Genomic DNA, 224,501 nt, shown 5'->3' on the forward strand with positions numbered 1-224,501 from the left:
AGCCGCGGGGAGATTGCATCATCACAAACACTTCAACTTCGCTGAGTCTCGGGAGGAGACAGTGTGGCCATCGTTACGCCATTCGTGCAGGTCGGAACTTACCCGACAAGGAATTTCGCTACCTTAGGACCGTTATAGTTACGGCCGCCGTTTACCGGGACTTCAATCAAGAGCTTGCACCCCATCATTTAATCTTCCGGCACCGGGCAGGCGTCACACCCTATACGTCCACTTTCGTGTTTGCAGAGTGCTGTGTTTTTATTAAACAGTCGCAGCCACCAGTTTATTGCAACCCTTTCACCCTCCTGGCGCAGGCCAGTCAAGCTACAAGGGCGTACCTTATCCCGAAGTTACGGTACCAATTTGCCGAGTTCCTTCTCCCGAGTTCTCTCAAGCGCCTTAGAATACTCATCTCGCCCACCTGTGTCGGTTTGCGGTACGGTCATCATTAGACTGAAGCTTAGAGGCTTTTCTTGGAACCACTTCCAATTGCTTCGCTTCCGAAGAAGCTCGCGCCACACCCTTGAATTACGTGCCCGGATTTGCCTAAGCACCTTCTCCAATGCAGCGACCGGGACGTCCAACACCCGGACAACCTTCCGCGATCCGTCCCCCCATCGCATCTAACAATGGTGCAGGAATATTGACCTGCTTCCCATCAGCTACGCATTTCTGCCTCGCCTTAGGGGCCGACTCACCCTACGCCGATGAACGTTGCGTAGGAAACCTTGGGCTTACGGCGAGGGGGCTTTTCACCCCCTTTATCGCTACTCATGTCAGCATTCGCACTTCCGATACCTCCAGCATGCCTTTCGACACACCTTCGCAGGCTTACGGAACGCTCTCCTACCACACACGTATCTTTCAACGTGTATCCGCAGCTTCGGTGACTGGCTTGAGCCCCGTTACATCTTCCGCGCAGGACGACTCGATCAGTGAGCTATTACGCTTTCTTTAAAGGGTGGCTGCTTCTAAGCCAACCTCCTGACTGTTTTAGCCTTCCCACTTCGTTTCCCACTTAGCCAATCTTTGGGACCTTAGCTGGCGGTCTGGGTTGTTTCCCTCTTGACACCGGACGTTAGCACCCGATGTCTGTCTCCCGTGATTGCACTCTTCGGTATTCGGAGTTTGCTATGGCGTAGTAATCCGCAATGGACCCCACAACCATGACAGTGCTCTACCCCCGAAGGTGATACACGAGGCACTACCTAAATAGTTTTCGGAGAGAACCAGCTATTTCCAAGTTTGTTTAGCCTTTCACCCCTATCCACAGCTCATCCCCTAACTTTTCAACGTTAGTGGGTTCGGTCCTCCAGTACGTGTTACCGCACCTTCAACCTGGCCATGGATAGATCACTTGGTTTCGGGTCTACGCCCAGCAACTGATCGCCCTATTCGGACTCGCTTTCGCTACGCCTGCCTTAATCAGTTAAGCTCGCTACTGAACGTAAGTCGCTGACCCATTATACAAAAGGTACGCCGTCACCCCTTACGAGGCTCCGACTGTTTGTATGCATGCGGTTTCAGGATCTATTTCACTCCCCTCCCGGGGTTCTTTTCGCCTTTCCCTCACGGTACTGGTTCACTATCGGTCGATCACGAGTATTTAGCCTTGGAGGATGGTCCCCCCATCTTCAGACAGGATTTCACGTGTCCCGCCCTACTTGTCGTACCCCTAGTTCTTTCATACTGTTTTCGCTTACAGGGCTATCACCTGCTATGGCCGCACTTTCCAGAGCGTTCAGCTAACAATACAAATAAAGAGTACAGGCTGCTCCCATTTCGCTCGCCACTACTTTGGGAATCTCGGTTGATTTCTGTTCCTGCGGTTACTTAGATGTTTCAGTTCACCGCGTTCGCTTCACATAGCCTATGTATTCAGCTATGGATACTCCATTAGGAGTGGGTTTCCCCATTCGGACATTTGTGGATCAAAGCTCGTTTGCCAGCTCCCCACAACTTTTCGCAGGCTACCGCGTCCTTCATCGCCTGTGATCGCCAAGGCATCCACCACATGCACTTGTTCGCTTGACCCTATAACGAGTGTGTCTGCTTGCGCGTCTTCACCACGTCATAGGCTGAGTATTCGCGTTGTGCCGTATTCCAAGTCATCATTAAGATCACTTTTCATACTTGATACAATCACTACCCTGAATCGTTAATCACGCCCATCTCTAAGCGCTTTCGCGATTCTCTTTACTACTTCTTCCAGATTGTTAAAGAACGTTTAGCCGATAGGTGCACTTCTATACCTACAGCATCAACTGGCTTCAATCGCCAATGCACAGGATTCAATGATTTGAACACTGTGCATTGAGGATTGGTGGAGGATGACGGGATCGAACCGACGACCCCCTGCTTGCAAAGCAGGTGCTCTCCCAGCTGAGCTAATCCCCCGTGTATGCCTGACTTCGACTCCGTCTCTCATCAGCACGCCCCGGGTGGTGGGTCTGGTTGGATTCGAACCAACGACCCCCGCCTTATCAAGACGGTGCTCTAACCGACTGAGCTACAGACCCTTAGCCTGTCTTAACCACAGCCGATAAGCGTGAGCACTTGATAGTGTCGTGCGAAGCTCGAGAAAGGAGGTGATCCAGCCGCACCTTCCGATACGGCTACCTTGTTACGACTTCACCCCAGTCATGAATCCCACCGTGGTAAGCGCCCTCCTTGCGGTTAGGCTACCTACTTCTGGTGAAACCCACTCCCATGGTGTGACGGGCGGTGTGTACAAGACCCGGGAACGTATTCACCGCGGCATGCTGATCCGCGATTACTAGCGATTCCAGCTTCACGCAGTCGAGTTGCAGACTGCGATCCGGACTACGATCGGTTTTCTGGGATTGGCTCCACCTCGCGGCTTGGCAACCCTCTGTTCCGACCATTGTATGACGTGTGAAGCCCTACCCATAAGGGCCATGAGGACTTGACGTCATCCCCACCTTCCTCCGGTTTGTCACCGGCAGTCTCCTTAGAGTGCTCTTGCGTAGCAACTAAGGACAAGGGTTGCGCTCGTTGCGGGACTTAACCCAACATCTCACGACACGAGCTGACGACAGCCATGCAGCACCTGTGCGCCGGTTCTCTTTCGAGCACGTCCACCTCTCAGCAGACTTCCGGCCATGTCAAGGGTAGGTAAGGTTTTTCGCGTTGCATCGAATTAATCCACATCATCCACCGCTTGTGCGGGTCCCCGTCAATTCCTTTGAGTTTTAATCTTGCGACCGTACTCCCCAGGCGGTCAACTTCACGCGTTAGCTACGTTACTAAGGAAATGAATCCCCAACAACTAGTTGACATCGTTTAGGGCGTGGACTACCAGGGTATCTAATCCTGTTTGCTCCCCACGCTTTCGTGCATGAGCGTCAGTATTGGCCCAGGGGGCTGCCTTCGCCATCGGTATTCCTCCACATCTCTACGCATTTCACTGCTACACGTGGAATTCTACCCCCCTCTGCCATACTCAAAGCCTGCCAGTCACCAATGCAGTTCCCAGGTTAAGCCCGGGGATTTCACATCGGTCTTAACAGACCGCCTGCGCACGCTTTACGCCCAGTAATTCCGATTAACGCTCGCACCCTACGTATTACCGCGGCTGCTGGCACGTAGTTAGCCGGTGCTTATTCTTCCGGTACCGTCATCCTCCACCGATATTAGCGGCGAAGTTTTCTTTCCGGACAAAAGTGCTTTACAACCCGAAGGCCTTCTTCACACACGCGGCATTGCTGGATCAGGGTTGCCCCCATTGTCCAAAATTCCCCACTGCTGCCTCCCGTAGGAGTCTGGGCCGTGTCTCAGTCCCAGTGTGGCTGGTCGTCCTCTCAGACCAGCTACAGATCGTCGCCTTGGTAGGCCTTTACCCCACCAACTAGCTAATCTGCCATCGGCCGCCCCTATAGCGCGAGGTCCGAAGATCCCCCGCTTTCTCCCTTAGGTCGTATGCGGTATTAATCCGGCTTTCGCCGGGCTATCCCCCACTACAGGACACGTTCCGATGTATTACTCACCCGTTCGCCACTCGCCACCAGGGTTGCCCCCGTGCTGCCGTTCGACTTGCATGTGTAAGGCATGCCGCCAGCGTTCAATCTGAGCCAGGATCAAACTCTTCAGTTCAAACCTGTTACTGTTTTCGGGTTCCATGAACCCGGTCGCTCACTCAACGTACTGACGATGATTAATCTGTCAAAAGACAGAAAAACCTTCCTCTGATACTTCGTGTGAGACTCTTGATTACTTTTGCTATCGCCGAAATTCCGAAGAACCCCAGCCGCACTCGCCATCAAGCGCCCACACTTATCGGCTGTTAGTTTTTAAAGAGCACATCGCAAGGGCTTTGCTACCTGCCGTCTTGCGTCGCTGCGTTATCAGCAGCAGAGAAACGAGATTATGAAGAACGTTTCCAGATCTGTCAACAAGAATTTGAAGCTTTCGTTTCTTGTCGACCGACTCACTTAAAGCAAACGGCTCGTGCGAATGTCGCACGAGCCGTCGACGTAAGTCTTGGTGCCGGCTGCAGGACTCGAACCCGCCACCTGATGATTACAAATCAACTGCTCTACCAGATGAGCTAAGCCGGCGAAGGACGAGATTCTACTTCATTTAACGACTTTGAGGTGGGATCGCGCGGGCGATTTCGAAGCGTCGTCATCGGCGCCTGTCTGTGGCTCGTGCTGCGACGATGCCGCCGTCGAATCCGCACGCTCGCGCGCCGACTCCTCGATCTGCCGCGTTTCACGCTCGACCGGTCGCGAAGCGATGGAAGCGCCCGACGAATCCGCGCCGGAATGCGAAGGCTCGACCGGAAACGCCATGCCCTGCCCGTTCTCGCGCGCGTAGATGGCCAGCACGTTGGCAACCTGCACTTCGATCTTGTGCGATTTGCCTGAGAACCGCGCGCTGAATTCGATCCACTCGTTGCCCATCTGCAGCTGGCTCGTCGCCTCGAAACTGATGTTCAACACGATCTCGTCGTTGCGCACGAACTGACGCGGCACGCGCGTGGCGGCATCGACCCGCACGGCGATGTGAGGCGTGAAACCATTGTCCGTGCACCACTCGTACAGCGCACGCAACAAATAAGGCTTGGTGGAAATCTCTTGCATCAACTTTCCTCTGCTGGAATGCGGCCGCGCGAAATCCGCACCACCGCGTCCCAACGCACTCAAACTATCGACGCATCACCTTTTCGGAAGGCGTCAGCGCTTCAATATAAGCCGGACGGCTGAAAATCCGCTCGGCGTACTTCATCAACGGTGCGGCGTTCTTCGACAGTTCGATCCCGTAGTGATCCAGACGCCACAGCAGCGGCGCGATCGCAACGTCGAGCATCGAGAACTCTTCGCCCAGCATGTACTTGTTCTTCAGGAAGATCGGTGCGAGCTGCGTGAGGCGATCGCGGATCGCGCCGCGCGCCCTTTCGTGGTTCTTCTCGGCCGCCTTGCCCTTCTCGTTCTCGAGCGTGCCGACATGAACGAACAGTTCCTTCTCGAAATTCAGCAGGAAGAGTCGCGCGCGGGCGCGCTGCACCGGATCCGCCGGCATGAGTTGCGGGTGCGGGAAACGCTCGTCGATATATTCGTTGATGATATTCGACTCGTACAGAATCAGGTCGCGCTCGACGAGAATCGGAACCTGTCCGTAAGGGTTCATCACCGCGATGTCTTCCGGCTTGTTGAACAGATCGACGTCGCGGATCTCGAAATCCATGCCCTTTTCGAACAACACCAGCCGGCAGCGCTGGGAGAACGGGCAAGTAGTGCCGGAATACAGAACCATCATGTTTTTAAAGTTCCTTCAGTAAACTCGAAGGGCCGGCCGCGGCGTTCCCCTTCCGGAAAACGCCGTCGCGCCGACCCACGCCTTCGAAGGCGCGCTATTTGATATCTTTCCAGTATGCCGCGTTCAGGCGCCACGCGAGGAAACTCAAGAACGCCAGGAACAGCAGAACCCAGACGCCAAGCCGCTTGCGCGTCTGCTGCGCGGGTTCCGACATCCACGACATGTACGAAACGAGATCGGCCACAGTTGAATCATAATCCACGGACGACATGGCACCAGGTGTAACCTGAGTGTAACCCACGAATCTTCTTACCTTTTCGCCGGTCTTTTCGTCCGTATCGGTCTCGAATTTCGCATCCCGGATGCCCTGCAGCGTCCACAGCACGTGCGGCATACCGACATTCTCGTACACGCGATTATTCCACCCGGTGGGCCGCGTCGGATCTCGGTAGAAACTCCGCAAGTACGTATAGAGCCAGTCCTTGCCGCGCGCCCGCGCCTCCACCGACAAATCCGGCGGCGACGCCCCGAACCACGCTTTCGCGTCTTCCGGGCGCATCGCGATGGACATCGTGTTGCCAACCTTGTCGGTCGAGAAAAGCAGATTTTCCTGAATCTGCTTTTCGCTGATGCCGAGATCGGTCAGCCGGTTGTAACGCATCAGGTTCGCGCTGTGGCAGTTCAGGCAGTAGTTTACAAAAACTTGGGCGCCGTGCTGCAAGGATGCGAGATTGTCCGAGCTATCCGGGGCGCGGTCCAGCACCGCTTCTTCCTCGGCATGCACGGGCGCCGCGGCAAACGCGAACAGCATCGCGCCGATCATCGATATTGCAGAGAGCCATTTTTTCATCGTATTCGTCTCCGGACGGGCGCTCAGTGAGGTTTGTAGTGCACTCGCTCAGGCGGCGCCTTGAACCTGCCGCGCGGCGTCCAGAAAGGCATGCCGAGGAAGAAGGCGAAGTAGATCAGCGCGCAGATCTGCGCGATCAGCGTCGCGGCCGGCGATGGCGGTCGCGTGCCCAAAAAGCCCAGCATCAAGAACGCAAAGACGAAGATCGCGTAGAAGACCTTGTGGAACAGCGGCCGGTAGCGGATCGACTTCACCGGGCTGCGGTCCAGCCACGGCAGGAAGAAGAGCGAAACGACCGCCGTGCCCATCACGACCACGCCCCAGAACTTCGATTCCGTCAGCGCCATGAAGATGAGCACGAGCACCGCCAGCACCGGCAGCCCGATACGCCACTTGCCGCGCGCGCGGACAAGCGCGAGCAGAGCGAGCGCGGCGATCACGATCATCAGCACGATCTTGAACGGGTCCGTGGTGGCGCGAAGCATGGCGTAGAACGCGGTGAAGTACCACACCGGCGCAATTTCCGGCGGCGTCTGCAGCGGATTGGCGGGCACGAAGTTGTTCGCTTCGAGGAAGTAACCGCCCATTTCCGGCGCGAAGAAGATGATCGCGGCGAAAATCAGCAAAAACACGCACACGCCCATGAAGTCGTGCACCGAGTAGTACGGATGGAACGGAATGCCGTCGAGCGGGATGCCGTTCGCGTCCTTCTTCGCCTTGATCTCGATGCCATCCGGATTGTTCGATCCGACTTCATGCAGCGCGACCAGGTGCGCGATCACGAGCCCGATCAGCACCAGCGGAATCGCGATCACGTGAAACGCGAAGAAGCGGTTCAGCGTGACATCGGACACGACGTAATCGCCGCGAATCCAGAGCGACAGGTCCGGCCCGATAAACGGAATCGCCGAGAACAGGTTCACGATCACCTGCGCGCCCCAGAACGACATCTGCCCCCACGGCAGCAGATAGCCGAAGAACGCCTCGGCCATGAGGCACAGGAAGATCGCGCAGCCGAAGATCCACACGAGTTCGCGCGGCTTTCGATACGACCCGTACATCAGGCCGCGGAACATGTGCAGATACACGACGACGAAGAACATCGACGCGCCGGTGGAATGCATGTAGCGGATCAGCCAGCCCCAAGGCACCTCCCGCATGATGTACTCGACCGATGCGAACGCAAGTGTCGCGTCGGGCTTGTAGTTCATCGTGAGGAAAATGCCGGTGACGATCTGGTTAACCAGCACCAGCAAAGCGAGCGAACCGAAGAAGTACCAGAAGTTGAAGTTCTTCGGCGCGTAGTACTCGGAAACGTGCTTCTTCCAGGTCGAGGTCATCGGGAACCGGCGGTCGATCCAGCCGGTCAGGCCCGTGGTCTCCACTTCCTTGTCTGCGGTCGCCATTTACGCCTCTCCCTTTTCGTCCTTGCCGATCACGAGTTGCGTCGCGGATGTGAACATGAACGGTGGAATGTCCAGGTTCTGCGGCGCGGGCTTGTTCTTGAAGACGCGGCCGGCCATGTCGTAGGTCGAGCCGTGGCACGGGCAAAGGAAGCCGCCCGGCCAGTTATCGGGGAGATTGGGTTGCGGTCCTTCAGTGAAACGTGGCGTCGGCGTGCAGCCCAGATGCGTGCACACGGCAACCGCCACGAAGATGTTCCTGTGATCGGCGCGCGAACGATACTCGTTGTTGCAGTACTCCGGCAACGGCATCGAGAACTCCATCTTGGACGTCGGGTCGGCCACTTCGTTGTCGGCCTTCTTGACGTCCGCGAGCATTTCATCGGTGCGGTTCACGATCCACACCGGCTTGCCGCGCCAGGCGACGGTCATCATCTCGCCCGGCTTGAGTCCGCTGATATCGACCTCGACGGGCGCGCCCGCCGCCTTGGCCTTCTCCGACGGAGCAAACGAACCTACGAAAGGAACTACGGTTGCCACAGCTCCGAAACCACCTGCTGCGGTCGTCGCAATCAGCCAGGTACGGCGGCCGCCGTCGACGCGTTTTTCATCCTTGTCTCGCATCACACGCCCCACTTCTGAGTTGGATTTATACCGTCACATCAGTTGTTCCGCCGTTAGTGTGCGCGAATGGAGTTAGCATTTACAAGGGCTGACTAGCAAAAATCACTCGAAGTGATTGATGCTTCAGGGTTTTCCCCACGTTTTTCGCGCAATCTAGTGAAGCATCCATTTAAGGCCGCCGCATGTCCCGATAATGGGCTCACCGGCTTAATGGCGTATTAAACCGGATTATCGATATCGATAAAAAGATGTTCGATGTCGAACTGTTCCGAAAGGTGCGCGCCAACTGCCTGCACGCCGTAGCGCTCGGTCGCGTGATGGCCGGCGCCGATGTAGGCCACGCCCGATTCTGCCGCGATATGCATGGTCTGCTCGGAGACTTCGCCGCTCAGATACACGTCCGCGCCGGCCGCGATGGCCTCCTCGAAATAACCTTGCGCGCCGCCCGTGCACCACGCCACGCGCCGCAGTTCCTTGTCCGTGTCGCCGAACACGAGCGGCTTCCTGCCGAGCGCATTCTCGACCATCGCGCTGAAGTGCTCGAGCGAAAGCGGCATCGCGAGCGTCGCGATCCAGCCGAGATCCTGATCGGCGAAACGGCTATCGGCGATCAACCCGAGCCGCGCACCGATCTGCGCATTGTTGCCGAGCTCGGGATGCGAATCGAGCGGGAGATGGTAGGCGAAGAGATTGATGTCGTTGGCAATCAGCGTGTGCAGCCGGCGGTACTTGCGCCCCGTGATCTGCGGCGCCTCGTTGCGCCAGAAGTAGCCGTGATGGACGAGCACGGTGTCCGCGCCCCACTCCAGCGCGGATTCGAGAAAGGCCTGCGAGGCAGTCACGCCGGTCGCGATCTTCCGCACGCGGCGCGCGCCTTCAACCTGCAGACCGTTCGGGCAATAGTCCTTGAAGCGGCCGATTTCCAGCAGATTGTTCAGATACAATTCGAGTTCGATCCGATCCATGAAATCCTCTATCCCTTCAAATGCTTAGACGCTTCTGGCTATTTTTTGCCCAAGCGGTCACCGTGCTTTTGGCCCTGATGTTCATCATCGCGACCTTGAAACCGCAGTGGCTTCAACGTCAAGGCCAATTCGGCAAGCAGCTTGCCGAGCCGATCGTCGCGTTGCGAGAGGTCGCGCCGAGCATCGGCTCGCGCCCGATCCAGTCGTCCTTTTCGGACGGCGCGCAAAAGGCGATGCCGGCCGTCGTGAACGTGTTCTCCAGCAAGGACGGCAACCTGCCGCCCGACCCGCGTGCGAAAGACCCGCTGTTCCGCTACTTCTTCGGTGACAAGAACAAGCGCAAGAGCGACGAGCCGCCTGCGTCGAATCTCGGCTCCGGCGTCATCGTCAGCTCGGAAGGTTACATTCTAACGAACCAGCATGTCGTCGACGGGGCGGATCAAATCGAAGTCGCGCTCGCCGATGGTCGCACGTCGAGCGCGAAAGTGATCGGCGTCGATCCGGAAACCGACCTCGCCGTACTGAAGATCAACATGACCAACCTGCCGACCATCACGCTCGGCCGGATGGATCAGACGCGCGTCGGCGATGTCGTGCTCGCGATCGGCAATCCGTTCGGCGTCGGACAAACGGTCACGATGGGCATCGTGAGCGCGCTCGGGCGCAATCACCTCGGCATCAACACGTTCGAGAACTTCATCCAGACCGACGCCGCGATCAACCCGGGCAATTCGGGCGGTGCGCTGGTGGATGTGAACGGCAATCTGCTCGGCATCAACACGGCAATCTATTCGCGCAGTGGCGGCTCGCTGGGCATCGGCTTCGCCATTCCGGTGTCGACGGCGCGCAGCGTGCTGGAAAGCATCATCACCACGGGCAGCGTGACGCGTGGCTGGATCGGCGTCGAGCCGCAGGACGTGACGCCGGAGATCGCCGAATCGTTCGGGCTGGATCAGAAATCCGGCGCGATCGTTGCGGGCGTGCTGCAGGGCGGCCCCGCGGACAAAGCGGGCATCAAGCCGGGCGATATCCTCGTGTCGATCAACGACGACACCATCACCGACACGACGCGCCTGCTGAACGTCGTCGCGCAGATCAAGCCGGGCACGTCGGTGAAGGTTCATCTGATGCGCAAGAACAGGCAGCTGGACGTCAACGTGATGATCGGCAAGCGCCCCGCGCCGCCGCGCGCACCGCAGATGCCGGACGACGAAGGCGATCAGGGCGACCAGGGCGACGAATAAATCGGCCTGGCCGTAAAAGTAAAAAGGCAGCTTCAACGAAGCGAAGCTGCCTTTTTTGTTGGTCCCGCGACGCGACAATAAGCCGCACCCCTGCGACTACTCCGCCGCCGCTTCCTCGCTCTTGACCTGTTCCTTGCCGACCACAAGCCGCGCCGCGATGATGCCCGCCTCATAAAGAATGACGAGCGGAATCGCGAGAATCAGCTGCGAGAAGACATCGGGCGGCGTGACGACCGCCGAGATGACGAACGCGCCGACGATCACATAAGGTCGAATCTGCTTGAGCTTCTGGATCGACACGACGCCCATGCGCGCGAGCAGCACGACGACGATCGGCACCTCGAACGTCACGCCGAACGCGATGAACATTGTGAGCACGAAGCTCAGGTAATTGTCGATATCTGTCGTCATTTCCGCGCCTAGCGGCGCGTTGTAGTGCGCCATCACGCGGAAGATCGTCGGGAACACGACGAAGTACGCGAACGCCATGCCGCACAGAAAGAGCGCGTAGCTGCTGAACACGAGCGGCGCGACGAGCTTCTTCTCGTGCTGATACAAGCCGGGCGCGACGAACGCCCAGATCTGATACAGCACGAACGGCAGCGCGATGACGAAGGCGACGAGCATCGTCACCTTCATCGGCACGAAGAACGAGCCGGTGACGTCGGTGACGATCATCTTGCCGTCGGCCGGCAGGTTCTGCATCAGCGGACGCGCCAGCAGCTTGAAGATGTCCGGCGCCCAGTACACCAGCGCGATGAACACGACGATGACCGAAGCACCCGCGCGGATGATACGGTCGCGCAATTCGACCAGATGCGAAATGAACGTCTCTTCGACGGGCTCTTCTTTAGTGTGTTGCGGGTCGCTCACGCCGGCCCTCGGTAGAAATCATCGATAGAAGGGAATCGCGGCTCGCTCAGAAGAACTTTGTCTGCCGGCGCAGGGTGGCGGGCGTATGCCGAGCGACGCGCGCGGCGCCTGATTGGACTCGCGTGCGGCGCGCGGTCGTGCGCTTGTACCAGTTGGGAATCGCGCTTTGCTTGACGCGCCAGTTCTTGCGTTTGGCCGACGTCGATGACGACGTGCTGGCCCACGGCTTGTCCGACGCGGCGCTGTCCGCCGCTTCCGTCGCGCCGCCCGCGATGCTCGGCGCGACCGACGTACCCTCTTTCCATGCGTCGTTCAACTCGGATTCATGGCGCTTCAGCGTGTCGTGAATCGTCGATTCGACGTTCGACGCCGCGGTCTCGAACTCGGTGCGCATTTTCTTCAGCTCATCGAGTTCCATCTCGCGCGCGACTTCCGACTTGACGTCGTTGATGTAGCGCTGCGCGCGGCCGAACAGCGCGCCCGCGGTGCGCGCGACACCGGGCAGGCGCTCCGGTCCGAGGACCACCAGCGCCACGACGCCGATGACCGCCATTTTGGTCAGACCGAGATCGAGCATTGAACGAAAAGTGGATGGTTGCGGACTGCGGCGGGATTAGCGGTAGTCGCCCGAGCGGGATTTGTCCTTCGCTTCGACGTCCACGGCGCCGTTGCGCGGCAGTTCACGCTGGTCGGCAGAATTGGCCGGCGCATCGCCTTCGCGCATGCCTTCCTTGAACCCCTTCACCGCGCCGCCCAGATCGCCGCCGATATTGCGCAGCTTCTTCGTGCCGAAAACGAGCGCCACGATCAGCAGAACGATCAACCAATGCCAAATGCTTAACGAACCCATGAATGAAAACTCTCCTTGATTCCGCCCGATTTGGATACCGGCACGGAAAAGCGGCCTTTCGGCCCGCGCCGAGGCAAGTCGCCTCAGCTTCAACTATTGATTTTGCTCGCCCAATATTTCATTGGAAAGGAGAATGCCGACAAAGATTGCGGCCTTATCCCATTCGGCGCCACGGGCGCTCGCCGGCTAACAAATGCGCGTGGATGTGATACACCTCCTGCCCGCCGCCCGGCCCGGTATTAATTACCGTGCGAAAGCCGGTGTTCCCTCCCGTGTATGAGACACCCAGATCTTTCGCCAGCCTTCCAACGAGACTCACCATTCTACCAAGGAGCGGACTGTCACTTTCTGTGCAATGGGAAAGTGTTTCAATGTGCTTGCGTGGGATGACCAGCACATGCACCGGGGCGGCCGGATTGATGTCGTTGAAGGCCACGAATTCATCGTCCTCATAGACTTTCGTGCTCGGAAGCTGCCCAGAGGCGATCTTGCAAAAAATGCAGTTGTCTTGACTCATGGAGTTGCCGGATTTCGTTATCGGTTGTGTCAGAACCACGCGCGCGGTTCGAGCCTTTTGTTCTCGTACAGGAAGAGCCAGCCCTTGATGATGCGATAAAGCGTCCAGATCCAGGCCGCGCCGATGATCAGGAAGCCAAGCCCCAGAACCCAGATCAGGGCGAAGCCGACAATGTGCCCCAGCAGCGACCACCAGAATGTGCGGATCTGCCAGGTGAAGTGATCCTCGTACGGCGTTCCGACAGCATCGCTGCGCTTGACGTAGTTGAGGATGATCGCGACCAGCCCTGTCAAGCCGCCGGACAGCCAATACAACGCATAGAGCGCGTACAGGATATGCGTGAACGTGCGCATGTTGCGCAGACGCTCCGGATCGGTTGAATCGTGAACGACAGGCGGATACGGTTCGTACGGCCGGTTCATACATGCCCTCCTTCGCTCGAAGCGAGACGCTCGTCAGCCGCCGTTTTCTTCGCGCTCGCGCGACTTGCGCAGCGCCTTCTCCTCGATCCCCGACAGGCCTTCGCGCCGCTCCAGTTCCGCGACGACGTCGGCGGGGCTCAAGTCGAAATGCGACAGCATCACGAGACAGTGAAACCACAAATCGGCGACTTCGCTGACGAGCGCCTTCGGGGCGCCGCCGTGGCGCGCGTCCTTCGCGGCGAGCACGACTTCCGTCGCTTCCTCGCCGATCTTCTTCAGGACCGCGTCGTCACCTTTGTGAAAGAGTCGGGAAACGTAGGATTGTTCCGGATCGCCGCCCTTGCGGCTGTCGATGACGGAGGCGAGGCGCAACAGCGTGTCCAGCGTGGTGGCTTGCGTCATTTGTAGATGCTTTCTGGGTCTTTCAGGACCGGCTCGACGGCGACCCACTCGCCGTTCTCCGCCGTGCCTTCGAATTTCTGGAAAAAACAGGAATGGCGGCCGGTGTGGCACGCAATGCCCGACACCTGCTCGACCTTGAGCAGCACGACGTCTTCGTCGCAGTCGAGGCGCACGTCATGAACGTGCTGCACGTGACCCGATTCCTCGCCCTTGAACCACAGGCGCTGACGCGAGCGCGAAAAGTACACCGCGCGCTTCAGTTCGATGGTCTTCGCGAGCGCCTCGCGATTCATCCACGCGAACATGAGGACGTCGTTGGTCGAGGCTTCCTGCGCGATCACCGGCACAAGGCCGTTCGCGTCCCAGTTCACCTTGTCGAGCCAGGTCATTTGATCGGTCATGGCTCAGGTCCTCACCGAAATGCCGTGGTCCGCCATGAAGCGCTTCGCTTCGCCGACCGTGTGCTCGCCGTAATGGAAGATGCTCGCGGCGAGCACCGCGTCCGCGTGACCTTCGACGATGCCATCGGCCAGATGCTGAAGTGAGCCGACGCCGCCCGACGCGATCACCGGCACCGGCACCGCGTCCGACACGGCGCGCGTCAACGCGAGATCGAAGCCGGCCTTGGTGCCGTCGCGATCCATGCTGGTGAGCAGGATTTCGCCTGCGCCGTACTCGGCCATCTTGCGCGCCCATTCGATCGCGTCGATGCCCGTCGCCTTGCGGCCGCCGTGCGTGAACACTTCCCAGCGTGGCGTTTCGCCCTCGGCCGACACGCGCTTCGCGTCGATCGCGACGACGATGCACTGCGAGCCGTGCTTGTCCGATGCGTCGCGCACGAGCTGCGGATTCGCCACCGCCGACGAGTTCATGCTGATCTTGTCCGCGCCCGCATTGAGCAGACGCCGCACGTCTTCCACCGCGCGCACGCCGCCGCCGACCGTCAGCGGAATGAAGACCTGCGACGCCACCGATTCGATGATCGGCAGGATCAGGTCGCGTTGGTCGGAGGTCGCGGTGATGTCGAGGAACGTGAGTTCGTCGGCGCCCTGATCGTCGTAGCGCCGCGCGATCTCGACGGGGTCGCCGGCGTCGCGCAGCTCGACGAAGTTGACGCCCTTCACGACGCGGCCCGCGGTCACGTCGAGACAGGGAATGATGCGTTTTGCGAGAGCCATGTTCTTGCCACTTACGAAATAAGGGCGGCGTCGTGGCCGCCCGGAGTGCTGCTCAGATGTGCTCGCGCTCAGGCGTTTTCAAGCGCCGTCGGCTTCGCGCAGCGCGTCGGCGCGCGTTTGGGCAGCCGTGAAATCGAGGTCGCCGGAGTAAATCGCGCGGCCGCAGATCACGCCTTCGATGCCTTCGCCCTCGACCTCGCAGAGCGATTCGATGTCCGCGATGCTTGACAGCCCGCCGCTCGCGATCACCGGAATCTTCACCGCCCGCGCGAGACGCACGGTCGCGTCGATGTTCACGCCCTGAAGCATGCCGTCGCGGCCGATGTCCGTGTAGATGATGGATTCGCAGCCGTAATCCTCGAACTTGAGGGCGAGGTCGACGACTTCGTGGCCCGTGAGCTTGCTCCAGCCATCGGTGGCGACCTTGCCGTCCTTCGCGTCCAGCCCGACGATGATGTGCCCCCCGAACGCGCTGCACGCGTCCTGCAGGAAGCCCGGATTCTTCACCGCGGCGGTGCCGATGATGATGTACGACAGGCCGTCGTCCAGATAGCGCTCGATGGTTTCGAGATCGCGGACGCCACCGCCCAACTGCACGGGAATCTCGCTGCCGACTTCGTCGAGGATCGCGCGTATCGCGTCGCCGTTTCGAGGCTTGCCGGCGAACGCTCCGTTCAGGTCGACCAGATGAAGCCGTCGCGCGCCGCGATCGACCCAATGTCGGGCCATTGCAGCTGGATCTTCTGAAAAAATGGTCGCCTGGTCCATATCGCCCTGCTTGAGGCGCACGCACTGACCGTCCTTAAGATCGATGGCCGGAATGAGCAGCATAGGTATCGCGTATTTTCTGGGTGGAGTTGATCAAAACGGCGCGCGTGCGGTCTTTCGTGCCTGCGCCGCGGCCGTTTCGCTAGTGTAGTACAAGTCTTGCAACGGTCACGCGCCCGTAGTAATAGGCGAAAACGCTAGCGGGCGCGCCATCTCAGGGGTTCCAGTGCACGAAATTGCGGTAGAGCCGCAATCCGGCGTCCGCGCTTTTTTCGGGGTGAAATTGGGTCGCGAAGATATTGTCCCGCGCCACCGCCGATGTAAATGCGCTGCCGTACACCGTTTCGCCCGATGTGTGCGCCGGGTTCTCCGGCACCACGTAATAGCTGTGGACGAAGTAGAAGAACGCGCCGTCCGCGACGCCGTCCCAGATCGGATGCGCTTGCGTCTGACGCACGCGGTTCCAGCCCATCTGCGGGACCTTGAAGCGCGAGCCGTCGTCCTGCAGAAGGCCGTCGAGCTGGAAGCGCACCACTTTACCCGGCAACAGGCCGAGCCCGTTGGTGTCGCCCTCCTCGCTCCAGTCGAAGAGCATCTGCTCGCCGACGCACACGCCGAGCATCGGCTTTTGGCGCGCCGCCTGCATCACCGCGTCCTGCAGACCGGACTCGGCCAGATGCCCCATGCAATCGCGCATCGCGCCCTGTCCGGGCAAGACCACGCGATCCGCCGTGCGGATGCCTTCGGGCTGATCGACGATCGCCACGTTCGCCTCGGGCGCAGCCTTTTTCAGCGCCTGGTAGACAGAGCGCAGGTTGCCCATTCCGTAATCAACAATCGCAATCGAAGTATTCATTTCAAAGATGGCATCAAGGCCTTCAATCCGTCGACGATGAACTCCACCGCCAACGCGGACAACATCAAACCCATGAGACGCGTGCCGATATTGATTCCCGTGCGCCCGACCACGCGCGCGATAGGCTCGGCGAGATTCAGCGCGCCGAAGCACAGACCCGCGATGATTGCGCCCAGCACGACCAGCCCGAAACGGTCATACCAGTGCTGCGCATTGGCAGCATAGACGATCACCGTGCTGATCGAGCCGGGGCCGGTGAGCAGCGGAATCGCGAGCGGCACGACCGCGATGCTGTGCCGCTCCTCAGCTTCCATGCGTTCTTCCGGCGTCGAGCGCGCGTTGCCGACTTGCGCGTTCAGCATGCTGATCGCCATGAGCAGCATGATGATGCCGCCGCCCACTTCGAACGATCCGACCGAAATGCCGAAGAACGCGATGATCTGCTGGCCGAGCAGCGCCGTCACCGCGATCACGCAGAACACCGAAATCGACGCGACGCGAATCGTGTTGCGTCGTTCGGTATCGGACTGCTGCGAGGTCAGGCTCAGAAAAAACGGTATCGCGCCGATCGGATTGATCAGCGCGAGCAACGATATGAACGACTTGAACAGATCCATCGTGTTCTCGACACACGAGCGCCGAAGCGGCGTGAGTCGATCAGAGACTGCCCTTGGTCGACGGAATCTGCCCCGCCGCGCGTTCATCCACCTCGACGGCCATGCGCAACGCGCGGCCGAACGCCTTGAATACGGTCTCGACCTGATGATGCGCGTTGATGCCGCGCAGGTTGTCGATATGCAGCGTGACGCCCGCGTGATTCACGAATCCGCGGAAGAATTCGATGGTGAGATCGACGTCGAACGTGCCGATGCGCGCGCGCGTGAACGGCACATGGAATTCGAGCCCCGGACGGCCGGAAAAATCGATCACGACCCGCGACAGCGCTTCGTCGAGCGGCACATACGAATGTCCGTAGCGGCGAATGCCCTTGCGCTCGCCGATGGCCTTCGCCACCGCCTGCCCGAGCGTGATGCCCGTATCTTCGACGGTATGGTGATCGTCGATATGGAGGTCGCCATGCGCTTCGATTTCGAGATCGATGAGTCCGTGACGGGCGATCTGGTCGAGCATGTGATCGAGGAACGGGACGCCGGTGGCGAGCTTCTGCTTGCCGGTGCCGTCCAGATCGAGCTTCACACGGATCTGCGTTTCGCTGGTGTTGCGAACGACTTCCGCAATGCGCATGGTAATTCCTTGAGACTTTCGAAAAGTGGGATTCAGTTCGGCGCGAGCTTTCTGAGCGCCGCGACCATCTGCGCGTTCTCATCGGCCGTTCCGACCGTCAAACGCACACAATTAGCCAGCAATGGATGCATTTTACTCACGTTTTTTATCAAAACCCGCGAAGTCAAAAGGGTTTCGAAAGCAACGGCGGCGTCCGGCACGCGCACGAGCAGGAAATTGCCCGCGCTCGGAAACACGGTCACGCCGGGCAGCGCGGCCACTTCGCGCGCGAGTTTCGTGCGCTGAGCGCGCAGATCGGAGGCCTGCGCGTCGAGCACGTCGAGGTGATCGAGCAGGAAATCGGCGGTCGCTTGCGTCAGTACGTTGATGTTGTACGGCGGGCGCACCTTGTCGAACTGCATGATCCACGAAGGCCGGCCCGCCATGTAGCCGAGGCGGATGCCCGCGAGCCCGAGCTTCGAGACGGTGCGCATCACGACGACATTGTCGAACTCCGCCGCGCGCGGCATCCAGCTCTTCTCGGCGAACGGCTGATAGGCCTCGTCGATCACGACGAGGCTCTTCGCCGCCGCCGCGATCACGCGCTCCATGTCGGCGTCGCCGTAGAGCGTGCCGGTCGGGTTGTTCGGATACGCAAGGTAGACGAGCGCGGGCGCATGTTCGTCGATGGCCGCGATCAGCGCATCGGCGTCGAGCGTGAAGTCCGCCTTCAGCGGCACGCCGATGAACTCCAGATGCGCGAACTTCGCCGACATTTCGTACATCACGAATCCCGGCACCGGCGCCAGGACCTTCGCGCCCGGCTTCGAGCACGCGACCGACATCATGCTGATCAATTCGTCCGAGCCGTTGCCGAGCAGCACGTCGCAGGCTGCGGGCACGTGCATCGCGCGCTTGAGCTTCGCGAGCAGTTCGGCGGGACGCGGCGCCGGATAGCGGTTCAGCGCGACACCCGCGAGATGCGCGCCGAGACGTTCGGCGAGTTCGGCAGGCAGTGTGTGGGGATTTTCCATCGCGTCGAGCTTGATCAGGCCCGTTGCGTCGGGCACGGGATAACTCGTCATCGCGAGGATGTCGGGACGAATGATGTCTTGTGCTGTGGTCATGATTTCCCGGCGTCTCTCTCGCCGGACAAGCGGCGGCTCTGAGGCCGCCTCGTTCATTCGGGCCGGCTCGATTCAGCCGACGTTTTTCATTCGATACTCAGCGCTGCGCGCGTGCGCCTGCAAGCCTTCGCCGTACGCCAGTTCCGCCGCGATCTCGCCGAGCGTCTGCGCGCCGTCCGCGCTCACTTCGATCACGCTCGAACGCTTCATGAAGTCGTACACGCCGAGCGGCGACGAGAAGCGCGCCGTACGGGAAGTCGGCAACACGTGATTCGGACCGGCGCAGTAGTCGCCGAGACTTTCGCTCGTATAGCGGCCGAGGAACATCGCGCCCGCGTTGTGGATCTGCGCGGCCCACTGATGCGGATCGAGCGCGGAAATTTCGAGGTGCTCCGGCGCGATATCGTTCGCGATCGCGCACGCTTCGGCCATGTCCTTCACTTTGATGAGCGCGCCGCGATCTTCGAGCGAGCGTTGAATGACATCACGGCGCGGCATTGCGGGCAGCAACTCGACGATTGCATCTTCCACGCGCTGGATGAAGTCATCGTCCGGGCACAGCAGGATGGACTGCGCGAGCTCGTCGTGCTCGGCTTGCGAGAAGAGGTCCATCGCGACCCAGCGCGGGTCCGTGGTGGCATCGCAGATGACGAGGATTTCCGACGGCCCCGCGATCATGTCGATGCCCACTGTGCCGAACACGCGGCGCTTCGCGGAGGCGACATACGCATTGCCCGGGCCGCAGATCTTGTCGACGGCCGGCACCGTTTGAGTGCCGTACGCGAGCGCGCCGACCGCCTGCGCGCCGCCGATCGTGAACACGCGGTCCACACCGCCGAGCAGCGCCGCCGCGAGCACGAGCGGATTCTTCACGCCGTCGGGCGTCGGCACGACCATCACGATTTCCTTCACGCCCGCGACGCGCGCCGGAATTGCGTTCATCAGCACCGAAGACGGATACGCCGCCTTGCCGCCCGGCACATAGATGCCCGCGCGATCGAGCGGCGTGACCTTCTGGCCGAGCACGGTGCCGTCGGCTTCGGTGTACTGCCAGCTATGGCTGCCGCATTCGATGCGCTGCTTCTCGTGATAGCCGCGCACGCGCGCGGCCGCCGCTTCGAGCGCCGCGCGGCGCTTCGGCTCGAGCCCTTCGAGCGCAGCCTCCATTTCCGACAGCGGCAGTTCGAGGGCCGCGACGCGCTCCGCCTTCAGGCGATCGAACCTGTTGGTGTATTCGAGCACGGCTTCATCGCCGCGCGCCTTCACATCCGCGAGAATCTGCGCGACCGAGCGCTCGATCGCTTCATCCTCGCTCGCTTCGAAGGCGAGGACCGCGCGCAGCGCCTTTTGAAAACCATCGGTGCTGGAATCGAGTTTGCGAATCTTGATAGACATGCTGGTTTTCCGTTGTGCTTGTGGCGCGCCGCCGCGTGCGGCTCGCCTAATTTCCTGTACTCGTCGTGGCGCGCTCGAAAGCATCGAGGTACGGCTTGAGCGCCGCGCGCTTCAGCTTGAGCGCCGCCTGATTGACCACGAGGCGCGATGAAATCTGCATGATCTCTTCGACTTCGACGAGGTTGTTCGCCCGCAGCGTGCCGCCCGAGCTGACCAGATCGACGATCGCGTCCGCGAGGCCGACGAGCGGCGCGAGCTCCATCGAGCCGTACAGCTTGATCAGATCGACGTGCACGCCCTTCGACGCGAAATGCTCGCGCGCCGTTTCCGTGTACTTCGTCGCGACGCGCAGGCGCGCGCCCTGGCGCACCGCGTTCGCGTAATCGAAGCCCGCCTTGACGGCCACCGACATGCGGCAACGCGCGATATCGAGATCGACCGGCTGATATAGGCCGCTGCCGCCATGCTCGATCAGCACGTCCTTGCCCGCGACGCCGAAGTCCGCCGCGCCGTATTCGACATACGTCGGCACATCCGTTGCGCGGACGATGATCACGCGCAGGTTCGGGTTCGTGGTCGGCAGAATCAGCTTGCGCGAGCTTTCCGGATCTTCCGCCACCTGCACGCCCGCAGCGGCGAGCAGCGGCAGCGTTTCCTCGAAGATACGCCCTTTCGACAGCGCGAGCGTGAGGGGCGCGCTCGGCTCGACCGACGACGACGTCTGCGGCAGCGAACTCATTGCTCGCTCCCGCTGCCCTTGATGCGGCGAACGTTCGCGCCCACGGCCGTGAGCTTCGATTCCATGCGGTCGTAGCCGCGGTCCAGATGATAGATGCGGTCGATCAGCGTCTCGTCGTCCGCGCACATCGCCGCGATCACGAGGCTGGCCGACGCGCGCAGGTCGGTAGCCATGACCTTCGCGCCGGAGAGCTTCTCGACGCCGGCGACGAGCGCCGTGTTGCCGTCGATGGTGATGTGCGCGCCGAGACGGTTCAGCTCCTGCACGTGCATGAAGCGGTTCTCGAAGATCGTCTCGACGACTTGCGACGTGCCGTTCGCGATCGTGTTGAGCGCCATGAATTGCGCCTGCATGTCCGTCGGGAACGCGGGATATTCGGATGTGCGGATGTTCACTGCGTCCGGGCGCTTCGCCATGCGCACGCGCATCCAGTCGTCGCCTTCCTCGATGCTCACGCCGGCTTCGCGCAGCTTGGCCGTCACGGCGTCGAGCAGATGCGCGCTCACGCGACGCAGCGTGACGTCGCCGCCCGCGGCCGCGACGGCGCACAGGAACGTGCCCGCTTCGATACGATCCGGCACGACGGCATGCTTCGCGCCGTGCAGCTTCTCGACGCCCTGAATGACGAGCCGATCGGTGCCGATGCCATCGATCTTCGCGCCCATCTTCACGAGCAGATGAGCGAGATCGCTTACTTCCGGCTCGCGCGCCGCGTTCTCGATGACGGTCTCGCCTTCGGCCAGCACCGCCGCCATCAGCAGGTTTTCCGTGCCGGTGACGGTGATCATGTCGGTGATGATGCGCGCGCCCTTCAGACGTTTCGCGCGCGCCTCGATGAAGCCGTGCTCGATGTTGATCTCGGCGCCCATCGCCTGCAGGCCCTTGATGTGCTGATCGACCGGACGCGCGCCGATCGCGCAGCCGCCGGGCAACGACACCTTCGCCTCGCCGAAGCGCGCGACGAGCGGGCCGAGCACGAGAATCGACGCGCGCATGGTCTTGACCATTTCGTACGGCGCGATCAGCTTGTCGACCTTCGATGCATTGAGGCTCACGTGCCCGTCGCCGGACACTTCGGACTGCACGCCCATCTGGCGCAGCAGCTTGACCATCGTGCGCACGTCCTGAAGATTCGGCACGTTCGACAGATGGACGTCGTCGGCGGTGAGAAGGCTCGCGCACAGAATCGGCAAAGCCGCGTTCTTCGCGCCCGAGACGGTGATTTCGCCGGAGAGCTTCGTGCCCCCCGTGATGACCAGTTTATCCATGCTTGCTTGTCCTTCGACCGAGCTTCCTGCTGCGGAGCCGTTTTCGGCGCCGCGGTTGTCTTGAATGAATCGCACTCTCTACTGCCTTAGTCTTTCCGGTGATGCCGGTGTTGCTTGGGTTAAGTCTTGTGACCTGATTGGCTTCGCCGGGTGGACTCAGGCCGCTTTCCACTCGTCGGGGGTGAGGGTCTTCATGCTGAGCGCATGAATCTCCTCGCGCATGCGCTCGCCGAGCGCCGCATAAACCAGTTGATGACGCGCGATCAGCCGCTTGCCGACGAACGCATCGCTCACGATGGTCGCGAAAAAGTGCTGGCCGTCGCCTTCCACTTCGAGATGCTGGCAAGGCAGGCCGCCAGCGATGTAATCCTTCACCTGCTCCGGAGTCGGCAACATGGAAGTCTCCTTGAATTAGTGACGCAGCTTGTAGCCGCTCGCAAGCAGTCGCACGGCGATCAACGCCAGCACGGCCAGAAACCCGCCGACGATGCCGAGGCTCATCAGCGGATCGACGTCGGACAGGCCGAAAAAGCCATAGCGGAAACCGTCGATCATGTAGAAAAACGGATTCAGATGCGACACCGCGCGCCACACGGGCGGCAGCGTATGAGTCGAGTAGAACACGCCGGAAAGAAACGTGAGCGGCATGATCAGGAAGTTCTGGAACGCGGCCAACTGATCGAACTTGTCGGCCCAGATGCCTGCGATCAAACCGAGCGTGCCGAGGATGCCCGAACCCAGAATCGCGAACGCAATGATGTAAAACGGCGCCGAAAAAGACATCGGGATGAACCATATCGTCACGATGAACACGCCGAGCCCGACGCACAAGCCGCGCACGACCGATGCCAGCACATACGCGAAGAACATCTCCCAATGCGCGATCGGCGGCAACAGCACGAACACCAGATTACCGGTGATCTTCGACTGGATCAGTGACGACGAACTGTTCGCGAACGCGTTCTGCAGCACGCTCATCATCACGAGGCCGGGCACGAGAAAGCTCGTATAACCGACGCCCGGATACACCTGCACGTGCCCCGACAGCGCGTGACCGAAGATGGTCAGGTACAGCAGCGCCGTGACGACGGGCGCGAGCACGGTTTGAAACGAGACCTTCCAGAAGCGCAGCAGCTCCTTGTAGAACAACGTCTGGAAACCGCTCATGAAAGTCCCTCGACCACTTCCGGCTCGTTCATCACCTGCACGAACACGTCTTCCAGATCCGCCTTGCGCACTTCGATCTCATCGAACGTGCAGCCGGCCGCGCGGCATTTCGCGAGAATCGGCTCGACATCGTCGTAGCTCGACAGGCGCAGCAAGTGCTGCGTGCCCGACACCGCGTGCGGATCGACTTCGAGCGCGCGCAGATCGGCGGGCAGCGGGCCGTTCGCGAGCCGCAGAAACAGTTGCATGCCCGAGAAACGCTGCAGCAGCGCGCTCGTGCGCTCAAGCGCGACGACTTCCCCGCGACGAAGCATCGCGAGCCGGTCGCACAGCGATTCGGCTTCTTCGAGATAGTGCGTCGTCAGCACGATGGTGTGGCCCTCGCGATTCAGGCGCGAGATGAACTTCCACAGCGTCTGACGCAGTTCGACATCGACGCCGGCGGTGGGCTCGTCGAGCACGATCACCGGCGGCCGGTGCACCAGCGCCTGCGCGACGAGCACGCGGCGCTTCATCCCGCCGGAGAGCGCGCGCGTGTTGACGTCGGCTTTCTCGGTGAGATCGAGATTGGCCATCACCTCGTCGATCCAGTCGTCGTTGTTGCGCAAGCCGAAATAGCCCGACTGAATCCGGAGCGATTCGCGCACGGTGAAGAACGGATCGAACACCAGTTCCTGCGGCACGACGCCGAGCGCGCGGCGCGCCGCCCGGAAGTCGCTGACGACATCGTGACCGCGCACGGAGATCGTGCCGCTATCGGCGCGCGCCAGGCCGGCCAGAATGCTGATCAAAGTGGTTTTGCCCGCGCCGTTCGGGCCGAGCAAGCCGAAGAACTCGCCCTCTTCCACCGTAAGGCTCACGCCTTTGAGCGCCTGGAGCTCCTTGTAGCGCTTCCTGACGTTTCGGATTTCTATGGCTGACATGGACAGTGCGCGCGCCTCGCGCGGCCGCGCCTCGATTGTGCGGATTTCGCCTTGACGGACCCGTGCTCAGACAAAAAGGGCCGGGTGCAGGGCCGAAAAAAACGTTTGATTATAGGGCAAAGCGGCGGGGGCCGACTTCAGAGCGATCCTGATTGCGGCAGCGAAGCACGCCGCCGCCTTCTGCGCGGAGTCAGAACAGGATCAATGTCGGAACGAGAGGAGCGTATCGACGCCGTAGGCTCGCGCGAGACTCACGAGGCCGGAAGGAAGGTTGACGACGCCCAATGCGGCGCCGCGCGCGGACGCGGCGCGCTGCCATGCGAGCAGCACGGCGAGCGCGGAGGAATCGAATTGCGTGAGCGGCGCGCAATCGACTTCGGTCGCGCCTGCTGCAATGCGCGACAGACCCGCGTCGAGCGCGGCCTTCGCGCTCGCGTGGGTCAGAGTTGCGGCCGTCTGGAAACGGCCGCCCGTGGCTTGCGTGCTCACGATGCCTTGCCGCTCGCGAGCTGCTGGTTGCGCTGCGTCAGGAACTGCAGCAGACCGCTCACGCCGTTCTGCGAGATCTGCTCGTTGAACTGCTGCTGGTAGGCCTGGATCAGCCATGCGCCGAGCACGTTGATGTCGTACACGCGCCAGCCTTGCGCCGTCTTGTACAGGCGATAGTCGAGTTCGACCGGCGAGCCGTTGTTCATCACGACGGAGCGGACCACGACATCGGTGTCATCCGGATTCGCGCGGAACGGCTTGTACTGGACCGTCTGGTTGCGCACCTGCGCGAGCGCGCCCGAGTACGTGCGGATCAGCAGCATCTTGAACTGCTCGACGATCTGCTTCTGCTGCTCAGGCGTCGCCGAGTTCCAGTTGCGGCCCATCACGAGGCGCGTCGTGCGCGTGAAGTCCGTGTACGGGAGGATCTTCTGGTTGACGAGCTCGGTGATCTTGTTGATGTCGCCCGACTGGAGCTTCGAATCCGATTTGATCTCGTCGAGGACTTGCTGCGTGACCGTCTTGATCATCACGTCAGGCGCGCTCGTGTCGACGCCCTGCGCCGACGCCACGCCGCACAACGCCATGAACGCCGCAAAAAGGGGAAGAAGCAAAAGTTTTTTCATCACAGACCCTGCAAAAGTAGAGGCTTCGGTTTGAGCGCACCGCCTGAACCGAGTTCAGGCCGTGCCGCTGTCAAAACGTAATAAATGTCGTTAGATATGTTACCGCGCGTTAGCGAAGGCCCGCTCAACGCAAGCGGAATGAAGGGAAGCCCGGCGGCGGAACGTACTGGTTGCCCGGCACCGTTGTGCCGGTTCCGCTCGCAGGCGCTGGCGCGGCAGCACCGGACGCAGGCTCGCCCGCGGTCGCCGACGCAGCCGCGGCGGGAGCCGCTACATCCGCGCCCTCGTCGCCATAGTTCGGCAGCGGCGCCTCGCCGTAGTCCGGCATGCCGCCATCGCCGCCCGAGATCAGGTACTGACGGCGCTGCAGATACGCGTTGCGCACGAACGAATATTTGTCGAGCGCGGCGTCGGCGAGCACGTCGGTTGCGCCAAGCAGATTCGCACGCACATTGACGAGATTCACGCCGTAGAGCGCCCAGCTCACCGAATCCGGGCTCACATACGTAAGCGGGTTGCCGAAATAATCGACGACGAGGCCAGTGGAATCCCGCACTGTGCTCGGCCCGAGCAGCGGCAGCACGACATACGGGCCGGGCGGCACGCCATAGTGGCCGAGCGTCAGGCCGAAATCCCCGGCGTGCTTCGGCAGCTTCGCGATGGTCGCGACATCGAACAGGCCGCCGACGCCGAACACCGTGTTGATCGCGACGCGCATGATGTCCGACACGCCGTCCGCGACCTTCAACTGCAGCAGATTGTTCGCGGCGATGTACACGTCGCCGATATTCGAGAAGAAGTTGGTCACGCTGTTGCGCACCGGTTCCGGCACGGCCCACACATAACCCTTCGCTATCGGCTTCAACGCGTACTGATCGACCTGGTCGTTGATCGTGAACATCGTCCGGTTGTAGCTCTCGAGCGGGTCCCCTTTGGTCGGCGTCGTCACCGTCGCGCAACCGGCGAGCGCCATGACGCCCGCCAGGACGATCGCGCGCCGCATCCCCATCGCCTGCATGCCCTTCTCCTTATTGAGACGCGCCCGAGGCGGCGTTCGCGCCCGCCGCACCCGAAGCGCCCATTGCGCTCGCCGCGCCCGGGAACGCGGGTGCGGGCGCGGCCGGCGCTGCCTGCGATTTCGAGGCGCCGGAATCCGCCGCCTTGTTATAGAGGAACTGGCCGATCAGGTTCTCGAGCACCACGGCGGACTGCGTCATCGTGATGGTGTCGCCGTTCTTCAGCATCTGATCGTCGCCGCCCGGCTCGAGGCCGATGTACTGCTCGCCGAGCAGACCCGACGTCAGGATCTTCGCGGACGAATCCTTCGGAAACTGATATTGCTTGTCGATATCGATCGTCACGACGGCCTGATACGTGTTCGGATCGAAGCCGATGCCGCCGACGCGCCCGACCGTCACGCCCGCGCTCTTGACGGGCGCGCGCGCCTTCAAACCGCCGATGTTGTCGAACTTGAGTTTCACCGCGTAGGTTTGCTGAAACGACAGGGAGCTCATGTTGCCCGCCTTCAGCGCGAGGAACAGCAGCGCCACGAAACCGAGCACCACGAAGAGGCCGACCCAAAAGTCGAGAGCAGTCTTTTTCATCGTCTTCCCAAAGAGAATCTTTTCGCAGATGGCGCGTGAGGGTCTGTGCCCTTCACAACGCCTGCGCCTTTTTGCCGGGCGCCTGCGCTTGGTCCATTAGCTGAACATCAGTGCGGTCAGCAGAAAATCGAGCCCGAGCACGGCGAGCGACGCGTACACGACGGTTTTCGTCGTCGCGCGCGACACGCCTTCCGGCGTCGGTCTCGCCTCGTAGCCCTGGAACAGCGCGATGAACGTCACCGCGAAGCCGAACACGATGCTCTTGATGACGCCGTTGCCGACATCGCGCCACACGTCCACGCCGCCTTGCATCTGCGACCAGAACGCGCCCGGATCGACGCCGATCAGCATCACGCCGACGACATAGCCGCCGATGATGCCGACCGCGCTGAAGATGGCGGCCAGCACCGGCATCGCGACGATACCCGCCCACATGCGCGGCGCGACGACTACCTTGAGCGGATCGACGGCCATCATTTCCATCGCCGTGAGCTGCTCGCCGGCCTTCATCAGGCCGATTTCGGCGGTCAGCGACGTGCCCGCGCGCCCCGCGAAGAGCAGCGCGGTCACCACCGGGCCGAGCTCGCGCACGAGCGACAGCGCGACCAGCAGGCCGAGCGCCTGTTCCGAGCCGTAGCGGCTCAGCGTGTAATAGCCCTGCAAGCCGAGCACGAAGCCGACGAACAAACCCGACACCGCGATGATCACGAGCGAATAATTGCCGACGAAGTGGATCTGTTTCGTGACGAGGCGCGGGCGGCGCAACAGCGAAAAGAATTCGAACACGAGGCGCAGGAACATGCGCGTCGCGTAGCCCGCGGTGCCGAAACCGTCGAGCACCCATCGTCCGAGCGCGCTGATCATGCCTGCCCTCCGATGCCGAAATCCGCCGCGAGCGGCGTGCTCGCATAGTGGAACTTGAAGGGACCGTCCGGCGTGCCGTCGATGAACTGGCGCACGGTCGGGTCCTGCGACGCGCGCAGTTCGGCCGGCGTGCCCTCGGCGTGAATGCCGCCGTTCGCGATGAAGTACACGTAGTCCGCGATCGCGAACGATTCGGGCACGTCATGCGTGACGAGGATGGAGGTCGCGCCGAGCGCGTCGTTGATCGTGCGGATGAGCTGCGCGGTGATGCCGAGCGAGATCGGATCGAGGCCGGCGAAAGGCTCGTCGTACATCATCAGTTGCGGATCGAGCGCGATGGCGCGGGCAAGCGCGACGCGGCGCGCCATGCCGCCCGAAATCTCGGACGGCGCGAGATCGCGCGCGCCGCGCAATCCGACCGCGTTCAGCTTCATCAGCACGAGGTCGCGGATCAGGTCTTCCGGCAGATCCGTGTGCTCGCGCAGCGGAAACGCCACGTTCTCGAACACGGTCTGGTCGGTGAACAGCGCGCCGAACTGGAACAGCATGCCCATCTTGCGGCGCAGCGCGTACAGGCCCTCGCGCGTCTGCGCGCCGATGTCCTGTCCATCGAACAGCACCTGGCCGCGGTTCGCCTTGACGAGTCCGCCGACGAGGCGCAGGGTCGTGGTCTTGCCGCAGCCGGAGCCGCCCATGACCGCGACCACCTGCCCGCGCGTGAAGCGCATGTTCAGGTTCGACAGAATGAGTCGGTCGCCGTAGCCGAAATCGACGTCGCGTAGCTCCAGCAGAGTCTCGGAGGAAGCAGGCACTGGGTAAGAGATTCCGTTGACGCAAAACGCCGAATTATAGGGCCTGCGTGCAATCGGTGCTTTGCCTAGTCCCGCCCCCTTTTATTTTTGGGATTCTTTACCGTTGACTTGCAAACATCTGTTGCAACGACGAGACCGCGGCCGGCGTGTCCGGCGCCTCGGTCACCGCGCGCACGACCGCCGCGCTGCCGACGCCCCTTGCGAGGACCTCGGGCATGACCTTGGCGTCGATCCCGCCGATCGCGACGAGCGGCACGCGCCCCGACAGCAATTGCACGTAGCGGCCGAGCCGCGCGAGTCCTTGCGGCTTGGTCGGCATGACTTTCGTCGTCGTCGGGAAAACGGCGCCGAGGGCGAGATAGCTGGGCCTGAAATGCAGCGCGCGCAGCATCTCGTAGTACCCGTGCGTCGACAATCCGAGGCGCAGGCCGGCTTTCGCGATCGCGTTCAGATCGGCGGTCTGCACGTCTTCCTGACCGAGATGCACGCCGTACGCGCCTGCCGCGATCGCCTCGCGCCAGTGATCGTTGATGAAAAGCTGCGCGTCATGGCGGCGCCCCGCTTCGACTGAGCGCGCGATTTCGCGCCGCAGATCGGCGGCGTCCGTCGACTTGCGGCGCAATTGCGCGGTGCGAACGCCGAGATCGAGCACGCGCTCGACCCATTCGGCGCCCGGCAGCACCGGATAAAGGCCGAGCCGGTCCGGGCACGGAGCAAAGCCGCCTTCGGGCGCGGCGGGCAAATCGGCGACGCGGGGAAAAGTCGCGAAATCGACGGGCCACGCGTCGTCCTTGTTCTCGTCGCCGGCGCGCCAGGCGAGCGCGAGCGTGAGCGCATCGTGCGGCTCGAAATTGCAGTCGAGGAAGGCGGCGAGCGCGGCCAGCCAGTCATCCGACCATTCGCCTTCCAGCGCGAAACGCTCCTCGCCGCGACGCAGCGCGACGCGGCCACCATGCGCTTCGACGAGCGCCGCGCCGCTTTTCGCGAGCCGGTCGATGTCCGCGTCATGCGGCTCGGTGAATACGATCAGATCGTCCGCTTTCGGCAATTCAGGCGCGGTCAGGCAGATGCGCCAGCGCGTTTCAGCCGCGGGCCAATCGCCCAGACGCGCGCGAATCCGCTCGGCGACTTCGATCAGCTCGTCCGCCGGGGGCCAGAAGACTTCGTGATTCAGCAAGCTCATGCCGCGCCTCCGTCCTGATGCCAGAACGGCATGCCGACGACCGGCGTGCTCGCCTGCGCGCTGTCGCGCTCGGCCATCGGGCCGGCGAGGAATGCGGTGCGCCCCGCTTCGACGCCGAGCGCGAACGCGCGCGCCATCTGCGGCGGAAACGTCGCCTGCGAGACGGCGGTATTGAGCAGCACGCCGTCGAAGCCCCATTCCATCACCTGGCACGCGTGCGACGGCACGCCGAGACCCGCATCGACGATCAGCGGCGTGTCCGGCAGGCGTTCGCGCAGCGTGCGCAGCCCGTACGGATTGGTCACGCCCTTGCCGGTGCCGATCGGCGCGCCCCATGGCATCAGCGCTTCGCAACCGGCATCGAGCAGGCGCCGCCCGATCACGAGATCTTCCGTGCAGTAGGGCAGCACCTTGAAGCCTTCGCGGATGAGCTTCGCCGCCGCTTCGACGAGCCCGATCGGGTCGGGCTGCAGCGTGTAGTCGTCGCCGATCAGCTCGAGCTTGATCCACGGCGTGTCGAACACTTCGCGCGCCATGTGCGCGGTCGTCAGCACTTCGTCGACGCTCTGGCACCCGGCCGTGTTCGGCAAGAGCGCGACGCCGTGGCGCTTCAATACGTCGAAGAAGCCGGCTTCGCCCGTCTCCGACTGGCGGCGCAGCGCGACCGTGACCATGCCCGGCCGCGCGGCGTCGATGGAGTCGGAAAGCGATTGCAGCGACGGATAACGCGACGTGCCGAGCAGCACGCGGCTCGGAAACGCCTCGCCGTAGAGCATGAGGACGTCGGCGGTCTGTGTGGTCATGGTTCGATCCTTCGGTTCGGAATTCAGCCGCCCGCGACGGGCGACACGACGTCGAGCTTGTCGCCTGCTGCGAGCGTCTTCGTCGCGTGCTCGCCGCGCGCGACGAACTGGCCGTTCAGCGCGACCGCGAATGGCGGCTTCGCGCCGAATGCGGTGAGCGCTTCGGTGACGGTCGCGGCATCGTGCAAGTCGAAGACGCGTTGATTGATGTGGATGTTCATGCTTTTTCCTGTTGACTAGAGCGCGGCGACCGCGGTTTCGTCGTGGAGCAGTTCGGGCCAGCGCGCGGCTTCGCGGAACTGCGCGAATGCATCGTGATCGGCGATCTCGCCCGACACGAGCGCTTCGGCCAGGCGGCACGCGGTATCGGCGACTTCCGGCGCGATCATGAAGCCGTGCCGGTACAGGCCGTTCACGCGCAAGGTCCGCGCCCCGTCCCAGACGATGGCCGGGCGATGATCCGGCAAGGTCGGCCGGCAATGCGAATTCAGTTCGAGGATGCGCGCCTCGCCGAAGCCCGGATGCACCGCGAACGCGGCGCTCAGCAGTTCGAGCGCCGAGCGCACGCTCACGGGCGACATGTCCTCGCCTTCCACTTCCGTTGCGCCGATCACGTACAGATCGTTTTCCTTCGGTGCGATGTAGAGCGGATAGCGCGGATGCAGCAGCCGCACCGGCCGCGAAAGCCCGATGCCCGGCGCATGCACGCGCGCGACTTCGCCGCGAATGCCGCGCAGCGCGGGCCACGCGGGCTTGCCGCCCAGCCCGCGGCAATCGATGATCCAGCGCGCATCCGGCATCGCATCGACGGGCGTGTTCCAGTGCGTGCGCACGCCGCGCGCGGCGAGTCCGGCCGCGAGCGCGCTCAGCGCCTGGCGGTTGTCGAGCTGTCCCTCGTTCGGCAGCAGCCAGCCCTGCGCGAAGCGCGTCCCGAGCGCGGGTTCGGCTTGTGCGACCTGCGCGCCCGCGAGCTTGACGAATCCGCCATCGAGCAGATCGGCGGGCGAATTGGCGCGCAAGCGGCGCTCGAAGAGCGGCGCCTCGGCGCGATCGGCGCCATGCCAGACGACCAGCGTGCCGTGGCGCTGGAAGAACACCGGTTCGGGCAGTTGCGCGATGAGGCGCGGCCAGCGCTCGAGCGACGCCGCCCCGAGCCCGACGACGAGCGGCTCTGCGCTCGCCGCCTCCGCGAGCGGCGCGAGCATCGCCGCGGCGACCCATGCCGCCGATTGCGTGCCCGCTGCGTCGCCGCGTTCGTAGAGCGCGACGTCATGACCCGCGCCCGCGAGCTGCCACGCGACGAGCCGCCCGACGAGCCCGCCGCCGACGACGGCGAAATCGGGCCGGCGCGCGGCGCCCTGTTCGATCCTGTTCAATTCGATGTCTCCCATAGCCGTGGCAAGGCACTGCACGAGGAGACGAAGTACGCGATCTCGACCGTGCCGGCGCGGCGCCACATCACAAGGACGAAATCAGCGGAGAGACCGGCCCGGCTTCAATGAAACGCGCCGGGCGGAATGAAGATACGGAAGAGACTGGAGGGGCGCCAGGTGTCGCGCGATCTCCGGAAACTTCCCTCGCCGGTATTACCCGGATCGGGTGCAAAGGGTCTCTCTCAGCCTCGCCGCGCTGATGGCCGTTCCGGCCGCCGATGCGCGCGAAGCACCCCTGTTTCGTCGAGGATCATTAAAGCATGAAAGCGGAACCCGCTGCAAACGGGGATTGCCCGGCTTTTATCGCGCCCGGCGGCACTCTGGCACAATGCCGCGAACATGGTTCAGCGAACGATCGCGCGAAATTAAGTGAGCGTTAAGAGAACCCCGGAAGAATTTACGGACCGAAAAGGCCGCGCGCAGCCTGGCCGCGGACGTCGCCTTCGGGCGCCTCGAGGCGCTTCAGCAGGAAGCTCATGACCAACACTCGCATCGAAAATACGCAGCAGAAGGCCGACCAAGTTTCGGCGTGGAGCCTCATCAAGCCCTACTGGGTGTCGGAGGAGCGCGGCGTCGCGTGGGGGCTGCTCGTCGCGATCATCGCGATCAACATGACGGTCGTGTGGATCAACGTCCGCCTCAACAGCTGGAACGCCGACTTCTACAACGCGCTGCAGAACAAGAACGTCAAGGACTTTCCACATCTGCTGCTGATCTTCACCGGCCTCGCGTTCGCGTACATCCTGCTCGCGGTGTACGGACGCTATCTGCGGCAGATGCTCGCGTTCCGCTGGCGGCAGTGGCTCACCAACAGGTTTCTGGAGCAATGGCTCGGCGACAAGGCGTTCTACCGCATCGAGCGCGACCGCCTCGCCGACAACCCCGACCAGCGTATCTCGGACGACCTCCAGTCCTTCGCGACGACGACCCTTTCGCTGTCTCTCGATCTGCTCTCGACGCTCGTCACGCTCGTCACCTTCATCACGATTCTGTGGACCATCGCGGGCGCGCTGACGCTCACGCTCGGCGGCACGCCGATCACCATTCCGGGCTATATGGTGTGGGCCGCCGCGCTGTATGCGATTCTCGGCTCGCTCATCATCCAGAAGGTCGGGCATCCGCTCGTGTCGATCAACTATCAGCAGCAGAAGGTGGAGGCCGATTTCCGCTTCGGCCTGATCCGCGTGCGTGAGAACGCCGAGCAGATCGCGTTCTATGACGGCATCGCCACCGAAACGGCGAATGCGAAGACCATCTTCCAGCGCATCCGCGACAACTGGTGGATGATCATGAAGTACACGAAGCGCATGACCTTCGTGCTGAGCTTCTATGGGCAGATCGCGATCATCTTTCCGATCATGGTCGCGGCGCCGCGCTACTTTGCCGGCGCGTTTTCATTCGGCGTGCTGATGCAGATTTCATCGGCCTTCGGCACGGTCAGCGATTCGTTTTCCTGGTTCATCAACAGTTATTCGACCCTGGTCGAATGGCGCGCCACCGTCAACCGTCTGCGCGAATTCAAGCGCGTGATGCGCTCGACGCATATCCGCGAGGAAACGTCGCCGGCGACGGAGCGCGGCGGCATCAACCTGCATTACACGAGCACGCCTTCGCTCACGACCAAAGGGTTGATGCTCGCGCTGCCGAACGGCACGCCGCTTTCGCGCGTGACGGATGTTTCCATCGAGGCGGGATCGCGCTGGCTCGTCGTCGGACCGTCGGGATCGGGCAAGAGCACGCTGATGCGCGCGCTCGCGGGCTTGTGGCCGTTCGGTGACGGCACCATCGATGCGCCCGTCGATGCGAAGATGATGTTCATCCCGCAGATGAGCTATCTGCCGATCGGCACGTTGCGCGCGGCGCTTTCGTATCCGTCGCCGGGCGGCACGTTCAGCGATGACGAATCGCGCGAGGTGCTGCGTCTGTGCAATCTCGAAACTTATGCGGACCGGCTGGACGAGAGCGCGCATTGGGCGCGGAGTCTGTCGCCAGGCGAGCAGCAGCGGCTGGCCGCGGCGCGTGTGCTCCTGCACAAGCCGGACTTCCTCTTCCTCGATGAAGCCACCAGCGCGCTCGACGCCGAGAACGAACTGCACATCTACAACACGCTCACCGAGCGTTTGCCGAAGGCGGCGATTTTGAGTGTGGCGCATCGCGAATCGGTGGCGATGTTCCATGACTACAAGATCGAGATCGAGAGGGCGATGGCTGAAGCTTGAACGCGCTCGCGCAGCCAAAGCAAAAAGGCCACGCAATCGCGTGGCCTTTTTACATCGAGCGTCGAAGCCTGCTTATCGCGGCAACTCGCTGGAGCCCATCAAATACGCATCCACCGAACGCGCGCACTGACGTCCTTCGCGAATCGCCCACACGACCAGCGACTGCCCGCGACGCATATCGCCCGCCGTGAACACCTTGTCCACCGACGTGTAATACGCCTTGTCGCCTTCGGTCGCGGCACGCACGTTGCCGCGCGCATCCTTCTCGACGCCGAACGCATCCAGCACCGGCGAAACCGGCTGCGTGAAGCCCATGGCGAGCAGCACGAGATCGGCCTTCAGTTCGAACTCGGAGTTCGGCACTTCCTGCATCTTGCCGCCCTTCCACTCGACGCGCACCGCGATCAGCTTCTCGACCTTGCCGTTCTTGCCTTCGAAACGCTTCGTCGCCACCGACCAGTCGCGATCGCAGCCTTCCTCGTGCGAAGAAGACGTGCGCAGCTTGATCGGCCAGTACGGCCACACGAGCGGCTTGTTCTCTTCCTCGGGCGGCTGCGCGAGCAGTTCGAACTGCGTCACGCCCTTCGCGCCATGACGGTTCGACGTGCCGACGCAATCCGAACCCGTATCGCCGCCGCCGATCACGACGACATGCTTGCCCTTGGCGAGCAGTTGGTCCGTGAGCTTGTCGCCCGCGTTGACCTTGTTCTGCTGCGGCAGGAATTCCATCGCGTAATAGATGCCTTCGAGCTCGCGCCCCGGCACCGGCAGATCGCGCGGCGTTTCCGAGCCGCCCGCGATCACGACCGCGTCGAACTGTTCCTTCAGTTCGTCCGGCGTGATGGTTTCCTTCGCCGTATTGGCGATGTACTCCGGCAGCGCATCCTTGCCGATGAACACGTTCGTGCGGAACGACACGCCTTCCGCTTCCATCTGGCGCATGCGGCGGTCGATCAGCCACTTCTCCAGCTTGAAGTCGGGGATGCCATAACGCAGCAGACCGCCGATGCGATCGTTCTTCTCGAACACCACGACATCATGCCCGGCGCGCGCCAGTTGCTGCGCAGCCGCCAGACCCGCAGGGCCCGAACCGACCACGGCAACCTTCTTGCCCGTCTTGTGCTTCGGCGGCTGCGGCACGACCCAGCCTTCGGCGAAAGCCTTGTCGATGATCGCGTGCTCGATCGACTTGATGCCCACGGGATCGTCGTTGATGCCGAGCGTGCACGCCGCTTCGCACGGCGCCGGGCAGATGCGGCCCGTGAACTCCGGAAAGTTGTTGGTCGAATGCAGCACGTTGATCGCGCTCTTCCAGTCCTGCTGGAATACGAGATCGTTGAAGTCCGGAATGATGTTGTTGACCGGGCAGCCGTTGTTGCAGAACGGGATGCCGCAATCCATGCAGCGCGCGCCTTGAACCTTCGCGTCTTCATCGGTCAGCGCGGCGACGAATTCCTTGTAGTGCTTGACGCGGGTCAGCGGTGCTTCGTACGCCTCGTGGCGGCGTTCGAACTCGAGAAAACCGGTTGCCTTGCCCATTTCTTTCTCTGTATTTGGTGAGGATCGCGCTCTCCGATGCACTCGCACCGGAGAGCCTTTCTATGACTTGTGAGACCGGGCTTTAAGCCGCGACCGCTTCCTTGCCCTTCTTCGCGCCGAGCTCGGTGAGCGCGCGCTTGTACTCGGTCGGGAACACCTTCACGAACTGACGGCGCGCCGAGTCCCAGTTCTCGAGCAGCGACTTCGCGCGCGGCGAGCCGGTGAACTGGAAGTGACGCTCGATCAGGCCCTTGAGCAGCGCTTCGTCGGTCTTGCCGGTGTGCCACAGCGCGCGATCAATCGTGCGCTCCTGTTCCGCCTGTTGCAGAACCGGATCGAGCGCGACCATCGACTTGTTGCACTTGCCCGCGAACGTGCCGTCCGGGTCGTACACGAACGCGATACCGCCCGACATGCCCGCCGCGAAGTTGCGGCCCGTCTCGCCGAGCACGACCACCGTGCCGCCCGTCATGTATTCGCAGCCGTGATCGCCCGTGCCTTCGACGACCGCCGTCGCGCCCGAGTTGCGCACGCAGAAGCGCTCGCCCGCTACGCCGCGGAAATACGATTCGCCTTCGATCGCGCCGTACATCACCGTGTTGCCGCAGATGATGTTTTCCTCGGACTTGCCGCGGAAGTCGTTGGTCGGGCGAATGATGATGCGCCCGCCCGACAGACCCTTGCCGACGTAGTCGTTGCCGTCGCCGACGAGATCGAGCGTCACGCCCTTCGCGAGGAACGCGCCGAAGCTCTGGCCCGCCGTGCCCTTCAGCTGAATATGAATCGCGTCATCCGGCAAACCGTCGTGGCCGTGCTTCTTCGCGATCAGGCCCGACAGCATCGCGCCGACCGTGCGGTTCACGTTGCGCACCGGCTGGATGAACGACACATGCTCGCCCTTCTCGATCGCCGCCTTCGACTTCTCGATCAGCGTGTGATCGAGCGCGCGGTCGAGACCGTGATCCTGCACATCGACATGCTTGCGCGCGACGCCTTCCGCATCCGGCACCTGATAGAAGATGCGCGAGAAGTCGAGACCCTTCGCCTTCCAGTGCTCGATGCCCTTCTTCATGTCGAGCAGGTCGACGCGGCCGATCAGGTCATCGAACTTGCGGATGCCGAACTGCGCCATGATTTCGCGCACTTCCTCCGCGACGAAGAAGAAGTAGTTGACGACGTGTTCCGGCTGGCCCGTGAACTTCGCGCGCAGCACCGGGTCCTGCGTCGCGACGCCGACCGGGCACGTGTTCAGATGGCACTTGCGCATCATGATGCAGCCTTCGACGACGAGCGGCGCCGTCGCGAAACCGAACTCGTCCGCGCCGAGCAGCGCGCCGATCACGACGTCGCGGCCGGTCTTCATCTGGCCGTCGGCCTGCACGCGGATACGGCCGCGCAGGCGGTTCAGCACGAGCGTCTGCTGCGTTTCGGCGAGACCGAGTTCCCACGGCGTGCCGGCGTGCTTGAGCGACGACAGCGGCGATGCGCCCGTGCCGCCGTCATGACCGGCGATCACGACGTGATCCGCCTTCGCCTTCGCGACACCCGCGGCGACCGTGCCGACACCCACTTCCGACACCAGCTTCACCGAAATGCTCGACGACGAATTCACGTTCTTCAGGTCGTGAATGAGCTGCGCCAGGTCTTCGATCGAATAGATGTCGTGGTGCGGCGGCGGCGAGATGAGGCCGACGCCCGGCACCGAGTAACGCAGCTTGCCGATGTAATCCGAAACCTTGTGGCCCGGCAGCTGACCGCCTTCGCCCGGCTTCGCGCCCTGCGCCATCTTGATCTGGATCTGGTCCGCCGACGACAAATACTCCGCCGTCACGCCGAAACGGCCCGACGCGACCTGCTTGATCTTCGAGCGCAGCGAATCGCCGTCCTTGAGCGGGATGTCGGCGATGACTTCCTTGCCGATGATCGATTGGAGCGAATCGCCGTTCTTGATCGGAATGCCGCGCAGTTCGTTGCGATAACGCGTTTCGTCCTCGCCGCCTTCGCCGGTGTTCGACTTGCCGCCGATGCGGTTCATCGCGACAGCGAGCGTGGCGTGCGCTTCCGTGCTGATCGAGCCGAGCGACATCGCGCCGGTCGCGAAGCGCTTGACGATGTCCTTCGCCGATTCCACTTCGTCGAGCGGGATCGCCTTCGTCGGTTCGACCTTGAACTCGAACAGACCACGGAACGTCATATGACGCTTCGTCTGGTCGTTGATGATGTGCGCGTATTCCTTGTACGTCTGGTACGAGTTGCTGCGCGCCGAGTGCTGCAGCTTGGCGATCGCGTCCGGCGTCCACATGTGCTCTTCGCCGCGCACGCGATACGCGTATTCGCCGCCCGCGTCGAGCATGTTCGCGAGGACCGGGTTGTCGCCGAATGCATCGCGATGCAGGCGAATCGCTTCTTCCGCCACTTCGAAGATGCCGATGCCGCCGACCTTCGACGCCGTGCCCTTGAAGTACTTCTCGACGAGTTCCGCCGACAGGCCGACGCCTTCGAAAATCTGCGCGCCGGTGTAGGACATGTACGTCGAAATGCCCATCTTCGACATGACCTTCAGGAGGCCCTTGCCGACTGCCTTCGTGAAGTTGTAGATCACCTTCTCGGCCGAAAGATCGCCCTTCAGGCCTTCGGCCATGTTGGCGAGCGTTTCCAGCGCGAGATACGGGTGAACGGCTTCCGCGCCGTAACCCGCGAGCAGCGCGAAGTGGTGCGTTTCACGCGCCGAGCCCGTTTCCACGACGAGACCCGTGCTCGTGCGCAGACCGTGCGCGACGAGATGCGAGTGAATCGCGGATGTGGCGAGCAGCGCGGGAATCGCGACGTTGTCGCGGTCCATCTTGCGATCGGACACGATCAGGATGTTGTAGCCGGAACGCACGGCATCGACCGCTTCCGCGCACAACGATGCGATGCGCGCCTCGATGCCTTCCTTGCCCCACGCCGCCGGATAGCAGATGTTCAGTTCGTACGAGCCGAACTTTCCGCCGGTGTACTTGTCGATCGCGCGGATCTTCGCGATGTCCTTGAAGTCGAGCACGGGCTGCGACACTTCGAGACGCATCGTCGGGTTGATGTTGGTCGTGTCGAGCAGGTTCGGCTTCGGACCGATGAACGAGACGAGCGACATCACCAGGTTTTCGCGGATCGGGTCGATCGGCGGGTTCGTCACCTGGGCGAACAACTGCTTGAAATAGTTGTAGAGCGTCTTGTTCTTGTTGGACATGACCGCGAGCGGCGAGTCGTTGCCCATCGAGCCAACGGCTTCCTCGCCCGCCTGCGCCATCGGCGCCATCAGGAACTTGAGGTCTTCCTGCGTGTAGCCGAACGCCTGCTGACGATCGAGCAGCGCGGCGGCTTCGCGGCGTTGCGTTTCGACGTCTTCCGCCTTCGGCTCGATTTCGTCGAGCTTGATGCGCACGGCTTCGATCCAGCTCTTGTACGGCTTGGCGTTGGACAGGTTGTCCTTCAGTTCCTTGTCCTGGATGATGCGGCCCTGCTCCATGTCGATCAGGAACATCTTGCCCGGCTGCAGACGCCACTTCTGGACGATCTTCGATTCGGGAATGGGCAGCACGCCGGATTCCGACGCGAGGATCACCAGGTCGTCGTCGGTGACGAGATAGCGCGCCGGACGCAGCCCGTTACGGTCGAGCGTGGCGCCGATCTGGCGGCCGTCCGTGAACGCGATCGCGGCGGGGCCGTCCCACGGCTCCATCATCGCGGCGTGGTATTCGTAGAACGCGCGGCGGTTGTCGTCCATCAGCGTGTGCTGTTCCCACGCTTCCGGGATCATCATCATCATCGCGTGGACGAGCGGATAGCCGGCCATCACGAGCAGCTCGAGGCAGTTGTCGAACGATGCAGTGTCCGACTGGCCCGGATAGATCAGCGGCCAGAGCTTCGGCAGATCGTCGCCGAGCACGTAGGACGCGATCGCGCCGGTGCGCGCGTTCAGCCAGTTGACGTTGCCCTTCACGGTGTTGATTTCACCGTTGTGGGCGATCATGCGGTACGGGTGAGCGAGTTCCCACGCCGGGAACGTGTTCGTCGAGAAGCGCTGGTGCACGAGCGCGAGCGCCGACACGACGCGCTCGTCCTGCAGATCGCGGTAATACACGCCGACCTGACCCGCGAGCAGCAGACCTTTATAGACGACCGTGCGCGACGACATCGACGGCACGAAGTATTCCTTGCCGTGCTTGAGCTTCAGCGCCTGAATGCGGTGGCTCGCCGTCTTGCGGATGATGTACAGCTTGCGCTCGAGCGCGTCCGTCACGACGATGTCCTTGCCGCGGCCGATGAAGATCTGGCGGATCAGCGGCTCGCTCGCCTTCACGGTAGGCGAAATGGGCATGTTGGAATCCACCGGCACATCGCGCCAGCCGAGCACGACCTGGCCTTCGGCCTTCACCGTGCGCTCCAACTCCTGCTCGCACGCGAGACGCGATGCGTGCTCCTTCGGCAGGAAGATCATGCCGACGCCGTACTCGCCAGCCGGCGGCAACGTCACGCCCTGCTTGGCCATTTCCTCGCGATAGAAGCCGTCCGGCACCTGGATCAGGATGCCCGCGCCGTCGCCCATCAGCGGATCGGCGCCAACCGCGCCGCGGTGATCGAGATTTTCGAGAATCTTGAGACCCTGCTGAATGATCTCGTGGCTCTTTTTCCCTTTGATATGGGCGACGAAGCCGACGCCGCAGGCGTCGTGTTCGTTCGCAGGGTCGTACATGCCCTGCGCGGCGGGAAGCGAACCGACTGCCGGTTGCTGATGATCGTTCATGGGGACACCGTCTCTACTGTGAGGGGCCGACTCGGCCGTTGAACCATTTTCTTGTTGCTTGCGACGGTCTTTTTTCAACTTGATGTGTCACGAAGCACGGTCGTGCGCGGCACGCTGCACCGCGGCAATCGCCGGAAAACGAAATATACGCGACGAATCAAAAAGATGGCAAATAAAACTTGATGATATGGCACCAATTATCAATATGGTGCAAACGCGCCCCAATATATTAGGGACATAGCAATGATCATAAAAAAGAAACGGCGAACCTCGAAAATTCGAGACGCCGTTTCATTTTTGCTTCAGGTTTGACGCTCCGGGCCGTTATTGGGGCTGCGGGGTTTCGCGGACCTTACGCGGTCGCCCGCGCGGCAGCGGCGAGACCCGGCGGTTGGCCGCATGCGACGCCCATTCGCGATAAGCATCGCTGCCGAGCACCCAGCCCTTGAGCGTCGCTTGCAGGAGACGGTTGGCCTCGCGCTCGTCGAGCGGCTGTTCGCACAGTTCCTTGTAGGCGTGCTGGCGCTCGAACGGCGTGTTGCCGAGCGACCAGAAGAGCGGATGGTCGGTGATGAGGCCATCGAGCGTGAGTCCGGTGTGATGACGGTAACTGGACCACTTGTAGTCTTGTGGCGCCGCGACGAGTTGCGCGCGCACGGGCGCCATCTCGACGACGCGTGTGGCAAGCAAAAAGTAGCGCTCGCCCTCGATGACCGTGGCACGATAGCGGCCTTCCCAGAGCGTGCCGCGTCGCATGTAACGTCGATTGAAGTGCGCCACGTAGCGGCGTCCCACGGCCTGCATCGCTTTGGGCAGGCTGGACTCGTCGCGAGGCGTGACGAGCAGATGCACCGCTTGCGGCATCAGCGCATAGGCGTGGATGGAGAGGTGATGATCACGTGAAGCAGTCCTCAAGCAGTCGATGAAGAGCTCGTAGTCCTGGTCGTCGACGAAGGCGGGTTGCTGGTCGAGACCACGCAGGATGACATGCTGCGGCTGTTCGGGAACGTAGAGTCGTGCAAGCCGTGCCATTCTGGATATTCCGTTGGTCGCGTTTGTGTTACCCCGTTCGGGGGCCATCAGGAGCCGATGCGGCAGCGTGGACGATCACATGCAAGTGCCGTGCAACGAGGCCCCAAAGCCGCTCTTTGCCCTAGGGAAAATGCTCTACGGCACCGCTATGGTTAATGTGAAATGTTGTGTTCATAATGAGCGTGCTTTTTCGGAGGAGCACAAATTGAAAATAAAACAAGTCATCACGGTGATCGCGGCATTAGCGTGCGTGTCCACCGCGGCACATGCGCAATCTGCCGGATCCATCTATGTAACCGGAGGCTGGTTTCACTTTGCCCCGCAAGACAGCAGCGGTCCGCTCAAAGAAACAAGTGTAGGCGGATCTCCGGTCAATATCGATGTTCCCGGCACAGGCGCAGGCATCTCGAGCGCTGACACCGCCGGCTTCACAGTCGGCTACTTCGCCACCGACCATATCGCGGCCGAACTCGAAATGGGCGTGCCGCCGACCTTCGACCTGAAAGGCACCGGCACCCTCTCGCCGTACGGCACGCTCGGCACCGCGAAGCAATGGAGCCCGACACTGCTGTTCAAATACTTCTTCAATGCTCCCAACGCGAAGTTCCGTCCGTATGTTGGTCTTGGCGTGACCTATACCTGGTACAGCGACGCGCAAATCACAAACCAGCAATTCGAGGGCTCGGTTCTGCATGGTCCGACCACGGTCGACACGGATAGTTCGTGGGCGCCCGTCTTTAATGTCGGCGCGACTTACAATTTCACAGAACACTGGTTCGCCGGATTTTCCGTGTCGTTCATTCCTTTGAAGGCCACGGCGAAGCTGAACACACAGGCGCAAACGCCTGTCGGCACGCTCAATGTTCAGTCGCAGGCGAAAATCACGATCAACCCGATCGTCACGTATTTGCGCGTAGGCTATCGCTTTTAAAGACAAACTGCACAGAAGCATGTAACGACGAAATAAGCATCATCGAAAAAGAAAGAAAACGCCGGCATGATTCACGCATGCCGGCGTTTTCTTTTTCAGCGGCGCTTGTAAATGTGACCTTCGCGGGAAGGAATCGCTTGCAGTTCTTACGTGGGTGCGCGCGTGGAAAATGTGTCGCGGTCGCGCTTACCGAAGTTTGCGCATGATCGCGGCGGCGGCACCGAATTTGCTGCATGATGAGTTTCCCGCCACTTCGGCGGATCATATCCACGACTCATCCATCGACGGAGCGATCTATGAACGCACTGCCTAATACGCGAGACGCCATCGGAGATTCATGGACCACGACGAGCCGCCGCGCGCGACGCATGGCGCGGCATGGCCGTGAAGCAGCCGAGGATATCGGCGCCGAACTGCGCACGCTGCTGAGCGAACTCGAAAGCGCGCTGGCCGAAGGCACTTCAGCCGATGCCGCGGCGCTGCGCGCCCAGATTAGCGAGCGCCTCGATAGCGCTCGCGCACGTCTGAACGATACGCACACCGCGTTTCGGGAGCGCGCCGGCGCCGTGTTCGAAGACGCCGACGCCTACATTCACGAAAAGCCCTGGCAGACCATTGTGCTCGTCGGCGGGCTGGCGCTCGTCGCGGGTGTGCTGCTCGCCCGCGTGCGCTGACATCTTCAGCCGGAAGAGCCTTCCAGAAAATCCGCGCCGATGAGGTCGATGCGATCCGTGCAGATCGCATCGACGCCCCATTGCGCGAGCAGACGCGCGCGCGCCGGATCATTCACGGTATAGGCGAGGATGCGCAAGCCGGAATCCTTGATCTGCGCGACGAGCGCTTCATCGAGCGCGCGATGATTCGCGTGCAACGAAACGCACGATAGCGCCGCACTCTGCGCACGCCAGTTCTCCGGGATGCGCTCGTACAGGATGCCGCGCGGAAGATTCGGCGCGACATCGCGCGCGGCCGCAAGCGCCGCATATGAAAACGATGACAACAGCGGCGCGGGTTCGGCGTCCGCCCACAAGTGCGCCGCCTCGCGCGCGACGAGCACGCCCGTTTCCACGTCGCGCCCCTGGCTCGGCTTGATCTCGATGTTCGCCGCAAGCCCGTGCTTCATGCATCGCTCGTACACTTGCGCGAGCGTTGGCATGCGCGCGTTCGCGAATTCGGCGCTGAACCACGTGCCCGCGTCGAGCGCGCTCAACTGGGCGTAGCTCATCACTTTCGCCGCACCGCGCGCATTCGACGTGCGATCCACCGCGTCGTCGTGCAGCAGGAAGACGATGTCGTCGGCGGAGAGCTTCGCGTCGAACTCGATCATCTTGTGGCCGAAGCGCGCGCCCACGTCGATGGCCTCGAGCGTGTTCTCCGGCGCGAGCTTGCCGCCGCCGCGATGCGCGACGATCGCGGGATAAGGCCAGGTTCTCATCGCATGTGCTCCATTCAGTTCGCGCGCCGTCCTGTCGCCGGATCGAAGAAATGCAGATGCTTCGCGGGCAACGAAACGGCGAGCCGCTCGCCGCGCTGCGGCCGATGCTCATGCGGCAGGCGCGCCGCCACATCGTGCTTGCCCCACTTGCCGTGCGCGAGATTGTCCGCGCCGAGCAGTTCGGCCGAATCGACGTCGAGCGTCGCGCCCGGCGCGTTGCCATTGCCCGGCGTCATGTGCTCGGGACGGATGCCGACGATCCACTCGCGCCCGTGCATCGCGCTCGTCAAGCCGTTTGCGCCCGCGACCGGCAACTTCGGTCCATCGCCCGCGACGTTGAAAGTCGATCCGTCTTCGGACAGGCGCCCTTCGAGCAGATTCATCGCCGGCGAACCGATGAAGCTCGCGACGAACACCGTCGCCGGACGTTCGTACACTTCGGTCGGCGCGCCGATCTGTTCCGCGTGGCCCTTGTTCATCACGATGACGCGCTGCGCCAGCGTCATCGCCTCGATCTGATCGTGCGTGACGTAAAGGCTCGTCGTGGCCAGACGCGCATGCAGACGCTGAATTTCGAGGCGCATCTGCACGCGCAGCTTCGCATCGAGATTCGACAGCGGTTCATCGAACAGGAACACCGCCGGCTCGCGCACGATCGCGCGGCCCATTGCGACGCGCTGCCGCTGCCCGCCCGACAGTTCGCGGGGCTTGCGCGCGAGCAGATGCTCGAGTTCAAGGATACGCGCGGCGTTCGCCACGCGCGCGTCGATGGTCGCGCGGTCCGCGCCGCCGATCTTCAGCGCATACGCCATGTTCTGCGCGACGCTCATGTGCGGATAGAGCGCGTAGTTTTGAAACACCATCGCGATGTCGCGATCCTTCGGCTCCAGCTTGTTCACGACCTTGCCGCCGATTTCGATCGCGCCTTCAGACACGCTTTCGAGTCCCGCGACCATGCGCAGCAACGTGGACTTGCCGCAGCCCGAAGGCCCGACCATGACGACGAACTCGCCGTCCTCGATCGCCACATCGATGCCGTGAAGCACGTACTGCGAGCCGTCGTAGGTTTTCTTCACGCCTTTGAGATTCAGCGCAGCCATCTATTCAAGGTCTCCGTTATTTTTCGGCATCGACGAGTCCGCGCACGAACCAGCGCTGCATCGTCAGGACGACGGCGAGCGGCGGCAGCATCGCGAGCAGCGTCGCCGCCATCACGTAGTGCCATTCGGTCGCGGTATCGCCCGACGCGATCATGCTCTTGATGCCGACCACCGCCGTCTGCAGCGACACCTGATTGGTGATGAGAATCGGCCAGAGATACTGATTCCAGCCGTAGATGAACGTGATGACGAAGAGCGCCGCGATGTTCGTCTTCGAGAGCGGCAGCACGACGTCCCAGAAAAAGCGCAACGGGCCCGCGCCGTCGATGCGCGCCGCTTCCATCAGTTCGTCGGGCAGCGTCATGAAGAACTGGCGAAAGAGGAACGTGGCCGTTGCCGATGCGATCAGCGGCAGCGTCAGGCCGGCATACGTGTTCGACAGATGCATCGACGAGACAACCTGCACCGTCGGAAAAATACGCACTTCCACGGGCAGCATCAGCGTGATGAAGATGAGCCAGAACGCGAGATTTTTCAATGGAAAGCGGAAGAACACGATCGCGTACGCGGAGACGATCGACACGGCGATCTTGCCGATCGAAATCACGAGCGCCATCACGAGACTGTTGAGCAGCATCAGCCCGAAGGGCGCCGCCGCATTGCCGCTGCCATACGTCCAGATATGCGCGATGTTCTCGAAGAGATGCGAGCTCGGCACGAGCGAGAGCGGCACACTGAACACTTCCTTCGAGTTCATCGAGGCCGCGCAGAACGCGACATACACCGGAAACACGATCAGCGCGACGCCGAATATCAGCACCGCGTGACAGAAAAAATCGGAGCCGCGACGGTTCTCGATCATGAATATTGCACCCTGCGTTCGACGAAGCGGAACTGGATCACGGTCAGCGCGACGACGATCATCATCAGCACGACCGACTGCGCGCCCGAACTGCCGATATCGAGCCCCTGAAAGCCTTCCGCGAAGATCTTGTAGATGAGCGTCTTGGTCGACTGCGCGGGACCGCCGCCGGTGGCGGCATCGATGACGGGGAAAGTATCGAAGAACGCGTAGACCAGATTCACGACGAGCAGGAAGAAGCTCGTTGGCGACAGGAGCGGCAGCGCGATGCCGAAGAAGCGTCGCACGGGACCGGCGCCATCGATGGCGGCCGCTTCGATCAGCGATTGCGGAATGGCTTGCAAACCTGCGTAGAAGAACAGGAAGTTGTAGCTGACCTGCTTCCACACCGACGCGAGCACGACGAGGAACATCGCCTGCGTGCCGTTGAGCGCGTGATTCCAGACGATGCCCTGCTTCGCGAGCGCATACGTCACGAGCCCGATGCTCGGATTGAACAGGAACGACCACAGCACGGCGGCGATCGCGGGCGCGACCGCATACGGCCAGATGAGCAGCGTCTGATACGCCGCAGCTCCACGCGTGACGCGATCGGCGCATGCGGCGAGCAGCAGCGAGATCACGAGGCCAGACACGGTGACGAGCGCGCAGAAGATCATCGTCGTGCTGAACGACGAGAGATAGAGCGGATCGGCGAACAACTGTTTGAAGTTCGCCAGCCCGACGAATTCGCTCGACGTGCCGAACGCGTCCTGACTTTGCGTGGCCTGCCAGAGCGCCTCGCCCGCGGGCCAGAGAAAGAACAGCGCGGTGATCGCGAGTTGCGGCGCGACGAGCAGATACGGCAGGACGCTCGTATCGAAACGAGACCGTTTTTCCATTCGGAGTATCCTGAACGGCGCCCGCGCCAGAGGAACAAGAACGCGCGGGCGCGGGCCTTTAATTGCCGGTCTTTTCGAAGCGGCGCAGCAGTTCGTCGCCGCGTTGCACCGATGCGTCGAGCGCCTGTTGCGGCGTCTTCTTGTCGGCCCAGACCTGCTCCAGTTCTTCATCGACGATCGTGCGGATCTGCGGCATGTTGCCGAGACGCAGGCCCTTCGTGTACGGCAGCGGCGGCTTGTTCATCATCTGCTTGATCGCGATGTCCGCGCCGGGGTTCTTCTCGTAGAAGCCCTGCTTTTGCGTGAGCTCGTAGGCGGCCTGCGTGACCGGCAGATAGCCCGTGTCCTGATGCCACTTCGCCGCGACTTCCGGCGTCGACAGATACGCGAGGAACTTCGCGACGCCCTTGTACACGGCCGCATCCTTGCCCGACAGCACCCACAGACTCGCGCCGCCGATGATCGCGTTCTGCGGCGCGCCCTTCACGCTCGCGTCGTAGGGCATCATGCCGACGCCGTAATCGAACTTCGCATACTTCGCGATGGTCGCGCGCGAGCCAGACGAGTTGGTGATGATGCCGCAATCGCCGCTATAGAACTTCGACACCGGCTCGTCCTTGCGCCCGACGTACGTGAACGTGCCTTCCTTCGCCATCTTCTGCAGGAACTGGATGTGCGCGACCTGCAGCGGCTTGTTGAATTCGAGCTTGGCGTCGAGTCCGTCGAAGCCGTTGTTCTTCGTCGCGAACGGCGCGGCATGCCACGCGCTGTAGTTCTCCAGCTGAATCCAGCTCTGCCAGCCCGACGAATAACCGCACGAGTAGCCCGCGGCCTTCAGCTTCTTCGCGTCGGCTTCGACATCGGCCCAGGTCTTCGGCGGCTGGTTCGGGTCGAGACCGGCCTTCTTGAACGCGTCCTTGTTGTAGTAGAGAACGGGCGTCGAACTGTTGAACGGCATCGAGATCAGATGGCCGGTCTTCGCGTCGCTGTAGTAGCCGGAAATGGTCGGCACGAAGGCCTTTTCATCGAGCGGCACGCCCGCCTGCTTGAAGACATCGTAGACCGGGACGACAGCCTTCTTCGCCTGCATCATCGTCGCGGTGCCGACTTCGTAGACTTGCAGGATCGCGGGCGCATTGCCGCTGCGATACGCCGCGATGCCCGCCGCGAGCGTCTGGTCATAGGTGCCCTTGAACACCGGGACGATCTTGTAATCGCTCTGTGTCTTGTTGAAGTCGTTGGCGATGTCGTTCACGCGCTCGCCGAGCGCGGCTTCCATCGCGTGCCAGAACTGGATTTCCGTCGCGGCGTGGGCCGCGGTGCTGGCGCCGAAGGCCAGAACGGCCGCGGCCGAGATCGAACGGAACAAGGGCTTGCAGCTCATCGATGAGTCTCCTTTTTCGAGGGTTTCGCGCTTGAAACGCGCGATATTAGTTGTTGTCGATGACAAACAGGCGTTGATACTCTTTCAATGCATAGCGATCGGTCATGCCGGCGATGTAATGCGCGATGAGCCGCGCCTGCGAGCTGCCGCGGCTCGACGCAGGCGCATCGTTCGCGGATTCCTCCGCCACCGGCAGGCGCGCCTGATACGCGGGCGGCAAGAGACGCGGATCGTCGGTGAAGGCTTCGAAAAGGCCCGTCACCACGCGCTTCGCCTTGTTCGCCATGCGCATCACGCGATAGTGCCGGTACAGGTTCTTGAACAGAAAGCGCTTGAGCTGCGCCGCCTGGGCCGCGACTTCATCGCTGTGCGCGACGAGCGGCGGCGCATTGCGCACATCGTCGAGCGATTGCGGCGCGGCGCGTTCGAGATTGCGGCTCGTCGCCTCGATCAGATCGACGATCAGCGTATTGATGATGCGGCGGATCGTCTCGTGAATCAGCCTGCGCCCTTCGATGTTCGGATACTCGGCGCGCGCCGCATCGAAGTGCGTGTGCCAGAGGCTCACTTCGGAAAGCTGTTCGAGCGTGATGAGGCCGGAGCGCAGGCCGTCATCGACATCGTGATTGTTGTACGCGATTTCATCGGCGACATTCGCGATCTGCGCTTCGAGCGATGGCTGCTTGCCCGTGAGAAAGCGCTCGCCGAGATCGCCGAGCTTGCGCGCATTCTCGCGCGAGCAATGCTTCAGAATACCCTCGCGCGTCTCGAAGCACAGGTTCAGCCCGTTGAACGCGCCGTAGTGCTCTTCAAGTTGGTCGACGACCGCGAGACTTTGCAGATTGTGTTCGAAGCCGCCGTGATCGCGCATGCACTCGTGCAGCGCGTCCTGCCCGGCGTGACCGAAGGGCGTGTGGCCGAGATCGTGCGCGAGCGAGATGGCCTCGACGAGATCTTCGTTCAGCCGCAGATTGCGCGCGACCGATCGCGCGATCTGCGCCACTTCCAGACTGTGCGTGAGGCGTGTACGAAAGAGATCGCCTTCGTGATTGACGAAGACCTGCGTCTTGTATTCGAGCCGGCGAAACGCCGTCGAATGGACGATGCGATCCCGGTCACGCTGGAACTCGGTGCGCGCGGCGGGCGGTGCTTCGGCATAGCGGCGGCCGCGCGATTGCGACGAGCGCGCGGCGTACGGCGCGAGATGCGCTTCGAGCGCAAGCGTCGACGGCGCGCCCGGCGGAAGTTGCTGTTCTTTTTCGCTCACCGGCTGCTCCGAATCGTCGTGGTTCTCGCCGCCGCTCGCGTGGATCAGACGCTGGCTGCGAGGGTCGCGCGCACTGCGTGATCAGGCGCGCTCGTGATCTCGGTCGCGCCGAAGCGGGTCAGCAGAATGAACTTGATCTCGCCGGCTTCGGCCTTCTTGTCGACCTTCATCAGGTCGACGTAGCGGTCGTCGCCGAGTTTGGGCGCGACGACCGGCAGCTTCGCCGCCTCGATCACGCTCACGAGGCGTTGGCGCGCGGCTTCGTCGAGCCTGCCGAGGCGCACGGACAAGTCCGCCGCCATCACCATGCCGCAGCCGACCGCCTCGCCGTGCAGCCATTCGCCGTAGCCGAGCCCGGCTTCGATCGCATGGCCGAAGGTGTGGCCGAAATTCAGAATCGCGCGCTGCCCGCCTTCGCGCTCGTCCGACGCGACGACCGACGCCTTGATCTCGCACGAACGCTTCACCGCGTGCGCGAGGGCGGCGTCGTCACGGCTGTTGAGCGCGTCGATATTGGATTCGATCCAGTCGAAGAATTCGGCGTCCTTGATCGCCGCCGTCTTGATGACTTCCGCGATGCCCGCCGCCAGCTCGCGCTCCGGCAGCGTATGCAGCGCGCCGATATCCGCGATGACCGCCTGCGGCTGATAAAACGCGCCGATCATGTTCTTTCCGAGCGGATGATTGATGCCCGTCTTGCCGCCGACCGATGAATCGACTTGCGAGAGAAGCGTCGTCGGAACCTGGATGAAAGGCACCCCGCGCATGTAGCACGCCGCCGCAAAACCGGTCATGTCGCCGACGACGCCGCCGCCGAGCGCGATCAGCGTGGTCTTGCGATCCGCGCGTCCTGTGAGGAGCGCATCGAAGATCTCGTTGAGCGTTTCCCAGTTCTTGTGCGCTTCGCCATCGGGCAGCACGACGGTGGTCACCTTCTTGCCGAGCGGCTCCAGTGCCGCGCGCAATTGATCGCCGTAGAGCGGATCGACGGTGGCATTCGTGACGATCGCCACCGACGCGCCCTTGATATGCGGCGCGAACAGCTCGGTGCGGCCGATCAGGCCAGCGCCGATATGAATGGGATAGGCGCGCTCGCCGAGTTCGACATTGACGGTGATCGTTGGGGTAGTCATTGCGATTCAGGCCGAACGACGCCGGCCACCTCTAGTTGCATTAAGACCATATTGACGAGCGCGTTCACGGTCGGCCGCCCGGTCTCGACGACGAAATGCGCGGTCTCGTGATAGAGCGGATCGCGTGCCTGAAACAGGGCTTCGAGCTTGCCGCGCGGATCTTCGGTCTGCAGGAGCGGGCGGTTCTTGTCGCGCCGCGTGCGTTGCCAGAGATCGTGCGGATTCGCGCGCAGATAGATGACGATGCCGCGATTCCTCAGATGTTCGCGGTTTTCCGGCCGCAGCACCGCGCCGCCGCCCGTTGCGAGCACGATGCCGCTACGCTGCGACAGCTCGTCGATGATGTTCGCCTCGCGCTGGCGAAAACCCGCCTCGCCTTCCATCTCCCAGATCACGGGGATGCGAGCGCCCGTGCGCGCCTCGATCTCGTGATCCGAATCGATGAACGAGCGCTGCAGACGGCGCGCAACCGCACGGCCCACGGTGGTTTTACCCGCCCCCATGAGTCCGACGAAAAATATGTTCGCGTTCGCGTGCCCTTCCTGCAACTCGGTTTCCTTCCAGTTCGATGCAATTTGTTCGTGCGGCAGCTTAAGGGCAAACCGCCCGCTTTGTCGAGTCGCGCCGCCCTTCCGGCGGCGCTCAGCCGCACGGCGCGATCACATGCGGCGTAATCAATATGACGAGCTCGCTCTTCGAGCTGCGCCGCGCGTCATGACGGAACAGCCAGCCGATCAGCGGCAGCTTCGACAATCCCGGTACGCCCGTGGTGTCTTGCCGCTCGTCGTCCGAATAGATTCCACCAATGGCGACCGTCCCGCCGTTCTCCACTTCCACGCGCGTCTGAACGTGCTTGGTGTGGATGGCCGGGCCGTTCGCCGTCTGCTCGCCGAGACTGTCCTTCGTGATGTCGAGATCGAGAATGACGTGCCCGTGCGGCGTGATCTGCGGCTCAACCTCCAGTTTGAGCGTTGCGCGCCGAAACTGCACGCCCGACATGCCATTGCCGACCTTCGCCTGATACGGCACCTCCATGCCCTGCTCGACGACGGACTTCACGCGGTCCGCCGTCACCACGCGCGGACGCGAGACGATCTGCCCTCGCCCTTCGGCCTCCAGCGCGCTCAGTTCGATGTTGAGCAGACGCGTCGCCTGCGCGACGAACAGCGTGAGTCCGGCCGTCGCGGCGTCGAAACCGTTGATCGGCCCCGCCGACAGATCGTATACCACACCGTCCTTGCCGCCCGTGAACCCGGTCGCCGGATCGTTTTGCGCCGCGACGCCCAGCTTGACGCCGAGATTGCGCGACAGCCCCGCCTCGCCTTCGACGATCCTCGCCTCGATCATCACCTGTGGCGTCGGCTTGTCGATCAGTGCGACCAGCTCCGCGATCTGCTGGACGCGCGCATCGAGATCGGTGACGAAGAGCAGGTTCGTGCGCGCATCGGCCATGGCCGAGCCGCGTTTCGACAGCACGCGCTGGCTGCCCGAGCCGGTGAGCGTCTTGCGAAGCTCTTCGGCGCGCGAATAACGCAGCACGAACGTACGGCTCGCGAGCGGCTCGAGATCCGCGGCGCGCGCGTGCGCTTCGAAACGAAGCTTCTCGCGCGCGGCGAGCTCGGCGAGCGGCGCAACCCAGATCACGTTGCCATGCTGCTCCATCGCGAGGCCGTTCACTTCGAGCAAAGTGTCGAAGGCGCGCCGCCACGGCACGGCGACGAGGTTCATCGACACCTGCCCGCGCACCTTGTCACTCGCGACGATGTTCAGACCGCTGAAGCGCGCGAAGGCCTGCAGTGCTGCGCCCAGGTCGGCGTTTTTCAGGTCGAGGGTGATCGGCTTGCCGCTGTCCCTTGCGTGCACTGCGCTGCTCAGCCGTTCGAGCTTCGGCAAGGGCACCGGCGGGCCCTCCAGCGTCTCGGTCACCTCGGGCGCCTCGGCTACGGGCTTTGCAGCGGGCGTGGCGTCCGCGTTTTGAGCGACGGACGGCGGTGCCGTGTCGAGTGGGAGCCGGTCCGCCGGTTGTCCGTCGAACGACGCCGGCAACGGAGGCAGTGGCGCGATGATCGCATCGGCATTTTCGGCTGCAAGCGCCGCATGCGCCAACAGCAGAAACGCCGCGCCCGGACCCGCGAATCTGCGTGAAAGCTGCGCGATGAAGCTCATGGGCGATCCTCCGCGAACGTGAGCTTGCGCGAATAGCCGTCGTTGCGAGCGAGCTCGACCACGCGCGGCATGACGCGTCCGAGCCGCTCGTCGCCGACCTTCTGTCCCGGCGCGAAGCCGTCGACATCGCGGCCGCTCTGCAGGAGCGCCATCGCACGGCGGCGGCCCACGAAGGTGCCGACGAGCAGCATGTCGCCGCCCTGCGCAGCGGCGTCGGGACTGCCGAACGGATCGACGATGAACGCGTTCGCACGCGGCGGCGCGGCGGGCGCGACCGCCGGCAGCGTTTCGAAGATTCGCAGTGTCGCTTCGATGGCGAGCCCACCCGCCTGCCGTTTGATCTGCACGTTTTCGGGCACGACGAGCCGCGGCAGACCGGCGAGCGCCGCGAGGAAGCGTCGCATCTCCGCGAACGTGCCGTCCGCGCGCAGCTTGAGGGCGCGCTCGGGCATCGGTTCGCTCGTTTTCCGGTCGCCGCCTTTGGCCGCGACAGGCTCGATGCCCGCGACGCGCAGCCCGTTCTGAGCGGCGAGGTCCGCGACAGCGCGCAACGCGTCGGCGGCGCTCCAGTGCTCGGGCGCGAGGCGGCCCGACGCGGCCCGCGCCCGCAGATCGGGCAGTTCGGCAACCATGCGGCCGGCCTCTTTCGATTTCGCCTGTGTCGCCGCCCATGCCGCGCGGCTGGCATCGAGCTGGCTCGCATCCGACATCCGCCAGCCGCGCAAACCGGCCGTGAACACGAGCAGACCCAATGCAAGCGCGGCGCAAACGGTTCGACGCCGCGACCATTCATCGAGCGGCCGCCAGACGAATGGCACACCGCGTGCGTGCCGCTTCGCGGCGAAGTTCATCGGAAGCGTGCTCATGGGCGTTTCCCCCGCGCTGCCGGGCGATTGGCCGTCGATATCGGATGCGGCTGGCGCGACGCCGTTTCATCGCGCGCATGATCCGGCGCATAACGCACGAGCGCGACGAACTCGAAACGCGCCGGACGCTCTCCCGCTAGCACCGATGCGCCGCGCTTGCCGGGCGTGGCGACATCCGCGCGCCGCTTCATTTCGATCACTTCCACCGCCTGCACGCCAGGCAAGCGCTCCAGCCGCTTCAGCCATTGCGCGGCCGTCTGCGAATCGGGCGCGAGCGCCGCGAGCTCGACCTCGCCCGTCCGCTGCGAAACGCGTTGAAGCGCGACGCCGGGTTGCATCGGCGCATCCGCGAGCGCCTCGAGAAGGGCGACGAAGCGCTCGCGCGGCAAGGCCAGCGGCTGCGCGAGCTCACGCGCGCGCCGCCGCTCGGTTTCCGCGCGAACGAGCCGCGCATGTTCGTCGATCCGCGCGCCCGACGCGCGCAGCGACACTTCCAGCGCCGTGCGCCGCTCGTCCAGCCGGGCGCGCTCGAACGCATCCCAGCCGGCCACGGCGCCCACGGCCGCGCAGCCGGCAAGCCCCACCGCGCCGATCAGCGCGAGCCTCTGCCGCCGCACTTCGCGGCGTCTTCGCGCGCGATACGGAAGCAGGTTGAATCCCTCGAGCATGGCGGCGTTCATTGCATCACCTCGCGCAATGCGAGTCCGAATGCGGGGGCGAAACGCGGCGAATGCCTGTGCGCGGCCTGGATATCGGAAGCGCCGTTGCAGTAAGGCGCGGCCTCGAACGGCAGCGCCGCGCAGCCGAAGGTCTTGCCGAGCACAGGAAGCGGAAGGCACGCGTGCGCCAGCAGTTCGATCTGGCCGCCCACGTAGATGCAATCGAGCGGCGCATCCCGCCCCGCGAGATCGTGCAGCGCGTCCGCGATGCTCCGATGCTCCGGCGCGGGATATCGCACCTCGTTCTCGATGCCGCGCGAACCGACGAGCCAGCCGTGCAGGCCGGTGCTCTCCAGCCAGCAGACCAGATAGCGCGCGTCGGCATCGAGTTCGACCGAGCCGGCATGACGCATCGCGCGCAACGCCGCAGCCGGCTCCCCGTCGATGGCCGAAAGCGCGATGCCTGCTTCCGCCGCCGTCTCGACGCGCGCCTCGACATGCCGCCGCGCCGTGGCCGCGATCGCGACCCGCGCCTGACCGTCCTCGCGCGCGTGCACGGACCAGTCCACCGCCAGCGCGCCGCGCTCGATGCCCGACGCGCGCTCGGCTTCCGCCAGCACGGCAGGTTCGAGCATGCCGCGCGGATCGCCGCCGATGTCGGCCGCGAGGCGCTCATTCGATTCCATCAGACGCGAAAGCGGAATCTCCATCGTGAGCGTCGCCGATGCGGGCAAGCCCATCGCGCAGCGCAGCGCCCGCCATGCGCCGCTTTCGGGCAAGCTCCCGAACGCTTCGCGCAACGCCGCGACGATGGCCGCGCGGTCGACGAAATCGCCATCGATCACCGCCCCCGACGGCAGCGCCACCGACTCCAGATGTTCGACGCACACCGCCGCATTCGCCCTCGATCGTCTGCTTACGACTGCCAGCCGCACGGCGTCCTCGCCCACGTCGATGCCCGCCGCGTAGCGCCGCGTGACCGTCAGCATCGTGCCGCGCAACGCGTTTTCCTTACTCATGACCCACTCCTTCCATTCGATCGCGCACCGAACCATTCGGGCGCCTGATATGGAAGGATTTTCGCGAGCGCGGACGGCGCCGAAAACTCGGCCGAATGGCCAACGCGCGCGATGGAAGGATGCTTCCGCGCCCGATCGCGCGTATCTTGAAGACAGCAGAAAGCGCACGTGACGGCCACGCGCGCTGTAAGCATCCAGAAAAGTCCTAAACCTCGGGCGGCTATAATCGCGAGACTGTTTTTGGTGGTGCTATGCAATCCTCTTCCCCGAACAACCCGCCGTCCACGCCGCCCGAAGGGCAAAAGAAAGCCAAGCGCCCATGGTGGGCGCGGTTGATGCTCGGCTTTTTCGTCAGCATGTTTGCGCTCGTCGTGTGCGCGGGCCTCGTGCTCGGCTACGCGCTCGTCGTCGCGATGCCCAACCTGCCTTCGCTCGAGGCGTTGACCGACTACAAGCCGAAGGTGCCGCTGCGAATCTACACGGCCGATCACGTGCTGATCGGCGAGTTCGGCGAAGAGCGCCGCAGCGTCGTGCGCATTCAGGACGTGCCCGATCATCTGAAAAAAGCCGTGCTCGCAATTGAGGACGCGCGCTTCTACGATCACGGCGGCGTCGATCTCACCGGCATCCTGCGCGCGGGCTCGGTCGCGCTGACCAACGGGCATGCGTCGCAGGGCGCGAGCACGATCACGATGCAGGTCGCGCGCAATTTCTTCCTGTCGAGCGAGAAGACCTACACGCGCAAGATCTACGAGATGCTGCTCGCCTACAAGATCGAGCGCGCGCTCACGAAGGATCAGATTCTCGAGGTGTATATGAATCAGATCTATCTCGGGCAGCGCGCGTATGGCTTCGCGAGCGCGGCGCGCGTTTATTTCGGCAAGGATCTGAAGGATGTCTCGCTCGCCGAGGCCGCCATGCTCGCGGGCCTGCCGAAAGCGCCGTCCGCGTATAACCCGGTCGTCAATCCCAAGCGCGCGAAGGTGCGGCAGGAGTACATCCTGCAACGCATGCGCGAACTGAACTTCATCACGCAGGATCAGTATGAGCAGGCGGTGAAGCAGCCGCTCGTCGTGAAGGGACAAGGGCGCGAATTCAGCGTGCACGCCGAATATGTCGCGGAAATGGTGCGCCAGATGATGTACGCACAGTACCGCGAGGAAGCGTACACGCGCGGCCTGAACGTCGTGACGACGATCGATTCAGCCGACCAGGACGCCGCCTATCGAGCGGTGCGAAAGGGCCTGATGGATTACGAGCATCGGCATGGATATCGTGGGCCGGAAGGTTATATCGACCTGCCGTCGAATCCGGATGATCGCGAGCAGGCCATCGACGATGCGCTCGCCGAGCATCCCGACAACGGCGAGATCGTCGCGGCGGTCGTGACGTCCGCGAGCCCGAAGGAAGTGAAGGCGAGCTTCATCGACGGCAACACGGCGACGATCAGCGGCAACGATCTGCGTTTCGTCCAGTTCGCGCTGAGCGCGAAGGCGCAGCCGAACGCGCGCATTCGTCCGGGCGCGATCGTGCGCCTCACGAAGAGCGACGATGGCGACTGGATCATCACGCAACTCCCGCAAGTGGAAGGCGCGCTGGTATCGATGGTGCCGCAGGATGGCGCGATCCGCGCGCTCGTCGGCGGCTTCGACTTCAACAAGAACAAGTTCAATCACGTGACGCAGGCCTGGCGTCAGCCGGGTTCGAGCTTCAAGCCATTCATCTACTCGGCATCGCTTGAGAAGGGTCTTTCGCCCGCGACGATCATCAACGACGGCCCGCTCTTCTTCAGCGCAGCGGAGACCGGCGGCCAGGCGTGGGAGCCGAAGAACTACGGCGGCGGCTTCGACGGCCCGATGACCATGCGCTCGGCGCTGCAGAAGTCGAAGAACATGGTGTCGATCCGCATCCTGAGCCATATCGGCACGAAGTACGCGCAGCAGTACATCACGCACTTCGGCTTCGACGCGGACCGTCATCCCGCCTACTTGCCGATGGCGCTCGGCGCGGGTCTCGTCACGCCGCTGCAGATGGCGGCGGGCTATGCAGTGTTCGCGAACGGCGGGTATCGCGTGAATCCGTATCTGATCGCCGACATCACCGATCCGTACGGCCGCGTCGTCTCGCATCCGCAGCCGCTCGTCGCGCAGCAAAGCGCGCCGCTCGCGATCACGCCGCGCAATGCGTTCGTGATGAACAGCCTGTTGCAGAGCGTCGCGCAGCACGGCACGGGCGCGAAGACGAATCAGCTGAAGCGCGGCGATCTCGCCGGCAAGACGGGCACGACGAACGATTCGCGCGATGCATGGTTCGCCGGCTATCAGCGCTCGCTCGTGGCGATCGCGTGGATCGGCTACGACAATCCGCGCAGTCTCGGCGACAAGGAAACCGGCGGCGGTCTCGCGCTGCCTGTCTGGATGGATTACATGGGCCGCGCGCTCAAGGGCGTGCCCGAGTACAAGCCATTGATGCCGCCCGATATCACATCGCTCGGCAACGAGCTCTATTTCGACGACATGACGCCGGGTCACGGCTTCGTCGCGACGATCGGCGTAAGTCAGGCGGCGCCGCAGGAAGGCGTGTCCGGTGTGACCGCGCCCGCGCCTCAAGTCGGCGAGCAGGAAAAGCAGGACATCATGAATCTGTTCAAGGGCCAATAGCAGTCGAGCCCTTGCGATGCCCGAAGCGGGCGGACCACGCGGTCCGCCCGCTTTTTTTACGCCTTGAAACTGATCGGCTCGCCGGCTTGCTCAGTCGAATATTTGCTCAACGTCGCAAAGAATTCGCTGTTGTCGCGCGTATCGCGCCACGCGCCGTCGACGTACTTGTAGTGGAATCCGCCGGCCTTCGCCGCGAGCCAGATTTCATGCTTCGGCGGCTGCAGGTTCACGATCACCTTCGTGCGGTTCTCGAATTCCAGCGTCAGCACATTGCCGCTGCGCTCGAATTCGATATCGGCGTCGGCCTGGTCCACCGAGCGCTCGATGGCTGTCAGCGCGGCCTCCGCCAGCGTCAGGTATTCCTGGTCTGTCATGCTAAACTCCATCGATTAAACGTTTAGGGACGGTCATGCGAGTCGTTTTCAGGATGAGCGCGATTGTAGCGGCTTTGAGCATCGGCGCCGCGGCAACACTCTCGCTCGGCGGTTGTGGTCAACGCGGTCCGCTTTATCTGCCTAAGGTGCCGCCGCTTCCGCAACGTCCCAACGATCTCCAGAATACGCCGCCTTCGAATGTCGCTGCGGACAGCGTTCCGAACACATCGGGCCAGCCGCTGACGCTTTCGCCGGAGACCAATCTGAACTCGGCGCCCAAGCCCGCTTCGTCCGCCGACTGACCTTCCGCCTCGCGCGCTCAAACGCGCATTTTCGATTCCACGCATGAGTGATTCCGCATTCCACTATGTCGACGGCGTGCTGCACGCCGAAGGCGTCTCAGCCGCGTCGCTCGCGGAGCAGTTCGGCACGCCGCTCTACGTCTATTCGCGCGAAGCGCTGACGCGCGCCTATCACGCCTACGCCGATGCCTGCGCGGGCCGCCGCGCGACCGTGCACGTCGCGGTGAAGGCGAACAGCAATCTCGCGGTGCTCAACGTGTTCGCGCGCATGGGCGCGGGCTTCGACATCGTGTCGTCGGGTGAGCTCGCGCGCGTGCTCGCGGCCGGCGGCAAGGCGGAAAACACCGTGTTCTCGGGCGTCGGCAAATCGGCGGCGGAAATGCGCGAGGCGCTCGAAGCCGGCGTGAAGTGCTTCAACGTCGAATCGATTCCCGAGCTGCACGCGTTGAACGAAGTCGCGAAGTCGCTCGGCAAGAAGGCGCCCGTTTCGCTGCGCGTGAATCCGGATGTCGATGCGAAGACGCATCCGTATATTTCCACCGGCCTCAAGTCGAACAAGTTCGGCGTCGCTTTCAGCGATGCGCGCGCGACCTACGCGCAAGCGCATGCGATGCCGAACCTCGATATCGTCGGCATCGATTGCCATATCGGCTCGCAGATCACCGAGATCAGCCCGTATCTCGATGCGGTCGACAAGCTGCTCGAGCTCGTCGCGCAGATCGAAGCGGACGGCATGAGCATTCGTCACGTCGATGTCGGCGGCGGCCTCGGCATCACGTACGACGACGAAACGCCGCCCGATATCGGCGTGTTCGTGAAGACGGTCCTCGATCACATCGAGAAGAGCGGCCACGGTCAGCGCGAAGTGTATTTCGAGCCGGGGCGCTCGCTGGTGGGCAATGCGGGCGTGTTGCTCACGCGCGTCGAGTTTCTGAAGCCGGGCGAGGAAAAGAACTTCGCCATCGTCGATGCCGCGATGAACGACCTCGCGCGCCCGGCGATGTACGAGGCCTTCCATCGCATCGTGCCGGTCGTGAAGCGTGACGCGAAAGCGCACAAGTACGATGTCGTCGGTCCGGTTTGCGAAAGCGGCGATTGGCTCGGACGCGATCGCGAACTCGCCGTCGAACCTGGCGATCTGCTCGCGATCTGCTCGGCGGGCGCATATGGCTTCGTGATGAGCTCGAACTACAACACGCGTCCGCGCGCCGCCGAAATCATGGTCGATGGCGAACGCGCGCGTCTCGTGCGCGAGCGCGAAGAAGTGAAGCAGTTGTTCGCCGGGGAATCGATTCTGCCGGACTGAGGCTTCCGCGTCTCAAAAAAAAAGCGATGCCGAGGCATCGTTTTTTTATGCGCGCCGCCGTGCCGCGTATGTTCGAATCCACGCGATCACGCGCCAGCCGAGCAACGCGATCACGATCGAGCCGTAGATCTTTGGCTGCTCGAAGTCGTGCTTGCCCGCCTTCATCCACCAGAAATGCAGGATCGCGAGCGCGGCGATCAGATAGATCGCGCGATGCAAGGTCTGCCAGCGGCGGCCGAGCTTGCGCACCATCGCTTTCGGCGAAGTCACGGCGAGCGGAATCAGCAGCACGAACGCCGCGAAACCCACCGTGATGAACGGCCGCTTGCCGATGTCCTTCAGCATCTCGGCGATATCGAACCATTTGTCGAACCAGATGTAGGTGGTGAAGTGCAGCACGGCGAAGAAGAACGCGTATAGGCCCGTCATCCGCCGAAAGCGCGCGAGCGCCGTAATGCCGGTCATGCGGCGCACCGGCGTGATGGCCAGCGTGATGCACAAATAGACGAGCGTCCAGCGGCCGGTCGAGCGCGTGATGAACTCGATCGGATTCGCGCTCAGGCCACCATTCACGCCAGTCATGCCGAGCACGACGAGACGCGCGAGCGGATACAGCATCAGGACGAACACAGCCACCTTCGCCGGAACGACCCAGCGCGGCCCCGGCTGAACACTGGCCCTCGCGCGCGTACCTTTGATTTGAGAAGCGGACGGCATCGTTCAGAAATTCTTCTTCAGGTCCATGCCCTGATACAGCGACGCGACCTGATCTCCATAACCGTTGAACATGAGCGTCTTGCGCTTCGGCTGAAAGAACCCGTCCTCACCGATACGCCGTTCCGTGGCCTGGCTCCAGCGCGGATGATCGACGTTCGGGTTCACGTTCGAATAGAAGCCGTATTCGTTCGGCGCGTAGAGATTCCAGCTCGTCGGCGGCTGCTTTTCGACGAAGCGGATCTTCACGAGCGATTTCGCGCTCTTGAAGCCGTACTTCCACGGCACCACGACGCGCACCGGCGCGCCGTTCTGGTTCGGCAGCACTTCGCCATACAGACCGACGGTCAGGAGCGTGAGCGGATTCATCGCCTCGTCCATGCGCAGGCCTTCGGAGTACGGCCATTCGAGGATCGGCGTCGAGAGACCGGGCATCTGCGACGGATCCGCGAGCGTGATGAACTGCACGTACTTCGCGTTGCCTTGCGGCTCGGCGCGCTTGATCAACTCGGAAAGCGAGACGCCGATCCACGGAATCACCATCGACCAGCCTTCGACACAGCGCAGCCGGTACACGCGTTCCTCGAGCGGCGCGAGCTTCAGGATATCGTCGATGTCGTAGACCTTCGGATTCTTGATCGCACCTTCGACCGACACTTTCCACGGCCGCGGACGCAGCGTGCCCGCGTGCTCGGCCGGATCGCCCTTGTCGGTGCCAAACTCGTAGAAGTTGTTGTAGGACGTGATGTCCTTGAGCGGCGTCGGCTTGTCGAGCGCGACGAATTTGGCGTTGGTCGTCGCGGCGAGCTTCTGGCCTTTCGCATCGGTCGAAGTCAGCGTCGCATTGGCGAGGCCGCTCGCGCCCGCGAGCCCGGTTGCGGCGAGCGCGCCGATTGAGCGCAACGCGCGGCGACGGTTCTCGAACACGTCGCGCGGCGTGATCTCATGACTCGCGATATCGCCACCGTAGAGATGACGGTTTCTTCCGATCCACATTTCCATTCCTTCCATTGCGACGCCGAACGCGTCGCGGCTCTATGCCGATACGGTGGAGAACAGCAGTTCGGATGCCAGTATTCCACCGCAAAACGAAAAAAAACCGCCAGCGGGGCGCATGGCGGTTTTTTTCTGAATCGATGCGGCCCGATCAGAGCTTGCCGTAACTATGCAAGCCCGACAGGAACATGTTGACGCCGAGGAACGCAAAGGTCGTCACGATCAGGCCCGTGAGCGCCCACCAGGCCGCCGCCGCGCCGCGCAGACCTTTCATCAGGCGCATGTGCAGCCACGCCGCGTAGTTCAGCCACACGATCAGCGCCCACGTTTCCTTCGGGTCCCAGCTCCAGTAGCCGCCCCACGCTTCCGCGGCCCACAGCGCGCCGAGAATCGTCGCGATGGTGAAGAACGCGAAGCCGACTGCGATCGACTTGTACATGACGTCGTCGAGCACTTCGAGCGAGGGCAGGCGGTCCGCCATGAAACCGCGCTGCTTCCCGAGATACGCCACCGAGACCATCGCGGAGAGCGCGAAACTGCCGTAACCGATGAAGTTCGCCGGCACGTGGATTTTCATCCACCAGCTTTGCAGCGCGGGCACGAGCGGTTGAATCTGCTGCGCGTCGCGGGCGATCGAGTACCACATCAGGAAGCCGACGGCCGCGCTGATCACGAGGAGCACGAACGCGCCCATCTGCCGCGTCGAGTAATGCTGCTCGTAGTAGAGATAGAACAGCGCCGTGATCAGGCAGAACAGCACGAACACTTCATACAGATTCGAGATCGGAATATGGCCGACGTCCGAGCCGATCATGTACGACTCGTACCAGCGCACCATCAGGCCGGTGAAGCCCATCAGCACCGCGACCCACGTCATGCGCGAGCCGATCGCGCCGCCGGTCTGCGAGCGCGTCACGAGGCCGATCCAGTAGAAGAGCGTGGCGAGGATGAAAAGCGCGCTCATCCACAAAATCGCGGATTGGCTCGACAGGAAGTATTTGAGGAAGAAATTGGTCTCGGCGCGCGCCAGGTCGTGCTGATACAACTGGATCGACGACAGCGCCAGCACCGCGATCAGCGCGATCAAAAGGCGCACCGGTTTCCAGCGCCAGCCGAGCACGACGAACGTGGGCACCGCGCCGATCAGCACGGCCGTGTCGTACACGTCCATGTACGCGTGATAGCGGTTCAGCGCGAAGCCCGCGCCGGCGACCATCGCGAGCGCGAACAGCCAGTCGATGACGCCGAGCCTGCGCAAGAAAGGACGATCGTCGAACACGGCGACATCGGGAAGATCCGATGCCGGACGCTCCGTCTGGACAGGTGCGCGGGAGGAGGATTGTGTGAGGTCCATGATCTTACCGTGTTGAAACTTCCGAGCTCGGAGTCTCGGATTGCGAGTGCCGGGGCGCACCGGATGCCGGGGACGGATCGGCCGGGCCTTCCGGCTTCACGCCGAGCGCCGCCGCGATTTGCGCGCGCGTGCGCACGAATTCTTTCTCGAAATCGAACGTGCGGCGGGCCGTGGACATCGCCATCAGCACGCTCGCGCCGCCCTGCCCTGTATCTTTGAGCCAGAACCAGAGCCGGCGTTCGCGCACGTAGAACATCGCGAAAATGCCGACCACCAGCAGAAGGCTGCCAAGATACACCAGATTTTTACCCGGTGCGCGCGTCAACTGGAATACCGAAGCTTGCACCTGCTTGAAGTTGTCCAGCTGCAGGAAGACAGGCGAACCGTACAGAAAGCTGTCGGAAAGCGCGTTGATGGACGACTGCACGAACGCGGAGTTCTTTTCATCCACTTTAGCGTCAGGCAGGCCGTTTTGCTCTCGGGAAATCTGCCATACGTCCCACATCGCGCCTTCAAGCATGCGCATCAGCAGGCCAGCGGCTTTTTCCTGCTCGCCCTTCGGCACCGATTTGTCGATGAACATCGCGATGCTCTGGAAACCGCCAATCATCTGGGGATTCGCGCTCGTCTTGCCCGTTTCATCGGCGCCGGCGAAGAGGTTCAGCACGCGAATCGCGCTTTCCTCCAGATGTTTCTGAAGCTCGCCGTTCTCCTGCGGCACCGAGCGCAGCGCGAAACGATGTGCGGCTTCGGCGCGCGTCGCGGGCGTGGCGAGCGCCGCGCGCAAGTCCATCCATTGCTTGACGGTGCTCTGCTCGTCGGCGGGAATGCGCAGATAGCGGAACGGATCGTTCGGGCTTACGCGCATGCCCGCGAGGAACATGCGCTGGCCGCTCACATCCACCGGCAGCATGTAGTTGCTGTACTCGCGCGCCTGGCCGTCCGTGCCGCGCACCTTGTATTGCACCGACGGCCCGACGTTGCGCAGATCGGTGGGCTTCGACGTTTTCGCGCCGGAGCCGAGGCGCTCGTCGAACGCATCGCGCAGCGTTTCCTTCTTGCCGACGCCGCGCGCGTCCGGCGCACCGCTGCCATCCGTCATGTTCTCGACGTTGATCGCGCGGAAATCCGTGAATTCGACGGTTTCGCCCTGCGCGCCCGTGAACTGCGTGCCGATGGGCGCCGTGCCGCCGATCGTGCCGCTGAAGGGCGCGGTTTTGGCGCTGCCGCCGGTCATCGGCCAGGCGGTCATTTCGAGCTTCGAGCCGCCGTCCTGGAAACTCGATTGATAGATCGAGACGCCGTCGTAGGTGAACGGCTTGTTCACCTCGACGCGCGCCGGAATGCGCTTGCCCGTCTTGTGATCGATCACGACGATATCGCTCGCAAAGAGCTTCGGCATGCCGGTCGAGTAGTAATCGACGATGAACTTGTTCAGCTGAATCGAGAACGGCAGATCCTGAATGATCGAGCCGTCCTGCTGGTTCAGGATCGCCGTGCCGACGAACTGGCCCTCGGGCACCCACGCGTAACCGCGGAACGTCGGGTTCGATGTCGACAGACGATGCTCGGCGGGAATGTCGTTGATGACGGCGTTGCTGTTGACCGGCGTCTTGTTGAACATCCACATCTGCAATTTGATGGGCAGATTGCTGTCCAGCAGCCCGCCGATGCAGATCACCACGATCGCCAGATGCGCCGAGATATAGCCGATCTTGGTCATCGCGCCGCGCTTGCCCGCGATCAGCGTCGCGCCGTTGTCGGTCTGACGCGTGACGGTGCGATAGCCCATCTTCGCGGCGAGGCGCTCGAGGGTCGCCGCGGTTTGCGCGCGGTTAGTCGCTACCGTGAATTCTCCCTTGTGATGGAACGCGCGCAGACCGCCTTCATGCACGCGGTCTTTCCAGCTCTTGATATCCGCGATCATCTTCGGGCTGTTACGGATGACGCACAGCGACACCGAGATCACGAGGAAGATCAGGATCAGCATGAACCACCACGCGCTGTACACGTTGTAGAGGCTCAGGCCGCGGAAGATGTCCGCCCAGAACGGGCCGAACTGGTTCACATAGTTGGGATACGGGTCCTCTTGCGTGAGCACCGTGCCGATGATGCTCGCGATCGCCAGAATGACCAGCAACGCGATGGCGAAGCGCATCGAACTGACTAGTTCGACGAAATGCCTGAAGGCCCGGCGGCCCGACTTCGACTGCATACCCGATGTGGTGACGCTCATTCAAACTCCGACTGGACAGCAAAAAAGGGTGGAGACGCTGGCGGTCTCATCGACCGACGTCCCACCCTTTTCTTGTTTTCGCGCCGGTCTTCTCGGATGCTCCCGGGACCGGCTTCGTAGTATGGGCGATTCCCGTTCTCGACGCAGGGAACCGCTGGACGCTGACTGCTGCGTTTAATGCAAACCGGCGATGTAGTCGGCAACCGCCTTCATCTCCGTTTCATTCATGCGCGAGGAAATCTGATGCATTGGCTCGCTGTTGCCGCGTTGTCCCGTTGCGAAGGCGTTCAACTGCGCAACGGTGTAATCGCCCCATTGCCACGACAGCCGCGGATACTGCACCGGGATGCCCATGCCCGTCGCGCCATGGCAGGCGGCGCACGCCGGCACGCCCTTATCCGCGATGCCGCCGCGGTAGATCTTCTGCCCGAGCGCCACGTCGTTCTTGTCGCGCGCGTAGTTGGGCTTGGCCTTCTGCGACGCGAAGTACGCCGCGACATTCACCATGTCCTGCTCAGACAGCGCGCCCGCGATGCCCGCCATGATCGGATTGTTGCGCGCCGGCGCTTTTGCGCCCGGCTGCGTCTTGTAATCCTTCAACTGCTTGACGATGTATTCGGCGTGCTGCCCGGCGAGCTTTGGAAACGCCGCGCCGGCGCTGTTGCCGTCAGCCGCGTGACACGCCGCGCACACCTGGGTCGCAATGGCCTGGCCCCTCGCTGCATCCGGCTTTGCCGATTGCGCGGGCTCCGCCGCATTCACTGACGCCGATACCGCTAGTCCACTCAAACCTGCACCGAAAGCCGCCGCTGCCCGAATCACCACCAGAGACCTGTACAGTCGGTTCATTCGCGTACCCTGTTTTTCGTCTTGTGAGAATGTGAGGTTCTGCAAAAAACGACGGCGACAGAACATCGCCGCAAGATACCCGAACTCGCTGAACGAAGAGGCTCAAAAAGTGCCCCAAAAACTGTCTCGCTCCTCTATGGGTGCCGCCTGCGGCTTGGGTCTTGCGTGCCCGTGCTGATCTTTAAAAATCCGTCGTATTGTACAATAACCCGCTACACGCAAAGACGCCAGTCGGGGCATGCCCAGTATTCGCCGGGTTCTCAAGGCTTCTGGTATTCACCGCTCATTCGATTGGGTCCGCCAATGTCATTTCTGCTTCACCAATCCCGTTTCTTTACCACCGTCAATCACCTGCGCGATCTGCCGCCCACGCCGCAGCCGGAAGTCGCATTCGCGGGACGCTCGAACGCGGGTAAGTCGACCGCGATCAACATTCTGTGCAACCAGAAGCGGCTCGCGTTCGCGAGTAAGACGCCGGGGCGCACGCAGCACATCAATTACTTCTCGGTCGGGCCGAAGGACGCGCCGGTCGGTTATCTCGTCGATCTTCCCGGCTACGGTTACGCCGAAGTGCCGGGCGCCGCGAAGGAGCATTGGCAGCGTCTGCTTTCCACCTATCTGCAGAGCCGCGCGCAACTGTGCGGCATGATCCTGATGATGGATTCGCGCCGCCCGCTCACGGAACTGGATCGCATCATGATCGACTGGTTCGCGCCGACCGGAAAACCGATTCACGCGCTGCTCACCAAATGCGACAAATTGACGCGACAGGAGATGACCAACGCCCTCCGCGCGACGAAGAAATCCTTGGTGGAATATAAAGACGCGGGTTATCGCGGCGAACTGACCGTGCAGCTTTTCTCCGCGCTCAAGCGCACTGGTCTCGATGAAGCGCACGAACAGATCGAAAGCTGGCTGATGCCCGAAGAAGCGGGCGAGAACGTGCCGGAAGACGCGGCCGAGTGAGCCGTCGCGCGCGCTCGCGCATAAACGCTCGCGCATAAAAAAACCCGCCGCATGACGGCGGGTTAATAGCCTAATCGAATATCGACAGGCACCCGCTCAGGGAGGAGAAGCGGGGAGTCCGGCGGCAAGCGCCTCGCTCGATCGGTATGATATACCATTGTCTCAAAACGGTTTCAGACGCGCCCAAGTCCTTGTTCGGCAAGGATTTGCGCGTGTTCTGCGACACGTTTTCGACCTCCCCTGAAGATCACCAATTCGAGTCGAAATATGAGCTTCTATCCGCACCATCGTCCGCGCCGCATGCGCCACGATGACTTCTCGCGTCGTCTGATGCGCGAAAACCTCCTCACCACGAACGACCTCATTTATCCGGTGTTCATCGTCGAAGGGACGAATGCGCGGCAAGCCGTGCCGTCGATGCCCGGCGTCGAGCGCACTTCCGTCGACCTGCTGATGAAAGTCGCCGAGCAGTGCGTGGAACTGGGTGTGCCGGTGATTTCGCTGTTTCCGGCGATCGAGCCGTCGCTCAAGACGCCCGATGGCCGCGAGGCCACGAATCCCGAAGGTCTGATTCCGCGCGCCGTGCGCGAGCTGAAGAAGAACTTCCCGATGCTCGGCGTGCTGACCGACGTCGCGCTGGATCCGTACACGAGCCACGGCCAGGACGGCGTGCTCGACGAAGAAGGCTACGTGAAGAACGACGAAACCAGCGAAATTCTCGTCGAGCAGGCGCGCACGCAGGCCGAGGCGGGTGTGGATATCGTCGCGCCGTCGGACATGATGGACGGCCGCATCGGCGCGATCCGCGAGATGCTCGAAAGCGAAAGCTACATTCATACGCGCATCATGGCGTACGCGGCGAAGTACGCGTCGGCGTTCTATGGCCCGTTCCGCGATGCAGTCGGCTCGGCCGCGAATCTCGGCAAGGGCAACAAGATGACGTACCAAATGGACCCGGCCAACTCCGATGAAGCGATGCGCGAAGTGCGCATGGACATCGAAGAAGGCGCGGACATGGTGATGGTCAAGCCGGGCATGCCGTATCTCGACATCGTGCGCCGCGTGAAGGACGAGTTCCGCTTCCCGACTTACGCGTATCAGGTGAGCGGCGAGTACGCGATGATCAAGGCCGCCGCGCAGAACGGCTGGATCGACCACGACAAGGTGATGATGGAAGCGTTGCTCGCGTTCAAGCGCGCGGGCGCCGATGGCGTGCTGACGTACTTCGCGCTGGATGCGGCGCGGATTCTGCGGGCGTCGAAGTAAGCTTTCCTGCGTCAGATGTGAGAAGGGCGATGCTTCACGGCATCGCCCTTCTTTTTTACCCGTTCGAAGGACCGACCTTGTCGAGGCTCTTCAGGAACGTATCCGCCGATTCGTAGCCGACCACGCGCGCGACTTCGTTACCCTGCGCATCGAAGAAGATGATGCCCGGCGGCCCGAACAGCCGGAAGCGCTTCAGAAGCGCCTGGTCGTCGGCGTTGTTGGCGGTCACGTCCGCGCGCAGCAGATTGAGTTGCGCGAGGCGCGCCTGCACGCGGGCGTCGGAGAAGGTCAGCTTCTCCATTTCCTTGCAGGACACGCACCAGTCGGCGTAGAAATCGAGCATCGCGGGGCGCGCGGCCGATTTGACCGCCGAGTCCAGTTCCGCCGACGAGCGCACCGGTGCGAACGCTGGCCCCGGCGTTTGCGCGGACGCGGACGAGTCGCCCCTCGAAGCTAGCACGGCGAGAGGACGCAACGGATCCGTCGAACCCGCCGCCAGCCCGACGAGCAGCGTCGCGGCCCAGATGGCGAATGCGGCGCCGAGGCCGCGTCCGAGCCGCTTCCATACGCCGACAGGCACCGCCGCGCCCGACGAGAACAGCCCGAGCGATGCCGCCGCGATCAACAACCACAGCGCCGCGAGCAACATCTGCGCGACGCCGCCGATGACAGGCCACACGATCCACAACGCCGCCGCGAGCAGCACGACGCCAAAGAACACCTTCACGCCATCCATCCACACGCCGGCGCGGGGCAGGATCGAGCCAGCGCCCAACCCGATGATCAGCAGCGGCACGCCGAGCCCGATGCCCATCGCGAAGAGCGCCGCGCCGCCGAGCACTGCGTTGCCGGTATGCGCGATGAATGCGAGCACCGCGAAAAGCGGCGCGGTCATGCACGCGCCAACGACGAGCGCGGAAAGCGCGCCCATCACCGCGACGGCCGCAAACTTGCCGCCGCTGTGTTGCCGCGACGCCTCGTTCACGCCGCTCTGCCAGCGCTCGGGCAACGCGATGTCGACGCCCGAAATCAGTGCGACGGCGAACGCCGCGAGCAGCACGCCGAATGCACCGAGCACCCACGGGTTCTGCAACCACGCGCCGAGACTCTGACCGATCAGCGCGGCCGCGATGCCGAGCACGGTGTAGACGAGCGCCATGCCGATCACATACGACACGGACAACGCGAATCCGCGGGTGCGCGTCACGCGTGCACCTTCACCGACGATGATCGCGGAGAGAATCGGGATCATCGGATAAGAGCATGGCAACAGACTCAACACGATGCCAGCGAGGAAATACAGTCCGACAACAGCGAAAAATCCGCCGCCTTCGAGCATCGATTGCGCGTAATCGGCGTTCGTCACGCGCTCGAACCATGAAGTGCTGCTGTCCCCGACTGTGACGGGCGGAGACGGCGACGCGCCCGCCGGTTGCAGTGCGTCGCCCTTGACGCGATACGTCTTCTCCATCGGCGGATAACAGATGCCCTGATCCGCACATCCTTGCGATGTCACGGCGAGCACGAACGGGCCTTTCGCCTGCGTCACCGGAATACGGATAATCAACTCGCCACGATACGTCTCAACGTCCTTATTGAACGTCTGATCGAAATGGACCTTGCCGGCCGGCAGTTGCGCCGCACCAATCATTGCATCACCGCTTTTCACTGCGAACGCAAAGCGCTCGCGGTACATGTAATAACCGTCCGCGATCTTGTAGCGCACATCCACTTCACCGGGCTTCTCGGATGCGCTGAATTTGAACGCGACGTCGGGATCGAGAAAATCGTCGGCTGCACGGGCAACGCCCGACAGCAGTGCGAACGCCGCTAGGAACAGGAACGCGCCGAAGAATCGCCGCGCGATAAGACGAGAAAGCTCAAACATGAAGAGGACGCTGCGTTTCTACGTTGATCCACTGTCCGTATGCAGGTGAAGCGTCCACCTGCCAGACCAGGATTTCGGGTGTTTCATACGGATGCCGAGCCTCGACAAAGCGCTGCAACTCCTCGCTGCGCGCGACGCTCGTCTTGAACAACAACTGCACTTCCTGCGACGACTCCAGCGCGCCCTTCCAGTGATACCGCGATGACACCCCGCCAAGATTCGTCACGCAGGCGGCGAGCCGCGCTTCCAGCACCGCTTGCGCGAGCGCATCGGCAGCAGCGGCATCGGGCAGCGTGGAAAGCATCAAAACGACGGGGACGTTCACTCGGGGCTCCGTGGAAAAGCGTGACAGGCCAGTTGCATATCGTAGCATCGGCGACGGCCGCGCATCTTTACCGCCTGTCGCGCTGAAATGCCGCAGCCAGAATGCAAAAAGGCCAAGCTGAGCTTGGCCTTTTCACTAACAACCCGAACCGGAACTTATTCCGCTTCTTGCACTTCTTCCGTCTCTTCGACTTCCGGGCGATCCATCAACTGGACCAGCGCCATCGGCGCGTTGTCGCCGACGCGGAAACCGAACTTCAGGATGCTGAGGTAGCCGCCCGGACGGTTTGCGTAGCGCGGGCCGAGAACGTCGAACAGCTTCGCGACGGAATCACGATCGCGCAGACGGTTGAACGCCAGACGGCGGTTCGCGAGCGACGGCTTCTTGCCCAGCGTGATGAGGGGCTCGACGACCTTGCGCAGTTCCTTGGCCTTCGGCAGCGTCGTCTTGATGACTTCGTGCTCGATGAGCGAATTCGACATATTGCGGAGCATTGCCAGACGATGGCTGCTCGTGCGGTTCAGTTTCCGCAGACCATGCTTATGACGCATTTTCAGTTCCTTTAACGAGTTTTGATCCAGCTCTTCTATTGCGCCCTATTTCGGGAGCACGGGCCGGTCAGAGAAAAGCAAGACGCGGATTTTAAAGCAAAATCCGCGTCGTTGCCAAGTTACGCGATTGCGTTCGCTATTACTTGCCGACTTACTTGTCCAAACCGGCCGGCGGCCAGTTTTCGAGCTTCATACCGAGCGTCAGACCGCGCGAAGCCAGCACTTCCTTGATTTCGTTCAGCGACTTGCGGCCCAGATTCGGCGTCTTCAGCAGTTCGTTTTCCGTACGCTGGATCAGATCGCCGATGTAGTAGATGTTCTCGGCCTTCAGACAATTCGCGGAGCGAACCGTGAGTTCGAGATCGTCCACCGGACGCAGCAGGATCGGATCGATCTGCGGCGCGCGCGACGGTGCTTCCGCTGCCGCTTCGGTGCCTTCCAGCGCTGCGAACACCGACAACTGATCGACCAGAATGCGAGCCGACTGGCGGATCGCTTCTTCCGGCGAGATCACGCCGTTGGTCTCGATGTTCATCACGAGCTTGTCGAGGTCGGTACGCTGTTCGACACGCGCGCTTTCGACGGCGTAGCTCACACGGCGAACGGGCGAGAACGAAGCGTCCAGCACGATGCGGCCGATGATCTTCGCCGACTCTTCACCGTAGCGGCGCACGTTGCCCGGCACGTAGCCGCGGCCCTTTTCGATCTTGATCTGAACGTCGAGCTTGCCGCCCTTCGACAGATGAGCGATCACGTGTTCCGGGTTGATGACTTCGCAGTCGTGCGCGAGTTCGATATCGCCGGCCGTGACAACGCCTTCGCCTTCCTTGCGCAGCGTCACCGTGACTTCGTCGCGGTTGTGCAGCTTGAAGACGACGCCCTTCAGGTTCAACAGCAGGTTGACCACATCCTCTTGCACACCATCGAGCGTCGAGTATTCGTGCACGACGCCTGCGATCGTCACTTCGGTCGGCGCGTAGCCGATCATCGACGACAGCAGCACGCGCCGGAGCGCGTTACCCAAGGTGTGGCCATAGCCGCGTTCGAACGGCTCCATAACCACCTTCGCATGGTTTTCACCAAGCGATTCAACTGCAATGATCTTGGGCTTCAACAAACTGGTTTGCATAGGTTTTCCTTTTCAATACCCTCGGCTCGTTACACCGATAAGGCTGACCGGTAACAACCTGAAAATAAACAGCCGAGGCCACCCCTTGCCACGAGCAATCAGGCTCCCCGGCTGTCAATCCATTACCGCCGCGATTAACGCGAATACAATTCGACGATCAGGCTTTCGTTGATGTCGCCGGCGATATCGCTACGCTCGGGCATCGACTTGAACGTGCCTTCGAACTTCTTCTCGTCGACCGACACCCAGCTCGGCATACCGCCTTGCTGCGCCAGCGACAGAGCTTCGACGATACGAGCCTGCTTGCGCGATTGTTCACGCACCGACACGACGTCGCCCGACTTCACTTGCAGCGACGGGATGTTCGCGACTTGGCCGTTGACCATGATCGACTTGTGGCTCACGAGCTGACGCGCTTCGGCGCGCGTCGAGCCGAAGCCCATGCGATAGACGACGTTGTCGAGACGCGACTCGAGCAACTGCAGCAGGTTTTCGCCCGTCGGGCCCTTGCGGCGGTCGGCTTCAGCGAAGTAGCGGCGGAACTGACGCTCCAGCACGCCGTAGATACGCTTCACTTTCTGCTTTTCGCGCAACTGGGTGCCGTAGTCGGACGTACGCGCGCCCGAGGTGCGGCCATGTTGGCCGGGCTTGCTGTCGAGCTTGCACTTGTCGGCGAGCGAACGGCGTGCGCTCTTCAGGAACAGATCGGTGCCTTCACGGCGGGACAGCTTGGCTTTGGGACCGGTATAGCGTGCCACTTTGCATCCTTAAATATTGATCACGCGAAGTTTCCTCCGCGCTAGTCCGAACCCTTTGGGCCGAACGGTGGGCTTAGTTAAAACTTACTAACGCACGAAACCCGCCGATACTTGCGCATCGACAGGAAACATGCGGTCGCATCGTCGTATTAGATACGACGGCGCTTCGGCGGACGGCAGCCGTTGTGCGGGACCGGCGTCACGTCGGAGATCGCGGTGATCTTGATGCCAAGACCATGCAGCGCGCGCACCGCCGATTCACGGCCAGGACCGGGGCCCTTGATCCGCACTTCGAGGTTCTTCACGCCGTATTCCATTGCCACGCGGCCAGCCGACTCGGCTGCGACCTGAGCTGCGAAGGGCGTCGACTTACGCGAACCCTTGAAGCCCTGACCACCCGAGGTCGCCCATGCGAGCGCGTTACCTTGACGGTCCGTGATCGTGATAATGGTGTTGTTGAACGACGCGTGAACGTGAACCACGCCCTCGGCGACGTTCTTCTTGACCTTCTTGCGAACGCGTTGCGCCGCGGAGTTGTTCGAAGCCTTAGCCATTACGTTTTCCTGTAACTGTCAGTTCCGCTTACTTCTTCAGCGATTGCGCTGCACGACGCGGACCCTTACGCGTACGGGCATTCGTGCGCGTACGCTGGCCACGCAGGGGCAGACCCTTGCGATGGCGCATGCCGCGGTAGCAACCCAAGTCCATCAGGCGCTTGATGTTCATCGTGACTTCACGGCGCAGGTCGCCTTCAACGATGAATTTGCCCACTTCGTCACGCAGCTTTTCGAGGTCTGCGTCGGTGAGGTCCTTGACCTTCTTCGAAAATTCCACACCAGCAGCGGTGCAAATGCCGCGCGAACGCGTGCGGCCGATGCCGAAGATTGCCGTCAGGCCGATCTCGGTATGCTGGTGATTCGGGATGTTAACCCCTGCGATACGAGCCATTGTTTTTCCTCAAACAAAAAGCGCAAGCAAAAGCGCGGCGTTCAGCCTTGACGCTGTTTGTGGCGCGGATCAGAGCTGCAAATCACGCGCACAACGCCCTTGCGCTTGATGATCTTGCAATTGCGGCAAATGCGCTTAACCGATGCCATCACTTTCATGATATTACCCTTTTTTCAAATCACTTCGCCCGGAACACGATCCGTGCACGAGACAGATCGTAAGGCGTCAATTCAACCGTAACCTTGTCGCCCGGCAGAATACGGATGTAGTGCATCCGCATCTTCCCGGAAATATGCCCCAGGACGACATGGCCATTTTCCAATTTCACCCGGAAAGTAGCGTTGGGCAGGTTTTCGATGACCTCGCCCTGCATCTGGATTACATCGTCTTTGGCCATGGTCCTAATTAACGCATCGGGACGTTGCCGCCCTTGAAGTTTGCCTTCTTGAGCAGCGACTCATACTGTTGCGACATAACGTACGACTGCACCTGAGCCATGAAGTCCATCGTGACGACGACAATGATCAGCAGCGACGTTCCACCAAAATAAAACGGCACGTTCCAGCGCAACACCAGAAACTCAGGCAGCAGGCACACGAATACGATGTAGATCGCACCGGCCAGCGTCAGACGCGTGAGGATGCGGTCGATATACCGTGCAGTCTGATCGCCCGGACGGATACCCGGAACGAAAGCACCGCTCTTCTTCAAGTTGTCGGCGGTCTCCCGGCTGTTGAACACCAGTGCGGTGTAGAAGAAGCAGAAGAAGACGATCGCCAACGCATACAGCAGCACGTACACGGGCTGACCGGGCTTCAGTGCCTCGGCCACGTTGTGCAGCGTGTTCGCGAACCAGTTGGTGCGCGTACCCGAACTGAACCAGTTCAGGATGGTTGCCGGGAAGAGAATGATCGACGACGCGAAGATCGGCGGAATCACACCCGACATGTTCAACTTCAGCGGCAGATGAGACGACTGTCCGCCGTAAATCTTGTTACCGACCTGGCGCTTCGCGTAGTTCACGAGGATCTTGCGCTGACCGCGTTCAATGAACACGACCAGATACGTGACCGCCGCGATCAGCACGACGATGATGATCGCCGAGATGATGCTCATCGAACCGGTGCGAACCAGCTCGAACAGACCACCGATTGCGTTCGGGAAACCCGCCGCGATACCACCGAAGATGATGATCGAGATACCGTTGCCGAGACCGCGTTCCGTGATCTGCTCACCCAGCCACATCAGGAACATCGTGCCCGTCACCAGCGTCACGACCGTCGTCAGCCGGAACACCATGCCGGGGTCCAGCACCAGAGCCGGCTGGTTTTCCAGCGCGACTGCGATACCGAACGCCTGGAAGGTCGCCAGAACCACGGTAAAGATACGCGTGTATTGCGTGATCTTCCGTTGCCCCGCCTGCCCTTCCTTCTTCAACGCCTCCATTTGCGGCGACACGATCGACAGCAACTGCATGATGATCGACGCCGAAATGTAGGGCATGATGCCCAGCGCAAAGATCGTGAATCGCGACAGCGCGCCACCCGAGAACATGTTGAACATGCCCAGGATGCCGCCCGACTGGCTTTGGAACAGCTTCGCCAGTTGATCCGGATCGATGCCGGGTACCGGAATATGCGCACCAATGCGGTAGACGATCAACGCCAGCAGCAGGAATACTGCACGCCGACGCAGATCGCCGAATTTCGCCGCGCTTCGACCGGTTTTTGCGAGACTCGGGCTGTTAGCCAAGTACCTTCTCCGATGCTAGTGCTAGTAACGGCGAAAGCGCGTTACTCGGCGAACGAGCCGCCAGCGGCTTCGATTGCCTCGCGGGCGCCCTTCGTTGCCGTCAGGCCCTTCACCGTCACCTTGCGCGTGATCTCGCCGGTCTTGATGATCTTCGCGCTCTTGATGAGCTCGCCGACCAGACCCGCTTGCTTCAGCGCCAGAAGATCGATTTCGTCGACCGGCAGCTTCTCGAGATCAGCCAGGCGCACTTCACCGACGAATTCCTTCGTCAGCGACGTGAAGCCACGCTTCGGCAGACGACGCTGCAGAGGCATCTGACCGCCTTCGAAGCCGACCTTGTGAAAGCCGCCCGAACGCGATTTCTGACCCTTGTGGCCGCGGCCAGCGGTCTTGCCGAGGCCCGAACCGATACCGCGCCCGACGCGACGCTTTGCGTGCTTCGCGCCTTCTGCCGGCTTAAGGTTATTCAATTCCATGTTCAACTCCTTGGATCCTAGGGTCAACCGCTCAGCCGATGACCTTAACGAGGTACGAGACCTTGTTGATCATCCCGCGCACTGCCGGCGTGTCCTGCAACTCGGAAACCGAGTTGAGGCGGCGCAGGCCGAGGCCACGCACCGTCGCACGGTGCGTTTCGCGGGTCCCGATCAGGCTCTTGACGAGCTGAACCTTGACAGTTTTTTCAGACATGGTGACCACCTTAGCCCAGAATGTCTTCGACGGACTTACCACGCTTCGCCGCGATGTCTGCCGGAGTCGACTGCTTGCGCAGGCCGTCCAGCGTCGCACGAACGAGGTTGTACGGGTTCGTCGAACCGTGGCTCTTGGCCACAACGTTTTGCACGCCCATCACGTCGAACACTGCGCGCATCGGGCCGCCAGCGATCACGCCGGTACCGTCCTTCGCCGGAGCGAGGAGTACCGCCGATGCGCCGTGCTTGCCGTGCACTTCGTGTTGCAGCGTGCCGTTCTTCAGGGGCACCTTGAACATGTTGCGGCGGGCCTGTTCCATTGCCTTTTGAACGGCAACCGGAACTTCCTTGGCCTTGCCCTTGCCCATGCCGATCCGGCCATCACCGTCGCCAACCACGGTCAGTGCGGCGAAGCCGAGAATACGGCCACCCTTCACGACCTTGGTCACGCGGTTGACCGAAATCATCTTTTCGCGCAGGCCGTCGTCGCGTTCGTCAGCCTGAACTTTCGCTTGCATCTTTGCCATGACGAATTCTTCCCTTAGAACTTGAGCCCGGCTTCACGCGCCGCATCAGCCAGCGCCTTCACGCGGCCGTGGTAGCGGAAACCCGAGCGGTCAAAGGCGACGGATTCGATGCCGGCAGCCTTGGCCTTTTCGGCGATACGCTTGCCGATCAAGGTCGCAGCATTGACGTTGCCGCCCTTGCCCGACTTGTCGGCCAGTTCAGCGCGCACTTCAGCTTCCAGCGTCGAGGCGCTTGCCACGACCTTCGTGCCACATGCCGAGAACACTTGCGCGTAGATATGCGTATTCGTGCGATGCACGGCCAGACGCGGAACCTGCAGCTCAGCGATCTTGATACGCGTCTGACGAGCGCGGCGCAGGCGAGATTGAGTCTTATCCATGATTGCGCACCCTTACTTCTTCTTCGTTTCTTTGAGGATCACGACCTCGTCGGAATAGCGCACGCCCTTGCCCTTGTACGGCTCAGGCGGACGATAGCCGCGCACTTCTGCTGCGGTCTGTCCGACTTTCTGCTTGTCGATCCCCTTGATCACGATTTCGGTCTGCGACGGGGTTTCAGCCTTGACGCCTTCCGGCATCTGGTGCACCACGGGGTGCGAGAAACCCAGCGACAGGTTCAGCTTGTCGCCTTGCGCTTGCGCACGATAGCCAACGCCAACCAGCGTCAGCTTGCGCTCGAAACCCTTGGTGACGCCGTGCACCATGTTCGCCAGCAAGGCGCGCATCGTGCCGGACATCGCGTTCGCTTCGCGGCTTTCGTCGGCCGGAGCGAGCTTCAGCGTACCGTTGTCGTTCGTCACGCTCACCAGCTTGTTGGCCGGTTGAGAGATCGTGCCGAGCGGACCTTTCACGGTGATGACGTCGCTCTTGATGGCCACTTCCGCGCCTTGCGGCAGCGCGATCGGGCTTTTACCTACTCGAGACATGTTTCTTCTCCTTAGGCGTTAAGCGACGTAGCAGATGACTTCGCCACCGACGCCGTTCTGGCGCGCCTTGCGGTCGGTCATCACACCCTTCGGCGTCGACACGATGGCAACGCCCAGGCCGTTCATCACCTGAGGGATATCGTTGCGACCGCGGTACACGCGCAGACCAGGCTTCGAGACGCGCTCGAGGCGCTCGATAACCGGACGGCCAGCGTAGTACTTCAACGCAATGTTCAATTCCGTCTTCGCGCCTTCAGCCTTCACCGCGAAGTCGTCGATATAACCTTCGTCCTTCAAAACCTGCGCAATCGCAACCTTGACTTTCGACGAGGGCATAGTCACCGAAACCTTCTCGACCATCTGCGCATTGCGGATGCGAGTCAGCATATCGGCGATAGGATCACTCATGCTCATTTATGTTTCTCCTATTACCAGCTCGCCTTGGTCAGGCCAGGGATTTCGCCGCGGAAAGCGATTTCACGAATCTTGCCGCGTGCGAGTCCGAACTTGCGGAACGTGCCACGCGGACGACCCGTGATCGCGCAGCGATTACGCTTGCGAGTGGGGTTCGAGTTACGCGGCAGTTGTTGCAGCGCCAGACGCGCGAGGTAACGCTCTTCGTCCGACTTGCTTGTGTCGTCGATCACAGCCTTCAGCTCAGCACGCTTCGGTGCGTACTTGGCTGCCAGGCGCGCGCGCTTCTTTTCACGTTCGATCAGTGCCAGTTTAGCCACGGTAACCTCAGTTTCTGAACGGGAACTTGAAGCCGGCGAGCAATGCCTTTGCTTCTTCGTCGGTCTTCGCAGTCGTCGTGATGCTGATGTTCAGCCCACGCAGCGCGTCGATCTTGTCGTAGTCGATTTCGGGGAAAATGATCTGCTCTTTCACACCGATGTTGTAGTTACCACGGCCGTCGAACGCCTTGCCCGACACGCCACGGAAGTCGCGGACGCGAGGCAGCGCAACCGTCACGAAACGGTCCAGGAATTCGTACATGGCATTACCACGCAGGGTAACCATCGTGCCGATCGGGTAGCCTTCGCGGATCTTGAAACCAGCGATTGCCTTACGCGACTTGGTGATGACGGGCTTCTGGCCGGCGATCTTCGTGAGGTCGCCAACGGCGTGCTCGAGGACCTTCTTGTCAGCGACGGCTTCGCCAAGGCCCATGTTCAGGGTAATCTTGGTGAGGCGCGGCACTTCCATAACCGACTTGTAGCCGAACTTTTCAACCAGTTGCGGCACAACCTTTTCTTTGTAAATCTCTTGCAGACGAGCCATTTTTTAACTCCGCGTCAGGCGTTCAACGTGGCGCCGGTCGACTTCAAGAAGCGAACCTTCTTGCCGTCTTCGACCTTAATGCCGACACGCGATGCCTTGCCGTTCGCGTCGACGAGCGCGACGTTCGAAATATGCAGAGGCATCGACTTGGCTTCCACACCGCCCGTCGTACCCTTCATCGGGTTCGGCTTCACGTGCTTCTTGACGAGGTTGATACCCTCGACGGTCACACGGTCTTCCGCAACGGCCAGCACGGTACCGCGCTTGCCCTTGTCCTTGCCGGTGGTGACGATGACTTCGTCACCCTTGCGAATCTTGTTCATCGCGACTCCTTACAGCACTTCCGGCGCGAGCGAAACGATCTTCATGAATCGTTCGCTACGCAGTTCACGCGTAACCGGCCCAAAAATACGCGTGCCGATCGGCTCGAGCTTGGTGTTCAGCAGAACGGCGGCATTGCCGTCGAACTTGATGAGCGAGCCATCCTGGCGACGCACGCCCTTGGCCGTACGAACGACCACGGCGTTGTAGATTTCGCCCTTTTTCACGCGTCCGCGCGGCGTCGCTTCCTTGACGGTCACCTTGATGATGTCGCCAATGCTTGCGTAACGACGCTTCGAGCCGCCGAGCACCTTGATGCACATGACTTCACGCGCACCCGTGTTGTCGGCCACTTCAAGCCGAGTTTCGGTCTGGATCATGGTTTATCTTTCCCAACTTAATCCGATTGCACCACCATGGCACAGCCGGTCAGTCTTGGTCCCGTCAGCCATTCGGCTGCTTGGGTTAGAACAGGCAGCGAGGGCAGACGAAACCCGCCATCGCAATCCGGTGAATCTGTCGACTCAGGCTGGCGCCCAAGCCGGCTTCCCCCACCAATTTCGCCCGCGACGGGGCTCCCACAAAGAGGGAAGACCGAGATTATAACAAATAATCTCGGTCTTGCAAGCGAAACTTACTGCGACACTACTTACTGCATCGCGGTACTACTGCTTCAGCTTTAGATCACGCGAGCCGCTTCAACCAGCTTCGACACAACCCAAGCCTTCGTCTTCGAAATCGGACGGGTTTCCTGGATTTCGACGAGATCGCCTTCGTTGTACGTGTTCGCGTCGTCATGCGCGTGGTACTTCTTCGAGCGCACGACATACTTGCCGTAGATCGGATGCTTCACGCGGTGCTCGACCAGAACGGTGACCGTCTTGTCCATCTTGTTGCTGACGACCTTGCCGACCAGCGTCCGCTTGAGCGAGGTTTTTACGCTATCGTTCATTTCTGGTTCGCCTTCTCGGTCATGACGGTGCGCACGCGTGCGATGTCGCGACGGACCTTCTTCAGCTGGCTCGTGTTCGTGAGCTGCTGGGTCGCGAGTTGCATACGCAAGCCAAATTGCGCCTTGAGCAGATCCGACAGCTCCTTGTTGAGCGCGGCCTGGTCTTTCTGGCGAAGTTCAGTTGCCTTCATCATTTACTCCTTAGGCGCCGAGCTGACGGACCACGAAGTTCGTCTTGAGCGGCAGCTTGGCTGCAGCCAGACGGAACGCTTCGCGCGCCAGTTCTTCGGAGACACCGTCCATTTCGTACAGCATCTTGCCCGGTTGAATTTCAGCGACGTAGTACTCCGGGTTACCCTTACCGTTACCCATACGCACTTCGGCCGGCTTTTGCGAAATCGGCTTGTCCGGGAAGATACGGATCCAGATCCGGCCGCCACGCTTGATGTGACGCGTCATTGCACGACGCGCCGCTTCGATTTGACGCGCGGTCAAACGGCCGCGACCGATAGCCTTCAGACCGTATTCACCGAACGACACCGCGTTGCCGCGCGTCGCCTTGCCGGTGTTACGACCTTTCTGCTCTTTGCGATACTTTCTGCGTTTCGGTTGCAGCATCGTTATTCTCCAGTCTTCGCGTCACCGCCAGCGCGACGGGGACCGCCACGACGTGCGCCAGCCGGAGCGCCTTCACCGTCACGGCGCGGACGGCGATCGCCACCCGGACGTGCGTTGCGGCGCGGACGCTTTTCTTCCGCCACTTCTTCCACGACCGGCGCTTCGTTGCGGCCGAGGGTGTCGCCCTTGTAGACCCACACCTTCACGCCGATGATGCCGTAGGTGGTCTTCGCTTCCGACGTCGCGTAGTCGATATCCGCACGCAGCGTATGGAGGGGCACGCGACCTTCGCGATACCACTCGGTACGAGCGATTTCGATACCGTTCAGACGGCCCGCGCTCATGATCTTGATGCCTTGGGCGCCAAGACGCATCGCGTTCTGCATCGCACGCTTCATCGCGCGGCGGAACATGATGCGGCGCTCGAGCTGCTGCGTGATCGAATCAGCGATGAGCTGAGCATCCGTTTCCGGCTTGCGGATCTCTTCGATGTTGACGTGAACCGGAACGCCCATGCGCTTCTGCAGTTCAGCCTTCAGCGATTCGATGTCCTCGCCCTTCTTGCCGATGACAACGCCCGGACGCGAGCTGTAAATCGTGATGCGCGCGTTCTTGGCCGGACGCTCGATGACGACGCGGCCAACCGAAGCGTTCTTCAGCTTCTTCTTCAGATATTCACGAACACCGATGTCTTCCTGCAACATCGCCGCGAAATTGTTGTTGTTCGCGTACCAGCGCGAAGCCCAATTGCGGCTGACGGCCAAACGGAAGCCAGTCGGATGAATTTTCTGTCCCATCGTATGGCTCCTTAATTCCCGACCGTCACAGTGATGTGACAGGATTGCTTCTCGATGCGGTTACCGCGACCCTTTGCGCGTGCGGTGAAACGCTTCAGCGAAGCAGCCTTGTCGACGTAGATGCTCGTGATCTTGAGCTCGTCGATATCGGCGCCTTCGTTGTGTTCCGCATTCGCGATCGCAGACAGCACGACCTTCTTGACGATACCCGCCGCCTTCTTCGGCGAGAACGTCAGAACGTTCAGCGCCTTGTCGACCGGCAAACCACGAATCTGGTCAGCCACAAGGCGCGTCTTCTGCGCCGAGATGCGGGCACCGCGATGAATTGCTTTCACTTCCATCTTGATAGCCCCTTATTTCTTGGCCTTCTTGTCGGCCGCGTGACCCTTGAACGTACGGGTCAGTGCGAACTCGCCAAGCTTGTGGCCGACCATGTTTTCCGTGACGTACACCGGAACGTGTTGACGGCCGTTGTGAACAGCGATCGTCAGACCGATGAAGTCCGGCAGAATCGTCGAACGACGCGACCAGGTCTTGATCGGCTTCTTGTCACGCGTCGATGCAGCCGCCTCAACCTTCTTCAGCAAATGAGCGTCGCAGAACGGACCTTTTTTAGCAGAACGTGTCATTGCCTACTCCTTAACGCTTGTGACGGCGCTGGACGATCATAGTCGTCGTGCGCTTATTGCTGCGGGTGCGATAGCCCTTCGTCGGCGTGCCCCACGGGCTCACCGGATCGCGACCTGCTGCCGTCTTGCCTTCACCACCGCCATGCGGGTGATCAACCGGGTTCATTGCAACGCCGCGCACCGTCGGACGGATACCGCGCCAGCGGTTTGCACCAGCCTTGCCGATTTGACGGAGGCTGTGCTCTTCGTTACCCACTTCGCCGATCGTCGCGCGGCACTCGACGTGCACGCGGCGAATTTCGCCCGAACGCAGACGCACCTGAGCGTAGACGCCTTCGCGAGCCAGCAGCATCGCCGACGTACCAGCCGAACGCGCCATTTGCGCGCCCTTGCCCGGCAGCATTTCGATGCAGTGGATCGTCGTGCCGACCGGGATGTTGCGGATCGGCAGGGCGTTACCTGCGCGGATCGGCGCTTCCGAACCGGACATCAGCTGCGCGCCGACCGCCACGCCCTTCGGCGCGATGATGTAGCGACGCTCGCCGTCCGCGTACAGAACCAGCGCGATGTTCGCGCTACGGTTCGGGTCGTACTCGAGACGCTCGACTTTTGCCGGAATGCCGTCCTTGTTGCGACGGAAATCGACGATACGATAGTGTTGCTTGTGACCACCACCCTGGTGACGCGTGGTGATACGGCCGTTGTTGTTACGGCCCGCCGACTTGGATTGCGTGTCGAGCAGCGCTGCGTGCGGCTTGCCCTTGTGCAGATCCTTGTTGACGATCTTGACCATCGCGCGGCGACCCGGCGAGGTCGGCTTAACTTTCACGATTGCCATGATTACTTGGCCTCCGCTTCAAAGTTGATTTCCTGGCCGGGCTTCAGGCAGACGTACGCCTTCTTCACGTCCTTGCGCTTACCGTTGAAGCGGCCAAAGCGCTTTGCCTTGCCCTTCGTGACGAGCACGTTGACGGAATTGACTTCGACCTTGAACAGCAGCTCGACAGCAGCCTTCACTTCCTGCTTCGTGGCGTCCGGCGCGACTTCGAACACGACTTGTTCGTTCTTGTCGGCAACCAGCGTCGCCTTTTCGGAGATCACCGGCGCGAGCAGAACTTGCATCAAACGATGATCGTTTTTGCGAACTTCGCTCATGACAGCAACTCCTCGATCTGAGCGACCGCAGCCTTCGTGATCAGCACTTTCTTGAAGTAGATCAGCGAGAGCGGGTCGGCGTAACGCGGCTCGACAACCGCCACGTGGGCCAGGTTGCGCGACGCGAGGTACAGGTTTTCGTCGACCGTATCGGTGATGACCAACACGGAATCGAGACCCATCGCCTTGAATTTTTCGGCCAGCAGCTTGGTCTTCGGGGCTTCGAGCACGAAGTCTTCGACCACTGCGATACGGCCTTCGCGAGCCAACTGCGAGAAGATCGAGCGGAGACCCGCGCGATGCATCTTCTTGTTGACCTTGTGCGAGAAGTTCTCTTCCGGCGAATTCGGGAAGATGCGACCACCGCCACGCCACAACGGGCTCGACGACATACCGGCACGAGCGCGGCCCGTACCCTTCTGACGCCACGGCTTCTTGGTGGTGTGCTTGACCTGCTCACGATCCTTCTGAGCGCGGTTGCCGCTACGTGCGTTCGCCTGATAAGCGACGACGACCTGGTGAATCAGGGCTTCGTTGTAATCGCGACCGAACACGACGTCCGATGCGTTCACGCCAGCGCCTTCCTGACCATTGGCATTCAGGAGCTTAAGTTCCATTATTTCGCTCCTTTCACAGCACGCGTCTTGACGGCCGGGGTCACGAAGACCTTGCCGCCCTTCGCACCCGGAACAGCACCGCGAACCAGCAGCAGATTGCGCTCTGCGTCGATGCGGGCGATTTCGAGGTTTTGAACCGTAACGGTTTCGTCGCCGAGGTGACCCGTCATGCGCTTACCCGGGAACACACGACCCGGATCCTGCGCCATACCGATCGAACCCGGAACGTTGTGCGAACGCGAGTTACCGTGCGATGCGCGGCCCGAACTGAAGTTGTAGCGCTTGATCGTACCGGCGTAGCCCTTACCGATCGACGTGCCTTGCACATCAACCTTCTGGCCGACTTCGAAAATGTCCGTACCGATCACAGCGCCGTTCGACAGTTCGCCTGCCTTGGCCGTATCGATATGGAATTCCTTGAGGATTTCACCGGCTTGAACGCCGGCTTTGGCGAGGTGACCCGCCAACGGCTTCGTCACGCGCGATGCGCGGCGAGCACCGAATGCAACCTGAACGGCGGTATAACCATCCGTTTCAACGGTCTTGATCTGCGTCACGCGGTTGTCCGACACGTCCAGCACGGTGACGGGGATCGAATCCCCCTCAGGCGTGAAGATACGGGTCATGCCAACCTTGCGACCTACGAGTCCAAGGCTCATCGTTTTCTCCATTCCCAACTGCGATTGGTCGGGGCTGATTTACAAATGCCGCTTTCGTCACGGAAGACTGGAGCAGCTTACTTGCGTCTTTTTCGTGCGCATAGGCGCGAAAAGCCTTGGAGTATAACAAGGCTTTTCGAATCCTGCAAGCAATCAAAGACTTAGCTCCGTCTGCCCTGTTAGTACCGGCCAGCGGAGCTTTGTGGACTTACTGCAGCTTGATTTCGACGTCGACGCCTGCCGGCAGGTCGAGCTTCATCAACGCGTCGACGGTCTTGTCCGTCGGGTCGACGATGTCCATCAGGCGCTGGTGGGTGCGGATTTCGAGCTGGTCGCGCGACGTCTTGTTAACGTGCGGCGAACGCAGGATGTCAAAACGCTGAATACGCGTCGGCAGCGGCACCGGGCCACGAACGATCGCGCCAGTCCGCTTCGCCGTGTCGACGATCTCGGCTGCCGATTGATCGATCAGGCGATAGTCGAAAGCTTTCAGACGAATACGGATTTTCTGGTTCTGCATGATGATTCCTTGAAAAGAGCGAGGCGGTATTGCACCGCACCTAGGCAAAAGAGCGTAGGACCGGATACCCGCTGAGGACAGGCATCCGGCCCCGGTTTTACTGCGCTACTGCAACTTCAAATCGAGCAAGCCCGATATCTTACTCGATAATCTTCGCCACGACACCGGCGCCGACGGTACGGCCACCTTCGCGGATTGCGAAGCGCAGACCTTCTTCCATGGCGATCGGAGCGATCAGCTTGACCGTGATCGACACGTTGTCGCCCGGCATCACCATTTCCTTGTCCTTCGGCAGCTCGATCGAGCCCGTCACGTCCGTCGTACGGAAGTAGAACTGCGGACGGTAGTTGTTGAAGAACGGCGTGTGACGGCCGCCTTCGTCCTTGCTCAGCACGTACACTTCAGCCGTGAAGTGCGTGTGCGGCGTGATCGAACCCGGCTTGGCCAGAACCTGGCCGCGCTCCACGTCTTCACGCTTCGTGCCGCGCAGCAGGATACCGACGTTGTCGCCTGCCTGACCTTGGTCGAGCAGCTTGCGGAACATTTCCACGCCCGTGCAGGTGGTCTTCACCGTCGGCTTGATACCGACGATTTCGATTTCCTCGCCGACCTTGACGACACCGCGCTCAACGCGGCCCGTCACCACCGTGCCACGACCCGAGATCGAGAACACGTCTTCCACCGGCATCAGGAACGAACCGTCAACTGCGCGCTCCGGCGTCGGGATGTACGAATCCAGCGCGTCGGCCAGGTTCATGATCGCCACTTCGCCCAGCTCGCCCTTGTCGCCTTCCAGCGCCAGCTTGGCCGAACCCTTGATGATCGGGGTGTCGTCGCCCGGGAAGTCGTACTTCGAGAGCAGTTCGCGCACTTCCATTTCGACGAGCTCGAGCAGTTCGGCGTCGTCCACCATGTCGCACTTGTTCAGGAACACGATGATGTACGGCACGCCGACCTGACGCGCCAACAGGATGTGCTCACGCGTTTGCGGCATCGGGCCGTCAGCGGCCGAACACACCAGGATTGCGCCGTCCATCTGCGCCGCGCCCGTGATCATGTTCTTCACGTAGTCGGCGTGGCCTGGGCAATCGACGTGTGCGTAGTGGCGGTTAGCCGTTTCGTACTCGACGTGCGCGGTGTTGATGGTAATACCACGTGCCTTTTCTTCCGGCGCTGCGTCGATCTGGTCGTACGCCTTCGCTTCGCCGCCGAACTTCTGCGTGAGAACCGTCGTGATCGCTGCCGTCAGCGTGGTCTTGCCGTGGTCAACGTGACCGATCGTGCCCACGTTCACGTGCGGCTTGGTCCGCTCGAATTTACCTTTTGCCATGATTACCTTCTTTCAAAGTTTGGTTATCGGTTAAAGCTTGTGGCTTGCGCCGAATTACTTGCCCTTCGCGTTGATGATCGCGTCGGCGACGTTACGCGGAGCTTCAGCATAGTGCTTGAATTCCATCGTGTACGTAGCGCGGCCTTGCGTCAGCGAGCGCAGCGACGTCGAATAGCCGAACATTTCCGACAGCGGCACTTCGGCGCGGACGATCTTGCCGCCGCCAACCATGTCTTCCATGCCCTGGACGATACCGCGACGGCCCGACAGGTCGCCCATCACGTTGCCCATGTAGTCTTCCGGCGTTTCGACTTCCACAGCCATCATCGGTTCGAGGATGACCGGGCTTGCCTTGCGCATTGCTTCCTTGAAGGCCATCGAGCCGGCCATGCGGAACGCGTTTTCGTTCGAGTCCACGTCGTGGTACGAACCGAACGTCAGGTGAACCTTCACGTCCACAACCGGGAAGCCTGCCAGCACGCCCGACTTCAGCGTTTCCTGGATACCCTTGTCCACTGCCGGAATGTATTCGCGCGGAATCACACCGCCCTTGATCTCGTCCAGGAACTCGTAGCCCTTGCCTTGCTCGTTCGGCTCGAGCGTGATGACCGCGTGACCGTACTGGCCGCGACCGCCCGACTGCTTGACGAACTTGCCGTCGACGTCTGCCGCCGTCGTGCGGATCGTTTCGCGGTATGCAACCTGCGGCTTGCCGACGGTCGCTTCCACGTTGAATTCGCGCTTCATGCGGTCGACCAGAATTTCGAGGTGGAGCTCGCCCATGCCCGAAATGATGGTCTGGCCCGATTCCTCGTCCGTCTGGACGCGGAACGACGGATCTTCCTGAGCGAGACGGTTCAGCGCCAGGCCCATCTTTTCCTGGTCAGCCTTCGTCTTCGGCTCGACTGCCTGCGAAATCACCGGCTCCGGGAAAATCATGCGTTCCAGGACGATCGGGCTTTGCGGATCGCACAGCGTGTCGCCGGTCGTCGCTTCCTTCAGGCCGACGGCCGCAGCGATGTCGCCTGCGCGCACTTCCTTGATTTCTTCGCGCTGGTTCGCGTGCATCTGCAGAATACGACCGAGACGTTCCTTCTTGTCCTTGGTCGCGTTCAGGATGGTGTCACCCGAATTCACGATGCCCGAGTACACGCGGAAGAAGATCAGCTGGCCGACGAACGGATCCGTCATGATCTTGAACGCCAGCGCCGAGAACTTCTCGTCGTCGGCTGCGCGGCGCTCGGCCTTCTCGCCGCTTTCGAGTTCGCCCGTGACCGGCGGAATGTCGACCGGCGACGGCAGGAAGTCGATCACCGCGTCGAGCATGCGCTGCACGCCCTTGTTCTTGAACGCGGTGCCGCACAGCATCGGCTGAATTTCGCACGCGATGGTCCGGTCACGGATCGCCTTGACGATTTCCGCTTCGCTCAGCTCTTCGCCGCCGAGGTACTTTTCCATCAGCTCTTCGCTGGCTTCGGCAGCCGACTCGATCATCTTTTCGCGCCACTCGTTGCACGTGTCAACGAGTTCAGCGGGGATGTCGACGTAGTCGAACTTCGTGCCTTGCGAGGCTTCGTCCCAAATGATCGCCTTCATCTTCAGGAGGTCGACGACGCCCTTGAAGTTCTCTTCCGAACCGATCGGCACCACGACCGGAACCGGGTTTGCCTTCAGGCGGGTCTTCAGCTGGTCATAGACCTTGAAGAAGTTCGCGCCGGTACGGTCCATCTTGTTGACGAACGCGAGACGGGGAACCTTGTACTTGTTCGCCTGACGCCACACGGTTTCCGACTGCGGCTGCACGCCGCCCACCGCGCAGTAGACCATGCACGCGCCGTCGAGGACGCGCATCGAGCGCTCCACTTCGATCGTGAAGTCCACGTGTCCCGGCGTGTCGATGATGTTGATGCGGTGCTCGGGATAGTTGCCGCCCATGCCCTTCCAGAAGGCAGTGGTAGCAGCCGACGTGATGGTGATGCCGCGCTCCTGCTCCTGCTCCATCCAGTCCATCGTTGCTGCGCCGTCGTGAACTTCACCGATCTTGTGGTTCACGCCCGTGTAGAACAGGATGCGCTCGGTCGTCGTCGTTTTGCCGGCGTCGATGTGAGCGCTGATACCGATATTGCGGTAGCGCTCGATAGGTGTCTTGCGAGCCACTTTGGATCCTTTTTTCGGTCGACGCGCCGGCGAATTGCCGGCCGCGCCCTAACACAAACGGGCGAGGCGCCAAAACTAGCGCACCCGCCCTGATTTTCCGTTTGCCCGGTGAGCGGGAGCTTAGAAACGGAAGTGCGAGAATGCCTTGTTGGCTTCTGCCATGCGGTGAACTTCGTCGCGCTTCTTCATTGCGCCACCGCGGCCTTCCGCCGCTTCCTGCAGTTCACCTGCGAGACGCAGGGCCATCGACTTTTCGCTGCGCTTCTTCGCGGCTTCACGCAACCAACGCATCGCCAATGCCATACGACGCGAGGGACGCACTTCGACCGGAACTTGATAGTTGGCACCACCAACGCGACGGCTCTTCACTTCGACCACCGGCTTCACGTTGTTGAGCGCAACCGTGAACACTTCCAGCGGGTCCTTGCCACCCTTGGTCTGGATCTGCTCAAAAGCGCCGTACACGATACGCTCGGCAACCGACTTCTTGCCGGAGAGCATCAGCACGTTCATGAACTTGGCTACATCTACGTTGCCGAATTTCGGATCCGGCAACACTTCCCGCTTGGGGACTTCGCGACGACGCGGCATGATTCTTCCTTTACTTTTTCAGTTGGAGCGACTTTCCGCTCCGCGGCCACCAACTAACCCGATCCATCTCTTCGACTAAACCAGCTTGGCCGGGTGACCACTTACTCGATAGCACCGGCACTTCCGGCACCACCGCCTTAACCGCCTTGCGGCGACCTGATTCTTTTACTGCAGACGGGCAGCTTACTTGCCAGCCTTCGCGCGCTTCGCACCGTACTTCGAGCGAGCTTGCTTACGGTCCTTGACGCCCTGGGTATCCAGCGAGCCGCGAACCATGTGGTAACGCACACCCGGCAAGTCCTTCACACGGCCGCCGCGGATCAGCACGACCGAGTGCTCTTGCAGGTTGTGGCCTTCACCGCCGATGTACGAAATGACTTCGAAGCCGTTCGTCAGACGAACCTTGGCGACCTTACGGAGTGCCGAGTTCGGCTTCTTCGGCGTCGTGGTGTACACGCGGGTGCACACGCCGCGACGCTGCGGGCAGTCCTGCAGGGCCGGAGACTTGCTCTTCGTCGTTTCCGACGTGCGGCCTTTGCGAACCAGTTGATTGATGGTTGGCATTGTCTAATCCTAAAAATTAACAAAATCCACGCAAAACTCTCGGGCAAAGCGAAAAGAATTGCGCGTTTAGCGATCCCGATGATGAATTCCGCACGCCACACCCAGCGTTAAGCCGGATCCGAAGGCGGACCAAGAACGAGAACCAAGCATGATATTCTGAAAATCGCAATTGGGTCAATACGTTGCGGGTATTTCGGCGCTTTTTGGTACCGGACGTCAATCGGTGCCGACGACGTCGAGCAGTTCGTCGCCGAAGCGCTCGAGTTTGCGCACGCCGATGCCCGGAATATGTCGCAAATCGTCGATCGTATCGGGATCGCTGCGGGCGATTTCCGCGAGCGTAGCGTCGTGGAAGATGACGTAGGCCGGCACGCCGTCGCTCTTCGCGGTTTCCGCGCGCCAGGCACGCAGCCGCTCCCAACGCGCCTTCTCCCGCGGCGACATGCCCGCGGTCGGATCGGCGCGCTCGCCCGTGCGGCTGGATGACTGCCGGGCCCGCGCGGGCTTCACATATTTGCGCAGGGTGACGCGTTCCTCGCCTTTCAGGACGGGCTTGCTGGCGTCGGTCAGGACCAGCGCGCCGAAGCCGTCGTGATCGACCGCGAGATAACCGAACGCGACGAGTTGCCGGAACACGGCGCGCCATTCGGGTTCGGACAGCGCAGCGCCGACGCCGAACGTCGAGATTTTCTCGTGTCCGCGTTGCAGCACCTTTTCGCTACGTGTGCCGCGCAGGATGTCGATCAGATGCCCAGCGCCGAAACGGAACCCGCTCGCCTTTTGCGCCCGGTACACACAGGACAGCGCCATCTGTGCCTCACGCGTGGCATCGAACGAGGCAGGCGGCTCCAGACACGTATCGCAGTTGCCGCACGGCTTGCTCGTCTCGCCAAAATACGCGAGCAGACGCACGCGGCGGCAGGACGCCACTTCGCACAGGCCGAGCAGCGCATCGAGCTTGCCAGTCTGCACGCGTTTGTGAGCGTCGTCGGCTTCGGATTCGTCGATCATCTTGCGTTGCTGCACGACGTCGCCGAGACCGTACGCCATCCACGCGTTCGCAGGCATGCCGTCGCGGCCCGCGCGCCCGGTCTCCTGATAGTAGCCCTCGACGCTCTTCGGCAGATCCAGATGCGCGACGAAACGCACGTCCGGTTTGTCGATGCCCATACCGAACGCGATCGTCGCGCACATGACGATGCCCTCTTCGCGCTGGAACATTTCCTGATGCCGCTGGCGCGTCTCGAACTCCATGCCCGCGTGATACGGCAACGCGCGGATGCCCTGGCCTTTCAGCCAGTCCGCGGTTTCCTCGACCTTGCGCCGCGACAGGCAATAGACGACGCCGGCGTCCGTCGTGCCGTCCTTGTTCGTGTGCTCCGCGCGGATGAAGTCGAGCAGTTGCGATCGCGCGTTGTCCTTCTCGACGATCCGGTAACGAATGTTCGGCCGATCGAAACTGGAAACGAAAATGCGCGCATCGTCGAGCGCGAGGCGATGCACGATTTCGTCGCGCGTGATGGCGTCCGCGGTTGCGGTCAGCGCGATTCGCGGCACATCCGGAAACCGCTCGTGCAGCACGGAGAGCTGAATGTACTCCGGGCGGAAATCGTGGCCCCATTGCGACACGCAATGCGCTTCGTCGATTGCGAACAGGCCAACGCGCGTGCGTTCGAGCAATTCGAGGAAGCGCAGGGTCATCAGGCGTTCGGGCGCGACGTAGAGCAGGTCGATGTCACCCTCGCGGAGCGCCCGTTCGGTGGCCGCGGCCTCGGCGCCCGACAGCGTCGAGTTCAAGTAAGCGGCGCGCACGCCGACTTCTGTCAGCGCGGCGACCTGATCCTGCATCAGCGCGATGAGCGGCGAAACCACGATGCCTGCGCCGAGTCCCGCCTCGCTGCGCACGAGGGACGGAATCTGATAACAGAGAGACTTGCCGCCGCCCGTCGGCATGAGCACGAGCGAATCGCCGCCGTTCGCGACATGCTCGACGATCTCCGCCTGTTGTCCGCGAAATGCGGGATAGCCGAAGATTTCGTTGAGTATTTCGAGCGGACGGGACATGGACGAGAAGCGCGCACTGCGACGTGAGAGATAACGAATTCTACCAACGCATGGTCACGCGCCGACGAGGCGGAACGCATCGTTAGCCGAACGGCAGAGCCATCGAAGTGAAAATCGGCAGACGAAAAAAAACCGCCCAGCCGAAGCTGGGCGGTTCGATGCTGCTATGAACGAAAGACGCTTACTCGTTGGTATGCGGCTGCTGCTGCTCCGCTGCCGGGGTTTCCGGCGCACCAAACTCGAATGCCTCTTCGGCAGCAATCTGGTCGAAACGCTCGCGATCCGACGATTCCTTCGCCTTGCGCGCCTTGTGGAACGCGAGACCGGTACCGGCCGGAATCAGACGGCCGACGATCACGTTTTCCTTCAGGCCACGCAGATCGTCGCGCTTGCCCATGATCGCCGCTTCGGTCAGCACGCGGGTCGTTTCCTGGAACGACGCCGCCGAGATGAACGAATCCGTCGACAGCGAAGCCTTCGTGATACCGAGCAGCACGTTGTCGTACGTCGCCGGACGCTTGTCCTCCGCGATCATCTTGTCGTTTTCGTCCAGCATGTCCGAACGCTCGACCTGCTCGCCCGGGATGAAGCGCGTATCGCCGTTGTCGACGATCTGCACACGACGCAGCATCTGACGCACGATCACTTCGATGTGCTTGTCGTTGATCTTCACGCCCTGCAGACGGTACACGTCCTGCACTTCGTCCACGATGTAGCGCGACAACGCCTCGATACCCTGCAAACGCAGGATGTCGTGCGGATCGGCAGGACCGTCAACGATCATTTCGCCCTTGTTGACGACCTGACCATCGTGCACCAGCACCTGCTTTTCCTTCGCGATCAGGAACTCGTGCTGATTGCCCTCGAGGTCCGTGATGACGAGACGCTGCTTGCCCTTCGTGTCCTTACCGAACGACGTCGTGCCCGTGACTTCCGCCAGAATGCCAGCGTCCTTCGGCGAGCGCGCTTCGAACAGTTCGGCCACGCGCGGCAGACCACCGGTAATGTCACGCGTCTTCTGCGCTTCAACCGGGATACGTGCCAGCACTTCACCGACCTGCACTTGCTGACCATCCTTCACGGTGATCAGTGCGCCGACCTGGAAGCCGATCTGCACCGAATGCTCGGTGTTCGGGATCTTCACTTCCTCGCCGTTCGCGTCGAGCAGTTTCACCTGCGGACGCACGCTCTTCGTCTGCGAGCCGCGGCGCTTCGCGTCGATCACGACGAGGGTCGAAAGACCGGTCACGTCGTCGATCTGCTTCGCGACCGTCACGCCTTCCTCGACGTTTTCGAACTTCACCGTACCGCCCCACTCGGTGATGATCGGACGCGTCAGCGGATCCCATTGAGCCAGTTGCGCACCGGCCTTGATCGTCGCGCCGTCGAGTTGCAGCAGCGTCGCGCCGTACGGAACCTTGTGACGCTCACGCTCGCGACCGAAGTCGTCCGCGATGATCGCTTCGCCCGAACGCGAGATGACGACCTGCTCGCCCTTCGCGTTGGTGACGTAACGCATCGTGGCCGTGAAGCGCACCGTACCGTTGCTCTTCGCTTCGACCGTCGAAGCAACCGCCGCGCGCGATGCCGCACCACCGATGTGGAACGTACGCATCGTCAGCTGCGTGCCCGGCTCACCGATCGACTGAGCAGCGATCACACCGACTGCCTCACCGACATTCACGCGCGAACCGCGGCCCAGGTCGCGGCCGTAGCACGCGGCGCACAGGCCATAACGCGTTTCGCACGTGAGCGGCGTGCGCACGCGCACTTCGTCGATGCCGAGGCTCTCGATCTTTTCCACCGCGTCTTCGTCGAGCAGATCGCCCGAAGCGTAGATCGTCTCCTGCGTTTCCGGATTGACGACGTCCGCCACCGCGACGCGGCCGAGAATACGGTCACGCAGCGCTTCGACGACTTCACCGCCTTCGACCAACGCCTTCATCGCCACGCCGTTCGACGTGCCGCAATCATCTTCGACGACGACGAGATCCTGCGTCACGTCGACGAGACGACGCGTCAGGTAACCCGAGTTCGCGGTCTTCAGTGCCGTATCAGCCAGACCCTTACGTGCACCGTGGGTCGAGATGAAGTACTGCAACACGTTCAGACCTTCGCGGAAGTTCGCGGTAATCGGCGTTTCGATGATCGAGCCGTCCGGCTTCGCCATCAGGCCGCGCATACCGGCGAGCTGACGAATCTGCACCGCGGAACCACGAGCGCCCGAGTCGGCCATCATGTAGATGGAGTTGAACGACTCCTGCTTCGTTTCGTTACCGTCACGATCCGTAACCGGCTCCGTCGCGAGCTGCTCCATCATCGCCTTGCCGACCGCTTCCGACGTCGCCGACCAGATGTCGACCACGTTGTTGTAGCGCTCTTGCGCGGTGACGAGACCCGACATGTACTGGCGGTCGTACTCCTTCACCTTCTTCGCGGCGTCGCCGACGATCGTCTCTTTCTGCGGCGGCACGAGCATGTCGTCCACGCAAATCGAGATGCCGGCGCGCGTCGCGAGACGGAAGCCCATCTGCATCAGCTGGTCGGCGAAGATCACCGTTTCGCGCAGACCGCACTTGCGGAACGCCGTGTTGATCAGCTGCGAAATCTGCTTCTTTTTCAGCGGCTTGTTCAGCACCGTGAACGGCAGACCCGGCGGCAGAATCTCCGACAGAATCGACCGGCCGACGGTCGTCGCGTACAGCGTGATCTTCGGCACGAACTTCGGCGCGCCTTCGCTCGTGTCCTCGTTCGCCACCATTTCGGTGATACGCACGTTGACGCGCGAAGCCAGCTCGACTTCCTTGTTCTCGTACGCGCGGATCACTTCCGACACGCCCGTGAACGTCATGCCTTCGCCCTTGCCGTTCACCGCTTCACGCGATGCGTAGTAAAGGCCCAGCACGATATCCTGCGACGGCACGATCGACGGATCGCCGTTCGCCGGGAACAGGACGTTGTTCGACGCCAGCATCAGCGTGCGCGCTTCCATCTGCGCTTCGAGCGACAGCGGCACGTGAACGGCCATCTGGTCACCGTCGAAGTCGGCGTTGAACGCCGCGCAGACGAGCGGGTGCAGCTGAATTGCCTTACCTTCGATCAGCACCGGCTCGAAAGCCTGAATGCCGAGACGGTGCAGCGTAGGCGCACGGTTCAGCATGACCGGATGCTCGCGGATCACCTCTTCGAGGATGTCCCACACCACCGGCGTCTGGTTCTCGACTTCCTTCTTCGCAGCCTTGATGGTCGTAGCCACGCCCATCACTTCCAGCTTGTTGAAGATGAACGGCTTGAACAGTTCGAGCGCCATCAGCTTCGGCAGACCGCACTGATGCAGCTTGAGCGTCGGGCCGACCACGATCACCGAACGGCCCGAGTAGTCCACACGCTTACCGAGCAGGTTCTGACGGAAACGACCGCCCTTACCCTTGATCATGTCAGCGAGCGACTTCAGCGGACGCTTGTTCGCGCCGGTCATCGCCTTGCCGCGACGGCCGTTGTCGAGCAGCGAATCGACGGCTTCCTGCAGCATCCGCTTTTCGTTGCGGACGATGATCTCAGGCGCCTTCAGTTCGAGCAGACGCTTCAACCGGTTGTTACGGTTGATCACGCGGCGATACAGGTCGTTCAGGTCCGACGTCGCGAAGCGGCCGCCGTCCAGCGGCACGAGCGGACGCAGTTCCGGCGGCAGCACCGGCAGCACTTCGAGCACCATCCAGTCGGGCTTGATACCCGAGCGCTGGAATGCTTCGAGCACTTTCAGGCGCTTCGCGTACTTCTTGATCTTCGCTTCCGAACCCGTGTTTTTGAGTTCGGTGCGCAGCATCTCGACCTGCTCGTCGATGTTGATCGCGCGCAGCAGTTCGCGCACGCCTTCCGCGCCCATTTCGGCACGGAATTCGTCACCGTACTCTTCGACCTTGTTGTAGTAATCCTCTTCCGTCATGATCTGCCGCGCTTTCAGCGGCGTCATGCCCGGATCGATCACCACATATGCTTCGAAGTACAGCACGCGCTCGATGTCGCGCAGCGTCATGTCGAGCACCATGCCCAGACGCGACGGCAGCGACTTCAGGAACCAGATGTGCGCGACCGGCGAGGCCAGCTCGATGTGGCCCATCCGCTCACGACGCACCTTCGCCAGCGTCACTTCGACGCCGCACTTCTCGCAGATCACGCCACGATGCTTCAGGCGCTTGTACTTGCCGCAAAGGCATTCGTAGTCCTTGATCGGACCAAAAATCTTCGCGCAGAACAGGCCATCCCGCTCCGGCTTGAACGTGCGGTAGTTGATGGTCTCCGGCTTCTTCACTTCGCCGAACGACCAAGAACGAATCTTGTCGGGCGACGCGAGGCCGATCTTGATCGCATCAAAAACTTCTTCTTGTTGGACTTGCTTGAATAGATCGAGCAGAGCTTTCATTGCTTTCTCTCCGTAGTCCGATTAGTTGCGGTCCAGATCGATATCAATACCGAGCGAGCGGATTTCCTTCACCAACACGTTGAAGGATTCCGGCATGCCCGCGTCGATCACGTGGTCGCCCTTGACCAGATTCTCATAAACCTTGGTCCGGCCCGTCACGTCGTCCGACTTGACCGTCAGCATTTCCTGCAGCACATACGACGCGCCATACGCCTCGAGCGCCCACACTTCCATCTCACCGAAGCGCTGGCCACCGAACTGCGCCTTACCACCCAGCGGCTGCTGCGTGACGAGCGAGTACGGACCGGTCGAACGCGCGTGCATCTTGTCGTCGACCAGGTGGTGCAGCTTCAGGTAGTGCATGTAGCCGACCGTGACCGTGCGCTCGAATGCTTCGCCGGTGCGGCCGTCGTACAGCGTGACCTGGTTTTTCGACGGCGTCATGCCGAGGTTGTCCGCGATCTGATCCGGGAACGCCAGATCGAGCGCGCGCGTCATTTCGCCTTCCGTCGCGCCGTCGAACACCGGCGTCGCGAACGGCACGCCTTCGCGCAGGTTCTTCGCCAGTTCGACGATCTCGTCATCCGAGAAGGTTTCCAGCTCTTCCTTGCGGCCCGACTCGTTGTAGATCTGCGTGAGGAACTGACGCAGCTCTTCGATCTTCGCCTGACGCTGCATCATTTCGCCGATGCGCCAGCCGAGACCCTTCGCGGCCCAGCCCAGATGCACTTCGAGAATCTGACCCACGTTCATCCGCGACGGCACGCCGAGCGGGTTCAGCACGACGTCGGCCGGACGGCCATCGGCCATGTACGGCATGTCTTCGATCGGCACGATCTTCGACACGACACCCTTGTTACCGTGACGGCCCGCCATCTTGTCGCCCGGCTGCAGACGACGCTTGACCGCGAGATACACCTTGACCATCTTCAGCACGCCCGGCGGCAGTTCGTCGCCTTGCGTGAGCTTCTTGCGCTTCTCTTCGAACGCGAGATCGAACTGGTGACGCTTCTGCTCGATCGAGTCCTTGATCGCTTCCAGCTGTGCCGCTGCTTCTTCGTCCGCGAGGCGGATGTCGAACCAGTGGTAGTGGTCGAGATCTTCGAGGTACGCGAGGTCGATCTTCGTGCCCTTCGCGAGCTTCTTCGGACCACCGTTCGCGACCTTGCCGTTCAGCATGCGTGCGAGACGCTGGAACGCGTCGCCTTCCACGATGCGCAGCTGGTCGTTCAAATCGAGGCGATAGCGCTTCAGTTCGTCGTCGATAATCTGTTGCGCGCGCTTGTCGCGCGTGATGCCTTCACGCGTGAACACCTGCACGTCGATCACCGTGCCGCTCATGCCCGACGGCACGCGCAGCGACGTGTCCTTCACGTCGGACGCCTTCTCGCCGAAGATCGCGCGCAGCAGCTTTTCTTCCGGCGTCAGCTGGGTTTCGCCCTTCGGCGTGACCTTGCCGACCAGCACGTCGCCTGCTTCGACTTCCGCGCCGATGTACACGATGCCCGACTCGTCGAGACGGCCAAGCTGCACTTCAGCGAGGTTCGAAATATCGCGCGTGATTTCTTCCGGTCCGAGCTTCGTGTCGCGAGCAACGACATTCAACTCTTCGATGTGGATCGACGTGTAGCGATCGTCCGCAACGACCTTCTCCGAGATCAGGATCGAGTCTTCGAAGTTGTAGCCATTCCACGGCATGAACGCGACCAGCATGTTCTGGCCGAGCGCGAGCTCGCCCAGATCCGTCGAGGCGCCGTCGGCCAGCACGTCGCCGCGCGAGACCTTGTCGCCGACCTTCGCGATCGGACGCTGGTTGATGTTCGTGTTCTGGTTCGAACGCGTGTACTTGATCAGGTTGTAGATGTCCACGCCGACGTCGCCTGCAACGGCTTCATCGTCGTTCACGCGAATCACGATACGGCCCGCGTCGACGTAATCCACCACGCCGCCACGCAGCGCCTGCACGGTCGTACCCGAGTCGACAGCCACCGTACGCTCGATACCCGTACCGACGACCGGCTTTTCCGGACGCAGACACGGCACGGCCTGACGCTGCATGTTCGAGCCCATCAACGCGCGGTTCGCGTCGTCGTGCTCGAGGAACGGAATCAGCGATGCAGCCACCGACACGATCTGCGACGGTGCCACGTCCATGTACTGGATGCGGTCCGGCGTGACCATCAGCGTTTCGCCCGCTTCACGCGACGACACGAGTTCGTCGGTCAGCGTGCCGTCTTCGGCCACCGCCGCGTTCGCCTGAGCGATCACGTAGCGGCCTTCTTCGATTGCCGACAGATAGTCGATCTGGTCGGTCACCTTGCTGTCCACGACCTTGCGGTACGGCGTTTCGAGGAAGCCGTACTCGTTCAGGTGCGCGTACAGCGCGAGCGAGTTGATCAGACCGATGTTCGGACCTTCCGGCGTTTCGATCGGGCACACGCGGCCGTAGTGCGTCGGATGCACGTCGCGGACTTCGAAGCCCGCGCGCTCGCGCGTCAGACCGCCCGGTCCCAGTGCGGAGACGCGGCGCTTGTGCGTGATTTCCGACAGCGGGTTGGTCTGGTCCATGAACTGCGAAAGCTGCGACGAACCGAAGAACTCGCGAATCGCCGACGAAATCGGCTTCGAGTTGATCAGGTCGTGCGGCATCAGGTTTTCGCTTTCGGCCTGGCCGAGGCGTTCCTTCACCGCGCGCTCGACGCGCACGAGACCCGCGCGGAACTGGTTCTCCGCGAGTTCGCCGACGCAACGCACACGGCGATTGCCGAGGTGGTCGATGTCGTCCACTTCGCCCTTGCCGTTACGCAGCTCGACGAGGATCTTGATGGTCGCGAGGATGTCGTCGTCCTGCAGCGTCATCGGGCCGATGATTTCGTCGCGGCCGACGCGACGGTTGAACTTCATACGGCCGACCTTCGACAGGTCGTACGCGTCTTCGCTGTAAAACAGACGATTGAACAGCGCCTCGACCGCTTCTTCGGTCGGCGGCTCGCCCGGACGCATCATGCGATAGATCGCGATGCGCGCGGCCATCTTGTCGGCGGTCTCGTCGATCCGCAGCGTCGACGAGATGTACGGACCCTGATCCAGATCGTTCGTGTAGAGCGTCTGAATATCCTTGACCTTCGCTTCACGCAGCTTTTCGAGGACCGATTCCGTGATTTCCTCGTTGGCGTTCGCGATCACTTCGCCCGTTTCGGGGTCGATCACGTTCTTCGCCAGCACACGGCCGAGCAGGTACTCCTCGGGCACCGAGATGAACTTCGTCTTGGCGTTTTCGAGGTCGCGGATGTGCTTCGCGTTGATCCGCTTGTCCTTCGTGACGATGACGTTGCCGTCGCGATCCTGGATGTCGAAACGCGCGACTTCACCGCGCAGACGCTCCGGAACGAATTCCATCTGCGCGCCTTCGCTCATCAGGCCGAAGTTATCGAACACGAAGAAGTTGGCAAGGATCTGCTCCGGCGACATGCCGATAGCCTTCAGCAGGATCGTGACCGGCATCTTGCGGCGACGGTCGACGCGGAAGTACAGCACGTCCTTCGGGTCGAATTCGAAATCGAGCCACGACCCGCGGTAAGGAATGATCCGCGCCGAAAACAGCAGCTTGCCGGAGCTGTGCGTCTTGCCCTTGTCGTGCTCGAAGAACACGCCAGGCGAACGGTGGAGCTGCGACACGATCACGCGCTCAGTGCCGTTGATGACGAACGAACCCGTCGGCGTCATGAGCGGAATTTCGCCCATGTACACTTCCTGTTCCTTCACTTCCTTGACGACCGGCTTGCTCGGCGATTCTTTATCGAGCAAAACCAGGCGCACTTTCGCGCGCAGTGCCGAGCAGTACGTCAGGCCGCGCTGCTGACATTCCTTGATGTTGAATGCGGGCGGCGACAGCATGTAGCTGACGAACTCGAGCCGCGCGAAGCCGTTGTGCGAGACAATCGGAAAAACAGAGGTGAACGCAGCTTGCAAGCCTTCTGACTTGCGTTGCGAAGACGACGTGTCTGCTTGCAGAAACGTCTGGAATGATTCAAGCTGGGTCGCCAGCAAAAAGGGAACTTGGTGAACGATGGGGCGCTTCGCGAAACTCTTGCGAATACGCTTCTTCTCGGTGAAGGAATATTGCATACGATCTCCGAATCACGGCGGGCGTTACCGAGGCGGGATACCTCGATGTCACAGCCCGGTGTTCACCGACTGAGACCCGCGCACGTGTCCGGGGAGGACGCGCGAGTCTAGAAGCTTGGTGGTTGGCCGCTACCAACCGCTGGCTGACGGCAGCGGATGCCTGTGTTTCCCGCTACCCGACCAAACTTGCCTTCTGCAGTCGCTTCAGAAGACAAAGAGAACGACCGGGAATTTATTCCGATACGAGCGTTCTCTTTGGCTTCTGCGAGGACATTTATGCTTGCTGACAAGCATAAAAACTGCGTCCCCACAAAGCACAAAAAGGCCGGCGGTGAAAAACCGCCAGCCTTCGCATAGCGCAATGAAACTTACTTGATTTCAGCCTTCGCGCCTGCGTCTTCCAGCTTCTTCTTCGCTTCTTCAGCAGCAGCCTTGGGCACCGCTTCCTTGATGGGCTTCGGTGCGCCGTCGACCAGGTCCTTCGCTTCCTTCAGGCCGAGACCCGTCAGTTCACGAACTGCCTTGATGACGGAAACCTTGTTCGCGCCTGCTTCGAGCAGGTTCACGGTGAACTCGGTCTGCTCTTCAGCAGCAGCAGCGGCGCCACCAGCGCCTGCCGGGCCAGCAACTGCAACAGCAGCAGCCGACACGCCAAACTTCTCTTCGAACGCCTTGACCAGCTCGTTCAGTTCCAGCACCGACATCGCGCCAACGGCTTCCAGGATGTCTTCTTTTGCGATTGCCATTTGAAATACTCCTAAATTGAATTCGGATCGAGCTAGCGATCTAGCTTTGCCTTAAGCGACTAGCGCCCAAGCGCGATCGTTAAGCAGCTTCGCCCTGCTTCTTCTCAGCCAGCGCGGCCATAGCGCGCGCAAAGCCGGAAACAGGTGCCTGCATAACGAACAGCAGCTTGGAGAGCAGTTCTTCGCGGCTGGGGATGTTGGCCAGCGCTTGCACGCCAGCCTTGTCCATCACCTTGCCTTCGTAGGAACCAGCCTTGATGATCAACTTGTCATTGCCCTTACCGAAGTCGTTCACGACCTTGGCAGCGGCAATGGCATCTTCCGAGATGCCGTAGATCAGAGGACCGGTCATCTGCTCAGCCAGCGGAGCGAACGGCGTACCTTCGACGGCGCGACGCGCCAGCGTGTTTTTCAACACGCGCAGATACACCTGTTGCTCACGCGCTTTCGCGCGCAGCTTGGTCAGATCGCCAACCGTGATCCCACGATACTCAGCGAGCACCATCGTCTGAGCCTTCGCGACTTGCGCGGCGACTTCAGCGACGACTGCCTGCTTATCTTCTTTGTTCAGTGGCACGGTTAAACCTCCAGATTCGATGCACTCGGGCTACCAACCCTCATGCACCACGTTCGACAACGGCGTCCGACTGTTAGGAGTATTTCGGCCGATTGGTGAACCGTCTCACGACGCTCGACAACCGACTTCAACCACTGCAAAACTGTTTCGGGTTCGCCATCTGCGTTGGTTTGAATTAAGGCGATGCCTACCTGCAGCATCTCCACCAACGGTCTTTGACAACCGGCTGCCCGATTTGGAACTTCCATCCGGCAGCCGCCCAAAGCCCTTTTTGAAGCGCGGCCACTCGACCGCGCTCGTGATTCTTACTGCTGCGCCAGCGTGCCTTGATCCACGCGAACGCCGACACCCATCGTGCTCGACACGGCGATCTTGCGCAGGTACACGCCCTTGCTCGTCGCCGGCTTCGCCTTTTGCAGCGCGTCAATCAGCGCAGCCAGATTCTGGCGGAGCGAGGCCGACTCGAACGATGCGCGACCGATCGTGCCGTGGATGATACCGGCCTTGTCGACGCGGAATTGCACCTGACCCGCCTTCGCATTCTTGACCGCTTGGGCAACGTCCGGCGTAACCGTACCGACCTTCGGGTTCGGCATCAGGCCGCGCGGGCCGAGGATCTGACCGAGCGTACCGACCACGCGCATCGTGTCCGGCGAAGCGATCACGACGTCGAAGTTCAGATTGCCAGCCTTGACTTGCTCGGCCAGGTCTTCCATGCCGACCACGTCCGCGCCAGCTGCGCGAGCTTGTTCAGCTTTGTCGCCTTGGGCGAACACTGCCACGCGAACCGACTTGCCGGTACCAGCCGGCAGAACCACGGAACCGCGAACAACCTGGTCCGACTTCTTCGCGTCGATGCCGAGTTGCACTGCCACGTCGATCGACTCGTCGAACTTGGCGCTCGCGCATTCCTTTACGAGAGCCAGTGCGTCGTCGATCGGATACAGCTTCTGACGATCAACCTTGTTCGCGAATGCCTGAAGGCGCTTCGAAAGCTTAGCCATTTACACGCCCTCCACAGTGATACCCATCGAACGCGCGCTGCCGGCGATCGTGCGCACGGCTGCGTCCAGATCAGCTGCCGTAAGATCCGGCATCTTGGTCTTCGCGATTTCTTCCGCTTGAGCGCGGGTGATGTTGCCGACCTTGTCGGTATGCGGCTTGCTCGAACCCTTCTGCACGCTGGCTGCCTTCTTGATCAGAACGGTGGCCGGCGGCGTCTTCATGATGAAGGTGAAACTCTTGTCCGCGAATGCCGTAATGACGACCGGCACCGGCAGACCCGGCTCCATGCCCTGAGTCTGCGCGTTGAACGCCTTGCAGAACTCCATGATGTTCAGGCCGCGTTGGCCCAGTGCCGGACCGACCGGCGGCGACGGGTTGGCTTTACCTGCAGGAATCTGCAGCTTGATAAAGCCGACGATTTTCTTTGCCATATTGGAAAACCTCTGCTGAACGCGCGAGCGTTCGGTGAGTGATAGCGCGTGTTCGACGTTGCCGGCTACTGACGCTCCTCAACGGCCATGACGCGGACCGTAAGCGCGAATCGCGCGATGACTCGAGAGCCACGCGCGATATTTTCGATTAGAGCTTTTCGACCTGGCCGAACTCGAGTTCGACCGGTGTCGATCGCCCGAAGATCGTGACGGAGACACGCACTCGGGACTTTTCGTAATTCACTTCTTCGACGTTGCCGTTGAAGTCGGTGAACGGACCTTCCTTCACGCGGACCATCTCGCCCACTTCGAAAAGCGTCTTGGGCCGCGGCTTTTCAACGCCTTCCTGCATCTGCGACATGATCTTTTCGACCTCACGCGCAGAAATGGGACTCGGACGATTGCGTGCGCCGCCCACGAAACCAGTGACTTTGGCCGTGTTCTTGACCAGGTGCCACGTTTCGTCCGTCATTTCCATTTCGACCAGGACGTAGCCCGGGAAGAAACGACGCTCAGTGACCGACTTGTGACCGCCCTTTACTTCAACAACTTCTTCGGTCGGGACGAGAATCTGACCGAATTGATCTTGCATGCCTGCACGTTCGATGCGCTCCTGAAGCGCACGTTGCACGCTCTTCTCCATGCCGGAGTAGGCGTGCACCACATACCAACGCTTTCCACTCGGGGATGTCGGAGTATCGCTCATATCATTTCCAACCCAGAATCGCCGAGAATATCACCCATTCGATCGACTTATCGCTAAGCCAAAGGAAAATGGCCATGATCAGAACAAACGCGAAGACCACCAGGGTCGTTTGCGTGGCCTCTTTGCGGGTCGGCCAGACGACCTTGCGGACTTCCTTGTACGAGTCTTTGGCGAAGGCGATGAAACCTTTGCCCGGCGCAGAGAGAAGACCGACTGCGACACCCGCGATGACACCGACAGCAAGCGCTGCGCCGCGGACGTACCATTCTTGGCCCGAGAGCCAGAAGAATCCAACGAACCCGGCCAAGACCAACAATACGCCCGCCACCAACATCAACTTGTCGCCGGAAGTATTTACAGTTTCGACGGAAGGATTCGCCATAACACCTTAAACAGCGCCACTTGGCGCGAGAATTTGGCAGGGGCAGAGGGAATCGAACCCCCAACCTTCGGTTTTGGAGACCGACGCTCTGCCAGTTGAGCTATACCCCTAAACCATTGGGGTCGACGGATTTCGCCGACCCCGAAACCACTAAACTACCGAGAAGATCTCTGGCTCTTACTCGATAATCTTCGCCACGACACCGGCGCCGACGGTACGGCCACCTTCGCGGATTGCGAAGCGCAGACCTTCTTCCATGGCGATCGGAGCGATCAGCTTGACCGTGATCGACACGTTGTCGCCCGGCATCACCATTTCCTTGTCCTTCGGCAGCTCGATCGAGCCCGTCACGTCCGTCGTACGGAAGTAGAACTGCGGACGGTAGTTGTTGAAGAACGGCGTATGACGGCCGCCTTCGTCCTTGCTCAGCACGTACACTTCAGCCGTGAAGTGCGTGTGCGGCGTGATCGAACCCGGCTTGGCCAGAACCTGGCCGCGCTCCACGTCTTCACGCTTCGTGCCGCGCAGCAGGATACCGACGTTGTCGCCTGCCTGACCTTGGTCGAGCAGCTTGCGGAACATTTCCACGCCCGTGCAGGTGGTCTTCACCGTCGGCTTGATACCGACGATTTCGATTTCCTCGCCGACCTTGACGACACCGCGCTCAACGCGGCCTGTCACCACCGTGCCACGACCCGAGATCGAGAACACGTCTTCCACCGGCATCAGGAACGAACCGTCAACTGCGCGCTCCGGCGTCGGGATGTACGAATCCAGCGCGTCGGCCAGGTTCATGATCGCCACTTCGCCCAGCTCGCCCTTGTCGCCTTCCAGCGCCAGCTTGGCCGAACCCTTGATGATCGGGGTGTCGTCGCCCGGGAAGTCGTACTTCGAGAGCAGTTCACGCACTTCCATTTCGACGAGCTCGAGCAGCTCGGCGTCGTCCACCATGTCGCACTTGTTCAGGAACACGATGATGTACGGCACGCCAACCTGACGCGCCAGCAGGATGTGCTCACGCGTTTGCGGCATCGGGCCGTCAGCGGCCGAACACACCAGGATTGCGCCGTCCATCTGCGCCGCGCCCGTGATCATGTTCTTCACGTAGTCGGCGTGGCCCGGGCAATCGACGTGTGCGTAGTGGCGGTTAGCCGTTTCGTACTCGACGTGCGCGGTGTTGATGGTAATACCACGTGCCTTTTCTTCCGGCGCTGCGTCGATCTGGTCGTACGCCTTCGCTTCGCCGCCGAACTTCTGCGTGAGAACCGTCGTGATCGCTGCCGTCAGCGTGGTCTTGCCGTGGTCAACGTGACCGATCGTGCCCACGTTCACGTGCGGCTTGGTCCGCTCGAATTTACCTTTGGCCATTTTCGACTCCTAACAGGATTTTCGCACCTTGCGCCGCGCGCAACTTACTAGACTGATACAGCTGGTGCCCATGGGCAGGATCGAACTGCCGACCTCTCCCTTACCAAGGGAGTGCTCTACCACTGAGCCACATGGGCACTACAAAACCGTCACTGGAGCGGGTGAAGGGAATCGAACCCTCGTCGTAAGCTTGGAAGGCTTCTGCTCTACCATTGAGCTACACCCGCGAGGGTTGGATTCCCTTACCGCTTGAATTCTGGTGGAGGAGGTTGGATTCGAACCAACGTAGGCGTAAGCCAACAGATTTACAGTCTGCCCCCTTTAGCCACTCGGGCACCCCTCCGCAGAGAACTATCGATTATGGGGTAACAACACGCCGTTGTCAAGCGTTTCTTACGACCCGAAACAATCGAGGCTCTCACTTATAGGTGAGACGAAATGCAAAAAGCCCCAACTCCGGGAGTTGGGGCTTTTTGTTTGCATCAAAGCATGAGGAGCCTGACGATTACCTACTTTCACACGGGTGATCCGCACTATCATCGGCGTGGAGTCGTTTCACGGTCCTGTTCGGGATGGGAAGGGGTGGTACCGACTCGCTATGGTCATCAGGCATGACTTGTTGCTGTGTCGCGGGTTCGCGCTACAGCCAATCTGGGAAGAAGTAGAAGTGTTTGGGCAGTGACTGCGGGCACAGGCGTCACTCAACCAGCGTTCCCCTGCGGGGACTTGTCCCAGTCAGCGCTAAAGCGCTAACTTGAGACTGACGCAAACACACTGGTTATAGGATCAAGCCTTACGGGCAATTAGTATCAGTTAGCTCAATGCATTACTGCACTTACACACCTGACCTATCAACGTCCTGGTCTGGAACGACCCTTCAAGGGGCTCGAAGCCCCGGGGATATCTCATCTTAAGGCGAGTTTCCCGCTTAGATGCTTTCAGCGGTTATCTCTTCCGAACATAGCTACCCGGCGATGCGACTGGCGTCACAACCGGTACACCAGAGGTTCGTCCACTCCGGTCCTCTCGTACTAGGAGCAGCCCCCTTCAAATATCCAACGCCCACGGCAGATAGGGACCAAACTGTCTCACGACGTTTTAAACCCAGCTCACGTACCTCTTTAAATGGCGAACAGCCATACCCTTGGGACCGGCTACAGCCCCAGGATGAGATGAGCCGACATCGAGGTGCCAAACACCGCCGTCGATATGAACTCTTGGGCGGTATCAGCCTGTTATCCCCAGAGTACCTTTTATCCGTTGAGCGATGGCCCTTCCATACAGAACCACCGGATCACTATGACCTGCTTTCGCACCTGCTCGACTTGTCGGTCTCGCAGTTAAGCACGCTTATGCCATTGCACTATCAGCACGATTTCCGACCGTACCTAGCGTACCTTCGTACTCCTCCGTTACGCTTTGGGAGGAGACCGCCCCAGTCAAACTGCCTACCATGCACTGTCCCCGACCCGGATCACGGGCCAAGGTTAGAACCTCAAACAAACCAGGGTGGTATTTCAAGGACGGCTCCACCAAGACTAGCGTCCTGGCTTCATAGCCTCCCACCTATCCTACACAGATCGGTTCAAAGTCCAATGCAAAGCTACAGTAAAGGTTCATGGGGTCTTTCCGTCTAGCCGCGGGGAGATTGCATCATCACAAACACTTCAACTTCGCTGAGTCTCGGGAGGAGACAGTGTGGCCATCGTTACGCCATTCGTGCAGGTCGGAACTTACCCGACAAGGAATTTCGCTACCTTAGGACCGTTATAGTTACGGCCGCCGTTTACCGGGACTTCAATCAAGAGCTTGCACCCCATCATTTAATCTTCCGGCACCGGGCAGGCGTCACACCCTATACGTCCACTTTCGTGTTTGCAGAGTGCTGTGTTTTTATTAAACAGTCGCAGCCACCAGTTTATTGCAACCCTTTCACCCTCCTGGCGCAGGCCAGTCAAGCTACAAGGGCGTACCTTATCCCGAAGTTACGGTACCAATTTGCCGAGTTCCTTCTCCCGAGTTCTCTCAAGCGCCTTAGAATACTCATCTCGCCCACCTGTGTCGGTTTGCGGTACGGTCATTATTAGACTGAAGCTTAGAGGCTTTTCTTGGAACCACTTCCAATTGCTTCGCTTCCGAAGAAGCTCGCGCCACACCCTTGAATTACGTGCCCGGATTTGCCTAAGCACCTTCTCCAATGCAGCGACCGGGACGTCCAACACCCGGACAACCTTCCGCGATCCGTCCCCCCATCGCATCTAACAATGGTGCAGGAATATTGACCTGCTTCCCATCAGCTACGCATTTCTGCCTCGCCTTAGGGGCCGACTCACCCTACGCCGATGAACGTTGCGTAGGAAACCTTGGGCTTACGGCGAGGGGGCTTTTCACCCCCTTTATCGCTACTCATGTCAGCATTCGCACTTCCGATACCTCCAGCATGCCTTTCGACACACCTTCGCAGGCTTACGGAACGCTCTCCTACCACACACGTATCTTTCAACGTGTATCCGCAGCTTCGGTGACTGGCTTGAGCCCCGTTACATCTTCCGCGCAGGACGACTCGATCAGTGAGCTATTACGCTTTCTTTAAAGGGTGGCTGCTTCTAAGCCAACCTCCTGACTGTTTTAGCCTTCCCACTTCGTTTCCCACTTAGCCAATCTTTGGGACCTTAGCTGGCGGTCTGGGTTGTTTCCCTCTTGACACCGGACGTTAGCACCCGATGTCTGTCTCCCGTGATTGCACTCTTCGGTATTCGGAGTTTGCTATGGCGTAGTAATCCGCAATGGACCCCACAACCATGACAGTGCTCTACCCCCGAAGGTGATACACGAGGCACTACCTAAATAGTTTTCGGAGAGAACCAGCTATTTCCAAGTTTGTTTAGCCTTTCACCCCTATCCACAGCTCATCCCCTAACTTTTCAACGTTAGTGGGTTCGGTCCTCCAGTACGTGTTACCGCACCTTCAACCTGGCCATGGATAGATCACTTGGTTTCGGGTCTACGCCCAGCAACTGATCGCCCTATTCGGACTCGCTTTCGCTACGCCTGCCTTAATCAGTTAAGCTCGCTACTGAACGTAAGTCGCTGACCCATTATACAAAAGGTACGCCGTCACCCCTTACGAGGCTCCGACTGTTTGTATGCATGCGGTTTCAGGATCTATTTCACTCCCCTCCCGGGGTTCTTTTCGCCTTTCCCTCACGGTACTGGTTCACTATCGGTCGATCACGAGTATTTAGCCTTGGAGGATGGTCCCCCCATCTTCAGACAGGATTTCACGTGTCCCGCCCTACTTGTCGTACCCCTAGTTCTTTCATACTGTTTTCGCTTACAGGGCTATCACCTGCTATGGCCGCACTTTCCAGAGCGTTCAGCTAACAATACAAATAAAGAGTACAGGCTGCTCCCATTTCGCTCGCCACTACTTTGGGAATCTCGGTTGATTTCTGTTCCTGCGGTTACTTAGATGTTTCAGTTCACCGCGTTCGCTTCACATAGCCTATGTATTCAGCTATGGATACTCCATTAGGAGTGGGTTTCCCCATTCGGACATTTGTGGATCAAAGCTCGTTTGCCAGCTCCCCACAACTTTTCGCAGGCTACCGCGTCCTTCATCGCCTGTGATCGCCAAGGCATCCACCACATGCACTTGTTCGCTTGACCCTATAACGAGTGTGTCTGCTTGCGCGTCTTCACCACGTCATAGGCTGAGTATTCGCGTTGTGCCGTATTCCAAGTCATCATTAAGATCACTTTTCATACTTGATACAATCACTACCCTGAATCGTTAATCACGCCCATCTCTAAGCGCTTTCGCGATTCTCTTTACTACTTCTTCCAGATTGTTAAAGAACGTTTAGCCGATAGGTGCACTTCTATACCTACAGCATCAACTGGCTTCAATCGCCAATGCACAGGATTCAATGATTTGAACACTGTGCATTGAGGATTGGTGGAGGATGACGGGATCGAACCGACGACCCCCTGCTTGCAAAGCAGGTGCTCTCCCAGCTGAGCTAATCCCCCGTGTATGCCTGACTTCGACTCCGTCTCTCATCAGCACGCCCCGGGTGGTGGGTCTGGTTGGATTCGAACCAACGACCCCCGCCTTATCAAGACGGTGCTCTAACCGACTGAGCTACAGACCCTTAGCCTGTCTTAACCACAGCCGATAAGCGTGAGCACTTGATAGTGTCGTGCGAAGCTCGAGAAAGGAGGTGATCCAGCCGCACCTTCCGATACGGCTACCTTGTTACGACTTCACCCCAGTCATGAATCCCACCGTGGTAAGCGCCCTCCTTGCGGTTAGGCTACCTACTTCTGGTGAAACCCACTCCCATGGTGTGACGGGCGGTGTGTACAAGACCCGGGAACGTATTCACCGCGGCATGCTGATCCGCGATTACTAGCGATTCCAGCTTCACGCAGTCGAGTTGCAGACTGCGATCCGGACTACGATCGGTTTTCTGGGATTGGCTCCACCTCGCGGCTTGGCAACCCTCTGTTCCGACCATTGTATGACGTGTGAAGCCCTACCCATAAGGGCCATGAGGACTTGACGTCATCCCCACCTTCCTCCGGTTTGTCACCGGCAGTCTCCTTAGAGTGCTCTTGCGTAGCAACTAAGGACAAGGGTTGCGCTCGTTGCGGGACTTAACCCAACATCTCACGACACGAGCTGACGACAGCCATGCAGCACCTGTGCGCCGGTTCTCTTTCGAGCACGTCCACCTCTCAGCAGACTTCCGGCCATGTCAAGGGTAGGTAAGGTTTTTCGCGTTGCATCGAATTAATCCACATCATCCACCGCTTGTGCGGGTCCCCGTCAATTCCTTTGAGTTTTAATCTTGCGACCGTACTCCCCAGGCGGTCAACTTCACGCGTTAGCTACGTTACTAAGGAAATGAATCCCCAACAACTAGTTGACATCGTTTAGGGCGTGGACTACCAGGGTATCTAATCCTGTTTGCTCCCCACGCTTTCGTGCATGAGCGTCAGTATTGGCCCAGGGGGCTGCCTTCGCCATCGGTATTCCTCCACATCTCTACGCATTTCACTGCTACACGTGGAATTCTACCCCCCTCTGCCATACTCAAAGCCTGCCAGTCACCAATGCAGTTCCCAGGTTAAGCCCGGGGATTTCACATCGGTCTTAACAGACCGCCTGCGCACGCTTTACGCCCAGTAATTCCGATTAACGCTCGCACCCTACGTATTACCGCGGCTGCTGGCACGTAGTTAGCCGGTGCTTATTCTTCCGGTACCGTCATCCTCCACCGATATTAGCGGCGAAGTTTTCTTTCCGGACAAAAGTGCTTTACAACCCGAAGGCCTTCTTCACACACGCGGCATTGCTGGATCAGGGTTGCCCCCATTGTCCAAAATTCCCCACTGCTGCCTCCCGTAGGAGTCTGGGCCGTGTCTCAGTCCCAGTGTGGCTGGTCGTCCTCTCAGACCAGCTACAGATCGTCGCCTTGGTAGGCCTTTACCCCACCAACTAGCTAATCTGCCATCGGCCGCCCCTATAGCGCGAGGTCCGAAGATCCCCCGCTTTCTCCCTTAGGTCGTATGCGGTATTAATCCGGCTTTCGCCGGGCTATCCCCCACTACAGGACACGTTCCGATGTATTACTCACCCGTTCGCCACTCGCCACCAGGGTTGCCCCCGTGCTGCCGTTCGACTTGCATGTGTAAGGCATGCCGCCAGCGTTCAATCTGAGCCAGGATCAAACTCTTCAGTTCAAACCTGTTACTGTTTTCGGGTTCCATGAACCCGGTCGCTCACTCAACGTACTGACGATGATTAATCTGTCCGAAGACAGAAAAACCTTCCTCTGATACTTCGTGTGAGACTCTTGATTACTTTTGCTATTGCCGAGATTCCGAAGAACCCCAGCCGCACTCGCCATCAAGCGCCCACACTTATCGGCTGTTAGTTTTTAAAGAGCACATCGCAAGGGCTTTGCTACCTGCCGTCTTGCGTCGCTGCGTTATCAGCAGCAGAGAGACGAGATTATGAAGAATCTTTTTCTCCTTGTCAACAGTCTTTTTCGCTTTCGCTTCAAAATCTGCCGACTTTGGAGACCGCCCGTTTCGTTGGCGGCCCTCGTCTTGCGACGAGGGGCTGAATATTAGGCGAAGCAAACGCGAATGACAAGGTGATGAAGCAAACTTTTTTCGCGCCGCTTCAATGCGTCGCTTTCGCCGCCGCGGAAACGAATTCCATCGGCACTGCCGCCGCCATCGCCGCATAGCCAGCGTCGCTCGGGTGGATGTGATCGCCGCTGTCGTATCGGCGCTGCAGCACGCTCGGGTGCGACGGATCCCGCAACGCCTGATCGAAATCGATCACCCCGTCGAACGCGCGGCTCGAGCGGATCGAATCGTTGACCGCCGTGCGGATCGCCTCGCGCTCCGGCGGCAGCGAAGCCGGCGTCAGCGTCGCGCCATATATCTTGATGCCCCGCTGATGCGCCTGCGCGATCAGCCGCTGGTAGCCGCGCACCAGCGCGTCGGCGTTGACCTCGGTGTGCGGCGCGTCGCAATCGAGCCCGGCGTGCGCGGGCATCGCCATGAAATTGATGTCGTTGATGCCGATCAGCACGATCACCGCGCGCACACCCGGCTGGCGCAGCGCGTCGCGTTCGAAGCGGCTCACCAGCGCCTCGCCATAGCACGGCGAATTGCTGAGCAGGCGATTGCCGCTGATCCCCGAATTCACGACGACCGTCCTCCCGCCGCTCTTGCGCGCGACCTGCTTCGCGAGTTCGTCGGGCCAGCGCCGGTTTGCGTTGATCGACGAACGCATGCCGTCGGTGATCGAATCGCCGATCGCGACCACGACTTGCGCGGACGGGCTCTCCACCGCGACGTTCGTCAGCCACGCATACTGGGTGAAGCGCGTGCGGAACGCGCCCGCCGACGCATCGCCAGTGTGGTCGCCCGGCGTCGAGACGTAATTCACCTGACTCGCCACGCGATGCCACGCCGCGAGCTTTTGCTCCGCCCCCATGAACATGCTGACCGCCACCGGCTGGAGCGCGTCGACGTCGAAGCTGACTGCATCGCTCGTGGCTTGCGCGCCCGGTGCGATCGTCACGCTCTTGTGGCCGCCGAACAGCACGGGCCGCGCGGTGCCGGCGCGAATCGCAGCGCTGCTGCCGCCCACGGCCCGCGCGACGCTCATCGACTCGACGACGAGCGGCACAGTCCCATACAGATTGCTGATCCGCAGACGCATGCGCTTGCCGTCCAGTTGCGGATAAATCAGTTGGCGGACGGTGCGCCCCGCGACATCCGGCGCACGATACAGCGGCGGCAGGTTCGCGAGTTGCGGAATCGATTGCAGCGCGGTGCCCCACGCGCTGACCCATTGTTCGTTGGCGGGCGCGTCGGTGGTTTCGGCTGCCAACGCGTGCGGCGCGAAATTGAACTGCGCGACAAACGCGGCCGCGCAGATCGCGGCAAAAACTCGGAGTTTCATTCGGCGATGGCGTTGGGAAAAGGCTCGATTGTGCCTGAAGTGTCATAGGCGCCGCGCCGCTCGTCGCCCGAAACGCGAACAAGCCGCAGCGGCGCGCTCGAAATGGGCTCACAATGCAGCCAATTTCATTTCTCGCCGGCCGCGACGGCCCGCGTGTCGAGCCTTCATATAGATATGCAACCGAAAAGCACCGCACCGCAACGACTGACCTGGGACGAAGACGGCGAGAGCCGCTCCGCCCGCTGGCGATCGGAAAGCGGCAATCCGGCACCGAAGCGCGTCGTCATCGGTCACGATCAGATGACAGCCGATCACGCCTACCGGCTCGCGTGCGAAGGCACGGCGATCCTCTGGCGCGGCGATTTCCAGAACGCCCGGCAGCTTCTGCAGGCGATGGCGCGCCGCATCGACAACAAGCCGCGCAAATCGAAGAAGCCCGCGACGGAGACATCGCCCATCGACGCCTTCAATCTCCACCGGCTCGCGCAATCGCAGCGTGCGCGCACCCTCGCGATGCTGGTGCTTCCGCTCGGCGAACACTATGCGATCCCGCTGCGCCGCGCGCCGAATGTGCGCCAGGCCTGCGAGGAAGCGTACGGGCCGCCGGACGAAGCGTCGGTCGTATCCTTGCGCGAGGTGCTGGGTCTGATCGGCGCGCACGAGTGGCGCAAGAAGGGTGTCGAAATCGGCGCGGTCGGCGGAAAGATCCATCCTTATTACGGCGTGTTCTCGCCGGTTCGGGGCGAATACATCGATCTCATCGCGAATCAGCCGCTGCCGTCGCGCGAGCTGGCGTTCGATATCGGCACCGGAACCGGCGTGCTCGCGGCCGTGCTCGCGCGGCGCGGCGTCGAGCGGATCGTTGCGACGGATGTCGACGTCCGCGCGCTCGCCTGCGCGCGGGAGAACATCGGGCGGCTCGGGCTCGGGCGGCAAGTCGAGATCGTCGAAGCGGATATGTTTCCGGAAGGCCGCGCGCCCCTGATTATCTGCAATCCGCCGTGGCTGCCGGCGCGGCCAAGCGCGGCGATCGAGCACGCCATCTACGATCCGGACAGCCGCATGCTGCGTGGTTTTCTCGATGGCCTCGCCGCTCATCTGACGCCGGGCGGCGAAGGCTGGCTCATTCTGTCGGACTTCGCGGAACATCTCGGCCTGCGCACGCGCGCGCAGTTGCAGGAATGGATCGACAAGGCCGGTCTGAAGGTGGATGGGCGAATCGACATCAGGCCGCATCATCCGCGCGCAGCCGACAAGACCGATCCGCTGCACGCCGCGCGCTCGGCGGAAGTGACGTCGCTGTGGCGGCTCGTCGCCGCGTAAATCTTTCTCAGGCGCGTTTGGCGAGCCACGCGAGCGCGCCCTCGCCGGCGACGAGGCCGCTCGCGAAGCACGCCGTCAGCAAATAACCGCCGGTCGGCGCTTCCCAGTCGAGCATTTCGCCCGCGCAGAACACGCCGGGAAGCGCGTTCAACATCGAATGCGCGTCGAGCGCCTCGAATTCGATGCCGCCCGCGCTGCTGATGACCTCCGCGATCGGCCGCGGACGCAGCAAGCGTAGCGGCAGCGCCTTGATGCGCGCGGCGAGCGTGTCGAGATCGGCGAATTCTTCCTTGCTCAGGCACTCGCGCAACAGGCCCGCTTTCACGCCCGTCAGATGCAGACGGCTCTGCAGATGACTCGAAAGCGATCGCGCCCCGCGCGGATGCAGCACCTCGTCGCGCACGCGCTCGGTGGAAAGTTGCGGCGCGAGGTCCAACAGGATCGTCGCGCCAGCGCCGCCGCTTTCGATGATCCGATCGCGAATCGGTGCGGACAGCGCATAGATCAGACTGCCTTCGATACCCTGATCGGTGATCAGACATTCGCCGATGCGCCATTCGAGCGCGCCGTCCGTGCGCGGCACGCCGATCGCCACGGATTTGAGCGGCTCGCCGGCGAAGCGGCTGCTGAAATGCTCGCTCCAGCCGACATCGAAGCCGCAATTGGACGGCACGAATGGCCGCACGGCCACGCCTCGCGCCGCGAGAATCGGGAGCGCGCCGCCGTCCGAGCCGAGCTGCGGCCAGCTCGCGCCGCCGAGCGCGAGCACGAGCGCGTCGTGCCGGACGCGCTTTTCCCCCGATGGCGTCGCGAAACGCGATATCGACGTGTCTTCATCCGCCCAGCCCAGCCAGCGATGCCGCATATGGAACGTCACGCCCGACGCGCGCAGCCGATGCAGCCACGCCCGCAACATCGGCGCGGCTTTCATGTCGGTGGGAAACACGCGGCCCGAGCTGCCGACGAACGTTTCAACGCCCAGCCCGTGCACCCAGTTTCGCAACGCGTTCGAATCGAAGCGCGCGAGCAGCGGCGCGATGTTCGCGCTCCGTGCGCCATAGCGTGCGAGAAAGGCGTCCGCGGGTTCGGAATGCGTGAGATTCATGCCGCCCTTGCCGGCCATCAGGAATTTGCGGCCGACGGAAGGCATCGCGTCGAAGACATCGACGCGCGCACCGCCCGCCGCGATGGCTTCCGCGGCCATGAGCCCGGCCGGCCCTCCGCCGACGACCGCAATTCTCACCGATTCGATGTTTTCAACTGACGACATGCCTGAATACCAGCAACAGAACGGAGCGACATTGTCGCATCGCCCGTCGCCGCGCCGGTCGCATAGGGCGCGAGGCCGATGAAAAGCCTTGCAGACGCGTCGTAGGTCATTAAATAACAAAAAAGAATTTGGTCGGCCGCGCTCGGGCCAGTACGATCCCGCGATTCGTTGCCTCAACAACTTTTTACCGAACTCGTCCGATCATGTCCGTTTCTCTCGCGCCCGACCGTGCTTCCACCCGGGCCGCCGCCAGCGATCCGCGTCCCGTCATCAAGAGCGCCGCCGATGTCTCCAGTCTCGTCAATCGCGGCGCGGCGATCGGCAGCGATGCGCGCGTCGTCGTCGCCATCGCGCTCGGCGGGATCTTCCTCGATGCCTACGATCTCGGCGCGCTCGCGTTCGGCATGAAGGACATTGCCCGCGAGTTTTCGCTGACGCCGACGGGCACAGGCTTCGTCGCGGCGGCAATCACGTTCGGCGCGATCATCGGCGCGTTTCTCGGCGGCTATCTCACCGACAAGGTCGGCCGCTACCGCGTGTTCATGGCCGACATGTTCTTCTTCGTCGTCGCGGCGATCGCCTGCGCGCTCGCGCCCAATGCGTGGGTGCTCGGCGGTGCGCGCTTCGTGATGGGTCTCGGTGTCGGCATCGACCTGCCCGTCGCGATGGCCTTTCTCGCCGAGTTTTCGCGTCTGCAAGGGCGCGGCAACAAAGCGGCGCGCGTCGCGATGTGGTGTCCGGTCTGGTACGCGGCGATCAGCGTTTCATATTTGCTCGTGCTCGGTCTGTACGCGGTCTTGCCCGAGCACAACGCCGGCTGGCTCTGGCGGCTGATTCTCGGCTTCGGCGCCGTTCCGGCGATCGCGATCATCGCGATCCGCAGCCGCTACATGAGCGAATCGCCGGTCTGGGCGGCGAATCAGGGCGATCTCAAGGGCGCGGCGGCGATTCTCAAGCGCTCCTATGGCATCGATGCCCGCGTCGATGAAACCGCCGTCGCCGCACCGAAGACGCGTCGCGCGACGTGGGGCAACTATGGCGCGCTGCTGCGCGGCGTGTATCTGCGGCGGACCGTGCTCGCGACCGTCATCGCGATCGCGTCGTCGTTCGCGTATAACGCCGTCGCGTTCGGTCTGCCGGTGATCATCTCGAGCTTTCTCGCGCAGTCGATGCTCACCACGATTCTCGCGTCGCTCGCGCTGAACCTCTGCTTCGCGTTCGCGGGCGGGCTGTTCTCCGTGCGCACGGTGCCCAAATACGGCGCGTGGAAGCTGTCGGTCGTCGGCTACGCGTTTCAGCTGGCCGCGCTGATCGGGCTCGCGATCGTCGGGAAACCGTCGACGGGCGCCGAAGTCGTCATCGCGATTGCATTTCTCGCCGCGTTCCTGCTCGGTCAGGGCGTCGGGCCCGGCTCGCACAGCATGACGTTCGCGTCGCTTAGCTATCCGACTTCGCTGCGCGGCGTGGGCGTCGGCTTCAATCAGACGCTGATGCGCGCAAGCTCGACCGTTTCGCTGTTCCTGTTCCCCGTTCTGTCGGCGGCGCTCGGCACGAAAGTGTTCTGGATCATCGCCGTCGCGCCGCTCGCCGGGCTCGTCGCGCTGCTCGCGGTGCGCTGGGAACCGTCGGGCTACGATGTCGATGCGGAAGATTTCGCTGTCCAGCAAAAGGGCTGAACGCCCGCTGTTTCCCTGACACCCTCCCTTTCGGAGCGGCGGCGGTCGATCGCCGCTCCTTCGCTGTCCTCTCGCCGTCCGGCACATCTCCCTCGTCTGCACTAGATTAAAGAGCGCGCGACGCGATCCGCCTTTCGCGCCGCATGCGTAATTACCCGAGTGCATCTCGAAAATCTATTTACCGACCGTCCGGTCGGTTTATAATCGCCGGACAGCGACCATCCAAGAGCGAGTGCCGCCATGTACACCCAATCCCTCGACCTCCCGAGCCCCACGCAAGCAGCCGACGCTTCCGCACCGGCGTCCACTCCCGAGCAAACCCGCTTCGACGCGGTGATGCAGGCCGACGGCAAGATCGAGCCGCAGGACTGGATGCCCGAGGCGTATCGCAAGACGCTGGTGCGCCAGATCTCGCAGCACGCGCATTCGGAGATCATCGGCATGCAGCCCGAAGGCAACTGGATCAGCCGCGCCCCGAGCCTGAAGCGCAAGGCGATTCTGCTCGCCAAAGTGCAGGACGAAGGCGGCCACGGTTTGTATCTCTACAGCGCCGCCGAAACGCTCGGCGTCTCGCGCGATCAACTGGTCGCGGCGCTGCACGCCGGCAAGGCCAAGTATTCGAGCATCTTCAACTACCCGACGCCCACCTGGGCCGATGTCGGCGTGATCGGCTGGCTGGTCGATGGCGCCGCGATCATGAATCAGATCCCGCTGTGCCGCTGCACCTACGGGCCGTATGCCCGCGCGATGATCCGCATCTGCAAGGAAGAGTCATTCCATCAGCGCCAGGGTTTCGATGCACTGCTCGCGATGATGAAGGGCACGCAGGCGCAGAAGGATCTCGTGCAACAGGCGGTGAACCGCTGGTGGTGGCCGGTGCTGATGATGTTCGGCCCGAGCGACAAGGATTCGATCCACAGCGGCCAGTCGTTCGCGTGGGGCATCAAGCGCATTTCCAACGATGACCTGCGCCAGAAGTTCGTCGATGCCACGGTCGAGCAGGCGAAGATTCTGGGCGTCACGCTGCCCGATGCGGACCTGAAGTGGAACGACGAGCGCAAGGCCCACGACTACGGCCAGATCGATTGGGACGAGTTCTGGCGCGTGGTCAACGGCGACGGCCCGTGCAACAAGGAGCGCCTCGCCACGCGCGTGAAGGCGCACGACGAGGGCGCATGGGTGCGCGAAGCGGCGCTGGCGCATGCGGAAAAACAGAAGGCGCGCTTGCACAAGCAAGCGGCGTGAAGGGATCAAGGAGATATCGACGATGAACAAGGAATGGCCGATCTGGGAAGTGTTCGTGCGCAGCAAGCAGGGACTCGATCACAAGCACTGCGGCAGCTTGCACGCGCCGGACGCGAGCGGCGCATTGCGCATGGCGCGCGACGTGTACACGCGGCGTCAGGAAGGCGTGAGCATCTGGGTGGTGCCGTCGGCGGCGATCACTGCATCGGACCCGGCGGACAAGGGTGAATTGTTCGAGCCGGCGGGCGACAAGATCTATCGGCATCCGACGTTCTTCGTGCTGCCCGACGAAATCAATCACATGTAAGGGGCAGGCGATATGACGAAGGAACATCTCGCCTACGTGCTGCGTCTTGCCGATAACGCCTTGATCCTCGGTCAGCGCAATGCCGAATGGTGCAGCCACGGCCCGGCGCTGGAAGAAGACATCGCGCTGGCGAACATCAGTCTCGATCTGATCGGTCAGGCGCGACTGCTGTATACGCACGCGGCGACGCTCGACGCGGCGCTCAACGGCACGAAGAAGACCGAAGACGATTACGCGTACTTCCGCAGCGAGCGCGAATTCGCCAACTACACGATGGCGGAGCTGCCGCACTTCGGCCCGCTCGCGGGCACGACGCGCGCCGAGCGCGATTACGCGGTGACGATCGTGCGCAACTTCCTGTATTCGGCGCTGATGGTCGAAGTGTGGACCGCGCTGCAAGCCTCGAGCGATGCGCAACTCGCGGCGATCGCGGCGAAGTCGATCAAGGAGACGAGCTATCACCTGCATCACGCGCGCGACTGGCTGGTGCGTTTCGGCGATGGCACCGAGGAGTCGCACCGGCGTGCGCAAGCCGCGCTCGATTACCTGATGCCGTACACGCGCGAGTTCTTCGCGACCGATGCGATCGAACAGGCGGTCGCCGATGCGGGCATCGCGCCGCTCGCGAGCACGTTCGAAGCGGCGTGGCGTGAGCACGTGCAATCCGCGCTCGATGAAGCCACGCTCGTGGCGCCCGCCGAAGTGAAGCACATCACCACCGGCAAGCTGGGCGAGCACTCGGAGCACATGGGTTATCTGCTCGCCGAGATGCAGAGCCTGGCACGTCAACATCCGGGCGCGAGCTGGTAAATGCACACCATGCAAACGATGAACACGACGATCGAACGCGCGTGGCACGTGCTCGAAGCGGTGCCCGATCCGGAGATTCCGGTGGTATCGATTCGCGAGCTGGGCATTCTGCGCGATGTGCGCCACGGCGACGATGGCGTGCTCGAAGTGGTGATCACGCCGACGTACTCGGGATGTCCGGCGATGTCGCAGATCGCGGAGGACATCGCACAGGCGATCGACGGCGCGAAACTCGGCGCGCATCGCATCGAGACGGTCCTGGCGCCCGCATGGACGACCGACTGGATCACCGACGAAGCGCGCGAGAAGCTGCGCCGCTACGGCATCGCGCCGCCGACGGGCGCATGCGGCAGCGCGAGCGTCACGGCGCAAAAGCCGATCCGTTTCGTGCCCTACAAGAAAGAAGTCATCGCGTGCCCGCGCTGCGGCTCGACGCACACCGAGAAGCTGGCGCAGTTCGGCTCGACGGCGTGCAAGGCGCTGTATCGCTGCATCGATTGCCGCGAGCCGTTCGATTACTTCAAGCCGTACTGAACCGATTCAACCGAATCAACTGAAAGCGAGCCGAAAAACATGGCGACTCCGCAATTCCACCCGCTGCGCATCCGCGACGTGCGACCCGAAACCGCCGATGCGGTCACCGTATCGTTCGAGGTGCCGCCCGCATTGCGCGAGGCGTTTCGCTTCACGCAAGGCCAGTTCGTGACGCTCAAGACGCATATCGATGGTGAAGAGACGCGACGTTCCTATTCGATCTGCGTGGGCGTGACCGACTACGATCGCGACGGCGAATTGCGCATCGGCATCAAGCGCGTGCGCGGCGGGCGCTTCTCGAACTTCGCGTTCGACACCTTGCAGCCCGGCCATGAAATCGACGTGATGACACCCGATGGGCGCTTCTTCACGCACCTGAACGCGGATCACGCGAAGCATTACGTGGCGTTCTCGGGCGGCTCGGGCATTACGCCGGTGCTGGCGATCATCAAGACGACGCTGGACATGGAGCCGACGAGCCGCTTCACGCTCGTGTACGGCAATCGCAGCGTGGACGCGATCATGTTCGCCGAGGAGCTCGAGGATCTGAAGAATCGGTATATGGACCGGTTCTCGCTGTATCACGTGCTCTCCGATGATCTGCAGGATGTCGAGTTGTTCAACGGCGTGCTGGATCAGGAGAAATGCAAGGCGTTTCTGGAAACCTTGCTCTCGCCCGAAGAGATCGACGAAGCGTTCATCTGCGGCCCCGGCCCGATGATGGATGCAGCCGAAGCGGCATTGAAGGATTCGGGCGTTGCACCGAAGCAGATTCACGTCGAGCGCTTCGGCTCACCGCTGCCGCAAGCGGGCGTGCCGCCGATCGAGATCACGGAGAACACGCCGGCGGCGGATCTGGAGCTGATCATCGATGGCAAGAAGCGCAAGCTGCGCCTGCCGTATGAAGGCATGAGCGTGCTCGATGTCGGCCTGAAGGCCGGACTTGCGCTGCCGTATGCCTGCAAGGGCGGTGTCTGCTGCACGTGCCGCGCGAAAGTGCTCGAAGGCGAAGTGAAGATGGAAAAGAACTACACGCTCGAACAACACGAGATCGATGACGGTTTCGTGCTGACCTGCCAGTGCCATCCGGTCAGCGAGCGCGTGGTCGTGAGTTACGACGAGCGCTAGGCCACAGCCCGCCGCCTTTCGATTCGCGTAAACTAGGACCGCTCACCCGAGCGGTCCTTTCGTCTTTCCGGCATGCCGACACCGATGAACACGATTTACGTCACGAATGGCGATTGCGCGGCCCAATCTCTCACCGAAGCGTTGCGGCGCGCCGAACGCAACGAGCGCGTCGTCGCACTGCGCGACGATCTCGCCGTCGGCCCGATCCGGGACATCGACGAATCGTCGCTCGCGCGCGCCGGGTTCTGGCGTCAGGTGCTGAACAGCGCCATCGACTTCGAAGACGAGCTGGAAGAACAGCAGGCGCTATTCGGCCAGCTCGCGCGCGGCGATGCGCAAATCGTCGTGTGGCACGGCCAGAGCGCGGCCGATCAGCTCACCTTGCGGCGCGTGGCCTATCACTTGCGCAACGCGCCGCAGCGGCTGAACGAGGCGAAGCTGTCCCACGACGACCTGACGATCGCGACCGACGGCAAGGACCCGGCTCACATCGGCCGGGCGGATCGCGCGACGGCCGTCGGCATGTTTTCGCCGAAGCAGCTTCTCGCGAAGCTGCCGACCGCTGCGCCGATTTCCGTGCTGCGCATCAGCCGGCTCGCGCTCGAATGGCAGGAGGCGAAGCACGCCAACGCCGAAACGCGGCGCCTGCGCGACAACATGCTCGTGTCGGGAACGTGGGTCGATGTCGACGAAGCACTGCTCGATCTCGCCAGCCCCGAATGGCAGCCGGCGCGCCAGATCGCCGGCGCCGCGATGGGTCAACGCTTCGATTTCATGCTCTCCGATTCCGTTGCTTTCTGGCGCTGTCGTGAACTGGTCACCGCGGGACGGCTTAAAATCCGTGGCACGCCGTCCGAGATCAGTCAGGCCGAGCTACGCCGCTAAATCTATAAGAACGTACTTTCGAACCCATGGCCCGTACCAAAGCGCCCGATCACGAGACGCAACGCGAACAGATCCTCGAACTCGCTGCCGCGAAATTCGCCCAGACGAGCTACCCCAGCACTTCGATGGCCGATCTCGCCGCCGCTAGCGGCACGTCGAAAGCCCGCCTCTATCACTATTACGAGAGCAAGGAAGCGATCCTCTTCGATCTGCTCGACCGCTACACCAAGCGGCTCATGCTGATCATCGCGGAAGTGGAAGGCGCGAGTCAGCGGCGCGGACTCGGCGAGCGCGAATCGTTCGCCGACCTCGTGCGTGCGTTTCTCGTCGAATACGAGACATCGCACAGCCGGCACGTCGCGCTGCTGAATGATGTGAAGTATCTCGAAGAGGCGCAGCGCGAGATCATCCTCGACCGTCAGCGCGATATCGTCGCGGCGTTCGCCCGTCAGCTCGCGCGGGCATACCCGAAGCGCGCGACGAAGGACAACCAGACCGCGCTCACGATGATGGTGTTCGGCATGATCAACTGGACCTTCACCTGGCTCAAGCCGGGCGGTCAGCTCGGCTACCGCGAGTTTGCTGAGCAGGTCGTCGACATGATCGAGAACGGCCTCAACCGCGACTAGTTCGATGCTGCAGAACAACAAGCCGTCCGGTCGGTGAATTGTTGTGTTTGCACAAATTCTTTAAGCTATTGATTTTTATAGAATTTAATCGTTTTCAATAGCTATTTAGAACGTCTCCCCTAGTGCATTTTAAGGGTTTTCCCGTACTCGCTTCTCCCGAATCGGCTAGAATTCGTTTTGCTTTGCAGCATGCTGCATGACGAATGAAGGAGGAACAACCGTGGAACTGACCATCAACCGCACTGCCGAGCAGATCATCGCGAGCGATCAGCCGCTCAAGGACGCGCGTATGCCGGCTCTAGTCCGCGAACTGTCCTCGGCAGATCGCGAACGTCTCCTCGCGCACTTTCTCGCGCTCGACGCAGACGACCGCCTCTTGCGCTTCGGGCAAGTGGTGCCGGACCACGTCATCGAGAACTACGTGCGCAACATCAACTTCTCGAACGACAAGGTTTTCGGCGTATTCGGCAGCGCGCTGGAACTGGTCGGCGTCGGCCACCTGGCCTATCTGCCCGCGGAAGGCGACAAGCGCACCGCCGAATTCGGCGTCTCCGTGCTCGAAAGCGCGCGTGGCCGTGGCGTCGGCACGAAGTTGTTCGAGCGCGCCGCCATCCGCAGCCGCAACACGCACGTGTCCGTCCTCTACATGCACTGCCTGTCGCGTAACGCGACGATGATGCACATCGCGAGGAAGTCGGGCATGAAGATCGAATACGCGTACGGCGAAGCGGACGCGTACCTTTCACTGGAACCGGCGGACCAGAGCAGCATCATGGCAGAAATGCTCCAGGAGCAAGCCGCCGTGTTCGACTACGCGATCAAGCGCCAGGCGCATCGCGCGTCGCAAGTTTTCCAGGCGTTCATGCCGACGGCGGACGCCGCATAGATTTCTCAGGACAGCGCGGGGTTTGCGCTGCGAGCGGGACCAGCACAATAAGGGCGGCTTCGACCGCCCTTTCTCTTTTTCGGGCTTCTCAGCGCGTCTCAGCGCAGCGGCAGAACCGTCGTCTCCTTGATGCGTTCCAGCGAAAAACTCGAGCGCACGTCGATTACCGACGGATGATGCAGCAGTTGATCCTGCACGAAGCGCGAGAAGTCATCCATGTCGCGCACCTGCACGCGCAGCAGAAAATCCATCTCGCCGGTCATCGCGTCGCAGGCGACCACTTCCGGCCACGAGCGGACCGCTTCGCGGAACAGATCGCCGTGCGTCGGCGCTTTCGGCGTGCCCGCCGCGGCCAGCATGCCGCCGCGCTTCTCCAGACGCACGTTGATGTAGGCAAGCAGGCCGAGCCCGAGTTTTTTCGCGTCAAGCAACGCGACATAGCCGCGAATCACGCCGGTCTCTTCCAGCCGCCGAATGCGCCGCAGACACGGACTCGGCGACAAATTCACCCGTTCCGCGATCTCCTGATTCGAAAGCCGTCCATTTTCCTGAAGAATGGCGAGAATTCTGCGGTCTATCGTGTCCAGTTCTGGCTCAGCCATTTTCTAACTCCAAATTGCTCGGTGTTGGCAACATCTTGCGCAATATTATGAATCCGCGATTTGTTTCGCAAGTTTTTGCCAGCACTGCCTGACTAAACTGTCTCCACGTCGCGCAAACGCGCCGCACCTAATCAGGAGACATGCATGACCGCAACGACCTGGGAGAATCCCGTCGGCACAGACGGCTTCGAATTCATCGAATACACCGCGCCGGACCCCGTCGCGCTCGGCAAGCTGTTCGAGCAAATGGGCTTCACCGCGATCGCGAAGCATCGCCACAAGGACGTGACGCTCTATCGCCAGGGCGAGATCAACTTCATCGTCAACGCCGAGCCGGATTCGTTCGCGCAGCGCTTCGCGCGCCTGCACGGGCCGTCGATTTGCGCGATCGCTTTCCGCGTCGCCGACGCCGCGAAGGCGTACAAGCGCGCCCTCGAACTCGGCGCGTGGGGCTTCGACAACAAGACCGGCCCGATGGAGCTGAACATTCCGGCGATCAAGGGCATCGGCGATTCGCTGATCTACTTCGTCGACCGCTGGCGCGGCAAGAACGGCGCGCAGCCTGGCAGCATCGGCGATATCAGTATCTATGACGTCGACTTCGAGCCGATTCCCGGTGCGGAGCAAAATCCGGTCGGCCACGGGCTCACCTACATCGATCATCTGACGCACAACGTGCACCGCGGCCGCATGGTCGAATGGGCGGAGTTTTATGAGCGTCTGTTCAACTTCCGCGAGATCCGCTACTTCGACATCGAAGGCAAGGTGACGGCGGTGAAATCGAAGGCGATGACGTCGCCGTGCGGCAAGATCCGCATCCCGATCAACGAGGAAGGCTCGGAAAACGCGGGCCAGATTCAGGAGTATCTGGACGCGTATCACGGCGAAGGCATCCAGCACATCGCACTCGGCTCGAGCGATATCTACAGCACGGTCGACGGCCTGCGCGGCGCGAAGATCGCGCTCCTGGACACCATCGACACGTATTACGAGCTCGTGGATCGCCGCGTGCCGGGGCATGTCGAATCAGTCGCGGAACTCAAAAAGCGCAAGATTTTGATCGACGGCACCAAGGACGAGATCCTGCTGCAGATCTTCACCGAAAACCAGATCGGCCCGATCTTCTTCGAGATCATCCAGCGCAAGGGCAATCAGGGCTTCGGCGAAGGCAACTTCAAGGCGCTGTTCGAATCGATCGAACTGGATCAGATGCGTCGCGGTGTCCTCAAGGACACGACCGCAAGCTAAAGCACCGCAATAAAGCACCGCAAACGCGGACGTTAAAAAGGGACATGGACCGCTAAGGTCCATGTCCCTTTGTTCATTCCGGCTGCCCGTTTCGTCGACGCGGACCGTGATGAGCGGGTCAGCCCGCCTTCTCGTCGTCGCTGCGATCCGATTCGCGGCGCTTCGCTGCGCCAGCCTGGACGGATTGAACGCGCACTTGCGCGACCTGTGCAACCGACGACGCCCCGAACTGCGACCCATTATTAGCCCGCGCACCGCCAACCGGCGCGCTGATGGCCAAAAAGGCCGCCGAAACCATCAAGAAATTCTGGATGTGGCGTTGTTTCATCGTTATCTCCTTCTAACTGCATGTGTACGGCTTGCTTTCGGAACCCAAAACGTGCACAAAAAGTTGGCACGGGAATTCCGGAAGCGCCATTTTAGACAGAGTTGAGCCGCAGGGTTCCCCGAATCGGTCGTATTTACACGCTGTAACAAAACCCTCTTGATGGCGGTCAAAATCGTCAAGGATCGGACGCAAAGCGGTATTAAGTGAGCAATTTTTAACGGGTTTGTACCAGTGCCTGAACCACGGTCGCCCCGGCAAACTGGACGTCCCGGCCTACGTGTTCACAAGACATCGCGGTCCGAAACATGCTTTGGTGATCCCAAACCTCGGGTGGAGGAAGACACATAATGAACGCCCCGCTAGATGCAGAACAAAGAGCTTCCCTAGAAGCCGCATTGAAATCCGTCACGCTGGACGACAAATACACGCTCGAACGCGGCCGCGCCTATATGAGCGGCATCCAGGCGCTGGTGCGCCTGCCGATGCTCCAGCAAGAGCGCGACAAGGCCGCCGGTCTCAATACGGCCGGATTCATCTCCGGCTATCGCGGTTCTCCCCTCGGCGGTCTCGACCAGTCACTCTGGAAGGCGAAAAAGCACCTCGCCGCGCATCAGGTCGTGTTTCAGCCGGGCGTGAACGAAGATCTCGCCGCGACCGCCGTGTGGGGCTCGCAGCAAGTCAACCTGTACCCGAGCGCCAAATACGACGGCGTGTTCTCCATGTGGTACGGCAAAGGCCCGGGCGTCGACCGTTCGGGCGATGTCTTCAAGCACGGCAATTCCGCCGGATCGGCGAAGCACGGCGGCGTTCTGGTGCTCGCGGGCGATGACCACGCCGCGAAATCATCGACGCTCGCGCATCAGTCGGAGCACATCTTCAAGGCGTGCGGCCTGCCGGTGCTGTTTCCGTCGAACGTGCAGGAATATCTCGATTTTGGCCTGCACGGCTGGGCGATGTCGCGCTACTCCGGCCTCTGGGTCGCGATGAAATGCGTGACGGATGTCGTGGAATCATCGGCTTCCGTGGATATCGATCCGCATCGCACGAAGATCGTGCTTCCCACCGATTTCACGATGCCCGATGGCGGCCTGAATATCCGCTGGCCGGATCCGCCGCTCGTGCAGGAAGCGCGTCTGCTCGACTACAAGTGGTATGCCGCGCTCGCCTACGTGCGCGCAAACAAGCTGGACCGCGTGGAAATCGATTCGCCGCACGCGCGCTTCGGCATCATGACCGGCGGCAAGGCCTACCTCGACGTGCGTCAGGCGCTGACCGATCTCGGTCTCGATGACGCGACGTGCTCGCAGATCGGCATCCGTCTCTACAAGGTCGGCTGCGTGTGGCCGCTCGAAGCGCAGGGCGCGCACGAATTCGCGCGCGGGCTCGAAGAGATTCTGGTCGTCGAGGAAAAGCGCCAGATTCTCGAATACGCGATCAAGGAAGAGTTGTACAACTGGCCCGATGCGCAGCGCCCGCGCGTCTACGGCAAGTTCGACGAAAAGGACGGCGCGGGCGGCGAATGGTCCGTGCCGATGGGCAACTGGCTCCTGCCCGCGCACTATGAGCTTTCGCCGGCGATCATCGCGAAGGCGATCGCCACGCGCCTCGAAAAATTCGATCTGCCCGCCGACGTGCGCGCGCGCATCGCCGCGCGGCTCGCGGTGATCGACGCGAAGGAGAAGTCGCTCGCGCGGCCGCGCGTCGAAGCGGAGCGCAAGCCGTGGTTCTGCTCGGGCTGCCCGCACAACACATCGACGAACGTGCCGGAAGGCTCGCGCGCGATGGCCGGCATCGGCTGTCACTACATGACGGTCTGGATGGACCGGAACACGAGCACGTTCAGCCAGATGGGCGGCGAAGGCGTCGCATGGGTCGGCCAGTCGCCGTTCTCGAACGACAAGCACGTGTTCGCCAATCTCGGCGACGGCACCTACTTCCACTCCGGCCTGCTCGCGATCCGCGCGGCGATCGCGGCGAAGGTGAACATCACCTACAAGATTCTCTACAACGATGCGGTCGCGATGACGGGCGGCCAGCCCGTCGACGGCGTGCTGACCGTGCCGCAGATCACGCATCAGCTGGCGGCGGAAGGCGCGGCTAAGATCGTCATCGTCACGGATCAGCCGGAGAAGTACGACGCGAACGTTGGCTTGGCGCCAGGAATCGAAGTTCATCATCGCGATGAACTCGACGACATTCAGCGCCAGTTGCGCGAAGTTGCGGGCACGTCGATCCTGATCTACGACCAGACTTGCGCCACCGAGAAGCGCCGTCGTCGCAAACGCGGCGCGTATCCCGATCCGGCGAAGCGCGTCGTGATCAACGAGGCGGTGTGCGAAGGCTGCGGCGATTGCTCGGTGAAGTCGAATTGCCTGTCGGTCGAGCCGCTTGAGACCGAGTTCGGCACGAAGCGGCAGATCAATCAGTCGACGTGCAACAAGGATTACTCGTGCCTGAATGGCTTCTGCCCGAGCTTCGTCACGGTGGAAGGCGGCCAGTTGAAGAAGCCGAAAGCGACGAGCGTCGAGAGCGATGCGATGCCGCCTGTGCCCGCGCCGGAGCTTCCGGACATCGGGCGGCCGTATGGCGTGCTGGTGACGGGGGTCGGCGGAACGGGCGTCGTGACGATCGGCGCGCTGCTCGGCATGGCGGCGCATCTGGAGCAGAAAGGCGTCACGGTGCTCGATGTCACCGGCCTCGCGCAAAAGGGCGGCGCCGTGATGAGCCACGTGCAGATCGCGAACCGCCCGGCCGATATCCACGCGACGCGCATCGCGATGGGTGAGGCGGATCTCGTCATCGGCTGCGATGCGATCGTTACCGCGAGCAATGAATGCGGCTCGCGGATGCAGCCGGATCATACGCGCGTCGTCGTGAACAGTGCGCAGACGCCCACCGCCGAGTTCATCAAGAACCCGAACTGGAGTTTTCCGGGCGCAAGCGCGGAGGCGGACATTCGCGCGGCGGCAGGCCAGCATGTCGCGCTCGTCGATGCGAACCGCTTCGCCGTCGCGCTAATGGGCGATGCGATCTATACGAATCCGTTCGTGCTCGGGTTCGCGTGGCAGAAGGGATGGGTGCCGTTGCTGCATGAATCGCTGGTGCGCGCGATCGAGCTGAATGGCGTGCAGGTCGAGAAGAATCTGGCGGCGTTCGAATGGGGACGGCGTGCGGCGCACGATCTTTCCGCCGTGACGCGGCTCGCTCACGGGACGCAGACACAAGAGGCGCCGAACAAGGTCATCGCGTTGCATACGCCGAAGGCCCTCGATGCGCTGATCGACAAGCGCCTCGACTATCTCGCGAAGTATCAGAACGCGGCTTACGCGGCGCGATATGGGCGGCAGGTTGCGGAAGTGCGCGCTGCCGAAGCGGGCCTCGGCATCGGCGACGGGCAATACGCGCTGACCGAAGCCGTTGCGAAGAATCTGCACAAACTGATGGCGTACAAGGACGAGTATGAAGTCGCGCGTCTTTATGCGGATCCGGTCTTCCTCGACAAGGTGAAGAACAGCTTCGAAGGGGACTGGAAGATCAAGCTGCATCTCGCGCCACCTTCTCTGTCACGGAAGGACGCGCACGGGCATCTGGTGAAGAAGCAGTACGGCCCGTGGATGATGTCGGCGATGCGCGTTTTGGCCCGGTTCAAATTCCTGCGCGGAACTGCGCTCGATCCGTTCGGGCGCACGGAAGAACGCAGGATGGAACGCGCGTTGATTTCCGAGTACGAGGCGCTGGTGAAGGAACTGATTGCCGGACTGACGGCGCAGAAGCTGCCGCTCGCGATCGAACTGGCGAGTCTGCCGGATTCGATGCGCGGTTACGGGCACGTCAAGGAAAACAACGTGAAGGCGGCGAAGATCAAGTGGAACGCGTTGCTTGCGCGGTGGAGAAGTAACGAGGGCGGGGAGAAGCGGCAAGTCGCCTGATTAACTTCGATCGACGTTGAAAGGCGGTTCGCGAAAGCGAACCGCTTTTTTATCAGCAGCGGAGAACTGCGTGGGTCACCTCTTGCCGTACATGGCGGCAATGAACCGCTGCGCCTCTTCGAGGCTCACCCGCTCGTAGTGCGCGGCGTAGTGCGCATATAGCAGCGGTGTTCCCTCGCGGTGAATTAACTTGACGACCAGCCGAAACAGCGTGCCGACCGGGTATTGCTGACGCATGCTCTTGCTGCACTCTACGCGAAGCGTGGTGCTAAAGCCTTGGCCCGGCAATGGGCGCACGCGGACGGATGAGGACGAGGTTTCTCCGTGCGCCCGGAATGTTTGAACGATTATCTCCACAGCAGCCGCTTGCTCATTTGATTCGGAATCCATATTAGAACACGACAGCGGCAGAAGAGATTTGACTCGCCAGGATAAAAAGCCCTTTCGCACCAACGGTCGTCCTGACATCGACGGGAACACTTGAATCCCTCGATACCTCAAAAATCGCCCTTCGTCGGCCCGAAAAAAAACGGCGACCCGGTCTCCCGAATCGCCGTTTCTCATCAGCGGGACTGCGCCTTACTTCGCCTTCACCCCCGCCCCCGCGCTCGCCAGCGCCGTCATATTGATGATCCGCCGCACGGTCGCAGCCGGCGTCAGAATATGCACCGGCTTCGACGCGCCCAGCAGGAACGGCCCGACGGTCACGCCTTCGCCGCTCACCATCTTGAGCAGGTTATAGGTGATGTTCGCCGCTTCCACGTTCGGCATAATGAGCAGATTCGCCTCGCCATGCAGCGTGGTGCCGGGGAATGCAGCCTTGCGGACAGTTTCGGAAAGCGCCGCATCGCCATGCATTTCACCGTCGATTTCCAGATGCGGCGCACGCTCCGCGATCAGCTTGCGCGCTTCCGCCATGCGCTTGCTCGACGAACTCGGCACGCTGCCAAAGTTCGAATTCGACACCAGCGCGACCTTCGGCTGGATGCCGAACCGCTCGATCTCCCGCGCCGCGAGAATCGTCATGTCGGCGAGCTGCTCGGGCGTCGGCGTTTCGTTCACGTACGTGTCGCTGATGAACAGGTTGCGCCCTTGCAGCATCAACAGGTTCATCGCCGCGAAGTTATTCGCGCCTTCGGCCTTGCCGAGCACCTGCTCGACGAACTTCAGATGATCCTGATACGTGTCGATGAGACCGCAGATCATGCCGTCCGCATCGCCCGTATGAACGAGGATCGCGCCGATCAGCGTGTTGAACTTGCGCAGCGCGGCCTTCGCGCCTTCGGGCGTCACGCCCTGACGCGCGGCGATCTCGTGGTACGCCTGCCAGCTCTTTTGATAACGCGGATCGTCTTCCGGATTCACGATCTCGAAATCGACGCCCGGCTTCAGCTTCGAGCCCATCTTCTGCAGACGCATCTCGACCACAGCCGGACGGCCGATGATGATCGGCTTCGCGATCTTCTCCAGCAGCACGAACTGCGCGGCGCGCAGCACGCGCTCGTCCTCGCCTTCCGCGAACGCGATGCGCGCGGGCGCCGCCTTCGCCGCCGCGAACACCGGGCGCATCACCATGCCCGTGCGATACACCGTAGCGCCTAGCGTCTCGCGATACGCGTCCATGTCCTTGATCGGACGCGTCGCCACGCCCGAATCCATCGCGGCTTGCGCGACAGCCGGCGCGATCTTGATGATCAGACGCGGATCGAACGGCTTCGGAATCAGATATTCCGGACCGAATTCCAGCGAATGGCCTTCGTAAGCCTTCGCGACTTCATCGCCCTGATCGGTTTCTTCCGCGAGCTCGGCGATCGCGCGCACGCACGCGAGTTTCATCTCTTCGGTGATCGTCGTCGCGCCCACATCCAGCGCGCCGCGGAAGATGAACGGGAAGCACAGCACGTTGTTGACCTGGTTCGGATAGTCCGAACGGCCCGTCGCGACGATGCAGTCCGGACGCACGCGCTTCGCTTCTTCCGGGCGGATTTCCGGTTCCGGATTCGCCAGCGCGAGAATCAGCGGCGTGTCGGCCATCGTCTCGACCATTTCGGCCTTGAGCACGCCCGCGCTCGAGCAGCCGAGGAACACGTCGCAGCCGTGCATGGCGTCGGCGAGCGTGCGCGCGTCGGTCGTCGCCTGATAGCGCTCCTTCGACGCATCCAGATTGCCGCGGCCTTCGTAGATCACGCCCTTCGAATCGATCACGAGCGTGTTCGACTTCTTCAAGCCGAGGTGGACGAGCAGATCCAGACCCGCGATCGCCGCCGCGCCCGCGCCGGAGCAGACGAGCTTCACTTCGTCCAGCTTCTTGCCAACCACTTTCAGGCCGTTGAGAATCGCCGCCGACGCGATGATCGCCGTACCGTGCTGATCGTCATGGAAAACGGGAATCTTCATGCGCTCGCGCAGCTTCTTCTCGATGTAGAAGCATTCCGGCGCCTTGATGTCTTCGAGGTTGATGCCGCCGAGCGTGGGTTCGAGCATCGCGATCGCATCGACGAGCTTGTCCGGGTCGGTTTCATCCAACTCGATATCGAACACGTCGATGCCCGCGAACTTCTTGAACAGACACCCCTTGCCTTCCATCACCGGCTTCGCGGCGAGCGGCCCGATGTTGCCGAGGCCCAGCACGGCCGTGCCGTTCGTCACGACGCCCACGAGGTTCGCGCGCGACGTGTACTTCTGCGCGTCGAGCGGCTCGTCGTAGATCGCCATGCACGCGGCCGCGACGCCCGGCGAATACGCGAGCGAGAGGTCGAGCTGGTTCGAAAGGGGTTTGGTCGGCGTGACCGAAATCTTGCCGGGACGGGGATTCTGGTGATACGCGAGGGCGCTTTGCTTCAGTTGTTCGTCCATGATTGACCTGAGACGTTTGGGAATTATTTGAACAGGGTTCACACTGCCGTCGACCGTGCTGCAATGAATACGGAAATGTGAATCGATGGACCAAGTTCCAATTGCTCGACGCGTCGGATGGACGCAACGTGCCGCTCGCACGGATGACGCGAGCGGACGGAGCTGTTGTTCTTTTTTGGGACAGTCAGTGTACACCGCGCGCCTGAAATGACGCGATGCAACGTTTCAGCGCGCCCCGGCGGGTTTCATCGGACCAAAGCGCGCGATGTCACTCGAGTTTGGCGCCGCGCTTCTCGGGAATCAGAAAGAGCGTCGCGATCACGTCGAGCAGATAGATCGACGCGAGGAAGGCAAGCGCCAACGCGAACGAATACCGCGCCGCGAGCGCCCCGACGACAACCGGCCCGAGTCCGCCGACCGCACGCCCGATGTTGAACAGCACGTTCTGCGCGGTTGCGCGCGCTTCGGTCGGGTAGATCTCCGAAATCAGCGCGCCGTAGCCGCCGAGCATGCCGTTGACGAACACGCCCATCACCGCGCCGCCGATCAAGAGCGCCACCGGGCTCGTCAGATTCGAATAGACGAACACCATCGCGACCGCGCCAAACTGATAGGCGAGGAACGCCGGCTTGCGCCCGAAGCGGTCTGCCGCGAGGCCGAACAGCCAGATGCCGAGCGCCATGCCGAGCACGGTGGCCGCGGTCCAGAGTCCGGACTTCGTGAGCGAGTAGCCGAAAGTCTTCGAGAGATAGCTGGGCAGCCAGATCATCAGCCCGTAGTAGCCGAAGTTCTGCACCGAGCACAGGACGATCACGCCGAGGCTCGCGCGCGCGGTGCGGGCGTCGTCGAAGAGACGTCGCAGCGGCAGCTTGCGCGCGGCAGCCGACGCGGCGGCCGCGCGGCGCTCGACAAAAATCTCCGGCTCGGCCACGCGCCGCCGCACGAAAAACGACACGACGGCGGGAACGAGGCCGACCGCGAACATGCCGCGCCAGCCGATCACGGGCAGGAGCATCGGCGTGATGAGCGCGGCGGCGAGCACGCCGAGTTGCCAGCCGATGCCCACGTACGACGACACGCGCGCCCGCAGCCGCGCGGGCCACGCCTCCGCGACGAGCGCCATGCCGATGCCGAACTCGCCGCCCAGCCCGATGCCCGCGATCGTGCGATAGATCAGCAGATCGCCGTAGCCCTGCGCGAGCGCGCACAAGCCGGTGAAGACGGCGAAGACGAGGATCGTCCAGGTCAGCATGCGCACGCGGCCGAAGTAGTCGGACAGCATGCCGAACACGACACCGCCCGCGACCGCGCCGGCGAGCGTCCAGGTGACGAGCGCGCCGGATTGCGCGGGCGTGAGATGCAGATCGGCGGCGATCACCGGCAGCATGAAGCCGAGGATCAGCAGATCGAAGCCGTCCATCGCGTAGCCGAGAATGGACGCGACGAGCGCATGGAGCGCGTGCCGGGTGGGTGCGTCGGACGAGCCGGCCGCGGGCGTGGAACGGGAAACGGATGTCATCGGGGCAAGGAAGGAGTACGCGCAGCGCCGCGAGTTTACGTGCGGCCGCCGCGTCTTCACAACCGTCAATCAAATCGACATGCGCATCCGCCCGCCGCAGCCCTCGCCCCCGCGGGCCGGCTCGGGTAAAATGGCGGGCTACGCGCGCAGGAAACGTCTAAAAACCCGTCGAAAGACGGCTCTTTTCGCGTCACATCCATGCGCCAGGTCCCTCGCGGCCGCCTCCCGCTTCTTCAAGCGCCACACAAGTCCAAGGATTCGCCCATGACAGGCTTCGATCGCCAGACGATCTCCGACACCACCGCCAAGATGCTGCTCGAAGTGCAGGCGGTGCACTTCAACGCGGAAAAACCGTACATCTTCACGTCCGGCTGGGCGAGCCCGGTGTATATCGACTGCCGCAAGCTGATCTCTTACCCGCGCGTGCGCCGCGGCCTGATGGAGATGGCCGAGGCAACCATTCTGCGCGACGTCGGCTACGAGCAGATCGACGCCGTCGCCGGCGGCGAGACGGCGGGCATTCCGTTCGCGGCGTGGATCGCCGACCGCCTGATGGTCCCGATGCAGTACGTCCGCAAGAAGCCGAAGGGTTTCGGCCGCAATGCGCAAATCGAAGGCTTGCTGACCGAAGGCCAGCGCGTGCTGCTCGTGGAAGACCTGACCACCGACAGCCGCAGCAAGATCAACTTCATCAACGCGCTGCGCACCGCGGGCGCCACGGTGAACCACTGCTTTGTGCTCTTCCACTACAACATCTTCAAGGAAAGCGTGTCGGTGCTGAAAGACATCGACGTCGATCTGCACGCGCTCGCCACCTGGTGGGACGTGCTGCGCGTCGCGAAGGAGCAAGGTTATTTCGAGACGAAGACGCTCGATGAAGTGGAGAAATTCCTGCACGCGCCGGCGGAATGGTCGGCCGCGCATGGCGGTGCAACTGCTGCTCCGCAATAAGCAATAGCGTTCTAAAAGCCGTAAATAGAAAAAATCCGCTGACTTAAATCAGCGGATTTTTATTTGGCATGAAAATCGGTCACAGCGAATTAGGATTCGAAAGCGGAGAATCGTCGAGCGAGCCGTCGCCGGAATACGCCGAGAGATTCATTAAGCCATTGCTTTGCGCGTATTGAAATAGTTCGGAATCGCGCTCGATGCCGAGTTTTCGCATTGCGGTGTTCTTTTGCGTGCTGATGGTCTTGATACTGCGGCGCAATTGCGCGGCAATTTCAGTGATGGTCATGCCCGACACGAAGAGGCGCACCACTTCGAGTTCCCGCTTGGACAGGATCACGCTGCGCTGCTGTCCGTTCGAGCCGAGGCCCATGCTGTCGAGCGCAGCCTTCACCGAGGGGCCGAGATATTCCTGTCCGCGCATGACGTGCTGGATCGCCCAGCCGATATGGTTCATGTCGTCGGCCTTGTTGATGATCGACATCACGCCCACTTCGCGCAAACGTTTGAGGAGAGCCGGATTTTCGAGCATCGTCAGCACGACGAGCTTCACGCGCGGAAACTGCCGTCCGATATAGCCGAGCAGCGGCATGCCGTCGCCGTAGGAGCCGCCTGGCATGGCGAGATCGGTGACGAGGACATCGCAGGCCGACTTCTGAAGCAACTGGATGAGTTCGGTCGACTGGCGCGCCTGACCGATGACGTCCACCTCCGGAAATTTGTTGAGTGCCTGTGTCGCACCAAACAGAATCACTGGGTGGTCATCCGCAATGATGACTTTTATTCGCTGGCTCATTTAATTCTCCAAGGTATCGGTCGATTAGTTGCCGCGCGAATCTGCGTCGAAGTGCTCATTTCTACGTTCAATAGAGTCAGAAGTCATCGCCGTCAAGGAGCTGCACGCTACGTCCAAACCGGCGCACGCGCGATGCGCCATCGGTTAAATCTCAAGGAATCGAGGTTTTAATGCTTTGTTGCAATGTTAAACTGCAACCTGTCACGAAGCGCATCCCTGAGACAAAAAACATCGTTGCAGCCAGCGAAACGCTGCTATAACGCGCGACGATACTGAGAGGAGTTCAGCCCATGCGCCTCACCGGTCGACGCGTGAGTTCGAGTGGCCCTGTGGCAACAGCACTGTTCATCGCCTTTGCGGCGGCCCTTCTCCCGAATTCGCGCGAGGCCGCGGCCGACCCCGCCTTCAGTGTATCGAGCAGCGACCTCGCGCCGGGCAAGACCATCGGGCGCGATCTGCTCTTCGACCTGTCCGAGTGCAAGGGCGGCAACCGCTCGCCGCAGATTTCCTGGCGCGGCGCGCCGGCAAACACCCGCAGCTTCGCCGTGACGATCTTCGACCCCGACGCGCCGGGGCGCGGCTGGTGGCATTGGGCGGTCGCCGGCATCCCGGCCGGCACCGATCGCCTGCCGGGCAACGCGAGCGCTTCGGGCGTGTTGCGCAAGATGGGCGCGATCGAGGCGCGCAACGACTGGGACACGGACGGCTACGGCGGCCCGTGCCCGCCGCCCGGCAAGCCGCACCGCTACATCGTAACCGTGTACGCGCTCGACGGCGCCGATTTCCGCCTGCGCCAGGGCACGCCCGCGCTGATGTTCGAGCACGAAATCCGCACAATGACCATCGCCAGCGCGCAGCTGACGTTCACCTACAGCCGCTAGGACATTACCGGCGAAATGCGTGCGGTCGCGCCGGTCGGTCACAAATTGACTTTGCTAGACTGACCCGATCCGTCCGCAAGGCATGCCTCGAGCGTGTGTCGCTGAGCGGCGCGGGCAAAGACTCGGGGACACCATGCCGAACATCATCATCGTTTATCACAGCGGCTACGGCCACACGAAGAAGGTTGCGGAAGCCGTGCTCGGCGGCGCAACCGACGCGGGCGCGAGCGTCAGGCTGATGGCCGTGAGCGAAATCGACGACGACGCCTGGGCGCAGCTCGACGCCGCCGACGCCATCGTCTTCGGCGCGCCGACGTATATGGGCGGCCCGTCCGCCGACTTCAAGAAATTCGCCGATGCGAGCTCGAAACCGTGGTTCGCGCAGAAATGGAAGGACAAGATCGCGGCCGGATTCACCAATTCCGCGCACATGAACGGCGACAAATTCCTGACGATTTCGTATTTCGTCACGCTCGCCATGCAGCACGGCATGATCTGGGTCGGCACAGGCATGATGCCGTCGAACACGAAGGCGGCCACGCGCAACGATCTGAACTTCGTCGGCGGCTTCACGGGCCTGCTCACGCAATCGCCCGCGGATGCTTCGCCGGAAGAAGCGCCGCCGCCCGGCGATCTGGAAACGGCGAAGGTCTTCGGCGCGCGCTTAGCCGAGGTGTCGGCGCGCTGGATTCGCGCTCGGGCGGGCGTCGAAAACGGCGGACATCAGCCCGCCTCGGAATCGCCTTAGAATGTCGGTTTTGCGGCGAGCGCCCGCACGAACCAGCGAGATCGAGATGACCACGAAAGTATTTGTCGACGGACAGGAAGGCACCACCGGCCTGAAGATTTTCGAATATCTGTCGCAGCGCCGTGACATCGAGGTGTTGCGCATCGACGAAGCGAAGCGCAAGGACGTCGAGGAGCGGCGCCGGCTCATCAACGCGTCGGACGTGACGTTCCTGTGTCTGCCGGATGTCGCGTCGCGCGAGTCGGTTTCGCTCGTCGACCGCGACAACACGCGCACCGTGATGATCGACGCCAGCACCGCGTTCCGTACGCAGGACGACTGGGCGTACGGTCTGCCCGAACTCTCTCGCGCGCAGCGCGAGCGCCTGCGCACGTCGAAGCGCATCGCGGTGCCGGGCTGCCACGCGTCGGCATTCGTGCTGTCGGTGCAGCCGCTCGTCGCGGGCGGTCTCGTTCCCGCCGATTTCCACGCGCACGCCTATTCGATCACCGGCTACAGCGGCGGCGGCAAGAAGATGATCGCGGAGTACGAAGCGGGCGGCAACGAGAGGCTCTTGAGCCCGCGCCCTTACGCGCTCGGCCTCACGCACAAGCACCTGCCGGAGATGTCGGTGCGCACGGGCCTTTCCCGCGCGCCGATCTTTACGCCGATCGTCGGCCCCTTCCTGAAGGGCCTCGCCGTGACGACGTACTTCTCGCCAGACCAGCTCAAGCGCCCGGCCAAGCCGCAGGACGTGCGCGACATGCTGGCCGAGTACTACAACAACGAGCCGTTCGTGCGCGTGATGCCGTTCGACGCCGAAAGCAATCTCGACGCCGGCTTCTTCGACGTCCAGGCGTGCAATGAAACGAATCGTATGGATATCTTCGTGTTTGGCAACGACGAGCGCTTCGTGACGGTCGCGCGCCTCGACAATCTCGGCAAGGGCGCGTCCGGCGCGGCGATTCAGTGTATGAATCTGGCTATCGGCGCGGATGAGGGGACGGGTCTCGCGCGCTGATCCCGCTTTGCCTGGAACCCGGAAGGGCCGGTTCGCTTCATCGCGGATCGGCCTTTTTTGCGTCTGGCGGTGCAGTGCAGCATGAGAATGCACGGACGAAAAAAAAGCCCGCCAAGACTGGCGGGCTGAATCCATATCAGTGGAGACATGGAGGAGACAGGAGTAAATATACCAATAATTTTGGTGCGACGCAACATCGGGCGTTGCGGCGGCCTGACGCAGCTCGGGCCGACGACGCTCACGGTTGCATCATCGACAGAATGAACTGGAGCTGGTCCGCCGAGATCGGCTTGACGAGATGCACGTCGAAACCGGCGTCCTGCGTCATTTCCCGATGCTGCGGCTGGCCCCAGCCCGTCAGCGCGACGAGCATCATCGCCGGACCGTTCGGCAAGCCGCGCAGCGCGCGCGCCGCCGCGAGGCCATCCACGAGCGGCATGCCGAGATCGAGAATCACGACTTCGGGATCGAACTGGGCCGCGACCTCCACGGCCTGCGCGCCGTTCGCCGCAAGCGCCACTTCGTGACCCATGCCATTCAGCAGATGCGCGAGGCCGGCGAGCGCATCGTCGTCGTCATCGGCTATGAGGATGCGCTTGCTCACGATGACCTCACCGGGAACCGTAGAATTCGAGTTTCAGCATGTTCGCCCCCGCCTGCGCTGCCGCGATTTCGGTGCGCGCGCCGCGTGCGCCCAGATAGAAATGCTGACGCGCGGGCGAGTTCTCGTCGTGCGTCGCGTCGGGAAGGCACGATGCGATATCCGCCGCGACGCTTTGCAGCGCATCGGCGCCCGAGCTGCCGTGCGGTGTCCAGGTACATCGATAGTTCGTCGGCGAAGCGGCGCACTTCGCGTCGTCGCCGTAAGGCAGCGCGACCGCGCGACCGTCGAATCCTGAAAGCGACGAAAAATTCGGCGCCGCGGCCACGATGCGTTTCAACGCGGCGCAGGGGCTCGGGGTGTCGTCGGCGTGCGCGGGCATCGTCACGAGAATGCCGATCGAGAGCGGCAGGAGCGCGGCCAAAACGGCGCGTCGGCCAGACAGATGCATGGGGCGCCTCCTTTTTAGCTGTTCTTTTTCGTGTTTCGCCGAGAACCGGTATGAGCGCTACCCGCGCTACGAGCGCGACTATGCGCCGCGCGGTTGCGCCTGTATGTTCGAAAGCGAATGAAGCACTAAAAACGCAAGCAAGTCATGCACCCGTTCGTGCAGACGTTTGAGCGTCAATGCCGCACGAGCGCCATCATCGCGCCGAAGCCGACGAACACGCCGCCCGTCAGCCGGTTGAACGCCTGCGCAACGCTCGCGCTTTTCAGCTTGTCGCCGACGCGCGCGCCGAGGCCCGCGTACACCGCGTACCAGCTCACCTCGATGACAGCGAAGGTCGACACGAGCACGGCGAACTGCGGCAGCACGGGCCGGGCCGCGTCGATGAACTGCGGCAGGAGCGCCGCCGCGAAGAGAATCGCCTTGGGATTGCTGCTCGCGACGAGGAATCCGTTGCGAAAGAGCGTCGCGCGTTTTGCCGACGGCGCGCCGGCGCTTTCATCGCGCACATCGACCGCGCTGGCTTTCGCACGCCAGCTCTTCACGCCGAGCCAGACCAGATAGGCCGCGCCGGTCAGACGCAGCGCGTCGAAGAGGCGCGGCCACGCTTCCAGAAAGACGCCCAGCCCCGCCGCCGATACGGACAGCATCACGACGAGCGCCGAGAGGCAGCCGGCCATCGTGGCCGTCGAGCGTTTGAGGCCGTGACGCGCGCCGTGCGTCATCACAAGCAGCATGTTGGGACCGGGAATGGCGGAAACGACGAACACTGTGGCGACGAACAGCCACCAAAGATGCAGACTCATTGCGGCGCGGCGTAGAAGGGAAAGGGATTCGCATTATGCCGTCCGCCCGCGCCGATGCGGGCGGAACGCCGCTTTCGCCACAACATCGATATGGAATCAGCGACCCGCGCGCCGCGCCGCAACCTGGCCCAGCACGGCGAAGTCCTTTTCGCCGTCGCCGTGAGCGAGTGCGTCGACCAGGTTGTCGCGCACAACGCTCGCCACCGGCAGCGGCACGTTCACCGCATCGCCCGCGGCGATTGCGAAGCGCACGTCCTTGAGCCCGAGACGCGCCTTGAAGAGCGCGGGCTCGTAGCGGCGCTCGGCGATCATCTTCCCGTAGCCCTGATACACCGGGCCGGGAAACAGCGAATTCGTGATGACATCGAGCAGCGTCTGGGATTCGATGCCGTGGCCGCTCACGAGTGCCGCAGCCTCGCCGAAGCTTTCGATCGCCGACGCCAGCATGAAATTCGCCGCGAGCTTGAGCACGTTCGCATGCTGCGGCTCGCTGCCGACGCGCCAGGTCTTCTGGCCGAGCGCATCGAGCACGGGCTGCACGCGGTCGATGGCGTCGCTCGCGCCCGCCGCGAGAAAGTTGAGCTTGCCCGATGCCGCGACATCCGGCCGCCCGAGCACGGGCGCGGCCACATACGCGACGCCATGCTGCGCGTGCAATTCGGCCAGTTCCACGGCGAGCGCCGTAGAGATCGTCGCCATGTTGACGTGCACGAGGCCCTTTGGCGCGTGCTTGAGCAAGCCGCCGTCGACAAGCACGGAGCGCAGCGCATTGTCATCGGCGAGCATGGAGAACGCGGCGTCGCCGGCGAAAGCCTGCTCGGGCGTATCGACCACCGATGCGCCCTGATCCGCGAGCGCGCGCGTCTTGTCGCGCGAACGGTTCCACACGCGGACCGTGTGCCCAGCCTTCAGCGCGTTGCTCGCCATCGCGCCGCCCATTTCGCCCAGTCCGATGAATCCGATGTCCATGTTCGCGTGCTCCTTTGCCTTGTCCGCTCGCCGCGCCGGAAAGGCCCGCGCGACCCGAGCGCCAGTAGAGCACATCGACGGAAAGCGCGCAGAGGCGGGCAATGCGATACTGCCTGCATGGTCAAGGCGCGCTTTCACTTTCATCGCGAACTGAACGATTTCCTCGCTCGATCCCAGCGCGGGCATACGTTCGCCTGCGCGTGCCCGAAGGCTTCGTCGGCCAAGCATATGATCGAGGCGCTCGGCGTGCCGCATACGGAAGTCGATCTGATCGTGAAGAACGGCCGCCCGGTCGGATTCGATGCGCAGATCGAGCCCGACGATGTCATCGAGATCTATCCCGCGCGCCACGCGCCGGCAGGCATGGCGAACGGCGCACTGCTGCTGCGCCCGCCGCTGCATACCGCCGGCCTGAGCTTCATCGCCGACGCGCATCTCGGCGGTCTCGCGCAGCTTCTGCGGCTCGCGGGCTTCGATACGCGTTACGACAACAACTTTCCCGACGATGAAATCGAAGCGCTCGCGCAGGACGAAGCGCGCATCGTGCTCACGCGCGATCGCGAGCTGCTCAAGCGCCGCACGGTGCTGCGCGGCTGCTATGTGCGCGCGCTGCAGCCCGATGACCAGTTCCGCGAAGTCTCGGAGCGTTTCGATCTCGCGCCGCACGTCCGCGCGTTCCGTCTCTGCCTGATGTGCAACGCGCCCTTGCGCCCGGCCGGTCCCGGCGAGATCGACGGCCGCGTGCCCGAAGGCGTGCGCGAGCGGCATACGCGCTTTGTCACCTGCGATGTGTGTCGTCGCGTGTTCTGGGAAGGCTCGCACTGGCGGCGCATGCGCGCGCGCATCGACGCGCTGGCGGAAGCCGGCCGCTAGGCGCGCGCGTCGCGTTCCGTACAATACGTGCCTCGCAATCAATCGTCGCCCCGGAGCATCACGTGAACAAATTCGAACTGGAACAGAACAAGGCCTTCAAACTCGCCAACGACCTGAAGCAAGGCGGCCGCGCGCGCGCGGGCGCCGCGGGCGAACAGAAGATCGACCGGCGCGAGCAGCGCAAGCTCGATCAGGCGAAGGGACTCGTGCCGTTCGCATGCAAGCTGGATGAAAAGCTCGTGAAGCAACTGAAGGATCGCGCCGAGGCGCACGAAGGTGGAATGACGGAAGTGCTGGCGGAGTTGCTGGTTAAGGCGGGACTGGAGCGGTAAGGCCCTTGCCCGCCTCGGGCGCTACTTGTCGTCGTGGTGACCGCGGCAACTGACGATAAGAAGTTGCCCGTCCACGACGGAGTACACCAGGCGATTCTTCTCGTCTATGCGACGCGACCATGCCTTCCGGTGTTTGAGCGGCTCCGGCTTGCCCGTCCCGGTGAACGGATTGCGACAGCACTCGTTGATCAGGCCGGTCACCTTCTTGAAAATCTTCAGATCCGAACCGTGCCAGAAGTGGTAGTGGTACCAACTCGGCATTGAAAACTGAATGGCGCGCGCCATTATCCGACCTGCTTCATTCTCTTCGCGAACATGCCGACGAGGACATCGAGGAACGATGTTCTCGGCCTCTGCCGTCCGACTTTGCCAGACGGAGCGTGCGTGCCATGAACGCCGGGCGCTTCGTCCAATTCGTCGTCGAGATCTTCCGGCGAGAGAAACTTGTCTTCCGTGTAACCCAGCGCCCTGAATTGCGCGAGCGATTCTTCGAACAGTCGCTTATCCAGTTCACGCTCGGCTTCTTCCAGCCGCGCCGCCATCCTCTGCAGCGATTCGCCGGACATCACGACGAGATCCTCAGAATCGAGCAGCGGCATCGCGCCCCATTCGCTCAACCTGTCCGCCTCCCGCGCTTCCTCGTAATCACGCTCGATTAATTCAACCATCCTAACCATTTCCCGCCCTCGCACTTGCGCAACGATGGGCAGATTATCACCGCCAACGCCTGCGCTACGCCATCTGTCCGAACGGAATAGGAAGAAACGCCGTCAAACGCTGCCCTCTTTCTCGATCACCAGAATCCGCGCCTCCCCGACCGGCTCCGCATAATGCTCATCGCCGGCTTGCGCATGGAAGATATCGCCCGCACGCAGCGTCAGCGTGCGCTCGCCGTCCTCACCGCGCACGTGCATCCGAACTTCGCCCTGCATCACGGCGAACACTTCCTCGCCGTCGTTCACATGCCATTTGTACGGCTGGTCGGTCCAGTGCAGACGGCACGACGTGCCGTTCATCACGCAGATATCGAGCGCGCCCCAGGCACGCTCCGCCGTGAATTTGCCGCTTTCGATCACTTTCATTTGAACATTGCCTAACGGATGAAGTCGCGTGCTTCGTCGACGTCCGCGTGGCGCGTCGCCGGAATGCACGCCACCGCGATCAACGAGAGCACGAGCCCGCCCATCACATAGAAGGTGGGCGCGAGTTGTGATTCCGTGACGCGAATGAGCCACGTCACGATGAACTGCCCGAAGCCGCCGAAGATCATCACGGCGATGTTGTACGCAATCGAGAGCCCCGTCGAGCGCACGTGCGCGGGAAAGAGCTCGGCGATGAGCGCGCCGAACGGCCCATAGTAGCCGGACAGCGCAATCGAAAGCAGCGCTTGCACGACGATGAGCCGCATCACGCTCGGCTCGGCCGCGAGCCACGCGAAGAGCGGATAGATCGCGACGAGCGTGATCAGCAGCGACCACAGCGAAAGCCCCTTGCGCCCGATGCGATCCGACCACGCGCCCGCGATCGGCGAAAGCACCGTCAAAAGCAGATTGCCGACGATCAACGCCGTGAACGACTGCCCGAACGGCAGCTTCAGCTGCTTGACGGCGAAGGTCGGCAGATAGGCGATCAGCACGTACACCGTCACCGTCAGCGCGATCACCGAGCCGAGCCCGCACAGGACTTCGCGGCTGTGCGTCCTGAACACTTCGCCGAGTGTCGCGCGGCGCGCGGTCTTCTTCGCGTGCAGGAATGCTTCGGTATCGGCCATGTTTCGGCGAATATAAAGCCCGATCGGCCCGATCACGAGACCGAAGACGAACGGCACGCGCCAGCCCCACGAATCGAGCGCTTCGGGCGAAAGGCCGCGCGAGATCGCCGCGCCGACGATCGCGCCGAGCAGCAGCGACGCCGCCTGGCTCGCCATCTGGAAGCTGCCGTAAAAGCCGCGCTTCGAAAACGGCGCCGCTTCGATCAGCAGCGCCGTCGAGCTGCCGAACTCGCCGCCCGCGGAGAAGCCCTGCAGGAGCCGCGCGAACACGATCACGAGCGGCGCGCCGATGCCGATCGCCGAGTACGGCGGCGCAATCGCGAGCAGCAGGATGCCGAGTGTCATCAGCCCGATGACGAGCGTCAACGCCGCCTTGCGTCCCGCGCGGTCCGCATAGAGACCGAGGACGATGCCGCCGATCGGCCGCATCACGAACGCGACGCCGAAGGTCGCGGTGGTCAGAAGAATCGACGAATAGTCGCTGTCGCTCGGGAAGAACAAACGAGCGATGACGACCGTCATGAAGCCGAACACGGTGAAGTCGTACCACTCCAGCGCGTTGCCGATGACCGCCGCCGTCACGGCGCGCGCATTCAATGCTCTTCCTGGCATGCGTTCCCCTAGGCTCATTGGGTGTCGTGCCGGGGCAGCGCCGTCATGCGCCGCCCCGATGGTCTCGTTGTCCGCGTTTTGTGCTAAAGATGCGCACGCGTGGCTCTTTTTGCCTTGGCGAGTGTAAAGACGGTTTTTCGCTCAATCAAGCGAATTGCGAACAAAGAAAAGCGCGCCGGGCCGTGCGGCCGGGCGCGCTTTCCGATCGAAGCCAGAAATGTGCGTCGCGCGTTATGCCTTCTTCACATACGCGCTGCACCAGCCCTTCGATGCGACCAGCTTGTTGCTGAACATCGGGCACGGCGCCCAGGCGTCCGTCGGCTTGCCCTGATAGAACTGACAGTTGCCGCAGTCCTGGCCGGCCGCGTATTTCGCGTACTTGGCTTTGTCGACCTTGCTCGCGTCGTGCTTGTAGCCGAGCGCTTGCGCGGTGGGATCTGCTTCGTCGACTTTCGGTGCGTCGGCGAATGCGGTCCGCGAACCGAGCGCGAACGTCGATGCGACGCCCACGCTGGTGATAAGAAACGTGCGACGTGATGTCTTCATGGTGCTCACTCCATGTTGTATTGGGGGGAACGCGCCGTTCTTGGCGACGGCGATACCCGAGCATATCAACCTGGAAGCGGCTCGACGACGACAAATGTTAGAGATAAGGGACCGTAGAAAGTCGCATGTAAGTCAGCGTGCCATGTCGGCCACGCGCTCGGCGATCGCAAGCGATGCCGTCAGCCCAGGCGACTCCATGCCGAACAGGTTCACGAGTCCCGGCACGCCATGCGCCGATTTGCCTTGGATCATGAAGTCCGCCGCCGCCTGGCCCGGACCTGAGAGCTTCGGCCGGATGCCCGCGTAGGCCGGCTGGAGCGCGTCGTCGGGCAGGCCCGGCCAGTACGCGCGGATCGCGGCGTAGAAGGAATCGGCGCGGCGCGGATCGACGTCGTAATTGAGCGTGGGCACCCATTCGACATCCGGGCCGAACCTCACCTGCCCGCCGAGATCGATGGTCAGATGCACGCCGAGGCCGGCTTCGTTCGGCATCGGATAGATGAGCCGCTCGAACGGCGCGCGCCCGCTCACGCTGAAATAGTTACCCTTCGCGAAGTAGAGCGGCGGCACGTGGCGATCGTCGAGGCCGCGAATGTTGCGCGCGATCTCGTTCGCATGCAGTCCCGCGCTGTTGATCAGATACGACGCCCGGAAGCGCGCCGGAGACTCGCCGCCCGTCTCGACGATGAAGCAGCCCTCGCGCGCATCGATGGAGACAACCGGCGTATGGAACACGATGTTCGCGCCGTGGTTCTCCGCCTCGCCCTGCAGCGCGAGCATGTACTGGTGACTGTCGACGATGCCCGTCAGCGGCGAATACACCGCTTCGACGCATTGCAATTGCGGCTCCATCTCCGCCGCCTGCGCACCGCTGACGCGCACGAGCCCTTTCACGCGGTTTTCGATGCCCTTCTGCTCCAGCGCCGCCAGTTGCGGCACCTGATTGCGCGCCGTCGCGACGAGCAGCTTGCCGCATTGCCGGTGCGGCACGCCGCGCGCCTGGCAGAACTCATACAGCATGTCGCGGCCGCGCACGCACAGTTCCGCCTTCAGCGATCCGCGCGGGTAATAGATGCCCGCGTGAATCACTTCGCTGTTGCGCGAGCTCGTGCCGATGCCGATGCCCTCGCCCGCCTCCAGCACGATGACTTCGCGCCCGCGCATCGCCAACGCCCGGGCGATCGCCAGCCCGATGACGCCCGCTCCGATTACCACGCACTCGATCCGATCCATGTCTTGTTCCGCTGCAGATTGTCCCAACTATTTTACGTTCGGGACTATTGCGTGATACACAACAAACGCACATGGATTACGTCGTTTTTCGGTTCAATTCAGAAAAAGGCAAGAATCTGGCCGCCAGATGTCAAAAATGACAGGTTTTGGCGGCCTTTTTGGCAATTTCGCGAATAGGGGCTTTCAGAAGCCGATGGCCCTTTTGCGCGAATTGCGGTCGAGCTGGATGTCGCGCGCCTCCACATGATGCCTTCCGTCGATGCGCGCGTTGCCGAATGCGTTGAGCATCGCGCGCCGCATGCCGCGCGGCGACGCCTGCGTGAGCGCGTCGAGCGGCGCGTCGCCGAGCGTTTCCGGAAAGCGCGCGCCCCACGCGTGGGCATCGCGGATTTCGGCGTAAATCGACTGCGCGATGCGGCGCGCGCCTTCGCGGTCCGGCGGCGGAATCTCGTAGACATTCATGCGGTTGAGCAGCGGCTCGGGAATCGCGCGGGCGTCGTTGGCCGTCGCGATCCACACGATATTGCCCGCGTTGATCGGCACCTCGGCGAATTCGTCGATGAAAGTCTGCGCCGTGTCGTGCTCCAGCAACGCATAGAGCGCGCCGAGCGGGTCGTATTGCGCGTCGCCGGTGGCCTTGTCGATTTCATCGACGGTGATGACGGGATTCGCGTAGCTGCCGTTCACGAGCGCGTCGAAGACCTTGCCCGGCTTGGCGTTGCGCCATTGCGACGACGCGCCCGACAGAATCCAGCCCGCCGTGAGCGAGCTCATCGCGACGTAATGGCACGACGTGCCGAGCAGCCGCGCCAGTTGCTTCGCGAAATGCGTCTTGCCGATGCCCGGCTCGCCGAGCAGCAGCATCGGCATGAGTTCCAGGCGGTCGTCGGTTTCGAGGCACAGCGCGATCTGCTTGCGGATATCGTCGAGCGGTTCCTCGAAATTCGGCAGATTCGCCGCGAGGTCGTCGATCGACGGCATGCGGTTCGGCTTCACGCAAAAGCGCAGATTGCCCACCTTGAGCATTTTCTCGTAGGTGGCGCGCAAGGCGTCGCTTGCGCCTTCGGAGAGGTCGTTGAGCGCGGTTTCCACGTCGTCGAGACTGTAGACCTTGCTGAACGATGCCACCGCCAGTTCCTGTTTGACCACGGCTGTCGTCATGTCACACCCCGTCAATTTTTTATGGTCGACGAGTCCAGTGTATCGACGCCAAAACCGCGTGCAAGCGAGCAGTCGAACGCGTGTGCTGCTAATTGGGATGCGCACTTTTGTCGACGAAGCCGTGTTTGGCGCGCGCTAGTATCATCGACGGGATCGATGCGGCGAGCGGGTTCGAAACCTGCTCCGTCTGAAGCCGGGTTGAGATCTGCGTTGGCCGCCACAATGGTGTGTTTCAACGGTCAGGCTGAACCGGACCCGCGCCGCCGTGTCAGAACGAAGTCGCCGAGGATCGCCGATCCAGCCGCCGCCGCAAGGCGCGCCGCCATCCGAACAGTCCGCGCGCAGGAGTTGCTTCCAATGCACAAAACCATACGAACCGCCTTTCTGAATGCCGCGCTCATGATGGGCGCCTGTCTTGCCGCATTCGGCGCGCAAGCGCAAGTCACGCCGCCGCAGCCGGTGAACTGGGAATTGCAGGTCGTGCGCGACGGGCAACAGATCGACTCGTTTTCCGGCACGACCAACGTCGGACAGGCGCGCACGGATACGCATCACAACAAGGTGCAGAACCAAGTCGGCTGCGCGGAGCAGCCCGCGGGCGATATCGATCTGCAACGCACCGTCACCATCTCGCCGATTCACGCGAGCGCCGACGACATCACGCTCGCCATCGACGCGCAGGAAACCTTGCAGGAAGACAGCTCGCGCGTGTCGCCGTCCGGCTGCAAGCTGCCGCCCGTGCCGCGCCAGGTGAGCGGATCGCACCCGGGGCTCGTGCTGAAGCCGGGCGAATGGGGGCAATGGCAGATCATCGATAGCAACCCGTCGCTCGCGTACCGGGTGCGCGCGAGTCTCGGCTCATCGACGGCGGCGCAATGACAATCGCGGTGACATAGACTCAAGAGGCCGCCGCTCAAGACCGCTCAAGACAACAACAGCATGCGAAACCCAGAACATCTTCCGCCAGGCCCGTCCGCTCATTCGGCCACGCCGGATTTCACGGCGGTCAGCTGGAACCTGCACAAGGGCCGCTCGCCCCTCGGCTTGCGCGCGTGGAACGCGATGCAGCGGTGGGTTCAGACCACCAACGCGGACGTCTATTTCCTTCAGGAAGCGATGGCGCGGCGCATGCCGCAGCCCGTGCTCGCGAGCGGCTTCGGCAACCCGCTCACCGCGCCGCTCGACGATGTCTGGCATTGCCAGGCCACCGAGATCGCGACCGCGCTCGAATTGCAGATCGCGCTCGGGCCGAACGTGTTCAAGCCGTCGTGGCGGCACGGCAATGCGATCCTTTCGCCGCATCCGCTCGATCTCTCCGGGCGCTGGGATATTTCGGCGCATCGCTTCGAAAAACGCGGCTTGCTGGTCGCGCGCGCGACGTTCGCCGGCCAGGCGGTCACGCTGTTATGCGCGCATCTCGCGCTGACGCGTCAGGCGCGGCTGCGCCAGATGAACTGGATCGCGCACTGGATCGCGAAGGAAGCGCCCGAAGGGCCGCTCGTGCTCGCGGGCGATTTCAACGACTGGCGCAACGACTCCGTGCCGCTCTTCGGCGAGCTCGGCATGCATGAAGTCGCCACGATGCTCGGCGAATCGGGCCGCACCTTCCCGGCGTTCTCACCCGCGCTCGCGCTCGACAAGATGTTCGTGCGCGGCCTCAAACCGGTCGAATGGATCGTGCCGACGCAGGACACCGCATGGCTGTCCGATCATCTGCCCTATATGGCGAGGCTGCGCGTGGAATAGCCCGCGCGCTTACTTGAGCAGCGCTTCCAGATCCGCGATGGTGACGGGCTTCGTCAGATGATGGTCGAAGCCCGCGTCGAGCGCGCTCTGGCGGTCGGCGTCGCTGCCCCACCCGGTCAACGCGAGCAGCAGCGCGTGCTTCGTCGCATCGCGCTTTCTCATTTCGCGCGCCACATCGAAACCGCTCATGCCCGGCAAACCGATATCGAGCACGATCACATCGGGCTTGAAATCATCGATCGATGCGAGCGCGCGCGGGCCGTCGTGCTCGGTGCGCACGTGATGGCCGAGCGCTTCGAGCAGCATCGACAGGGCAAGCGCCGCATCGACGCTGTCGTCGACGAGCAGGATACGGCGGCCTTGCGCCGCGCCGCCGCTTGCTTCGGCGGTGATGTTCATGCGAATCCCCGAGAGTCGTCGCCGCGCGAAAACCGGTGCTCCGACCCTCGCACGACATTAATGAGATGATTCGTGGACTGTAGCACAGCGGTTTCGCGCAAGAAAATGAGGCCGCAATCACCGCGCGCGGCGGCTCTGCTATCGTGAATGTCTCACGCGCCGCCACGCCCGCCTCACCGCCATGTTCGATCTCTTCGACGACATCCCCAAGCCCGACATCGTGTGGCATCCGGACTGGATCGGCCCCGACGAGGGTTCCGATCTGATGGGCGCGCTGATCGAGGAAGTCCGCTGGCAGCAGGACACGATGACCACGCCCGGCGGCCGTGTGCCATTGCCGCGCCTGACCGCGTGGCAGGGCGAGCCGGACGCGGTCTACGTCTACTCGGGCATCCGCAATGTGCCGCAGGCGTGGACGCCCGCCGTCTCTCAACTGCGCGAGCGCGCCGAGGCCGCGTGCGGCGCGCGCTTCAACAGCGTGCTGCTGAACCGCTATCGCAGCGGCATCGACAGCATGGGCTGGCACGCCGACAAGGAACGCGAACTCGGACCGGAGCCGGTGATCGCATCGGTGAGTCTTGGCGCCACGCGCACTTTCGAGTTCCGACACGCGCGCACGCACACCACGCACACGCTTTCGCTCACGCACGGCAGCCTGCTCGTGATGCGCGGGCGCACGCAGCAGGAATGGGTGCATCGCGTGCCGAAGGAGCCGGGCGCGCGCGGCGAGCGCGTCAATCTCACGTTCCGCTGGGTCGATGCGTCGAAACGCAAATAGCCGCGCTCACGGCCGCCTGGCGACGAAATCGATCTCCACGAGCGCATCGCGCGCAAGCCCCGTCACGCCGATGCACGTGCGCGCCGGCAGCGGCTTCGGCAGAAAGTACGAGCGGTACACCGCGTTCATCGCGTCGTAGTCGCGCTTGAACTCGGTCAGGAAGATGCGCACGCTGACCACGTTGTCGAGCGTGAGCCCAGCACGAGTATCAGGTTGTCCATAACGCGACGCGTCTGCGCCGCCACGCCTTCGGGCAGCGGCGCGCTGTCGTCGTTCGGGTCGGTGGGCATCTGGCCGGTCAGGAACACCCAGCCGTCGGCTTCGGCGGCATGAGAGAAAGGGCCGACCGGCGTCGGCGCGGCATCGACCATCGTGAATTTGGGCAGATGGGTCACGTCGTCTCCTCGTTTTGCGTGTCGTATCGTCGGGAAACGGCACGTTAGCGCGCCAAAATTGCGCGCGTGTTTCCGCCTCGTGCGAAGATGGCGCGGCTTACAGTCACATTCATACGCGCGATGCTGCCCCTTCCCCTGCTCACCGAAGCCGTCATGCGCATGCTGACCGCGATGCTGATCGGCTGCATTATCGGCATCGACCGCGATCTGCACGGCAAGCCCACCGGCATGAAGACCCTCGCGCTCGTGTCGCTCGGCGCGTGCATCGCGACGATGTGCGCGCAAGGCTTCTCGATGACGCTCTCGAACGACGCCGACGTGTCGCGCGTCGTGCAGGGCATCGTGACGGGCGTCGGTTTTCTCGGCGCGGGCGTGATCCTGCAGAATCCGCGCGAGAACCGCGTGCGCGGGCTGACCACGGCGGCGTCGATCTGGGTGACGGCGGCGGTCGGCATCGTGTGCGGGCTGGGCGTGTGGAGCGTCGCGTTCATCGCGATGATCCTGATGATCGCGCTGCTGATCCTCGGGCGCGTCGTCGAGAAGCGTCTGTTGCGGCGCTGGATGGACAAGCCGGAAGACGAGCGCCAGAAATACGCGGACGTCGAAGAAGCCTAGATGAGCGCGTCGGCGGGCGCTTTCACGCGGTTGCGGCCCGCGATCTTCGCGGCGTAGAGCAGGCCGTCGGCGCGCGCCATCAGCGAGGCGAGCGGCTCGCGCCCGTCCCACACGGCGATGCCCGCGCTGAAGGTGTAATGCAGCACGCCGCCGGGCACGCCGCACGGCGTCGCTTCCACGTTCCTGCGCAAACGCTCGACGAGCGCCGTCACGTCCTCGAGGCGCTCGGCCGTACAGAAAAGACAGAACTCCTCGCCGCCGATTCGCCCGAACGCGTCGTCTTCGCGGATGCGCGAGTGCACGAGCGACGCGAAATGGCGCAGCACTTCGTCGCCCGCGGCGTGGCCGTAGCGGTCGTTCACGCTCTTGAAGTGATCGACGTCGATGACCGCGACATACTCGCGATTTCCTTTCTGCGGCGCGCGCGCAAGCCGCTCGGCCGCCGCGGCCAGCAACGCCTTTCTGGACAGTGCGCCGGTGAGATCGTCGAAGCGCGCGAGCCGTTCGAGGCGCTGCGCGAGGCGGTCGTGCGCCATCATCACGAGGCCGATGCACAGCGACGGCAACACGAGAATGCCGAGCGCGAGAAACGTGATCTGCATCGGCCCGGGTTGCAGCAGCGCGTCCTGCGCGGGCGGCTTCACGACGTAGATCGCGCCGCCGATCGTATGACCGAGCGCGCCGAGCGACGCCGCCCCGGCGACGAACAGATAGTTGTAACGCGGCCGATCCTTCGGGCGCTCGAGCAGCACGCGCCCGGCGATGGCGAGATCGCACGCCGCGTGAAACGCCGACACGATCACCACGCGTGCGTGCGCGTCGGGCACGGCATACGTGAAGTACACGATGCCCGCCATCACGCCGAGCCACATGATCCAGCCCGTCCAGCGCTGCGCAGGGCGCATGCGCACGTCGAAGAATTCGTTGCAGCCTTCGTAGATGAGCAGAATCGTCGCGGCCAATAGCTGATTCGCGGCGACGATGCCGAGCCACGCGGGCGCCACGCTCTGCACGGCGAAGAGCACGAGCGAGACGATCGCGAGCACGTTTGCCCAGAGCCAGCGCGGCACGCCGGCGATCGCGTGCGAGAGCAGCGAAATCAGCACCAGTATCGAGAGAATGCTCGATAGCGCGGTGACGACGAGAATGCTGACGGGGCTGAACATCGCTGAATGTGGACGGGAATATCGCTCGTGCTGAAGAGGGCCTCGCCGGCTGCGCGCCGCGCTCGAACCGTGCGTGGCGCGGCGGGAAGATCGCTGACAGGGATTCGCGGCGGAGAAACACGAGTATCCGGCATCGCCCACGGGTTTACGGCGGGAAAGGCCGCCGCTTGAGCCGCTCGGTATGCGGCACGTGGTCGCATGTCGTGAACAAAAACGCGACGCGAACTCAATCGGCAAGCGAAAACGCGGCGCAGCCGTTACGGCCCGCCGCGTTCGATGAAGCCATGCGCCGCCCGGATGAACCGCGCACGGTGATTCAGGGGTTACCAGTCGTGACGATCGCGCCAGCGCTCCTCGCGGCGCATCTCGTGACGCCAGCGACGCTCGCGCCATTCATGACGGCGCCATTCGCGCTCACGCCAGCGGTCGCGGTCGTAGCCGTAGCCATCGCCGTATCCGTAATAGCCGACCGGCACCGCGGGCTGCGCATACACAGGCACGCCAACGCCCACCGCCACATCGACATGCGCGTTCGCCGACGCCGATATCGCCAGCGCCGCGATACCCGCCAGCCCGATAACCGTTCCGAGAAGTTTCTTCTTCATGTCGCTTTCTCCTTGCACCGAGTGCTGAGTGAGTCAGGTGCAGTCTAAAAAGCGCGGCCGGATACAGGTGCAACGGGTTTGCCAGAAAGGTAACGTCAGGTAACGGTCAGCCAGATCGAATGTGCTTCAGCGCACACGCTTGCCCGTTTCGTCGATGACGACCTCGCCGTCCTCCTTCGTGAACGGGCCCTTCTGCCCCTCGGGCAGGATATCGAGCACGAGTTCCGACGGACGGCACAGCCGCGCGCCCTTCGGCGCATCGACGAACGGGCGGTTGATGAGAATCGGATGCGCGAGCATAGCGTCGATGAGCTGATCGTCGGTGAGGCTCGTATCGTCAAGGCCGAGCTCGGCGTATGGCGTGCCTTTTTCGCGCAGCGCCTCGCGCACCGGGATGCCCGCGCGCGCGATCAGCGCGACGAGCGTCTCGCGGCTCGGCGGATGCGTCAGATATTCGATCACGGTCGGCTCGATGCCCGCGTTGCGGATCAGCGCGAGCGTGTTGCGCGAGGTTCCGCATTTCGGGTTGTGATAGATGGTGACGGTCATGGTCGCGATGTCCCTGCGTTCGTGAGTGAGCGGAATTGCACGCCTCGCATTCTAGAACCGAATGGCGGCGAAGCAACGATGACGCGGCGGCCAACCGCGTGCCACGCGCGCGACCGTATCCATGCGGCGCGATCAATTGTGCTGTTCATTCGCGTATCCGCGGCCTATAACGAAATGTGCAGCGCGGCATGCGTCTTCTGCGGACCCGCGGGTCCCATTCGCCGGCAAGCGCACCGGTGCTCCGGCTGCATCGCATCGGCGAGACGCCGTGCGCGAATCGCATACGAACAAGTTCGGATACCGGCCGCGGAATACGCAGCCACGCCGGGAACCGGCGCCGATGTCCGTCCGCCGCGCGCGCCACGCATGGCACACGAAGGATACGTGGCACGCTCCGTGCGGAAGACCGATCCGAATCAGCGAACAGCGTTACGCGGCTTGAACGCGAGCGCGCCTTCCGATCAAGGAGTCGACATGAAATCACGCATCGCCATGGCGGCGCTCGCCGCCTCGTTATTCGCCGCCGCGGGCCTCGCCTCGGCGCAGCAGACCTACTATCGCACGGCGCAGGTGCCTGGCCAGACAACCGCCGATACCTGGACCGATCCGAGCGCACCGAAGCAAAGCGCCATGGGCCAGACTGGCATGTCCGATATGTCGTACGGCGGTGCGCCGATGACGCGCGGCGCAGCCGGCACCACGATGGGCATGGACGGCGCGGCCTCCAAGCCCTGCACGCGCGGCCCGCAATGCAACATCTTCTTCGGCAACTGAGCGGCCCGAACCCGCTTTCTCAACTGCGTTAGCATGAGTGCATGACCTTGCGCGTCCGTTCGAAACGGGCGGGCGCGCACTCCCCTTTCAATGGAACGGCCGCCATGCACCGCGATGAATTTCTCGCACTGCTTTCCAGCGAAGGTTTCAACGAAGTCGTCACGGTCACGCGCGAGCCGAACGGTGCGCTCGATATCCACACGCATCCGTTCGAAGCCAAGGCGCTGATTCTCGAAGGCGACGTCACGATCCGCATCGGCGACGACGCGCGCACCTATCGCGCGGGCGACATCTTCCATCTCGCGACGAACATCGATCATTCGGAGCAGTACGGGCAAGAAGGCGTCAGCTATCTCGTCGGCCGCAAGTAACGTCGATGGCCACCTCGAAAGGCAAGACCGCGCGCATTCGCGTCGGCATCGGCGGATGGACGTTCGAGCCGTGGCGCGGCGCGTTTTATCCCGAAGACCTCGCACAGAAGCGCGAGCTCGAATATGCGAGCCGCGCGCTCACGAGCATCGAAGTGAACGGCACGTTCTACGGCTCGCAGAAGCCCGCGACGTTCATCAAGTGGCGCGACGAAACCCCCGACGATTTCGTCTTCTCGCTCAAGGCGCCGCGCTACGCGACGAATCGCCGTGTGCTCGCCGAAGCCGGCGACACGATCGAACGTTTCTTCGGCAGTGGCGTGCTCGAACTGAAAGACAAGCTCGGTCCGATCAACTGGCAGTTCGCGGCGACCAAGAAATTCGATCCCGACGACTTCGAGCGCTTTCTGCAACTGCTGCCCGCGAAGGCCGAAGGCCGCGCGATTCGTCATGCGGTCGAGGTGCGGCACGAGAGTTTCTGCGACGCGGCGTTCGTCGCGCTGGCGCGCAAGTATCGCGTCGCGGTGGTGATTGCGGGGGATTCGAAGTATCCGCAGATCGCGGACGTGACCGCGCCGTTCGTCTATGCGCGCATCATGGGCACGACGGACAAGCAGGCGAAGGGTTACGCGAAAGCGGCGCTCGATCGCTGGGCCGGGCGCGCGAAAGCATGGGCGTCGGGCGGTGCGCCGGACGATTTGCAGACCTTCGGCAAGGCCGCGCCGAAAGCCGCATCGCGCGATGTGTTTCTCTATGTCATCAGCGGGTTCAAGGAGCGCAATCCCGCCGCGGCGATCGCGCTTATCGCGCGTCTGAAGGATTAGACGCGAACCGGCCAGCGCGATGCGAAGCTGCCGGCGCGCGGCCGGCAGCGTGGTCGATGATGCTTACTTCGCTTTCTGGCCAATCTCGTGGTTCGCCATGATCTCGAGCGCGCGCACCATGCCCGAGTGATCCCACGCCTTGCCGCCGTGCGCCGCGCACGCGTTGAACAACTGCATGCAGTTCGACGTATTCGGCAGCGCGACGCCGAGCGATTGCGCGGTCGCGAGCGCCAGATTCAAATCCTTCTGATGCAGTTCGATGCGGAAGCCCGGATTGAACGTGCGCTTGGTCATGCGCTCGCCGTGCACTTCCAGGATGCGCGACGACGCGAAGCCGCCCATGAGCGCGGTGCGGACCTTCTCGGCATCGACGCCCGCCTTCGACGCGAGCAGGAGCGCCTCGCCGACCGCTTCGATGGTGGCCGCGACGATCACCTGATTCGCAACCTTGCACACCTGACCCGCGCCGACTTCGCCGATCAGCGAAATGTTCTTGCCCATCATGTCGAAGAGCGGCTTGACCTTGTCGAAGGTGGCCTGCGCGCCGCCGACCATGATCGTGAGCGACGCGGCCTTCGCGCCGACTTCGCCGCCGGAAACGGGCGCGTCGAGATAATCGGCACCCTTTTCGCGCACCTTCGCCGCGAACTCGCGCGTGGCGATCGGCGAGATCGAACTCATGTCGACGACGATCTGCCCGCTCTTCAGCTTGCTCGCGACGCCGTTCTCGCCGAACAGCACGCGTTCCACGTCCGGCGTGTCCGGCACCATGATGAAGATGATGTCGGCCTTCTCCGCGACGGCCGCGGGCGAATCGCACGCCGTGGCGCCCGCGCCGGTGAGATCGGCGGGCACGCCGCTACGCGTGAAGGCCGCGAGCGTTACGCCGTTCTTGAGAAGATTGGCCGCCATGGGATTGCCCATGATGCCCAGTCCGATGAAGCCTGCCTTTTGCATGTATCGCTCCTTGATGTCGATTTTCGGTGTCGGCCCGGTCGAGCATAGCGCCTGTCGCGCTCACGCCGGGATGAAGTGTTTCTTCACGGCCTGCGCCGCGTTCCTGAGCATGCCGAGATCCGCGCACACGGCCACGAAGGTGCTGCCCAGCGCGAGATAGCGCTCGGCGTCTTCCTGTACCGGCGCGAGGATGCCGCTCGGCTTGCCCGCCGCGTGCGCGCGTTCGAACACATGTGCGATGACCGCCTGCACGTCCGGATGGTTCGCGTTGCCGATATGACCATAGGCTGCCGCGAGATCCGACGGGCCGACAAACAGCGCATCGACGCCTTCGACCGCGATGATCTCGTCGATCGCTTCGACGGCCGCGCGGCTTTCGATCTGCACCGCAACGCTGATATTGTCGTTCGCGACCTGGAAGTAGTTCGGCACGGTGCCGTAGCGATTCCCGCGATGCCCGACCGACACGCCGCGGATGCCTTGAGGAGGATAACGCGTTGCGGCGACCGCGCGCTCGGCATCGGCGGCGCTGTCGACGAACGGAATCAGGAAATTGACGAAGCCCGCGTCGAGCAGCTTCTTGATCGCGACGGGATCGTTCGCCTGCGGCCGCACGACGGGCGCGCTCGGGCTGTCCTTCAGCGCCATCAGCTGCGGGATGAGCGTGAGGGCGTCGTTCGGCGCGTGCTCGGCATCGAGCAGCATCCAGTCGAAGCCGACGACACCGATCAGTTCGGTGACGACGGGACTCGCAAGCGACATCCAGCAGCCGATCAGTCTCTTGCGTTCGCGCAGCGACGTTCGGAATGCGTTGGGCAGCGGTTGATACGGTGACGATGACGGCATGATGCCTCCCTGTGACGACGGCGATCTGATTGGAAAGCGGTACGTCCGAGAGCAGAAATGTCATCAGACGTCTTAACACAGAGTACCGGTAGTTTAGGCTTTCAGGACAGCGGCGTTAACCCTTATTTCGTTGATTTTCCGCCGTTTCTGCCGATCTTCTTGGTCTCACAGTTATATGACGTCTTATATCAACGATGTTTCGCCGGGAGCATCACCGGAGCGCATGCATTAGCGCAATAGCCGAAAACGGCTTAGGAAGCCACTCAAGAAGCTGCATCGGGCTGCAGCCTGAGGCGTTGCTCCAGCGAATGACCGCTGCGGTTTTGAGCAATGCGCTCACGTTGCTTAAGTAAACAAAAGAGTTCGTATGTATACGTGGTAGTAGTTAACAAGCTTGCCGCAAATCAGTGGATAACTCGAGATGGGCGTTTTACGTCAGAGGTTTACCGATCAAACAACTTCGGTATAGCACGCCCGGTTTTGGATTGAACCCAGAACAACTTTGGCCTCGCGGCGCCGAACGCCGAGTTGTTCAGAAATCGCCAACAGTTAACGCGGCGATGTGCCAACAAGGTTGTCCACAGGCGGGGTTGAGTATCATCGGCGCCTGCTCTTATCTATCGGACCGCGTGCATGACTTCGAACTCTGCGCAGCGCACCACCGAATCGACGTCGCTCGGCGAGCGGGGAACGCCGCTCGAAGTCTTCACGACGTTTCTCAAGCTGGGTCTGACATCCTTCGGCGGTCCGGTGGCGCATATCGGTTACTTCCGCGCCGAATTCGTCGAACGTCGAAAGTGGCTCGACGACGCGAGCTTCACGGATCTGGTCGCGCTCTGCCAGTTTCTTCCGGGGCCGGCGAGCAGCCAGGTCGGCATTGCCGTCGGATTCGGGCGTGCAGGATGGCTCGGCGCGCTCGCTGCGTGGACCGCGTTCACGTTGCCGTCGGCGTTCGCGCTGATCGTGTTTGCCTTGGGCCTGGCGCATTGGGGGCAACTCGGTCAGTCCGGCGCGGTGCATGGACTCAAGGTTGCCGCTGTCGCCATCGTGGCTCAGGCGGTATGGGGAATGAAGTCATCGCTCTGTCCTGACCGGCTGAGATCAGGCGTAGCCGTGGCGGCTGCGCTCGTCGCGCTCGGGGTTCCATCGGCGGTCGGGCAATTGTCGGCCATTGCGATCGGCGGCCTGTTGGGCTGGCGCATGCTGACGCTGAAGCATTTGCCATCGGAACAGCATCGCACTTATGGCATAAGCCGAGTTCAGGGCGCGATTCTCCTCACGCTCTTTTTCGTGCTGCTGGCGGTTCTGCCGGGCGTGGCCCATTGGTCTGGCGCGCGATGGCTCGAGGCGGCGGCCGTCTTCTACCGGTCCGGCTCGCTCGTTTTCGGCGGAGGCCATGTCGTGCTGCCGCTGCTTCAGGCGAGCCTGGTGCCGTCTGGCTGGGTCGCGAACGATGTCTTCCTCGCCGGATATGGCGCGGCTCAGGCCGTGCCCGGTCCGCTCTTCACCTTCGCGGCATTTCTGGGCGCCGTGATGCCGGCGCCACTCGGCGGCTGGACGGGCGGCATGGCGATGCTCGCCGCCATGTTTCTGCCTGCGTTCCTGCTGGTGCTCGGTGCCCTGCCCTTCTGGGAGACGCTTCGTCAACGGGACGCGATACAACGCGCGATGGGAGGTGTGAACGCCGCGGTCGTCGGCATTCTCGGCGCCGCGCTTTACGATCCCGTCTGGACGAGCGCAATACATTCACGCTCGGATGTCGCGCTGGCGCTGGCTGCGTATGGGCTTCTCGTTGTCGGCCGGGTGTCGCCCGTAGTGGTTGTGGTTCTGACGGCGCTGGGAGGATGGGCGCTCGGAGCGTGAGAACGCTCATACGCTCCATCAGTCGTCTTCTGATAACAGCTTGTCGAGCGGCACCGTGTGTTTGACGAAGGTCGAGCGAATCACGATGTAGCTGAAGTACTTTTCGATTCCAATGTTGCGGTCAACTAGTTTTTCGATGACTTCCTGGTAGTGACCGATATTCTTGACGATGGATTTCAACAGGTAGTCGTAGCCCCCGCTGACCAGATGGCACTCCGTGATCTCCTCGAAATCACGCAGATTCGCTTCAAACCGCGTGAAGTCCTCGCGGCGATGATCGTGGAGCATGATTTCGGTGAACACCGTCACCGTGCTGGTCAGCTTTGCCAGATTGAGGTGAGCGCCGTATCCGGAGATGATTCCGGCTGCTTCGAGGCGCCTGACACGCTGCAGGCATGGACTTGCGGACAAACCGACTGCGCTCGCGAGATGCGCGTTCGTGATGTTGCCGTTCTTCTGAAGCTCGGCAAGGATTTTTATATCCGTCCGGTCAAGCTTTTGTCGCATATCGTCCGTGTTCGAGTGGCTGGTGTGTCAATCGAAGGCGACAGCACTATCGGCGGGCCAGGTCTTCGTGGTGTGCCTTGACCAACTGGGCCATGCTCGTGAATTTGTAGTCGACGGGTGGCTCGACTGAGTACTTCATATTTGCGCCGGATCCGCGCTGCTCGTAGCGCCGCTGAATCCAGCACGAGCGAAGCTGCATTTCACTGGCGGGTTGATGGTCGTGGTAGACGCTATCCGCGACGTGCAGTGTATCGTCCTTTGCAATACCCATCGACGCGAGGGTCGAGAAGAGGTATTCGAAGTTGTTTCGTGAAGGTTTATATGAACCGACATCTTCTGCCGTCACGACTGCGTCGAAGTCGACACCGAGCTTCTCGTTGGTCGTTCTGAAGCTGCGGTTGTCCACGTTCGACAGGACAACCAGCTTGAAATACTTCTTCAGGTACTGAAGCGTGCTCGCCGAATCTGAAAACGCAGGCCAGTCGCCCACCGACGCGCCGTATGCGACGGCTTCCTCCCAGCGATACGGCACGCCCCATTCTTCGGCCAGTCGCTTGAACACCACCTGCAACACGCGGTCGTACGGCATGGCCGGGGTAACGATCTGCTGATACGACTCGTGGCGCGCGTGAGCTTCGAGAATGGCATCGCGGGTGAGCGGTTCGGCAGATCGGGAAGCCAGCTCCGACAGGCCTGACGCGATACCCGACTCCCAGTCGATGAGCGTGCCGTAGCAGTCGAATGTGAGTGCCTCGAAATCCGTCAGAGCCACAATGCCTCCTGTGTTTCAGTCGCCTGCAATCGATTCTGAGCGCAGGCGGACGCGCCCTTGGACGCGTTGCCGCCGCCGACGAGACTCCATTGCCTTACTTCTTTGCCAGTGCTTCGCGATGCGCGTTCGCGAATTCCGCCATGCTGTTGAAACGGAACTCGATGTTCGGCTGCGAGCCTGGGTTCATCGTTGCGCCGAAGCCCGGCTGCGAATGACGGCGATAAATCCAGCAGGACGTCAGGCCGAATTCGTTCGCGGGCTTGTGGTCGTGGAACAGGCTTTCGGCCGTGTGAAGGATTTTCTCTTTCTTGATACCACGGTCGCCGAGCTTTTCGAGCATGTATTCGAAGTTGCGCGGGGACGGCTTGTACGAGCCTACGTCTTCGGCCGTGATGATTGCGTCGAATTCGACCTTGAGCCTGGCGTTGCTATGCGTGAAGCTTTCGTTGTCGACGTTCGACAAGATGACGAGCCTGTAGTGCTTTTTCAGGTACTGCAGTGCCTCGGCGCTGTCTTCGAAAGCAGGCCAGTTTTGTATCGAGCGGCCGTAGGTCACACATTCTTCGTGCGTGAACGAAAGGCCCCATTCTTCGGCGAGGCGCTTGTAGACGATGGGCAGTAGTTCCTGATAGCGCTTTGCCGGCGTGTACTTCTGCTGCGACGACTCGTGGCGGGCGTGGGCTTCAAGAACCTGGTCGCGCGTGAGCGGAGTCTTCGCGCGCTCGAGCAAGGGTTTCAGGCCCTGGAAAATGCCGCTCTCCCAGTCGATCAATGTGCCGTAGCAGTCAAAGGTCAGTGTGTTGAAGTCGGTCAGTTCCACGGTTGCTCCTCTCGTATGTCCGAATGGAGACCTCAGTGTATTGAGCCGAGGCGGCAGCCAGAACTTTAATCGAATAGCCGAACAGCAGCTTTCACCGTCCCGACGCGGCGCGACAGCGATTTCTGCTGCGGCCGCCTACAGACGCATCTTCGTGTCGACGCTTTTGCAAGTCGGCGCAAAGCGTCGCGAGCGACCCGGCATGCAGCCAGATCCCACGCAGCGCATCCCACGCTCTTGAAAAGAATCGGCTTACTCGACTTGAACTCGCCCGCAAGAGCCTTCGCCAGAGGTGAAACCACTGTCCAGTCGATGGGGGCATTCACATCTGGCTCCAATCCATCCAATTTCGCGCTGCCAGGGGTGGAATAAATTCAGACCACTTCGAATAGTGGGCCAAGGCAGTTTCCGCCACTCAGCGGGCGGCTGGGAAGACGTGCGACCAACTGCCGGAAAAAAATCGCGTTGACCGATCAGATTGGACCTCTTGAAATCCATTGGCGGCGCCGGACCGGTGGGGGAAGCCGCATATACGCGGCAGCATCGGCCGGTGAAGCGGTATATTTGAAGAACCACCTTTCAGTGCCCTCGAGACTTATTCAATGGCATCCGCTCGCTTCGAACTAGGGGGCAACTTCCGCCCACTGCAAATTTACGAACAGGTTTCCGAGAAGATTCGCGCCGAAATCCGAAGCGGCCGGTTCTTGCCGGATGCCCGCCTTCCCTCGGAGCGCGAACTCGCGACGCTTTTCGGCGTTGGGCGGCCCGCCGTGCGCGAAGCGATCGGCGCTTTGCAGAACGAGGGCCTTGTCATCACCAAGCGCAATTCGGGCACGTACGTCGCTCCGGCGGCCAACCAGCTTCTTGCGACGGTGCGAATCGAGGATGCGGCGACCGGCGAGTCGAAGTCGGATTTCAGCCCGTCCGCGACGCTCGATGTCCGATTGATCCTCGAGCCGGCAATCGCGCGCCGTGCAGCAGCCCACAAGCAGCGAGACCGCCTGGCCGAGCACTATCTCGAACAGATGGAGACGTTGACCGACGTCGCGACGCCCGAGGAGCGGGCGCTCTGGAACAACAGTGACCGGCTGTTCCATCGGCAGCTGGCTGTGATGACCGGAGATGCTCTGCTCGCGAAGCTTGCCGAGGAAATTGCGTCGACGATGGATCAGTCGTTGTGGAAGCGTCTGAAGGACGATGGTATCTACGACCCGTCTCGCATTCGGCTCTATGTCGCCGAGCATCGGCTGATCTATGAGGCAATTGTCTGCGGAGACGCGGATGCTGCCGCGTTCTATGTCGAGCAGCATATTCACCGCGTGAAACGGGACATGACGCCTCAGTAAGGAGCGGCAGCCTCCGGCCCCGAACTCAAAAGATCCACACCGGCACGCCCTGCGGAATTGGTTATCCATGTACCAAATTAGGGTTTTCCTATTCTAAACAGGTTGTATGTAGACCAAACCGCGGTTAATCTGGTCGACCACTGGGCCAATTAACCGGAGTTCTCATGCGCCTTCTCGCAACGACAATCGCCGTCTTGACGGCCGCCGGCGTTTCGCTTTCCGCCAATGCACAAACCGTCGTCACCATCGGTCATTCGGCGCCGCTCACGGGACCGCAGGCACCGAACGGGAAGGACAACGAGAACGGCGCACGCCTCGCAATCGAAGAGTTGAACAAGGCCGGACTGACGGTCGCCGGTCAGAAGGTGACCTTCAAACTGGACTCGGAAGACGACCAGGCGGACCCGAAGGTTGGCGTTCAGGTTGCGCAAAAGATGGTCGACAGCGGCGTGGTCGCGGTGATGGGGCCGTACAACTCCGGCGTCGCCATCCCGGCTTCGCGCGTGTACAACGCGGCGGGTGTGTCCATGCTGCCGGTTGCCTCGAACCCGGCGCTGACCAAGCAGGGCTTCAAGACCATCTTCCGTATCGGCGCGAGCGATGAGCAACTGGGCGGCAAGATGGGCCAGTTCGCGGCGAAGACGCTGAAGGCGAAGACCGCCGCGGTCATTGATGACCGCACGGCCTATGGTCAGGGCGTGGCCGAGCAGTTCGTGAAGGAAGCGAAGGCGAACGGAATCGAACTCATCGACCACCAGTTCACCAACTCGTCGGCGACTGACTTCCTCGGCATTCTCACGAGCATCAAGTCGAAGAACCCTGACGTGATCTTCTTCGGCGGCTACGCTTCGCAAGGCGCGCCGATGGCCAAGCAGATGAAGGCACGTGGTCTTCGCGCGAAGCTGCTCGGCGGCGACGGTATCTGCTCAGCCGATATGGGCAAGGTCGCGGGCGAGGCGGCATCCATCGTCTACTGCGCGCAAGGCGGCGTCTCGCTGGAAAAGACGCCGGCCGGCCGCGAATTCCTGCAGAAGTACAAGGCCGCCTATAACACGGACACGCAGGTGTACGCGGTGAGCTACTACGACGGCGTAAAGCTGCTGGCCGATGCGATGGTCAAGGCGGGCACCACGACGGACAAGGCGAAGATTGCGGCGCAGTTGGCGAAGACCGACTACAAGGGCGTCGCGGGCACGTACTCGTTCGACGCGAACGGTGACCTGAAGGGCGCACCGACTACCGTCTACATCATCAAGAACGGCCTGCCGGTGCCGTACGGTGAGTGAAGTCATTAGCGCAACCACGAAACACACATGAAAATCACCCGCACCATTTCGACTGTCGAAGTACATACCGGCGGCGAGGCGTTCCGTATCGTCACGAGCGGACTGCCTCGCCTGCCGGGCGATTCCATCGTGAAGCGTCGCGCATGGCTCAAAGAGAACGCCGACGACATTCGCCGAGCGTTGATGTTCGAGCCGCGCGGCCACGCGGACATGTACGGTGGCTACCTGACCGAACCCATCAGTCCCACGGCTGACTTCGGGATCATCTTCCTGCACAACGAGGGCTACAGCGATCACTGCGGTCACGGCGTTATTGCGCTATCGACCGCGGCCGTCGAGTTGGGCTGGGTCCAGCGCCAGATTCCCGAGACGCGCATCGGCATCGACGCGCCTTGCGGCTTTATCGAAGCGTTTGTGCAATGGGACGGTGAGCATGCCGGCAACGTGCGTTTCGTGAATGTTCCGTCGTTCATCTGGAAGCGTGATGTCGCCGTCGAGACGCCATCGTTCGGCACGGTCAAAGGCGACATCGCTTTCGGCGGTGCGTTCTACTTCTACACCGACGGCGCGCCTCACGGCCTGGAGGTTCGCGAGTCCTCTGTCGAAGAGCTCATCCGCTTCGGCGCCGAAGTGAAAGAAGCTGCAAACAAGGCGTTCCCCGTTGAGCATCCGGACATCCCGGAAATCAACCACATCTACGGCACCATCATTGCCAACAAGCCGCGACACGAAGGCTCGACTCAAGCCAACTGTTGTGTGTTCGCCGACCGGGAAGTGGACCGTTCTCCGACCGGATCGGGTACCGGCGGCCGCGTCGCACAACTCTACTTGCGTGGTGAACTGGGCAAAGACGAGACGCTCGTGAACGAGTCCATCATCGGCACAGTATTCAAAGGTCGTGTGCTCGGCGAAACGACAGTTGGCGACTTCAAGGCGGTCATCCCTGAAGTCGAAGGCAACGCGTATGTGTGCGGCTTCGCCAACTGGATTGTGGACGAGCGCGACCCTCTGACTTACGGGTTCCTCGTCCGATAACCGGTTCTCTAGTGGTACCAGTTAGCGCGGAAGTTGCGATCCAGCATTCCGCGCTTTTTTTCGTCCGTCTCGATGTGGTTGGCCGCAGGCCATCGTCGATGAAAGGGAGAGGCCTTACTATAAGCACAGGCTTGCTGCACAGAGGCCGCTTTTGATTGTCAACCGGGCCCGGGAGGTCGCAATGGCGGAAGACAATGAGATTGTGGACGGCGGTCGTCGCGAAAGCGAAGCGGAGTCGCTACAGACTCTCGCTGACTACCTGGAACGTGCACTCGACAAGGCGACGAGCGTCGTCATGATGCGACACGCGCCCGGAGTCTGCACCGTGTACCTGGGTGATCCCTCGGCTCCGCGAGAAGAGCTTCGGCGCGTCGGTGCGATTTCAACCGCGCTCGCAGATGAAATGCTGGAATCGACTTCGTCCGGAACCAACCAAATGCAGATCGGCGGCCAACCGTATCGCTTCGTTCGAAGTTTCACGCAAATCGAAGATACGGCGGCCGTGGTCTTTTCCACTTGAATTCGCGATGGACCGGGCTATTGCCCCAATCCGTCGCAAACTTGCAGGCGGTAGGAGCGTTTACCTGTAAACGCTCCTATTTCCGCCTGGCAGCCGATCATTCCACCGTGACCGATTTCGCCAGATTCCGCGGCTTGTCGACGTCCGTCCCGCGCGCACACGCCGTGTGATATGCGAGCAACTGCAACGGCACGACGTGCAGGATCGGCGACAGCGCGCCATAGTGCTCCGGCATGCGGATCACGTGGATGCCGTCTTCGCTGACGATGCGCGTATCGGCATCCGCGAACACATACAGTTCGCCGCCCCGGGCACGCACTTCCTGCATGTTCGACTTCAGCTTTTCGAGCAGCGCGTCGTTCGGCGCGACCGTCACCACCGGCATCGCTTCGGTCACGAGCGCGAGCGGCCCGTGCTTCAGCTCGCCCGCCGGGTACGCCTCGGCGTGGATATACGAGATTTCCTTCAGCTTCAGCGCGCCTTCGAGCGCGATCGGATAGTGCAGGCCGCGGCCGAGGAACAGCGCATTCTCCTTGCGCGCGAACTCCTCCGACCACGCGATGATCTGCGGCTCGAGCGCGAGCACGCTGTTCAACGCCGCCGGCAAGTGGCGCAGTTGCGTGAAATACGCGGCTTCCTGCTTCGCATTCACGTGACCGCGCAGCTTGGCGAGCGTCACCGCGAGCACGAACAGGCCGACGAGCTGCGTCGTGAACGCCTTCGTCGATGCCACGCCGATCTCCGTGCCCGCGTGCGTCAGGAATGCGAGCTCGGTCTGGCGCACCATCGCGCTCGTCGCGACGTTGCATACCGCGAGCGTGTGCTTGTGACCGAGCGCCTGCGCGTGCTTCAGCGCGGCGAGCGTGTCGGCGGTTTCGCCCGATTGCGAGATGACGACGACCAGCGCCTTCGGATTCGGCACCGATTCGCGATATCGATACTCGCTCGCGATCTCCACCTGCGTCGGAATCTTGGCGATGGATTCGAGCCAGTACTTCGCGGTCACGCCCGAGTAATAGCTCGTGCCGCACGCGAGAATCAGAATGCTGTCGACGTTGGCGAACGCATCGGCGGCGCCGTCGCCGAACAGGCTCGGGCTGAACTCATCGGCTTGCGGAATCGTGTCCGTGATGGCGCGCGGCTGCTCGAAGATTTCCTTCTGCATGAAATGGCGATACGGGCCGAGCTCGACCGCGCCGCCGTATGCCGTCACGACGCGCACTTCGCGCGCGGCGGGCAGGCCTTCGCGATCGACGATCTTCACGCCGTCGAGGCCGATCTCCACGACATCGCCTTCTTCGAGGAACGCGAAACGGTCGGTGCTGCCCGCGAGCGCGAGCGCGTCCGACGCGAGGAAGTTCTCGCCCTCGCCCACGCCGACGACGAGCGGCGAACCCTGACGCGCGCCGACGACCGTATGCGGCTGATCCTTGTGCATCACGGCGATCGCGTACGCGCCGTGCAGTTGCTTGACGGCATCGCGCACGGTCTGGAACAGATCGCCGCGATACATGCTGTGAATCAGATGCGCGATGACCTCGGTGTCCGTCTGCGAGACGAACTCGTAGCCCTTGCCCTTCAGCATCTCGCGCAACGACTCATAGTTCTCGATGATGCCGTTGTGCACGAGCGCCACCGTGTCGCGCGAGAAGATCGGGTGCGCGTTGTCGGTGACGGGCGCGCCGTGCGTCGCCCAGCGCGTGTGCGCGATGCCGGTCATACCGATGAGGCTCGAATCGCGCACTTGCGCGTCGAGATCGGACACGCGCGCGACGCTGCGCGCGCGGCGCGGCTCGCCGTGGCTCAGAACGGCCACGCCGCACGAGTCGTAGCCGCGATATTCGAGGCGGCGCAGTCCTTCGACCAGCACCGGGACGATGTTACGTTGCGCTACCGCGCCGACGATTCCGCACATGGGCGTTCTTCCTTTGGAACCTGTATTTGAGAACGCGGTGTCAATGCACCGCGCGCGTCTGACTGAACGAACCCGACAGCCTTACGACTTCTTCTTGACCGGGCGCACATAGCCCGTCTTGCTGACCTGCACTTTCTCGTTGAGCACCAGCTCGCCTTCACCGACATCCTTCCACACCGTCGTGCCGGCGGCGATCGTCACGCCGCGGCCCACGCGCACCGGCGCGACGAGCTGCGTATCCGAGCCGATGAACACGTCGTCCTCGATCACCGTGCGATGTTTGTTCGCGCCGTCGTAGTTGCAGGTGATCGTGCCCGCGCCCACGTTCACGCGCGCGCCGATATCCGAATCGCCGATATACGTGAGATGGTTCGCCTTCGAGCCGTGGCCGAGCACCGCGTTCTTCACCTCGACGAAGTTGCCGACATGCGCTTCGTCGCCGAGCTTCGCGCCCGGACGCAGCCGCGCATACGGGCCGAGCACGACATTCGCGCCGGTCGTGCCGCCTTCGATGTGCGTGTACGCGTCCACGCGCGATCCCGCGCCGATCACGGCATCGCGGATCACGCAGTTCGGGCCGATCGTCACGTTGTCGGCAAGCGTTACGCGCCCTTCGAACACGCAGTTCACGTCGATCGACACGTCCGCGCCGCATTCCAGTGTGCCGCGCACGTCGATGCGTGCGGGGTCCATCAGCGTCACGCCCGCGTCGAGCAGCGCGTTCGCGACGTTGCGCTGATGGATGCGCTCCAGTTCGGCGAGCTGAATCTTGCTGTTCACGCCGAGCGTTTCCCATTCGGCGTCCGGCTGCGCGGTGACGACTTCGACGCCCGCTTCGATCGCGCGCTCGACCACGTCGGTCAGATAGAACTCGCCTTGCGCGTTGTTGTTCTTCAGCGACGCGATCCAGGTTTCGAGCGTGCGCGTCGGCGTGATGATGATGCCGGTGTTGATCTCCGCGATGCGCCGCTCTTCCTCGCTCGCGTCCTTCTGCTCGACGATCCGCTTCACTTGGCCGCCCGCGTCGCGCACGATGCGCCCGTAACCGTTCGGATCGCCGACGGTCACGGTAAGCACGCCGTAGCGCTCGGCGCCCGCGGCATCGATCAGGCGCTTCAACGTGCTCGCGCGCGTGAGCGGCACGTCGCCGTACAGCACGAGGGTCGGAACGGACGGATCCAGAAGCGGCAATGCCTGCTGAACGGCGTGTCCCGTGCCGAGCTGCTTGTCCTGAAGCGCGAATTGAACGTCAGGCGCCCCGACGGCATCGCGGACCTTCTCCGCGCCATGCCCGACGACGACGACGAGACGCGTCGGCGACAGCGTTCTGGCTGTGTCGATGACATGCGCGAGCAACGGCTTGCCCGCAAGGGAATGAAGTACTTTCGGCAGAGCTGAGCGCATGCGCTTGCCCATGCCGGCAGCCAGAATCACGATATTCATCGCTGGGAGCCTTGCTGGGTATGACGAGCCGCCAATATATCACCGGGCTCTTTGGCGCAGTGCGGCGAAACCCACGTTGCGCCCTTGTTGGATAAAGGCTACAGGTCGTCGAACTGCACAATTGAAACCGTGCCGGACGAGCCTGACGGTTCGCTTGCACACGGTTCCTCGTCGAACGCGATGTCGCCCTGCGGGTCGGCCTCGCCGGTCGCGCGCAGACCGGCGAACGGGAACAGTTTGCTGTCCATCAGATGCGACGGCACCACGTTCGACAGCGCGTTGAACATGTTTTCCACGCGCCCCGGAAAACGCTTGTCCCATTCGCGGATCAGCGCCTTCATTTCCGCGCGCTTCAGGTTCGGCTGGCTGCCGCACAGATTGCACGGGATGATCGGGAATTCGCGCAGTTCGGCGTACTTTTCCAGATCCGTTTCCTTCACATAGGCGAGCGGACGGATCACGACGTTCTTGCCGTCGTCGGATTGCAGCTTGGGCGGCATGCCCTTCAGCTTGCCGCCGTAGAACATGTTGAGCAGCAGCGTCTGCAGGATGTCGTCGCGATGATGGCCGAGCGCGATCTTGGTCGCGCCGAGCTCGCCCGCCACGCGATACAGGATGCCGCGGCGCAGGCGCGAGCACAGCGAGCACGTGGTCTTGCCTTCCGGCACGAGGCGCTTGACGATGCTATAGGTATCCTGATTCTCGATGTGGAACGGAATATCGAGCTTGCTCAAGTATTCCGGCAGCACATGCTCCGGAAAGCCCGGCTGCTTCTGGTCGAGATTGACGGCGACGATATCGAAGTCGATCGGCGCGCGCTCGCGCAGGCGCATCAGGACGTCGAGCATCGCGTAGCTGTCCTTGCCGCCCGACAGGCACACCATCACCTTGTCGCCGTGCTCGATCATGTTGAAGTCGCCGATCGCCTCGCCGACCTGCCGCACGATGCGCTTGAACAGCTTGTTGTTCTCGTACGCTTCCTTCTGCTCGCGCTTGGTCAGCGCCTCGCGCGCGGGCTTCTGCGCCTCTGCGGCTTCAATCGTGTCGCGCGCGTTCATGCTCGTTCCTCTTTGATGCGAAAGACTTCGACGCCCACCGCGTCGCAATCGGGATAGACGTCGGGTTTTTCCGTCGACACGGCCACCGCGCGCACGTTCGGATGCGCGAGCAAGGCAGCGGCGACGTCGTCGCACAGCGTTTCCTGCAAGTGAATGTGGCCGCGCTTCACGCGATCGGCGATGGTCGAGCGCATGAAGTCGTAATCGACGACTTCGGACAATTTGTCCTCGATGGGCGTCGACAGCGCGAGCGGCACGAACAACTCGACGTTGATCACGACGCGTTGCTCGCCGCGCTTCTCGAAGTCATGCACGCCGATATTGATGCGCACTTCGTAGTTGCGCAGAAAAAGCCGCCGGCAATCGGTCAGCCGGGGATGCGAAAGTGCGGCAAGCATGTTGGTTCCAATATTCAATAAACGCGTTTCAGGGCTTTTGCGCGCCGATCATGTACATCACGTCGCGCGGGCTCGGCACGAGATGCTGACCGCCATCGACGACGAGCGTCGTGCCGGTCACGCCGTGCGCGTTCGCGAGAAAGCACGCGGCCTGCGCGACATCCGCGACCGTCGACGCCCGGTTGAGCGGCGTGACGCGATGCGCCGCATCGAACGACGCGGGCGTCTGTCCGGCGGAAATCAGCGTGAGGCCCGGCGCGAGGCCGACGACGCGCAGCTTCGGCCCGAGCGCCTGCGCCAGCGCGACGGTGGCGTTTTCGAGCGCCGCCTTCGTCAGCGTGTACGACAGGTAATCCGGATTCATGTTGTACAGCTTCTGGTCGAGCACGTTGATGACGACGCCGCGTTGCGCGTCGTCACTGGCGGCGGCATCGGGCGTGATCGCGTGCAGCATGCGCGCGAGCGTGAGCGGCGCGGCGACGTTGACGGCGGTCATCGCGAGCAGCTTCGCATAGCCGAAGTCGGTGGCGGTGTCCTCGTCGAAGCGCGACGCGCAGTTGACGATGCAATTCAGCCCGCCGAACGTCTCGACGCACGCGGGCACGAGCCGCGCGACTTCCGCCTCGACGCCGAGATCCGCCTTCAGCGCGACCGCGCGCCGCCCGAGCGCCTCGATATCCGCAACGGTCTCGCGCGCCTCGCGCTCCGAGCCGCCATAGTGGACGGCCACATCCCAGCCTTGCCGCGCGAACTCCAGCGCGATGCCGCGCCCGATGCGCTTCGCCGCGCCCGTCACGAGCACGGCGCGGGAACGCGGAACGACACCGGAAGACGGCGAGTTGGCGGAAGAAAACGGCGTGGAAGCGCTCATTTACAATACTGGGATGAATCCAAATGCTCGACAATCCGATAGTTTACCTGCTCCGGGCGCCGACGCGCTCGCGCAGTCCGAAGCGCTTACAGACCTGATTCGGGGGCGCATCGCCGCGGCGGGCGGCTGGCTGCCGTTCGACCGCTATATGGATCTGGCGCTCTACGCGCCCGGCCTCGGCTACTACAGCGGCGGAGCGATGAAATTCGGCCGCCGCGCGGAAGACGGCAGCGACTTCGTGACCGCACCCGAACTGTCCCCGCTTTTCGCGACGACACTCGCGCGTCCGGTCGCGCAGGCCTTGCGGGAAAGCGGCACGCGGCACCTGATGGAATTCGGCGCGGGCACGGGCAAGCTGGCCGCGGGGCTCCTCGCCGCGCTCGCCGATCTCGATGTGCCATTCGACAGCTATGCGATCGTCGATCTTTCCGGCGAGTTGCGCGAGCGCCAGCGCGAGACCATCTTACGGGAGGTGCCGGCGCTCGCCGCGAAGGTGAAATGGCTCGACGCGTTGCCTGACCCGTTCGAAGGCGTCGTGATAGGCAACGAAGTGCTCGATGCGATGCCCGTGCGCCTCGTCGTGCGCAAGCTCGGCGTGTGGCACGAACGCGGCGTGGTCGATCTGAGCGGCCGGTTTGCGTTCGATGACCGGCCTGTCGAGCCGGATGCGCAGATCGAACTGATCGATGCCGCCATCGACGAAGCCAACGACGAGCCGTTCGCCGAGTACCTGACCGAAACGCACGAAGCCGCATTCGGCTTCACGAAGACCATCTGCACGATGCTCACGCGCGGCGCGGCGTTTTTCATCGACTATGGATTTCCGCGACGGGAGTTCTATCACGCGCAGCGCGCGGCCGGCACGCTGATGTGCCATTACCGGCATCGCGCGCACGCGGACCCGTTCCTTTATCCGGGCTTGCAAGACATCACCGCGCACGTGGAGTTTACGGGCATCGCGGAGGCGGGCGTCGAGACGGGCGCCGATCTGCTGGGCTTTACGTCGCAGGCGCGCTTTCTGATGAACGCGGGCATCACGGATGTGCTCGATGAGCTGGATCCTTCGGATGTGAAGCGGTTTCTGCCTGCGGCGAATGCGGTGCAGAAGCTCCTTTCGGAAGCGGAGATGGGCGAGCTTTTCAAGGTGATCGCGTTTTCGCGCGGCATTCCCGGCACGCTCGATGCCTTCGCGGCGGGTGATCGGTCTCATACGCTATGAGTGCGCGATCATGATCCGCTGGCTGCTCACGACGTTTATCGCACTCGCGATTCTCTCCGGGTCGATGCCTTGGTTGAAGAAGATCGGCATCGGGAGGTTGCCGGGGGATTTCACGCTTCGGATTTTTGGGCGTGAGTACTCGTTTCCTTTTATGTCGACTTTGTTGTTGTCGGTGTTGCTTTCGCTTGTTGCTCGGGTGCTTTGAGTCGTGGAACTTGGTTTCGTGTCGGTCTATTGGTGTTGCCCCTGTGCGGGGCGGCAGTCACTTTCTTTGCTGCTGCAAAGAAAGTAACCAAAGAAACAGCTTGTCCCATCCAAAGTGCTTCACGCCGGCCCCGGCACAGAAGATGGTATGTGGTCCGACAGTAGCGAGTGCCCTCAAAGGTCTGATCGGGCTTGGACCGCGCACGGTCTGACAAGCTAGAAGATTAAGGGCGCTGGTTCAGCACCAAATAGTTCCGGCACAGCGCTACGCGCTGCCGTTGGGTGTGCAAGGGAAACCAACGGTGGGCGAATGCAGTGAGATGGAAGCGTTAGCACGGAAGTGTGCGCCGACCCGATGGACCGGTCGGCCGCGAAGCGGGCCGGAGCTATTTGGCGCCTTACCAGTCAGTTGAGCGGCGCGATGTGGCAGACCGTGCGCGATCCAAGCCCGGTTAGGCCTACGAGGGCACTCGCTACTGCTGGACCACTTGCGAAGTTCTGTGCCGGGGCCGGCCTGAAGTACTTTGGATGGGGATAGCTGTTTCTTTGGTCACTTTCTTTGCAGCAGCAAAGAAAGTGACTTAGGAGAGAGAGGGAAAAGCCGGGTTTGTGACGGCGTGAGAGTTATTCCGCGCATGGGCCTTCGTAAGCTATCGCGCCGAGCATCAGACTCACCCCGATGCCGTCGATCAAACCTTCGCTCATCCCTGCCATGCCAATCAAGCCCTTCGCGCTCTTGCTGAGCGCATGAGCAAACAGGCCCGGATTGAAGAGCCAAGGAATCATGGCTCTATAGTCGATGCCTGCAAGTAGTCCCGATGCGCTGCCCGCTACTAGCACGCCTCCGCTACCTTCCGCGTATATCGTCGGGCCAACAAAATCACACGGCGTGAGTTCTCTAGAGACGAGACGCCACACACGGCCTACGCCGATGAAATCGCTACTCGCGCCGGAGCCTGAAACGCCGACATTGCCGCGCGGAAGAGTCAAGTCGGGTAAGCGCAGTTTTTCCGGTAATCGCCTTCCGCCGAGTCCGGCACCGAAACCGCGGTATTTAAACTTATGCAGCCCGTTCGTAGGATCGCGCAGTAGAAACATGCCACCGGATACCGCCAATTCACCTACTGACGCGCCAGCAGACGCAGCCGTTTCGTAAGTCCAACCGCTATTTTCCAGCATCGGATTTTCTCCTCCTCTCTTCCTCGGGCTTCATGCCGAACATCCCGCCGAGCATAAAAAAGAGTCCGATAAGCGCGGGGATAATGTGAAAGCCATACAAGCTAAATATCTGGTTTAGCTGTGCGTGTTGCGGATCGTTGACCCGGTAACGTACCTCAACACGATCATCTATTTCGGCTCGTGACGTACTGCTACCCGCGAAAGATATGCGTTTGCCATCACGCGTGGTGAATTCGACTTCCGGGTGAAAGCCGCCCGCATTAAGCTCGACTACTTTGCCCTCCGTCACTATCGAATAAAGCCTGAATTCCAGGGTGGATGGCAGCATGAAAAGCTGGAGCGAGAATATCGCGCCGCCAATCATCACAGAATCCCAATTGATCTTCCTTCGGTCAAATTTCAACATCATGCATAGCTCATTCGATGTTGAACCGTCGCGATTCCTCCCGGCATACCGGATGCTTTCTGAGTCTTGAATTCGCGCTTGAATTCGTTGAATGAAACCGTGACCCGTTCAAAGTGCCCATATTCACTACCGAATGGCTCGATTCGATTGACCATCAATTGTCTGAGATGGAGCTTTAGAAAGTCTGGCGGTGGAATAAGCTTTCCCGCAATTCCTTGCGCAACTGCCTGAGCATCCGGGCGACGAAAACTTAGAATCGCTTCATCTACACGCTTGTTATGCAACAGCATGTGCAGCAATCCGCTGGATGCAAGACCGACCTCGTGCACGAATGTGATGTGATCTACCGTGGCCTTGTTGGCCTGTGCAGTATCGCGTGTGAGTTGATGTATATCCCATTGCCAGCTTAATACTGCAATTTCCCCCTCATGGCCGAAGTCTTGCGCATCTCCAATGACGCCTTCGATCTTCATGAATATATTGCTCATGGCTCTTCCTCGTTCAGTATGTTCTATTGGCTCGTGAAGCCCCGCTCCTTGCCTGTCGCAAGGAGAGTAGTCAAAACGCGGAGCCGGCCACCATACGAAAAATCGTAAAAAAGCCCGCTGTGGGCGGGCTTGGCAAAACTTTGATCAGCTTCATTTGCCAGACCTCGGCGGCATCGCATGCATCGAGCGGCACCACTTCAAAACTCGCTTTCGGCTCGTTCGCCGCGATGCGTTTCACAGCGGTGCGACAATGAATGATGGTCTTGTGATCGTGCGGCACCAACAGCATTTCCCCGGTTTCGAGTGCGTTAATGCGGCCCGTCATCGAACCCACGTTATACGCACCCGCCTTGCGCCCGCCATGAGCCTTTTCTTCTGGTATTTACTGTCTCCGTTAATTTGGTGCACTCGGCGTGCGATCATCGTGCATAGACGTGCTCGATGTTCAAGCGTTGTTGAATGGCTTCAACTTTGGTGCGCATGTTGAGCGAGCGGAAGCCAATTAAACTGCACCGCGCATCGATCAAGGCTTGGTCCCATATGCCTTGAGTGTCGCGATAGATCACGAGCATGCCCGGCATGAGTCCTTGCGCTCTGACTTCCAGCGCAAGGACCTCTTCGATTCCGCTCGTTACGCTTCGCGTGCGAATCGTGTTGTACTCGATGATGGCGAGAAGCTTCACCGTGCCGCCGCTGTGGTTGATGCGCAAGACCTTCGGCAAATACTCGAACCGTGATTAATGACCGGCTCAAATGTCTGTGTGTCGATCTTGTATGCCACTTCCGTGTCCCTCCCGTTTTGAACGGCATCGAAAATGCACAAGCAGGGCAAACGGGGAAAGCGAAAACAGGTGTGCGCGTGTTCTATTTATGTTGACAGGTTTCGCGGGAACTGCGCGGCTTTGGCCAAACCCGCCCAAGGGCAACGCTAATAAACCGACGCGGAAGCAGGCTTCCATAGAAGGCCCCCCCAACAGCCCTCAAACTCCCAACGCCTCCTTCACCGCCCCCACCCGCGCCTCATGCACGGCATCCTTGATCTTCGAAGGCTGATCGGCATGCAACTGCGCAACCGCACCAGCATCGACCGCGCGCGCCGCGACAAGCGCCTCCCGCAGCCGCTCCGCCTGTGGGTAAGCCTGCTGCTCCAACCCGAGCCTCCCCCGCGCATCGGCGAGACAAGCCTGCAGCGCTTCGGCAAACCGCGCCGGCTTGCGCAACGCATCGGAGCGTTCGAAGAGACGCACGAGCGCCGCCGCGCCCATATCCATTACGCGATGAATATTGCCGTGCTCGCGCGCCACGAGCATCGCCAGATCGCGGCATTCGTTCGGCACGCGCAGACGCTCGCACAGCGGCCTCAACAGATCCACGCTGCGCCCCTCATGACCGATATGACGCGGCAGCACATCCTCAGGCGTCGTCGCCTTGCCGAGATCGTGCGTGAGCGCGGCGAAGCGCACCGGCAGCGCGAATCCCTGCGACGCCGCGTAGTCCAGCACCATCATCACGTGCACGCCAGTGTCCACTTCCGGGTGATAGTCGGCGCGTTGCGGCACGCCCCACAGCGCATCGACTTCAGGAAGAATCCGCACGAGCGCGCCGCAGCCGCGCAGCACCTCGAACATGCGCGACGGCTTCTTTTCCATCAGCCCGCGCGACACTTCCTGCCACACGCGCTCCGGCACGAGCGCATCGACTTCGCCCGCCGCGACCATCTTCCTCATCAACTCGGCGGTTTCCGGCGCGACAGCGAAATCGGCGAAACGCGCCGCGAAACGCGCGAGCCGCAGAATGCGCACCGGATCTTCGATGAACGCATCGCCCACATGCCGGAACAGCCGGTTCTTCAGATCGCTTTGACCGTTGAACGGATCGATCACCGGACCAGCCAGTTCGCCCGCCGGCGTCACCTCGCGCGCCATCGCGTTGATCGTGAGATCGCGCCGCGCGAGATCTTCCTCCAGCGTCACGTCGGGCGAATAGTAGAACTGGAAGCCGTGATAGCCCGCCGCCGTCTTCCGCTCGGTGCGCGCGAGCGCATATTCCTCGTGCGTCTCGGGATGCAGAAACACCGGAAAGTCCTTCCCGACCGGCCGATACCCCTGCGCCACCATCTGCTCCGGCGTCGCGCCCACCACGACATAATCGCGATCCATCACCGGCACGCCGAGCAGCTCGTCGCGGATCGCACCGCCCACTGCGTAGATATTCATCGCGCTCCCTCGCGCGCGCCGTCCATCCACGCCGCGACCGCGGGTAGCGCCGTGATGCGCTTCGCATAGTCGAGCGATGTCGCGCTCAGCTTCGGCGCGTAGGAATTGAAGCGCATGACGACCGGCGCGAACATCGCGTCCGCGATGCCGAATTCCGCGCCAAACAGGAACGGCCCGCCGGACTGCGCAAGACACGCCGCCCAGATCGCCTCGATGCGCGCGATGTTCGCAAGCGCTTCCGGCGTTGCGCCACGGCCCGGCGCGTGCGTCGTGATTTCCATCGGCATGTTCTGGCGCAGATCCGCGAAGCCCGCGTGCATCTCCGCGCTGACGCTGCGCGCGCGCGCGCGTGCGGCGGCGTCGCGCGGCCACATTGCGTGCTCCGGATGCCTCTCGGCGATCGTCTCCATGATCGCGAGCGATTCCCACACGGCATCGCCCGCATCGGTGACGAGGCATGGCACCTTGCCGGACGGCGAGACTTCGAGAATCTTCGATTTCGTGTCGGGCTGGCCGAGGCGGATCAGCGTCTCATCGAACGGGATGCCGAAATGCCTGAGCAGCACCCACGGACGCATAGACCAGGAAGAATTGAGCTTGTCACCGATAACGAGTTTCATGCGATCAGAAAAAGAAGATTAACGATGCGCGGTTGCGCGAAAAGCGTTGAAGCGCGAACGCGGCGCGTTGCCCGACAGATAAAGCGGCGCGATCGCCTCGATGCTCGCCGGCTCGTCGATGCCCAGCTCCGGCGCGAGCGGCCCGCTCGCGATGCTCGGCGTTTTCATCGAATCGAGATTGTCGCGCGAGATGATGGGCTGGCCGGGCGCCATTTCCATCGTCATCGCCTGAAGGCGGCCAAGGCTCTCCGGCAGCTTGATGATGCGCGAATGCTTGCCGATGGTCGCGCCCGCGAACCGCACGAGCTCCGCGAGCGTGTAGACGCCCGGGCCCGCGAGCTCGTAGACCTGGCGGTTCGCGGCGTCGAGATCGAGCACGTTGACCATCGCCTTCGCCACGTCGCCCACGAACACCGGCTGGAACTGCGCATCGGCGCACGCGAGCGGAATCACCGGAAACAGTCGCTCCAGAAACGCAAACTGGTTGAGCAGATTGTCCTCGGGACCGAACACCACGGAACTGCGGAAGATGGTCCAGTCGAGTCCCGATTCGCGGACGATCTTCTCGCCATCGCCCTTCGAGCGCAGATACATGCTCGGACCTTCGGGGTCCGCGCCGATCGCGCTCATGTGCAAAAGACGCCGCACGCCCTTCGCCTCGCACGCGGCGGCAATCTTGTGCGGCAACTCGACATGCGCCTTCGCGAACTCCGGCCCATAAGGTTCGTCGCGCCTGCCTTGAAGCACGCCGACGAGATTGATCACCGCGTCGCTCTGATCGATGAACGCGGCGAGCTGCACGGGATCGTGGACATCCGTCTCGATGACATCGATGGGCAACAGCGTGAGATGCGCGGCATTGATCCGCCGCCGCGTCGCGACGCGCACTTTCTTGCCGAGATCGACGAGCGCATTGACGAGATGGCTGCCGATGAAACCCGAACCGCCGATCAGCGCTACATGTTGGTGTCGCATAGTTCGCCTCTTGGGTCGCGGCCAGACGGATGCGGCTTCAGTTCAGAACGGCAGGGGCGGAAATGAAAACGCCCGCGCGTCCTGTCATTCGACGCGCGGGCGTGAGGGTTCGCTTCGGGACGGCGTCAGGGTGCGATATAGCCCAGACGCGCCTTCAACGACTGCGGACGGCCTTCGAACAGCGCAGCGTAGTAGACGGTGTTCGACAGCACGTTCTTCACGTAATCGCGAGTCTCGGTGAACGGGATCGTTTCAGCAAAAACCGCGCCCTCAACGGGAGCGCGCAAGTCCTGACGCCACTGGCGCGGCCTGCCCGGACCGGCGTTGTAGCCGGCGGTGGCGAGCACGGGCGAGTTGTCGAATTGATTGTAGATCATCGACAGGTAATTCGTGCCGAGCAGGATGTTGGTGTTGATATCGTTCATCTGCGCGCGCGATACCGGCCCGAGCCCGATCTTCTTCGCGACGAGTTGCGCCGTGCCCGGCATCAGTTGCATCAGCCCGCCCGCGCCCACTTCGGAGCGCGCGTTGATGATGAAGCGCGACTCCTGGCGGATGAGGCCGTACGCCCATTCGATATCGAGACCGGTGTTCTGCGCATCGCGCTCGACGATATCGCGGAACGGCGACAGATAGCGCAGCGAGAAATCGTGCTCCACGCGGGTCTTGTCGGCGGTGTTGACGGTGCGGTCGAACAGCTCGATGCGCTTCGCGTACTGCGCGGCGGCGATCAGCTGGCGGTCCGTCATCGTGCGCAGCGGCCAGTTCCATTCGCGATTGCCTTCGAGGCGCATGTTCAGCGCATAGAAACGCTGCGACAGTTCGAAGCCCGGCACCGACTGCATCTGCGTGATTTCGGCATCCGACACGGCCGTGCGCGGCGGCACGTTGATCTTCTGGCCAAGCTCTTCGAGCGCGAGCTGGCCGTAGAAGTTGTATTGATCCGCGATGGTCTGGAATTCCTGATTCGCCGTGGCCGCGTCGCCCGCCTGCTTCACAGCGCGCGCGTGCCAGTAGACCCACGACGGCTGCGCGCGCAGCGTAGGCGGCATCTGTTCGATCGACCAGCGCACCATGTTCCAGTCGCCGACGAGCAGCGCGCTGCGCGTGCGCCATTCGTACGCCGGGTTCGACAATTGCGCGCTCGCCGACAGCCGGTACCAGTCCGCCGCCGACGGCATGCGCTTGAGCGCCGCCTGATAACCGATGGTGCCCCAGCCGGTCGCGCGCTCGGTGGGCGTGAGGCTCGGCGCGACGGAACTGAACGTGGCCGCGGCCATGGCCGGGTCGTTGCGTGCCATGCGCGTGATCGCGAGCAGCGTCAGCTGATGCGCCGGCGTATTGGGCATCACGCCGCGCGCGAGATACAGCGGCGGCTTGTTGACGGCGTCGTCGAACAGCGTGTCTTTCGGCTTTTCCTGGCCGAGCGCCTCGACGATGCTCGACCCGGTGGTCGTGTAGTTCTGCTCGTAGGCGAGACGGATCTGCTGCCAGATGTCATCGCTCGTGAACTGGCCCGACTCCGCGAGCGCGCCGATCAGGTCGACGCAGCCGTCGCCGTACCATTTCGGCTCGACGAGCAGCGCGCGCGCCGCTTCCGTGACGTTCTCGCCGCGCGACAGGCGGGCTTCCAGCGCGTAGCACTTGACCTGCGTGTCGTCATTGAGAACGAAACGGGAGTATTGCTGCTCGAAGTTCTTCCAGTCGTGACGGCTGCCGAGCACGACGAGATAGTCGTTGCGCAGGCGATCGGCGATAGCCTGGCCATCGTAGCGCTGCAGGAACGAGAGCACCGGCGCGTCCGGCGCGTCGATGCGCGCGTGGCCTTGCGAATCGAAGAGCTGCGGCTTGATCGTGAAGTACTCGATATAGCTCGGCGCCGGATAGCCCGGAATCTGCGCGGCGAGCGCGGCGGCTTTGCCGGCATCGTTCGCGCGCGCGGCATCGCGCAACTGCAGGAAGATGCGGTCGTCTGATGTGGGCGAAAAATCGGCGTCGGGACGGACGGCGGAAGCCGTTCCACAGGCGACGAGGGTCACCGCGGCAAGGGCTGTGCCGACCGCGAGATATACTCGGTTGAGGCGTTTTGACATCTTTATTTCTGGAGCGCGAATGGTCTTGAACCAAGTCCTGAGATCGGAGGAAAGCATAGCACGCAACGTTTGCGATCAACCCAAGATCGAGCCCAAAAGCGCCTTGCGCGCAACGCTTCTCGCGACCCGCGAGGCGCAAAGCGAGCAAGCCGGCCAGGCCGCGAAGAACGCGGCGCTCGCCACGCGCATTCAGGAGGTGCTCGCGGGGCACGACGCGCGGTGCGTCGGCCTGTACTGGCCGGTCGCGGGCGAGTTCGACGCCCGTGAGGTGATGACACACTGGCTCGCCGCCGACGCCACGCGCGGCGCGGCGTTGCCGATCGTCGTCACGCCGCACGCGCCGATGGTCTTTCACGCATGGAGCGCAAACGCGCCGATGAAGCTCGGCCGCTACCGCATTCCCGTGCCCGAGGAAGAAAAAGTCGTGGTGCCGGACCTGCTGCTGATTCCGTGCGTCGGCTTCGATGCGGACCGGTATCGCCTGGGCTACGGCGGCGGCTATTTCGATCGCACGCTCGCCGCGTGGCCCAACGGCAAACGGCCAGTCAAGATTGGCATCGCGTACGAATCGGGCAAGTGCGTCAGGCTGCCGCGCGAAACGCACGACATGCCGCTCGACGCGATCGTCACCGAAACGTCTGTCTACTAGAGCGAGGCCGCCGCGCGCGCGGCGGTATCGTAGAGACCGGACGCATTGCGCATCAGTTGCGCGGCCTCGCCGATCTGCTCGTTGGTGAGGCCGCTTTCACGCAGCGTCTCGATGAGGCACGCCTCGCGCACCTCGCGATACCTGCCGCACAGCTCGCGCCCCGCCGGGGTCGCGGAAAAGAACACTTCCTTGCCCGTCTTCTCACTTTGCACATAGCCGCGAGCGACGAGTTTCTTGAGTGCATACGTGGCAACGTGCGTGTCCTCGATGTTCAGCACGAAGCAGATGTCGGCGAGCTTCTTCTTGCGGTCGCGATGGCTCACGTGGTGCAGCAGCGACACTTCCACCGCCGTCATGTCCTTCGCGCCCGCCGCGGACATGCAGCGCACCATCCAGCGATTGAACGCGTTTCCCGCCATGATGAGGCCGTACTCGAATTCCGACAGTTCGGCGCTGGCTTCGGAAACGAGATGCTCGGACGAGACGATCTTGGTGGGATGACGCGGCATGGCTTTGACCGATGTGAAGTGCGTTGGAGTGTAGCGCAACGTCATTTTGGCGAGCGACGGCGCGTCTCGGCGAAAACGTGAATTGATAATTTCTTGATAATTTATTGACAATGTAACATTCTGCGACGGGCGCAATCATCATCGGAACCACGAATTACGCGCCCCGCAAAAGGCAATCAGACGCATGACAAGACCACGCATTCATCCGCTCGGCGACACCGCGCTCGTGCTCGACGCCGCGCCGCCCGCCACGCTCGACTGCCAGCGCCGCATCTGGGCGCTGGCCGAGCACGCGCGCCTTATGCAGCACGTCGTCGAGGTGGTGCCGGGCATGAACAATCTGACGATCGTGTTCGATCCGCTCGAAGCGGACTACGAAACGCTCGCCGCGCAACTGGAAAGCGGCTGGGACGCCGCCGCGCAGACCATCGACGCCGATGCCGCCGAAATCGAGATTCCGGTGCGCTACGGCGGCGGCGACGGCCCCGATCTCGCCGCGCTCGCGCAGCACACGGGCCTTTCAGTCGATGAAGTGGTGAAGCGCCATACGGAAGCCGAATACGTCGTGTTCTTTCTCGGCTTCCAGCCGGGCTTCGCGTATCTCGGCGGACTCGATCCCGCGCTCGCGATGCCGCGCCGTTCGGAGCCGCGTCTCGAGGTGCCGGCGGGATCGGTCGGGATCGGCGGGGCGCAGACGGGCATTTATCCGGCGGCCTCGCCCGGCGGCTGGCAGTTGCTCGGGCGCACCGAGCTGAAGCTTTTCGATCCGGCCAGGAATCCGCCGACGCTCATGCAGCCCGGCGACCGCGTGCGCTTCCGGGCGCTGGAGGTGCGTGCATGATCGACGTGATTCGCGCGGGCGTGCTCACCTCCGTGCAGGACCTCGGACGCCGCGGCTACCGGCACCTCGGCGTGAGCGCCGGTGGCGCGCTCGATGCGCTGTCGCTGGAAATCGGCAACCGCATCGTCGGGAACAGGCCGGACGCGGCGGGCATCGAGATCACGTTCGGGCCCACGGTGCTGCGCTTCAAGCACGCGACGCGCATCGCCATCACCGGCACGGACTTCGGCGCGACGCTCGACGACGAGCCGGTCTATTCGTGGTGGAGCCTGCCGGTGCGCGCGGGCCAAGAACTGACGTTGCGTGCGGCCAAGCGCGGCATGCGCTGCTACGTGAGCATCGCGGGCGGCATCGACGTCCTGCCGATGCTCGGCTCGCGCTCGACCGATCTCGCCGCGTGCTTCGGCGGCCTCGGCGGGCGCGCGCTGCGCGACGGCGACCGCTTGCCGGTCGGCGTTCCGCAGCCGCACAAGGGCATCGCGTTTTCGCCGGAAGAGCCCGCGTTCGGCGTGAAGGCGCCCGCGTGGTGCAAGTTCGTGCTCGTCGACGAACCCGTGCGGCGCGGCCGTCACTCGCCGAGCCTCGCGTGGGCGGTCCCGATCCGCGTGCTGCGCGGCCCGGAATACGCGAGCTTCAGCGATACCGCGCACGACAGCTTCTGGAACGAGGAATGGACGATCACGCCGAACAGCAACCGCATGGGCTTTCGCCTCTCGGGCACGGCGCTCAAGCGTCGCGAAAAGATCGAACTGCTGTCGCACGCGGTCTTGCCCGGCACGGTCCAGGTGCCGCCGAACGGCCAGCCGATCGTCCTGATGGGCGACGCGCAGACGACCGGCGGCTATCCGAAGATCGGCTCGGTCATCAAGGCGGATCTGTGGAAGCTCGCGCAGGTGAAGCTGAACGGCGGCGTGCGCTTCATCGAGACGTCGGTGGAAGAGGCGCGCCACGCGCTCGCCGATGAACGGCAGTACGTGAGCCAGGTTGAAACCGCCATCGCGATGCATGAGGAACGCATCGGCCGCGCGGGCTCCTGAATCAAAAGCCGCGCGACAGACGCGGCGCATCGCACTCAACATCCAATGGGACGAAAGCAAAGGACATCATGGAAATCGATCTCAATGCCGATCTCGGCGAAGGCTGCGGCTCCGACGAAGCACTGCTCGATCTCGTGAGTTCCGCGAACATCGCGTGCGGCTGGCACGCGGGGGGCGCCACCGCGATGCGCGATTGCGTGCGCTGGGCCGTCGAAAAGGGCGTCGCCATCGGCGCGCATCCGAGCTTCAACGATCCCGAGAACTTTGGCCGCAGGGAAATGGACCTGCCGCCGGAGGAAATCTACGCGGGCGTGCTGTATCAGCTCGGCGCGCTCTCGGCGATCGCGCAGGCGGAAGGTGGGCACATCGCGCACGTGAAGCCGCATGGCGCGCTGTACAACCAGGCGGCACGGAGCACGGAAATCGCCGACGCGATCGTCTCCGCCGTGCACGATTTCGATCCCTCGCTGCTCGTGTTCGGGCTGGCGAACAGCGGGCTCGTCGAAGCGGCGCGGCGCGCGGGTCTGATCGCGATCGAGGAGGTGTTCGCGGATCGCGGTTACCGCGCGGACGGCTCGCTCGTGCCGCGCAAGGAGCCGGGCGCGTTGCTCGACGACGAAAACGTCGTGCTCGACCGCACGCTCGCGATGGTGCGCGAGCAGCGCGTGCGCGCGGTGTCGGGCGAATGGGTGCCGCTCAACGCGCAGACGATCTGCCTGCATGGCGACGGCGCGCATGCGCTCGAGTTCGCACGGCGCATTCGTGGCGCGCTCGCCGATGCGGGCATCGAAGTCCGTGCCGCGCACGCGGCCGCCTGACGCGCTCATCGAAGGATTGAACGCCCCGCGGGGCCGGGGCGTTTCAGCAAGCGGCCGCCAGAGCCGCATGTGGTGAAATCACGCGCCCAATACGAGGCGCGATGTCTATATCGTTTGGAGATCTCATGGCAACCCCAGTCAACTTATGGCCGCTCATCGGCGTGGCCGTCATCATCGTAGGCTTCGTGCTGCGCTTCAATCCGATGCTGATCGTCGCGGCGGCGGCGATCATCACCGGCTTCGCGGCGCACTTTCCCGTCGAGAAAATGCTGACTGCCATCGGCAGCGGCTTTCTTAAAACGCGCAACATTCCGCTCATCATCCTGCTGCCGCTCGCGGTGATCGGCCTGCTCGAACGGCACGGCCTGCGCGAGCGCGCGCAGATGTGGATTTCGAGCATCAAGGCCGCAACGGCCGGGCGTCTCTTGATCGTCTATCTGTTCGTGCGCGAGATCACGGCGGCGGTCGGCCTGACGGGCCTCGGCGGCCATCCGCAGATGGTGCGCCCGCTGCTCGCGCCGATGGCCGAAGGCGCGACCGAAGCGCGTTACGGCAAGCTGTCCGACGCGACGCGCTTCAAGCTGCGCGCGTATTCGGCCGCGACCGACAACGTCGGCCTGTTCTTCGGCGAGGACATTTTCGTGGCCTTCGGCGCGATCGTGCTGATGGTCACCTTCCTGAAGGAAGCGGGGATCGTCGTGGAGCCGATGCACGTTGCCGTGTGGGGCATTCCCACCGCCATCTGCGCGTTCCTGATCCACGGCTTCCGCCTCTGGCTGCTCGACCGCAAGCTCGCGCGCGAGCTCGACGCGCTCACGCGCAACATCGCGGGAGAGAAGGCATGACGCTCACGATCAACTATCTCTTTTATCTCGTCGGCATCGTGCTCGTGGTCGTCGCGGGCATGATCCTCACGGACAAGTCGCATCCGCGGCGTCTCTCCGCGGGCGGCTTCTGGCTGATCTACGCGCTCATCTTTCTGGTCGGCGACTGGCTGCCGGTGACGGTGGTCGGCGTGCTCGTCGTGGCGATGGCGTTGATCGCCGGGCTCGGCGGCGTCACCGGCGCGAAGCCGAAGATGCTCTCGGAAGAGACGCGCCGCCAGAGCGCTGTTCGTCTTGGCAACAAGCTGTTCGTGCCCGCGCTGACGATTCCCGTCGTCACCGTGATTCTCACGCTCGGCGCGAAGTATCTCGTGTTCGGCGGCGTGCCGCTGATCGAGCTGAAGAACGTGACGCTGATCGGCTTCGGCATAGGCTGCGTGATCGCGTTGGCCATCGCGTGCGTGATGACGCGCGACACCGTCGGCCAGTCGATGCGCGAGACGCGCCGCCTCATCGACGCGCTCTCGTGGGCCGCCGTGCTGCCGCAGATGCTCGGCATGCTCGGGCTGGTGTTCTCGGATGCGGGCGTCGGAAAGGCGGTCGCGCACGTGACGACGGCTTACGTCAACATGGATTACCGGATCGTCGCGGTCGCGGTGTACGTGGTCGGCATGGCGCTCTTCACGATGGTGATGGGCAACGGCTTCGCCGCGTTCCCGGTGATGACGGGCGGCGTCGGCGTGCCGATTCTCGTCGGCGTGTTCCATGGCAATCCCGCGACGATGGCCGCGATCGGCATGTTCTCGGGCTACTGCGGCACGCTGATGACGCCAATGGCCGCGAACTTCAATATCGTGCCGGCGGCCTTGCTGGAGTTGCCGGACAAGAACGCGGTGATCAAGGTGCAGGTGCCGACGGCACTCACGCTGTTGATTGCGAACATTTTCTTGTTGAACTGGCTGATGTTTATTTGAGCACGGGCGCGTGAGCGGCGATCGCCGCCGTCTCACGCGCTGATTTTCCGGCTGTACTCCCTTCCTCTCCCCCTCCGCAGTTCCATCGACGTCCGTCGACACAGTCACCCGCGATTTGCCAAGGACCCTCGGCAGTCTTCCGAGAGCTACTGCATTCATTCAATGCCGGGCATCGAGATCTGTTGATTAAGAACAATTAAGAACCCGCCTATATCTGGTACTCGGCAATTTGACGGAGACTCTGGTGTCCCATCGGTGCTTAGGAAAGCTTGGTGCCAAGCATCGTCAACGTTTGATTGCCAAAAGCGCGTCAGACGCCACGCACCGATCGCGTGTTTCACGAACTGACTGAGAGTTCGACTCGTATTTCGTACCTCGCGCCTTATCGCGCGCGCATCGGCGAGCCGGTCTTTCGTCACCGATTCCGTCATGCGTTTGCCGAGTTATTCCCGTCTCTTGAATCTACGCGCAGGCCCCGATCTGCTGTTGCGCCTGCTCGAAACGATCGTCGTCGCCATCAGCGCACTCGCGTCTCACCGGCTGTTCGCCACAGGCACTACGCCCTGTTATGACGGCGCGGTCGCCGCGTTCGCCATCATCTTCGCGTGGACGGTGCTGTCTAGCGTCTGTATCAAACGCCTGACGCACCTTTCTTCGCCGTGGCGCGCGCTCGTGCTGCCGGCGCTCGGCTGGATGCTGTGTGAGGCCGGCGCGGTGTGCCCGATCCAGTGGATGCATAGCGACTATGAGCCGTCTGCCGCCTGGCTCGCGTGCTTCTGTCTGACGACGGCTGCGGGCGTCATGCTCTGCCGCCTGCTCGGCCCGATGGCCGTTGCGCGGCGTGTGCGGCCCGTCTCGGTGGCCGTAGTGGGACGCGGCGAGCGTTGCGCGACGTTCGTCCGGCGCATCACGGCGATGCGCGATGCGGCATGCCGCATCGATGCGCTGTTCGACATCGACGCCCATTTCGGCGCCCACCCGGCCGATGTGCCCGTCTTTCGCGACATCGACGCATTCGCCGCGCATATACGCGCCCATCACATCGATGAACTGTGGCTCGCGCTGCCGCTCACTGACGAAACCGAGATGCTGCGCTTCCTCGAAATCTTCCGCAATGACCTGCTGAACATTCGCTTCATTCCCGACGTGAGCCGCATCGCGCGCTTTCAGGGCGATCGCGTCGATCTCGAAGGCGCGCTCGCGATCGACCTCGTCGCCGCGCCGCTCGATGCCAAAGCGCGCGCCATCAAGGCGAACTTCGACCGCGTCTTTTCCCTCTGCGCGGTGATCGCGCTGGCGCCGTGCCTGATCGCGATCGCGCTCGCCGTCAAGCTGACGTCGCCGGGTCCCGTGCTCTTCAGGCAGCGGCGCCGGGGCGTGAACGGCAAGCCCTTCGACATCTACAAGTTCCGCACGATGCACGCGCACACGAACGACGAAGGCGTGGTCGTGCAAGCCACCCGCGACGATCCGCGCGTCACTCGTCTCGGCGCATTCCTGCGCCGCACGAGCCTCGACGAACTGCCGCAGTTTTTCAACGTGCTGCGCGGCGAAACCGACCCGGTCCACAAGATGCAGCGGCGGGTCGAACACGATCTCTATTACCTCAGCAACTGGTCGTTCGCGCTCGACATGCGCATCGTGCTCGCGACCATCGTGCGGGGTTTCGTACATCGCAATGCGTACTGACGCGCAGGACTCAATCATGACTTACTCGATGCAGCGCGTTCGCGGGACTGCAATGGCGGCCGCGATGACGGCAATGCTCGGCGCCTGTGCGTTCGCGCCGGGCTTCCGCATGCCGGTCAGCTCCGGCGACATGACCGCGCAGGGCGAAGCCCGTCCGCATATCGAAGCCACCGCGGCGACGCCCGCGATTCCGGTCACGGAGCTCGATCTCGCGCTCGTGAAGCGCTTCGCCGATCAGCGCAAGGCGAATCAGGACCAGCAGGCGAAGCGGCTCTTCGGCGCGCCTGGCCCCTATACGGTGGGCGTGGGCGACGTGCTGCAGATCGTCGTATGGGATCACCCGGAACTCGCGGCGGCGGTCGGCACGTCGCAGAACCAGCCATCGGCGAAGGCGAGCGATCCGGCGAGCGGCTTCGTCGTCGATCAGAACGGCAATCTGCGCTTCCCTTACGCGGGCACGCTCGCGGTCGCCGGCCTGCGCACCGATCAGATCCAGCAAAAGCTGACGACCGCTCTTTCGACGTATCTCGTCAAGCCGCAGGTCACCGTGCGCATGGCGTCCTATCGCTCGCGCCAGGTGTATGTCGACGGCGAGGTGCGCAATCCCGGCGCGTTATCCCTGACCGACGTGCCGCTCAGCTTCTACGACGCGATAGCGCACGCCGGCGGATTCAGCGACAACGCCGATCAGAGCGATGTGGTGCTGGTGCGCGGTGGCGCGTCCCATCGGATCGATGTGCCGCAACTGATCGCGCAAGGGCTCAATCCGTCGGGGCTTTATCTGAGGGCCGGCGATGTTCTGCGCATCACGCCGCGCGATGAAAACGCCGTGTACGTGATGGGCGAAGTGAACAGGCCCGGCTCGGCGGTGCCGCGCCGCGATGGCGCGCTGACGCTCGCGGACGCGATCTCGCAAGTCGGCAGCATCAATTCGAATACCGCGGACACCGCGCAGATGTTCGTGGTCCGCTCGGTCAACGACACGCCGCAGGTTTTCCACCTCGACAGCCGTTCGCCGGTGTCGATGCTCGTCGCGAACGAATTCAAGTTGCAGCCGAAGGACATCGTGTATGTCGACGGCAGCGGCCTCGTGCGCTTCAACCGCGTGATCAGCCTGCTCATGCCGCTGATCAACACCGGTCTTACCGCGGGAGTGATCGCGAAATGATCCGCTCAGTGCTGATGGTGTGCGAGGGCAACATCTGCCGCAGTCCGCTCGCGGCGGCGCTGCTCGCGCGTGAGATGCCGGAGCTCGCGGTGACGTCGGCGGGGACGCATGCGCTCGTGGGCTGGCCCGCTGATCCTCACGCCGTTGAGTTGATGCGCGAGCGAGATATCGATTTGTCGGGTCACGCGGCGCGGACGGTGAACTCTCAAATGATGAGTTCGCATGATCTCGTGCTCGTGATGACGCTCGCTCAGCGCGAGGAGCTTCTGGCGCGCTATTCGTCTTCGCGTGGTCGCGTCTATCGCTTGCTGCACGACGTACAGGGCGATGTCGTCGATCCGTATCGCCAGGATATCAACGCCTTCAAGGCTTCGCTCGCGCAAATCGAACGCGGCGTCGTCGATTGGCTCGGCAGATTGCGACGCGCGACGCCCGCGTCCAGGCCCGAGTCCACGCTCTGAACCCGATACCGGGGCGCACCGTCCGCCGCGCAAACGCGATGCGGTTCGCCCCCCTTGATGGAACTACGCATGTCACACCCTGATCGCCCCAGCCTGGCTCAACCCGCCGAGCTGGATGTAATTGCCGTCATCGACACGCTTCTCAAGAACGCGTGGCGCATCGTCCTGATCATGGCAGTCGTCGCGCTGGCCGGCACGGCCTGGGCTTTCTTGTGGCCTCCGAAGTACCAGGCCGACATCATGATTCAAGTCGAGGACAGCGCAGGTGGGGGAGTCGCCGGCAGCCTGCTCAACGAAATGTCGACGCTCTTCGATGTGAAGTCGTCAGCTGCTGCTGAAGCCCAGATCATCACGTCCAGGCTAGTGGTCTCACGAGCCGTGGAAAGGCGGCGGCTTTATATCGACGTCACACCCAAGCGGTTTCCGGTAATCGGCGATTTCATGGCACGCGTATTTGACAAGCCAGTTCACCCGGGAGTGTTCGGTATCGGCGGGTTCGCCTGGGGTCATGAGCGAGCAGAACTGTTGCGCTTCGATGTTCCAAAGCAGCTGCAGGAAGAAACCTTCACGCTGAGCGTGGGTGACTCGGGTCACTACACGCTGACAAGCTCGTATCTCGATCTGCCAGTGCGCGGAAAGGTCGGCGTCGAAAGCAAGGTCGATACACCGTATGGGCCGCTTTTCATCAATGTCGCCCGCTTCGACGCATTGCCGGGAACCAGCTTCTCCGTGATTCGCCATTCGTTCGCAACGCGCGAGATCATCGCGCTGTCGCAAAACCAGTGCCGGCTCAGCTTTGCGGTACAGAGCGTCGGTCGTGGCAACGATGATGCCGCGTATTACCGACGCCTGGGCGTATCTGGAGAGTTGCCGAGCTTGCGTCATTTGCTTCAGCACGATACGCCGGACGCGGTTGTGTCGGTCCGTCTGCACGGCGCGCTCGAGTCGCTGCTTCACGGCGTTCCGGCGTTTCATCTCAGCTACGAACGCAAGGGGTTTGGCGCATACGACGATCTGGGCATTCCGGGTTGGGTCGCGAATGCCGCCGACTTCGATGCCGCGGCGGTTGCGCAACACCTGTTTTCTCCGCAAGCGCTCCCGGCGTTCTGGGACGCAACGGAAGGCGCGCTGGCGCGCATCTCGGCGCAACGGGCGTCACTGATAGAAATACTACGGGATGCCGCCGGTACGGACGCGATGCAACGCGATTCACATCGCGAAAGACCACAACTCCTGGACGTCTGAGGGCAGACGGCCATGCTACTGCGTCTCTTCTTGCGTTCGGCATCACTCGCTGCCAAGTTCGGGCTGACCATCGCGATCGCGCGCATGCTGGGCTTCGCGGCGATTGGCGAATACGGACTGGCGGTTGCGGTCTCGGTGATTGCGTCGAAGTTGTGCGGGCTCGGTTTCAGCGCCGAAGTGAACCGGCAACTGAGCGGTACGGCTCCCGAGGCTGCGATCGAATCGGCGCGCACGCTGCGCGGCGTTTACGCCGTTTTCTATGCGATAGCAGGCCTGGGGCTCATGACTGCGTCCTTGTGCGGCTGGCTTGCGGGCGCGTCAGCAGATCCGGAGTCGTTATGTCTGGTGCTGCTCGTCGCCGCAAGCGAGCACTACGCACTGGAAGCCAACACGTACGTCTTCTCCGTTCACCGGAACCGCGAAGGTTCGGTGATGCTGTTCCTGAGAACCGGCGGATGGTCAGCCATCGCGATCGCCGGCCTGCTGACGCACATGTTCGGCGACGTACGGGTGATTTTCGTCCTTTGGATGCTCACGAACGTTGGCGTGATCGCCTGGGCATGGGCACTGTTGACGCGCATCGCCCCGCACCACAATAACGTCACAGCCGCAAAGAGAGATCACGCATCGAACTTGCGCGCCACCTGGATAGCAGGCATGCATTTCTATGTCGGGGGAATTCTGCTGGCCGGCCTGCAGTATGCGGAGCGCTTCGTCGCGTCCGCCTGGCTTTCCGCCGCGGAGGTCGGGCGATATGTCTTCGTTTGGTCGATTGCGAACGCAGCTCAGACGATCGCCTATGCGACCGTCGGCGTGATCGTCGGACCACGCCTTGCACGCGCGGCTGGCGGCTCGGATGCGGACTGGCGTGCTGCGTTCGGCCAGTCGCTTCGTAGCACGGTCGGCGTGAGCGTTTCGGTGGCAGTGGGAATCGCGTGTATGTCGCCGCTTCTCTTCTGGCTGGCAAAAGAACGGTTGACACCTGCAGCGCTTACGACACTTTCCATTCTGCTTGTCTCATTCCTGCTCCGCTCCATCGGCGATCTCCTTTGGTCGGCATCGATTGCCCGCCAGGCGCGAACTCGTATCGTGATCGGCATGTGCATCGCCGCTGCTGTTGCACTAACGCTTTCCCTCTGGCTCATTCCCGATCACGGGGCAACGAGAGTCGCATTCGCGCATTTGCTGGCCAGTATCTCGGTTCTGCTTGCGCTTTCCTGGGCGCTCGGCGGACGACGGGCCGGCGCATACGACGATGTTTAAGCGATTGATGGTCACCGGGCCCCGACTGAGCCAAGGCCTGATCGCCTGGCTGGCTGGGATATCGTCGTGCGGCTATATCGGCCTGTTTGTAGCCGGCAAGTCCCTGCTGCCCGAATTTCTGTACCGGGATGCAGATAAGATCCAGGCACAGATGGACGGTGCGAGCACTTACGATGGCTCTTCATTCGATGCCGTCGGCAAGTTCTATGCGATGTTCGGTCCGGCGCTCCTCGGCCTTTTCGTAATGGCGATCGGAGTGTGGTTCATCTGGGCCCTGCTAAGCCGCGTGAAGCACGCTGGCGCGCTGAGTATGGCACTGCTGTTCGGTGCACCCTGCGTTTTTTTCAATCTGTTCGTCGCCTCGAAGGACACGCTCGTCGTTGCCATGGCGTTGTTGATCGTAGGTACGCTCCGGCGCAGGCGCGCGGGATTTACCGCAGTGGTCGCGTTCGTGGCTTACGCCACCTACGCGCTGCTCGTGCGGCGATATTTCCTTCTGATCGTCGCTTCCGGCGCCGGACTCTGGTTTTTTCGACGCGCCGGGCGAAGAACGCGCATCGTTCTGGTCGGCACCGTTCTGCTCGTCCTGGTTTTGTTGCCTTCTGGCGCATATACCGCGTTACTGCATCCGCGCGACATGGCTGTCGACTACCTCGTGTACCAGTCTCCTTACGGCGCGCGCACCAGTTTTTATAACTTGCTGCCACCCGACTCATTCACGGCTTTTTGCATTGACTATCTATATGCGGTCGTTCGCTTGCATTTGCCGATTCTCTTTTCGCCTGATCCACGCGGTCTTGCGATGCAGGTTTTCGTGATAGCCGCATGGCGTGCAACCCGGACATCGCACACTGCCACTGAAGCCGGACCGTGCGCCAGCATGCTCGCGTGTCTGGTGATGGGCCACATCATGGTGTCGATGTTGTTCGAGCCCGATCTTGGCAGTTACGTGCGGCATCTATCCAGCGTATCGATTTTCTGCATGGTGCTGTTCGCCACGAGCGCCCAGGCTCAATGCACCAGATATGCCGTCGATCAATGCGCTCCCGGGCGGCTGGCAAAGTAGCCGGTCATCGAATCGAGCGCAGGTTTCGCCACGCCGTTCGCGTCGACGAGACCAAAACTGCGCTCGCGGCCGCTCGCCGCACGGTCCGTGTCTTTCCACTCGTAGATCGAGACGAGCGAGACATCGAGCGCATCGATAGAAGCAACGAATGCGCGGAATCTGTCCGTCTGATTCACGAGACTGCTTGTTGGTGAGCCCTGAGACGGCACTCCCCATTCGGTGATTATCGTCGGTAAGCCATAGCGCGAACGAACTTCACGCGCCGCGTCGTCCACCTGCGCCGGTGTCATGCCATATGCGTGGTATGAGACGGCATCGATGCAGTTCGGCGCGCCGGAGAGAGCTGACTGCAGCAACTTGCTCGCGTCATTGCCGCCGACCGGCGCGCGTGCAAAGCCAAAGCCATAAACCGGCACCCGTAACGGCGACGTATCGATCTGCGCGCACAGGCCTCGGACGAACGGCGGAAATGTCTTGGTCACTTCGCCTGTTGGCCAGTAACGGCTTAGATCTGGCTCGTTCCACAATTCGACGCCGATAAGCTGTTTGCCGTAATTTTGTGTCAGTGCTTGTATATGCGCACCGAATTGTCGGCCGGCCAATTCCATCTGCGCGGGCTGCGTAGTGCCTGCGGCACGTAGCGGGATGGTCGAACGGATCGTGAGCAAGACCGGAAGGCGAGCGCCATCCGCGTTTGCAAAAGCCCTCGCGACGCGACGCACATACGCCGCATCGTCCAGACGATCCGTCCATACGCCAAAGCGCACGAACTCGAAGCCGACGCGTGAAATCGCTGCGGCATCCCGTTCCGAAAAGGTTTCGATCTTGGCCTGTATGCCCACGGAGGGCACACCGACCCCTGCCGGTTTGTCGAGGGCGCGCGAAGAATCCTTGGCGCACGCCAGCGGCGTTGCCTGCGATATAGCGCAAATTATCGCAACCACAGAAAGCAAGAAGTTGAGAATTCGCGAAGACCGTTTCATGGTGTCAAAGAGGCTGCACTGAGCAATATGCTGTGCCAGTTCAAAGGCGAATAGGACAGTGTAGGGTGCGTATGGCGCTTGCCCCGAAAACTTTTGTTGTCGCCCCTTCGCGGGAATGGATGCGATATTTACCCCGCCACCACCACAAACCCCCTCTTCCTCAGCAATTCGAGCACCCCCCTAGGCCCGCCAAGATGCAACGCCCCGATAGCCACGAACACCGGCTTATCCGGCGCGGCCAGTGCCACCATCCGGCTAACAAACCGCTGATTTCGCTGATAAACCACGCGATTATCCACCTGATCCGCGAGCGCCTTGTTCCTCGCGAGCTTGCTCGACTTCGCATCGTCCCAGGCTTTCAAAGCATCCGCATCGCCGATCCGCCATAACCGATGCAGCTCCTTCACATCCGCGATATTCTCCGCGGGCGTCTGCACCAGATCCTGCGCGAGCATCTCGCGCTGCTGCGCCGACGTAAGCCGAGTAAACGTCGTGATCTGCTCGTTCAGCGTCTCCAGTCCGACGATCTTCCCCCGCACCCGCAGATAAACATTCTGCAACTGTGCCTCCGTCCCGTACTCGCTCTGAAACCCGGCCTTCAACGTGTCATACGTTTCGATCAGCATCGACGCGAGCCACGGCCGCGTATGGCGCAACTCCTTCAACGCCGCGGGATTGCCGCGCATGCGCGCCTCGACCTTCTTCCACATCGAGTCCGGCAGATAGTCGATCAGACACTCGCTGCGGCACATGCCGTAACGGTTCACATCGTCCTGTGACACAAGCAGTTCGTCGGGGGAGATTTCGAGCGCCAGTGTCGGCGAGGCTTCGAGCGCCGCGAGTATGGGTTTGCGAAACGGCTGCTCGGGCGGATAGTCGCTCGCGAATCCCACATGGAGCGTGCCGAGCACGTAGAGAGTGGTCGCGCCCTTCGTCGCGACATAGAACGGCATGCGCGGCGGCTGCGCACGCACCGGGCCGCTCGCGGTCGTGCCGTTCGACCTATCCGCGCGCGGCGGCGAAGCTGGATTGGCGGGCGCGGCGGCGGAGCCGGCATCGCCCGCCGCCTGCGGCGTGCGCGATCCGATCACGGCAAAGCTCGCGGGCGAAACAATCACGCCGCCCGTAAACAGCACGAACGACAGCACGAAGGCTGTCGCTTGGGCGAACGCCGCGCGCAGGAGGCGCGGCTTGACGAGTGAATCCGGCACGACCGACATCTTAAAACATTCGCATGACGCGCCGTGCACGCCCGCGCCGGCATTTCAGGCCTCGTCGTCCCCCACTTCCTCCGCGCGATGACACGACACCTGACGTCCATCGACCACGCGCAGCTTCGGCTCTTCCACGCGGCATCGCTCGATCGCATACGGACAACGCTGATGGAACGTGCAGCCCGACGGCGGATTGAGCGGCGACGGCATCTCGCCCTGCAGCTTGATCTTGATGCGCCGGTCTTCCTCGAAGATCGCAGGCGTCGCGGACATCAGCGAGCGTGTGTACGGATGACGAGGCTTCGCGAAAATCGTCTTCTTGTCGCCAAGCTCGGCGACGCCGCCGAAATACATCACCATCACGTCGTCGGCAATATGCTCCACCACCGACAGATTGTGCGAGATGAACACGTAGCTCGTGCCGAACTGCGCCTGGAGATCCATGAACAGATTGAGAATCTGCGCCTGGATCGAAACATCGAGCGCGGACACCGGCTCGTCCGCGACGACGATCTGCGGATCCAGAATCATCGCGCGCGCGATCGCCACGCGTTGACGCTGCCCGCCCGAAAACATGTGCGGATAGCGCGACGCATGCTCCGGCCGCAACCCGACCGTGCGCATCATGTGCGCGATGCGTTCGGCGCGTTCGCTGGCGCTGAGCTTCGTGTTGATCGCGAGCGGCTCGCCCAGCGTCTGCTCGACGGTCTTGCGCGGATTCAGCGACGCGAACGGGTTCTGAAACACCATCTGCACGCGCTGGCGCAACTCGGCGATCTTCGCCTTGCTCGCGCCCGCGACGTCATCGCCTTCGATCAGCAAGCGGCCCGACGTCGGCGCTTCGATCATCGTCAACTGGCGCGCTAGCGTGGACTTGCCGCAACCCGATTCGCCGACGACCGCAAGCGTGCGCCCGCGCTTCAATTCGAACGACACGCCGTTCAACGCCTTCACCGTGCCGTGCTTGAACGCGCTGCGCTTCACTTCGTAATGCTTCGTGAGCTGGTCCGCGGCGAGCACGATGTCCTGATTCATTTCCTTCGGTACGGCGTTCATCGCGCGCCCCCTTCCACCACCACATCGATGTTCAACGGCTTGATGCATCGCGCGCGCACGGCCGGATCGTTCTTGTCGAGCTGGAACAGATTCGGCCGGCCCTTCCAGCAATCGTCGACGACATACTTGCAGCGCGGCGCGAACAGACATCCGCTCGGCCGGTCGTCCTTGCCCGGCACCATGCCCGGCAGCGCGGCGAGACGCTCGGCGCCTCGGCTGTGCTCGGGAATCGCGGCGAGCAACGCTTCCGTGTACGGATGATGCGGTTCGCTGAAGATCGTCGGCACGTGGTTCGTTTCGATGATTTCGCCCGCGTACATCACCGCAACACGCTGCGCCACTTCGGACACGACCGCGAGATCGTGCGAAATCAGCACGAGCGCCATGCCGCGTTCCTTCTGCAGCTTCACGAGCAGTTCCATGATCTGCGCCTGGATCGTCACGTCGAGCGCGGTGGTCGGCTCGTCGGCGATCAAGAGCTTCGGATTGCACGCGACGGCCATCGCGATCATCACGCGCTGGTTCATGCCGCCCGACATCTGATGCGGAAACGCGTTGATGCGGCTCTTCGCATCCGGAATGCCGACCTGATCGAGCAGCTCGAGCGCACGCCTGTTGAGCGCATCGCCGCGCAAACCCTCGTGCAGCTTCAGCACTTCCTTGATCTGATAGCCCACGGTATAGCTCGGGTTCAGGCTCGTCAGCGCGTCCTGAAACACCATCGCGATGTCCTTGCCGATGATCCTGCGACGCGCACGCGCCGATGCCTTCAACAAGTCCTTGCCGTCGAACGTGATCTGATCGGCGGTCACTTTGCCGGGGGCGTCGATGAGGCCCATCAGCGCCATCATCGTGACGCTCTTGCCCGAGCCCGATTCGCCGACGACACCGACCACTTCGCCCGGCTTCACGGAAAGATCGATGCGATCGACGGCCTGCGTGCCGCCGAACGTCACCTGCAAATTTCGGATAGTCAGAAGATCGTTCATATCAGCCCATCCGCTTGAGTTTCGGATCGAGCGCATCGCGCAGCCCGTCGCCGAGGAGGTTGATGACGAGCACCGAGATCAGGATCGACAGGCCCGGCATCGTCACGATCCACCACGCGCTTTCGATGTAATCGCGCGCCGATGCGAGCATCGCGCCCCACTCCGCCGCCGGCGGTTGCACGCCGAGGCCGAGGAAGCCGAGCGCGGCGGCATCGAGAATCGCGGAGGAAAAACCGAGCGTCGCCTGCACGATGAGCGGTGCGGCGCAGTTTGGCAGCACCTGCGAGAACATGAGCCGCACGGTGCCCGCGCCCGCGACGCGCGATGCCGTCACGTATTCCTTCTGCAGCTCGCCAAGCGCGGACGCGCGCGTGAGACGCACATAACCCGGCAGCGCGACGATTGCGATGGCGAGCATCGTGTTGACGAGCCCCGGCCCGATGATCGCAACGACGGCGACCGCGAGCAGCAGCGACGGCAACGCGAGCAGCACGTCCATCACGCGCATGATCGGCGTGTCGAGCCAGTGGAAGAACGCGGCCATGAGACCGAGCACGACGCCGGGAATCAGCGCGAGCACGACCGACACGAAGCCGATCCAGAACGACAGCCGCGCGCCGTACATCAGGCGCGAGAGAATGTCGCGGCCGGCTTCATCGGTGCCGAGCAGGAACATGCGATTACCGCCTTCGAGCCAGGCGGGCGGAATCTTCACGTGATCGCGATATTGCTCGATCGGGCTATGCGGCGCGATCAGCGGCGCGGTCAGGGCGACGAGAATCAACACGAGGACGATCAGGCCTGCGATGACAGCGCCACGATTGCGCGAGAAGTTTGCCCAGAATTCGCGCGCCGCGACCATGCGGCCGGAAGGCGGCGTAAGCGCGCCGGGCGGGAGATTGTTTTGAACGTCAGCCATTTGTCGTGTTTCCTCAGCGAGTATGGCGAATGCGCGGATTCAACACGCCGTACAACAGATCGACGACCAGATTCACGACGATCACGAGCGTCGCGATCATCAGAATGCCGCCTTGCACGACCGGATAGTCGCGACGCGAAATCGCATCGATGAGCCACTTGCCCACGCCCGGCCACGAGAACAGCGTCTCGGTCAGCACCGCGCCCGCGAGCAGCGTGCCGACCTGCAGGCCGATCACGGTCACCACGGGAATCAGCGCGTTGCGCAGCGCATGCACGACCACCACGCGCAGCGGCGCGAGACCTTTCGCGCGCGCCGTGCGGATGTAGTCCTCGCGCAGCACTTCGAGCATGGACGAACGCGTCATGCGCGCGACGACCGCGAGCGGAATCGTGCCGAGCACGATGGTCGGCAGAATCAGATGCGACAGCGCCGACTTGAACGCGCCTTCATCGGTGGAAAAGAGCGAATCGATCAGCATGAAGCCGGTGACGTGCGGAATGTCGTATTCCACCGCGATGCGGCCCGACACCGGCGTCCAGCCGAGCTTCGCCGAGAAGAACATGATGAGGATCAAACCCCACCAGAAAATCGGCATCGAATAGCCGGTGAGCGCGGTGCCCATCACGCCGTGATCGACGACGGTGCCGCGTCGCAACGCAGCAGCGACGCCCGCCGGCAAGCCGACGGCGAGCGCGAAGATCATCGCGCAGATGGAAAGCTCGACGGTCGCGGGAAAGCGCGCGAGGAACTCGCCCATTACGCTCGTGTTCGTGATGATCGAGGTGCCGAGATCGCCCTTCAGCGCGTGTCCGACGTAAGTGAGATATTGCATCGGGAGCGGCTGGTCGAGGCCTAAGCGCTTCATGGCTTCGGCGTGCATCGCCGGGTCCACGCCGCGCTCGCCCATCATCACTTCGATGGGGTCGCCAGGGATCAGGTGGATGAGCGCGAACGCGAGAATCGTAATGCCGATGAACGTCGGTATCACCATTCCTATGCGCCGCAAAACGAATCGGAACATGATCGCCCTTTGGGTATCGTTCGTGGGGATAGAAATGTGAACGGCGGCTTGGATCGCTCTCGACCCGCGCCGCCGGACCTTTTCGATTAATTATGGTTTAGTGCAAAAAGTGTTCCGCAGCAAAACCTTATTGCAGGCCGACGCCATCGAAGCGCGCGTAGCCGAGCGGCTCGATCTTCATGTTCGTCACCTTCTTGCTCACCGGCTGATAGACCGTCGAGTGCGCGATCGGCGAGAACGGCAGTTGTTGCGCGAAGATCTGCTGCGCGTCGGTGTAGGCCTTGGTGCGCGCGGCCACGTCGGTGGTCGAGCGGCCCTTCACGACGAGTTCGTCGAACGGCTTGTAGCACCACTTCGAGAAGTTGCTGCCCTTCACCGCGTCGCAGCCGAGCAGCGTGCCGAGCCAGTTGTCGGGATCGCCGTTGTCGCCCGTCCAGCCGATCAGGAGCGCATCATGCTCGCCCGCGTGCGCGCGCTTCAGATACTCGCCCCACTCGTACGAGACGATCTTCGCCTTCACGCCGATCTTCGCCCAGTCGGCCTGGATCATTTCCGCCATCAGGCGCGCGTTCGGGTTGTACGCGCGCTGAACCGGCATGGCCCACAGCGTGATTTCGAAGCCGTCCGGAAAGCCCGCTTTCTTTAGCAGTTCCTTCGCCTTCGCGGTGTCGTACGCCTGGCCTTTCAGGTTCTTGTCGTAGGACCACTGCGTCGGCGGCATCGGTGCGGTGGCCGGCTGGCCCGCGCCCTGATACACGGAATCGATGATCGCCTTCTTGTTGATGGCCATGTCGAGCGCGCGGCGCACGTCGGTGTTGTCGAGGCCCTTCTTCGTCACGTTGTACGCGACATAGCCTTCGTTGAAGCCCGCCTGCGACGGTGTATCCACATTCGACGCCGACTTCAGCGCCGCGATGTCGCCCGGACGCGGATAGCTCATCACCTGGCATTCGTTGTTCTTCAGCTTCTGCACGCGCACGGCGGCGTCCGGCGTGATCGAGAAGATCAGCTTCGAGATCTGCACCGCGTTCGGCTTCCAGTAATCAGGATTGCCGTCGAAGCGGATGGTCGCGTCCTTCGTGTAGCTGCGGAAGATGAACGGGCCCGTGCCCACCGGCTGCTGATTGATATCGGCGGCCTTGCCGTCCTTCATCAGCTTGTCGGTGTATTCGGCGGAGAGAATCGATGCGTATTCCATCGCCATGTTCTGAATGAACGGCGCGCTCACTTCCTTGAGCGTGAACTTCACGGTGTACGGGTCGACCTTCTCGATCTTCGAGATCAGCTTGTCCATGCCGAGGTCCGTGAAATACGGGAACTGGACGTTATATGCCTTGCGGAACGGATTGTTCGGATCGAGCATGCGGTTGAACGTGAAGATCACGTCGTCCGCGTTGAATTCGCGCGTCGGCTTGAAGAACGACGTCGTCTGGAACTTCACGCCGTGACGCAAATGGAAGGTGTACGTAAGGCCATCCGAGGACACGTCCCACTTTTCCGCGAGGCCCGGCTCGACCTTCGTGCCGCCGCGCTCGAATTCGACGAGACGGTTATAGACGGTGAAGGTGTTCGCGGTGAAATCGGTGCCGGTGGTGTACTGGGCCGGATCGAAGCCGGCGGGGCTGCCTTCCGAGCAGTAGACGAGCGTCTTGTTCGGGATGGTGGCGGCGTTCGCCGCGCTCGCCGCAAAGAGCGATGCCGTGGCCACGGCGCCCGCGAGCGCCGATCTGCGGACGGCTCGCAACAGGCTGTTTTTCTTCATGTTTCCTCCAGGTCGATGCCGGTGATTTTGGCCGGCGTAGCGCGAGTTTAATGGATCGCATCGCCCGTTTTGCGGACGCACGCGCGAAGTCGGGCGCTACCCTAGCACGAACAAAAGTGACATGCGTAGTTGGTTTTCCCCACTAGAGTTTGTCGTCGATCGCACTCCAATAAGGGTAGGTTATTGGCCATGCGTGGAGGTGATGGAGCAGGGCGCGAGATATTGCGCGCGCGGACGCGAAGCGGCGCAAAAAGGCGAAAATAGAAGGGGAAGGAAACAGAACCGCGCGGCGAACGCCGCGCGGGTGAAACACTCATGCAATCAGAGACTTTTGAAGCCGAGACGCTCGCAAATCGTCTTGGAAGCCCACGAGCCGTTGAGCGTGTAGAAATGCAGCCCGGGCGCGCTTTCGTCGATGAGACGCTGACACAGGCCGGTCACCACATCGGCGCCGAACGCGCGGATCGACTCGCGATCGTCGCCGAAGCTCTCCAGCCGGCGCGCGACCCACTTCGGCACTTCCGCGCCGCACATGTCGGAGAAGCGCATCAGTTGCGTGAAGTTGGTGATCGGCATGATGCCCGGCACGATCGGCACGTCGACGCCGAGCTTCCTCGCTTCCTCGACGAACTTGAAGTACGAATCGGCGTTGAAGAAATACTGCGTGATCGCGGAGTTCGCGCCCGCCTTCACCTTGCGCGCGAAGTTTTCGAGATCGGCTTTCGGCGACTTCGATTGCGGATGAAACTCCGGATACGCGGCCACTTCGATGTTGAACCAGTCGCCGTGCTCCTGACGAATGAACGCCACGAGCTCCGACGCATAGCGCAACTCGCCGACTTCGCCCATGCCCGAAGGCAGATCGCCGCGCAGCGCGACGATATGGCGAATGCCATGCTCACGGTAGTTCGAAAGGATCGCGCGCAGATTGTCTTTCGACGAGCCGATGCACGACAAATGCGGCGCGGCCTCGAAGCCTTCCGCGGCCATTTCGAGCACGTTGTCGAGCGTGCCTTGCTGGGTGGAGCCGCCCGCGCCGAACGTCACGGAGACGAACTTGGGCGAGAGCTTCCTGAGCTCCGCGCGGGAAGCGCGCAGCTTGTTCACGCCGTCCTGCGTCTTCGGCGGGAAAAACTCGAATGAGAGTTCGATCGGTTTCATGATGATGGATGATCGGGCGGCGGCGGGGCCTCGTCGGCCTGAATCAGCCGAGGTTGCGGTTGCCGAAGACGAGTGCCGACAACAGCCACGACACGATGCTGTACAGAATCGAGCCGAAGAACGCGGACCAGAATCCCGACACCTCGAAGCCCTTCAGCAGCGAAGACGCGAGCCAGAAGCACAGCGCATTCACCACGAGAATGAAGAGCCCGAGCGTGAGGACCGTCACCGGCAGCGTCAGGATGATGAGGATCGGCCTCAGCACTGCGTTGATGAGCCCGAGCACGATCGCGATGATGAGCGCCGTGCCGAAACTGCGAATGTGAATCGACGGCACGAGATAGGTGATGATCAGGAGCGCGAGCGCGTTGATCAGCCATGTCAGCAGCACGGTCATCGAAGGTTCTCCGGTTGATGCATCGAATCGCGCGGGCGTGGTCGTCACGCCCGCGAGAAGGCACTGCCGCCGCTTGCGATTAATAGCGGTATTGGTTCGGCTTGAACGGGCCGTTCTTGTCGACGCCGATATAGCCGGCCTGCTCGTCCGACAGCACGGTCAGTTCCGCGCCGATGCGGCCGAGGTGCAGGCGCGCGACCTTCTCGTCGAGATGCTTCGGCAGCACGTAGACCTTGTTCTCGTACTTCTTGCCTTGGCAGAACAGTTCGATCTGCGCGAGCGTCTGGTTCGTGAACGAGTTCGACATCACGAACGACGGATGGCCGGTCGCGCAGCCGAGATTCACGAGACGGCCTTCAGCCAGGATGATGATCTTCTTGCCGTCCGGGAACACGATGTGATCGACTTGCGGCTTGATGTTGTCCCACGTGTACTGGCGCGTCGACGCGATATCGATTTCCGAATCGAAATGGCCGATATTGCAGACGATCGCGTTGTTGCGCATCGCCTTCATGTGGTCGTGGTTGATGACGTGGTAGTTGCCCGTCGCCGTCACGAAGATGTCGGCCTTGTCGGCGGCGTATTCCATCGTCACCACGCGGTAGCCTTCCATCGCCGCCTGCAGCGCGCAGATCGGATCGATTTCCGTGACCCACACGGTTGCGCCGAGACCGCGCAGCGATTGCGCACAGCCCTTGCCCACGTCGCCGTAACCGGCCACGACCGCGATCTTGCCCGCGATCATCACGTCGGTCGCGCGCTTGATGCCGTCGACGAGCGACTCGCGGCAGCCGTACAGGTTGTCGAACTTCGACTTCGTGACCGAATCGTTGACGTTGATGGCCGGGAACGGCAGGCGGCCTTCCTTTTCCATCTGATACAGGCGATGCACGCCCGTCGTCGTTTCTTCCGTCACGCCCTGGATGTGCGACAGGCGCGTGGAGTAGTACGTCGGATCCGCGTCCAGATGCTTGCCGATGGCCTTGTACAGCGCGACTTCTTCCTCGTTCGTCGGCTTGGCGATGACCGAACGGTCCTTTTCCGCCTTCGCGCCGAGGATAAGCAGGAGCGTTGCGTCGCCGCCGTCATCGAGAATCATGTTGGCAAACTGACCGTTCGGCCATTCGAAGATGCGGTGCGTGAATTCCCAGTACTCGTCGAGCGATTCGCCCTTGAACGCGAATACCGGCGTGCCGCCGGCGGCAATCGCGGCGGCGGCGTGGTCCTGCGTCGAGAAGATGTTGCACGACGCCCAGCGAACGTCCGCGCCCAGCGCCGTGAGCGTTTCGATCAGCACGCCCGTCTGAATGGTCATGTGCAGCGAACCGGCGATCCGCGCGCCCTTCAGCGGCTGCTGCGCCTTGTACTCTTCGCGCGTCTGGATGAGACCCGGCATCTCCGTTTCGGCGATGTCGAGTTCCTTGCGGCCCCATGCGGCCAGCGACATGTCGGCGACGACGAAATCCTTGGAATCTTTGGAATCGAGAACTGCGGCGTTCATCACGCCCTCCTTTTCTAAAAAGACTAGAAATGTTGACGTGAGCGCCGTTCGAATGCGGTGGCTCAGCGGGCTTTTACATGGCCTTCGAACCGTCCGGATTGAAGGCCTCCGAGCCTGGCGGATGATTTTGGAATCACCCGTCGCAACGCTCCTCGGAGGCGAACGTCGATTGTAGCAAAGTCTCGTAGCGCGAACGGTATTTCGAGACGCTGAAATGGGCTTCGCGCGATGGCGCGAATCAGAAAGGCAGGACCGACAGAACCGGCGCGAGCAGCACCATCACGACGCCCGCGATCATCATCGTGAGACTCGCGACTACGCCCTCTTCGTTCCCCAGTTCGCGCGCCTTCGCCGTGCCGACGCCATGCGCCGCCGCACCGAACAGCGCGCCGCGCGCGAGCCGCGTGCGCAGCGGCACGAGCGCGAGCACGATCTCGCCGAAGAGCATGCCGCAGACGCCCGTCGCGATCACGAAGAGCGCGGTCAGGTCCTTCGGCGCGTGAATCTTGTCGGAGACGGCGAGCGCGAAGGGCGTGGAAACGGAGCGCGTCGCGAGGCTGCGCTGCAATTCCGGCGACAGATGCAGCAGCTTGGCGAGCGCGAGCGACCCGCCTACCGCCACCAGAATGCCGACCGTCACGCCGACGGTGAGCGAAATCCAGTGCCGCCTGATGAGCGCGCGATACTCGTAGATCGGCACGGCGAAGGCGACTGTCGCCGGGCCGAGCAGCCACATGAGCCAGCGCGTGTCGGCGTAGTAAACGGAGTACGGAATGCGCGCCATCGCGACGATGAGCACGAGCACCGCCGGCACCGCCAGAAGCGGCGTGAGCCACGGCCGCCTGAAGCGCGCGTAGAGCTGCTTGGCCGCGAAATACAGCGCGACGGTCAGCACGAAGCAGCCCGCCGCAATCAGGCGCGCGGCGTCGTCTTCGAGAAGAGAGGCGAAAAAGTGGTTCATGTCCGCTCGCTCAGGCGCGCGCCGCGTGCCGTGCGCCGAGCGCGCGGCGCAATGCGAGACGGCGTTCGAGGCGCGCCGCACGGTCGACGGCGAACGCGACGGCCACCATCACCATCAACGTTCCTCCAACCACCACGAGCGCGAGCCGCCAGCCGTCTTCCATGAAAAGGCCGCCGTACTGCACCGCCGCGACCGCCGCCGGGATGAAGAACAGCAGCATGTCGGAGAGCAGCCAGTCGGCGCCCGCCTTCACCCAGCGCGGCGCGATGCCGCCGCAGAACAGCAGCGCGAGCAGCGCGACCAGCCCGATGACGCCGCCCGGCACGGGCAACGCCAGCTTGCGCGCGACGAAGTCCGCCGCGACCCAGATTCCCGCGAGCGCGGCGGACTGCAGCGCGACGCGCAGAAAGCGGCCGAAAGCGGATGGCGTGTGGGTGGTGAGGGCGGCGGACATGGCGGACTCTTCTACGTGAAATGCAATTGATTAGGGTTAACCTGTAGGAAGAGTATATGGGCGCCCATCGCATAATAAAAATGACTTAACCTTATCCAAATCATTCCAAACTGGAATTCCGGAGTCGACGATGGAATTGCGCGCCTTGCGATACTTCATCGAGGTCGTGAAGCAGAAGAGCTTCACCGCCGCCGCCGAGCACATGTTCGTGACCCAGCCGACCATCAGCAAGATGGTGAAGGCGCTGGAAGACGAGGTCGGCTCGCCGCTGCTGCTGCGCGAGGGCCGTCAGATGGTGCTGACGGACGCGGGCCAGATCGTCTATCAGCGCGGCGTCGAGGTGCTGGCGGCGCATGCGCGCCTCGAAGCCGAACTGAACGATCTCGGCACATTCGGACGCGGCACGCTGACGATCGGCATTCCGCCGATGGGCGGAGCGCTGTTCACGCCGGCCATCGCCGCGTTCCGGCGTCGTTATCCGAAGGTCGAGCTGAAGTTGTTCGAGCGCGGGTCGAAGGCGATCGAGGCGGCGCTGATCGATGGCGAACTGGAGCTGGGCGGCGTCTTGCAGCCGGTCAACACCGAGATGTTCGACGTGCTGCCCGTCAGCCGCCAGATTCTGTGGCTCGTCGCGCCGAAGGGCTCGCGCTGGGACGATGCCCGCGAAGTCGCCCTCACTGATCTCGCCGCCGAACCGTTCGTGTTCTACGGCGAGAGTCTCGCGCTCAACGATGTCGTGCTCAACGCGTGCCGCGAGGCGGGGTTCGCACCGACGATCGTCGGGCGCAGCGGGCACTGGGATTTCATGGCGGCGCTGGTGCAGGCGGGCATCGGCATCGCGCTGCTTCCCGCGCCCTACTGCCGCCGGCTCGACGCCGACGCGTTCACCTGCCGCCCTGTGGTCGCGCCGGAGATTCACTGGGACATGGCGCTCGGCTGGCGGCGCAACGGTTATCTGTCGCATGCGGCGCGGGCGTGGATCGAAGTCGCGCGTGAAATGCTGCCCGCCAATCTCGATCAGGACTTCATGGCCGATGGCTTCCCGCGCGCGCGGCGCGGCGAGCCGGGCGCGTGATTCACATGCGCCCAAACGAAACGCGCCGGCCCGCGTTGTGCGGACCGGCGCGTTCGTTACCGCAGCCTTCGGGCGTTTCGCGGATCAGCTCAATTCCTTGAACTCGATCCGGCGATTTGCCGCGCGGCCCGCAGGCGTGGCATTGTCGGCGATCGGATGCGCGTCGCCGAAGCCTTCCGCCGTCAGCGTGTCCGCCGGCACGCCGTGCTGGATCAGATACGCACGCACGGCCTGCGCGCGCTTTTCCGATAGCTGGACATTCAACGCGGCATCGCCGGTATTGTCCGAATAGCCGCCGATTTGCAGCTTGACCGGCTTGCCGGCTGTGTCGCAATTCTTCAGCGACTTCGCGGATTCGGCGAGCTCGGCAAGCGCGGCGCGCGGCAGCGCGTTCGATGCAAAACCGAACTTGACCGGGCGAAGATTCAGGTGCTTCGCGACGTCGCCGGTCGCGCAGCTCGCTTCGGCCGGTGCGCCGGAGGTGGCCGCCGTGCTGGCTGCGCCGATCGTCCAGCCATCGCCGAAGAAGGCTTTCAGCTTGTCCAGCCAGCCGAGCTTCGCGTCCGCGGCGCGGCCGCCCAGATCGATTTTGTCGCCGGCGATGCTGACTTGCGCGCCCGGCAGCGCCATGATCGGCAGAAGGCCGTCGAGCTTGCCGATCCACGTTGCCGGCTTGGTGTCCGGATCGACCGTGATATTGGCGTGGAACTTGTCGATGCCAAGCTTCACCGCGAGCAGGTCGAGGACGCGCTGCTTTTCCGCTTCGCTGCTTACCGTCGCGGTCAGCGTAGCGATGCCGGACGGATCGACGAGAAAGGACATCGTCGAGTCCTTGAAAGGCACGGCGGCGGGCGCCGAAGACGAGTCGGCGGCGGCCGCATCGGAAGTGGCAGCCGCGGTGACGGTGTTCGAATTGCCGACCGCGCCGGAAGCGTCGTCCGGCTTTGCCGCGCGGGCGCTTTCCGAGTCCGCCTGCTCCGTCGCGCAGCCGCGCCCGAGCAGAATCGCGAGCAGCGCGAGCGCGGCGGCGAGCGCGATCCACCACCATTTCTTCTTGCCCGCCTTCTCGCCGGCGACTTGCTCGGGCGCCGCGGCAGGCTCCGACGGCTGCGAGAACGCCGCCGCCTCATGCGTGGCCGGATGCTCGAGATGGGCCGACACGGCCTTCAGCCGCGATGCGACGCCCGCGAGGAACGCGCCGACCGAACCGAGACCGAGCGCGTTCGCGAAGGCGTCCGTCATGTTCGCGCGCACCACCGGCAACTGATGGCCGAGCAGCGTCGGAAGCTGTCCGGGATATCCGTTGTGCTGCGTGAGATAGCGCTTCAGCACGCCGAAGAGCGTCGCGCCCACCACGCCGCCCAGCATGCGCGTGGAACTCGCCGCGACACCCGTGTATTCGGCGATCCGCTCGGCGAGCGCATTGAGGCTGTCGTGCGAGGAAATCGCCTCGTCGGCGTGCATGCCGCTGTCGACGAGCGTTTTGAAGCCTTCGTCCTGAATGGCGGCGTGCGGAAGGTCCTCCGCGATCAGCGCGTTCGTCGCCGGCGACATGATGGCGGCGAACAGATTGCGCGCGCCTTCGAGCGACGACGCCTTGTTCATCATGGCGCCGATGAGCGCCGGCCCGCACAGCGAAACCACGCGCTTCGCGGATTCCGTCGGGCAGCCGACGCGCCCGGCGATGTACTGCAACACGCTTTCTGTCAAAGCGCCCTGGACGAGTTGATTGAGGTTGATGCTCATTGAGAATGCTTCCGTGAAAGGCGTTATTGCATCCGCCGGATATGGCCGAGCCGATTATAGGTTCGGGCTCCTCTGCGTCATCGGGGTGGGATTAACAATCGGATTTGTCTCAGGGAGCGGCGCTTTGGGACTGCGCATCGGAAAGTTCTGCGCGATTCCGAAAAGAGCGATGCTTCTATACGTCCGTCGAACGGGCGGCCTATGATTCCTGAATTCGAGATGGCGCCTGGACGAGTGAAGCGGTCGAAAGCGTCCGTTGCGCCCGCCCGACAGCGACGAATCACCGCGCCGCCATGGCGCGCACGCAAGGAAGGAGACGACGATGTCCGGTCCCGCCGATCGCCCGTTCGGGCAGACGCACGAAGTCACGAATCAGGTGCCGCCGCTCGTCGGTTATGACGCCTTCGCGTTCGACGCGGCGCTCACGGCGGCCCTCGACCGGGAAGGTGCGCAATGGCACGCCGAAGCGCTCTCGCGCGACGGCATGACGCTCACGCAGCCGGACGTCGTCGCGCTGGCCGATCTCGCCAACCGGCACGAGCCGGCCCTCGCGACGCATAGTCCGCACGGCGAGCGCATCGACGCCGTGGAATTTCATCCGGCGTGGCACGAACTGGTGCGCCGCCTGCGGCGCGAAGGTCTGCACGCGCTGCCGTTCGAGCCGTCAGCGCGCGCCGGTTCGATGCCCGCGCGCTGCGCCGGCTACTATTTGCACGGCCAGCTCGAATCGGGCTCGCTGTGCCCCATCACGATGACGTTCGCGAGCATTCCGGTCTTGCGCAACGAGCCGGACCTGTTCGCGCGCATCGCGCATCCGCTGCTGTCGCGCGAGCACGATCCGCGCGATATCCCGCTCGAAGCCGGCAAACATTCGATGATGATCGGCATGGGCATGACCGAGAAACAGGGCGGCTCGGATGTGCGCAGCAACCGCACGCGCGCGCATGCGCTCGGCGCGCCGGGACGCGGCGGAGCGTATCGGCTGGTCGGTCACAAATGGTTCTTTTCCGCGCCGCAATGCGACGCGCATCTCGTGCTCGCGCGCACCGCCGACGAAGGCGGTCTCTCGTGCTTCTACGTGCCGCGCTTTCAGCCTGACGGCCGCAAGAACGCGGTCCAGGTCCAGCGGCTCAAGGACAAGCTCGGCAACCGCTCGAACGCCAGCAGCGAAGTGGAGTTTCTCGATGCCTACGGCCTGATGATCGGCGACGAGGGGCGCGGCGTGCCGACGATCATCGAAATGGCGAACTTCACGCGGCTCGATTGCGTGATCGGCAGCGCGGCGCTGATGCGCGCGGCGCTCGCGCAGGCGATCCACCACGCGCGGCATCGCAGCGCGTTCGGCGCGCATCTCGTCGAACAGCCGTTGATGCGCAACGTGCTCGCCGATCTCGCGCTCGAATCCGAAGCGGCGACGGTCCTTTTCATGCGCCTCGCGGGCGCGTTCGAGCAGAGCGCCGCGCCGGACGGAGCGCTCGCCGAGCGCGCGTGGCGGCGCATCGTGACGCCGGCCGCGAAGTTCTGGGTGTGCAAACGCGCGCTCGAATTCACCGGCGAGGCGATGGAAGTCTGGGGCGGCAACGGCTATGTCGAAACCGGACCGATGGCGCGTTTCTATCGCGAGGCGCCGGTCAATTCGATCTGGGAAGGCTCGGGCAACGTGATGTGCCTCGACGTGCTGCGCGCATTCGAGCGCGAGCAGGACGGCGCGCACGCGCTTTTCGACGACTGGAACACCACGGCGGGCGCGCATCCGGCGCTGGCGGGCGCGCTGTCGTCGCTCGTGAGCATGCTGACGGGCGATCCGGCCGAGCGGGAAGCGTCGGCGCGGCGCATCGCGCAGCAATTGACGCTGTGCGCGCAAGGCGTGCTGCTGGCGCGGCATGCGCCGCAGGAAGTCGCCGATGCGTTCATCGAAACGCGTCTCGGCGATGCGCGCGGCGAAACCGGGCGCGTGTACGGCACGCTGCCCGCGCGTTTCGATCACGCGGCGATTGTGACGCGGGCGTTCGCGGCCTAGCGGAAGCCTTTCAGCGAATCGCCCGCCCCGCTTCGCGCATCGGCTCCTCGTTCTCCAGCCGATAAACCCACGACAGCAATTCCGCCACCGCCTGATACAACGCGGGCGGAATGTGCGCGTCGAGATCGACCTGCATCAGCAGCGACACCATTTCCGGCGATTCGTGCACGTACAGCCCCGCCTCCTTCGCGCGCTGCACGATCATTTCCGCGACGATGCCGTAACCCTTCGCGACGACGCGCGGCGTCGACTCACGATTGCCCGCTTCGTAGGCAAGCGCGGTCGCCTGCCTGCGCGTGTACGGCGGATGATCCTGTGCGCTCATGCCTCGCTCCCCTCGCCCGGCGCCTGGCGGAACAGATGCTCGAGCGGCGAGCGCATCGGCCTTTTCGCGGCGGGCCTGTCGCCGGACAGCGCGAGATCGGTCGAGCCGTCCATCGAGCGCACGGACAGCGACGCCAGCGCGATGCCCGCCGCTTCGAGCTGGCGCGCGAACGCGGCGCCGTCGGCGGCGAGACGGCGCGCGCCGGAATCGCCCGCCTTGATGCGCGCGACGAGCTTTTCGCCCGTCAGCACCAGTTCGGCGTCGACGGTGCCGAGCGCGGGCAGCGACAGCGTGATGCGCGTGCGCCACGCGCGTTCGTCGGCGGCATCGTCGGCGGTGCGCGGGTCACGCGGCTCGCGGGCGATTTCCCATTCGAAGCGCGTGCCCGGCCACGCCTCGCCCTGCCAGCGGAACTGCTGGTTCGCGAGCATGTCGAGCTGCTGGCGCACGACGTTGAGCGTCGCCGGATGGACGCCCGCAGCGATCGACGCCTGCAGCGCCGATTCGTGCTGGCTCGGCTGCGCGCCCGTGCCGCCCGCCGCGTTGCCGCCCTGCGAATTCGAGAGCGCGGACGGCGGCGCATCGCGCACGGATGCGGCGAGCGCGGCCGCCTGTTGCGGCGTCTGCGGCGTCGCGACGGCGCGCGCGCCCGCGTGCAAATCGGGAAGATCGGCGGTGAATTGCGCCGAGCGGGCGTCGTCGAGCCATGCGTCGCCGGTTGCCGCCTTGCTGGCGAAATCGAGCGGCAGGGACGTCGCGCGCCCGTCGACGCGCGCCTGCGGCTCGTTGGCGAGCGACGCCGCGCTGCGCTGGCCCGCGAGCCATTGCACCAGATGCGATTCGTAGAAGAGCCCGCTTTCATCGACGGATTTCGCCAGCGCGGTCGCGAGCGCGGCGGCGGGCAGCGGCGGGAGATTCTGCGTCGCGGCGCGCGCGGCGGCCACGGCGGCCGCGTTGGAAGAGAAAGCGGTATCGAAGAGGCCCGTCGTCAGCGCGGCGAAGGCGCTCGCGGGGCGCGGCGGCGTCGGCCAGAGCGGTGTGTCGCCGGTCAGCGCGGGGGCCGCGCCGCCGAAACGCGAGATCACGTCGAGCGTGCGCGCGACGCTGGAGAAGGCCGTTTGCGCCGATGCCGCCGGTGCCGGCGATCCCGCAGCCGTGCCGGCGGACTGCGACATGTCCGCTTGCGTCGTAGTCTGTCCGACGCTCGCGCCGGTCACGCCGCTGCCGCTGACACCGCCCGGCGCGCGTATCGCGGACAGAAGGAGCTCGGTGCGGCTGGCGAGCAACGATGCGATCGCGGTATCGAGTCCAGTCATGCCCACATCCTCATATGCGCCCGGCCGGGCGCGGACCGGCGCCTAGCGCAGTCCGACCATTTTTTTCAGTACGCGCGCCGGGCTGTTGACCGTGAAGAGCGCCGACAGGCGCGCGAGGCTCGGCGATGTCAGATCGCGGATCGCGGCGTCATCGGCGAGAATCTTCTTCACGAGGTCCAGCTTGCGCGCCCGGGCGTCTTCGTCGAGTTCCGAGCCGGAATCCGCTTCCTTCAGCTGCTCGATCAACTCGCGGTAGGTGCCCTGCAACGTCTTCAGTTCGCTCCATTCGCCGCCGCGCGCGGCCGCCAGCATCTGGCCGGAAATCGCCGCGATGGTTTCGTAGTGAGCGAAATATTCTTGTGTCGTCTTCATTCTTTCGAGGCAGTCGACGCGCATTGCCCGTCAAACGGGCGCGGCGGTCATTTGCGCCACTTCCGGTCCAATTCCAACCCAGGCTTCCTCGAGCGTCGCGAGCAGGTTGTCGACTTCGACGAGCATCGTCTCGTCCTGCTTCATGTTCGCCTCGAGCAGCCGGCGCGTCATATACGTGTACAGCGCGTCCAGACGTTCCGCGATCTCGCCGCCCGCATCCTTGTTGAGCGCCTGCTGCAAACCGCTCTCGATGATGCTGATGGCCTTGCTGACCGCTGCGCCGCGCGCACCGATGTTGTTCTGCTGCAGATGCATGCGCGCCTGCGCGATAGCCTGGCGCGCGCCCTGATACAGCATCACGATCAGCCGGTGCGGGCTCGCTCCCATCACTCCCGTCTGCACGCCCACGCGTGCGTAGGCGTTGGCTCCAGCGTGTCCTGGGGAATACATCTCTCGGTTCTCCTTTTGCGATGCCGCAGCGTCCGCGGGCTTCATGCGGACGCCGTGCTCCTCGTCCTGATCCGTGTGGGTCCGGTAAAACCGGTGCAGGCGAGCGAGCCATCGTTCGCCGTGCCGTTACCGGGGTTATCGGAGAAACGCGGAAAAGCTTTAGGAAGCAAGGCTCCAGAGCCGGGATTGGCGCTAAAGGGCTGGATCGCGAGGAGGCTGCGTCAGACGGAAATCTGCATGATGTCGTTGTAGGCCGACACGAGCTTGTTGCGCACCTGCAGCCCGAATTGCAGGCCGACGTTCGCCTTCTGCATGTCCACCATCACGTCGTTGAGCGACACGTTCGGCGCGCCGATCTCGAACGCGTGCGCTTCGCCGAGCGCCTTCGTCTGGTTGTCGCTGATCTTGTCGATGGACGATTTCAGCGCGTCGGCGAAGCTGCCGGCGCTCGCCGCGCCCGATGTCCCGCTTTGCCCCGCGACGGCGCCCGTCGCGACGGCCGAGGTCGCGCCAGCCCCGCCGGTGGCTTGCGACGCCATCGACTGAATGGCCGAGAGCGCGGCGGAAAGCGGATTGATCGGAAAGTTCATGTTGACTCCGGGTGACAGGAAAAAGCCGGCGCCGCTCATGGCGGGGACCTGATGCTCGGACCGCGTCTGGGCGCTTGTCCGAGTACGAAAAAGATTAGCAGCCGGCGATTTTTCAAAGCACCGGAAGAACGGGGAAAACCCCGCTCTATTCGCCGAATCGACTTGCAATCTTCTGCGGATAATCCCCATCGTGAAAAGTCCTCCACCGCCGCTTACATCAGCGGATAGCGGCGGGAGGAGAACATCAGGATTCGGAGCTTCGACGCTAAATGGAAACGCCCAACAACTCACTCATCACGCCCGACGCCAGAATGGGCCTGGCGGGCGCACAGCCGGGTGCAGCCGGAACGGCCGCCGCGAGCCCGGGGGGCGCCGACTTCGGCGGTTTTGCGCAGCGCGTCCCGATGCTCAACCAGTTCCGCTCGAACCCGCGCGTGCCGCTGATCGTGGCCGTCGCGATTCTGGTGATGGTCGTGGCGGGCCTCGTCATGTGGTCGCGCCAGCCGGACTATCGCGTGCTGTTCTCCAATCTCTCCGACCGCGACGGCGGCGCAATCGTTGCCGCGCTCCAGCAGGGCAACATTCCCTATAAGTTGGGCGAAGGCGGCGGCGCCATTCTCGTGCCGGCGGAGCAGGTTCACGAAACGCGTCTGCGCCTCGCGAGCCAGGGCTTGCCGAAGAGCGGTTCGGTCGGCTTCGAGCTGATGGACAACCAGAAGTTCGGCATCAGCCAGTTCGCGGAGCAGGTCAACTATCAGCGCGCGCTCGAAGGCGAGCTGGAGCGCACCATCGGCTCGATTTCGTCGGTGAAGTCGGCGCGCGTGCATCTGGCGATTCCGAAGCCTTCCGTCTTCGTGCGCGACAAGGAGCTGCCGACCGCCTCCGTGATGGTCAATCTGTATCCGGGCCGCGCGCTCGACGAAGGCCAGGTGGTCGCGATCGCGCACATGGTCGCTTCGGGCGTGGCGGACATGCCGGTCAAGAACGTGAATATCGTCGATCAGGACGGCAACCTGCTGACGAGCCAGAGCGCCGCCAACGGCCTCGACGCGTCGCAACTGAAGTACGTGCAGCAGATCGAGCACAACACGCAAAAGCGCATCGACGCGATCCTCGCGCCGCTTTTCGGCGCCGGCAATGCGCGCTCGCAGGTGAGCGCCGACATCGACTTCTCGAAGCTGGAGCAGACCGCCGAAAGCTACGGCCCGAACGGCAACGCGCAGAGCACGGCGATCCGCAGCCAGCAATCGAGCGAATCGAGCGAAACGACGGGCAGCGGCGCATCGGGTGTGCCGGGCGCGCTGTCGAACCAGCCGCCGCAGCCGGCTTCCGCGCCGATCGACGCAGCCGCGTCCGGCGCGGCGGGCGCCGCGAAGGCCACGCCGCAGAACCAGCGCAAGGACACGACGACGAACTACGAAGTGGATCGCACGGTGCGCCACTACGAGCAGGCGACGGGCGGCATCAAGCGCCTGTCGGTGGCGGTGGTCGTGAACTACGAGAAGAAGGTGGACGCGAAGGGCAACGTCACGATGACGCCGCTCGCCGCCGACAAGCTCGCGCAGGTCCAGCAGCTCGTGAAGGACGCGATGGGCTTCGACGAGAAGCGCGGCGACTCGGTGAACGTCGTGAACAGCGCGTTCTCGGCCGACCTGACCGCGACGCCCGACGTCCCGTGGTGGCGCACGCAGCAGATGATCGCGTGGGGCCTCCAGGCGGCGAAGTACGTGGGCATCGGCATCGTGGCGCTGTTCCTGTACTTCAGCATGGTGAAGCCGGCGATGCGCCGCGCGTTCCCGCCGCCGCCGGAAGCCGCGCCCACGCTCGGCGCGCCGGATGAACTCTCGCTGCTCGACGGCCCCGCGGCCGACGGCCAGAAGAAGGAAGACGAAGAGAAGGATGCCGAGGTGAGTCTCCTCGGTCATGAAAGCAAGAAGGCCAAATTCGATCGCAACCTCGACTACGCGCGCATGGTGGCGCGTCAGGACGCGAGAATCGTTGCGACGGTCGTGAAGAACTGGGTGTCCGATGAACGCTGAAGGCCTGAACAAAGCCGCCCTCCTCCTGATGTCGATCGGTGAGGAAGAAGCCGCCGAAGTATTCAAGTATCTCGCTCCTCGCGAGGTGCAGAAGATCGGCGCGACCATGGCGGCCCTGAAAAACGTGACGCGCGAGCAGCTCGACAACGTGCTGACCGAATTCGTCGAGGAAGCGGAGAAGCACACCGCGCTGTCGCTGGATTCGAGCGAGTACATCCGCTCGGTGCTGACGAAGGCGCTCGGCGAGACCAAGGCCGGCGCGCTCATCGACCGTATCCTGCAAGGCAGCGACACGAGCGGCATCGAAGGCCTGAAGTGGATGGACTCGGGCGCGGTCGCGGAACTCATCAAGAACGAGCATCCGCAGATCATCGCGACGATCCTCGTGCATCTGGACCGCGATCAGGCGTCGGAAATCGTGTCGCTGCTGCCGGACCGCCTGCGCAACGACGTGCTCCTGCGCATCGCGACGCTCGACGGCATTCAGCCCGCCGCGCTGCGCGAACTCGACGACGTGCTGACCACGCTCCTCTCCGGCAGCGACAACCTGAAGCGCGCGCCGATGGGCGGCATCCGCACGGCGGCGGAGATTCTCAACTTCATGTCGAGCAATCACGAGGAAGGCGTGCTCGCGAACGTCCGCGAATACGATGCGGAGCTCGCGCAGAAGATCATCGACCAGATGTTCGTGTTCGAAAACCTGCTCGATCTGGAAGATCGCGCGATCCAGCTTCTCCTGAAGGAAGTGGAATCGGAGACGCTGATCGTGTCGCTGAAGGGGGCGCAGCCGGCGTTGCGCCAGAAGTTCCTGTCGAACATGTCGCAGCGCGCGGCCGAGCTGCTCGCCGAAGACCTCGATTCGCGCGGTCCGGTGCGCGTGTCGGAAGTCGAGCAGCAGCAGCGCAAGATCCTGCAGATCGTCCGCAATCTCGCGGAAAACGGTCAGATCCAGCTAGGCGGCAAGGCGGAGGACGCGTATGTCTGACGCCCGCGCGCAGAAGGCTCCGCTCTCGGCGTATCAGCGCTGGGAGATGGCGTCGTTCGATCCCGTCGAAGTCAAGGTGGACAACAGCGCGGCGGAACAGGCCGCGCTCGAGGCGCACCTGCGCCGCGTCGAGGAAGACGCGCATCAGCAAGGGCTCGCGAAGGGTCACGTCGCGGGTCAGGCGCTCGGCTATCAGGCGGGCTACGAGCAGGGTCAGGCGAAGGGTTTCGAGGAAGGCCGCAAGGAAGCGCTCGCGCAGGCCGCGGTGCTCGCCGAAATCGCCGATGCGTTCAGGACCGCGCTGCACGCCGCCGATGCGGCCATCGCGGAATCGCTCGCCGAACTCGCGGTCGATATCGCGCAACAGGTCGTGCGCCAGCATCTCGCGCTCGATCCGACGGCGCTCGTCGCCGTGGCGCGCGAAGTGATCGCCGCCGAGCCGGAGCTTTCCGGCGCGCCGACGCTCATCGTGAATCCGGCCGACATGCCTATTGTCGATGCGTATCTGAAGGACGAACTCGAAGGCGCGGGCTGGATCGTGCGCCCGGACCCGATCGTCGAGCGCGGCGGCTGCAAGGCGCACGCCGCGACCGGTGAGATCGACGCGACCAACGTGTCGCGCTGGGAGCGCGTCGTGGCCGCGCTGGGGAGGAACAAGCCGTGGTGAATCACCGCATCACTCAGGACGGCCTGACGGAGCTCGAACAGGAGCTCGCGCGCGCGTCGTTCGGCCCGCTCGCCGCCGACGAATCCATCGGCGACGAATCGCCCGACGAACTCGCCGCGCGCACCATCGCCGAACTCGCCGATATCGCGGGCAATCCGCACATCGACACGTGGCGCGACAAGCTCGACGCGCTGAGAGCGCGCAACGCGATCGCGAAGCCGCTGCGTCCGTGCGGGCGTCTCACGCGCGCCGCCGGTCTCGTGCTGGAAGCGGTCGGCCTGAAGATGGGCGTCGGCTCGGAATGCATGATCGAGCTGCCGCCGGGCAGCGCGATTCCGACCGCCGAAGCCGAAGTCGTCGGCTTCGCGGGCGACAAGCTGTTTCTGATGCCGACGACCGAGGTCGCCGGTCTGTTGCCCGGCGCGCGCGTCTATCCGCTCGAAAGCGCGCCGATCAACGATCCGATGGCGGGCGCGAAGCGCTTGCCCGTCGGCTGGGAATTGCTCGGCCGCGTGGTCGACGCCTCCGGCCGTCCGCTCGACGGGCTCGGCCCGCTCGGCGCGAAAGTCGATGCGCCGCTGTCCGCGCCGGTCATCAACCCGCTGAACCGCGAGCCGATTCACAAGGTGCTCGATGTCGGCGTGCGCGCTATCAACACGCTGCTCACGGTCGGACGGGGCCAGCGCATGGGCCTGTTCGCGGGCTCGGGCGTCGGTAAATCGGTTTTGCTCGGCACGATGGCGCGCTACACGAGCGCGGAAGTGATCGTGATCGGGCTGATCGGCGAACGAGGCCGCGAAGTGAAGGAATTCATCGAGCAGATTCTGGGCGAGGAGGGCCTCGCGCGCTCGGTCGTCGTCGCGGCGCCGGCGGATGTATCGCCCGTGCTGCGGATGCAGGCCGCCGCGTACACGACCTCGCTCGCCGAATATTTCCGCGATCAGGGCAAGCACGTGCTGATGCTGATGGATTCGCTGACGCGTTACGCGATGGCCCAGCGCGAGATCGCGCTCGCGATCGGCGAGCCGCCCGCGACGAAAGGCTATCCGCCGTCGGTGTTCGCGAAGCTGCCGGCGCTCGTCGAGCGCACCGGGAATGGCCCGGAAGGTGGCGGCTCGATCACCGCGTTCTACACCGTGCTCACGGAAGGCGACGACCAGCAGGACCCGATCGCCGACTCGGCGCGCGCGATTCTCGACGGCCATATCGTGCTGAACCGCTCGCTCGCCGAGGCGGGGCATTACCCGGCTATCGACATCGAGCAATCGATCAGCCGCGCGATGACCGCGCTCATCGACGACAAGCATCTCGAGCGCGTGCGCCTGTTCAAGCAGATGTTGTCGCGCTATCAGCGCAACCGCGACCTGATCAACGTGGGCGCGTATTCGAGCGGACGGGATGCGCTGCTCGACCGCGCGATCGCGCTGTATCCGCGCATGGAGTCGTTTTTGCAGCAAGGCTTTCGCGAGCAGGCGCCGTTCGAGCCGAGCATCGCGATGTTGAACCAGCTATTCGAATAGATTTCGACTAGTATCAAAAGCAATCATCACAAGAAAGCCAAAGACCAAACGGGATCGTCACGCCATGTCCAAGAATCTGCCGATCAACACCCTCATCGAACTCGCCGCAGAGGAGCTCGACGCCGCCACGAAGAAGCTCGGCAAGCTCCAGCAGGAGCGCAACGAGATCGAAACGCAGCTGAATTCGCTCGTGACCTATCGCGACGAGTATCACGCGCGGTTCACGGCATCGGCGCAGGAAGGCACGACCGCGCAGACGCTGCGCAACTTCCAGGCGTTCGTCGACACGCTCGATTCCGCGATCGCGCAGCAGCGCACGGCGCTCCTCATGGCCGATCAGCGCATCGAGGCGGCGAAACCCGATTGGCGTCTGAAGAAGCAGAAGCTCGGCAGTTACGAAGTGCTGGCCGCGCGCGGCGAGGCGATGCTCGCGAAGAAAGCAGCGCGCGTCGAGCAGCGCGAAGCCGACGAGCACGCCGCCAAGATATTGCGCATGCGCGCCGAGCGCGCGTGAGCCGTTCCCTATTCATTGCATTTGAGAGTCCCGTATGTCTTCCGTTTCCCTTCTCGGCGCGCTGACCGGCGCCGCGTCATCGAGCAAGTCCGCGGCGCAGCGCGCGGCGAGCGCGGGCGCTTCGTTCGGCATGACGCTGCAGAGCATCACCGACAAGGCCAATGCGGACGCGCAGGCGGCGAAGGCGCTGGCGGATTCTTCCGCCGACGATTCCAGCGTGCACGACGCGCCGAAGCCGGACGACAGCGCGCCGGCCGCGGCTTCGAAGAGCGATGACGCATCGCAGACGCAGGCTGCGTCGAAGGCGGATCGGGCGGACGAGGCATCGAAGTCTTCGGGCAAGGCCGATACGGCGGATGCATCGAAGCCGGCGGCGCAGGCGTCGGGTTCGTCGTCGGATGCGGCCGCCGCGGCTGCTGCAGAGGCCAAGGCCCGCGCGGACGCCGCCAGCGACGATGACACCGACACCACGCTCGCCGATCTGACCGATGCCGCTTCGCTCGTGACGGCGAGCGCTTCGACGGATGACGACAAATCGACGGGCGAAACGCACAAGAGCGGCGACGCCAAATCGCCGCAGGACGCGCTTCAGGCCGCGCTCGCGGCGATGAACAACGTGCAGCCGAATGCGATGCCCGCTAATGCTCCCGTCACGACGGCGCGTGAAGGCGCGAACGGCGAGGAGCAAGGCGGCCTGTTCGGCAAGGGCGGCAAGGGCGCGGGTCTGGCTGGGCTCGTGGCCAATGCGAAGGTCGACGACAAGACCGCCGACGCCGCCGCGCTCGCGAGCGCGCAGGCTGCGCCGACGATCCCTTCGGACGCGGCGACCGTCGCGTATAAACAAGCCGCCGACGCGGCCGCGCATGCCGTGGCGATGCAGACGGCATCGGCGAATTCGGCGGTGTCGAGCCCGCAAGGCGCGATGGCATCGGCGACGAGCGCGGCGATCGCGCCGCATGTGGGCTCGTCGGGCTGGGACGATGCGTTCAGTCAGAAGGTGGTGTTTCTTGCCAAGGGCGATCAGCAGAGTGCTGAGCTGACTTTGAATCCGAAGGATCTCGGGCCGTTGCAGGTGACGCTGCAGGTTTCCGAAAGTCACGCGCACGCGTTGTTCGTTTCGCAGCATGCGCAGGTGCGTGAGGCGGTCGAGGCCGCCATGCCGAAGCTGCGTGAGGCGATGGAGGCGAACGGCATCAGTCTTGGGAGTGCCTCGGTTTCCGATGGGTCCGCGTTTGCGCGGCAATCGCAGCAGGGGAACGGTGGCGACCGTTCGGGCTCGGGGCGTGGTGGTGGTTTCGCTGGGGACGGGGCGGTTGCTGCCAGCGTGAAAGTGCCAGTGCGGCGTCGGGTTGGGCTTGTTGATACGTTTGCTTGAGCGTTGGGGGTTTTGGGGTTTTTTTTGGTTTTTCGCCGGATCCCGGTTTCGCGTCGGTCTATTCGCGTTGCCCCTATGCGGGGCGGCAGTCACTTTCTTTGCTGCTGCAAAGAAAGTAACCAAAGAAACAGCTATCCCCATCCAAAGTACTTCAGGCCGGCCCCGGCACAGAACCTCGCAAGTGGTCCGGCAGTAGCGAGTGCCCTCGTAGGCCTAACCGGGCGTGGATCGCGCACGGTCTGCCACATCGCGCCGCATAACTGACTGGTAAGGCGCCAAATAGCTCCAGCCCGCTTCGCAGCCGACCGGTCAATCGGGTCGGCGCACACTTCCGTGCTAATGCTTCCATCTCACTGCATTCGCCCACCGTTGGTTTCCCTTGCACACCGTTCGGCAGCGCGTAGCGCTGTGCCGGAGCTATTTGGTGCTGAACCAGCGCGCCCAAACAACTAGCTAGTCAGACCGTGCGCGGTCCAAGCCCGGTTAGGCCTATGAGGGCACTCGCTACTGCCGGACCACATACCATCTTCTGTGCCGGGGCCGGTGTGAAGTACTTTGGATGGGACAAGCTGTTTCTTTGGTTACTTTCTTTGCAGCAGCAAAGAAAGTGACTGCCGCCCCGCACAGGGGCAGAGCAAATAGACCGACACGAAAACAGGATTCCATGGAAACGCAAGCAGGACGCCGGGTTCAAGGGCAACCCCAATAGCCCAAGGCCAACACGAGATCCAGCGGCAAAAAACCGGCCGGCCTGCCGAAAAGGCCAAAACAAGTGACTGCCGCCCCGCACAGGGGCAGTGCCAATAGACCGACACGAAAACAGGATTCCAACACGGAAACGCAAGCAGGACGCCCGGCTCAAGGGCAACCCCACTAGCCCAAGGCCAATACGAGATCCAGCAACAAAAAACCGGCCGGCCTGCCGAAAAGGCCAAAACACCAGAATGACCCCAAATCCCCCCTCTGTTCGACCCATCGCTTTACACGGCGATAGCCAACAATTCACCCTATCGAAAGAGGCAAGCAAATGGCTACCACGACCGCAAACCAGCAACCCATCGTTCCCGCAAAGAGCGGCAAGCTCAAAAAGATCCTGATCATCGCCGTCGGCGCGATTGTCCTGCTCGGCGCGGGCGCGGGCGGCGCCTGGTTCTTCCTCGGCAAGACTCACGGCCCGGCCAGACCCGCGCCGGAACCGCCGCCCGTGTTCTTCCCGCTCGAATCGCTCACGGTGAACCTCCAGTCCGACGACGGCGCCATGCACTATCTCCGCGCCGGCCTCACGCTCAAGCTGAAAGACGAAAAGGTCCAGATGCTCGTCACCGAGCACATGCCCGAAGTCCGCAGCCGCGTGCTGCTCCTGCTCTCGGGCAAGCGCCCCGACGATCTCGCGACCGTCGACGGCAAAAAGCAGCTCGCCAACGAACTGCGCGCATCCGTCGAAACGGCGGCGAGCACCGCCGAAAAGCCGGTGCGCGTCGAAGAAGTGCTGTTCACCGAATTCGTCGTCCAGTAACGCCGCATCAGCGAGTAAAAAGTCATGGGCCACGAAGAGTTCATGTCGCAAGAGGAGGTCGATGCCCTCCTCAAAGGCGTCACCGGCGAAATCGATCAAGTCTCCGACGAGACCAAACCCGCCGGCGTACGTCCCTACAACATCGCGACGCAGGAACGCATCGTCCGCGGCCGGATGCCCGGCCTCGAAATCATCAATGACCGCTTCGCGCGCCTCATGCGCGTAGGCATCTTCAACTTCATGCGGCGTTCGGCGGAAATCTCCGTCGGCCCGGTGAAGGTGCAGAAGTACAGCGAATTCACGCGCAACCTGCCGATCCCGACCAACCTCAACCTGGTCCATGTGAAGCCCCTGCGCGGCACGTCGCTGTTCGTGTTCGACCCGAACCTCGTGTTCTTCGTCGTCGACAACCTGTTCGGCGGCGACGGGCGCTTTCACACGCGCGTCGAAGGCCGCGAGTTCACGCAGACCGAGCAGCGCATCATCAGCAAGCTGCTCAATCTCGTGTTCGAGCACTACGCCACTTCATGGCGCAGCGTGAAGCCGCTCCAGTTCGAATACATGCGCTCGGAGATGCACACGCAGTTCGCGAACGTCGCGACGCCGAACGAAATCGTCATCGTGACGCAGTTCACGATCGAGTTCGGCTCCACGGGCGGCACGCTGCACATCTGCATGCCGTACTCGATGATCGAGCCGATCCGCGACGTGCTTTCGTCGCCGATTCAGGGCGAAGCGCTCGAAGTGGACCGCCGCTGGGTGCGCGTGCTGTCGCAGCAGGTGCAATCGGCGGAAGTGGAATTGACGGTGGATCTCGCCGAGATCCGCTCGTCGTTCGAACAGATTCTCAACATGCGCGCGGGTGATGTGCTGCCGATCGACATTCCGGAGCACGTCGTCGCGAAAGTGGATGGCGTGCCGGTCATGGAATGCGGCTACGGAATTTTCAATGGTCAATACGCGCTGCGCGTGCAGAAGATGATCAGCGCGAGCGATACGATGAAGGAAGGTGGATATGAGTGACCTGATGCAGGACGGCACGTTGCCCGGCACGGAACCCGTGAGCGACGACGCCATCATGGACGACTGGGCGAGCGCGCTCGCCGAGCAGAACGGCAATGAAACGCCGGTGGCCGCGAGCGCCGGCGTGTTCCAGCCGCTGTCGAAAGCCGCCGCGC

At 62.5% G+C, this 224,501-nt stretch carries 226 protein-coding genes, 9 tRNA genes, 5 rRNA genes, 2 pseudogenes and 2 riboswitches (2 of these 244 cut by a window edge); of the genes and pseudogenes, 64 read left to right on the forward strand and 178 right to left on the reverse strand.

Annotation, left to right across the window (positions count from 1 at the left end; genetic code table 11):
- The 11 genes from AC1Z32_RS11705 to AC1Z32_RS11755 all read right to left on the reverse strand — a co-directional run.
- A 23S ribosomal RNA gene (locus AC1Z32_RS11705) occupies positions 1-2,034 on the reverse strand (it extends 853 nt beyond the left edge of the window).
- 287 nt (positions 2,035-2,321) lie between these two features.
- A tRNA-Ala gene (locus tag AC1Z32_RS11710) sits at positions 2,322-2,397 on the reverse strand.
- Positions 2,398-2,442: 45 nt separating this feature from the next.
- A tRNA-Ile gene (locus tag AC1Z32_RS11715) sits at positions 2,443-2,519 on the reverse strand.
- A gap of 62 nt (positions 2,520-2,581) precedes the next feature.
- Positions 2,582-4,113: ribosomal RNA gene (locus AC1Z32_RS11720) — 16S ribosomal RNA — on the reverse strand.
- Together the 16S and 23S rRNA genes with 3 tRNA genes alongside form the textbook arrangement of a ribosomal RNA operon.
- Positions 4,114-4,501: 388 nt before the next feature.
- Positions 4,502-4,577 (reverse strand) — tRNA-Thr (locus tag AC1Z32_RS11725).
- An 18-nt stretch (positions 4,578-4,595) separates the two neighbouring features.
- On the reverse strand, positions 4,596-5,102 hold the full coding sequence (locus AC1Z32_RS11730; protein WP_483478866.1) for a ClpXP protease specificity-enhancing factor: 507 nt from the start codon (positions 5,100-5,102) through the stop codon (positions 4,596-4,598).
- 64 nt (positions 5,103-5,166) lie between these two features.
- On the reverse strand, positions 5,167-5,778 hold the full coding sequence (locus tag AC1Z32_RS11735; RefSeq protein ID WP_483478867.1) for a glutathione S-transferase N-terminal domain-containing protein: 612 nt from the start codon (positions 5,776-5,778) through the stop codon (positions 5,167-5,169).
- 94 nt (positions 5,779-5,872) lie between these two features.
- Positions 5,873-6,628 (reverse strand): cytochrome c1, encoded by a 756-nt coding sequence (locus AC1Z32_RS11740; protein WP_483478868.1) that lies wholly within the window; start codon positions 6,626-6,628, stop codon positions 5,873-5,875.
- Positions 6,629-6,651: 23 nt separating this feature from the next.
- Positions 6,652-8,034: a cytochrome b gene (locus AC1Z32_RS11745; RefSeq protein WP_483478869.1), complete on the reverse strand. Its 1,383-nt coding sequence runs from the start codon at positions 8,032-8,034 to the stop codon at positions 6,652-6,654.
- Positions 8,035-8,655, reverse strand: coding sequence for a ubiquinol-cytochrome c reductase iron-sulfur subunit (gene petA / locus AC1Z32_RS11750; RefSeq protein ID WP_483478870.1), 621 nt, complete (start codon positions 8,653-8,655; stop codon positions 8,035-8,037). It abuts the gene before it with no gap.
- Between the two features lie 218 nt (positions 8,656-8,873).
- Positions 8,874-9,620: a Nif3-like dinuclear metal center hexameric protein gene (locus tag AC1Z32_RS11755; protein WP_483478871.1), complete on the reverse strand. Its 747-nt coding sequence runs from the start codon at positions 9,618-9,620 to the stop codon at positions 8,874-8,876.
- Positions 9,621-9,640: 20 nt separating this feature from the next.
- Between AC1Z32_RS11755 and AC1Z32_RS11760 the strand changes: the two genes are divergently transcribed.
- Positions 9,641-10,864: a S1C family serine protease gene (locus AC1Z32_RS11760; protein WP_483478872.1), complete on the forward strand. Its 1,224-nt coding sequence runs from the start codon at positions 9,641-9,643 to the stop codon at positions 10,862-10,864.
- A 96-nt stretch (positions 10,865-10,960) separates the two neighbouring features.
- On the opposite strand, the gene tatC is transcribed toward AC1Z32_RS11760, so the two are convergent.
- The 29 genes from tatC to AC1Z32_RS11905 all read right to left on the reverse strand — a co-directional run bounded on the left by tatC (position 10,961) and on the right by AC1Z32_RS11905 (position 32,345).
- Positions 10,961-11,737, reverse strand: coding sequence for a twin-arginine translocase subunit TatC (tatC, locus tag AC1Z32_RS11765; RefSeq protein ID WP_483478873.1), 777 nt, complete (start codon positions 11,735-11,737; stop codon positions 10,961-10,963).
- A gap of 46 nt (positions 11,738-11,783) precedes the next feature.
- Positions 11,784-12,314 carry a Sec-independent protein translocase protein TatB gene (tatB, locus tag AC1Z32_RS11770; protein ID WP_483478874.1) on the reverse strand — a complete coding sequence of 177 codons (531 nt, stop codon included), beginning with the start codon at positions 12,312-12,314 and terminating at the stop codon, positions 11,784-11,786.
- Positions 12,315-12,350: 36 nt separating this feature from the next.
- Positions 12,351-12,587 carry a Sec-independent protein translocase subunit TatA gene (gene tatA, locus AC1Z32_RS11775; RefSeq protein WP_006999763.1) on the reverse strand — a complete coding sequence of 79 codons (237 nt, stop codon included), beginning with the start codon at positions 12,585-12,587 and terminating at the stop codon, positions 12,351-12,353.
- 154 nt (positions 12,588-12,741) lie between these two features.
- On the reverse strand, positions 12,742-13,104 hold the full coding sequence (locus AC1Z32_RS11780) for a histidine triad nucleotide-binding protein (RefSeq protein WP_061180201.1): 363 nt from the start codon (positions 13,102-13,104) through the stop codon (positions 12,742-12,744).
- Positions 13,105-13,133: 29 nt separating this feature from the next.
- A complete protein-coding gene (locus AC1Z32_RS11785) occupies positions 13,134-13,526 on the reverse strand; it encodes a DUF4870 family protein (RefSeq protein ID WP_483478875.1) in 393 nt (130 codons plus the stop codon).
- Between the two features lie 33 nt (positions 13,527-13,559).
- Entirely contained in the window at positions 13,560-13,928 is a 369-nt protein-coding gene (locus AC1Z32_RS11790; protein ID WP_483478876.1) for a phosphoribosyl-ATP diphosphatase, read from the reverse strand.
- On the reverse strand, positions 13,925-14,329 hold the full coding sequence (hisI, locus tag AC1Z32_RS11795) for a phosphoribosyl-AMP cyclohydrolase (RefSeq protein WP_483478877.1): 405 nt from the start codon (positions 14,327-14,329) through the stop codon (positions 13,925-13,927). The genes AC1Z32_RS11790 and hisI overlap by 4 nt, the downstream gene beginning before the upstream one ends.
- 3 nt (positions 14,330-14,332) lie before the next feature.
- Positions 14,333-15,106 (reverse strand): imidazole glycerol phosphate synthase subunit HisF, encoded by a 774-nt coding sequence (gene hisF, locus AC1Z32_RS11800; RefSeq protein WP_061163615.1) that lies wholly within the window; start codon positions 15,104-15,106, stop codon positions 14,333-14,335.
- A gap of 78 nt (positions 15,107-15,184) precedes the next feature.
- Entirely contained in the window at positions 15,185-15,937 is a 753-nt protein-coding gene (hisA, locus tag AC1Z32_RS11805; protein WP_483478878.1) for a 1-(5-phosphoribosyl)-5-[(5-phosphoribosylamino)methylideneamino]imidazole-4-carboxamide isomerase, read from the reverse strand.
- Positions 15,938-16,088: 151 nt separating this feature from the next.
- Positions 16,089-16,730 (reverse strand): imidazole glycerol phosphate synthase subunit HisH, encoded by a 642-nt coding sequence (gene hisH, locus AC1Z32_RS11810; protein WP_483478879.1) that lies wholly within the window; start codon positions 16,728-16,730, stop codon positions 16,089-16,091.
- Positions 16,727-17,347, reverse strand: coding sequence for a YchE family NAAT transporter (locus AC1Z32_RS11815; RefSeq protein ID WP_483478880.1), 621 nt, complete (start codon positions 17,345-17,347; stop codon positions 16,727-16,729). Before AC1Z32_RS11815 ends, hisH begins: the two co-directional genes overlap by 4 nt.
- A 40-nt stretch (positions 17,348-17,387) precedes the next feature.
- Positions 17,388-17,975, reverse strand: a complete 588-nt coding sequence (gene hisB, locus AC1Z32_RS11820; RefSeq protein WP_483478881.1) for an imidazoleglycerol-phosphate dehydratase HisB — start codon at positions 17,973-17,975, stop codon at positions 17,388-17,390.
- A 32-nt stretch (positions 17,976-18,007) separates the two neighbouring features.
- Positions 18,008-19,081 carry a histidinol-phosphate transaminase gene (gene hisC, locus AC1Z32_RS11825; RefSeq protein WP_483478882.1) on the reverse strand — a complete coding sequence of 358 codons (1,074 nt, stop codon included), beginning with the start codon at positions 19,079-19,081 and terminating at the stop codon, positions 18,008-18,010.
- 72 nt (positions 19,082-19,153) lie between these two features.
- Complete coding sequence (hisD, locus tag AC1Z32_RS11830) at positions 19,154-20,476, reverse strand: histidinol dehydrogenase (RefSeq protein WP_483478883.1); 1,323 nt, start codon at positions 20,474-20,476, stop codon at positions 19,154-19,156.
- A gap of 46 nt (positions 20,477-20,522) precedes the next feature.
- Positions 20,523-21,215 carry an ATP phosphoribosyltransferase gene (gene hisG, locus AC1Z32_RS11835; protein ID WP_483478884.1) on the reverse strand — a complete coding sequence of 231 codons (693 nt, stop codon included), beginning with the start codon at positions 21,213-21,215 and terminating at the stop codon, positions 20,523-20,525.
- Positions 21,212-22,483, reverse strand: a complete 1,272-nt coding sequence (murA, locus tag AC1Z32_RS11840; RefSeq protein ID WP_483478885.1) for a UDP-N-acetylglucosamine 1-carboxyvinyltransferase — start codon at positions 22,481-22,483, stop codon at positions 21,212-21,214. The genes hisG and murA overlap by 4 nt, the downstream gene beginning before the upstream one ends.
- A 156-nt stretch (positions 22,484-22,639) precedes the next feature.
- Positions 22,640-22,879: a BolA family protein gene (locus AC1Z32_RS11845; protein WP_062608769.1), complete on the reverse strand. Its 240-nt coding sequence runs from the start codon at positions 22,877-22,879 to the stop codon at positions 22,640-22,642.
- A 15-nt stretch (positions 22,880-22,894) separates the two neighbouring features.
- Positions 22,895-23,650: an ABC transporter permease gene (locus AC1Z32_RS11850; protein ID WP_321799711.1), complete on the reverse strand. Its 756-nt coding sequence runs from the start codon at positions 23,648-23,650 to the stop codon at positions 22,895-22,897.
- Positions 23,647-24,573: an ABC transporter ATP-binding protein gene (locus AC1Z32_RS11855; RefSeq protein WP_483478886.1), complete on the reverse strand. Its 927-nt coding sequence runs from the start codon at positions 24,571-24,573 to the stop codon at positions 23,647-23,649. Before AC1Z32_RS11855 ends, AC1Z32_RS11850 begins: the two co-directional genes overlap by 4 nt.
- Positions 24,574-24,774: 201 nt before the next feature.
- Positions 24,775-25,062, reverse strand: a complete 288-nt coding sequence (locus AC1Z32_RS11860; RefSeq protein WP_483478887.1) for an STAS domain-containing protein — start codon at positions 25,060-25,062, stop codon at positions 24,775-24,777.
- Positions 25,059-25,688: an MlaC/ttg2D family ABC transporter substrate-binding protein gene (locus AC1Z32_RS11865; protein ID WP_483478888.1), complete on the reverse strand. Its 630-nt coding sequence runs from the start codon at positions 25,686-25,688 to the stop codon at positions 25,059-25,061. The genes AC1Z32_RS11860 and AC1Z32_RS11865 overlap by 4 nt, the downstream gene beginning before the upstream one ends.
- Positions 25,689-25,812: 124 nt before the next feature.
- Positions 25,813-26,706: an MlaA family lipoprotein gene (locus AC1Z32_RS11870; protein ID WP_483478889.1), complete on the reverse strand. Its 894-nt coding sequence runs from the start codon at positions 26,704-26,706 to the stop codon at positions 25,813-25,815.
- A gap of 10 nt (positions 26,707-26,716) precedes the next feature.
- Positions 26,717-27,292, reverse strand: coding sequence for an outer membrane lipid asymmetry maintenance protein MlaD (gene mlaD, locus AC1Z32_RS11875; protein WP_483478890.1), 576 nt, complete (start codon positions 27,290-27,292; stop codon positions 26,717-26,719).
- A 96-nt stretch (positions 27,293-27,388) separates the two neighbouring features.
- On the reverse strand, positions 27,389-28,156 hold the full coding sequence (mlaE, locus tag AC1Z32_RS11880; RefSeq protein WP_483478891.1) for a lipid asymmetry maintenance ABC transporter permease subunit MlaE: 768 nt from the start codon (positions 28,154-28,156) through the stop codon (positions 27,389-27,391).
- On the reverse strand, positions 28,153-28,968 hold the full coding sequence (locus tag AC1Z32_RS11885) for an ABC transporter ATP-binding protein (protein WP_483478892.1): 816 nt from the start codon (positions 28,966-28,968) through the stop codon (positions 28,153-28,155). Before AC1Z32_RS11885 ends, mlaE begins: the two co-directional genes overlap by 4 nt.
- A 97-nt stretch (positions 28,969-29,065) precedes the next feature.
- A complete protein-coding gene (thiE, locus tag AC1Z32_RS11890) occupies positions 29,066-30,151 on the reverse strand; it encodes a thiamine phosphate synthase (RefSeq protein ID WP_483478893.1) in 1,086 nt (361 codons plus the stop codon).
- Positions 30,148-30,954 carry a thiazole synthase gene (locus tag AC1Z32_RS11895; RefSeq protein ID WP_483478894.1) on the reverse strand — a complete coding sequence of 269 codons (807 nt, stop codon included), beginning with the start codon at positions 30,952-30,954 and terminating at the stop codon, positions 30,148-30,150. The genes thiE and AC1Z32_RS11895 overlap by 4 nt, the downstream gene beginning before the upstream one ends.
- A gap of 23 nt (positions 30,955-30,977) precedes the next feature.
- On the reverse strand, positions 30,978-31,175 hold the full coding sequence (gene thiS / locus AC1Z32_RS11900) for a sulfur carrier protein ThiS (RefSeq protein ID WP_062608759.1): 198 nt from the start codon (positions 31,173-31,175) through the stop codon (positions 30,978-30,980).
- A 15-nt stretch (positions 31,176-31,190) separates the two neighbouring features.
- Positions 31,191-32,345, reverse strand: coding sequence for an FAD-dependent oxidoreductase (locus tag AC1Z32_RS11905; RefSeq protein WP_483478895.1), 1,155 nt, complete (start codon positions 32,343-32,345; stop codon positions 31,191-31,193).
- A 164-nt stretch (positions 32,346-32,509) separates the two neighbouring features.
- Positions 32,510-32,634, reverse strand: a riboswitch (TPP riboswitch).
- A 229-nt stretch (positions 32,635-32,863) separates the two neighbouring features.
- Between AC1Z32_RS11905 and AC1Z32_RS11910 the strand changes: the two genes are divergently transcribed.
- On the forward strand, positions 32,864-34,606 hold the full coding sequence (locus AC1Z32_RS11910; protein WP_483478896.1) for an ABC transporter ATP-binding protein/permease: 1,743 nt from the start codon (positions 32,864-32,866) through the stop codon (positions 34,604-34,606).
- Positions 34,607-34,678: 72 nt separating this feature from the next.
- On the opposite strand, the gene AC1Z32_RS11915 is transcribed toward AC1Z32_RS11910, so the two are convergent.
- The 3 genes from AC1Z32_RS11915 to AC1Z32_RS11925 form a co-directional block, all read right to left on the reverse strand.
- The gene (locus tag AC1Z32_RS11915) at positions 34,679-36,145 is read right to left on the reverse strand and encodes a glutamate synthase subunit beta (protein WP_483478897.1); all 1,467 of its coding nucleotides are present in this window, start codon (positions 36,143-36,145) and stop codon (positions 34,679-34,681) included.
- 82 nt (positions 36,146-36,227) lie between these two features.
- Complete coding sequence (locus AC1Z32_RS11920) at positions 36,228-40,931, reverse strand: glutamate synthase-related protein (protein ID WP_483478898.1); 4,704 nt, start codon at positions 40,929-40,931, stop codon at positions 36,228-36,230.
- A gap of 324 nt (positions 40,932-41,255) precedes the next feature.
- On the reverse strand, positions 41,256-41,963 hold the full coding sequence (locus AC1Z32_RS11925; protein ID WP_062608755.1) for a transposase: 708 nt from the start codon (positions 41,961-41,963) through the stop codon (positions 41,256-41,258).
- A gap of 205 nt (positions 41,964-42,168) precedes the next feature.
- Between AC1Z32_RS11925 and AC1Z32_RS11930 the strand changes: the two genes are divergently transcribed.
- Together AC1Z32_RS11930 and AC1Z32_RS11935 are read left to right on the forward strand one after the other, a co-directional pair.
- A complete protein-coding gene (locus AC1Z32_RS11930) occupies positions 42,169-42,894 on the forward strand; it encodes an OmpW/AlkL family protein (RefSeq protein ID WP_483481613.1) in 726 nt (241 codons plus the stop codon).
- Between the two features lie 296 nt (positions 42,895-43,190).
- A complete protein-coding gene (locus AC1Z32_RS11935; RefSeq protein WP_483478899.1) occupies positions 43,191-43,568 on the forward strand; it encodes an ElaB/YgaM/YqjD family protein in 378 nt (125 codons plus the stop codon).
- A gap of 5 nt (positions 43,569-43,573) precedes the next feature.
- Here the strand turns inward: AC1Z32_RS11935 and ugpQ are convergent, their stop codons facing one another.
- The 12 genes from ugpQ to pilM form a co-directional block, all read right to left on the reverse strand.
- Complete coding sequence (gene ugpQ / locus AC1Z32_RS11940; RefSeq protein ID WP_483478900.1) at positions 43,574-44,329, reverse strand: glycerophosphodiester phosphodiesterase; 756 nt, start codon at positions 44,327-44,329, stop codon at positions 43,574-43,576.
- 14 nt (positions 44,330-44,343) lie between these two features.
- Positions 44,344-45,429: a sn-glycerol-3-phosphate import ATP-binding protein UgpC gene (locus tag AC1Z32_RS11945; protein WP_483478901.1), complete on the reverse strand. Its 1,086-nt coding sequence runs from the start codon at positions 45,427-45,429 to the stop codon at positions 44,344-44,346.
- A 16-nt stretch (positions 45,430-45,445) separates the two neighbouring features.
- Positions 45,446-46,291 (reverse strand): sn-glycerol-3-phosphate ABC transporter permease UgpE, encoded by an 846-nt coding sequence (ugpE, locus tag AC1Z32_RS11950; protein WP_483478902.1) that lies wholly within the window; start codon positions 46,289-46,291, stop codon positions 45,446-45,448.
- A complete protein-coding gene (ugpA, locus tag AC1Z32_RS11955; protein WP_483478903.1) occupies positions 46,288-47,172 on the reverse strand; it encodes a sn-glycerol-3-phosphate ABC transporter permease UgpA in 885 nt (294 codons plus the stop codon). The genes ugpE and ugpA overlap by 4 nt, the downstream gene beginning before the upstream one ends.
- 58 nt (positions 47,173-47,230) lie before the next feature.
- On the reverse strand, positions 47,231-48,556 hold the full coding sequence (gene ugpB / locus AC1Z32_RS11960; RefSeq protein ID WP_483478904.1) for a sn-glycerol-3-phosphate ABC transporter substrate-binding protein UgpB: 1,326 nt from the start codon (positions 48,554-48,556) through the stop codon (positions 47,231-47,233).
- A 46-nt stretch (positions 48,557-48,602) separates the two neighbouring features.
- On the reverse strand, positions 48,603-49,823 hold the full coding sequence (locus AC1Z32_RS11965) for a deoxyguanosinetriphosphate triphosphohydrolase (protein WP_483478905.1): 1,221 nt from the start codon (positions 49,821-49,823) through the stop codon (positions 48,603-48,605).
- 44 nt (positions 49,824-49,867) lie between these two features.
- On the reverse strand, positions 49,868-50,956 hold the full coding sequence (gene aroB / locus AC1Z32_RS11970) for a 3-dehydroquinate synthase (protein ID WP_483478906.1): 1,089 nt from the start codon (positions 50,954-50,956) through the stop codon (positions 49,868-49,870).
- Positions 50,953-51,504, reverse strand: coding sequence for a shikimate kinase (locus AC1Z32_RS11975; RefSeq protein ID WP_483478907.1), 552 nt, complete (start codon positions 51,502-51,504; stop codon positions 50,953-50,955). The genes aroB and AC1Z32_RS11975 overlap by 4 nt, the downstream gene beginning before the upstream one ends.
- A gap of 94 nt (positions 51,505-51,598) precedes the next feature.
- Positions 51,599-53,122 carry a type IV pilus secretin PilQ gene (locus AC1Z32_RS11980; RefSeq protein WP_483478908.1) on the reverse strand — a complete coding sequence of 508 codons (1,524 nt, stop codon included), beginning with the start codon at positions 53,120-53,122 and terminating at the stop codon, positions 51,599-51,601.
- Positions 53,119-53,988, reverse strand: a complete 870-nt coding sequence (gene pilO / locus AC1Z32_RS11985; protein WP_483478909.1) for a type 4a pilus biogenesis protein PilO — start codon at positions 53,986-53,988, stop codon at positions 53,119-53,121. The genes AC1Z32_RS11980 and pilO overlap by 4 nt, the downstream gene beginning before the upstream one ends.
- Positions 53,985-54,668: a PilN domain-containing protein gene (locus AC1Z32_RS11990; RefSeq protein WP_483478910.1), complete on the reverse strand. Its 684-nt coding sequence runs from the start codon at positions 54,666-54,668 to the stop codon at positions 53,985-53,987. The genes pilO and AC1Z32_RS11990 overlap by 4 nt, the downstream gene beginning before the upstream one ends.
- The gene (gene pilM / locus AC1Z32_RS11995) at positions 54,665-55,666 is read right to left on the reverse strand and encodes a type IV pilus biogenesis protein PilM (protein ID WP_483478911.1); all 1,002 of its coding nucleotides are present in this window, start codon (positions 55,664-55,666) and stop codon (positions 54,665-54,667) included. Before pilM ends, AC1Z32_RS11990 begins: the two co-directional genes overlap by 4 nt.
- A 251-nt stretch (positions 55,667-55,917) precedes the next feature.
- Here pilM and AC1Z32_RS12000 point away from each other — a divergent pair, with 251 nt between their 5' ends.
- Positions 55,918-58,326, forward strand: coding sequence for a penicillin-binding protein 1A (locus AC1Z32_RS12000; RefSeq protein ID WP_483478912.1), 2,409 nt, complete (start codon positions 55,918-55,920; stop codon positions 58,324-58,326).
- A gap of 56 nt (positions 58,327-58,382) precedes the next feature.
- Here the strand turns inward: AC1Z32_RS12000 and cyaY are convergent, their stop codons facing one another.
- Positions 58,383-58,700: an iron donor protein CyaY gene (gene cyaY / locus AC1Z32_RS12005; protein WP_483478913.1), complete on the reverse strand. Its 318-nt coding sequence runs from the start codon at positions 58,698-58,700 to the stop codon at positions 58,383-58,385.
- 35 nt (positions 58,701-58,735) lie between these two features.
- On the opposite strand from cyaY, the gene lptM reads away from it, so the two are divergent.
- Positions 58,736-59,002, forward strand: coding sequence for an LPS translocon maturation chaperone LptM (lptM, locus tag AC1Z32_RS12010; protein ID WP_483478914.1), 267 nt, complete (start codon positions 58,736-58,738; stop codon positions 59,000-59,002).
- Positions 59,003-59,045: 43 nt separating this feature from the next.
- A complete protein-coding gene (gene lysA / locus AC1Z32_RS12015) occupies positions 59,046-60,308 on the forward strand; it encodes a diaminopimelate decarboxylase (protein WP_483478915.1) in 1,263 nt (420 codons plus the stop codon).
- 45 nt (positions 60,309-60,353) lie between these two features.
- Here lysA and msrQ read toward each other — a convergent pair whose 3' ends face one another.
- The 5 genes from msrQ to AC1Z32_RS12040 all read right to left on the reverse strand — a co-directional run bounded on the left by msrQ (position 60,354) and on the right by AC1Z32_RS12040 (position 66,457).
- Positions 60,354-61,025 carry a protein-methionine-sulfoxide reductase heme-binding subunit MsrQ gene (gene msrQ, locus AC1Z32_RS12020; RefSeq protein WP_483478916.1) on the reverse strand — a complete coding sequence of 224 codons (672 nt, stop codon included), beginning with the start codon at positions 61,023-61,025 and terminating at the stop codon, positions 60,354-60,356.
- A 3-nt stretch (positions 61,026-61,028) separates the two neighbouring features.
- The gene (gene msrP / locus AC1Z32_RS12025; protein WP_483478917.1) at positions 61,029-62,018 is read right to left on the reverse strand and encodes a protein-methionine-sulfoxide reductase catalytic subunit MsrP; all 990 of its coding nucleotides are present in this window, start codon (positions 62,016-62,018) and stop codon (positions 61,029-61,031) included.
- 151 nt (positions 62,019-62,169) lie between these two features.
- A complete protein-coding gene (gene ccsB, locus AC1Z32_RS12030) occupies positions 62,170-63,372 on the reverse strand; it encodes a c-type cytochrome biogenesis protein CcsB (protein ID WP_483478918.1) in 1,203 nt (400 codons plus the stop codon).
- Positions 63,373-63,376: 4 nt separating this feature from the next.
- Positions 63,377-65,608 carry a cytochrome c biogenesis protein ResB gene (locus AC1Z32_RS12035; protein ID WP_483478919.1) on the reverse strand — a complete coding sequence of 744 codons (2,232 nt, stop codon included), beginning with the start codon at positions 65,606-65,608 and terminating at the stop codon, positions 63,377-63,379.
- A gap of 174 nt (positions 65,609-65,782) precedes the next feature.
- Entirely contained in the window at positions 65,783-66,457 is a 675-nt protein-coding gene (locus AC1Z32_RS12040; RefSeq protein ID WP_483478920.1) for a c-type cytochrome, read from the reverse strand.
- 303 nt (positions 66,458-66,760) lie between these two features.
- Here AC1Z32_RS12040 and yihA point away from each other — a divergent pair, with 303 nt between their 5' ends.
- Both yihA and hemB read left to right on the forward strand, forming a co-directional pair.
- Complete coding sequence (yihA, locus tag AC1Z32_RS12045; protein ID WP_483478921.1) at positions 66,761-67,423, forward strand: ribosome biogenesis GTP-binding protein YihA/YsxC; 663 nt, start codon at positions 66,761-66,763, stop codon at positions 67,421-67,423.
- A gap of 267 nt (positions 67,424-67,690) precedes the next feature.
- Positions 67,691-68,689, forward strand: coding sequence for a porphobilinogen synthase (gene hemB / locus AC1Z32_RS12050; RefSeq protein ID WP_483478922.1), 999 nt, complete (start codon positions 67,691-67,693; stop codon positions 68,687-68,689).
- 55 nt (positions 68,690-68,744) lie between these two features.
- On the opposite strand, the gene dsbD is transcribed toward hemB, so the two are convergent.
- From dsbD to AC1Z32_RS12325, 55 genes are all read right to left on the reverse strand, one after another.
- Positions 68,745-70,577: a protein-disulfide reductase DsbD gene (gene dsbD, locus AC1Z32_RS12055; RefSeq protein ID WP_483478923.1), complete on the reverse strand. Its 1,833-nt coding sequence runs from the start codon at positions 70,575-70,577 to the stop codon at positions 68,745-68,747.
- Positions 70,570-70,902, reverse strand: coding sequence for a divalent-cation tolerance protein CutA (cutA, locus tag AC1Z32_RS12060; RefSeq protein ID WP_483478924.1), 333 nt, complete (start codon positions 70,900-70,902; stop codon positions 70,570-70,572). The genes dsbD and cutA overlap by 8 nt, the downstream gene beginning before the upstream one ends.
- Positions 70,903-71,057: 155 nt before the next feature.
- The gene (rplQ, locus tag AC1Z32_RS12065) at positions 71,058-71,453 is read right to left on the reverse strand and encodes a 50S ribosomal protein L17 (RefSeq protein WP_008344047.1); all 396 of its coding nucleotides are present in this window, start codon (positions 71,451-71,453) and stop codon (positions 71,058-71,060) included.
- A gap of 151 nt (positions 71,454-71,604) precedes the next feature.
- Positions 71,605-72,582, reverse strand: coding sequence for a DNA-directed RNA polymerase subunit alpha (locus AC1Z32_RS12070; RefSeq protein ID WP_008344045.1), 978 nt, complete (start codon positions 72,580-72,582; stop codon positions 71,605-71,607).
- A 134-nt stretch (positions 72,583-72,716) separates the two neighbouring features.
- Positions 72,717-73,340 carry a 30S ribosomal protein S4 gene (gene rpsD, locus AC1Z32_RS12075; RefSeq protein ID WP_061163567.1) on the reverse strand — a complete coding sequence of 208 codons (624 nt, stop codon included), beginning with the start codon at positions 73,338-73,340 and terminating at the stop codon, positions 72,717-72,719.
- 149 nt (positions 73,341-73,489) lie between these two features.
- Positions 73,490-73,894: a 30S ribosomal protein S11 gene (gene rpsK / locus AC1Z32_RS12080; RefSeq protein ID WP_006052224.1), complete on the reverse strand. Its 405-nt coding sequence runs from the start codon at positions 73,892-73,894 to the stop codon at positions 73,490-73,492.
- Between the two features lie 28 nt (positions 73,895-73,922).
- A complete protein-coding gene (gene rpsM / locus AC1Z32_RS12085) occupies positions 73,923-74,288 on the reverse strand; it encodes a 30S ribosomal protein S13 (RefSeq protein ID WP_008344037.1) in 366 nt (121 codons plus the stop codon).
- 41 nt (positions 74,289-74,329) lie between these two features.
- Complete coding sequence (gene rpmJ / locus AC1Z32_RS12090; RefSeq protein WP_004199844.1) at positions 74,330-74,446, reverse strand: 50S ribosomal protein L36; 117 nt, start codon at positions 74,444-74,446, stop codon at positions 74,330-74,332.
- A 20-nt stretch (positions 74,447-74,466) separates the two neighbouring features.
- Positions 74,467-74,685 (reverse strand): translation initiation factor IF-1, encoded by a 219-nt coding sequence (infA, locus tag AC1Z32_RS12095; protein WP_004521905.1) that lies wholly within the window; start codon positions 74,683-74,685, stop codon positions 74,467-74,469.
- A gap of 8 nt (positions 74,686-74,693) precedes the next feature.
- Entirely contained in the window at positions 74,694-76,040 is a 1,347-nt protein-coding gene (gene secY, locus AC1Z32_RS12100) for a preprotein translocase subunit SecY (protein ID WP_008343935.1), read from the reverse strand.
- Positions 76,041-76,081: 41 nt separating this feature from the next.
- Complete coding sequence (gene rplO, locus AC1Z32_RS12105; protein WP_008343934.1) at positions 76,082-76,516, reverse strand: 50S ribosomal protein L15; 435 nt, start codon at positions 76,514-76,516, stop codon at positions 76,082-76,084.
- A 31-nt stretch (positions 76,517-76,547) separates the two neighbouring features.
- Positions 76,548-76,730, reverse strand: a complete 183-nt coding sequence (rpmD, locus tag AC1Z32_RS12110) for a 50S ribosomal protein L30 (protein ID WP_010106952.1) — start codon at positions 76,728-76,730, stop codon at positions 76,548-76,550.
- A gap of 10 nt (positions 76,731-76,740) precedes the next feature.
- Positions 76,741-77,259 carry a 30S ribosomal protein S5 gene (gene rpsE, locus AC1Z32_RS12115; RefSeq protein WP_008343875.1) on the reverse strand — a complete coding sequence of 173 codons (519 nt, stop codon included), beginning with the start codon at positions 77,257-77,259 and terminating at the stop codon, positions 76,741-76,743.
- A gap of 14 nt (positions 77,260-77,273) precedes the next feature.
- Positions 77,274-77,639: a 50S ribosomal protein L18 gene (rplR, locus tag AC1Z32_RS12120; protein ID WP_008343872.1), complete on the reverse strand. Its 366-nt coding sequence runs from the start codon at positions 77,637-77,639 to the stop codon at positions 77,274-77,276.
- Positions 77,640-77,651: 12 nt separating this feature from the next.
- Entirely contained in the window at positions 77,652-78,185 is a 534-nt protein-coding gene (gene rplF / locus AC1Z32_RS12125; protein ID WP_483478925.1) for a 50S ribosomal protein L6, read from the reverse strand.
- 18 nt (positions 78,186-78,203) lie between these two features.
- On the reverse strand, positions 78,204-78,599 hold the full coding sequence (rpsH, locus tag AC1Z32_RS12130; RefSeq protein ID WP_035967610.1) for a 30S ribosomal protein S8: 396 nt from the start codon (positions 78,597-78,599) through the stop codon (positions 78,204-78,206).
- A gap of 14 nt (positions 78,600-78,613) precedes the next feature.
- On the reverse strand, positions 78,614-78,919 hold the full coding sequence (gene rpsN, locus AC1Z32_RS12135; RefSeq protein ID WP_483478926.1) for a 30S ribosomal protein S14: 306 nt from the start codon (positions 78,917-78,919) through the stop codon (positions 78,614-78,616).
- Between the two features lie 7 nt (positions 78,920-78,926).
- Positions 78,927-79,466 (reverse strand): 50S ribosomal protein L5, encoded by a 540-nt coding sequence (rplE, locus tag AC1Z32_RS12140; RefSeq protein WP_014192474.1) that lies wholly within the window; start codon positions 79,464-79,466, stop codon positions 78,927-78,929.
- 14 nt (positions 79,467-79,480) lie between these two features.
- The gene (rplX, locus tag AC1Z32_RS12145) at positions 79,481-79,789 is read right to left on the reverse strand and encodes a 50S ribosomal protein L24 (RefSeq protein ID WP_483478927.1); all 309 of its coding nucleotides are present in this window, start codon (positions 79,787-79,789) and stop codon (positions 79,481-79,483) included.
- 9 nt (positions 79,790-79,798) lie between these two features.
- Positions 79,799-80,167 (reverse strand): 50S ribosomal protein L14, encoded by a 369-nt coding sequence (gene rplN, locus AC1Z32_RS12150; protein WP_006998478.1) that lies wholly within the window; start codon positions 80,165-80,167, stop codon positions 79,799-79,801.
- A 299-nt stretch (positions 80,168-80,466) separates the two neighbouring features.
- Positions 80,467-80,739, reverse strand: a complete 273-nt coding sequence (gene rpsQ / locus AC1Z32_RS12155; RefSeq protein ID WP_008343854.1) for a 30S ribosomal protein S17 — start codon at positions 80,737-80,739, stop codon at positions 80,467-80,469.
- Entirely contained in the window at positions 80,736-80,930 is a 195-nt protein-coding gene (gene rpmC / locus AC1Z32_RS12160; protein ID WP_008343853.1) for a 50S ribosomal protein L29, read from the reverse strand. Before rpmC ends, rpsQ begins: the two co-directional genes overlap by 4 nt.
- A 10-nt stretch (positions 80,931-80,940) precedes the next feature.
- Positions 80,941-81,357, reverse strand: coding sequence for a 50S ribosomal protein L16 (gene rplP / locus AC1Z32_RS12165; protein ID WP_008343852.1), 417 nt, complete (start codon positions 81,355-81,357; stop codon positions 80,941-80,943).
- 2 nt (positions 81,358-81,359) lie between these two features.
- The gene (gene rpsC / locus AC1Z32_RS12170) at positions 81,360-82,154 is read right to left on the reverse strand and encodes a 30S ribosomal protein S3 (protein WP_062608725.1); all 795 of its coding nucleotides are present in this window, start codon (positions 82,152-82,154) and stop codon (positions 81,360-81,362) included.
- Between the two features lie 11 nt (positions 82,155-82,165).
- A complete protein-coding gene (rplV, locus tag AC1Z32_RS12175; protein WP_007730533.1) occupies positions 82,166-82,495 on the reverse strand; it encodes a 50S ribosomal protein L22 in 330 nt (109 codons plus the stop codon).
- Between the two features lie 12 nt (positions 82,496-82,507).
- A complete protein-coding gene (rpsS, locus tag AC1Z32_RS12180) occupies positions 82,508-82,783 on the reverse strand; it encodes a 30S ribosomal protein S19 (RefSeq protein ID WP_008343850.1) in 276 nt (91 codons plus the stop codon).
- A gap of 10 nt (positions 82,784-82,793) precedes the next feature.
- Entirely contained in the window at positions 82,794-83,621 is an 828-nt protein-coding gene (rplB, locus tag AC1Z32_RS12185) for a 50S ribosomal protein L2 (RefSeq protein ID WP_061163562.1), read from the reverse strand.
- A gap of 2 nt (positions 83,622-83,623) precedes the next feature.
- Positions 83,624-83,938, reverse strand: a complete 315-nt coding sequence (gene rplW, locus AC1Z32_RS12190) for a 50S ribosomal protein L23 (protein WP_035967599.1) — start codon at positions 83,936-83,938, stop codon at positions 83,624-83,626.
- A complete protein-coding gene (rplD, locus tag AC1Z32_RS12195) occupies positions 83,935-84,555 on the reverse strand; it encodes a 50S ribosomal protein L4 (RefSeq protein ID WP_008343845.1) in 621 nt (206 codons plus the stop codon). The genes rplW and rplD overlap by 4 nt, the downstream gene beginning before the upstream one ends.
- A complete protein-coding gene (rplC, locus tag AC1Z32_RS12200) occupies positions 84,555-85,214 on the reverse strand; it encodes a 50S ribosomal protein L3 (RefSeq protein ID WP_483478928.1) in 660 nt (219 codons plus the stop codon). The genes rplD and rplC overlap by 1 nt, the downstream gene beginning before the upstream one ends.
- Positions 85,215-85,422: 208 nt before the next feature.
- Positions 85,423-85,734, reverse strand: a complete 312-nt coding sequence (gene rpsJ, locus AC1Z32_RS12205; protein WP_006998489.1) for a 30S ribosomal protein S10 — start codon at positions 85,732-85,734, stop codon at positions 85,423-85,425.
- A 139-nt stretch (positions 85,735-85,873) separates the two neighbouring features.
- The gene (gene tuf, locus AC1Z32_RS12210; RefSeq protein ID WP_061120225.1) at positions 85,874-87,064 is read right to left on the reverse strand and encodes an elongation factor Tu; all 1,191 of its coding nucleotides are present in this window, start codon (positions 87,062-87,064) and stop codon (positions 85,874-85,876) included.
- 54 nt (positions 87,065-87,118) lie between these two features.
- Positions 87,119-89,221: an elongation factor G gene (fusA, locus tag AC1Z32_RS12215; RefSeq protein ID WP_483478929.1), complete on the reverse strand. Its 2,103-nt coding sequence runs from the start codon at positions 89,219-89,221 to the stop codon at positions 87,119-87,121.
- A gap of 120 nt (positions 89,222-89,341) precedes the next feature.
- Entirely contained in the window at positions 89,342-89,812 is a 471-nt protein-coding gene (rpsG, locus tag AC1Z32_RS12220) for a 30S ribosomal protein S7 (RefSeq protein WP_008343817.1), read from the reverse strand.
- A 183-nt stretch (positions 89,813-89,995) separates the two neighbouring features.
- Complete coding sequence (rpsL, locus tag AC1Z32_RS12225) at positions 89,996-90,376, reverse strand: 30S ribosomal protein S12 (RefSeq protein ID WP_006053290.1); 381 nt, start codon at positions 90,374-90,376, stop codon at positions 89,996-89,998.
- A 216-nt stretch (positions 90,377-90,592) separates the two neighbouring features.
- The gene (recQ, locus tag AC1Z32_RS12230) at positions 90,593-92,440 is read right to left on the reverse strand and encodes a DNA helicase RecQ (RefSeq protein WP_483478930.1); all 1,848 of its coding nucleotides are present in this window, start codon (positions 92,438-92,440) and stop codon (positions 90,593-90,595) included.
- 181 nt (positions 92,441-92,621) lie between these two features.
- Entirely contained in the window at positions 92,622-96,863 is a 4,242-nt protein-coding gene (gene rpoC / locus AC1Z32_RS12235) for a DNA-directed RNA polymerase subunit beta' (RefSeq protein WP_483478931.1), read from the reverse strand.
- Positions 96,864-96,884: 21 nt separating this feature from the next.
- On the reverse strand, positions 96,885-100,991 hold the full coding sequence (rpoB, locus tag AC1Z32_RS12240) for a DNA-directed RNA polymerase subunit beta (protein ID WP_483478932.1): 4,107 nt from the start codon (positions 100,989-100,991) through the stop codon (positions 96,885-96,887).
- 368 nt (positions 100,992-101,359) lie between these two features.
- Complete coding sequence (gene rplL, locus AC1Z32_RS12245; protein ID WP_062608719.1) at positions 101,360-101,737, reverse strand: 50S ribosomal protein L7/L12; 378 nt, start codon at positions 101,735-101,737, stop codon at positions 101,360-101,362.
- A gap of 79 nt (positions 101,738-101,816) precedes the next feature.
- Positions 101,817-102,314 (reverse strand): 50S ribosomal protein L10, encoded by a 498-nt coding sequence (gene rplJ / locus AC1Z32_RS12250; RefSeq protein WP_483478933.1) that lies wholly within the window; start codon positions 102,312-102,314, stop codon positions 101,817-101,819.
- Between the two features lie 305 nt (positions 102,315-102,619).
- The gene (gene rplA / locus AC1Z32_RS12255) at positions 102,620-103,318 is read right to left on the reverse strand and encodes a 50S ribosomal protein L1 (protein WP_483478934.1); all 699 of its coding nucleotides are present in this window, start codon (positions 103,316-103,318) and stop codon (positions 102,620-102,622) included.
- Positions 103,319-103,750 carry a 50S ribosomal protein L11 gene (rplK, locus tag AC1Z32_RS12260; protein WP_062608716.1) on the reverse strand — a complete coding sequence of 144 codons (432 nt, stop codon included), beginning with the start codon at positions 103,748-103,750 and terminating at the stop codon, positions 103,319-103,321.
- A gap of 148 nt (positions 103,751-103,898) precedes the next feature.
- A complete protein-coding gene (gene nusG / locus AC1Z32_RS12265) occupies positions 103,899-104,456 on the reverse strand; it encodes a transcription termination/antitermination protein NusG (RefSeq protein ID WP_062608715.1) in 558 nt (185 codons plus the stop codon).
- Position 104,457: 1 nt separating this feature from the next.
- Positions 104,458-104,838, reverse strand: a complete 381-nt coding sequence (secE, locus tag AC1Z32_RS12270; RefSeq protein WP_008343790.1) for a preprotein translocase subunit SecE — start codon at positions 104,836-104,838, stop codon at positions 104,458-104,460.
- 34 nt (positions 104,839-104,872) lie between these two features.
- A tRNA-Trp gene (locus AC1Z32_RS12275) sits at positions 104,873-104,948 on the reverse strand.
- Between the two features lie 67 nt (positions 104,949-105,015).
- Entirely contained in the window at positions 105,016-106,206 is a 1,191-nt protein-coding gene (tuf, locus tag AC1Z32_RS12280) for an elongation factor Tu (RefSeq protein WP_061120225.1), read from the reverse strand.
- A gap of 62 nt (positions 106,207-106,268) precedes the next feature.
- Positions 106,269-106,343: transfer RNA gene (locus tag AC1Z32_RS12285), tRNA-Thr, on the reverse strand.
- A 16-nt stretch (positions 106,344-106,359) separates the two neighbouring features.
- Positions 106,360-106,433 (reverse strand) — tRNA-Gly (locus AC1Z32_RS12290).
- A gap of 30 nt (positions 106,434-106,463) precedes the next feature.
- Positions 106,464-106,549: transfer RNA gene (locus tag AC1Z32_RS12295), tRNA-Tyr, on the reverse strand.
- Between the two features lie 153 nt (positions 106,550-106,702).
- Positions 106,703-106,816 (reverse strand): 5S ribosomal RNA (rrf, locus tag AC1Z32_RS12300).
- A 172-nt stretch (positions 106,817-106,988) separates the two neighbouring features.
- Positions 106,989-109,875: ribosomal RNA gene (locus AC1Z32_RS12305) — 23S ribosomal RNA — on the reverse strand.
- 287 nt (positions 109,876-110,162) lie between these two features.
- Positions 110,163-110,238: transfer RNA gene (locus AC1Z32_RS12310), tRNA-Ala, on the reverse strand.
- Between the two features lie 45 nt (positions 110,239-110,283).
- Positions 110,284-110,360, reverse strand: a tRNA-Ile gene (locus tag AC1Z32_RS12315).
- A gap of 62 nt (positions 110,361-110,422) precedes the next feature.
- Positions 110,423-111,954, reverse strand: a 16S ribosomal RNA gene (locus AC1Z32_RS12320).
- A gap of 445 nt (positions 111,955-112,399) precedes the next feature.
- Complete coding sequence (locus AC1Z32_RS12325; RefSeq protein ID WP_483478935.1) at positions 112,400-113,695, reverse strand: SGNH/GDSL hydrolase family protein; 1,296 nt, start codon at positions 113,693-113,695, stop codon at positions 112,400-112,402.
- Positions 113,696-113,869: 174 nt separating this feature from the next.
- On the opposite strand from AC1Z32_RS12325, the gene AC1Z32_RS12330 reads away from it, so the two are divergent.
- Entirely contained in the window at positions 113,870-115,018 is a 1,149-nt protein-coding gene (locus AC1Z32_RS12330; protein WP_483478936.1) for a methyltransferase, read from the forward strand.
- A 7-nt stretch (positions 115,019-115,025) separates the two neighbouring features.
- On the opposite strand, the gene AC1Z32_RS12335 is transcribed toward AC1Z32_RS12330, so the two are convergent.
- Entirely contained in the window at positions 115,026-116,288 is a 1,263-nt protein-coding gene (locus AC1Z32_RS12335; protein ID WP_483478937.1) for a TIGR03862 family flavoprotein, read from the reverse strand.
- A gap of 203 nt (positions 116,289-116,491) precedes the next feature.
- On the opposite strand from AC1Z32_RS12335, the gene AC1Z32_RS12340 reads away from it, so the two are divergent.
- The 9 genes from AC1Z32_RS12340 (at position 116,492) to AC1Z32_RS12380 (ending at position 124,388) form a co-directional block, all read left to right on the forward strand.
- Positions 116,492-117,964 (forward strand): MFS transporter, encoded by a 1,473-nt coding sequence (locus AC1Z32_RS12340; RefSeq protein ID WP_483478938.1) that lies wholly within the window; start codon positions 116,492-116,494, stop codon positions 117,962-117,964.
- Positions 117,965-118,204: 240 nt separating this feature from the next.
- Positions 118,205-119,209 carry a 1,2-phenylacetyl-CoA epoxidase subunit PaaA gene (paaA, locus tag AC1Z32_RS12345; RefSeq protein ID WP_483478939.1) on the forward strand — a complete coding sequence of 335 codons (1,005 nt, stop codon included), beginning with the start codon at positions 118,205-118,207 and terminating at the stop codon, positions 119,207-119,209.
- A 22-nt stretch (positions 119,210-119,231) separates the two neighbouring features.
- Positions 119,232-119,516: a 1,2-phenylacetyl-CoA epoxidase subunit PaaB gene (gene paaB, locus AC1Z32_RS12350; protein WP_062613098.1), complete on the forward strand. Its 285-nt coding sequence runs from the start codon at positions 119,232-119,234 to the stop codon at positions 119,514-119,516.
- A 12-nt stretch (positions 119,517-119,528) separates the two neighbouring features.
- The gene (gene paaC / locus AC1Z32_RS12355; protein ID WP_483478940.1) at positions 119,529-120,326 is read left to right on the forward strand and encodes a 1,2-phenylacetyl-CoA epoxidase subunit PaaC; all 798 of its coding nucleotides are present in this window, start codon (positions 119,529-119,531) and stop codon (positions 120,324-120,326) included.
- 9 nt (positions 120,327-120,335) lie between these two features.
- Positions 120,336-120,860: a 1,2-phenylacetyl-CoA epoxidase subunit PaaD gene (gene paaD, locus AC1Z32_RS12360; RefSeq protein ID WP_483481614.1), complete on the forward strand. Its 525-nt coding sequence runs from the start codon at positions 120,336-120,338 to the stop codon at positions 120,858-120,860.
- A gap of 39 nt (positions 120,861-120,899) precedes the next feature.
- Complete coding sequence (paaE, locus tag AC1Z32_RS12365) at positions 120,900-121,988, forward strand: 1,2-phenylacetyl-CoA epoxidase subunit PaaE (RefSeq protein ID WP_483478941.1); 1,089 nt, start codon at positions 120,900-120,902, stop codon at positions 121,986-121,988.
- Positions 121,989-122,072: 84 nt separating this feature from the next.
- Complete coding sequence (locus AC1Z32_RS12370; RefSeq protein WP_483478942.1) at positions 122,073-122,873, forward strand: DUF1835 domain-containing protein; 801 nt, start codon at positions 122,073-122,075, stop codon at positions 122,871-122,873.
- A 26-nt stretch (positions 122,874-122,899) separates the two neighbouring features.
- Positions 122,900-123,502 carry a TetR/AcrR family transcriptional regulator gene (locus AC1Z32_RS12375; protein WP_483478943.1) on the forward strand — a complete coding sequence of 201 codons (603 nt, stop codon included), beginning with the start codon at positions 122,900-122,902 and terminating at the stop codon, positions 123,500-123,502.
- A 289-nt stretch (positions 123,503-123,791) separates the two neighbouring features.
- Positions 123,792-124,388, forward strand: coding sequence for a GNAT family N-acetyltransferase (locus AC1Z32_RS12380; protein WP_483481615.1), 597 nt, complete (start codon positions 123,792-123,794; stop codon positions 124,386-124,388).
- Positions 124,389-124,486: 98 nt separating this feature from the next.
- Here AC1Z32_RS12380 and AC1Z32_RS12385 read toward each other — a convergent pair whose 3' ends face one another.
- Complete coding sequence (locus tag AC1Z32_RS12385) at positions 124,487-124,990, reverse strand: Lrp/AsnC family transcriptional regulator (protein WP_483478944.1); 504 nt, start codon at positions 124,988-124,990, stop codon at positions 124,487-124,489.
- A 144-nt stretch (positions 124,991-125,134) separates the two neighbouring features.
- Here AC1Z32_RS12385 and hppD point away from each other — a divergent pair, with 144 nt between their 5' ends.
- On the forward strand, positions 125,135-126,238 hold the full coding sequence (gene hppD, locus AC1Z32_RS12390) for a 4-hydroxyphenylpyruvate dioxygenase (RefSeq protein WP_062611401.1): 1,104 nt from the start codon (positions 125,135-125,137) through the stop codon (positions 126,236-126,238).
- 118 nt (positions 126,239-126,356) lie between these two features.
- On the opposite strand, the gene AC1Z32_RS12395 is transcribed toward hppD, so the two are convergent.
- Complete coding sequence (locus AC1Z32_RS12395; protein WP_483478945.1) at positions 126,357-126,566, reverse strand: hypothetical protein; 210 nt, start codon at positions 126,564-126,566, stop codon at positions 126,357-126,359.
- A gap of 347 nt (positions 126,567-126,913) precedes the next feature.
- Between AC1Z32_RS12395 and AC1Z32_RS12400 the strand changes: the two genes are divergently transcribed.
- Entirely contained in the window at positions 126,914-130,495 is a 3,582-nt protein-coding gene (locus AC1Z32_RS12400; protein ID WP_483478946.1) for an indolepyruvate ferredoxin oxidoreductase family protein, read from the forward strand.
- 75 nt (positions 130,496-130,570) lie between these two features.
- Here AC1Z32_RS12400 and AC1Z32_RS12405 read toward each other — a convergent pair whose 3' ends face one another.
- The 3 genes from AC1Z32_RS12405 to AC1Z32_RS12415 form a co-directional block, all read right to left on the reverse strand.
- Positions 130,571-130,732, reverse strand: coding sequence for a hypothetical protein (locus tag AC1Z32_RS12405; protein ID WP_483478947.1), 162 nt, complete (start codon positions 130,730-130,732; stop codon positions 130,571-130,573).
- Between the two features lie 342 nt (positions 130,733-131,074).
- On the reverse strand, positions 131,075-133,351 hold the full coding sequence (locus tag AC1Z32_RS12410; protein ID WP_483478948.1) for an NADP-dependent malic enzyme: 2,277 nt from the start codon (positions 133,349-133,351) through the stop codon (positions 131,075-131,077).
- A gap of 268 nt (positions 133,352-133,619) precedes the next feature.
- On the reverse strand, positions 133,620-134,870 hold the full coding sequence (locus AC1Z32_RS12415) for an MFS transporter (protein ID WP_483478949.1): 1,251 nt from the start codon (positions 134,868-134,870) through the stop codon (positions 133,620-133,622).
- Between the two features lie 264 nt (positions 134,871-135,134).
- Here AC1Z32_RS12415 and AC1Z32_RS12420 point away from each other — a divergent pair, with 264 nt between their 5' ends.
- Positions 135,135-135,821, forward strand: a complete 687-nt coding sequence (locus AC1Z32_RS12420) for an orotate phosphoribosyltransferase (RefSeq protein ID WP_008352701.1) — start codon at positions 135,135-135,137, stop codon at positions 135,819-135,821.
- A 79-nt stretch (positions 135,822-135,900) separates the two neighbouring features.
- Here the strand turns inward: AC1Z32_RS12420 and AC1Z32_RS12425 are convergent, their stop codons facing one another.
- Positions 135,901-136,614, reverse strand: coding sequence for a response regulator (locus AC1Z32_RS12425; protein WP_483478950.1), 714 nt, complete (start codon positions 136,612-136,614; stop codon positions 135,901-135,903).
- Positions 136,615-136,904: 290 nt separating this feature from the next.
- Between AC1Z32_RS12425 and AC1Z32_RS12430 the strand changes: the two genes are divergently transcribed.
- From AC1Z32_RS12430 to argC, 3 genes are all read left to right on the forward strand, one after another.
- The gene (locus tag AC1Z32_RS12430) at positions 136,905-137,495 is read left to right on the forward strand and encodes a YbhB/YbcL family Raf kinase inhibitor-like protein (RefSeq protein WP_483478951.1); all 591 of its coding nucleotides are present in this window, start codon (positions 136,905-136,907) and stop codon (positions 137,493-137,495) included.
- A 133-nt stretch (positions 137,496-137,628) separates the two neighbouring features.
- Complete coding sequence (locus AC1Z32_RS12435; RefSeq protein ID WP_483478952.1) at positions 137,629-138,243, forward strand: flavodoxin family protein; 615 nt, start codon at positions 137,629-137,631, stop codon at positions 138,241-138,243.
- A gap of 46 nt (positions 138,244-138,289) precedes the next feature.
- Entirely contained in the window at positions 138,290-139,243 is a 954-nt protein-coding gene (argC, locus tag AC1Z32_RS12440; protein WP_483478953.1) for an N-acetyl-gamma-glutamyl-phosphate reductase, read from the forward strand.
- Between the two features lie 238 nt (positions 139,244-139,481).
- Here the strand turns inward: argC and AC1Z32_RS12445 are convergent, their stop codons facing one another.
- The 4 genes from AC1Z32_RS12445 to AC1Z32_RS12460 form a co-directional block, all read right to left on the reverse strand.
- Positions 139,482-139,847, reverse strand: a complete 366-nt coding sequence (locus AC1Z32_RS12445) for a response regulator (protein ID WP_483478954.1) — start codon at positions 139,845-139,847, stop codon at positions 139,482-139,484.
- A gap of 7 nt (positions 139,848-139,854) precedes the next feature.
- Entirely contained in the window at positions 139,855-140,295 is a 441-nt protein-coding gene (locus AC1Z32_RS12450) for a hypothetical protein (protein ID WP_483478955.1), read from the reverse strand.
- A gap of 173 nt (positions 140,296-140,468) precedes the next feature.
- The gene (locus tag AC1Z32_RS12455; RefSeq protein ID WP_483478956.1) at positions 140,469-141,098 is read right to left on the reverse strand and encodes a LysE family translocator; all 630 of its coding nucleotides are present in this window, start codon (positions 141,096-141,098) and stop codon (positions 140,469-140,471) included.
- 96 nt (positions 141,099-141,194) lie between these two features.
- The gene (locus tag AC1Z32_RS12460) at positions 141,195-142,295 is read right to left on the reverse strand and encodes an NAD(P)-dependent oxidoreductase (protein WP_483478957.1); all 1,101 of its coding nucleotides are present in this window, start codon (positions 142,293-142,295) and stop codon (positions 141,195-141,197) included.
- Between AC1Z32_RS12460 and AC1Z32_RS12465 the strand changes: the two genes are divergently transcribed.
- Positions 142,185-142,940, forward strand: coding sequence for a Mut7-C RNAse domain-containing protein (locus AC1Z32_RS12465; RefSeq protein WP_483478958.1), 756 nt, complete (start codon positions 142,185-142,187; stop codon positions 142,938-142,940). The genes AC1Z32_RS12460 and AC1Z32_RS12465 overlap by 111 nt on opposite strands.
- Positions 142,941-143,002: 62 nt before the next feature.
- A complete protein-coding gene (locus tag AC1Z32_RS12470) occupies positions 143,003-143,272 on the forward strand; it encodes a hypothetical protein (RefSeq protein ID WP_483478959.1) in 270 nt (89 codons plus the stop codon).
- Between the two features lie 21 nt (positions 143,273-143,293).
- Here AC1Z32_RS12470 and AC1Z32_RS12475 read toward each other — a convergent pair whose 3' ends face one another.
- The 7 genes from AC1Z32_RS12475 to AC1Z32_RS12505 all read right to left on the reverse strand — a co-directional run bounded on the left by AC1Z32_RS12475 (position 143,294) and on the right by AC1Z32_RS12505 (position 148,595).
- The gene (locus tag AC1Z32_RS12475; protein WP_483478960.1) at positions 143,294-143,557 is read right to left on the reverse strand and encodes a Txe/YoeB family addiction module toxin; all 264 of its coding nucleotides are present in this window, start codon (positions 143,555-143,557) and stop codon (positions 143,294-143,296) included.
- Entirely contained in the window at positions 143,557-143,940 is a 384-nt protein-coding gene (locus AC1Z32_RS12480; RefSeq protein WP_483478961.1) for a hypothetical protein, read from the reverse strand. The genes AC1Z32_RS12475 and AC1Z32_RS12480 overlap by 1 nt, the downstream gene beginning before the upstream one ends.
- Positions 143,941-144,042: 102 nt before the next feature.
- A complete protein-coding gene (locus AC1Z32_RS12485) occupies positions 144,043-144,354 on the reverse strand; it encodes a cupin domain-containing protein (protein WP_483478962.1) in 312 nt (103 codons plus the stop codon).
- A gap of 11 nt (positions 144,355-144,365) precedes the next feature.
- Positions 144,366-145,655, reverse strand: a complete 1,290-nt coding sequence (locus AC1Z32_RS12490; RefSeq protein WP_483478963.1) for an MFS transporter — start codon at positions 145,653-145,655, stop codon at positions 144,366-144,368.
- A gap of 231 nt (positions 145,656-145,886) precedes the next feature.
- Complete coding sequence (locus tag AC1Z32_RS12495) at positions 145,887-146,201, reverse strand: high-potential iron-sulfur protein (RefSeq protein ID WP_483478964.1); 315 nt, start codon at positions 146,199-146,201, stop codon at positions 145,887-145,889.
- Positions 146,202-146,333: 132 nt separating this feature from the next.
- Positions 146,334-147,434 carry an NAD(P)/FAD-dependent oxidoreductase gene (locus AC1Z32_RS12500; protein ID WP_483478965.1) on the reverse strand — a complete coding sequence of 367 codons (1,101 nt, stop codon included), beginning with the start codon at positions 147,432-147,434 and terminating at the stop codon, positions 146,334-146,336.
- Between the two features lie 183 nt (positions 147,435-147,617).
- Complete coding sequence (locus tag AC1Z32_RS12505) at positions 147,618-148,595, reverse strand: AAA family ATPase (RefSeq protein ID WP_483478966.1); 978 nt, start codon at positions 148,593-148,595, stop codon at positions 147,618-147,620.
- 357 nt (positions 148,596-148,952) lie between these two features.
- Here AC1Z32_RS12505 and AC1Z32_RS12510 point away from each other — a divergent pair, with 357 nt between their 5' ends.
- Positions 148,953-149,474 carry a hypothetical protein gene (locus AC1Z32_RS12510; protein ID WP_483478967.1) on the forward strand — a complete coding sequence of 174 codons (522 nt, stop codon included), beginning with the start codon at positions 148,953-148,955 and terminating at the stop codon, positions 149,472-149,474.
- A 60-nt stretch (positions 149,475-149,534) separates the two neighbouring features.
- Positions 149,535-150,341 carry an endonuclease/exonuclease/phosphatase family protein gene (locus tag AC1Z32_RS12515; protein ID WP_483478968.1) on the forward strand — a complete coding sequence of 269 codons (807 nt, stop codon included), beginning with the start codon at positions 149,535-149,537 and terminating at the stop codon, positions 150,339-150,341.
- A 9-nt stretch (positions 150,342-150,350) separates the two neighbouring features.
- On the opposite strand, the gene AC1Z32_RS12520 is transcribed toward AC1Z32_RS12515, so the two are convergent.
- Positions 150,351-150,740 carry a response regulator gene (locus AC1Z32_RS12520; RefSeq protein WP_483478969.1) on the reverse strand — a complete coding sequence of 130 codons (390 nt, stop codon included), beginning with the start codon at positions 150,738-150,740 and terminating at the stop codon, positions 150,351-150,353.
- Positions 150,741-150,921: 181 nt separating this feature from the next.
- Between AC1Z32_RS12520 and AC1Z32_RS12525 the strand changes: the two genes are divergently transcribed.
- Positions 150,922-151,518 carry an alpha-ketoglutarate-dependent dioxygenase AlkB family protein gene (locus AC1Z32_RS12525; RefSeq protein WP_483478970.1) on the forward strand — a complete coding sequence of 199 codons (597 nt, stop codon included), beginning with the start codon at positions 150,922-150,924 and terminating at the stop codon, positions 151,516-151,518.
- A gap of 6 nt (positions 151,519-151,524) precedes the next feature.
- Here AC1Z32_RS12525 and AC1Z32_RS12530 read toward each other — a convergent pair.
- Positions 151,525-151,889 (reverse strand): annotated as a pseudogene (locus tag AC1Z32_RS12530) (RidA family protein).
- Positions 151,890-152,033: 144 nt separating this feature from the next.
- On the opposite strand from AC1Z32_RS12530, the gene AC1Z32_RS12535 reads away from it, so the two are divergent.
- Complete coding sequence (locus tag AC1Z32_RS12535) at positions 152,034-152,528, forward strand: MgtC/SapB family protein (protein ID WP_483478971.1); 495 nt, start codon at positions 152,034-152,036, stop codon at positions 152,526-152,528.
- On the opposite strand, the gene AC1Z32_RS12540 is transcribed toward AC1Z32_RS12535, so the two are convergent.
- The 3 genes from AC1Z32_RS12540 to arsC all read right to left on the reverse strand — a co-directional run bounded on the left by AC1Z32_RS12540 (position 152,525) and on the right by arsC (position 154,848).
- Positions 152,525-153,694: a GGDEF domain-containing protein gene (locus tag AC1Z32_RS12540; protein WP_483478972.1), complete on the reverse strand. Its 1,170-nt coding sequence runs from the start codon at positions 153,692-153,694 to the stop codon at positions 152,525-152,527. The two genes, AC1Z32_RS12535 and AC1Z32_RS12540, sit on opposite strands and share 4 nt — an antisense overlap.
- Before the next feature lie 323 nt (positions 153,695-154,017).
- Entirely contained in the window at positions 154,018-154,299 is a 282-nt protein-coding gene (locus AC1Z32_RS12545; protein ID WP_483478973.1) for a hypothetical protein, read from the reverse strand.
- Between the two features lie 126 nt (positions 154,300-154,425).
- Positions 154,426-154,848 (reverse strand): arsenate reductase (glutaredoxin), encoded by a 423-nt coding sequence (gene arsC, locus AC1Z32_RS12550; RefSeq protein ID WP_483478974.1) that lies wholly within the window; start codon positions 154,846-154,848, stop codon positions 154,426-154,428.
- A 474-nt stretch (positions 154,849-155,322) separates the two neighbouring features.
- Between arsC and AC1Z32_RS12555 the strand changes: the two genes are divergently transcribed.
- The 3 genes from AC1Z32_RS12555 to AC1Z32_RS12565 all read left to right on the forward strand — a co-directional run bounded on the left by AC1Z32_RS12555 (position 155,323) and on the right by AC1Z32_RS12565 (position 156,814).
- A complete protein-coding gene (locus AC1Z32_RS12555) occupies positions 155,323-155,622 on the forward strand; it encodes a hypothetical protein (protein ID WP_483478975.1) in 300 nt (99 codons plus the stop codon).
- Between the two features lie 104 nt (positions 155,623-155,726).
- Positions 155,727-155,993 (forward strand): cupin domain-containing protein, encoded by a 267-nt coding sequence (locus AC1Z32_RS12560; RefSeq protein ID WP_483478976.1) that lies wholly within the window; start codon positions 155,727-155,729, stop codon positions 155,991-155,993.
- 5 nt (positions 155,994-155,998) lie between these two features.
- Positions 155,999-156,814: a DUF72 domain-containing protein gene (locus AC1Z32_RS12565; RefSeq protein ID WP_483478977.1), complete on the forward strand. Its 816-nt coding sequence runs from the start codon at positions 155,999-156,001 to the stop codon at positions 156,812-156,814.
- A gap of 63 nt (positions 156,815-156,877) precedes the next feature.
- On the opposite strand, the gene AC1Z32_RS12570 is transcribed toward AC1Z32_RS12565, so the two are convergent.
- Both AC1Z32_RS12570 and garL read right to left on the reverse strand, forming a co-directional pair.
- The gene (locus tag AC1Z32_RS12570; protein ID WP_483481616.1) at positions 156,878-157,786 is read right to left on the reverse strand and encodes a 2-hydroxy-3-oxopropionate reductase; all 909 of its coding nucleotides are present in this window, start codon (positions 157,784-157,786) and stop codon (positions 156,878-156,880) included.
- A 45-nt stretch (positions 157,787-157,831) separates the two neighbouring features.
- Positions 157,832-158,617 (reverse strand): 2-dehydro-3-deoxyglucarate aldolase, encoded by a 786-nt coding sequence (gene garL, locus AC1Z32_RS12575; RefSeq protein WP_483478978.1) that lies wholly within the window; start codon positions 158,615-158,617, stop codon positions 157,832-157,834.
- Positions 158,618-159,250: 633 nt separating this feature from the next.
- Here garL and chrA point away from each other — a divergent pair.
- A complete protein-coding gene (chrA, locus tag AC1Z32_RS12580; protein WP_483478979.1) occupies positions 159,251-160,480 on the forward strand; it encodes a chromate efflux transporter in 1,230 nt (409 codons plus the stop codon).
- Positions 160,481-160,498: 18 nt separating this feature from the next.
- On the opposite strand, the gene AC1Z32_RS12585 is transcribed toward chrA, so the two are convergent.
- The 4 genes and pseudogenes from AC1Z32_RS12585 to AC1Z32_RS12600 all read right to left on the reverse strand — a co-directional run.
- Complete coding sequence (locus AC1Z32_RS12585; RefSeq protein WP_483478980.1) at positions 160,499-160,987, reverse strand: Lrp/AsnC family transcriptional regulator; 489 nt, start codon at positions 160,985-160,987, stop codon at positions 160,499-160,501.
- 46 nt (positions 160,988-161,033) lie between these two features.
- A complete protein-coding gene (locus AC1Z32_RS12590; RefSeq protein ID WP_483478981.1) occupies positions 161,034-161,759 on the reverse strand; it encodes a haloacid dehalogenase type II in 726 nt (241 codons plus the stop codon).
- 94 nt (positions 161,760-161,853) lie between these two features.
- Positions 161,854-162,579, reverse strand: coding sequence for a haloacid dehalogenase type II (locus AC1Z32_RS12595; protein ID WP_483478982.1), 726 nt, complete (start codon positions 162,577-162,579; stop codon positions 161,854-161,856).
- A 176-nt stretch (positions 162,580-162,755) separates the two neighbouring features.
- Positions 162,756-162,896, reverse strand: a pseudogene (locus tag AC1Z32_RS12600) (delta(1)-pyrroline-2-carboxylate reductase family protein); the annotation flags it as partial.
- A 282-nt stretch (positions 162,897-163,178) separates the two neighbouring features.
- Between AC1Z32_RS12600 and AC1Z32_RS12605 the strand changes: the two are divergent.
- From AC1Z32_RS12605 to AC1Z32_RS12620, 4 genes are all read left to right on the forward strand, one after another.
- Complete coding sequence (locus AC1Z32_RS12605) at positions 163,179-163,922, forward strand: FadR/GntR family transcriptional regulator (RefSeq protein WP_483478983.1); 744 nt, start codon at positions 163,179-163,181, stop codon at positions 163,920-163,922.
- Positions 163,923-164,086: 164 nt separating this feature from the next.
- Positions 164,087-165,208, forward strand: coding sequence for a branched-chain amino acid ABC transporter substrate-binding protein (locus AC1Z32_RS12610; RefSeq protein ID WP_483478984.1), 1,122 nt, complete (start codon positions 164,087-164,089; stop codon positions 165,206-165,208).
- 27 nt (positions 165,209-165,235) lie between these two features.
- Complete coding sequence (gene lhpH, locus AC1Z32_RS12615) at positions 165,236-166,243, forward strand: trans-3-hydroxy-L-proline dehydratase (protein ID WP_483478985.1); 1,008 nt, start codon at positions 165,236-165,238, stop codon at positions 166,241-166,243.
- A 181-nt stretch (positions 166,244-166,424) separates the two neighbouring features.
- Entirely contained in the window at positions 166,425-166,763 is a 339-nt protein-coding gene (locus tag AC1Z32_RS12620; RefSeq protein WP_483478986.1) for a hypothetical protein, read from the forward strand.
- A 97-nt stretch (positions 166,764-166,860) separates the two neighbouring features.
- Here the strand turns inward: AC1Z32_RS12620 and glmS are convergent, their stop codons facing one another.
- The 5 genes from glmS to AC1Z32_RS12645 form a co-directional block, all read right to left on the reverse strand.
- Complete coding sequence (gene glmS, locus AC1Z32_RS12625; protein WP_483478987.1) at positions 166,861-168,678, reverse strand: glutamine--fructose-6-phosphate transaminase (isomerizing); 1,818 nt, start codon at positions 168,676-168,678, stop codon at positions 166,861-166,863.
- An 81-nt stretch (positions 168,679-168,759) separates the two neighbouring features.
- Positions 168,760-170,121 (reverse strand): bifunctional UDP-N-acetylglucosamine diphosphorylase/glucosamine-1-phosphate N-acetyltransferase GlmU, encoded by a 1,362-nt coding sequence (gene glmU / locus AC1Z32_RS12630; RefSeq protein WP_483478988.1) that lies wholly within the window; start codon positions 170,119-170,121, stop codon positions 168,760-168,762.
- A gap of 98 nt (positions 170,122-170,219) precedes the next feature.
- Positions 170,220-171,179 carry a tRNA 2-thiocytidine(32) synthetase TtcA gene (ttcA, locus tag AC1Z32_RS12635; protein ID WP_483478989.1) on the reverse strand — a complete coding sequence of 320 codons (960 nt, stop codon included), beginning with the start codon at positions 171,177-171,179 and terminating at the stop codon, positions 170,220-170,222.
- Positions 171,176-171,577 (reverse strand): dihydroneopterin aldolase, encoded by a 402-nt coding sequence (locus AC1Z32_RS12640; protein ID WP_483478990.1) that lies wholly within the window; start codon positions 171,575-171,577, stop codon positions 171,176-171,178. Before AC1Z32_RS12640 ends, ttcA begins: the two co-directional genes overlap by 4 nt.
- A gap of 28 nt (positions 171,578-171,605) precedes the next feature.
- Positions 171,606-172,448, reverse strand: a complete 843-nt coding sequence (locus AC1Z32_RS12645) for an SDR family oxidoreductase (protein ID WP_483478991.1) — start codon at positions 172,446-172,448, stop codon at positions 171,606-171,608.
- A 13-nt stretch (positions 172,449-172,461) separates the two neighbouring features.
- Here AC1Z32_RS12645 and AC1Z32_RS12650 point away from each other — a divergent pair, with 13 nt between their 5' ends.
- Positions 172,462-173,667, forward strand: coding sequence for a class I SAM-dependent methyltransferase (locus AC1Z32_RS12650; RefSeq protein WP_483478992.1), 1,206 nt, complete (start codon positions 172,462-172,464; stop codon positions 173,665-173,667).
- Between the two features lie 10 nt (positions 173,668-173,677).
- Entirely contained in the window at positions 173,678-173,872 is a 195-nt protein-coding gene (locus AC1Z32_RS12655) for a DUF2905 domain-containing protein (RefSeq protein WP_483478993.1), read from the forward strand.
- Between the two features lie 623 nt (positions 173,873-174,495).
- On the opposite strand, the gene AC1Z32_RS12660 is transcribed toward AC1Z32_RS12655, so the two are convergent.
- From AC1Z32_RS12660 to AC1Z32_RS12700, 9 genes are all read right to left on the reverse strand, one after another.
- Entirely contained in the window at positions 174,496-175,050 is a 555-nt protein-coding gene (locus tag AC1Z32_RS12660; protein WP_483478994.1) for a hypothetical protein, read from the reverse strand.
- Positions 175,037-175,459: a DUF3592 domain-containing protein gene (locus AC1Z32_RS12665; RefSeq protein WP_483478995.1), complete on the reverse strand. Its 423-nt coding sequence runs from the start codon at positions 175,457-175,459 to the stop codon at positions 175,037-175,039. Before AC1Z32_RS12665 ends, AC1Z32_RS12660 begins: the two co-directional genes overlap by 14 nt.
- Positions 175,456-175,944 (reverse strand): Hcp family type VI secretion system effector, encoded by a 489-nt coding sequence (locus AC1Z32_RS12670; RefSeq protein WP_483478996.1) that lies wholly within the window; start codon positions 175,942-175,944, stop codon positions 175,456-175,458. The genes AC1Z32_RS12665 and AC1Z32_RS12670 overlap by 4 nt, the downstream gene beginning before the upstream one ends.
- Before the next feature lie 70 nt (positions 175,945-176,014).
- Positions 176,015-176,269: a hypothetical protein gene (locus tag AC1Z32_RS12675; protein WP_483478997.1), complete on the reverse strand. Its 255-nt coding sequence runs from the start codon at positions 176,267-176,269 to the stop codon at positions 176,015-176,017.
- Between the two features lie 94 nt (positions 176,270-176,363).
- Entirely contained in the window at positions 176,364-176,654 is a 291-nt protein-coding gene (locus AC1Z32_RS12680; protein ID WP_483478998.1) for a hypothetical protein, read from the reverse strand.
- Positions 176,655-176,924: 270 nt separating this feature from the next.
- Positions 176,925-178,160, reverse strand: coding sequence for a multifunctional CCA addition/repair protein (locus AC1Z32_RS12685; RefSeq protein ID WP_483478999.1), 1,236 nt, complete (start codon positions 178,158-178,160; stop codon positions 176,925-176,927).
- On the reverse strand, positions 178,157-178,780 hold the full coding sequence (locus tag AC1Z32_RS12690; RefSeq protein WP_483479000.1) for a glutathione S-transferase family protein: 624 nt from the start codon (positions 178,778-178,780) through the stop codon (positions 178,157-178,159). Before AC1Z32_RS12690 ends, AC1Z32_RS12685 begins: the two co-directional genes overlap by 4 nt.
- 18 nt (positions 178,781-178,798) lie before the next feature.
- Positions 178,799-179,755: a complex I NDUFA9 subunit family protein gene (locus tag AC1Z32_RS12695; protein ID WP_483479001.1), complete on the reverse strand. Its 957-nt coding sequence runs from the start codon at positions 179,753-179,755 to the stop codon at positions 178,799-178,801.
- A gap of 125 nt (positions 179,756-179,880) precedes the next feature.
- Entirely contained in the window at positions 179,881-181,848 is a 1,968-nt protein-coding gene (locus AC1Z32_RS12700) for a lytic transglycosylase domain-containing protein (RefSeq protein WP_483479002.1), read from the reverse strand.
- A gap of 19 nt (positions 181,849-181,867) precedes the next feature.
- On the opposite strand from AC1Z32_RS12700, the gene AC1Z32_RS12705 reads away from it, so the two are divergent.
- Positions 181,868-182,497, forward strand: a complete 630-nt coding sequence (locus AC1Z32_RS12705) for a 5-formyltetrahydrofolate cyclo-ligase (protein WP_483479003.1) — start codon at positions 181,868-181,870, stop codon at positions 182,495-182,497.
- Here AC1Z32_RS12705 and AC1Z32_RS12710 read toward each other — a convergent pair.
- Entirely contained in the window at positions 182,494-183,006 is a 513-nt protein-coding gene (locus AC1Z32_RS12710) for a winged helix DNA-binding protein (RefSeq protein WP_483479004.1), read from the reverse strand. The two genes, AC1Z32_RS12705 and AC1Z32_RS12710, sit on opposite strands and share 4 nt — an antisense overlap.
- A 184-nt stretch (positions 183,007-183,190) precedes the next feature.
- Here AC1Z32_RS12710 and pxpB point away from each other — a divergent pair, with 184 nt between their 5' ends.
- The 11 genes from pxpB to AC1Z32_RS12765 all read left to right on the forward strand — a co-directional run bounded on the left by pxpB (position 183,191) and on the right by AC1Z32_RS12765 (position 194,392).
- Complete coding sequence (pxpB, locus tag AC1Z32_RS12715) at positions 183,191-183,847, forward strand: 5-oxoprolinase subunit PxpB (protein ID WP_483479005.1); 657 nt, start codon at positions 183,191-183,193, stop codon at positions 183,845-183,847.
- Positions 183,844-184,884, forward strand: a complete 1,041-nt coding sequence (locus AC1Z32_RS12720; RefSeq protein WP_483479006.1) for a 5-oxoprolinase subunit C family protein — start codon at positions 183,844-183,846, stop codon at positions 184,882-184,884. The genes pxpB and AC1Z32_RS12720 overlap by 4 nt, the downstream gene beginning before the upstream one ends.
- Before the next feature lie 68 nt (positions 184,885-184,952).
- The gene (pxpA, locus tag AC1Z32_RS12725; RefSeq protein ID WP_062601686.1) at positions 184,953-185,702 is read left to right on the forward strand and encodes a 5-oxoprolinase subunit PxpA; all 750 of its coding nucleotides are present in this window, start codon (positions 184,953-184,955) and stop codon (positions 185,700-185,702) included.
- 125 nt (positions 185,703-185,827) lie between these two features.
- On the forward strand, positions 185,828-186,547 hold the full coding sequence (locus AC1Z32_RS12730) for a DUF969 domain-containing protein (RefSeq protein ID WP_483479007.1): 720 nt from the start codon (positions 185,828-185,830) through the stop codon (positions 186,545-186,547).
- Positions 186,544-187,500 (forward strand): DUF979 domain-containing protein, encoded by a 957-nt coding sequence (locus AC1Z32_RS12735; protein WP_483479008.1) that lies wholly within the window; start codon positions 186,544-186,546, stop codon positions 187,498-187,500. The genes AC1Z32_RS12730 and AC1Z32_RS12735 overlap by 4 nt, the downstream gene beginning before the upstream one ends.
- Positions 187,501-187,956: 456 nt before the next feature.
- Complete coding sequence (locus AC1Z32_RS12740) at positions 187,957-189,189, forward strand: sugar transferase (protein ID WP_483479009.1); 1,233 nt, start codon at positions 187,957-187,959, stop codon at positions 189,187-189,189.
- 16 nt (positions 189,190-189,205) lie between these two features.
- The gene (locus AC1Z32_RS12745; RefSeq protein ID WP_483479010.1) at positions 189,206-190,357 is read left to right on the forward strand and encodes a polysaccharide biosynthesis/export family protein; all 1,152 of its coding nucleotides are present in this window, start codon (positions 189,206-189,208) and stop codon (positions 190,355-190,357) included.
- Positions 190,354-190,818, forward strand: coding sequence for a low molecular weight protein-tyrosine-phosphatase (locus AC1Z32_RS12750; RefSeq protein ID WP_483479011.1), 465 nt, complete (start codon positions 190,354-190,356; stop codon positions 190,816-190,818). The genes AC1Z32_RS12745 and AC1Z32_RS12750 overlap by 4 nt, the downstream gene beginning before the upstream one ends.
- Before the next feature lie 69 nt (positions 190,819-190,887).
- Positions 190,888-192,063: a Wzz/FepE/Etk N-terminal domain-containing protein gene (locus tag AC1Z32_RS12755; protein ID WP_483479012.1), complete on the forward strand. Its 1,176-nt coding sequence runs from the start codon at positions 190,888-190,890 to the stop codon at positions 192,061-192,063.
- 12 nt (positions 192,064-192,075) lie between these two features.
- On the forward strand, positions 192,076-193,326 hold the full coding sequence (locus AC1Z32_RS12760; RefSeq protein ID WP_483479013.1) for an MATE family efflux transporter: 1,251 nt from the start codon (positions 192,076-192,078) through the stop codon (positions 193,324-193,326).
- Positions 193,319-194,392 (forward strand): hypothetical protein, encoded by a 1,074-nt coding sequence (locus AC1Z32_RS12765; protein ID WP_483479014.1) that lies wholly within the window; start codon positions 193,319-193,321, stop codon positions 194,390-194,392. The genes AC1Z32_RS12760 and AC1Z32_RS12765 overlap by 8 nt, the downstream gene beginning before the upstream one ends.
- On the opposite strand, the gene AC1Z32_RS12770 is transcribed toward AC1Z32_RS12765, so the two are convergent.
- The 12 genes from AC1Z32_RS12770 to AC1Z32_RS12825 form a co-directional block, all read right to left on the reverse strand.
- A complete protein-coding gene (locus AC1Z32_RS12770; protein WP_483479015.1) occupies positions 194,362-195,375 on the reverse strand; it encodes a glycosyl hydrolase in 1,014 nt (337 codons plus the stop codon). The genes AC1Z32_RS12765 and AC1Z32_RS12770 overlap by 31 nt on opposite strands.
- 128 nt (positions 195,376-195,503) lie before the next feature.
- Complete coding sequence (locus AC1Z32_RS12775) at positions 195,504-196,595, reverse strand: TraB/GumN family protein (protein ID WP_483479016.1); 1,092 nt, start codon at positions 196,593-196,595, stop codon at positions 195,504-195,506.
- 45 nt (positions 196,596-196,640) lie between these two features.
- Positions 196,641-197,645: a peptide ABC transporter ATP-binding protein gene (locus AC1Z32_RS12780; protein WP_483479017.1), complete on the reverse strand. Its 1,005-nt coding sequence runs from the start codon at positions 197,643-197,645 to the stop codon at positions 196,641-196,643.
- Positions 197,642-198,634, reverse strand: a complete 993-nt coding sequence (locus AC1Z32_RS12785) for an ABC transporter ATP-binding protein (protein WP_483479018.1) — start codon at positions 198,632-198,634, stop codon at positions 197,642-197,644. Before AC1Z32_RS12785 ends, AC1Z32_RS12780 begins: the two co-directional genes overlap by 4 nt.
- Before the next feature lies 1 nt (position 198,635).
- Complete coding sequence (locus AC1Z32_RS12790) at positions 198,636-199,553, reverse strand: ABC transporter permease subunit (RefSeq protein WP_483479019.1); 918 nt, start codon at positions 199,551-199,553, stop codon at positions 198,636-198,638.
- Between the two features lie 13 nt (positions 199,554-199,566).
- Positions 199,567-200,577, reverse strand: a complete 1,011-nt coding sequence (locus tag AC1Z32_RS12795) for an ABC transporter permease subunit (RefSeq protein ID WP_483479020.1) — start codon at positions 200,575-200,577, stop codon at positions 199,567-199,569.
- A gap of 127 nt (positions 200,578-200,704) precedes the next feature.
- Entirely contained in the window at positions 200,705-202,339 is a 1,635-nt protein-coding gene (locus AC1Z32_RS12800) for an ABC transporter substrate-binding protein (protein WP_483479021.1), read from the reverse strand.
- Positions 202,340-202,660: 321 nt separating this feature from the next.
- On the reverse strand, positions 202,661-203,500 hold the full coding sequence (metF, locus tag AC1Z32_RS12805; protein WP_483479022.1) for a methylenetetrahydrofolate reductase [NAD(P)H]: 840 nt from the start codon (positions 203,498-203,500) through the stop codon (positions 202,661-202,663).
- A 43-nt stretch (positions 203,501-203,543) separates the two neighbouring features.
- Positions 203,544-203,897: a phage holin family protein gene (locus AC1Z32_RS12810; protein ID WP_483479023.1), complete on the reverse strand. Its 354-nt coding sequence runs from the start codon at positions 203,895-203,897 to the stop codon at positions 203,544-203,546.
- 79 nt (positions 203,898-203,976) lie between these two features.
- Positions 203,977-205,398, reverse strand: a complete 1,422-nt coding sequence (gene ahcY / locus AC1Z32_RS12815; protein ID WP_483479024.1) for an adenosylhomocysteinase — start codon at positions 205,396-205,398, stop codon at positions 203,977-203,979.
- Positions 205,399-205,430: 32 nt separating this feature from the next.
- Positions 205,431-205,558, reverse strand: a riboswitch (S-adenosyl-L-homocysteine riboswitch).
- A 78-nt stretch (positions 205,559-205,636) separates the two neighbouring features.
- Positions 205,637-206,359, reverse strand: coding sequence for an LrgB family protein (locus tag AC1Z32_RS12820; protein ID WP_483479025.1), 723 nt, complete (start codon positions 206,357-206,359; stop codon positions 205,637-205,639).
- A 10-nt stretch (positions 206,360-206,369) separates the two neighbouring features.
- Positions 206,370-206,813 carry a CidA/LrgA family protein gene (locus tag AC1Z32_RS12825; RefSeq protein ID WP_483479026.1) on the reverse strand — a complete coding sequence of 148 codons (444 nt, stop codon included), beginning with the start codon at positions 206,811-206,813 and terminating at the stop codon, positions 206,370-206,372.
- 130 nt (positions 206,814-206,943) lie between these two features.
- On the opposite strand from AC1Z32_RS12825, the gene AC1Z32_RS12830 reads away from it, so the two are divergent.
- Positions 206,944-207,888 carry a LysR substrate-binding domain-containing protein gene (locus tag AC1Z32_RS12830; protein ID WP_483479027.1) on the forward strand — a complete coding sequence of 315 codons (945 nt, stop codon included), beginning with the start codon at positions 206,944-206,946 and terminating at the stop codon, positions 207,886-207,888.
- A gap of 84 nt (positions 207,889-207,972) precedes the next feature.
- Here AC1Z32_RS12830 and AC1Z32_RS12835 read toward each other — a convergent pair whose 3' ends face one another.
- Entirely contained in the window at positions 207,973-209,634 is a 1,662-nt protein-coding gene (locus tag AC1Z32_RS12835; RefSeq protein ID WP_483479028.1) for an OmpA family protein, read from the reverse strand.
- A gap of 322 nt (positions 209,635-209,956) precedes the next feature.
- Here AC1Z32_RS12835 and AC1Z32_RS12840 point away from each other — a divergent pair, with 322 nt between their 5' ends.
- Positions 209,957-211,654 carry an isovaleryl-CoA dehydrogenase gene (locus tag AC1Z32_RS12840; RefSeq protein ID WP_483479029.1) on the forward strand — a complete coding sequence of 566 codons (1,698 nt, stop codon included), beginning with the start codon at positions 209,957-209,959 and terminating at the stop codon, positions 211,652-211,654.
- 10 nt (positions 211,655-211,664) lie between these two features.
- On the opposite strand, the gene AC1Z32_RS12845 is transcribed toward AC1Z32_RS12840, so the two are convergent.
- The 5 genes from AC1Z32_RS12845 to fliE all read right to left on the reverse strand — a co-directional run bounded on the left by AC1Z32_RS12845 (position 211,665) and on the right by fliE (position 214,707).
- Positions 211,665-211,979 (reverse strand): EscU/YscU/HrcU family type III secretion system export apparatus switch protein, encoded by a 315-nt coding sequence (locus AC1Z32_RS12845; RefSeq protein WP_483479030.1) that lies wholly within the window; start codon positions 211,977-211,979, stop codon positions 211,665-211,667.
- Positions 211,976-213,295, reverse strand: a complete 1,320-nt coding sequence (gene fliK / locus AC1Z32_RS12850; protein WP_483479031.1) for a flagellar hook-length control protein FliK — start codon at positions 213,293-213,295, stop codon at positions 211,976-211,978. The genes AC1Z32_RS12845 and fliK overlap by 4 nt, the downstream gene beginning before the upstream one ends.
- A 42-nt stretch (positions 213,296-213,337) precedes the next feature.
- Complete coding sequence (locus AC1Z32_RS12855; protein WP_483479032.1) at positions 213,338-213,667, reverse strand: flagellar protein FliT; 330 nt, start codon at positions 213,665-213,667, stop codon at positions 213,338-213,340.
- Positions 213,668-213,697: 30 nt separating this feature from the next.
- Entirely contained in the window at positions 213,698-214,117 is a 420-nt protein-coding gene (gene fliS / locus AC1Z32_RS12860; RefSeq protein WP_483479033.1) for a flagellar export chaperone FliS, read from the reverse strand.
- A 221-nt stretch (positions 214,118-214,338) separates the two neighbouring features.
- Complete coding sequence (gene fliE, locus AC1Z32_RS12865) at positions 214,339-214,707, reverse strand: flagellar hook-basal body complex protein FliE (protein WP_483479034.1); 369 nt, start codon at positions 214,705-214,707, stop codon at positions 214,339-214,341.
- A 269-nt stretch (positions 214,708-214,976) separates the two neighbouring features.
- On the opposite strand from fliE, the gene fliF reads away from it, so the two are divergent.
- From fliF to fliN, 9 genes are all read left to right on the forward strand, one after another.
- Complete coding sequence (gene fliF, locus AC1Z32_RS12870) at positions 214,977-216,746, forward strand: flagellar basal-body MS-ring/collar protein FliF (RefSeq protein ID WP_483479035.1); 1,770 nt, start codon at positions 214,977-214,979, stop codon at positions 216,744-216,746.
- Positions 216,736-217,731 carry a flagellar motor switch protein FliG gene (gene fliG / locus AC1Z32_RS12875; RefSeq protein ID WP_483479036.1) on the forward strand — a complete coding sequence of 332 codons (996 nt, stop codon included), beginning with the start codon at positions 216,736-216,738 and terminating at the stop codon, positions 217,729-217,731. Before fliF ends, fliG begins: the two co-directional genes overlap by 11 nt.
- Positions 217,724-218,398: a flagellar assembly protein FliH gene (fliH, locus tag AC1Z32_RS12880; protein ID WP_483479037.1), complete on the forward strand. Its 675-nt coding sequence runs from the start codon at positions 217,724-217,726 to the stop codon at positions 218,396-218,398. Before fliG ends, fliH begins: the two co-directional genes overlap by 8 nt.
- Positions 218,392-219,918, forward strand: a complete 1,527-nt coding sequence (fliI, locus tag AC1Z32_RS12885; protein ID WP_483479038.1) for a flagellar protein export ATPase FliI — start codon at positions 218,392-218,394, stop codon at positions 219,916-219,918. The genes fliH and fliI overlap by 7 nt, the downstream gene beginning before the upstream one ends.
- Before the next feature lie 64 nt (positions 219,919-219,982).
- Positions 219,983-220,432, forward strand: a complete 450-nt coding sequence (gene fliJ, locus AC1Z32_RS12890) for a flagellar export protein FliJ (RefSeq protein ID WP_062601646.1) — start codon at positions 219,983-219,985, stop codon at positions 220,430-220,432.
- 34 nt (positions 220,433-220,466) lie between these two features.
- Positions 220,467-221,807, forward strand: a complete 1,341-nt coding sequence (locus AC1Z32_RS12895; protein ID WP_483479039.1) for a flagellar hook-length control protein FliK — start codon at positions 220,467-220,469, stop codon at positions 221,805-221,807.
- 1,027 nt (positions 221,808-222,834) lie between these two features.
- Complete coding sequence (gene fliL / locus AC1Z32_RS12900) at positions 222,835-223,323, forward strand: flagellar basal body-associated protein FliL (protein WP_483479040.1); 489 nt, start codon at positions 222,835-222,837, stop codon at positions 223,321-223,323.
- Positions 223,324-223,347: 24 nt separating this feature from the next.
- Positions 223,348-224,346 carry a flagellar motor switch protein FliM gene (gene fliM, locus AC1Z32_RS12905; protein ID WP_483479041.1) on the forward strand — a complete coding sequence of 333 codons (999 nt, stop codon included), beginning with the start codon at positions 223,348-223,350 and terminating at the stop codon, positions 224,344-224,346.
- Positions 224,339-224,501, forward strand: the beginning of a protein-coding gene (gene fliN / locus AC1Z32_RS12910; RefSeq protein WP_062601642.1) for a flagellar motor switch protein FliN. The gene runs 272 nt beyond the window's last position; 163 of the gene's 435 nt are visible here — the first part of the coding sequence; its start codon is at positions 224,339-224,341; its stop codon lies off the right edge, out of view. The genes fliM and fliN overlap by 8 nt, the downstream gene beginning before the upstream one ends.

This window comes from Caballeronia sp. 11_S32 (genome assembly GCF_056930355.1).

Excerpts from the sequence above, each read along its gene's own strand:
- AC1Z32_RS11730 (WP_483478866.1), bottom strand. The coding sequence starts at position 5,102 with ATGCAAGAGATTTCCACCAAGCCTTATTTGTTGCGTGCGCTGTACGAG.
- AC1Z32_RS11735 (WP_483478867.1), bottom strand. The coding sequence starts at position 5,778 with ATGATGGTTCTGTATTCCGGCACTACTTGCCCGTTCTCCCAGCGCTGC.
- AC1Z32_RS11740 (WP_483478868.1), bottom strand. The coding sequence starts at position 6,628 with ATGAAAAAATGGCTCTCTGCAATATCGATGATCGGCGCGATGCTGTTC.
- AC1Z32_RS11745 (WP_483478869.1), bottom strand. The coding sequence starts at position 8,034 with ATGGCGACCGCAGACAAGGAAGTGGAGACCACGGGCCTGACCGGCTGG.
- petA (WP_483478870.1), bottom strand. The coding sequence starts at position 8,655 with ATGCGAGACAAGGATGAAAAACGCGTCGACGGCGGCCGCCGTACCTGG.
- AC1Z32_RS11755 (WP_483478871.1), bottom strand. The coding sequence starts at position 9,620 with ATGGATCGGATCGAACTCGAATTGTATCTGAACAATCTGCTGGAAATC.
- AC1Z32_RS11760 (WP_483478872.1), top strand. The coding sequence starts at position 9,641 with ATGCTTAGACGCTTCTGGCTATTTTTTGCCCAAGCGGTCACCGTGCTT.
- tatB (WP_483478874.1), bottom strand. The coding sequence starts at position 12,314 with ATGCTCGATCTCGGTCTGACCAAAATGGCGGTCATCGGCGTCGTGGCG.
- tatA (WP_006999763.1), bottom strand. The coding sequence starts at position 12,587 with ATGGGTTCGTTAAGCATTTGGCATTGGTTGATCGTTCTGCTGATCGTG.
- AC1Z32_RS11780 (WP_061180201.1), bottom strand. The coding sequence starts at position 13,104 with ATGAGTCAAGACAACTGCATTTTTTGCAAGATCGCCTCTGGGCAGCTT.
- AC1Z32_RS11785 (WP_483478875.1), bottom strand. The coding sequence starts at position 13,526 with ATGAACCGGCCGTACGAACCGTATCCGCCTGTCGTTCACGATTCAACC.
- AC1Z32_RS11790 (WP_483478876.1), bottom strand. The coding sequence starts at position 13,928 with ATGACGCAAGCCACCACGCTGGACACGCTGTTGCGCCTCGCCTCCGTC.
- hisI (WP_483478877.1), bottom strand. The coding sequence starts at position 14,329 with ATGACCGATCAAATGACCTGGCTCGACAAGGTGAACTGGGACGCGAAC.
- hisF (WP_061163615.1), bottom strand. The coding sequence starts at position 15,106 with ATGGCTCTCGCAAAACGCATCATTCCCTGTCTCGACGTGACCGCGGGC.
- hisA (WP_483478878.1), bottom strand. The coding sequence starts at position 15,937 with ATGCTGCTCATTCCGGCCATCGATCTTAAGGACGGTCAGTGCGTGCGC.
- hisH (WP_483478879.1), bottom strand. The coding sequence starts at position 16,730 with ATGAATACTTCGATTGCGATTGTTGATTACGGAATGGGCAACCTGCGC.
- AC1Z32_RS11815 (WP_483478880.1), bottom strand. The coding sequence starts at position 17,347 with ATGGATCTGTTCAAGTCGTTCATATCGTTGCTCGCGCTGATCAATCCG.
- hisB (WP_483478881.1), bottom strand. The coding sequence starts at position 17,975 with ATGCGCATTGCGGAAGTCGTTCGCAACACCAGCGAAACGCAGATCCGT.
- hisC (WP_483478882.1), bottom strand. The coding sequence starts at position 19,081 with ATGACCACAGCACAAGACATCATTCGTCCCGACATCCTCGCGATGACG.
- hisD (WP_483478883.1), bottom strand. The coding sequence starts at position 20,476 with ATGTCTATCAAGATTCGCAAACTCGATTCCAGCACCGATGGTTTTCAA.
- hisG (WP_483478884.1), bottom strand. The coding sequence starts at position 21,215 with ATGAGTTCGCTGCCGCAGACGTCGTCGTCGGTCGAGCCGAGCGCGCCC.
- murA (WP_483478885.1), bottom strand. The coding sequence starts at position 22,483 with ATGGATAAACTGGTCATCACGGGGGGCACGAAGCTCTCCGGCGAAATC.
- AC1Z32_RS11845 (WP_062608769.1), bottom strand. The coding sequence starts at position 22,879 with ATGTTGCCGACTCCGGAGCAGGTGAAGGATTACATCGCTGGCGGCCTG.
- AC1Z32_RS11850 (WP_321799711.1), bottom strand. The coding sequence starts at position 23,650 with ATGAGCGGTTTCCAGACGTTGTTCTACAAGGAGCTGCTGCGCTTCTGG.
- AC1Z32_RS11855 (WP_483478886.1), bottom strand. The coding sequence starts at position 24,573 with ATGTCAGCCATAGAAATCCGAAACGTCAGGAAGCGCTACAAGGAGCTC.
- AC1Z32_RS11865 (WP_483478888.1), bottom strand. The coding sequence starts at position 25,688 with ATGAAAAAACTTTTGCTTCTTCCCCTTTTTGCGGCGTTCATGGCGTTG.
- AC1Z32_RS11870 (WP_483478889.1), bottom strand. The coding sequence starts at position 26,706 with ATGCAGGCGATGGGGATGCGGCGCGCGATCGTCCTGGCGGGCGTCATG.
- mlaD (WP_483478890.1), bottom strand. The coding sequence starts at position 27,292 with ATGAAAAAGACTGCTCTCGACTTTTGGGTCGGCCTCTTCGTGGTGCTC.
- mlaE (WP_483478891.1), bottom strand. The coding sequence starts at position 28,156 with ATGATCAGCGCGCTCGGACGATGGGTGCTCGACGGTTTCGGCACCGCG.
- thiE (WP_483478893.1), bottom strand. The coding sequence starts at position 30,151 with ATGAGCTTGCTGAATCACGAAGTCTTCTGGCCCCCGGCGGACGAGCTG.
- AC1Z32_RS11895 (WP_483478894.1), bottom strand. The coding sequence starts at position 30,954 with ATGACCACACAGACCGCCGACGTCCTCATGCTCTACGGCGAGGCGTTT.
- thiS (WP_062608759.1), bottom strand. The coding sequence starts at position 31,175 with ATGAACATCCACATCAATCAACGCGTCTTCGACTTGCACGATGCCGCG.
- AC1Z32_RS11905 (WP_483478895.1), bottom strand. The coding sequence starts at position 32,345 with ATGGGAGACATCGAATTGAACAGGATCGAACAGGGCGCCGCGCGCCGG.
- AC1Z32_RS11910 (WP_483478896.1), top strand. The coding sequence starts at position 32,864 with ATGACCAACACTCGCATCGAAAATACGCAGCAGAAGGCCGACCAAGTT.
- AC1Z32_RS11915 (WP_483478897.1), bottom strand. The coding sequence starts at position 36,145 with ATGGGCAAGGCAACCGGTTTTCTCGAGTTCGAACGCCGCCACGAGGCG.
- AC1Z32_RS11920 (WP_483478898.1), bottom strand. The coding sequence starts at position 40,931 with ATGAACGATCATCAGCAACCGGCAGTCGGTTCGCTTCCCGCCGCGCAG.
- AC1Z32_RS11925 (WP_062608755.1), bottom strand. The coding sequence starts at position 41,963 with ATGGCACGGCTTGCACGACTCTACGTTCCCGAACAGCCGCAGCATGTC.
- AC1Z32_RS11935 (WP_483478899.1), top strand. The coding sequence starts at position 43,191 with ATGAACGCACTGCCTAATACGCGAGACGCCATCGGAGATTCATGGACC.
- ugpQ (WP_483478900.1), bottom strand. The coding sequence starts at position 44,329 with ATGAGAACCTGGCCTTATCCCGCGATCGTCGCGCATCGCGGCGGCGGC.
- AC1Z32_RS11945 (WP_483478901.1), bottom strand. The coding sequence starts at position 45,429 with ATGGCTGCGCTGAATCTCAAAGGCGTGAAGAAAACCTACGACGGCTCG.
- ugpE (WP_483478902.1), bottom strand. The coding sequence starts at position 46,291 with ATGATCGAGAACCGTCGCGGCTCCGATTTTTTCTGTCACGCGGTGCTG.
- ugpA (WP_483478903.1), bottom strand. The coding sequence starts at position 47,172 with ATGGAAAAACGGTCTCGTTTCGATACGAGCGTCCTGCCGTATCTGCTC.
- ugpB (WP_483478904.1), bottom strand. The coding sequence starts at position 48,556 with ATGAGCTGCAAGCCCTTGTTCCGTTCGATCTCGGCCGCGGCCGTTCTG.
- aroB (WP_483478906.1), bottom strand. The coding sequence starts at position 50,956 with ATGACTACCCCAACGATCACCGTCAATGTCGAACTCGGCGAGCGCGCC.
- AC1Z32_RS11980 (WP_483478908.1), bottom strand. The coding sequence starts at position 53,122 with ATGAGCTTCATCGCGCAGCTTTCACGCAGATTCGCGGGTCCGGGCGCG.
- pilO (WP_483478909.1), bottom strand. The coding sequence starts at position 53,988 with ATGAGCACGCTTCCGATGAACTTCGCCGCGAAGCGGCACGCACGCGGT.
- AC1Z32_RS11990 (WP_483478910.1), bottom strand. The coding sequence starts at position 54,668 with ATGAACGCCGCCATGCTCGAGGGATTCAACCTGCTTCCGTATCGCGCG.
- pilM (WP_483478911.1), bottom strand. The coding sequence starts at position 55,666 with ATGAGTAAGGAAAACGCGTTGCGCGGCACGATGCTGACGGTCACGCGG.
- AC1Z32_RS12000 (WP_483478912.1), top strand. The coding sequence starts at position 55,918 with ATGCAATCCTCTTCCCCGAACAACCCGCCGTCCACGCCGCCCGAAGGG.
- cyaY (WP_483478913.1), bottom strand. The coding sequence starts at position 58,700 with ATGACAGACCAGGAATACCTGACGCTGGCGGAGGCCGCGCTGACAGCC.
- lptM (WP_483478914.1), top strand. The coding sequence starts at position 58,736 with ATGCGAGTCGTTTTCAGGATGAGCGCGATTGTAGCGGCTTTGAGCATC.
- lysA (WP_483478915.1), top strand. The coding sequence starts at position 59,046 with ATGAGTGATTCCGCATTCCACTATGTCGACGGCGTGCTGCACGCCGAA.
- msrQ (WP_483478916.1), bottom strand. The coding sequence starts at position 61,025 with ATGCCGTCCGCTTCTCAAATCAAAGGTACGCGCGCGAGGGCCAGTGTT.
- msrP (WP_483478917.1), bottom strand. The coding sequence starts at position 62,018 with ATGTGGATCGGAAGAAACCGTCATCTCTACGGTGGCGATATCGCGAGT.
- ccsB (WP_483478918.1), bottom strand. The coding sequence starts at position 63,372 with ATGGACCTCACACAATCCTCCTCCCGCGCACCTGTCCAGACGGAGCGT.
- AC1Z32_RS12035 (WP_483478919.1), bottom strand. The coding sequence starts at position 65,608 with ATGAGCGTCACCACATCGGGTATGCAGTCGAAGTCGGGCCGCCGGGCC.
- AC1Z32_RS12040 (WP_483478920.1), bottom strand. The coding sequence starts at position 66,457 with ATGAACCGACTGTACAGGTCTCTGGTGGTGATTCGGGCAGCGGCGGCT.
- yihA (WP_483478921.1), top strand. The coding sequence starts at position 66,761 with ATGTCATTTCTGCTTCACCAATCCCGTTTCTTTACCACCGTCAATCAC.
- hemB (WP_483478922.1), top strand. The coding sequence starts at position 67,691 with ATGAGCTTCTATCCGCACCATCGTCCGCGCCGCATGCGCCACGATGAC.
- dsbD (WP_483478923.1), bottom strand. The coding sequence starts at position 70,577 with ATGTTTGAGCTTTCTCGTCTTATCGCGCGGCGATTCTTCGGCGCGTTC.
- rplQ (WP_008344047.1), bottom strand. The coding sequence starts at position 71,453 with ATGCGTCATAAGCATGGTCTGCGGAAACTGAACCGCACGAGCAGCCAT.
- AC1Z32_RS12070 (WP_008344045.1), bottom strand. The coding sequence starts at position 72,582 with ATGCAAACCAGTTTGTTGAAGCCCAAGATCATTGCAGTTGAATCGCTT.
- rpsK (WP_006052224.1), bottom strand. The coding sequence starts at position 73,894 with ATGGCTAAGGCTTCGAACAACTCCGCGGCGCAACGCGTTCGCAAGAAG.
- rpsM (WP_008344037.1), bottom strand. The coding sequence starts at position 74,288 with ATGGCTCGTATCGCAGGGGTTAACATCCCGAATCACCAGCATACCGAG.
- rpmJ (WP_004199844.1), bottom strand. The coding sequence starts at position 74,446 with ATGAAAGTGATGGCATCGGTTAAGCGCATTTGCCGCAATTGCAAGATC.
- infA (WP_004521905.1), bottom strand. The coding sequence starts at position 74,685 with ATGGCCAAAGACGATGTAATCCAGATGCAGGGCGAGGTCATCGAAAAC.
- rplO (WP_008343934.1), bottom strand. The coding sequence starts at position 76,516 with ATGGAATTGAATAACCTTAAGCCGGCAGAAGGCGCGAAGCACGCAAAG.
- rpmD (WP_010106952.1), bottom strand. The coding sequence starts at position 76,730 with ATGTCTGAAAAAACTGTCAAGGTTCAGCTCGTCAAGAGCCTGATCGGG.
- rpsE (WP_008343875.1), bottom strand. The coding sequence starts at position 77,259 with ATGGCAAAGATGCAAGCGAAAGTTCAGGCTGACGAACGCGACGACGGC.
- rplR (WP_008343872.1), bottom strand. The coding sequence starts at position 77,639 with ATGGATAAGACTCAATCTCGCCTGCGCCGCGCTCGTCAGACGCGTATC.
- rplF (WP_483478925.1), bottom strand. The coding sequence starts at position 78,185 with ATGTCTCGAGTAGGTAAAAGCCCGATCGCGCTGCCGCAAGGCGCGGAA.
- rpsH (WP_035967610.1), bottom strand. The coding sequence starts at position 78,599 with ATGAGCATGAGTGATCCTATCGCCGATATGCTGACTCGCATCCGCAAT.
- rplE (WP_014192474.1), bottom strand. The coding sequence starts at position 79,466 with ATGGCTCGTCTGCAAGAGATTTACAAAGAAAAGGTTGTGCCGCAACTG.
- rplX (WP_483478927.1), bottom strand. The coding sequence starts at position 79,789 with ATGAACAAGATTCGCAAGGGTGACGAAGTCATCGTCACCACCGGCAAG.
- rplN (WP_006998478.1), bottom strand. The coding sequence starts at position 80,167 with ATGATCCAGACCGAAACTCGGCTTGAAGTGGCCGACAACACGGGTGCG.
- rpsQ (WP_008343854.1), bottom strand. The coding sequence starts at position 80,739 with ATGAACGATAGCGTAAAAACCTCGCTCAAGCGGACGCTGGTCGGCAAG.
- rpmC (WP_008343853.1), bottom strand. The coding sequence starts at position 80,930 with ATGAAGGCAACTGAACTTCGCCAGAAAGACCAGGCCGCGCTCAACAAG.
- rplP (WP_008343852.1), bottom strand. The coding sequence starts at position 81,357 with ATGCTGCAACCGAAACGCAGAAAGTATCGCAAAGAGCAGAAAGGTCGT.
- rpsC (WP_062608725.1), bottom strand. The coding sequence starts at position 82,154 with ATGGGACAGAAAATTCATCCGACTGGCTTCCGTTTGGCCGTCAGCCGC.
- rplV (WP_007730533.1), bottom strand. The coding sequence starts at position 82,495 with ATGGAAGTGAAAGCAATTCATCGCGGTGCCCGCATCTCGGCGCAGAAG.
- rpsS (WP_008343850.1), bottom strand. The coding sequence starts at position 82,783 with ATGACACGTTCTGCTAAAAAAGGTCCGTTCTGCGACGCTCATTTGCTG.
- rplB (WP_061163562.1), bottom strand. The coding sequence starts at position 83,621 with ATGGCAATCGTGAAAGTTAAGCCGACCTCGCCGGGTCGCCGCGCGATG.
- rplW (WP_035967599.1), bottom strand. The coding sequence starts at position 83,938 with ATGAGCGAAGTTCGCAAAAACGATCATCGTTTGATGCAAGTTCTGCTC.
- rplD (WP_008343845.1), bottom strand. The coding sequence starts at position 84,555 with ATGGAACTTAAGCTCCTGAATGCCAATGGTCAGGAAGGCGCTGGCGTG.
- rplC (WP_483478928.1), bottom strand. The coding sequence starts at position 85,214 with ATGAGCCTTGGACTCGTAGGTCGCAAGGTTGGCATGACCCGTATCTTC.
- rpsJ (WP_006998489.1), bottom strand. The coding sequence starts at position 85,734 with ATGCAGAACCAGAAAATCCGTATTCGTCTGAAAGCTTTCGACTATCGC.
- tuf (WP_061120225.1), bottom strand. The coding sequence starts at position 87,064 with ATGGCAAAAGGTAAATTCGAGCGGACCAAGCCGCACGTGAACGTGGGC.
- rpsG (WP_008343817.1), bottom strand. The coding sequence starts at position 89,812 with ATGCCGCGTCGTCGCGAAGTCCCCAAGCGGGAAGTGTTGCCGGATCCG.
- rpsL (WP_006053290.1), bottom strand. The coding sequence starts at position 90,376 with ATGCCAACCATCAATCAACTGGTTCGCAAAGGCCGCACGTCGGAAACG.
- recQ (WP_483478930.1), bottom strand. The coding sequence starts at position 92,440 with ATGTCCCGTCCGCTCGAAATACTCAACGAAATCTTCGGCTATCCCGCA.
- rpoC (WP_483478931.1), bottom strand. The coding sequence starts at position 96,863 with ATGAAAGCTCTGCTCGATCTATTCAAGCAAGTCCAACAAGAAGAAGTT.
- rpoB (WP_483478932.1), bottom strand. The coding sequence starts at position 100,991 with ATGCAATATTCCTTCACCGAGAAGAAGCGTATTCGCAAGAGTTTCGCG.
- rplL (WP_062608719.1), bottom strand. The coding sequence starts at position 101,737 with ATGGCAATCGCAAAAGAAGACATCCTGGAAGCCGTTGGCGCGATGTCG.
- rplA (WP_483478934.1), bottom strand. The coding sequence starts at position 103,318 with ATGGCTAAGCTTTCGAAGCGCCTTCAGGCATTCGCGAACAAGGTTGAT.
- rplK (WP_062608716.1), bottom strand. The coding sequence starts at position 103,750 with ATGGCAAAGAAAATCGTCGGCTTTATCAAGCTGCAGATTCCTGCAGGT.
- nusG (WP_062608715.1), bottom strand. The coding sequence starts at position 104,456 with ATGAGCGATACTCCGACATCCCCGAGTGGAAAGCGTTGGTATGTGGTG.
- secE (WP_008343790.1), bottom strand. The coding sequence starts at position 104,838 with ATGGCGAATCCTTCCGTCGAAACTGTAAATACTTCCGGCGACAAGTTG.
- tuf (WP_061120225.1), bottom strand. The coding sequence starts at position 106,206 with ATGGCCAAAGGTAAATTCGAGCGGACCAAGCCGCACGTGAACGTGGGC.
- AC1Z32_RS12325 (WP_483478935.1), bottom strand. The coding sequence starts at position 113,695 with ATGAAACTCCGAGTTTTTGCCGCGATCTGCGCGGCCGCGTTTGTCGCG.
- AC1Z32_RS12330 (WP_483478936.1), top strand. The coding sequence starts at position 113,870 with ATGCAACCGAAAAGCACCGCACCGCAACGACTGACCTGGGACGAAGAC.
- AC1Z32_RS12335 (WP_483478937.1), bottom strand. The coding sequence starts at position 116,288 with ATGTCGTCAGTTGAAAACATCGAATCGGTGAGAATTGCGGTCGTCGGC.
- AC1Z32_RS12340 (WP_483478938.1), top strand. The coding sequence starts at position 116,492 with ATGTCCGTTTCTCTCGCGCCCGACCGTGCTTCCACCCGGGCCGCCGCC.
- paaA (WP_483478939.1), top strand. The coding sequence starts at position 118,205 with ATGTACACCCAATCCCTCGACCTCCCGAGCCCCACGCAAGCAGCCGAC.
- paaB (WP_062613098.1), top strand. The coding sequence starts at position 119,232 with ATGAACAAGGAATGGCCGATCTGGGAAGTGTTCGTGCGCAGCAAGCAG.
- paaC (WP_483478940.1), top strand. The coding sequence starts at position 119,529 with ATGACGAAGGAACATCTCGCCTACGTGCTGCGTCTTGCCGATAACGCC.
- paaD (WP_483481614.1), top strand. The coding sequence starts at position 120,336 with ATGCAAACGATGAACACGACGATCGAACGCGCGTGGCACGTGCTCGAA.
- paaE (WP_483478941.1), top strand. The coding sequence starts at position 120,900 with ATGGCGACTCCGCAATTCCACCCGCTGCGCATCCGCGACGTGCGACCC.
- AC1Z32_RS12370 (WP_483478942.1), top strand. The coding sequence starts at position 122,073 with ATGAACACGATTTACGTCACGAATGGCGATTGCGCGGCCCAATCTCTC.
- AC1Z32_RS12375 (WP_483478943.1), top strand. The coding sequence starts at position 122,900 with ATGGCCCGTACCAAAGCGCCCGATCACGAGACGCAACGCGAACAGATC.
- AC1Z32_RS12380 (WP_483481615.1), top strand. The coding sequence starts at position 123,792 with ATGCCGGCTCTAGTCCGCGAACTGTCCTCGGCAGATCGCGAACGTCTC.
- AC1Z32_RS12385 (WP_483478944.1), bottom strand. The coding sequence starts at position 124,990 with ATGGCTGAGCCAGAACTGGACACGATAGACCGCAGAATTCTCGCCATT.
- hppD (WP_062611401.1), top strand. The coding sequence starts at position 125,135 with ATGACCGCAACGACCTGGGAGAATCCCGTCGGCACAGACGGCTTCGAA.
- AC1Z32_RS12395 (WP_483478945.1), bottom strand. The coding sequence starts at position 126,566 with ATGAAACAACGCCACATCCAGAATTTCTTGATGGTTTCGGCGGCCTTT.
- AC1Z32_RS12400 (WP_483478946.1), top strand. The coding sequence starts at position 126,914 with ATGAACGCCCCGCTAGATGCAGAACAAAGAGCTTCCCTAGAAGCCGCA.
- AC1Z32_RS12405 (WP_483478947.1), bottom strand. The coding sequence starts at position 130,732 with ATGCGTCAGCAATACCCGGTCGGCACGCTGTTTCGGCTGGTCGTCAAG.
- AC1Z32_RS12410 (WP_483478948.1), bottom strand. The coding sequence starts at position 133,351 with ATGGACGAACAACTGAAGCAAAGCGCCCTCGCGTATCACCAGAATCCC.
- AC1Z32_RS12415 (WP_483478949.1), bottom strand. The coding sequence starts at position 134,870 with ATGACATCCGTTTCCCGTTCCACGCCCGCGGCCGGCTCGTCCGACGCA.
- AC1Z32_RS12420 (WP_008352701.1), top strand. The coding sequence starts at position 135,135 with ATGACAGGCTTCGATCGCCAGACGATCTCCGACACCACCGCCAAGATG.
- AC1Z32_RS12425 (WP_483478950.1), bottom strand. The coding sequence starts at position 136,614 with ATGAGCCAGCGAATAAAAGTCATCATTGCGGATGACCACCCAGTGATT.
- AC1Z32_RS12430 (WP_483478951.1), top strand. The coding sequence starts at position 136,905 with ATGCGCCTCACCGGTCGACGCGTGAGTTCGAGTGGCCCTGTGGCAACA.
- AC1Z32_RS12435 (WP_483478952.1), top strand. The coding sequence starts at position 137,629 with ATGCCGAACATCATCATCGTTTATCACAGCGGCTACGGCCACACGAAG.
- argC (WP_483478953.1), top strand. The coding sequence starts at position 138,290 with ATGACCACGAAAGTATTTGTCGACGGACAGGAAGGCACCACCGGCCTG.
- AC1Z32_RS12450 (WP_483478955.1), bottom strand. The coding sequence starts at position 140,295 with ATGCATCTGTCTGGCCGACGCGCCGTTTTGGCCGCGCTCCTGCCGCTC.
- AC1Z32_RS12455 (WP_483478956.1), bottom strand. The coding sequence starts at position 141,098 with ATGAGTCTGCATCTTTGGTGGCTGTTCGTCGCCACAGTGTTCGTCGTT.
- AC1Z32_RS12465 (WP_483478958.1), top strand. The coding sequence starts at position 142,185 with ATGGTCAAGGCGCGCTTTCACTTTCATCGCGAACTGAACGATTTCCTC.
- AC1Z32_RS12460 (WP_483478957.1), bottom strand. The coding sequence starts at position 142,295 with ATGCTTGGCCGACGAAGCCTTCGGGCACGCGCAGGCGAACGTATGCCC.
- AC1Z32_RS12475 (WP_483478960.1), bottom strand. The coding sequence starts at position 143,557 with ATGGCGCGCGCCATTCAGTTTTCAATGCCGAGTTGGTACCACTACCAC.
- AC1Z32_RS12480 (WP_483478961.1), bottom strand. The coding sequence starts at position 143,940 with ATGGTTGAATTAATCGAGCGTGATTACGAGGAAGCGCGGGAGGCGGAC.
- AC1Z32_RS12485 (WP_483478962.1), bottom strand. The coding sequence starts at position 144,354 with ATGAAAGTGATCGAAAGCGGCAAATTCACGGCGGAGCGTGCCTGGGGC.
- AC1Z32_RS12490 (WP_483478963.1), bottom strand. The coding sequence starts at position 145,655 with ATGCCAGGAAGAGCATTGAATGCGCGCGCCGTGACGGCGGCGGTCATC.
- AC1Z32_RS12495 (WP_483478964.1), bottom strand. The coding sequence starts at position 146,201 with ATGAAGACATCACGTCGCACGTTTCTTATCACCAGCGTGGGCGTCGCA.
- AC1Z32_RS12500 (WP_483478965.1), bottom strand. The coding sequence starts at position 147,434 with ATGGATCGGATCGAGTGCGTGGTAATCGGAGCGGGCGTCATCGGGCTG.
- AC1Z32_RS12505 (WP_483478966.1), bottom strand. The coding sequence starts at position 148,595 with ATGACGACAGCCGTGGTCAAACAGGAACTGGCGGTGGCATCGTTCAGC.
- AC1Z32_RS12510 (WP_483478967.1), top strand. The coding sequence starts at position 148,953 with ATGCACAAAACCATACGAACCGCCTTTCTGAATGCCGCGCTCATGATG.
- AC1Z32_RS12515 (WP_483478968.1), top strand. The coding sequence starts at position 149,535 with ATGCGAAACCCAGAACATCTTCCGCCAGGCCCGTCCGCTCATTCGGCC.
- AC1Z32_RS12520 (WP_483478969.1), bottom strand. The coding sequence starts at position 150,740 with ATGAACATCACCGCCGAAGCAAGCGGCGGCGCGGCGCAAGGCCGCCGT.
- AC1Z32_RS12525 (WP_483478970.1), top strand. The coding sequence starts at position 150,922 with ATGTTCGATCTCTTCGACGACATCCCCAAGCCCGACATCGTGTGGCAT.
- AC1Z32_RS12535 (WP_483478971.1), top strand. The coding sequence starts at position 152,034 with ATGCTGCCCCTTCCCCTGCTCACCGAAGCCGTCATGCGCATGCTGACC.
- AC1Z32_RS12540 (WP_483478972.1), bottom strand. The coding sequence starts at position 153,694 with ATGTTCAGCCCCGTCAGCATTCTCGTCGTCACCGCGCTATCGAGCATT.
- AC1Z32_RS12545 (WP_483478973.1), bottom strand. The coding sequence starts at position 154,299 with ATGAAGAAGAAACTTCTCGGAACGGTTATCGGGCTGGCGGGTATCGCG.
- arsC (WP_483478974.1), bottom strand. The coding sequence starts at position 154,848 with ATGACCGTCACCATCTATCACAACCCGAAATGCGGAACCTCGCGCAAC.
- AC1Z32_RS12555 (WP_483478975.1), top strand. The coding sequence starts at position 155,323 with ATGAAATCACGCATCGCCATGGCGGCGCTCGCCGCCTCGTTATTCGCC.
- AC1Z32_RS12560 (WP_483478976.1), top strand. The coding sequence starts at position 155,727 with ATGCACCGCGATGAATTTCTCGCACTGCTTTCCAGCGAAGGTTTCAAC.
- AC1Z32_RS12565 (WP_483478977.1), top strand. The coding sequence starts at position 155,999 with ATGGCCACCTCGAAAGGCAAGACCGCGCGCATTCGCGTCGGCATCGGC.
- garL (WP_483478978.1), bottom strand. The coding sequence starts at position 158,617 with ATGCCGTCATCGTCACCGTATCAACCGCTGCCCAACGCATTCCGAACG.
- chrA (WP_483478979.1), top strand. The coding sequence starts at position 159,251 with ATGACTTCGAACTCTGCGCAGCGCACCACCGAATCGACGTCGCTCGGC.
- AC1Z32_RS12585 (WP_483478980.1), bottom strand. The coding sequence starts at position 160,987 with ATGCGACAAAAGCTTGACCGGACGGATATAAAAATCCTTGCCGAGCTT.
- AC1Z32_RS12605 (WP_483478983.1), top strand. The coding sequence starts at position 163,179 with ATGGCATCCGCTCGCTTCGAACTAGGGGGCAACTTCCGCCCACTGCAA.
- AC1Z32_RS12610 (WP_483478984.1), top strand. The coding sequence starts at position 164,087 with ATGCGCCTTCTCGCAACGACAATCGCCGTCTTGACGGCCGCCGGCGTT.
- lhpH (WP_483478985.1), top strand. The coding sequence starts at position 165,236 with ATGAAAATCACCCGCACCATTTCGACTGTCGAAGTACATACCGGCGGC.
- AC1Z32_RS12620 (WP_483478986.1), top strand. The coding sequence starts at position 166,425 with ATGGCGGAAGACAATGAGATTGTGGACGGCGGTCGTCGCGAAAGCGAA.
- glmS (WP_483478987.1), bottom strand. The coding sequence starts at position 168,678 with ATGTGCGGAATCGTCGGCGCGGTAGCGCAACGTAACATCGTCCCGGTG.
- glmU (WP_483478988.1), bottom strand. The coding sequence starts at position 170,121 with ATGAATATCGTGATTCTGGCTGCCGGCATGGGCAAGCGCATGCGCTCA.
- ttcA (WP_483478989.1), bottom strand. The coding sequence starts at position 171,179 with ATGAACGCGCGCGACACGATTGAAGCCGCAGAGGCGCAGAAGCCCGCG.
- AC1Z32_RS12640 (WP_483478990.1), bottom strand. The coding sequence starts at position 171,577 with ATGCTTGCCGCACTTTCGCATCCCCGGCTGACCGATTGCCGGCGGCTT.
- AC1Z32_RS12645 (WP_483478991.1), bottom strand. The coding sequence starts at position 172,448 with ATGAGCGCTTCCACGCCGTTTTCTTCCGCCAACTCGCCGTCTTCCGGT.
- AC1Z32_RS12650 (WP_483478992.1), top strand. The coding sequence starts at position 172,462 with ATGAATCCAAATGCTCGACAATCCGATAGTTTACCTGCTCCGGGCGCC.
- AC1Z32_RS12655 (WP_483478993.1), top strand. The coding sequence starts at position 173,678 with ATGATCCGCTGGCTGCTCACGACGTTTATCGCACTCGCGATTCTCTCC.
- AC1Z32_RS12660 (WP_483478994.1), bottom strand. The coding sequence starts at position 175,050 with ATGCTGGAAAATAGCGGTTGGACTTACGAAACGGCTGCGTCTGCTGGC.
- AC1Z32_RS12665 (WP_483478995.1), bottom strand. The coding sequence starts at position 175,459 with ATGATGTTGAAATTTGACCGAAGGAAGATCAATTGGGATTCTGTGATG.
- AC1Z32_RS12670 (WP_483478996.1), bottom strand. The coding sequence starts at position 175,944 with ATGAGCAATATATTCATGAAGATCGAAGGCGTCATTGGAGATGCGCAA.
- AC1Z32_RS12675 (WP_483478997.1), bottom strand. The coding sequence starts at position 176,269 with ATGACGGGCCGCATTAACGCACTCGAAACCGGGGAAATGCTGTTGGTG.
- AC1Z32_RS12685 (WP_483478999.1), bottom strand. The coding sequence starts at position 178,160 with ATGAATATCTACGCAGTGGGCGGTGCGATCCGCGACGAGCTGCTCGGC.
- AC1Z32_RS12690 (WP_483479000.1), bottom strand. The coding sequence starts at position 178,780 with ATGAAACTCGTTATCGGTGACAAGCTCAATTCTTCCTGGTCTATGCGT.
- AC1Z32_RS12695 (WP_483479001.1), bottom strand. The coding sequence starts at position 179,755 with ATGCGACACCAACATGTAGCGCTGATCGGCGGTTCGGGTTTCATCGGC.
- AC1Z32_RS12700 (WP_483479002.1), bottom strand. The coding sequence starts at position 181,848 with ATGTCAAAACGCCTCAACCGAGTATATCTCGCGGTCGGCACAGCCCTT.
- AC1Z32_RS12705 (WP_483479003.1), top strand. The coding sequence starts at position 181,868 with ATGGTCTTGAACCAAGTCCTGAGATCGGAGGAAAGCATAGCACGCAAC.
- AC1Z32_RS12710 (WP_483479004.1), bottom strand. The coding sequence starts at position 183,006 with ATGCCGCGTCATCCCACCAAGATCGTCTCGTCCGAGCATCTCGTTTCC.
- pxpB (WP_483479005.1), top strand. The coding sequence starts at position 183,191 with ATGACAAGACCACGCATTCATCCGCTCGGCGACACCGCGCTCGTGCTC.
- AC1Z32_RS12720 (WP_483479006.1), top strand. The coding sequence starts at position 183,844 with ATGATCGACGTGATTCGCGCGGGCGTGCTCACCTCCGTGCAGGACCTC.
- pxpA (WP_062601686.1), top strand. The coding sequence starts at position 184,953 with ATGGAAATCGATCTCAATGCCGATCTCGGCGAAGGCTGCGGCTCCGAC.
- AC1Z32_RS12730 (WP_483479007.1), top strand. The coding sequence starts at position 185,828 with ATGGCAACCCCAGTCAACTTATGGCCGCTCATCGGCGTGGCCGTCATC.
- AC1Z32_RS12735 (WP_483479008.1), top strand. The coding sequence starts at position 186,544 with ATGACGCTCACGATCAACTATCTCTTTTATCTCGTCGGCATCGTGCTC.
- AC1Z32_RS12745 (WP_483479010.1), top strand. The coding sequence starts at position 189,206 with ATGACTTACTCGATGCAGCGCGTTCGCGGGACTGCAATGGCGGCCGCG.
- AC1Z32_RS12750 (WP_483479011.1), top strand. The coding sequence starts at position 190,354 with ATGATCCGCTCAGTGCTGATGGTGTGCGAGGGCAACATCTGCCGCAGT.
- AC1Z32_RS12755 (WP_483479012.1), top strand. The coding sequence starts at position 190,888 with ATGTCACACCCTGATCGCCCCAGCCTGGCTCAACCCGCCGAGCTGGAT.
- AC1Z32_RS12760 (WP_483479013.1), top strand. The coding sequence starts at position 192,076 with ATGCTACTGCGTCTCTTCTTGCGTTCGGCATCACTCGCTGCCAAGTTC.
- AC1Z32_RS12765 (WP_483479014.1), top strand. The coding sequence starts at position 193,319 with ATGTTTAAGCGATTGATGGTCACCGGGCCCCGACTGAGCCAAGGCCTG.
- AC1Z32_RS12770 (WP_483479015.1), bottom strand. The coding sequence starts at position 195,375 with ATGAAACGGTCTTCGCGAATTCTCAACTTCTTGCTTTCTGTGGTTGCG.
- AC1Z32_RS12775 (WP_483479016.1), bottom strand. The coding sequence starts at position 196,595 with ATGTCGGTCGTGCCGGATTCACTCGTCAAGCCGCGCCTCCTGCGCGCG.
- AC1Z32_RS12780 (WP_483479017.1), bottom strand. The coding sequence starts at position 197,645 with ATGAACGCCGTACCGAAGGAAATGAATCAGGACATCGTGCTCGCCGCG.
- AC1Z32_RS12785 (WP_483479018.1), bottom strand. The coding sequence starts at position 198,634 with ATGAACGATCTTCTGACTATCCGAAATTTGCAGGTGACGTTCGGCGGC.
- AC1Z32_RS12790 (WP_483479019.1), bottom strand. The coding sequence starts at position 199,553 with ATGGCTGACGTTCAAAACAATCTCCCGCCCGGCGCGCTTACGCCGCCT.
- AC1Z32_RS12795 (WP_483479020.1), bottom strand. The coding sequence starts at position 200,577 with ATGTTCCGATTCGTTTTGCGGCGCATAGGAATGGTGATACCGACGTTC.
- AC1Z32_RS12800 (WP_483479021.1), bottom strand. The coding sequence starts at position 202,339 with ATGAAGAAAAACAGCCTGTTGCGAGCCGTCCGCAGATCGGCGCTCGCG.
- metF (WP_483479022.1), bottom strand. The coding sequence starts at position 203,500 with ATGAAACCGATCGAACTCTCATTCGAGTTTTTCCCGCCGAAGACGCAG.
- AC1Z32_RS12810 (WP_483479023.1), bottom strand. The coding sequence starts at position 203,897 with ATGACCGTGCTGCTGACATGGCTGATCAACGCGCTCGCGCTCCTGATC.
- ahcY (WP_483479024.1), bottom strand. The coding sequence starts at position 205,398 with ATGAACGCCGCAGTTCTCGATTCCAAAGATTCCAAGGATTTCGTCGTC.
- AC1Z32_RS12820 (WP_483479025.1), bottom strand. The coding sequence starts at position 206,359 with ATGAACCACTTTTTCGCCTCTCTTCTCGAAGACGACGCCGCGCGCCTG.
- AC1Z32_RS12825 (WP_483479026.1), bottom strand. The coding sequence starts at position 206,813 with ATGTCCGCCGCCCTCACCACCCACACGCCATCCGCTTTCGGCCGCTTT.
- AC1Z32_RS12830 (WP_483479027.1), top strand. The coding sequence starts at position 206,944 with ATGGAATTGCGCGCCTTGCGATACTTCATCGAGGTCGTGAAGCAGAAG.
- AC1Z32_RS12835 (WP_483479028.1), bottom strand. The coding sequence starts at position 209,634 with ATGAGCATCAACCTCAATCAACTCGTCCAGGGCGCTTTGACAGAAAGC.
- AC1Z32_RS12840 (WP_483479029.1), top strand. The coding sequence starts at position 209,957 with ATGTCCGGTCCCGCCGATCGCCCGTTCGGGCAGACGCACGAAGTCACG.
- AC1Z32_RS12845 (WP_483479030.1), bottom strand. The coding sequence starts at position 211,979 with ATGAGCGCACAGGATCATCCGCCGTACACGCGCAGGCAGGCGACCGCG.
- fliK (WP_483479031.1), bottom strand. The coding sequence starts at position 213,295 with ATGACTGGACTCGATACCGCGATCGCATCGTTGCTCGCCAGCCGCACC.
- AC1Z32_RS12855 (WP_483479032.1), bottom strand. The coding sequence starts at position 213,667 with ATGAAGACGACACAAGAATATTTCGCTCACTACGAAACCATCGCGGCG.
- fliS (WP_483479033.1), bottom strand. The coding sequence starts at position 214,117 with ATGTATTCCCCAGGACACGCTGGAGCCAACGCCTACGCACGCGTGGGC.
- fliE (WP_483479034.1), bottom strand. The coding sequence starts at position 214,707 with ATGAACTTTCCGATCAATCCGCTTTCCGCCGCGCTCTCGGCCATTCAG.
- fliF (WP_483479035.1), top strand. The coding sequence starts at position 214,977 with ATGGAAACGCCCAACAACTCACTCATCACGCCCGACGCCAGAATGGGC.
- fliG (WP_483479036.1), top strand. The coding sequence starts at position 216,736 with ATGAACGCTGAAGGCCTGAACAAAGCCGCCCTCCTCCTGATGTCGATC.
- fliH (WP_483479037.1), top strand. The coding sequence starts at position 217,724 with ATGTCTGACGCCCGCGCGCAGAAGGCTCCGCTCTCGGCGTATCAGCGC.
- fliJ (WP_062601646.1), top strand. The coding sequence starts at position 219,983 with ATGTCCAAGAATCTGCCGATCAACACCCTCATCGAACTCGCCGCAGAG.
- AC1Z32_RS12895 (WP_483479039.1), top strand. The coding sequence starts at position 220,467 with ATGTCTTCCGTTTCCCTTCTCGGCGCGCTGACCGGCGCCGCGTCATCG.
- fliL (WP_483479040.1), top strand. The coding sequence starts at position 222,835 with ATGGCTACCACGACCGCAAACCAGCAACCCATCGTTCCCGCAAAGAGC.
- fliM (WP_483479041.1), top strand. The coding sequence starts at position 223,348 with ATGGGCCACGAAGAGTTCATGTCGCAAGAGGAGGTCGATGCCCTCCTC.